Annotated in this window: 214 protein-coding genes, 1 pseudogene and 2 riboswitches (2 of these 217 only partly in view); of the genes and pseudogenes, 126 read left to right on the top strand and 89 right to left on the bottom strand. The window is 69.3% G+C overall.

Going from position 1 to position 219,301, the window contains the following annotated elements; all coding sequences use genetic code 11:
- The 4 genes from GGR16_RS00585 to GGR16_RS00600 all read right to left on the bottom strand — a co-directional run.
- On the bottom strand, nt 1–149 hold the start of the coding sequence (locus GGR16_RS00585) for a hypothetical protein (protein WP_183315399.1). Its footprint begins 394 nt before the window's first position; the window shows 149 of its 543 coding nt (coding positions 1–149); the start codon lies at nt 147–149; its stop codon lies beyond the left edge, outside the window.
- Nucleotides 150–561: 412 nt separating this feature from the next.
- A complete protein-coding gene (locus GGR16_RS00590) occupies nt 562–1,377 on the bottom strand; it encodes a hypothetical protein (protein ID WP_183315400.1) in 816 nt (271 codons plus the stop codon).
- Between the two features lie 266 nt (nt 1,378–1,643).
- Nucleotides 1,644–1,940 (bottom strand): putative quinol monooxygenase, encoded by a 297-nt coding sequence (locus tag GGR16_RS00595; protein ID WP_040403305.1) that lies wholly within the window; start codon nt 1,938–1,940, stop codon nt 1,644–1,646.
- 267 nt (nt 1,941–2,207) lie between these two features.
- Nucleotides 2,208–2,840, bottom strand: coding sequence for a hydrolase (locus GGR16_RS00600; RefSeq protein WP_019400082.1), 633 nt, complete (start codon nt 2,838–2,840; stop codon nt 2,208–2,210).
- 150 nt (nt 2,841–2,990) lie between these two features.
- Here GGR16_RS00600 and GGR16_RS00605 point away from each other — a divergent pair, with 150 nt between their 5' ends.
- Both GGR16_RS00605 and GGR16_RS00610 read left to right on the top strand, forming a co-directional pair.
- Entirely contained in the window at nt 2,991–3,242 is a 252-nt protein-coding gene (locus tag GGR16_RS00605; RefSeq protein ID WP_183315401.1) for a hypothetical protein, read from the top strand.
- A 196-nt stretch (nt 3,243–3,438) separates the two neighbouring features.
- Nucleotides 3,439–3,762: a GNAT family N-acetyltransferase gene (locus GGR16_RS00610; RefSeq protein ID WP_183315402.1), complete on the top strand. Its 324-nt coding sequence runs from the start codon at nt 3,439–3,441 to the stop codon at nt 3,760–3,762.
- Between the two features lie 130 nt (nt 3,763–3,892).
- On the opposite strand, the gene GGR16_RS00615 is transcribed toward GGR16_RS00610, so the two are convergent.
- Both GGR16_RS00615 and GGR16_RS00620 read right to left on the bottom strand, forming a co-directional pair.
- Complete coding sequence (locus tag GGR16_RS00615) at nt 3,893–5,677, bottom strand: monovalent cation:proton antiporter-2 (CPA2) family protein (RefSeq protein ID WP_183315403.1); 1,785 nt, start codon at nt 5,675–5,677, stop codon at nt 3,893–3,895.
- 79 nt (nt 5,678–5,756) lie between these two features.
- Nucleotides 5,757–6,704 (bottom strand): ring-cleaving dioxygenase, encoded by a 948-nt coding sequence (locus GGR16_RS00620; RefSeq protein ID WP_183316286.1) that lies wholly within the window; start codon nt 6,702–6,704, stop codon nt 5,757–5,759.
- A 140-nt stretch (nt 6,705–6,844) separates the two neighbouring features.
- On the opposite strand from GGR16_RS00620, the gene GGR16_RS00625 reads away from it, so the two are divergent.
- The 11 genes from GGR16_RS00625 (at nt 6,845) to GGR16_RS00675 (ending at nt 20,115) form a co-directional block, all read left to right on the top strand.
- Complete coding sequence (locus GGR16_RS00625) at nt 6,845–7,753, top strand: LysR family transcriptional regulator (protein ID WP_183315404.1); 909 nt, start codon at nt 6,845–6,847, stop codon at nt 7,751–7,753.
- Nucleotides 7,754–8,234: 481 nt separating this feature from the next.
- Nucleotides 8,235–9,458, top strand: a complete 1,224-nt coding sequence (locus GGR16_RS00630) for an MFS transporter (RefSeq protein WP_183315405.1) — start codon at nt 8,235–8,237, stop codon at nt 9,456–9,458.
- Nucleotides 9,459–9,531: 73 nt separating this feature from the next.
- Entirely contained in the window at nt 9,532–10,500 is a 969-nt protein-coding gene (locus GGR16_RS00635; protein WP_183315406.1) for a threonine dehydratase, read from the top strand.
- A gap of 508 nt (nt 10,501–11,008) precedes the next feature.
- A complete protein-coding gene (locus tag GGR16_RS00640; RefSeq protein WP_183315407.1) occupies nt 11,009–11,197 on the top strand; it encodes a hypothetical protein in 189 nt (62 codons plus the stop codon).
- A gap of 247 nt (nt 11,198–11,444) precedes the next feature.
- On the top strand, nt 11,445–11,519 hold the full coding sequence (kdpF, locus tag GGR16_RS26565; protein WP_371179617.1) for a K(+)-transporting ATPase subunit F: 75 nt from the start codon (nt 11,445–11,447) through the stop codon (nt 11,517–11,519).
- A 192-nt stretch (nt 11,520–11,711) separates the two neighbouring features.
- Nucleotides 11,712–13,775: a potassium-transporting ATPase subunit KdpB gene (kdpB, locus tag GGR16_RS00650; RefSeq protein ID WP_183315408.1), complete on the top strand. Its 2,064-nt coding sequence runs from the start codon at nt 11,712–11,714 to the stop codon at nt 13,773–13,775.
- Between the two features lie 126 nt (nt 13,776–13,901).
- Complete coding sequence (gene kdpA / locus GGR16_RS00655) at nt 13,902–15,584, top strand: potassium-transporting ATPase subunit KdpA (protein ID WP_183315409.1); 1,683 nt, start codon at nt 13,902–13,904, stop codon at nt 15,582–15,584.
- Between the two features lie 14 nt (nt 15,585–15,598).
- Nucleotides 15,599–16,150 carry a potassium-transporting ATPase subunit C gene (locus GGR16_RS00660; RefSeq protein ID WP_183315410.1) on the top strand — a complete coding sequence of 184 codons (552 nt, stop codon included), beginning with the start codon at nt 15,599–15,601 and terminating at the stop codon, nt 16,148–16,150.
- Nucleotides 16,151–16,205: 55 nt separating this feature from the next.
- On the top strand, nt 16,206–18,908 hold the full coding sequence (locus GGR16_RS00665; RefSeq protein ID WP_183315411.1) for a sensor histidine kinase: 2,703 nt from the start codon (nt 16,206–16,208) through the stop codon (nt 18,906–18,908).
- The gene (locus GGR16_RS00670; RefSeq protein ID WP_183315412.1) at nt 18,908–19,600 is read left to right on the top strand and encodes a response regulator transcription factor; all 693 of its coding nucleotides are present in this window, start codon (nt 18,908–18,910) and stop codon (nt 19,598–19,600) included. Before GGR16_RS00665 ends, GGR16_RS00670 begins: the two co-directional genes overlap by 1 nt.
- Before the next feature lie 80 nt (nt 19,601–19,680).
- On the top strand, nt 19,681–20,115 hold the full coding sequence (locus GGR16_RS00675) for a PTS sugar transporter subunit IIA (RefSeq protein ID WP_183315413.1): 435 nt from the start codon (nt 19,681–19,683) through the stop codon (nt 20,113–20,115).
- A 34-nt stretch (nt 20,116–20,149) separates the two neighbouring features.
- On the opposite strand, the gene GGR16_RS00680 is transcribed toward GGR16_RS00675, so the two are convergent.
- Entirely contained in the window at nt 20,150–20,287 is a 138-nt protein-coding gene (locus GGR16_RS00680; protein ID WP_183315414.1) for a hypothetical protein, read from the bottom strand.
- Nucleotides 20,288–20,298: 11 nt separating this feature from the next.
- Here GGR16_RS00680 and GGR16_RS00685 point away from each other — a divergent pair, with 11 nt between their 5' ends.
- Complete coding sequence (locus GGR16_RS00685) at nt 20,299–21,138, top strand: TIM barrel protein (RefSeq protein ID WP_183315415.1); 840 nt, start codon at nt 20,299–20,301, stop codon at nt 21,136–21,138.
- Here the strand turns inward: GGR16_RS00685 and GGR16_RS00690 are convergent.
- Genes GGR16_RS00690 through GGR16_RS00700 form a run of 3 tightly spaced genes read right to left on the bottom strand, consistent with a single transcriptional unit; the run spans nt 21,135 to nt 24,275 of the window.
- Nucleotides 21,135–22,241: an ABC transporter substrate-binding protein gene (locus GGR16_RS00690; protein WP_183315416.1), complete on the bottom strand. Its 1,107-nt coding sequence runs from the start codon at nt 22,239–22,241 to the stop codon at nt 21,135–21,137. The two genes, GGR16_RS00685 and GGR16_RS00690, sit on opposite strands and share 4 nt — an antisense overlap.
- Nucleotides 22,238–23,611: a sensor histidine kinase gene (locus tag GGR16_RS00695; RefSeq protein ID WP_183315417.1), complete on the bottom strand. Its 1,374-nt coding sequence runs from the start codon at nt 23,609–23,611 to the stop codon at nt 22,238–22,240. Before GGR16_RS00695 ends, GGR16_RS00690 begins: the two co-directional genes overlap by 4 nt.
- Nucleotides 23,598–24,275 carry a response regulator transcription factor gene (locus tag GGR16_RS00700; protein ID WP_019400100.1) on the bottom strand — a complete coding sequence of 226 codons (678 nt, stop codon included), beginning with the start codon at nt 24,273–24,275 and terminating at the stop codon, nt 23,598–23,600. Before GGR16_RS00700 ends, GGR16_RS00695 begins: the two co-directional genes overlap by 14 nt.
- A 107-nt stretch (nt 24,276–24,382) precedes the next feature.
- On the opposite strand from GGR16_RS00700, the gene GGR16_RS00705 reads away from it, so the two are divergent.
- The 3 genes from GGR16_RS00705 (at nt 24,383) to GGR16_RS00715 (ending at nt 27,415) form a co-directional block, all read left to right on the top strand.
- On the top strand, nt 24,383–25,351 hold the full coding sequence (locus GGR16_RS00705) for a Bug family tripartite tricarboxylate transporter substrate binding protein (RefSeq protein WP_183315418.1): 969 nt from the start codon (nt 24,383–24,385) through the stop codon (nt 25,349–25,351).
- Between the two features lie 67 nt (nt 25,352–25,418).
- Nucleotides 25,419–25,886, top strand: a complete 468-nt coding sequence (locus tag GGR16_RS00710) for a tripartite tricarboxylate transporter TctB family protein (RefSeq protein WP_246372746.1) — start codon at nt 25,419–25,421, stop codon at nt 25,884–25,886.
- Between the two features lie 17 nt (nt 25,887–25,903).
- On the top strand, nt 25,904–27,415 hold the full coding sequence (locus tag GGR16_RS00715) for a tripartite tricarboxylate transporter permease (RefSeq protein WP_019400103.1): 1,512 nt from the start codon (nt 25,904–25,906) through the stop codon (nt 27,413–27,415).
- A gap of 102 nt (nt 27,416–27,517) precedes the next feature.
- Here GGR16_RS00715 and GGR16_RS00720 read toward each other — a convergent pair whose 3' ends face one another.
- On the bottom strand, nt 27,518–27,994 hold the full coding sequence (locus GGR16_RS00720) for an SRPBCC family protein (RefSeq protein ID WP_183315420.1): 477 nt from the start codon (nt 27,992–27,994) through the stop codon (nt 27,518–27,520).
- Entirely contained in the window at nt 27,991–28,308 is a 318-nt protein-coding gene (locus GGR16_RS00725) for an ArsR/SmtB family transcription factor (RefSeq protein WP_019400105.1), read from the bottom strand. Before GGR16_RS00725 ends, GGR16_RS00720 begins: the two co-directional genes overlap by 4 nt.
- Nucleotides 28,309–28,595: 287 nt before the next feature.
- On the opposite strand from GGR16_RS00725, the gene GGR16_RS00730 reads away from it, so the two are divergent.
- From GGR16_RS00730 to GGR16_RS00760, 7 genes are all read left to right on the top strand, one after another.
- On the top strand, nt 28,596–29,939 hold the full coding sequence (locus GGR16_RS00730; RefSeq protein ID WP_183315421.1) for an erythromycin esterase family protein: 1,344 nt from the start codon (nt 28,596–28,598) through the stop codon (nt 29,937–29,939).
- A gap of 9 nt (nt 29,940–29,948) precedes the next feature.
- Nucleotides 29,949–30,605, top strand: coding sequence for a dienelactone hydrolase family protein (locus tag GGR16_RS00735; RefSeq protein WP_183315422.1), 657 nt, complete (start codon nt 29,949–29,951; stop codon nt 30,603–30,605).
- Nucleotides 30,605–31,297, top strand: a complete 693-nt coding sequence (locus GGR16_RS00740) for a phosphoribosyltransferase (RefSeq protein WP_019400108.1) — start codon at nt 30,605–30,607, stop codon at nt 31,295–31,297. Before GGR16_RS00735 ends, GGR16_RS00740 begins: the two co-directional genes overlap by 1 nt.
- A 10-nt stretch (nt 31,298–31,307) precedes the next feature.
- On the top strand, nt 31,308–31,772 hold the full coding sequence (locus GGR16_RS00745) for a YbhB/YbcL family Raf kinase inhibitor-like protein (RefSeq protein WP_019400109.1): 465 nt from the start codon (nt 31,308–31,310) through the stop codon (nt 31,770–31,772).
- 354 nt (nt 31,773–32,126) lie between these two features.
- Nucleotides 32,127–32,384, top strand: coding sequence for a hypothetical protein (locus GGR16_RS00750; RefSeq protein WP_183315423.1), 258 nt, complete (start codon nt 32,127–32,129; stop codon nt 32,382–32,384).
- 93 nt (nt 32,385–32,477) lie between these two features.
- A complete protein-coding gene (locus tag GGR16_RS00755) occupies nt 32,478–32,951 on the top strand; it encodes a hypothetical protein (RefSeq protein ID WP_183315424.1) in 474 nt (157 codons plus the stop codon).
- Between the two features lie 521 nt (nt 32,952–33,472).
- Entirely contained in the window at nt 33,473–35,176 is a 1,704-nt protein-coding gene (locus GGR16_RS00760) for an ATP-binding response regulator (protein ID WP_019403971.1), read from the top strand.
- Nucleotides 35,177–35,198: 22 nt separating this feature from the next.
- On the opposite strand, the gene GGR16_RS00765 is transcribed toward GGR16_RS00760, so the two are convergent.
- On the bottom strand, nt 35,199–35,840 hold the full coding sequence (locus GGR16_RS00765) for a response regulator (protein ID WP_183315425.1): 642 nt from the start codon (nt 35,838–35,840) through the stop codon (nt 35,199–35,201).
- A gap of 232 nt (nt 35,841–36,072) precedes the next feature.
- On the opposite strand from GGR16_RS00765, the pseudogene GGR16_RS00770 reads away from it, so the two are divergent.
- Nucleotides 36,073–36,381, top strand: a pseudogene (locus GGR16_RS00770) (hypothetical protein); the annotation flags it as partial.
- Nucleotides 36,382–36,412: 31 nt separating this feature from the next.
- Here GGR16_RS00770 and GGR16_RS00775 read toward each other — a convergent pair.
- The 5 genes from GGR16_RS00775 to GGR16_RS00795 all read right to left on the bottom strand — a co-directional run bounded on the left by GGR16_RS00775 (nt 36,413) and on the right by GGR16_RS00795 (nt 41,286).
- A complete protein-coding gene (locus GGR16_RS00775) occupies nt 36,413–37,201 on the bottom strand; it encodes an ABC transporter permease (protein WP_183315427.1) in 789 nt (262 codons plus the stop codon).
- A 3-nt stretch (nt 37,202–37,204) separates the two neighbouring features.
- Entirely contained in the window at nt 37,205–38,392 is a 1,188-nt protein-coding gene (locus GGR16_RS00780) for an ABC transporter permease (RefSeq protein ID WP_183315428.1), read from the bottom strand.
- Nucleotides 38,389–39,444: an ABC transporter ATP-binding protein gene (locus GGR16_RS00785; protein ID WP_183315429.1), complete on the bottom strand. Its 1,056-nt coding sequence runs from the start codon at nt 39,442–39,444 to the stop codon at nt 38,389–38,391. The genes GGR16_RS00780 and GGR16_RS00785 overlap by 4 nt, the downstream gene beginning before the upstream one ends.
- A 119-nt stretch (nt 39,445–39,563) precedes the next feature.
- Complete coding sequence (locus tag GGR16_RS00790; protein ID WP_183315430.1) at nt 39,564–40,616, bottom strand: ABC transporter substrate-binding protein; 1,053 nt, start codon at nt 40,614–40,616, stop codon at nt 39,564–39,566.
- A 121-nt stretch (nt 40,617–40,737) separates the two neighbouring features.
- Nucleotides 40,738–41,286, bottom strand: coding sequence for a cupin domain-containing protein (locus GGR16_RS00795; protein ID WP_019403978.1), 549 nt, complete (start codon nt 41,284–41,286; stop codon nt 40,738–40,740).
- Between the two features lie 162 nt (nt 41,287–41,448).
- Between GGR16_RS00795 and hisD the strand changes: the two genes are divergently transcribed.
- Nucleotides 41,449–42,714 carry a histidinol dehydrogenase gene (gene hisD / locus GGR16_RS00800; RefSeq protein ID WP_425486567.1) on the top strand — a complete coding sequence of 422 codons (1,266 nt, stop codon included), beginning with the start codon at nt 41,449–41,451 and terminating at the stop codon, nt 42,712–42,714.
- Between the two features lie 15 nt (nt 42,715–42,729).
- Here hisD and GGR16_RS00805 read toward each other — a convergent pair whose 3' ends face one another.
- Nucleotides 42,730–45,255, bottom strand: coding sequence for an OTU domain-containing protein (locus tag GGR16_RS00805; protein WP_183315432.1), 2,526 nt, complete (start codon nt 45,253–45,255; stop codon nt 42,730–42,732).
- A gap of 383 nt (nt 45,256–45,638) precedes the next feature.
- Here GGR16_RS00805 and GGR16_RS00810 point away from each other — a divergent pair, with 383 nt between their 5' ends.
- The 10 genes from GGR16_RS00810 (at nt 45,639) to GGR16_RS00855 (ending at nt 55,616) form a co-directional block, all read left to right on the top strand.
- Nucleotides 45,639–46,301 carry a peroxiredoxin gene (locus tag GGR16_RS00810; RefSeq protein ID WP_183315433.1) on the top strand — a complete coding sequence of 221 codons (663 nt, stop codon included), beginning with the start codon at nt 45,639–45,641 and terminating at the stop codon, nt 46,299–46,301.
- Nucleotides 46,302–46,462: 161 nt separating this feature from the next.
- On the top strand, nt 46,463–47,026 hold the full coding sequence (locus tag GGR16_RS00815) for an isochorismatase family protein (protein ID WP_183315434.1): 564 nt from the start codon (nt 46,463–46,465) through the stop codon (nt 47,024–47,026).
- Complete coding sequence (locus tag GGR16_RS00820; protein WP_019403983.1) at nt 47,023–48,024, top strand: GlxA family transcriptional regulator; 1,002 nt, start codon at nt 47,023–47,025, stop codon at nt 48,022–48,024. Before GGR16_RS00815 ends, GGR16_RS00820 begins: the two co-directional genes overlap by 4 nt.
- A 258-nt stretch (nt 48,025–48,282) precedes the next feature.
- Complete coding sequence (locus GGR16_RS00825; protein ID WP_183315435.1) at nt 48,283–49,116, top strand: ABC transporter ATP-binding protein; 834 nt, start codon at nt 48,283–48,285, stop codon at nt 49,114–49,116.
- On the top strand, nt 49,113–49,994 hold the full coding sequence (locus GGR16_RS00830; protein ID WP_183315436.1) for a branched-chain amino acid ABC transporter permease: 882 nt from the start codon (nt 49,113–49,115) through the stop codon (nt 49,992–49,994). Before GGR16_RS00825 ends, GGR16_RS00830 begins: the two co-directional genes overlap by 4 nt.
- A 2-nt stretch (nt 49,995–49,996) precedes the next feature.
- The gene (locus GGR16_RS00835) at nt 49,997–51,037 is read left to right on the top strand and encodes a branched-chain amino acid ABC transporter permease (RefSeq protein ID WP_183315437.1); all 1,041 of its coding nucleotides are present in this window, start codon (nt 49,997–49,999) and stop codon (nt 51,035–51,037) included.
- Nucleotides 51,038–51,097: 60 nt separating this feature from the next.
- Nucleotides 51,098–52,282: an ABC transporter substrate-binding protein gene (locus GGR16_RS00840; RefSeq protein WP_183315438.1), complete on the top strand. Its 1,185-nt coding sequence runs from the start codon at nt 51,098–51,100 to the stop codon at nt 52,280–52,282.
- 22 nt (nt 52,283–52,304) lie between these two features.
- On the top strand, nt 52,305–53,114 hold the full coding sequence (locus tag GGR16_RS00845) for an ABC transporter ATP-binding protein (RefSeq protein WP_183315439.1): 810 nt from the start codon (nt 52,305–52,307) through the stop codon (nt 53,112–53,114).
- A gap of 14 nt (nt 53,115–53,128) precedes the next feature.
- Nucleotides 53,129–54,955 (top strand): AMP-dependent synthetase/ligase, encoded by a 1,827-nt coding sequence (locus GGR16_RS00850; protein WP_183315440.1) that lies wholly within the window; start codon nt 53,129–53,131, stop codon nt 54,953–54,955.
- Nucleotides 54,956–54,965: 10 nt separating this feature from the next.
- A complete protein-coding gene (locus GGR16_RS00855) occupies nt 54,966–55,616 on the top strand; it encodes a TetR/AcrR family transcriptional regulator (protein WP_183315441.1) in 651 nt (216 codons plus the stop codon).
- 149 nt (nt 55,617–55,765) lie between these two features.
- Here the strand turns inward: GGR16_RS00855 and GGR16_RS00860 are convergent, their stop codons facing one another.
- On the bottom strand, nt 55,766–56,332 hold the full coding sequence (locus tag GGR16_RS00860) for an anthrone oxygenase family protein (RefSeq protein WP_183315442.1): 567 nt from the start codon (nt 56,330–56,332) through the stop codon (nt 55,766–55,768).
- 94 nt (nt 56,333–56,426) lie between these two features.
- Here GGR16_RS00860 and GGR16_RS00865 point away from each other — a divergent pair, with 94 nt between their 5' ends.
- A complete protein-coding gene (locus GGR16_RS00865; protein ID WP_183315443.1) occupies nt 56,427–57,026 on the top strand; it encodes a TetR/AcrR family transcriptional regulator in 600 nt (199 codons plus the stop codon).
- 162 nt (nt 57,027–57,188) lie between these two features.
- Here GGR16_RS00865 and GGR16_RS00870 read toward each other — a convergent pair whose 3' ends face one another.
- Nucleotides 57,189–58,067, bottom strand: coding sequence for an alpha/beta fold hydrolase (locus tag GGR16_RS00870; RefSeq protein WP_183315444.1), 879 nt, complete (start codon nt 58,065–58,067; stop codon nt 57,189–57,191).
- 115 nt (nt 58,068–58,182) lie between these two features.
- Between GGR16_RS00870 and GGR16_RS00875 the strand changes: the two genes are divergently transcribed.
- From GGR16_RS00875 to GGR16_RS00895, 5 genes are all read left to right on the top strand, one after another.
- Nucleotides 58,183–59,106: a LysR family transcriptional regulator gene (locus GGR16_RS00875; RefSeq protein WP_183315445.1), complete on the top strand. Its 924-nt coding sequence runs from the start codon at nt 58,183–58,185 to the stop codon at nt 59,104–59,106.
- Nucleotides 59,107–59,198: 92 nt separating this feature from the next.
- On the top strand, nt 59,199–59,483 hold the full coding sequence (locus tag GGR16_RS00880) for a helix-turn-helix domain-containing protein (RefSeq protein ID WP_055459332.1): 285 nt from the start codon (nt 59,199–59,201) through the stop codon (nt 59,481–59,483).
- Between the two features lie 89 nt (nt 59,484–59,572).
- The gene (locus GGR16_RS00885) at nt 59,573–60,052 is read left to right on the top strand and encodes a hypothetical protein (protein ID WP_183315446.1); all 480 of its coding nucleotides are present in this window, start codon (nt 59,573–59,575) and stop codon (nt 60,050–60,052) included.
- 331 nt (nt 60,053–60,383) lie between these two features.
- The gene (gene copM, locus GGR16_RS00890; protein WP_183316287.1) at nt 60,384–60,746 is read left to right on the top strand and encodes a CopM family metallochaperone; all 363 of its coding nucleotides are present in this window, start codon (nt 60,384–60,386) and stop codon (nt 60,744–60,746) included.
- Nucleotides 60,747–60,805: 59 nt separating this feature from the next.
- On the top strand, nt 60,806–61,294 hold the full coding sequence (locus tag GGR16_RS00895; RefSeq protein WP_040405319.1) for a DUF411 domain-containing protein: 489 nt from the start codon (nt 60,806–60,808) through the stop codon (nt 61,292–61,294).
- Between the two features lie 9 nt (nt 61,295–61,303).
- Here GGR16_RS00895 and GGR16_RS00900 read toward each other — a convergent pair whose 3' ends face one another.
- Together GGR16_RS00900 and GGR16_RS00905 are read right to left on the bottom strand one after the other, a co-directional pair.
- Entirely contained in the window at nt 61,304–62,200 is an 897-nt protein-coding gene (locus GGR16_RS00900; RefSeq protein ID WP_183315447.1) for an omptin family outer membrane protease, read from the bottom strand.
- Nucleotides 62,201–62,396: 196 nt separating this feature from the next.
- On the bottom strand, nt 62,397–62,822 hold the full coding sequence (locus GGR16_RS00905) for an Lrp/AsnC family transcriptional regulator (RefSeq protein ID WP_019404000.1): 426 nt from the start codon (nt 62,820–62,822) through the stop codon (nt 62,397–62,399).
- 134 nt (nt 62,823–62,956) lie between these two features.
- Here GGR16_RS00905 and rocF point away from each other — a divergent pair, with 134 nt between their 5' ends.
- The 4 genes from rocF to sugE all read left to right on the top strand — a co-directional run bounded on the left by rocF (nt 62,957) and on the right by sugE (nt 66,855).
- Nucleotides 62,957–63,955 carry an arginase gene (gene rocF / locus GGR16_RS00910; RefSeq protein WP_245303201.1) on the top strand — a complete coding sequence of 333 codons (999 nt, stop codon included), beginning with the start codon at nt 62,957–62,959 and terminating at the stop codon, nt 63,953–63,955.
- Nucleotides 63,952–65,163 carry an ornithine--oxo-acid transaminase gene (gene rocD, locus GGR16_RS00915; RefSeq protein WP_019401760.1) on the top strand — a complete coding sequence of 404 codons (1,212 nt, stop codon included), beginning with the start codon at nt 63,952–63,954 and terminating at the stop codon, nt 65,161–65,163. Before rocF ends, rocD begins: the two co-directional genes overlap by 4 nt.
- 259 nt (nt 65,164–65,422) lie before the next feature.
- Nucleotides 65,423–66,358: a bifunctional Delta(1)-pyrroline-2-carboxylate/Delta(1)-piperideine-2-carboxylate reductase gene (gene lhpI, locus GGR16_RS00920; RefSeq protein ID WP_183315448.1), complete on the top strand. Its 936-nt coding sequence runs from the start codon at nt 65,423–65,425 to the stop codon at nt 66,356–66,358.
- 173 nt (nt 66,359–66,531) lie between these two features.
- Nucleotides 66,532–66,855: a quaternary ammonium compound efflux SMR transporter SugE gene (gene sugE / locus GGR16_RS00925; protein WP_183315449.1), complete on the top strand. Its 324-nt coding sequence runs from the start codon at nt 66,532–66,534 to the stop codon at nt 66,853–66,855.
- A 167-nt stretch (nt 66,856–67,022) separates the two neighbouring features.
- Here the strand turns inward: sugE and GGR16_RS00930 are convergent, their stop codons facing one another.
- Both GGR16_RS00930 and GGR16_RS00935 read right to left on the bottom strand, forming a co-directional pair.
- A complete protein-coding gene (locus GGR16_RS00930) occupies nt 67,023–67,697 on the bottom strand; it encodes a LutC/YkgG family protein (protein ID WP_019400305.1) in 675 nt (224 codons plus the stop codon).
- Between the two features lie 31 nt (nt 67,698–67,728).
- Nucleotides 67,729–69,165, bottom strand: coding sequence for a LutB/LldF family L-lactate oxidation iron-sulfur protein (locus GGR16_RS00935; protein WP_019400304.1), 1,437 nt, complete (start codon nt 69,163–69,165; stop codon nt 67,729–67,731).
- Between the two features lie 241 nt (nt 69,166–69,406).
- Between GGR16_RS00935 and GGR16_RS00940 the strand changes: the two genes are divergently transcribed.
- Nucleotides 69,407–70,153: a carbonic anhydrase gene (locus GGR16_RS00940; protein ID WP_183315450.1), complete on the top strand. Its 747-nt coding sequence runs from the start codon at nt 69,407–69,409 to the stop codon at nt 70,151–70,153.
- 346 nt (nt 70,154–70,499) lie between these two features.
- Here the strand turns inward: GGR16_RS00940 and GGR16_RS00945 are convergent, their stop codons facing one another.
- Entirely contained in the window at nt 70,500–71,306 is an 807-nt protein-coding gene (locus tag GGR16_RS00945) for a heterodisulfide reductase-related iron-sulfur binding cluster (RefSeq protein WP_183315451.1), read from the bottom strand.
- Nucleotides 71,307–71,505: 199 nt separating this feature from the next.
- On the opposite strand from GGR16_RS00945, the gene GGR16_RS00950 reads away from it, so the two are divergent.
- Complete coding sequence (locus GGR16_RS00950) at nt 71,506–72,774, top strand: DUF3422 family protein (RefSeq protein ID WP_183315452.1); 1,269 nt, start codon at nt 71,506–71,508, stop codon at nt 72,772–72,774.
- Nucleotides 72,775–72,838: 64 nt separating this feature from the next.
- Here the strand turns inward: GGR16_RS00950 and GGR16_RS00955 are convergent, their stop codons facing one another.
- Entirely contained in the window at nt 72,839–73,759 is a 921-nt protein-coding gene (locus GGR16_RS00955; protein ID WP_183315453.1) for a LysR substrate-binding domain-containing protein, read from the bottom strand.
- A gap of 277 nt (nt 73,760–74,036) precedes the next feature.
- Between GGR16_RS00955 and GGR16_RS00960 the strand changes: the two genes are divergently transcribed.
- The 5 genes from GGR16_RS00960 (at nt 74,037) to GGR16_RS00980 (ending at nt 79,803) form a co-directional block, all read left to right on the top strand.
- Nucleotides 74,037–75,506, top strand: coding sequence for an FAD-linked oxidase C-terminal domain-containing protein (locus tag GGR16_RS00960; RefSeq protein ID WP_183315454.1), 1,470 nt, complete (start codon nt 74,037–74,039; stop codon nt 75,504–75,506).
- Nucleotides 75,503–76,723, top strand: coding sequence for a glycolate oxidase subunit GlcE (glcE, locus tag GGR16_RS00965; protein WP_183315455.1), 1,221 nt, complete (start codon nt 75,503–75,505; stop codon nt 76,721–76,723). The genes GGR16_RS00960 and glcE overlap by 4 nt, the downstream gene beginning before the upstream one ends.
- Nucleotides 76,724–78,043: a glycolate oxidase subunit GlcF gene (gene glcF, locus GGR16_RS00970; protein WP_183315456.1), complete on the top strand. Its 1,320-nt coding sequence runs from the start codon at nt 76,724–76,726 to the stop codon at nt 78,041–78,043.
- A gap of 147 nt (nt 78,044–78,190) precedes the next feature.
- Nucleotides 78,191–78,856, top strand: coding sequence for a DUF1326 domain-containing protein (locus GGR16_RS00975; protein WP_183315457.1), 666 nt, complete (start codon nt 78,191–78,193; stop codon nt 78,854–78,856).
- Nucleotides 78,853–79,803 carry a DUF2182 domain-containing protein gene (locus GGR16_RS00980; RefSeq protein WP_183315458.1) on the top strand — a complete coding sequence of 317 codons (951 nt, stop codon included), beginning with the start codon at nt 78,853–78,855 and terminating at the stop codon, nt 79,801–79,803. The genes GGR16_RS00975 and GGR16_RS00980 overlap by 4 nt, the downstream gene beginning before the upstream one ends.
- On the opposite strand, the gene GGR16_RS00985 is transcribed toward GGR16_RS00980, so the two are convergent.
- Nucleotides 79,804–80,259 carry a nucleoside deaminase gene (locus GGR16_RS00985; protein ID WP_210289397.1) on the bottom strand — a complete coding sequence of 152 codons (456 nt, stop codon included), beginning with the start codon at nt 80,257–80,259 and terminating at the stop codon, nt 79,804–79,806. It abuts the gene before it with no gap.
- Between the two features lie 269 nt (nt 80,260–80,528).
- On the opposite strand from GGR16_RS00985, the gene GGR16_RS00990 reads away from it, so the two are divergent.
- From GGR16_RS00990 to GGR16_RS01005, 4 genes are all read left to right on the top strand, one after another.
- Nucleotides 80,529–82,073 carry a pseudouridine synthase gene (locus GGR16_RS00990; RefSeq protein ID WP_183315459.1) on the top strand — a complete coding sequence of 515 codons (1,545 nt, stop codon included), beginning with the start codon at nt 80,529–80,531 and terminating at the stop codon, nt 82,071–82,073.
- 11 nt (nt 82,074–82,084) lie between these two features.
- Entirely contained in the window at nt 82,085–82,675 is a 591-nt protein-coding gene (gene rsmD / locus GGR16_RS00995; protein ID WP_183315460.1) for a 16S rRNA (guanine(966)-N(2))-methyltransferase RsmD, read from the top strand.
- Between the two features lie 197 nt (nt 82,676–82,872).
- A complete protein-coding gene (locus GGR16_RS01000) occupies nt 82,873–83,067 on the top strand; it encodes a hypothetical protein (RefSeq protein WP_053193725.1) in 195 nt (64 codons plus the stop codon).
- A 182-nt stretch (nt 83,068–83,249) separates the two neighbouring features.
- Entirely contained in the window at nt 83,250–83,399 is a 150-nt protein-coding gene (locus GGR16_RS01005; RefSeq protein WP_183315461.1) for a hypothetical protein, read from the top strand.
- Between the two features lie 447 nt (nt 83,400–83,846).
- On the opposite strand, the gene mutL is transcribed toward GGR16_RS01005, so the two are convergent.
- The 8 genes from mutL to GGR16_RS01045 form a co-directional block, all read right to left on the bottom strand.
- On the bottom strand, nt 83,847–85,682 hold the full coding sequence (mutL, locus tag GGR16_RS01010; RefSeq protein ID WP_183315462.1) for a DNA mismatch repair endonuclease MutL: 1,836 nt from the start codon (nt 85,680–85,682) through the stop codon (nt 83,847–83,849).
- A gap of 168 nt (nt 85,683–85,850) precedes the next feature.
- Nucleotides 85,851–87,176, bottom strand: a complete 1,326-nt coding sequence (locus GGR16_RS01015; protein ID WP_183315463.1) for a glucose-6-phosphate isomerase — start codon at nt 87,174–87,176, stop codon at nt 85,851–85,853.
- A gap of 174 nt (nt 87,177–87,350) precedes the next feature.
- Nucleotides 87,351–88,643 (bottom strand): M16 family metallopeptidase, encoded by a 1,293-nt coding sequence (locus tag GGR16_RS01020; protein ID WP_183315464.1) that lies wholly within the window; start codon nt 88,641–88,643, stop codon nt 87,351–87,353.
- 40 nt (nt 88,644–88,683) lie between these two features.
- Nucleotides 88,684–90,012 carry a M16 family metallopeptidase gene (locus GGR16_RS01025; protein WP_019401328.1) on the bottom strand — a complete coding sequence of 443 codons (1,329 nt, stop codon included), beginning with the start codon at nt 90,010–90,012 and terminating at the stop codon, nt 88,684–88,686.
- Nucleotides 90,013–90,174: 162 nt separating this feature from the next.
- Nucleotides 90,175–90,894: a hypothetical protein gene (locus tag GGR16_RS01030; protein WP_019401327.1), complete on the bottom strand. Its 720-nt coding sequence runs from the start codon at nt 90,892–90,894 to the stop codon at nt 90,175–90,177.
- Nucleotides 90,895–90,998: 104 nt separating this feature from the next.
- Nucleotides 90,999–91,493, bottom strand: coding sequence for a signal peptidase II (gene lspA, locus GGR16_RS01035; RefSeq protein ID WP_183315465.1), 495 nt, complete (start codon nt 91,491–91,493; stop codon nt 90,999–91,001).
- A 3-nt stretch (nt 91,494–91,496) separates the two neighbouring features.
- Nucleotides 91,497–94,463: an isoleucine--tRNA ligase gene (gene ileS / locus GGR16_RS01040; RefSeq protein WP_183315466.1), complete on the bottom strand. Its 2,967-nt coding sequence runs from the start codon at nt 94,461–94,463 to the stop codon at nt 91,497–91,499.
- Between the two features lie 275 nt (nt 94,464–94,738).
- On the bottom strand, nt 94,739–95,863 hold the full coding sequence (locus GGR16_RS01045) for a methyl-accepting chemotaxis protein (RefSeq protein WP_246372749.1): 1,125 nt from the start codon (nt 95,861–95,863) through the stop codon (nt 94,739–94,741).
- On the opposite strand from GGR16_RS01045, the gene GGR16_RS26135 reads away from it, so the two are divergent.
- On the top strand, nt 95,846–96,013 hold the full coding sequence (locus GGR16_RS26135; protein ID WP_246372751.1) for a hypothetical protein: 168 nt from the start codon (nt 95,846–95,848) through the stop codon (nt 96,011–96,013). The two genes, GGR16_RS01045 and GGR16_RS26135, sit on opposite strands and share 18 nt — an antisense overlap.
- Before the next feature lie 48 nt (nt 96,014–96,061).
- Here the strand turns inward: GGR16_RS26135 and GGR16_RS01050 are convergent, their stop codons facing one another.
- On the bottom strand, nt 96,062–97,078 hold the full coding sequence (locus GGR16_RS01050; protein WP_183315468.1) for a bifunctional riboflavin kinase/FAD synthetase: 1,017 nt from the start codon (nt 97,076–97,078) through the stop codon (nt 96,062–96,064).
- Nucleotides 97,079–97,162: 84 nt separating this feature from the next.
- On the bottom strand, nt 97,163–97,600 hold the full coding sequence (locus GGR16_RS01055) for a MaoC family dehydratase (protein WP_055459304.1): 438 nt from the start codon (nt 97,598–97,600) through the stop codon (nt 97,163–97,165).
- 293 nt (nt 97,601–97,893) lie between these two features.
- Between GGR16_RS01055 and GGR16_RS01060 the strand changes: the two genes are divergently transcribed.
- Nucleotides 97,894–98,277, top strand: coding sequence for a response regulator (locus GGR16_RS01060; RefSeq protein WP_019401321.1), 384 nt, complete (start codon nt 97,894–97,896; stop codon nt 98,275–98,277).
- 77 nt (nt 98,278–98,354) lie between these two features.
- Here the strand turns inward: GGR16_RS01060 and GGR16_RS01065 are convergent, their stop codons facing one another.
- Nucleotides 98,355–99,236, bottom strand: coding sequence for a TIGR01459 family HAD-type hydrolase (locus GGR16_RS01065; RefSeq protein ID WP_183315469.1), 882 nt, complete (start codon nt 99,234–99,236; stop codon nt 98,355–98,357).
- A gap of 257 nt (nt 99,237–99,493) precedes the next feature.
- Between GGR16_RS01065 and aptA the strand changes: the two genes are divergently transcribed.
- Together aptA and GGR16_RS01075 are read left to right on the top strand one after the other, a co-directional pair.
- A complete protein-coding gene (gene aptA, locus GGR16_RS01070; RefSeq protein WP_183315470.1) occupies nt 99,494–100,837 on the top strand; it encodes an omega-aminotransferase AptA in 1,344 nt (447 codons plus the stop codon).
- 37 nt (nt 100,838–100,874) lie between these two features.
- Nucleotides 100,875–101,720, top strand: a complete 846-nt coding sequence (locus tag GGR16_RS01075; RefSeq protein WP_183315471.1) for a patatin-like phospholipase family protein — start codon at nt 100,875–100,877, stop codon at nt 101,718–101,720.
- 175 nt (nt 101,721–101,895) lie between these two features.
- Here GGR16_RS01075 and GGR16_RS01080 read toward each other — a convergent pair whose 3' ends face one another.
- Entirely contained in the window at nt 101,896–102,786 is an 891-nt protein-coding gene (locus tag GGR16_RS01080) for a L,D-transpeptidase (protein ID WP_019401317.1), read from the bottom strand.
- A 247-nt stretch (nt 102,787–103,033) separates the two neighbouring features.
- Here GGR16_RS01080 and GGR16_RS01085 point away from each other — a divergent pair, with 247 nt between their 5' ends.
- From GGR16_RS01085 to GGR16_RS01125, 9 genes are all read left to right on the top strand, one after another.
- Nucleotides 103,034–103,771 carry a hypothetical protein gene (locus GGR16_RS01085; protein ID WP_019401316.1) on the top strand — a complete coding sequence of 246 codons (738 nt, stop codon included), beginning with the start codon at nt 103,034–103,036 and terminating at the stop codon, nt 103,769–103,771.
- A gap of 31 nt (nt 103,772–103,802) precedes the next feature.
- The gene (locus tag GGR16_RS01090) at nt 103,803–104,642 is read left to right on the top strand and encodes a DMT family transporter (protein ID WP_183315472.1); all 840 of its coding nucleotides are present in this window, start codon (nt 103,803–103,805) and stop codon (nt 104,640–104,642) included.
- 552 nt (nt 104,643–105,194) lie between these two features.
- Nucleotides 105,195–105,626: a hypothetical protein gene (locus GGR16_RS01095; RefSeq protein WP_183315473.1), complete on the top strand. Its 432-nt coding sequence runs from the start codon at nt 105,195–105,197 to the stop codon at nt 105,624–105,626.
- 86 nt (nt 105,627–105,712) lie between these two features.
- Nucleotides 105,713–106,015, top strand: coding sequence for a hypothetical protein (locus GGR16_RS01100; RefSeq protein ID WP_019401312.1), 303 nt, complete (start codon nt 105,713–105,715; stop codon nt 106,013–106,015).
- Nucleotides 106,016–106,331: 316 nt separating this feature from the next.
- Nucleotides 106,332–106,769: a hypothetical protein gene (locus tag GGR16_RS01105; protein WP_183315474.1), complete on the top strand. Its 438-nt coding sequence runs from the start codon at nt 106,332–106,334 to the stop codon at nt 106,767–106,769.
- A gap of 452 nt (nt 106,770–107,221) precedes the next feature.
- A complete protein-coding gene (gene groES, locus GGR16_RS01110) occupies nt 107,222–107,509 on the top strand; it encodes a co-chaperone GroES (RefSeq protein WP_019401310.1) in 288 nt (95 codons plus the stop codon).
- 43 nt (nt 107,510–107,552) lie between these two features.
- On the top strand, nt 107,553–109,190 hold the full coding sequence (groL, locus tag GGR16_RS01115) for a chaperonin GroEL (protein ID WP_019401309.1): 1,638 nt from the start codon (nt 107,553–107,555) through the stop codon (nt 109,188–109,190).
- 297 nt (nt 109,191–109,487) lie between these two features.
- A complete protein-coding gene (locus GGR16_RS01120) occupies nt 109,488–111,590 on the top strand; it encodes an ABC transporter ATP-binding protein/permease (RefSeq protein ID WP_183315475.1) in 2,103 nt (700 codons plus the stop codon).
- Between the two features lie 105 nt (nt 111,591–111,695).
- Nucleotides 111,696–113,018, top strand: a complete 1,323-nt coding sequence (locus GGR16_RS01125) for a chloride channel protein (protein WP_019401307.1) — start codon at nt 111,696–111,698, stop codon at nt 113,016–113,018.
- A 16-nt stretch (nt 113,019–113,034) separates the two neighbouring features.
- On the opposite strand, the gene GGR16_RS01130 is transcribed toward GGR16_RS01125, so the two are convergent.
- From GGR16_RS01130 to GGR16_RS01165, 8 genes are all read right to left on the bottom strand, one after another.
- Entirely contained in the window at nt 113,035–113,472 is a 438-nt protein-coding gene (locus GGR16_RS01130) for an META domain-containing protein (RefSeq protein WP_210289430.1), read from the bottom strand.
- A 222-nt stretch (nt 113,473–113,694) separates the two neighbouring features.
- Nucleotides 113,695–114,672, bottom strand: a complete 978-nt coding sequence (gene hisG, locus GGR16_RS01135) for an ATP phosphoribosyltransferase (protein WP_019401305.1) — start codon at nt 114,670–114,672, stop codon at nt 113,695–113,697.
- Entirely contained in the window at nt 114,669–115,793 is a 1,125-nt protein-coding gene (locus GGR16_RS01140; protein WP_019401304.1) for an ATP phosphoribosyltransferase regulatory subunit, read from the bottom strand. The genes hisG and GGR16_RS01140 overlap by 4 nt, the downstream gene beginning before the upstream one ends.
- A 211-nt stretch (nt 115,794–116,004) precedes the next feature.
- A complete protein-coding gene (hisS, locus tag GGR16_RS01145) occupies nt 116,005–117,507 on the bottom strand; it encodes a histidine--tRNA ligase (protein WP_183315476.1) in 1,503 nt (500 codons plus the stop codon).
- 506 nt (nt 117,508–118,013) lie between these two features.
- Complete coding sequence (locus tag GGR16_RS01150; RefSeq protein WP_183315477.1) at nt 118,014–118,472, bottom strand: GNAT family N-acetyltransferase; 459 nt, start codon at nt 118,470–118,472, stop codon at nt 118,014–118,016.
- Nucleotides 118,469–119,377: an alpha/beta fold hydrolase gene (locus tag GGR16_RS01155; RefSeq protein ID WP_183315478.1), complete on the bottom strand. Its 909-nt coding sequence runs from the start codon at nt 119,375–119,377 to the stop codon at nt 118,469–118,471. Before GGR16_RS01155 ends, GGR16_RS01150 begins: the two co-directional genes overlap by 4 nt.
- Nucleotides 119,378–119,473: 96 nt before the next feature.
- Nucleotides 119,474–120,754: a phosphoribosylamine--glycine ligase gene (gene purD / locus GGR16_RS01160; protein WP_183315479.1), complete on the bottom strand. Its 1,281-nt coding sequence runs from the start codon at nt 120,752–120,754 to the stop codon at nt 119,474–119,476.
- A 284-nt stretch (nt 120,755–121,038) separates the two neighbouring features.
- Entirely contained in the window at nt 121,039–121,335 is a 297-nt protein-coding gene (locus GGR16_RS01165) for an Rdx family protein (RefSeq protein WP_183315480.1), read from the bottom strand.
- A 412-nt stretch (nt 121,336–121,747) separates the two neighbouring features.
- On the opposite strand from GGR16_RS01165, the gene xseA reads away from it, so the two are divergent.
- Nucleotides 121,748–123,343, top strand: a complete 1,596-nt coding sequence (gene xseA, locus GGR16_RS01170; protein WP_246372753.1) for an exodeoxyribonuclease VII large subunit — start codon at nt 121,748–121,750, stop codon at nt 123,341–123,343.
- 90 nt (nt 123,344–123,433) lie between these two features.
- Nucleotides 123,434–123,658 carry a DUF2093 domain-containing protein gene (locus GGR16_RS01175; protein ID WP_019401296.1) on the top strand — a complete coding sequence of 75 codons (225 nt, stop codon included), beginning with the start codon at nt 123,434–123,436 and terminating at the stop codon, nt 123,656–123,658.
- Nucleotides 123,659–123,661: 3 nt separating this feature from the next.
- Here GGR16_RS01175 and lpxK read toward each other — a convergent pair whose 3' ends face one another.
- The 5 genes from lpxK to GGR16_RS01200 form a co-directional block, all read right to left on the bottom strand.
- Complete coding sequence (lpxK, locus tag GGR16_RS01180) at nt 123,662–124,684, bottom strand: tetraacyldisaccharide 4'-kinase (protein WP_183315482.1); 1,023 nt, start codon at nt 124,682–124,684, stop codon at nt 123,662–123,664.
- A gap of 74 nt (nt 124,685–124,758) precedes the next feature.
- Nucleotides 124,759–126,042, bottom strand: a complete 1,284-nt coding sequence (locus GGR16_RS01185) for a 3-deoxy-D-manno-octulosonic acid transferase (protein WP_246372755.1) — start codon at nt 126,040–126,042, stop codon at nt 124,759–124,761.
- Between the two features lie 154 nt (nt 126,043–126,196).
- Nucleotides 126,197–126,922, bottom strand: a complete 726-nt coding sequence (locus GGR16_RS01190; protein ID WP_183315484.1) for a lysophospholipid acyltransferase family protein — start codon at nt 126,920–126,922, stop codon at nt 126,197–126,199.
- 14 nt (nt 126,923–126,936) lie between these two features.
- Complete coding sequence (locus tag GGR16_RS01195; protein WP_019401293.1) at nt 126,937–127,182, bottom strand: DUF4170 domain-containing protein; 246 nt, start codon at nt 127,180–127,182, stop codon at nt 126,937–126,939.
- A gap of 67 nt (nt 127,183–127,249) precedes the next feature.
- Nucleotides 127,250–128,071: a 3'(2'),5'-bisphosphate nucleotidase CysQ gene (locus tag GGR16_RS01200; RefSeq protein ID WP_183315485.1), complete on the bottom strand. Its 822-nt coding sequence runs from the start codon at nt 128,069–128,071 to the stop codon at nt 127,250–127,252.
- 384 nt (nt 128,072–128,455) lie between these two features.
- Here GGR16_RS01200 and GGR16_RS01205 point away from each other — a divergent pair, with 384 nt between their 5' ends.
- Nucleotides 128,456–128,869, top strand: coding sequence for a DUF6101 family protein (locus tag GGR16_RS01205; protein WP_183315486.1), 414 nt, complete (start codon nt 128,456–128,458; stop codon nt 128,867–128,869).
- Between the two features lie 8 nt (nt 128,870–128,877).
- Here the strand turns inward: GGR16_RS01205 and ubiA are convergent, their stop codons facing one another.
- Nucleotides 128,878–129,825, bottom strand: a complete 948-nt coding sequence (gene ubiA, locus GGR16_RS01210; protein ID WP_019401660.1) for a 4-hydroxybenzoate octaprenyltransferase — start codon at nt 129,823–129,825, stop codon at nt 128,878–128,880.
- Nucleotides 129,822–130,292: a hypothetical protein gene (locus GGR16_RS01215; protein WP_019401659.1), complete on the bottom strand. Its 471-nt coding sequence runs from the start codon at nt 130,290–130,292 to the stop codon at nt 129,822–129,824. Before GGR16_RS01215 ends, ubiA begins: the two co-directional genes overlap by 4 nt.
- A 221-nt stretch (nt 130,293–130,513) precedes the next feature.
- Here GGR16_RS01215 and GGR16_RS01220 point away from each other — a divergent pair, with 221 nt between their 5' ends.
- The 4 genes from GGR16_RS01220 to GGR16_RS01235 all read left to right on the top strand — a co-directional run bounded on the left by GGR16_RS01220 (nt 130,514) and on the right by GGR16_RS01235 (nt 135,070).
- Nucleotides 130,514–131,263, top strand: coding sequence for a 16S rRNA (uracil(1498)-N(3))-methyltransferase (locus tag GGR16_RS01220; RefSeq protein ID WP_019401658.1), 750 nt, complete (start codon nt 130,514–130,516; stop codon nt 131,261–131,263).
- Nucleotides 131,264–131,369: 106 nt separating this feature from the next.
- Entirely contained in the window at nt 131,370–132,503 is a 1,134-nt protein-coding gene (locus tag GGR16_RS01225; protein WP_183315487.1) for a carboxylate-amine ligase, read from the top strand.
- Between the two features lie 130 nt (nt 132,504–132,633).
- On the top strand, nt 132,634–134,004 hold the full coding sequence (locus GGR16_RS01230; RefSeq protein WP_183315488.1) for a glutamate--cysteine ligase: 1,371 nt from the start codon (nt 132,634–132,636) through the stop codon (nt 134,002–134,004).
- A gap of 127 nt (nt 134,005–134,131) precedes the next feature.
- Entirely contained in the window at nt 134,132–135,070 is a 939-nt protein-coding gene (locus GGR16_RS01235) for a DMT family transporter (protein ID WP_246372757.1), read from the top strand.
- Between the two features lie 54 nt (nt 135,071–135,124).
- Here the strand turns inward: GGR16_RS01235 and GGR16_RS01240 are convergent, their stop codons facing one another.
- Nucleotides 135,125–135,532: a MerR family DNA-binding protein gene (locus GGR16_RS01240; RefSeq protein ID WP_183316290.1), complete on the bottom strand. Its 408-nt coding sequence runs from the start codon at nt 135,530–135,532 to the stop codon at nt 135,125–135,127.
- A 67-nt stretch (nt 135,533–135,599) separates the two neighbouring features.
- Here GGR16_RS01240 and GGR16_RS01245 point away from each other — a divergent pair, with 67 nt between their 5' ends.
- Both GGR16_RS01245 and GGR16_RS01250 read left to right on the top strand, forming a co-directional pair.
- A complete protein-coding gene (locus GGR16_RS01245) occupies nt 135,600–137,030 on the top strand; it encodes an MFS transporter (protein ID WP_183315489.1) in 1,431 nt (476 codons plus the stop codon).
- 158 nt (nt 137,031–137,188) lie between these two features.
- Nucleotides 137,189–137,347, top strand: a complete 159-nt coding sequence (locus tag GGR16_RS01250) for a Flp family type IVb pilin (protein ID WP_245258872.1) — start codon at nt 137,189–137,191, stop codon at nt 137,345–137,347.
- A gap of 6 nt (nt 137,348–137,353) precedes the next feature.
- On the opposite strand, the gene GGR16_RS01255 is transcribed toward GGR16_RS01250, so the two are convergent.
- Nucleotides 137,354–138,241, bottom strand: a complete 888-nt coding sequence (locus tag GGR16_RS01255) for a LysR substrate-binding domain-containing protein (RefSeq protein ID WP_053193744.1) — start codon at nt 138,239–138,241, stop codon at nt 137,354–137,356.
- A gap of 227 nt (nt 138,242–138,468) precedes the next feature.
- Here GGR16_RS01255 and GGR16_RS01260 point away from each other — a divergent pair, with 227 nt between their 5' ends.
- The gene (locus tag GGR16_RS01260; RefSeq protein ID WP_019401650.1) at nt 138,469–138,963 is read left to right on the top strand and encodes a DUF1127 domain-containing protein; all 495 of its coding nucleotides are present in this window, start codon (nt 138,469–138,471) and stop codon (nt 138,961–138,963) included.
- 54 nt (nt 138,964–139,017) lie between these two features.
- On the opposite strand, the gene GGR16_RS01265 is transcribed toward GGR16_RS01260, so the two are convergent.
- The 5 genes from GGR16_RS01265 to GGR16_RS01285 all read right to left on the bottom strand — a co-directional run bounded on the left by GGR16_RS01265 (nt 139,018) and on the right by GGR16_RS01285 (nt 145,390).
- Nucleotides 139,018–139,875 (bottom strand): DUF937 domain-containing protein, encoded by an 858-nt coding sequence (locus tag GGR16_RS01265; protein ID WP_183315490.1) that lies wholly within the window; start codon nt 139,873–139,875, stop codon nt 139,018–139,020.
- Nucleotides 139,876–139,990: 115 nt separating this feature from the next.
- On the bottom strand, nt 139,991–140,455 hold the full coding sequence (locus GGR16_RS01270) for a GIY-YIG nuclease family protein (RefSeq protein WP_019401648.1): 465 nt from the start codon (nt 140,453–140,455) through the stop codon (nt 139,991–139,993).
- A 352-nt stretch (nt 140,456–140,807) separates the two neighbouring features.
- Nucleotides 140,808–142,211, bottom strand: coding sequence for an MATE family efflux transporter (locus GGR16_RS01275; protein WP_019401647.1), 1,404 nt, complete (start codon nt 142,209–142,211; stop codon nt 140,808–140,810).
- Complete coding sequence (locus tag GGR16_RS01280) at nt 142,208–144,061, bottom strand: monovalent cation:proton antiporter-2 (CPA2) family protein (RefSeq protein WP_183315491.1); 1,854 nt, start codon at nt 144,059–144,061, stop codon at nt 142,208–142,210. Before GGR16_RS01280 ends, GGR16_RS01275 begins: the two co-directional genes overlap by 4 nt.
- A 714-nt stretch (nt 144,062–144,775) precedes the next feature.
- Nucleotides 144,776–145,390: an HAD family hydrolase gene (locus tag GGR16_RS01285; protein WP_019400892.1), complete on the bottom strand. Its 615-nt coding sequence runs from the start codon at nt 145,388–145,390 to the stop codon at nt 144,776–144,778.
- Between the two features lie 120 nt (nt 145,391–145,510).
- On the opposite strand from GGR16_RS01285, the gene ispH reads away from it, so the two are divergent.
- The 6 genes from ispH to GGR16_RS01315 all read left to right on the top strand — a co-directional run bounded on the left by ispH (nt 145,511) and on the right by GGR16_RS01315 (nt 151,619).
- Nucleotides 145,511–146,479 (top strand): 4-hydroxy-3-methylbut-2-enyl diphosphate reductase, encoded by a 969-nt coding sequence (ispH, locus tag GGR16_RS01290; RefSeq protein ID WP_183315492.1) that lies wholly within the window; start codon nt 145,511–145,513, stop codon nt 146,477–146,479.
- 4 nt (nt 146,480–146,483) lie between these two features.
- A complete protein-coding gene (locus GGR16_RS01295) occupies nt 146,484–147,449 on the top strand; it encodes a homoserine kinase (protein WP_183315493.1) in 966 nt (321 codons plus the stop codon).
- Complete coding sequence (gene rnhA / locus GGR16_RS01300) at nt 147,446–147,907, top strand: ribonuclease HI (protein WP_183315494.1); 462 nt, start codon at nt 147,446–147,448, stop codon at nt 147,905–147,907. Before GGR16_RS01295 ends, rnhA begins: the two co-directional genes overlap by 4 nt.
- Before the next feature lie 475 nt (nt 147,908–148,382).
- Nucleotides 148,383–149,561, top strand: coding sequence for a site-specific DNA-methyltransferase (locus GGR16_RS01305; protein ID WP_246372761.1), 1,179 nt, complete (start codon nt 148,383–148,385; stop codon nt 149,559–149,561).
- A 182-nt stretch (nt 149,562–149,743) separates the two neighbouring features.
- On the top strand, nt 149,744–151,138 hold the full coding sequence (locus GGR16_RS01310) for an alanine/glycine:cation symporter family protein (protein ID WP_183315495.1): 1,395 nt from the start codon (nt 149,744–149,746) through the stop codon (nt 151,136–151,138).
- Nucleotides 151,139–151,202: 64 nt separating this feature from the next.
- Nucleotides 151,203–151,619: a VOC family protein gene (locus tag GGR16_RS01315; RefSeq protein WP_183315496.1), complete on the top strand. Its 417-nt coding sequence runs from the start codon at nt 151,203–151,205 to the stop codon at nt 151,617–151,619.
- A 244-nt stretch (nt 151,620–151,863) separates the two neighbouring features.
- On the opposite strand, the gene mutY is transcribed toward GGR16_RS01315, so the two are convergent.
- Complete coding sequence (mutY, locus tag GGR16_RS01320) at nt 151,864–152,943, bottom strand: A/G-specific adenine glycosylase (protein WP_019400899.1); 1,080 nt, start codon at nt 152,941–152,943, stop codon at nt 151,864–151,866.
- Between the two features lie 54 nt (nt 152,944–152,997).
- Between mutY and GGR16_RS01325 the strand changes: the two genes are divergently transcribed.
- The 9 genes from GGR16_RS01325 to GGR16_RS01365 all read left to right on the top strand — a co-directional run bounded on the left by GGR16_RS01325 (nt 152,998) and on the right by GGR16_RS01365 (nt 161,081).
- The gene (locus GGR16_RS01325; RefSeq protein ID WP_053193750.1) at nt 152,998–153,492 is read left to right on the top strand and encodes a DUF721 domain-containing protein; all 495 of its coding nucleotides are present in this window, start codon (nt 152,998–153,000) and stop codon (nt 153,490–153,492) included.
- Nucleotides 153,493–153,599: 107 nt separating this feature from the next.
- Entirely contained in the window at nt 153,600–154,244 is a 645-nt protein-coding gene (locus GGR16_RS01330) for a DsbA family protein (RefSeq protein ID WP_210289399.1), read from the top strand.
- Between the two features lie 63 nt (nt 154,245–154,307).
- Entirely contained in the window at nt 154,308–157,766 is a 3,459-nt protein-coding gene (locus GGR16_RS01335; protein WP_183315497.1) for a chromosome segregation SMC family protein, read from the top strand.
- A 186-nt stretch (nt 157,767–157,952) separates the two neighbouring features.
- On the top strand, nt 157,953–158,327 hold the full coding sequence (locus GGR16_RS01340) for an AtpZ/AtpI family protein (protein ID WP_019403692.1): 375 nt from the start codon (nt 157,953–157,955) through the stop codon (nt 158,325–158,327).
- Between the two features lie 61 nt (nt 158,328–158,388).
- Nucleotides 158,389–159,162, top strand: coding sequence for a F0F1 ATP synthase subunit A (locus GGR16_RS01345; protein ID WP_019403691.1), 774 nt, complete (start codon nt 158,389–158,391; stop codon nt 159,160–159,162).
- A gap of 56 nt (nt 159,163–159,218) precedes the next feature.
- Nucleotides 159,219–159,446, top strand: coding sequence for a F0F1 ATP synthase subunit C (locus GGR16_RS01350; protein ID WP_019403690.1), 228 nt, complete (start codon nt 159,219–159,221; stop codon nt 159,444–159,446).
- 75 nt (nt 159,447–159,521) lie between these two features.
- On the top strand, nt 159,522–160,067 hold the full coding sequence (locus GGR16_RS01355) for a F0F1 ATP synthase subunit B family protein (RefSeq protein ID WP_019403689.1): 546 nt from the start codon (nt 159,522–159,524) through the stop codon (nt 160,065–160,067).
- Nucleotides 160,068–160,077: 10 nt separating this feature from the next.
- Nucleotides 160,078–160,563, top strand: a complete 486-nt coding sequence (locus GGR16_RS01360) for a F0F1 ATP synthase subunit B family protein (protein WP_019403688.1) — start codon at nt 160,078–160,080, stop codon at nt 160,561–160,563.
- A 179-nt stretch (nt 160,564–160,742) separates the two neighbouring features.
- Nucleotides 160,743–161,081 (top strand): porin, encoded by a 339-nt coding sequence (locus GGR16_RS01365; protein ID WP_183315498.1) that lies wholly within the window; start codon nt 160,743–160,745, stop codon nt 161,079–161,081.
- A 167-nt stretch (nt 161,082–161,248) separates the two neighbouring features.
- Here the strand turns inward: GGR16_RS01365 and gcvPB are convergent, their stop codons facing one another.
- From gcvPB to GGR16_RS01400, 7 genes are all read right to left on the bottom strand, one after another.
- Nucleotides 161,249–162,817 carry an aminomethyl-transferring glycine dehydrogenase subunit GcvPB gene (gcvPB, locus tag GGR16_RS01370; RefSeq protein ID WP_183315499.1) on the bottom strand — a complete coding sequence of 523 codons (1,569 nt, stop codon included), beginning with the start codon at nt 162,815–162,817 and terminating at the stop codon, nt 161,249–161,251.
- Nucleotides 162,811–163,323, bottom strand: coding sequence for an endonuclease domain-containing protein (locus GGR16_RS01375; RefSeq protein WP_183315500.1), 513 nt, complete (start codon nt 163,321–163,323; stop codon nt 162,811–162,813). Before GGR16_RS01375 ends, gcvPB begins: the two co-directional genes overlap by 7 nt.
- An 82-nt stretch (nt 163,324–163,405) precedes the next feature.
- The gene (gcvPA, locus tag GGR16_RS01380; RefSeq protein ID WP_183315501.1) at nt 163,406–164,746 is read right to left on the bottom strand and encodes an aminomethyl-transferring glycine dehydrogenase subunit GcvPA; all 1,341 of its coding nucleotides are present in this window, start codon (nt 164,744–164,746) and stop codon (nt 163,406–163,408) included.
- Nucleotides 164,747–164,775: 29 nt separating this feature from the next.
- The gene (gcvH, locus tag GGR16_RS01385; protein WP_183315502.1) at nt 164,776–165,150 is read right to left on the bottom strand and encodes a glycine cleavage system protein GcvH; all 375 of its coding nucleotides are present in this window, start codon (nt 165,148–165,150) and stop codon (nt 164,776–164,778) included.
- A gap of 66 nt (nt 165,151–165,216) precedes the next feature.
- Nucleotides 165,217–166,353 carry a glycine cleavage system aminomethyltransferase GcvT gene (gcvT, locus tag GGR16_RS01390; RefSeq protein ID WP_183315503.1) on the bottom strand — a complete coding sequence of 379 codons (1,137 nt, stop codon included), beginning with the start codon at nt 166,351–166,353 and terminating at the stop codon, nt 165,217–165,219.
- A gap of 148 nt (nt 166,354–166,501) precedes the next feature.
- Nucleotides 166,502–166,601, bottom strand: a riboswitch (glycine riboswitch).
- Between the two features lie 97 nt (nt 166,602–166,698).
- A complete protein-coding gene (locus GGR16_RS01395; protein ID WP_050996498.1) occupies nt 166,699–167,292 on the bottom strand; it encodes a hypothetical protein in 594 nt (197 codons plus the stop codon).
- A 46-nt stretch (nt 167,293–167,338) separates the two neighbouring features.
- Entirely contained in the window at nt 167,339–167,866 is a 528-nt protein-coding gene (locus GGR16_RS01400; protein ID WP_183315504.1) for an invasion associated locus B family protein, read from the bottom strand.
- A gap of 409 nt (nt 167,867–168,275) precedes the next feature.
- On the opposite strand from GGR16_RS01400, the gene coxB reads away from it, so the two are divergent.
- From coxB to GGR16_RS01465, 13 genes are all read left to right on the top strand, one after another.
- Nucleotides 168,276–169,133: a cytochrome c oxidase subunit II gene (gene coxB, locus GGR16_RS01405; RefSeq protein ID WP_246372763.1), complete on the top strand. Its 858-nt coding sequence runs from the start codon at nt 168,276–168,278 to the stop codon at nt 169,131–169,133.
- A 68-nt stretch (nt 169,134–169,201) separates the two neighbouring features.
- Nucleotides 169,202–170,836 carry a cytochrome c oxidase subunit I gene (ctaD, locus tag GGR16_RS01410; RefSeq protein WP_026014950.1) on the top strand — a complete coding sequence of 545 codons (1,635 nt, stop codon included), beginning with the start codon at nt 169,202–169,204 and terminating at the stop codon, nt 170,834–170,836.
- Between the two features lie 147 nt (nt 170,837–170,983).
- Nucleotides 170,984–171,952, top strand: coding sequence for a heme o synthase (locus GGR16_RS01415; RefSeq protein ID WP_425486549.1), 969 nt, complete (start codon nt 170,984–170,986; stop codon nt 171,950–171,952).
- A complete protein-coding gene (locus GGR16_RS01420) occupies nt 171,952–172,146 on the top strand; it encodes a hypothetical protein (protein WP_050996499.1) in 195 nt (64 codons plus the stop codon). Before GGR16_RS01415 ends, GGR16_RS01420 begins: the two co-directional genes overlap by 1 nt.
- A 10-nt stretch (nt 172,147–172,156) precedes the next feature.
- A complete protein-coding gene (locus GGR16_RS01425; RefSeq protein WP_019401109.1) occupies nt 172,157–172,756 on the top strand; it encodes a cytochrome c oxidase assembly protein in 600 nt (199 codons plus the stop codon).
- 52 nt (nt 172,757–172,808) lie between these two features.
- On the top strand, nt 172,809–173,663 hold the full coding sequence (locus GGR16_RS01430; RefSeq protein ID WP_019401110.1) for a cytochrome c oxidase subunit 3: 855 nt from the start codon (nt 172,809–172,811) through the stop codon (nt 173,661–173,663).
- Between the two features lie 114 nt (nt 173,664–173,777).
- A complete protein-coding gene (locus GGR16_RS01435; protein ID WP_019401111.1) occupies nt 173,778–174,152 on the top strand; it encodes a DUF983 domain-containing protein in 375 nt (124 codons plus the stop codon).
- The gene (locus GGR16_RS01440; RefSeq protein ID WP_183315506.1) at nt 174,149–174,895 is read left to right on the top strand and encodes an SURF1 family protein; all 747 of its coding nucleotides are present in this window, start codon (nt 174,149–174,151) and stop codon (nt 174,893–174,895) included. Before GGR16_RS01435 ends, GGR16_RS01440 begins: the two co-directional genes overlap by 4 nt.
- Nucleotides 174,896–175,031: 136 nt before the next feature.
- Nucleotides 175,032–176,447: a threonine synthase gene (gene thrC, locus GGR16_RS01445; protein WP_183315507.1), complete on the top strand. Its 1,416-nt coding sequence runs from the start codon at nt 175,032–175,034 to the stop codon at nt 176,445–176,447.
- A complete protein-coding gene (locus tag GGR16_RS01450) occupies nt 176,444–177,736 on the top strand; it encodes a M16 family metallopeptidase (protein WP_183315508.1) in 1,293 nt (430 codons plus the stop codon). The genes thrC and GGR16_RS01450 overlap by 4 nt, the downstream gene beginning before the upstream one ends.
- A 5-nt stretch (nt 177,737–177,741) precedes the next feature.
- Complete coding sequence (locus tag GGR16_RS01455) at nt 177,742–178,329, top strand: GNAT family N-acetyltransferase (protein ID WP_183315509.1); 588 nt, start codon at nt 177,742–177,744, stop codon at nt 178,327–178,329.
- A 160-nt stretch (nt 178,330–178,489) separates the two neighbouring features.
- Nucleotides 178,490–181,363, top strand: coding sequence for an EAL domain-containing protein (locus GGR16_RS01460; protein WP_183316294.1), 2,874 nt, complete (start codon nt 178,490–178,492; stop codon nt 181,361–181,363).
- Nucleotides 181,364–181,506: 143 nt separating this feature from the next.
- Nucleotides 181,507–181,956, top strand: a complete 450-nt coding sequence (locus GGR16_RS01465; RefSeq protein ID WP_183315510.1) for a hypothetical protein — start codon at nt 181,507–181,509, stop codon at nt 181,954–181,956.
- A gap of 52 nt (nt 181,957–182,008) precedes the next feature.
- On the opposite strand, the gene GGR16_RS01470 is transcribed toward GGR16_RS01465, so the two are convergent.
- Nucleotides 182,009–182,617, bottom strand: coding sequence for a YqgE/AlgH family protein (locus GGR16_RS01470; protein ID WP_019401121.1), 609 nt, complete (start codon nt 182,615–182,617; stop codon nt 182,009–182,011).
- Nucleotides 182,618–182,744: 127 nt separating this feature from the next.
- On the opposite strand from GGR16_RS01470, the gene GGR16_RS01475 reads away from it, so the two are divergent.
- Both GGR16_RS01475 and GGR16_RS01480 read left to right on the top strand, forming a co-directional pair.
- Nucleotides 182,745–183,632 (top strand): protein-disulfide reductase DsbD domain-containing protein, encoded by an 888-nt coding sequence (locus GGR16_RS01475; protein ID WP_246372765.1) that lies wholly within the window; start codon nt 182,745–182,747, stop codon nt 183,630–183,632.
- Nucleotides 183,633–183,679: 47 nt separating this feature from the next.
- On the top strand, nt 183,680–184,165 hold the full coding sequence (locus tag GGR16_RS01480; protein ID WP_026014955.1) for a peroxiredoxin: 486 nt from the start codon (nt 183,680–183,682) through the stop codon (nt 184,163–184,165).
- A gap of 36 nt (nt 184,166–184,201) precedes the next feature.
- Here the strand turns inward: GGR16_RS01480 and GGR16_RS01485 are convergent, their stop codons facing one another.
- The 4 genes from GGR16_RS01485 to GGR16_RS01500 all read right to left on the bottom strand — a co-directional run bounded on the left by GGR16_RS01485 (nt 184,202) and on the right by GGR16_RS01500 (nt 187,376).
- Nucleotides 184,202–184,849, bottom strand: a complete 648-nt coding sequence (locus GGR16_RS01485) for a ribonuclease HII (RefSeq protein WP_183315511.1) — start codon at nt 184,847–184,849, stop codon at nt 184,202–184,204.
- An 80-nt stretch (nt 184,850–184,929) separates the two neighbouring features.
- Nucleotides 184,930–185,370, bottom strand: a complete 441-nt coding sequence (locus GGR16_RS01490) for a VOC family protein (RefSeq protein ID WP_183315512.1) — start codon at nt 185,368–185,370, stop codon at nt 184,930–184,932.
- Nucleotides 185,371–185,382: 12 nt separating this feature from the next.
- Entirely contained in the window at nt 185,383–186,576 is a 1,194-nt protein-coding gene (locus GGR16_RS01495) for a PA0069 family radical SAM protein (protein WP_246372767.1), read from the bottom strand.
- A gap of 200 nt (nt 186,577–186,776) precedes the next feature.
- Entirely contained in the window at nt 186,777–187,376 is a 600-nt protein-coding gene (locus tag GGR16_RS01500; protein ID WP_183315513.1) for a LysE family translocator, read from the bottom strand.
- A 21-nt stretch (nt 187,377–187,397) separates the two neighbouring features.
- Nucleotides 187,398–187,479: riboswitch (ZMP/ZTP riboswitch) on the bottom strand.
- A gap of 171 nt (nt 187,480–187,650) precedes the next feature.
- On the opposite strand from GGR16_RS01500, the gene GGR16_RS01505 reads away from it, so the two are divergent.
- On the top strand, nt 187,651–188,154 hold the full coding sequence (locus GGR16_RS01505) for a glycosyltransferase family protein (protein ID WP_183315514.1): 504 nt from the start codon (nt 187,651–187,653) through the stop codon (nt 188,152–188,154).
- A 24-nt stretch (nt 188,155–188,178) separates the two neighbouring features.
- Here GGR16_RS01505 and moaB read toward each other — a convergent pair whose 3' ends face one another.
- From moaB to GGR16_RS01530, 5 genes are all read right to left on the bottom strand, one after another.
- Nucleotides 188,179–188,730: a molybdenum cofactor biosynthesis protein B gene (gene moaB, locus GGR16_RS01510; protein WP_019401129.1), complete on the bottom strand. Its 552-nt coding sequence runs from the start codon at nt 188,728–188,730 to the stop codon at nt 188,179–188,181.
- Between the two features lie 31 nt (nt 188,731–188,761).
- Nucleotides 188,762–189,649, bottom strand: a complete 888-nt coding sequence (ypfJ, locus tag GGR16_RS01515; protein ID WP_183315515.1) for a KPN_02809 family neutral zinc metallopeptidase — start codon at nt 189,647–189,649, stop codon at nt 188,762–188,764.
- A gap of 118 nt (nt 189,650–189,767) precedes the next feature.
- Complete coding sequence (gene cydB / locus GGR16_RS01520; RefSeq protein WP_019401131.1) at nt 189,768–190,772, bottom strand: cytochrome d ubiquinol oxidase subunit II; 1,005 nt, start codon at nt 190,770–190,772, stop codon at nt 189,768–189,770.
- A gap of 10 nt (nt 190,773–190,782) precedes the next feature.
- Complete coding sequence (locus GGR16_RS01525) at nt 190,783–192,180, bottom strand: cytochrome ubiquinol oxidase subunit I (protein ID WP_019401132.1); 1,398 nt, start codon at nt 192,178–192,180, stop codon at nt 190,783–190,785.
- A gap of 107 nt (nt 192,181–192,287) precedes the next feature.
- Nucleotides 192,288–193,154: a uracil-DNA glycosylase gene (locus GGR16_RS01530; protein WP_183315516.1), complete on the bottom strand. Its 867-nt coding sequence runs from the start codon at nt 193,152–193,154 to the stop codon at nt 192,288–192,290.
- Nucleotides 193,155–193,354: 200 nt separating this feature from the next.
- On the opposite strand from GGR16_RS01530, the gene GGR16_RS01535 reads away from it, so the two are divergent.
- The 3 genes from GGR16_RS01535 (at nt 193,355) to GGR16_RS01545 (ending at nt 198,024) form a co-directional block, all read left to right on the top strand.
- Nucleotides 193,355–195,031: an electron transfer flavoprotein-ubiquinone oxidoreductase gene (locus tag GGR16_RS01535; protein WP_246372769.1), complete on the top strand. Its 1,677-nt coding sequence runs from the start codon at nt 193,355–193,357 to the stop codon at nt 195,029–195,031.
- 172 nt (nt 195,032–195,203) lie between these two features.
- Nucleotides 195,204–196,988 carry a tetratricopeptide repeat protein gene (locus GGR16_RS01540; RefSeq protein WP_019401136.1) on the top strand — a complete coding sequence of 595 codons (1,785 nt, stop codon included), beginning with the start codon at nt 195,204–195,206 and terminating at the stop codon, nt 196,986–196,988.
- Nucleotides 196,989–197,112: 124 nt separating this feature from the next.
- Nucleotides 197,113–198,024: a 4-(cytidine 5'-diphospho)-2-C-methyl-D-erythritol kinase gene (locus GGR16_RS01545; protein WP_019401137.1), complete on the top strand. Its 912-nt coding sequence runs from the start codon at nt 197,113–197,115 to the stop codon at nt 198,022–198,024.
- Nucleotides 198,025–198,078: 54 nt separating this feature from the next.
- Here GGR16_RS01545 and GGR16_RS01550 read toward each other — a convergent pair whose 3' ends face one another.
- The gene (locus tag GGR16_RS01550; RefSeq protein ID WP_026014959.1) at nt 198,079–199,095 is read right to left on the bottom strand and encodes a polyprenyl synthetase family protein; all 1,017 of its coding nucleotides are present in this window, start codon (nt 199,093–199,095) and stop codon (nt 198,079–198,081) included.
- A gap of 144 nt (nt 199,096–199,239) precedes the next feature.
- Here GGR16_RS01550 and GGR16_RS01555 point away from each other — a divergent pair, with 144 nt between their 5' ends.
- On the top strand, nt 199,240–199,464 hold the full coding sequence (locus tag GGR16_RS01555; protein WP_019401139.1) for a putative signal transducing protein: 225 nt from the start codon (nt 199,240–199,242) through the stop codon (nt 199,462–199,464).
- Between the two features lie 40 nt (nt 199,465–199,504).
- Nucleotides 199,505–200,236: a tRNA1(Val) (adenine(37)-N6)-methyltransferase gene (locus tag GGR16_RS01560; protein ID WP_246372771.1), complete on the top strand. Its 732-nt coding sequence runs from the start codon at nt 199,505–199,507 to the stop codon at nt 200,234–200,236.
- Here the strand turns inward: GGR16_RS01560 and GGR16_RS01565 are convergent, their stop codons facing one another.
- Nucleotides 200,237–200,548, bottom strand: a complete 312-nt coding sequence (locus GGR16_RS01565) for a hypothetical protein (RefSeq protein WP_156332753.1) — start codon at nt 200,546–200,548, stop codon at nt 200,237–200,239. It lies immediately after the preceding gene.
- A gap of 181 nt (nt 200,549–200,729) precedes the next feature.
- On the opposite strand from GGR16_RS01565, the gene GGR16_RS01570 reads away from it, so the two are divergent.
- Complete coding sequence (locus GGR16_RS01570) at nt 200,730–201,587, top strand: S49 family peptidase (protein ID WP_019401142.1); 858 nt, start codon at nt 200,730–200,732, stop codon at nt 201,585–201,587.
- Between the two features lie 7 nt (nt 201,588–201,594).
- Here GGR16_RS01570 and GGR16_RS01575 read toward each other — a convergent pair whose 3' ends face one another.
- On the bottom strand, nt 201,595–201,810 hold the full coding sequence (locus tag GGR16_RS01575; protein ID WP_019401143.1) for a hypothetical protein: 216 nt from the start codon (nt 201,808–201,810) through the stop codon (nt 201,595–201,597).
- 25 nt (nt 201,811–201,835) lie between these two features.
- A complete protein-coding gene (locus tag GGR16_RS01580; RefSeq protein ID WP_183315518.1) occupies nt 201,836–202,291 on the bottom strand; it encodes a hypothetical protein in 456 nt (151 codons plus the stop codon).
- Nucleotides 202,292–202,546: 255 nt separating this feature from the next.
- Between GGR16_RS01580 and GGR16_RS01585 the strand changes: the two genes are divergently transcribed.
- The 3 genes from GGR16_RS01585 to GGR16_RS01595 all read left to right on the top strand — a co-directional run bounded on the left by GGR16_RS01585 (nt 202,547) and on the right by GGR16_RS01595 (nt 206,183).
- A complete protein-coding gene (locus GGR16_RS01585) occupies nt 202,547–203,464 on the top strand; it encodes a glycine--tRNA ligase subunit alpha (protein WP_183315519.1) in 918 nt (305 codons plus the stop codon).
- A gap of 122 nt (nt 203,465–203,586) precedes the next feature.
- Entirely contained in the window at nt 203,587–205,719 is a 2,133-nt protein-coding gene (gene glyS / locus GGR16_RS01590; RefSeq protein ID WP_183315520.1) for a glycine--tRNA ligase subunit beta, read from the top strand.
- A gap of 317 nt (nt 205,720–206,036) precedes the next feature.
- Nucleotides 206,037–206,183 (top strand): DUF3096 domain-containing protein, encoded by a 147-nt coding sequence (locus GGR16_RS01595; protein ID WP_019401147.1) that lies wholly within the window; start codon nt 206,037–206,039, stop codon nt 206,181–206,183.
- On the opposite strand, the gene GGR16_RS01600 is transcribed toward GGR16_RS01595, so the two are convergent.
- Nucleotides 206,184–207,062 (bottom strand): DMT family transporter, encoded by an 879-nt coding sequence (locus tag GGR16_RS01600; RefSeq protein ID WP_019401148.1) that lies wholly within the window; start codon nt 207,060–207,062, stop codon nt 206,184–206,186.
- Between the two features lie 117 nt (nt 207,063–207,179).
- Here GGR16_RS01600 and GGR16_RS01605 point away from each other — a divergent pair, with 117 nt between their 5' ends.
- The 5 genes from GGR16_RS01605 (at nt 207,180) to GGR16_RS01625 (ending at nt 213,189) form a co-directional block, all read left to right on the top strand.
- On the top strand, nt 207,180–207,743 hold the full coding sequence (locus GGR16_RS01605) for a MarR family winged helix-turn-helix transcriptional regulator (protein WP_183315521.1): 564 nt from the start codon (nt 207,180–207,182) through the stop codon (nt 207,741–207,743).
- Nucleotides 207,744–207,858: 115 nt separating this feature from the next.
- Nucleotides 207,859–210,537 (top strand): pyruvate, phosphate dikinase, encoded by a 2,679-nt coding sequence (gene ppdK / locus GGR16_RS01610; protein WP_183315522.1) that lies wholly within the window; start codon nt 207,859–207,861, stop codon nt 210,535–210,537.
- A gap of 6 nt (nt 210,538–210,543) precedes the next feature.
- The gene (locus tag GGR16_RS01615; RefSeq protein WP_183315523.1) at nt 210,544–211,404 is read left to right on the top strand and encodes a potassium channel family protein; all 861 of its coding nucleotides are present in this window, start codon (nt 210,544–210,546) and stop codon (nt 211,402–211,404) included.
- Between the two features lie 190 nt (nt 211,405–211,594).
- Nucleotides 211,595–212,806, top strand: coding sequence for a cell wall hydrolase (locus tag GGR16_RS01620; protein ID WP_183315524.1), 1,212 nt, complete (start codon nt 211,595–211,597; stop codon nt 212,804–212,806).
- A 110-nt stretch (nt 212,807–212,916) separates the two neighbouring features.
- On the top strand, nt 212,917–213,189 hold the full coding sequence (locus GGR16_RS01625) for a hypothetical protein (RefSeq protein ID WP_019401153.1): 273 nt from the start codon (nt 212,917–212,919) through the stop codon (nt 213,187–213,189).
- 154 nt (nt 213,190–213,343) lie between these two features.
- Here GGR16_RS01625 and nadC read toward each other — a convergent pair whose 3' ends face one another.
- From nadC to GGR16_RS01645, 4 genes are all read right to left on the bottom strand, one after another.
- A complete protein-coding gene (gene nadC / locus GGR16_RS01630; protein ID WP_019401154.1) occupies nt 213,344–214,201 on the bottom strand; it encodes a carboxylating nicotinate-nucleotide diphosphorylase in 858 nt (285 codons plus the stop codon).
- A gap of 21 nt (nt 214,202–214,222) precedes the next feature.
- Nucleotides 214,223–215,764: an L-aspartate oxidase gene (locus GGR16_RS01635; protein ID WP_053193761.1), complete on the bottom strand. Its 1,542-nt coding sequence runs from the start codon at nt 215,762–215,764 to the stop codon at nt 214,223–214,225.
- Nucleotides 215,761–216,819: a quinolinate synthase NadA gene (gene nadA / locus GGR16_RS01640; protein WP_183315525.1), complete on the bottom strand. Its 1,059-nt coding sequence runs from the start codon at nt 216,817–216,819 to the stop codon at nt 215,761–215,763. The genes GGR16_RS01635 and nadA overlap by 4 nt, the downstream gene beginning before the upstream one ends.
- A gap of 430 nt (nt 216,820–217,249) precedes the next feature.
- Nucleotides 217,250–218,158, bottom strand: a complete 909-nt coding sequence (locus tag GGR16_RS01645; RefSeq protein ID WP_019401157.1) for a LysR family transcriptional regulator — start codon at nt 218,156–218,158, stop codon at nt 217,250–217,252.
- A gap of 112 nt (nt 218,159–218,270) precedes the next feature.
- On the opposite strand from GGR16_RS01645, the gene GGR16_RS01650 reads away from it, so the two are divergent.
- Nucleotides 218,271–219,301, top strand: the 5' portion of a protein-coding gene (locus GGR16_RS01650; RefSeq protein ID WP_019401158.1) for an MFS transporter. It continues 214 nt past the right edge of the window; the window shows 1,031 of its 1,245 coding nt (coding positions 1–1,031); its start codon is at nt 218,271–218,273; the stop codon falls past the right edge of the window.

Consider the following 219,301-nt stretch of genomic DNA (forward strand, 5'->3'; position numbering starts at 1 on the left):
ACGACGAGGAGCGTCAACTCCATGGGCGAAACCGCATGCAGAACACCCAGATCGTCGATCACAATTCGGAATGCCCGCTGGATCGCAGCCAGAAGGGCGAAGGCAGCGGTGGTCTGAAGGGCCAGGCAGATCAGATACGGATAGACCAATTGTCCCGCCTTCGTGGATGAGTTCCAGTTGTCGGAAACAGAATACCACGCCCGCCGGCGAGCCTCTTCGGGGGCAGCCGAAGGCTGTCACGTCAATCACGAACAGGCCCATGCTGTGGTGGCGCCTCGATGCGGTGATGAGACCGCATGATATACTCATACTAGGTGTGAACTGGATCGGAGCGCGTTGATTCCTGCGATTCCGGCGTTGATGCCTTCGTCGTTCGCAGCAATTCCTCTGGCGGAATTTCTCGGGATTCCCGAGTTTGCAGGGGCCAAGCCGGTGAACGGCCCGATCCTAGGCCGTGTGCGCCGGACCGGGGCGTAAGATACGGTAGATTACCCCGTGGCGACCGGCGCCCAGCGCCGCCTCCGGTGCTTCAAACGGTGCCCTCGGTCGTCCGCGCGAGCATCAGAAATGAAAGGCGAGGCTCAGGAACGGCCCGTGCATCGTCGTGTCATAGCGGAAGGTGCCCGTGCGATGGCCGCTGGTGCTGTAGTCGGTGTACAGCGCACGGTAGCCGATCGCGGTCGAGACCGTGTCCGTCCACTTGTAGCCGACGGAAACGAGGCCCTGAGCGGTCAGGTCGGAGCCGACGCCGAAACCGCCGATGTCGGCAAGTGCGTTGACGAACCAGCGGTCGTTGATCCGGTACTGCAGGGCCACGCCCACGATGGGGTCGAGCCAGTCCTCGGTTTCCTCGTTCGTCAGGCTGAGGCCCGGCAGAAGGCCGGGATACAACGTCATCTTGGCGGTGAGCTGCTGGTAGCGCACGCCGGCCGTGAGGCTGACGTCGAGGTTGGGGTCGCCGAGGGGCAGCCGGTAACCCGCGATGGCGGAGGCGATGAACAGGCCCTGCCTGAACTTGACAGTGGGCGCGTTCGCTATCTTCAGCGTCGCACTGTCGGAAAGCCGGGCCCCGACGAAGTCGATCAGGAACATCCAGTCGCCGTTCTTGGCGAGGAAGGAGCCCATCAGGGCGCCGTCGAGGTTCTCGAGCACGTCGGCGAAGGATGCATCGACTTTCGCCGCGGGCAGGTTGCGAACGCCGACGGTGCCCGTGAGCGACGTCGCCCAGCCGTAGATCGTCGCCTGGAACTGCCAGGAGCTCGGCGCCGGCTGCGCCGGCACCGGCGGCTGCGGCTGGAGATCCGCTCCCACGGCGGGGGCGGACAGCAGTGTGCAGCCCATGGCGCCGGCGACGGCGAACCGCTTCAATCTCGACAAGGCGAAATCCCCCCTGCGCAGGTCCGGCCATCCGGCGCTTGCCAGTTCCCATGAGGAAAGATGCCACGTCCTTCGCCGTATGCAAATCTATTCGGCTACACTGGACTGTTCCCGCATAGGAATTCATGCAGCGACATCAGCTGCGATCGCGGCAAATGCTGCCTGAAGCGGTTCAACGCCCAGCAACAACAGGCGACCTTCATGCGCTCGGTGCGCTCAATCCCGGGACGGCCGCTCAGGCCGCCCCTCATCCGAACGTCGGGACGTCAGACGACCTTCTGCAAAAGATATATTGCCTCTCGCCGTTCGACATTGCGGTCGCCGTTATCGTGAAAATGGCGAATGTGATCGGACTGGTTGTGGTGCCGGTCCTGGTCTGTCGCACCCCGCCAATGCTCGATCAGGACGAAGCGCCTGGGATCGTTTCGATCCTCGAACAAGTCATATTCGAGATTTCCCTCCTCCTTGCGTGATTTTTCGGTAATGACCGTCAGATCGTTTCGGAGTTCCTTCTCTTTTCCGGTCTTCGCATAAAGTACTGCAACCATGTGAACTTCGGACATGGCATGACCTCCATGCATTAGGCGACTTTACGAACACCATGTCGCCCACGCGGAAAATTGCGTGACGTCCTCGTATGCTGGTTCAACGCTCCCGCACAGGAATTGATTTCGAAGTGCCAGCCGTTTCAGCGGGTGGGCGCATGAGAAGGAAGCGTTCAGATCGCGTGAGCAATCGCACAGCGGTTCGTTCACTCACGCGATCCCTCTTCTGCGGGCGACCGTCGATCGTTCGATCGCCCGCCACGGTCGTGAGACCTCAACCCGAAACTATTCCTTGAAGTCTTTTTCAGGATTGGACCCATCCCAGTTCTGGAATACGTCCATGAAGCCGGGCACGGTCTTCTCGCGGGCCCAATCACGCTGAAGTTCGCAATACAGCTGGGTCTTGCTGATCAGTTGGGCGCCCGCCTGCTCCATCCGGCGCAGTGCCGCCTCGTGCGCCGCTTCGGAAGTGCCGCCGACCGCGTCGGCGACAACGTAGACTTCGTAGCCTTCCTTCAGGGCGTCGAGTGCAGGGAAGGTCAGGCAGGCCTCCGTCCACAAAGCCGTCATGATCAGCTTTTTGCGGCCGGTCTCGACGACTGCCTTCTTGAACTCGACATCCTCCCAGCTGTTGATCGTCGTCCGATCATAGGTGGGATAAGTGCCCAGTACCTCCATGAGCGGCTGGATCGGCGGCTTGTTCCTGCCGGTCGCTACGTTGACCGTCGAGTGGACGATGGGAAGGTCATAGTTCACGGCGGCTTTCGCCGTCTGAACGATGTTGAAGACCAGTTCCTTCTGGCTCATCGAGCGGATGGAGCTGACCTGTATCGGCTGATAGTCGATGATGATGAATGCCGAGTTCCGAGGCGTCAGCAGGTGGTCTTTCAGTGGATCGCGGATTGGTTCGCTGGTCATCGCGCTTCTCCCTTCAGTTGGGACTCGCCAGTGACTGCCGGAGGTCGAGTACCTCGCAGAAGACGGCGGGGCGAGTTGTCCGCCGCCGAGAGCCGGTGAGGGAAATCGCCTTGGAACAGGCAAGTCACGGTGCCCGGGTCCGATATTCGGATGGACATCCATCTTCCGGCCGCGCCAAAGCTCGGCCGGTCCGGCCTGGTCGAAGAAGACGAGGGGCCGATCCTCTGCCACGTCGGCGCCAGCAGCGCCCGGCACGCCTCGGAACCGCCCGGGCCACGGGGAGCGGCGAATGATGAGCGCTTCAATCGTGTCGATGCCTGTGTCGTCGGGACGACCGAGGGGCAGAGCGGGATTCCAACTCATCTCGTCCTCTACTATTCAGCCGGAACGGGGAAAGAATAGGACGCAGAAAATTATATCAGAACCCGTTCTCCGTTCGCAAAAAGCGAACGCTGGGTTTGGCAGAAGCCAGCTTGGCCATCGCATGCTCTGAAGGAAGGGTCGCAGCCAACTGCCTGTATTGTACAGTTTTGCTTGTGGCGCATGGCCAAGGAGACGACGATCGCACGCGAATGGCTTGAGCAGCGCAGGAGGGAAAATGACTGACTTCGAAACGGGCAAGGAATACCGGGACGACAGGCATGGCCGCTACGTCGCGCGCATTCCAGGCATCGACGGAGACGCCGAGATCACATTCACGGTCCGCGGCCCCGATCTGATCAGCGCCGACCACACCGGCGCCGCGGAAACCTTGCGGGGGACGGGGATTGCGCTGGATCTGGTCCTCCACATGATCGACGACGCCCGTCGGCATGGGTTCAGGATCAGGCCGATTTGCCCCTATGTCAGAGCCCAATACCGCAAGCATCCGGAGTGGGCCGACGTGATGACGACCGATCCCGAGGATACGTCCGGGACCTGACAGAAAATTGCCGGCTTCCCGAGCCCATGAAATTCCCGAAGCCGGTCACCAGCCGCGGCCTGCGGAGAACCTTGGGCCAGGAACCCGCTCGGGGCTGCCGGGCAGTGCGAAGACCGTCATCTTCTTCTCTTTACGTCGGGCTTTCCGCAGATCTGCCACGGGGCCCGATGAGCGGTTCGGGCCTCGGGCCGACGTGGAGCCTGTCCCCGCCGGCAAACAGCCCGCCCTGTGCCTGCGCGTCGAGCCGTTCGCCGTCGCGCCGACGGATGTCGTCGCTCACCTCGCTCACGTCGAGCGCTGTCATACCGAGTGCCTTGAGCCCCGCGCCACCGAATGTGAGCGCAGACTCGAAGGTCTCGCGGATCTCGTAATCGACACCAGCCTTGCGCAGCTTGATCGAATGCCCGCGGTCGTACGAGCGCACGAGCAGCCGGCAGGTCGGGAAATGCTCTCTCACCAGATCGACGATGCGATCGGTGACGGCGGCATCGTCGATGCATACCATCACCATGTCGGTGTTCTCGGCGCCCGACTGACGCAGGATGTCCAGCCGTGCACCGTCTCCGAAGTAGACCTTGAAGCCGAACCGCTCGGCCTCCCGGATGCGGTTGGGGTCGTTGTCGATGAGAGAAATCTCGATACCCTGCGCGAGCAGCATCTGTGACGCAATTTGGCCGAAACGGCCGAAACCGATCATCAGCACCCGGCCCTTGAGGCCCTCCGCTGTCTCGATTCCCTCCATCGAGACCGGCTCGTCCTTCAACCAGCGATCGGCCGCGAGAAGGACCAGGGGCGTAACCGCCATGGAAAGAATGATGACGCTGGAAAAGACCGCATTCTCCGCAGCACTGATCACACCGCCGCCGGCCGCGGCCGAATAGAGGACGAAGGCGAATTCACCCCCTTGCGCGAACAGCGAGACCCTGCGCAGCGCCTGGAGGCTGGTCGCGCCGAAAGCCCTGGCGACGGCATAGATCCCGATCGCCTTCACGACGACATAGGCAGCCAGAAGCGCCACGATCATCCGCCAGTCGGTCACGACGACGGACAAGTCGAGTGACATGCCGACCGCCAGGAAGAACAGGCCCATCAAGAGGCCCTTGAAAGGCTCGACGTCGGTCTCGATCTGGTGCCTGTAGCTCGATCCCGACAGCATGACGCCGGCAAGGAACGCTCCCAGCGCCATCGAGAGGCCGCTCATCTCCATCAGCAGGGCTGAGCCCAGGACCACGAGCAGCGCGCCGGCGGTCAAGACCTCGGTGTTGCGGGCGCGGGCGAGAAGCGCGAAGAACGGATCGAGCAGCCAGCGCCCAATCGCCACCAGCAGGAGGATTGCTCCGAGAGCGACGAGCAGCGCTGTGGGGTCGACACCAGCCCCGCCGCCACCGGCCGCCGAAGCCCCCATGAAGGCGACGGCCGCCAGCAGCGGCACGATCATCAGATCCTCGAGGAGCAGGATCGATACCGACTGCCGGCCCTGATCGCTGGCAAGCTCACCGCGTTCCCGGAGGATCGACATGATCACGGCGGTCGATGACAGGACGAAACCGGAGCCTGCGATGAAGGCCGCGGGACCGGGCAGCCCAAGGAGCATCCCGGCACCGGTGAGAAGCGCGATGCAGACCAGGACCTGGGCAAGGCCGAGCCCGAAGATCTGCGCCCTCAACGCCCAGAGCTTCTGGGGGCGCATCTCGATGCCGATCAGGAACAGGAACATCACGACGCCGAGTTCGGAGACGTGCAGGATGGTCGAGGGGTCGTTGAAGATTCCGAGCACGGACGGTCCGACCAGGAGGCCCCCGGAAAAATAGCCGAGCACGGATCCCAGCCCGATCTTTCGGAAAAGCGGCACCGCCACGACTGCCGAGCCGAGCAGGACAACGGCTGGTCCGAGCGTCTGTGCAATGCCTGCCATGATGTCTCTCCTGGTAGTTCCCGATCGCGCCGAACGTAGCATGGCAAGTCCCCCGGAGTGGCTGCTCCGGGGGACCTTCTCAATCGAGGGGCTGCAACCCCGCCTCGATGGATGCGCGCCGGCTCTCGAGGAAGGGCGGCAGGGCCAAGCGTTCGCCCAGGCTTTGCAGCGGCTCGTCGACGGCGAAGCCCGGACCGTCCGTGGCGATCTCGAACAGATTGCCGTTCGGCTCGCGGAAGTAGAGCGAGCGGAAATAGTATCGCTCGACCTCGCCTGAGCTCGGGATGCGGAATTCCGACAGACGCGCCGCCCAGTCTCGTATTGCCTCGACATTCGGCGTCCGGAAGGCCACGTGATGAACGGCGCCGGCTCCCTGGCGCGCCATGGGCAGGCCGGGCTGGACGGCAACGTGCAGCTCGGCTGCCGGTCCTCCATCGCCCATGCTGTAGACGTGGACCTCACCGTGGCCGTCCGGCGAGACGTATTGGCGGTCCTCCTTCATGTTGAGCACGCGGGTCAGGAGCGCGTCGGTCATCTCCAGCTTCGGCACGGAGATCGTGATCGGACCGAGGCCGCGGAACTGATGCTCTTGCGGCACGGGGCTGCGGTCCCACGGGTGCGAACGGCCTGCGCCGCCGTCATTCACGATCCGGAAGCGCTGGCCTTCCGGATCCTCGAAATCGATCGCCGCGCGGCCGTCGATCATCCTGATCGGTTCGGCGGCGACGCCCAGGTCCTCAAGGCGTGCGATCCAGTAGTTGAGGCTGTCTTCGCCCGAGACCCTGAGACCTGTGCGGCTGATGGACGGTGTGCCGCGCCGTTCGCGTTCCAGCGGCCAGTCGAAGAAGGTCAGATCCGTTCCCGGCGTTGCCGCGCCGTCGGCGTAGAAGAGGTGATAGGCGCTGGTATCGTCCTGGTTGACGGTCTTCTTGACCAGACGCAGGCCCAGCGTCTCGGTATAGAAGCGCTTGTTGGCCGGGGCGTCAGCGGTGATCGCCGTCAGATGATGGATGCCGGTCAATTGCATATCGGCCACTCCTGTTTCGGTTGCGGCCAATATGACGATGCCGATCGCGCAGGGTGAGCCCTGAACGCCCTGACCCTCCGTTCGCAGTTTGCGAACGGTTTCGGTTGTCGCGGCGACGCTGAATACCGTAATCGTCGGGCATGAGATGGACGATCGAGGAAATCAGGACGTTCCTGGACGTGTTGGACGCGGGCAGCGTGTCAGGCGCAGCCGCCCGATCGAATCTGTCCAAGTCCGTCGTCAGCAAGCGCATCGCCGACTTCGAGGCCGCGCTCGGCACGGCGCTCTTTCGGCGGCACGCCGGCCGCATTACGCCAACCGAGAGCGCCGAGGAACTGGCTCTAAGACTGCGGCCGGCGCTCACCGAGATCACCCGGGCGGTCGAAAGTGCGGCATGGGGCATGGCCGGCTTGCGGGGCACGCTTGCGATCTCCGCGCCGATGAGCTTCGGCATACGCCACCTCAGTCCCGTGATCGCCGAATTCGCTCTCCAGCATCCGGATCTCGAGATTCTTCTCGACTACGATGATCAATTCATCGACCTCGTGCGCGGTCGGTTCGATCTTGCGATCCGCATCGGCCAGTTGCCCGATTCCAGACTGATTGCTCGAAAGTTCTGCGAGGATCCGCGGGTCGTCGTCGCAAGTCCGCACTACATCACGCAACGGGGCGAGCCGGAAACGCTGGCCGACCTACAGGCCCATCCCTGCATCGGATATCTCAATCTTCAATCGTCGAGTGTCTGGCAGTTCCTGCGAGAAGACGGAAGTGTGGTCGGCCTTTCCCTGGACAGCCGGATCTCGGCCAATAACGGCGAGGCGATGCGCGACATGGCCATCGCCGGATTGGGCATCGCGCTGTTGCCCATGTTCATCGCCCACGATGCGCTGACATCGGGGCATCTTATGAGAATCGCAAGGGACCTGAAGCCGACATCCTTGCCCATTTCCGCCGTCTGGCGGCCCGTGAAGCCGATGCCGATGAAACTGCGGGCGATTATCGACCACCTGGCAAAGGCGTTCTCCGATGGCGCCCCGTGGGCGCTGTGACCATCAGCTGAAGCTCCCTTGCTGAAGAAGCAGTTCCGCCGGATGCTGCAGCTTTCGCCCCGTTAGCCGTTCCACCTGTGAACGGCATGGGAGCCCCGTAGCGACTGCTTGCCCCCCGTCGGTCCGATCCTTCCAGGACAGGTCGAAACTCTGCTCGGATAAGTGTCAGTGCTCATCTTCGTGTCCGAACAGCCCAGCCATACCACCGCATCCTGTCTGTTCCGGTCGGAGGCTGTGGCCGGCGGCCTGGTCGCAGGTCCGATGTGTCGTCGGGCAAGTCGGTGAGAAGGGCGATCGACGCGGCCGGGCGGGGCCAGGAAATATGCGGGCACCCTGAAGCCTCTCTCTACTGCCTCCACCGTCCGCTTCGTTAGTTTTGGGTGATTGGCGCAGTTAGGGTGTGACGAACTTTCATTCGATCTGTACCTTTTGACAGCAAACCCTCGCCACAGTCCCATCACCCCGCCGCGTCGCTCCTCCGATGCCTTTCCGCTCGCGCACAGTCCGTGCTGTCGCCGCCCTCTCGTTGACCCAGCTCATTGGCTGGGGCGCCACGTTCTGGCTGCCTGCCGTGACCGGACCGGCCATGGCCGATGAACTGGGCATGGCCCTGCCCATGGTCATGGCGGGACCTACGGTCATGCTCATTGTCATGGCCATGGCGTCCTGGCCGCTGAGCGCCGTGTTCGAGCGCCACGGCGCGCGCTCGGTCATGGTCCTGGGATCGCCCCTGGGCGCAGCTGGCCTGCTGGTCATGGGCCTCGCCGATGGGGCGACGGCCTATTTCGCGTCATGGACCATCCTCGGGCTCGCCGGCGCGGGCATGCTGACGACACCGGCGCAGATCGCCGTGGCCGAGATCGCGGGCGAAAAGGCGCGCCAGGCGCTCGGGGCGCTGATATTGGCCGGTGGGCTGACATCGACGATCGTCTGGCCGCTGACGGGACTCTTGCAGGCGCAATGGGGCTGGCGCACGACCACGCTGCTCTATGCCGTCGTCATGCTGCTCGTCTGCACGCCACTGCATTGGACGACGCTTGCCCGGCGGCCGAGGGACAAATCCGCCAGGGAGGCGGCCGCCGAGCCGGCACCCGTCGACCGGCCCCGTTTCGCTCTTCTGGCCATGAGCTTTGCCGCCAATGGCTTCGTCACCTGGGGCTTCGCGCTCACCATCATCATCCTGTTCGAGGCTGCGGGCCTCGATCACGCCAGTGCGCTGGCGGCAGCGGCCTTCATTGGTATCGCCCAATGGATGGGGCGCATGGTCGATGTCCTCGGCGGCCGGCGCTGGTCGGGCTTTGTCATCGCTCTTGCCGCTTCTGCCCTGTTTCCGTTGAGCTTCGTCGTCCTGCTGCTGACGGGCACCTTCGTCGGCGCCATGGCCTTCGCCACGCTCTATGGCGTGGCCAGCGGCATTACCGCCGTTACCCGCGCGACGCTGCCGCTGCAGATTTTTCCCGCCGGCGCCTATGCCCGCGCATCGGCGCAACTGGCGGTGCCGCTCAACCTGTCCTTTGCCGCCGCACCGCCGGTGTTTGCCGCCATCATGACGTCCGCCGGGCCCCATGCCGCCCTGTGGCTGGCCTTCGCGATCTCGATATTCGCCTTCTGCGCCCTTCTCGGGCTCTTGCTGCTGCAGCGCCGGATGATCGGCGCCTCACATCAGCAGGCGCCCTTGGCTGCCGATCGGGCCGAACGCGCCTGAGCATTCGGTTTCTTCAGAAGTGACGCATCGGTGCATAATCCGGCTTCGATTCTGAACCATATGGGGTGGGTAGATGCTCTTCGAGAGAGGACAGCTGGAGGCTGCGGCCGAGCTCGTTTATCGGCATATGCAGGCCACGCCGCAGTATGTCTGGCCCCTGCTGTGCGAGCGTGCCGGCGCGACCGTTTGGGTGAAGCACGAAAATCACACGCCGACCGGCGCGTTCAAGATCCGGGGCGGTATCACCTTCATGCACTGGCTGCGACATTCGCATCCCGAGGTTTCCGGCATCGTGACGGCGACGCGCGGCAATCACGGCCAGTCGCAAGCACGCGCGGCGAAAGCCCTGGGCCTCAAGGCGAAGATCTTCGTGCCGCTCGGGAATTCCAGGGAAAAGAACGCCGCCATGCGCGCCTTTGGCGCCGATCTCGTGGAAACCGGCCGCGACTTTGACGAGGCGAAGATTGCCGCCCAGCGGGCGGCGCAGGAAGAAAACCTGTACTTTGCCCCATCCTTCCATCCCGAACTCGTGCGCGGTGTCGCCACCTACGCGCTCGAGTTGTTCTCCGCCGCGCCCGCCCTCGATACGGTCTACGTGCCGATCGGCCTGGGTTCCGGCATCTGCGGCGTCATCGCGGCGCGTGATGCGTTGGCGCTCAAGACGAAGATCGTCGGGGTGGTCTCCGACAAGGCCGATGGCGCCAAGCTGTCCTTCGAGGCCGGGCGCGTCGTCGAGACCGCGACAGCGGACACCTTTGCCGACGGCATGGCGGTGCGAATTCCCTCGTCCGAGGCATTGGCCATCTACGGCAAGGGCGCGGAACGGATCGTGGCCGTGAGCGACGACGATATCGCCACGGCCATGGGCGCCTATTTCGAGGACACCCACAATCTCGTGGAAGGCGCGGGCGCGGCGGCGCTCGCCGCGCTTCTCAAGGAGCGTGACACCATGCGCGGCAAGGAGGTTGCGGTCATATTGTCCGGCGGCAACATCGACCGCGATCTCTATCTCGCGATGATGGCTCGCCCGTCGAAGCGCTGAACCCGCTCGCGGCTGCTCCGACAGCGACAGTTGCAGGCGGCCGCGTCTTCGTCATCGTGGAAGGCGCCGGCACCGGGCCGGAGCGGCATCTGCACGACGACGTGCTCGGGTGTGAGGGCGGCCTTGCGGTGGGGTAGATAGCCCGCGGGATCGTGGCGTCGCTCCGCACGGGGCTCAACGCGCCGCATAAACACGCGTTTATTTCTTCGGGCGTGTGGCCGTCTCGAATTCCTATGCGCTTCGCGGATAAGCCTGATCCATCCTTGAACGACTGCAGGGATGCTGGAGGGAATGCTCGCGGCGGCCTCGCCGGGCGGCCTGGAAGCTCGGCTTCCGGATCCTGAAGCAGATCAATTCGTGTCCCGGGGGGAGGGCGAGAAGGCAACCCGGCATGCCATGGCCGCTGCCTCGTCGCCAGGGGATTCGTGATCGTTGCGAGCCCCGCCCAGCGGGTGCGGGCGCGAACAGTTCTGTCTTCCAGCAATGCCAATCGAGGACGGAGGGTTCGATGACCTGCGCCGACGATGCCGCTTATAGGAATGCCCCGACCGACGACCCCCACGGCGGATCCGCACGACCGGCGCGGCCGATGTGGAAGCTCGTGGTTCTGGAAGGCTGTGGGCTCGCCGTTCTGTTCGTCCTGGCGGCGGGCATCGCCATTCTGCCGACCCTGGTCCTCCTGTGGCGCCACCACTAGACGCCGCGATGCCCGCTACCCCAGCCCATTTATAAGATTTTTATATCTTCGCCATTGCGCCTCTCTCGAACCTTTATGCGCTTTGGCGCGATAGTCCCGCCACCTCGGCCGTCCGTCGGCCATGAAGAAATGGCGCGGCGAAAGGTCGTGACGCCGCATTCGGAAGACGGCCGCCCGTAGATGCGCAAAAAGGTGCTTCTTCCAGCGCCTTCCGGTGAAGAAGGGGTGTGGGATGATCTTTGATTACATGCTCGGCGGTGCTGTGACGTTGGTTGTCGCGGCTTATCTTGTCTACGCACTGTTGCGGCCAGAGCGGTTCTGAATTGTTGCCGACCCGGAGCGGCGCGGCGGCACCGACAGGTTCTCCACCTCATTCCGCGATTTTCCACGGGCAAGCCCTCGGGCCTCGGGCGTCGTGTCCGGCACGGGCCGGTCATCGCCCGGCATTTCCGGGCGCCGCCCGTCGGGGCCGGCCGTAGCGGCGCGGCCCTCAAGACCTAAGCTGGAGTCACTGATGAGCCAGTCCAAACCGGCGAGCATTTTCGATGCTCGCATACTTGTCCCCGCACTCGGGGGCGCATTTCGAAAGCTCGATCCCCGCACGCTGGCCAGAAACCCGGTGATGTTCGTCGTGGCCGTCGTCTCGGCCCTGACGACGGTGCTGTTCCTCAAGGACGTCGTGACCGGGGCGGGCGACCTCGGCTTCTCGTTCCAGATCATCCTCTGGCTCTGGTTCACGATCCTGTTCGCGAATTTCGCCGAGGCAGTCGCCGAGGGGCGCGGCAAGGCGCAGGCGGATTCGCTCCGCCGCTCGCGCACCGACACCCAGGCGAAGCTGCTGGTGAACGGCAACGTCAAGCAGGTCGCCGGCACGAGCCTGAAGGTCGGCGACGTGGTGCTCGTCGAGGCGGGTGACATCATCCCGTCGGACGGCGAGATCATCGAGGGCATCGCCTCGGTGAACGAAGCGGCCATTACCGGCGAATCCGCCCCCGTCATCCGCGAATCGGGCGGTGACCGCTCGGCGGTGACCGGCGGCACGCAGGTGCTGTCGGACTGGATCAAGGTGAGGATCACGGCCGCGGCAGGATCGACCTTCATCGACCGCATGATCGCGCTCGTCGAAGGGGCGGAGCGCCAGAAGACGCCGAACGAGATCGCCCTCAATGTCCTGCTCGCGGGGCTGACGCTGATCTTCGTGCTGGCGACGGCCACCATTCCCGCCTTCGCCGCCTATGCCGGCGGCTCCATTCCGGTCATCGTGCTCGTGGCGCTGTTCGTGACGCTCATCCCGACCACGATCGGCGCACTGCTCTCCGCCATCGGCATCGCCGGCATGGACCGGCTGGTGCGCTTCAACGTGCTGGCCATGTCGGGCCGTGCCGTGGAGGCGGCGGGCGACGTCGATACGCTGCTGCTCGACAAGACCGGCACGATCACGCTGGGCAATCGCCAGGCGACCGAGTTCCGCCCCGTCAAGGGCGTGAGCGAGCAGGAACTGGCGGATGCGGCCCAGCTCGCCTCGCTGGCCGACGAGACGCCGGAAGGGCGCTCGATCGTCGTGCTCGCCAAGGAGCGATACGGCATCCGCGCGCGCGACATGGGAAGCCTCCACGCCCATTTCGTGCCGTTCACGGCGCAAAGCCGCATGAGCGGGGTGGACTTCGACGGCTCCACCATCCGCAAGGGCGCGGTCGACGCGGTGCTCCGGCACATCGAGCTCGCCTCCGCCGCCGGCGGCACCCCGCGCGCCAGCAACGAGAGCAAGCGCGAGCTGGAGATGATCGCGAGCGACATCGCCAAGATCGGCGGCACGCCTCTCGCCGTGGTCAGGGACGGCCGGCTCCTCGGCGTCATCCACCTCAAGGACATCGTCAAGGGCGGCATCCGCGAACGCTTCGCCGAGCTGCGCCGCATGGGCATCCGCACGGTCATGATCACCGGCGACAACCCCATGACGGCGGCGGCGATCGCGGCGGAGGCGGGCGTCGACGACTTCCTCGCCGAGGCCACGCCCGAGAACAAGCTGAACCTCATCCGCGAGGAACAGGCCAAGGGCAAGCTGGTCGCCATGTGCGGCGACGGCACCAACGACGCGCCGGCGCTTGCCCAGGCGGACGTCGGCGTGGCGATGAACACGGGCACGGTCGCCGCCCGCGAGGCCGGCAACATGGTCGATCTCGATTCCGACCCGACGAAGCTCATCGAGATCGTCGAGATCGGCAAGCAGCTGCTGATGACGCGCGGCGCCCTGACGACCTTCTCGATCGCCAATGACGTCGCGAAATATTTCGCCATCGTGCCGGCCATGTTCATCGCCCTCTATCCGCAGCTGGGCGCGCTCAACGTCATGGGCCTGGCGACGCCGCAGAGCGCCATCCTCTCGGCGATCATCTTCAATGCGCTCATCATCATCGCGCTCATTCCGCTGGCGCTCAAAGGCGTCGCCTACAAGGCGATCGGCGCGAACGGCCTGTTGAAGCGCAACCTTCTCATCTACGGCCTCGGCGGCCTGATCGTGCCCTTCATCGGCATCAAGGCGATCGACCTGATCATCACCGCCATCGGCCTCGCCTGAGCACAAGGAGTTCAGGACATGACCCTGCTTTGTCTGTTTCTCGGCCTCACCGTCTTCGGGCTCCTGTTCGTCATGACCAGCGCCGTGGACCGCGCCTGACCACCCAGCGAGGTCGGAGATCGTTCGATGTTCAATGAAGCCCTTCTCTTCGTCGTCCTCGTCGTTGGAGGCACGGCGCTCATCTCCTGGCCCCTCGGCCGCTACATGAAATGGGCGATGGACCCGGCGGATCCGTCGTCCGGCATCGCCGGCTGGAAGAACCGCGCCTTCCGGGTGATCGGCGGCCCCCTGGCCGCCCGGGACCAGGACTGGAAGCGCTACATGCTCGCCATGCTGGCGTTCAATGTGGTCATGTTCGTCGTGACCTACGGCATCCTGGCGCTGCAGCAATATCTGCCGCTGAACCCGGACGGCAAGGAAGCCCTCGAAGGCAGCCTGATCTTCAACACGGCGGCCTCGTTCACCTCCAACACGAACCTCCAGCACTATTCGGGCGAGGTGTCGCTGAGCTATCTGTCCCAGCTCGCCGGCCTGATGTGGCTGCAGTTCGTCTCGGCCGCCACGGGCATCGCGGCGCTCGCGGCGCTCGCCCGCGGCCTTGCCGGCCGGCCGCTCGGCAACTTCTTCGTCGACGTGCAGCGGGCCTCCTTCCTCGTCCTTCTGCCCGTCGCCTTCGCCGTCGCCATCCTGCTCGTCCTCGGCGGCGTGCCGATGACCTTCGACGGGGCCGCCGTCGCGATCACCCTCGAGGGTGTGCAGCAGACGATCGCGCGTGGACCCGTCGCGGCTTTCGTCACGATCAAGCAGCTCGGCACCAACGGCGGCGGCTTCTTCGGCCCCAACAGCACGCATCCGCTCGAGAACCCGGGCTTCTGGACCAACATCCTCGAGATGTTCGCCATCATCATCATTCCGATGGCCTGCGTGTGGATGTTCGGCCGCATCATCGGGCGCATGCGCCATGCCGGCGTGATCTTCGCGGTGATGCTCGCCTTTCTCGCCGTCAAGATCACCGGCGCCGCCTATTTCGAGGCCGCGCCCACTGAGGCCTTCGCCGGACTGCCCATCGAGCAGACGGTCGGCAACCTCGAAGGCAAGGAGATGCGCTTCGGCCCGACCGGAGGCCCGCTCTGGTCCGTGCTGACGACGTCGACCTCCAACGGCTCGGTCGGCGCGATGCACGACAGCCTCAACCCGATGACCGGGCTCATGCCGATGATCGGCATGTGGCTCAATGCCACCTTCGGCGGTGTCGGCGTGGGCATGATCAACATGTTCCTCTACATCATCGTCGGCGTCTTCCTCGCCGGCATGATGATCGGCCGCACGCCCGAGTACCTCGGCTGGCGCGTCGAATCGCGGGAGGTGAAGTTCGCGCTCTTTGCGCTCCTCGCCCACGGCCTGTTCATCCTGGGCGGCACGGCGATCTTCGCGGCGACGCCCTGGGGCGTCGACACGCTCAACAATGTCGGGCCGCACGGCTTCAGCGAGATCCTGTACGAGTTCACCTCCGCGAGCGCCAACAACGGCTCGGGCTTCGAGGGGCTGGGGGATGACACCGTGCCCTGGAACCTCGCGACGGGCATCGTCATGCTGCTCGCGCGGTTCATCCCGATCATCCTGCCCCTTGCCATCGTCGGCTCCCTGTCGGCCAAGCGCCGCAGCGCCGAATCGAGCGGCACGCTCAGCGTCGAAGGCGGTGTCTTCGCCACCATGCTTGCCGCCACCATCATCGTCATCGGTGCGCTCACCTTCTTCCCGGCGGCGACGCTCGGGCCGATCGCCGAGCACCTGATGTATATGAACTGACGGAGACCGGAATCATGCAGTCCCTTCTCGCAAGCATCCGCATCGCGGTGGCGACCATGCTGATCTGCGTCGCCGGCTACGCCACGGCCGTCTGGGCCGTGGCCCAGGCCATCGCGCCCGACACGGCCAACGGTTCGCTGATCACGCGCGACGACGGCACCGTCATCGGCAGCCGCCAGGTGGCGCAAGCCTTCACGCGGCCGGAGTATTTCTGGCCGCGCCCGTCGGCCGTCGACTATGATGGCGCTGGTGCCGGCGGCAGCAACCTGTCGCCGACGAGCACGGCCGTCGCGGATCGCGGCCGGGAAATGGTCGAACGCTACGGCGCGACAGCGGAGAATCCGCTGCCGGCCGACCTTGCCGCCGCGTCCGGGGCCGGCCTCGACCCTCACATCTCGGAGGCCGGCGCGCTCTACCAGGTTCCCCGGATTGCCGAGGCCCGCGGCCTGGACAGGGCGCGCGTCGAGGCGCTGGTCAGCGATGGCGCCTTCGCGCCGGGCGGCTTCCTGACCGATAGCCGCATCGTCAACGTCCTCGAGCTCAACCTCGCGCTCGACAGGTTGTAAGACCATGGCGGCGGTCTCGCGGCCGCCGCCATGCCCCCGTGACGGGAACCGGACAATGAGCCCACAGGATCTGGCGGACGATACGAAGCGGCCTTCTCCCGAAGCCCTGCTTCAAAAGGCGGCGCAGGAGACGCGCGGCCGTCTGAAGATCTTCCTGGGGGCCGCGCCGGGCGTCGGCAAGACCTACGAGATGCTCATCTCCGGCCACGCCCGCAAGACCGACGGCGAGGACGTGGTCATCGGCATCGTCGAGACGCACGGGCGCAAGGAAACCGAGGCATTGGTCCGCGGTTTCGAGGTCATCCCGCGAGCTCAAGTCGCCTACAAGGGGCAGTCGCTCGAGGAGATGGACCTCGATGCGGTACTGGAGCGCAGGCCCGAGCTCGTCCTGGTCGACGAGCTGGCCCATACGAACGCGCCCGGCAGCCGTCACCCGAAGCGCTACCTCGATGTCCTCGAGCTGCTGGACAGGGGCATCGACGTCTATACGACGATGAACATCCAGCACGTCGAAAGCCTGAACGACGTCGTGGCCCAGATCACGCGCATCCGTGTCCGCGAGACGGTGCCGGATTCCGTGATCGACCGGGCCGACGATGTCGAGATCGTCGACATCACCCCCGATGACCTGATCAAGCGTTTGAACGAGGGCAAGGTCTACCTCCCGAAGACCGCCAAACGCGCCACCGAGAACTACTTTTCTCCGGGCAACCTCACGGCCCTCAGGGAACTCGCCTTGCGCCGGACGGCGCAACGCGTCGACGAGCAGCTCCTGCATCACATGCAGGCCCACGCCATCGAGGGGCCGTGGGCCGCGGGGGATCGCGTGCTCGTCTGCATCGACGACGACCCGCGCGGGCCGTCGCTGGTGCGCTATGCCAAGCGGCAGGCCGACCGCCTGCGCGCGCCCTGGGCGGCGATCTACATCGAGGCGCCGCGATCGACGAACCTGTCGGAGAAGGCCAAGGACACCATCGCCGCGACCCTGCGGCTGGCCGAGCAGCTCGGCGGCGACGCGATAACGCTTCCCGGCCATTACGTGGCCCGGGAGCTGCTGCGCTATGCCGGGGACAACAATTACAGCCACATCGTCGTCGGCCGGTCGCGCAAGTCGCGGTGGCGCGAGTTCATCGAGGGCTCGGTTTCCCATGACCTGATCCGTCACTCCGGCGACATCAGCGTTCATGTGATCTCGGGCAAGGAACGCGCGGCCGTCGCTTCGCGGGGCGTTGCGCAGGCACGGCCCCGCCGCTTCAGCGTCCGGCCCTATCTGTGGAGCGTGGGCTATGTCGGCGTTGCCTTTGCCTTCGGTACGCTGCTCGCCCGCACGCTCGACGTGCGCAACATCGCGCTCGCCTTTCTCATGGCCGTGCTCGCTTCGGCGGCGACCGCCGGGCTCTGGCCGGCGCTGTTCGCTTCGGTCGTCGCGGCCCTTGCCTTCAACTTCTTCTTCCTCGACCCGCTCTACACCTTCACCATCCGTGATCCCGAGAGCGTCGTCGCGTTCTTCTTCTTTCTCGGCGCCGCCATCATCACGAGCGATCTGACGGCGCGTGTCCACAGGCAGGCGGAGGCAGCGCGCCAGCGTGCGCGCACCACCGAGGACCTCTATAAGTTCGCCAAGAAACTGGCCGGCGCGAGCACCCTCGATGATGTCCTGTGGGCTTCGGCGCATCAGATGGCGTCCATGTTGAAGCTGCGCGTCGTGATCCTGCTGCCGGAGGACGGCACCGTCGCCGTTCGTGCCGGCTATCCGCCGGACGATACGCTGGTCGATGCCGACATCGCCGCGGCGCATTGGGCCTGGGAGCACAACCGCCCGGCCGGCCGCGGCGCGGACACGCTCCCCGGCGCGAAGCGCCTTTACCTGCCCATGGTGACGGGAAAGACGCCCGTCGGCGTCATCGGATTGGACAGCGACAAGGACGGCCCGCTGCTCACGCCCGAGCAGCAGAGGCTGCTCGATGCGCTCGCCGACCAGGCGGCCGTCGCCATCGAGCGGATCCGGCTCGTGGCCGACGTGGAGCGGGCGAAGCTCGCCGCCGAGGCGGATCAGCTGCGCTCGGCGCTGCTCGCCTCGATCTCGCACGACCTCAAGACGCCGCTGTCGGCCATCCTCGGCGCGGCCGGCACGCTGCGGGACTATGCGAGCGCGGTGTCGGAGGCGGACCGCGGCGACCTGCTCGCCACCATCGTGGACGAGGCCGAGCGCCTGAACCGCTTCATCGCCAACCTGCTCGACATGTCGCGGATCGAGACGGGCGCCATGGAGCCCAACGCCTCGCTGCAATATCTCGACGACATGGTCGGATCGGCGCTGCGGCGGGCGCAGAAGATCATGTCGCGCCACAGGACGGTCACCGACATCCCCGCCGACCTGCCGATGCTCTCAGTCGACCCCGTCCTCTTCGAGCAGGTATTGTTCAACCTGTTCGACAATGCCGCCAAATACGCGCCCGTCGACACCACGATCCGCATTCGCGCGTGGGAGGACGGCCGATGGGTCTCCATCCAGATCCTCGACGAAGGGCCGGGCATCCCGCCGACGGACCTCGAGCGGGTGTTCGACAGTTTCCACCGCGTGCGCAAGCGCGATCACGTCCTCGCCGGAACGGGCCTCGGGCTGTCGATCTGCAAGGGGTTCATCCAGGCGATGGGCGGAACGATCACCGCCGGCAACAGGACGGACGGTAGCGGCGCCGTCTTCACGATCCGCATGCCGATCCCCGGCGACACGCCAAAGCTGGAAGAGCCGTGATGACGAATGCGTCGATAAAGATCCTCGTGGTGGATGACGAGCCTCCGATCCGGAAGCTGCTGCGGGTCGGGCTCGGCGCCGAGGGCTACGCGATCGCCGAGGCGACGAATGCCATGAACGCCATGGAGAAGGTGAAGGCGGAGCAGCCCGATCTCATTCTCCTCGACCTTGGCCTGCCCGACATGCAGGGGCACGACCTCCTGGCGAAATGGCGCAACGATCTCATCGAACTGCCGATCATCATCCTGTCGAGCCGCACCGACGAGGCGGGCATCGTCAAGGCGCTGGAGCTCGGCGCCGACGACTATGTGACGAAGCCCTTCGGGACCAAGGAACTGGTGGCGCGCATCCGCGTCGCCTTGCGCCACAAGCTGCAGCAGCACGGGGAGCGGCCGATCTTCCAGACCGGCGACCTGTCCGTCGATCTCGTCAAGCGGATCGTCAAGGTCGCGGACAAGGAGGTGAAGCTCTCGCCGAAGGAATACGACATCCTGCGGGTGCTCGTGCAGCATGCCGGCAAGGTCATCACGCATCAGCACCTGCTCAACCAGGTCTGGGGCGGGGCGACGGACGTGCAGTACCTGCGCGTCTATGTCCGGCAGTTGCGCCAGAAGATCGAGCGCAGCCCCGACGAGCCGCAATACATCACCACCGAAACGGGGGTCGGTTACCGGCTGCGCGAAGCCGAATGAGATCGCCGTGGGGAGCGCGGCGCTCGGCGCCGCGCGCAAGGGAATAACCGTGAGTGGAACCAATGAGAATCTCTGAGGCCATGAAGCCGGACGACGTGCTCCTCGGCGTCTCTGCCTCCTCGAAGGACAAGCTTCTGCAACTGCTGTCCGAACATGCGGGCGCGGCGCTGGCTGTGAGCGAAGAGACCATTCTGACCGCGCTCCGGAGCCGGGAGAGCCTCGGGTCGACCGGCATCGGCGCGGGCATCGCGATCCCCCATGCGCCGGTCGACGGTCTCGTTGCCCCGTTCGTGCTGCTTGCCCGCCTCGCCAAGCCGGTCGAATTCGAGGCGATCGACGAGGAGCCGGTGGATGTCGTCTGCCTGATCCTCACTCCGCCCGGCGAGCAGAACCGCTATCTGAAGCTCCTCTCATCGGTCACGCGCCAGCTTCGGTCTGCCGACACCCTCGGGACGATCAGGCAGGCTGCCGATCGCGAGCGCGTCTACCGGACCTTTGCCGAAGTCGAGGGGTGAGCGCAGCGGATGCGCTCGTGCCGACAGGCGTTCGTCACGTCCTCGGCCGGCGTGGCGAGCGCACCGTCCAGGGGGGACCGGCGGCGAGCCACGACTGGTGGCAGCGGGCGCCTTGCGCGAGAATGGCGACGATCGCCCGGCCGTCCTGGCGATGCCTGACGAAGCCCTCCACCGGATGCTCCCATGACGACGCCACGCTTTGCCCTCAACCACATGGCTGCGCCCCGGCGCGACCTCGCCGGCTTCTTCGCGCTGGCGCGCGCACTCGGCATCGACGCGGTCGAGATCCGCAACGATCTCGATGGCACCGCCATTGCCGACGGCACGCCGCCCGAGGCCGTGCGCGCGACGGCGGAGGCGGCCGGCCTGACGATTCTCTCGATCAACGCCCTGCAGCGCTTCAACGACTGGACGCCGGCCCGGGCGGCCGAGGCGACGGCGCTCGCCGACTATGCCGCCGCCTGCGGCGCCCGGGGCCTCGTTCTGGTGCCCGTCTGCGACGGCACGCCGAAGGACCGGGCGAAGCTCGAACAGGCGCTTTCCGCCCTGAAGCCGATCCTGGCGCAGCGCGACCTCACCGGCCTCGTCGAGCCGCTCGGCTTCTCCTTCTCGTCACTGCGGTCGAAGGCCGATGCGGCCGCCGCCATCGCAGCCGTGGGCGGGGAGGGGGTGTTCCGCCTCGTGCACGACACCTTCCACCATCACCTCGCGGGCGAGCCTGATCTCTTCCCGGAGATGACCGGCCTCGTCCACATCTCGGGCGTTGCGGATGACACGGTTTCAGTCGCGGACATGCGCGATCCGCACCGGGGGCTCGTCGCCGCGGACGACCGGCTCGACAACGTCGGGCAGATCGCGGCGCTCGCCGCTGGCGGCTATGCCGGGGCGCTGTCCTTCGAGCCCTTCGCCCCCACCATCCATGACCTTGCCGATCCAGCCGCCGCGCTGCGCGAGAGCATGGCTTTCATCGAGGGCCGGACTCAGGGGATGACGGCGAGCCAGCGGGGGCACGATCGGCCCTAAGGCGTGCTCATCTCGACGAGGGTGCGCCCCCAGTCGCTGATGAAGCGCCGGCGCCGCTCGTGGTCCTGCACGGCGAGCAGCGCCGGACCGATGGCGATGGGGCGGGCGATGCCCGTGCGCACGATGGAGGAGGCACCCTCGACGCCCGGCGGCATCTCGCCGCCGGCGCCGAAGAAGAAGGCCTCGCGCCGCGACACCTCCTGTCCGCGGGCGGAGAGGAGATAGTTGACGAAGCGGGTGCCGGCGTCGGCGCGCGGCGCATGGGCGGGCACCATGGCGCCGCGGCTCAGCACCAGGGTGTAGTCGGCGGGCATGACGATGCCGAGGTCGGCGCCGGCCCTGACGCGCGCATAGGCATAGGAAGCGAGCATGTTGTAGCCGATCGAGAGCCGGCCGGCTTCGAGCTCGTCGAGGATCTGGCTCGTGCAGCAGCGGATCACCGCATGGGCGCGCCCGAGGCTCTCCAGCAGGCGGCCAAAGGTCGTCGTCGTCTCCTGGGCATCGTAGAAGGCGAGCAGGAAGCCGATGCCCGACAGGCGGATGTCGTAGGTGCCGACCTGGCCGGCATAGGTCTCGGGCTTGAGGCGCAGCAGGTCGGCGAGTTCGAGATGCGTCTTCGGCACGTCGCCTGCGGGCACCTTCGCCCGGTTGTAGACGAAGACGACGGGCTCGAAGGTGAAGCCGAAGACATCGCCGCGCCAGTTGGCCCAGCGCGGCGCCGCTGCCGTTTCAGGCGAGGCGATGCCGCGGGCGCAGCCGTCGTTGGCGAGCTTCACCAGATGATCGACGGAGGAGGAGAGCAGCACGTCGCCCAGGGCCTTGCCCTCCCGGCAGGCCGCAGCCGCGGCGGCGTAGAGGTCGTTCGTGACGTATTCGACGAATTCGATGCGGGTGTTGGGAAAGAGGGCCTGGAAGTCGCGGATGAGCGGCTCCATCGCCGACAGGTCGGTCGCGGCGTGGACCGCCAGCACCTCGGCCTCGGGCGCCGTCGCGGGGAAGGTCGTCGCCTCCTGCGCGTGCGCCAATGCCGTCGAGAAAGGCAGCGCCAGAACGGGCAGCCACAGTGCCGCAAGGCGGTGCCGCAGGAGGGGACGTCGCTTCATGGGCCTCTTCCGGCGATGCGCATGACGACCGCGAAGCCGTCCTCGTTGCCCCGGCGGAACCCGATGCTGCCGCCGTGTGCGGCGAGCACGTCGGCGGCGATCGACAGCCCGAGGCCGGATCCGGCGGGGGAGGGGGAGCCGAAGCGCTCGACGACGCGCGGCCACAGCTCCGGCGCGATGCCCGGGCCGTCGTCCTCCACCTCGATCTCCACCATGCCGTTCTCCTCGTGCAGGCGCACGGTCAGGCGCGTCACGGCGCCGTGGCGCACGGCGTTGTCGATCACGTTCTTGACCGCCTCCTTGAGGCTGATGGCGTCGCCGCGGACCTCGATGGGCTTCGGCGGCACTTCCAGCGCGGTGAGGATATCGCGGTCGAGCGTGTCCGGCACCGCCTCGCGGATGGCGCGGCGCACCGTCTCGGTGACATCGACCGGGGTGAAGGGCACCGCAGCGGCGCGGTGGCTGATCATGGCATGGCTGAGCAACTGGCCGACGAGGCGCGACAGCTGGTCGACGCGCTCCTCGACCCGCGCCAGGTGCTGGCGCGCCTGCGGCTCCCCGAGGTGGTGCGAGAGAAGGTCGACCTGGGACTTCAGCGCCGCCAGTGGCGTGCGGATCTGGTGCGCCGTGTCGGCGACGAACTGCTGCATCAGGTCCATGCGGCTCTTCAGCCGGGCGATGAAGGTGTTGATGGCGGACACGAAGGGCCGCAGCTCGCGCGGCGTGGCGACGGTCACGGGCGTGACGTCGTGCGGGTCGCGTTCGCGCAGGGCCGCCCCGACACGCGCCATCGGCTTCAGCGCATGGCGGATGGCGAAGATGGTGCCGCCGAGGGCGAGCGTGCTCATGGCGAGGATGAGCGCGACCGCGCGCAGGGTGAGCTCGCGCGCCAGGGCCGTGCGTGCCTCGATGGTCTGCGCCACCACCACGTCGACGCGGCCTTGCACTGCTGGGTCGGCAAAGGCGCGCGCTGCCCGCACGAGGCGCACCGGCACGCCCATGAAGGTGCCGTTGCTCAGCGCCGGCCGGTCGGGTGCCGGGGCATCGTCACCGGGCAGCGGCAGGTCGCCGTAGCCCGTCAATGTGCGGCCGGAGGTGTCGACGATCCTGTAGAAGATGCGGTCGCGCTCCGACAGGGCGAGCAGCTCGAAGGCCGACATCGGCACTTCGACGGTGAGGGCGCCGTCCTGCACGTGCACGGCCTCGGCCATCTGGTAGGCCGCGCCGACGAGCAGCCGGTCGTAGGCCTCGTTCGCGGCAGCCCGGGCATAGTACCAGGCGGCCGTCGTCAGCGCCGCCGCCCCGGCGGCGAGCACCAAAGCGATGAGGACGATGAGGCGGGCGAACAGCGACGGTTCACGCCGGGCCATCGGCCACCAATTGATATCCGAAGCCGCGCACGGTGACGATCTGGGCCGAGGCGCCGTGCAGCTTCTTGCGCAGGCGTCCGATATAGAGCTCGACGGCATTGGCCGACGGCGCTTCCTCGTCCCAGCCGAAGACCTGGTCGAGCAGGTCGTCCTTGCTGAACACGCGCCCCGGGCGGGTGGCGAGGATCTCGAGCAGCGTCACCTCGCGGCGCGTCAGATGCACCTCGCGCTGGCCGACGCGCACGGAGCGGGCCGAGCGGTCGATGAAGATGTCGCCGCAGGCGAGCAGGTTGGTGGCGTCGCCGTGGCGGCGGCGCATGAGGGCACGTGCCCGCGCCTCGAGCTCGCGGAAGTCGAACGGCTTGACGAGGTAGTCGTCGGCCCCGATGTCGAGGGCACTCACCCGGTCCTCGATCTCGGACCGCGCGGTCAGCATCAGGACGGGCACCGTGCCGCCGGCATTGCGCAGCCGCTGCAGGACGGCGAAGCCGCTGCCGTCGGGCAGCATGACGTCGAGGATGACGAGGTCGTAGAGCGCATCGTCGAGCGCGGCGACGGCGGCATCGACGGTCGTCTCCCAGTCCACGACGTGGCCGATGCGCGCGAAGCGCTCGATGATCGCCTCGGCGACGTCCCGCGTGTCCTCGACCAGAAAGATGCGCATCCCGTCCGCTGCTCGCTGTGACAGGTGGATGACAGGTTTCGATCCTACCGTAACGGCCAAGCTCCACACAAACAGAGCGTTACCTCAATTCCACAGGGAGGGAACTGATGAAGACTATCCTCGTCAACGCGCTTGCCCTTGGCTTCGCCGGCCTCATGGCGGGCGCTGCCGTCGCCGCCCCGGAGAAGACGGAGTGCCTGGCGGGCGCCAAGCCCGGCGGTGGCTTCGACCTGACCTGCCGGCTCGCCGGCAATTCGCTGCTCGCCGCCAGGCTGATCGACAAGCCGATGCCGGTGACCTACATGGAGGGCGGCGTCGGGGCCATCGCCTACAATCATGTCGTCGGCAAGCGGTCGAGCGATCCGACGCTGATCACGGCGGCATCGAGCGGCTCGGCCCTCCTCCTGGCGCAGGGCAAGTTCGGCCAGTACGACGAGAGCGCCGTGCGCTGGGTCGGCGCGCTGGGCGCCGACTACGGCGTCATCGTCGTGGCCGCGGACGCGCCCTACAAGTCCCTCAAGGACCTCGTCGAGGCCTATGGCAAGGCGCCCGGCGACTTTCCCATCGGCGGCGGTGGCGCCGTCGGAAGCCAGGACTGGATGAAGGGCGCGCTCGTCGCCAAGAGCGCCGGCCAGGATCCGAAGAAGATGCGCTACGTCGCCCTCGAGGGTGGCGGCGCGGTGCTGACGGCCCTCGAAGGCGGGCACATCAAGATCGCCGCCGGCGATGCGGCCGAGATGGCCAAGCACCATGCCGCCGGCAAGGTGCGCATCCTCGCCGTGATGTCGCCGGAGCGTCTGCCCGGCGAACTGAAGGACGTGGCAACCGCCCGCGAGCAGGGGCTCGACATCGACTGGGTGGTGTGGCGCGGCTTTTATGTCGGCAAGAACATTACCGACGCGCAGTATCAGGACTGGGTCGACACCTTCCGCAAGCTGTCGGAGACGCCCGAATTCGCGCAGGAGCGCGAGGCGCGCGGCCTCTACCCATACACGGTCCTCGGCGCCGATTTCGAGCGCGACGTCAAGAAGGACGTGGAGCGCTTCAAGGCGCTGGCCGCCGAAGCCGGCCTCTGATCGCCCCTTCGCCACGCGGCGGCCTTCCCGCGAGGAGGGCCGCCCTTTTCACATCGGGATGAAGCCCATGACTGTTTCGACCGGTCCTCGCGGAGCGGGCAGGAGCGATCGCGTCGGCGCCATCGTCCTCCTCGTCTTCGCTCTCCTCTACGGCTTCGAGGCGAGCCGCATCGCCTATTCGTTCTCGTCCGATCCGCTCGGGCCGCGGGTGTTTCCGCTGATGCTGGCGGGGGCGCTGGCGCTGCTGTCGCTGATCTATCTCCTCAGGCCCGGCGGTGCCGAGCCGTGGCCGCAGGGCCGGCTGCTCGCCCATGCGCTCGCCATTCCGGGCCTCGTGCTCGCCGCCGCGCTGCTGCTGGAGCCCTTGGGCTTTGCCGTCTCCGTCACGATCCTGGTGACGGGTGTCGGCCGCCTCTTCGGCGCCTCCTGGCACTATGCCGTCGTCGGCGGCCTCGCGCAGGCGGCGCTGTGGTTCGTCGTCTTCCGCTATCTGCTCGAAGTCTACCTGCCGGGCGGTGCCGTCTTCGGCATCTGAGTTGAAGGAGTGCGAAGATGGACCTCGGCTATCTCTGGGCAGGCTTCTCCGTCGCCCTCAGCCCCCTCAACCTCGCCATCGGCTTCACCGGCTGCTTTCTCGGCACGCTGATCGGCGCCCTGCCGGCGATCGGGCCGATCAACGGCATCGCGCTGCTCCTGCCCATCGCCTACACCATGGGCCTGCCGCCGGAGAGCACGATGATCCTGCTCGCCGGCATCTATATCGGCGCCGAATACGGCGGGCGCATCTCGTCGATCCTGCTCAACGTGCCGGGCGATGCCGGCGCGGTGATGACGGCTCTCGACGGCAATCCGCTCGCCCGCCAGGGCAGGGCGGGCGAGGCGCTGATGATCAGCGGCCTCGCCTCCTTCGTCGGCGGCACGCTCGGCGTCGTGGGCCTCACCTTCTTCGCGCCGCTGCTGAGCACGCTCGCCATCGGCTTCGGCCCGGCCGAATATTTCGTGCTCATGATCTTCGCCTTCGCCACCCTCGGCTCCATGGTCGGCAGCCAGCCGGTCAAGACGCTCATCGGCTGCGTCATCGGCCTGATGCTGGCGACCATCGGGCTCGACGCGACCTCGGGCGCCTACCGCTTCACCTTCAACGAGCCGGAGCTCGGCGACGGCATCGAGTTCGTCGTGCTGGTGATCGGGCTGTTCTCCATCTCGGAGGCGATGTTCATGCTCGAGCACCAGGCGAAGGGCGGCAGCGTCATCAAGGTCGCCGGCCGCACGTTCGCCCGCTGGGCCGACATCGTCCGCTGCATCGGCCCGGCGCTGCGCAGCTCGGTCATCGGCTTCACCGTCGGCGTCCTGCCGGGCACCGGCGCCTCCGTCGCCAGCGCCGTCTCCTACACCACGGAGAAGCGCCTCTCGGACCGGGAGGGCACCTTCGGCAAGGGTGACGTGCGGGGCCTCGCCGCGCCGGAGGCGGCCAACAACGCAACGGCGGCGGGCGCCTTCGTGCCCATGCTGACGCTCGGCGTGCCGGGCAGCGGCACCACGGCGGTGATGCTCGGGGCGCTCATGCTCTACAACATCCAGCCCGGGCCGCAGCTCTTCGCCGAGCGGCCGGAGCTGATCGGCGGCCTCATCGCCTCGCTCTACATCGGCAACATCCTGCTGCTCATCCTCAACCTGCCGCTGGTGCGCGTCTTCTCGCGGGTGCTGCAGCTGCCGAACTGGGTCCTGGTGCCGGGCATCCTCGTCCTGTCCATCGTCGGCGTCTATTCGACCCACGCCAGTGTGCTGGCCGTCGTGATGATGCTCGGCATCGGGGTCGTCGGCTGGCTGCTGCGCAAGCTCGGCTTCGACATGGCGCCCATCATCCTCGGCTTCGTCCTCGGCCGCGTGATGGAGGTGAACCTGCGCAACGCCCTCGCCATCAGCGGCGGCGACCTGTCGATCCTGTTCCAGAGCACCATTTCCATCGTGCTGTGGATCATGGCCGCGGCCATGGCCCTGCTGCCCTTCGTCCTCGGCCGCCTCGCCCGGCGCGCGGCCGCACCGTCGCCGCAGGTCTCCTAGACGGCGGCGGACGTTTCTGAAACGCCCCTGCCCGGCGAAGGAGCAGCCTTCGCCGGGCAGGGGCACTTGTCGTTGCAAAGACGCCGCGGAGCCGGCGGGCGCTCAAGCTGTCCCGGCGCTGGCCCGATAGGCCGCGAGCAGGCCGCCCCATCCGCCCTCGGAATCGAATATCTCGCGTGCCTTCGCGGCGGCCTCGCCCATGTTCTCGAGCAGCCGGTGTTCGAGCTCGACCCGGGTCTCGCCGTCGCCGATCGCCGTGAAGCGGACATCGACCTCGGTCAGGAGCTTCGGATCGAATTGCCAGTCGACGCCGATCCGCCAGGCCAGGAGGACGCGCGTCGGCGGATCCCACGCCAGCACCTCTCCCCAGTCGCACTCGCTCCCGTCCTCGCCGACCTCGTACCACCGTCCGCCAGTCCGCGGCTCGATGACGGCACTTGCGATCGGTGACTTGCCGATGGAATGGCTTCTCGGCCACCAGCGCCCGAGGCTCGCGGTGAAGACGTCGAAGGCGCGCGCAATCGGCGCATCGACCGTCACGGATTTCCTGACCGGTGCTGGCTTGATCATGGCAGTCATCGCGCTTGCTCCTTCGCTGAACCGATGTCCTGTTTGAAGGCGTCAAGGGCATCGCCCCACATGCGGTCGAGCCAGGCCCGCATCAAGGCCAGGCCCTGCGGGTCGATGTGATAGATGTTGCTGGCGCCGCGAGCCTCGGCCCGCACGAGGCGCGCCTCCCTGAGCACCCTGAGATGCTGCGAGACCGCCGGCTGGGACACCGGCAGCGCCCGCGTCAGCTCGGCGACCGAACGGGGACGGTCCGCGACGAGCTCGAAGACCTTGCGCCTCGTCGGGTCGGCCAGCGCCACCATCGCTGCATAGTCATAAGACATGACTTATATAAGCACATACTTATTTTCCCTGCAAGAGGTGCGATTGGGAACCTCCTGGCCTCGCAGGGGTTTCGCAGCCAATGGCCGTGCCCTCTGCCTTACGAGCAGCGCGGAAGCTGTGTCTGCTGCCGGCAGGCGCAGAAGGGCTGATTGATGACCGCCCTGGGCCATGACGGCTGCGAAAGGACGATCACCATCATCTGGTTCCGGCTGGTCGGCGGGGAACGCGGGAGCGCGGCCGCAGGGCCTGCCGATCCTGCGGCCCTGGAACGGACGGAGAATGAAGCATGGCCGATGCCTCCATCATGGAACGTTCGCGGGCGCGCCTGGCCGATGACGCGGCACGGCTGGTGCGCGAGCGCTGCGAGCAGCTGCCGCCGCTGGACGAGACGGAGCGCTTCGGCGCGATGTTCGACCGCTTCGCGGATGCGCGCGTGGTGCTTCTGGGCGAGGCCACCCACGGGACGAGCGAGTTCTACCGCGCCCGCGCGGCGATCACGCGCCGGCTCGTCGAGCGCCACGGCTTCACTATCGTCGCGGTCGAGGCGGACTGGCCGGATGCGGCGCGGGTCGATCGTTATGTCCGCCACAGGGAGGCGGGGCATTATGATGAGGAGACCTTCGCCCGGTTCCCGACGTGGATGTGGCGCAATATGGAATTCGCGCAGCTCGTCGACTGGCTGCGCAGCCACAACGAAGGCCGGCCGACCGGCGAGAGGGTCGCCTTCCACGGCCTCGACGTCTATTCCCTGACAGCCTCCATGGCGGCCGTCATCGCCTATCTCGACAGGGTGGATCCGGCGGCCGCAGAGACCGCGCGCCGCCGCTACGGCTGCCTCACGCCATGGCAGATCGAGCCGGCCCATTACGGCCGTGCCGTGCTGCGGGCGGGGCACGACACCTGCGAGGACGAGGTCGTCGCCCAACTGGCGGAGCTTCTGGGCAAGCGCCTCGAATATGTCGCCGCCGATGGGGAGGATTATTTCGACGCGGCCCAGAACGCCCGGGTCGTGCGCGCGGCCGAGCACTACTACCGCATCATGTACCATGGCTCGACCGAGTCCTGGAATCTGCGCGACCGGCACATGTTCGACACGCTGCAGCATCTTCTCGCCGCGCGCGGCGAAAGGGCGAAGGCGGTGGTCTGGGCGCACAACTCCCACATCGGCAACGCGGCCGCCACCGCCATGGGATGGCAGGGCGAGTTCAACATCGGCGACCTGTGCCGCACGGCCCATGGCGACAGTGCCGTCCTGATCGGCTTAGGGACCGACCGCGGCACGGTGGCGGCCGCCGATGACTGGGGCGGACCGATGCGCGTCAAGACCGTCAACCCGTCGCGCGCCGATTCCTACGAGCGCGTTTTCCACCAGTCCGGGACTGCCTGCTCGCTGACCGATCTCAGGGCATCCGCCGATCGGGAGCTGCGCGAGGCATTGGGTGCCCCGCGGCTGGAGCGGGCCATCGGTGTCATCTATCGCCCGCAGACGGAGCTCACCAGCCACTATTTCGAGGCGGTCCTGCCGGAGCAGTTCGACGCCTATGTCTGGTTCGACGAGACGCGCGCGGTCACCCCGCTGCCCACGGCGCGGCCGCACGGGGTGCCGGAAACCTATCCCTTCGGCGTGTAGGAGGCGGCGATGCAAGGCGCGGCTGTGCGCGAGGTGCATATCGAACCGGAAGGGCTCACCGGTCTTCTCGGCGTGCCGGCGGATGCGGCCGGCGTCGTCATCTTCGCCCACGGCAGCGGCAGCGGCCGCCTGAGCCCCCGGAACAACCATGTGGCCGCCGCGCTGCAGGAGGCGGGGCTGGCGACCTTCCTGCTCGACCTCCTGACGCCGGAAGAGGCGGCTGACAGGCGCAACGTCTTCGACATCCCGCTGATCGCCGCGCGCCTGGAGCGCGCCACGGCCTGGATCGCCGGCTTTCCCGACACGGCATCGCTCCGTCCCGGCTATTTCGGCGCGAGCACCGGGGCCGGGGCGGCGCTCGTGGCAGCCGCGCAGCCGCACTCGTCCGTCGCCGCCGTCGTGTTGCGCGGCGGGCGGCCCGACCTCGCCCTGCCGGTTCTGCACCGGGTGAAGGCCCCGACGCTGCTCCTCGTCGGCAGCCTCGACGGTCCGGTCATCGGCATGAACCGCGAGGCCTACGAGGCGCTCGCCTGCGAGAAGCAGCTCATCATCGTCGAGGGCGCGGGCCACCTGTTCGAGGAGCCGGGCAAGCTCGACGAGGTCGTGCACCACGCGAGGGACTGGTTCCTGGCGCACCTGCCGGGATCCCGGACAGACAGCGGATGATGGCCATGTTCGACACCCATGAGACATTCAAGGACCGCCGCGATGCGGGCCGGCGCCTGGCCGAGACGCTTACGCATCTCAAGGGTGAGCGGCCGGTCGTCCTCGCCCTGCCGCGCGGCGGCGTGCCGGTCGCCTTCGAGGTGGCGAAGGCCCTGTCCGCCCCGCTCGATCTGCTGATGGTGCGCAAGCTGGGCGCGCCCGGCTATCCCGAATACGGCGTCGGTGCGGTGGTCGACGGAGCGGACCCGCAGGTCGTGCTCAACGAGGAGGCCATGCAGGTGGTCGATCCGCCGCGCGGCTACGTGGAGGCGGAGATGGAGCGCCAGCTGGCGGAGATCGAGAGGCGCCGACGGACCTATCTCGCCGGGCGCCAGCCTGTGCCGCTCGCCGGCCGGACGGCGATCGTCGTCGACGACGGCATCGCCACCGGCGGCACGGTGCGCGTCGCCTTGAAGGCGTTGCGGCGGTCGGCAGCGGCCCGGCTCGTGCTCGCCGTCCCCGTGGCACCACGCGACAGCCTCGCCCTGCTGCAGGCGGATGCGGACGAGGTCGTCTGCCTCGACGCTCCGTCGAACTTCCGGGCCGTGGGTTTCCATTACGAGAACTTCGACCAGACGAGCGATGCGGAGGTGGTGCAGCTCCTGGACGCCGCACGCGCGTGGCCCATCCGCAGTGAATCATCAGGCCAATAGGAGACGAGCGATGCCGCTGACCCTCATCAGCCCTGCCTTCGCCGACGGCGAGCGAATCCCCGAGAAATACACGCGCGATGGCCGGAACCTCTCGCCGCCGCTGAAATGGAGCGGCGTGCCCGATGGCACCAGGAGCTTCGTGCTCATTGTCGAGGACCCGGATGCGCCGAGCGGAACCTTCCGTCACTGGGGCCTGTACAACATCCCCGCCGATGCCGAACGGCTGCCCGAGAGCGTGGAGACGGGGCCGGACGAAGCGCGCATGCGCATCTGCAGCAACGACTTCGGCAACCCCTATTACGACGGGCCGGAGCCGCCGAAGGGGCACGGGCCGCATCATTATCACTTCCGGCTTGCCGCCCTCGACGTGCCCAGCATCGACCTGCCGCGACAGGTCGGCGTCGCCGACCTGTGGACCGAGGCGAAGAAGCACAAGCTGGCGGAAGCCGAGCTTGTCGGCATCTACGAACGCTAGCCGGCGAGGGGCGAGAAGTGCCTGCCGAGCAGCACGCCACGGTTTCGGGCCCGCGCGGAAACGGCGGGCCCGCGGTGGGATCGTCTGCAAGATAGCCAGCTGCCGAACGCAGGCAGCGGCGAGCCGCCGACATACCGCAGCAGGAGAAGTCAAACTTTAGATTAATTTTATCGCGACGCTCCATCGGACCGGTCGCGCGCCCGGAGTTACCTTCACGCTCCTGTCGTATCGCCTGCTCCGGGGGCGCACGGCTGCCATATGTACATATGGACACTTGAATAAGCCGCCGGCGGCCGCCTAAGTGGCGCCGCTCGGCTGTGTGGCCGGGCGCCCTTTTCCTTTTCGAGGATTATCATGCGCAAGATTGCCTTGGCTCTTCCCATGCTCTTCATCGCCGCTCCCGCGCTCGCCTGCTCGCAGCAGGACGTGCAGGCGAAGGCGATGGAGCTTTCCACCGGCCTGCAGCAGCTCGCCGCGTCCAACCCGCAGGCCGCTGTCGACTGGAGCAAGAAGGCCACCGACGCCCAGGCCAAGGCGCAGCAGGCGAGCGACATGGGGCAGGTCTGCGCCCTCTACGACGAACTCATCGCCGAGATGAAGGCCGGTCAGTAATCGTTGCCTGTGGCGTCGCGCCGTTGCAGCGCGACGCTGCTGGCGGCGGTTTCGCGAGCAACGGATCAGCGTCGCGGCAACCACACACGGTGCATGATGGCATCCTTCTGGAGCAGGTGGGTCGTCAGTCTGGCGTTCGGGCTCCTGGTCGCTCGGACCGGATATGGCGTCGTCGCGCTTCCCCTGACGTCTGCCCATGACATCGATGATTCGGCCGCCGGCGGCATCAGGGTCGAGATAGTGTCGGTGCTCACCCTGCTTCTGCTGGCGGCCGCCGTGACCGTCGTGCTGGCGAGGCTCGGCAATACGATGCGCAGGTTCGGGTGGGGCTGCCTTCTCCTCGGTGCCGCCGTGCTCGCCAATACGGCGTTCGCCCTCCTCGGTTCCGAGGTCAGCCTGCTGCAGATTCTTGATCCGGCGACACGTGCCGAGAACGATCCGGTGGCGGCCTTCTGGTTCTGGATCATGATCATGGGCGTGCCCTCGACCATGGTCGGCCTCTTGCTGCTGATCGGGGGCCTCGTTCTGCTTCGCAAGGCGCCACGTCCGGTTCGGACCGGCGGCTGAACAAGCGGATGCGGGCGCTCTCCACCCTCCTTTTCGATATATTGCGAAAGATGAGGCGGCGGCGCCCGGGCCTATTCGCTGCGGAAGATGAGGACCAGCTCGCGCCAGCTTTCGTAGCTGTCACCGTGCGCGACGAGAAAGGCAAAAGCTGCGCAGCGCGCGACGGCCCGCAAGGCGCTTGCGGCATGGAGACGAAAGCGGGGATCGCCCGATGAATTGAGCCGGCCTCCCGATCAGGGCGCCGCTGCGGTCGAGCGTGATCCGGATCCGCCCCGGCAGCGATGACAAAGAGCGCCTAGGCGGCAATTCTCATCCGCATCATCATTCCTGCGTCCCCGGAGGCGAGCTTCTCGCGGTGAGCGGACATGAAATCTCCTGTACATGACCGCGATGTGAACAGGTGCATGGGGCTGTTGCTCGATGCGCAACGTCGCACCTGACGATTGCCGTTCGATGTCATCAAGCGGTACAGGCGGATTATGATCAGCCGCGGTGGGGCCTGGGAGCGGATACGGGGGCGCATGATCGCATTGCAGAAGATGTTCGGGCCGGCAACGGAAGGTCCCCATCGTGACAGCGAGGCCGAAACCGAACGCGCTCAGGCGCTCGTCCGGGTGGTCCTTGCCAGCGTGGCGACCCTGTACATCCTCATCGGCGCGGTCATCGGCTTTCTTCCGGACGGCAGCATCCTGCCGCTCATGGCCTATCCGGCGGTCTTCATCGTCGTGTCCATCGCGCTTCTCCTGGTGATCACCCGGCGCCCGGGCACGTTTCCCGCGCGGCGGCTCCTGGCGATGGTCCACGATTATGCCGCCATCACCTTCACCCTGATCATCGGCGGGGAATATGTCTCGCCGGTCTATGCCATCCTGCTCTGGGTCACCGTCGGCAACGGCATGCGCTACGGGTCCGGCTATCTTGCCATCGCGACGGGATTTGCGCTCGCGAGCCTCGCCATCGTGGCCTATTCCGGTGCCTATTGGAGCGAGCATCCCTATTTCGTCGCCACGCTCGTGCTGACCACGATCATCGTGCCCGCCTATGCCCATCTGCTGTTGAGGAACACCCGCCGGGCGCATGACACCGCCATCGCTGCCAATCTCACCAAGTCGCGCTTCTTCGCCCAGGCGAGCCACGACCTGCGCCAGCCGGTGCACGCCATCAGCCTCTTCACCGCCTGCCTGCGCGACAGCGGCCTGACGCCCGACCAGGGCCGCATGGTCGACAACATCGACAGGGCGCTGCAGAGCGTGTCGCGCCTGTTCAGGTCGCTGCTCGACATCTCCACGCTCGACAGTGGCAAGGTCAGGCCGCGCGCCGAGGCTGTCCCGCTCGGCGAGCTTCTGCGGGACGTGGCGGAGCGGAACCGCGAGGCGGCGCGGCAGGCGGGCGTCACGCTGCGCATCGTGCCCACGCGGCTCCATGTGCGGATCGACCCGGACCTCCTCGCCACCATGGTGCAGAACATCGTCTCGAACGCCGTGAAATACGCCCCGGGAGCGCCGGTCCTGATCGGCTGCAGGCGCCGCGGGGGCAGCTTGACCCTCGAAGTCCACGATCGGGGCAGGGGCATCCCGGCCGATCACCTGCCCAGGGTCTTCGACGAGTTCTACCGCGTGCCGGAACCGGGCAGGGACGTCGAAGGCGTCGGCCTCGGCCTGTCGATCGTCAGGCGGATCGGCGGCATCATGGGGCTCGACGCCTCCATCGTCTCACGCTCCGGACGCGGGACGGTTGTCCGGATCGCCGGCCTGCGCATCGTGCCGGCAGAGGAGCGAACGGTCGTGCAGCATCCCGCCGGCCCGGTCACCCCGCTCAGCGGCATGCGGATCCTGTTGATCGAGGATGACAGGGACGTGCTGCTCGCGACGACGGCGCTGCTCGAGCGCTGGGGATGCAGCGTGCAGGCTGAAACCGCCATGCCCGAGGGCGTCGGGGCCTGCGACCTCGTCATCACGGATTTCGACCTCAACGGACCGCTGACCGGCGCCGCCTGCATCGCGCGTGTCGCGGCGATGCTCGGCCGTCCGGTCCCGGCGGTCATCATGACGGGTCACGACGAGGGCAGGGTCCGCCAAGAGCTCGGCGACGATGCCATCACCGTCGTCGCGAAGCCTGTCCATCCATCGACGCTGCGGGCCGTGCTGGTGGCGCAGAAGCTCAGGATGGAGGCTCGGGAAGAGGAGAGGGACCCGGCGCTGTTCTTGCAAGGCGAGGGCGTCTGAAGCGGGACGGACGGCTATCCCTTCAGAGCCCGTTGACCGCCGCCTTCGCGGCGGCTGCGGCGCGGGAGGAAACGCCGAGGCTGCGCAGGAGCGCCGAGACGTGGAGGCGCACGGTGAAGGGGGAAATGTTGAGCTCCTTGCCGATCTCCTTGTTGGTCTTCCCTTCCCTCAGCAGGCTGAGCACCTCGCGCTGACGCAGGGTGAGCGACGACAGCGCGGCATGCTCCTCCAGGTGCAGGCCAGTCTCCTCCGCTGCGCGCTTCACCACGAAGTCGCCCGCGCGGATGGCCTCGATGGCGGCGGCGACTTCGTCCGGCGGCACGGACTTGCCGATGAAGCCGTCGGCGCCGGCCGCCATGACAGCATCGATCGTCTTGCGGTCGTTCACCATCGAGACGACGATGATGGTCGCGCGCTCGAATTCCTGGCGCAGCGCGCGCAGGGAATGCATGGGGTCGAGGCCCGGAAACACGAGGTCGAGGAGCAGGAGGTCAGGAGCCTCCCCCTTGCGCGCCAGGTTGAGCACCCGATCGAAGCTGCCCGCTTCCTCGAGCGCGGCGGAAGGGTAGAGCCGCCGCACGACGCGGCACAGCCCGTCCCGGAAGACGGGGTGGTCGTCGGCGATGATGACCCGTTCTCTTGCTGTCTGAATGGTCGTGGCCACGGTGTCGAAACCTGTGATTCCCTGTCCTTTTCAGCCAGCCCCCGTTCTTCTCTTGCCCACCGGCCCCTGCCCGTCAAGCACGGCGGCGGGGGATCGTTCATGATCGTCCGGCCGCTGCCGCGGTGTTTTTCGGTCGTCTTCGTCGCGATGGCCGCAGGGCCGAATGGTCCGCGTCTCGAGGCGCAAGGCCGGGCGGGCGCTGCCGTCCGGCCCTCTTGCTTGCCTCAGGACACAGGCCTCCGGCAATCAGGCCGCGCTCGTCGGCGCGCTCGACGTCATGCATCCCGGTGGCATCGTCGTGCAGGTCGGCATCGGCGGCGAGATGACCCTGCCGATGAGCTTGATCGTGGCCCGCGAGCTCGAATTGCGCGGCACCTTCCGCTTCGACCATGAGTTCGGGCTCGCCGTCGAGATGATGGCGCGCGGCCACGTCGACGTGAAGCCGCTCGTCAGCGCGACGCTGCCTTTCGACAGTGCGGTGGCTGCCTTCACCCTCGCCGGCGACCGCTCCCGCGCCATGAAGGTGCAGCTCGCGTTCTGAACCCGCATCCGGCAGGCGGGTTCGGCGCCCGTCACGGCACGGCCACCGCACGTTTCTCGCGGCGGCGCAGTAGGGCGGCGAGGGCGGCGAGGCACAGCGTGCCGACGATGAGGAGGAGCGCCGCCGCCGCCACCGTCGGGCTGATGTTCTCGCGGATGCTGGAGAACATCTGCCGGGCCAGGGTGCGCTGGTTGGGGCCGGCCACGAAGAGCGTGATCACCACCTCGTCGAGGGAGGTCGCGAAAGCGAAGACCGCGCCGGACACGACCCCCGGCACGGCGAGCGGCAGGGTGACGCGGCGGAAGACCGTGACGGGCGGCGCGCCGAGGCTCATGGCCGCCTTCTCGACCGCCGGATCGATGCCCTGCAGCGCGGCCGAGACGCTCACCACGACGAAGGGCACGCAGAGCACCGCATGGGCGATGATGACCCCCGGATAGGTGCTGGCGAGGCCGAGGCGCACGAGGAAGATCTGCATGCCGACGCCGAGGACGACGGCGGGAACGACCATGGGCAGCAGGAAGAGCGTCCTCAGGAGGCCGGCAAAGGGCAGGGAGCTGGCGCGCAGGCCGAGCGCCGCGAGCGTGCCGAGCACGGTCGAGAGGACGGTCGCGCCGCCGCCGATGATCAGGCTGTTGACGATGGACAGGCGCCACACGTCGGCGCTCACCAGTTCCTCGAACCAGCGCAGCGAATAGGCCGGGATGGGATAGGTGAGGAACACGCTCGAGGTGAAGGCGAGCGGCAGGATGGCGATGATCGGCAGAATCAGGAAGGCGACGACGAGAATGCCGAAGACGATCTGGAGCGCGCGCAGCATGGCTCAGGCCCCCGGCAATTGCGGCGAGCGCGAGAGCCGCCCGTAGACGAGGTAGAGCAGCAGCGTGACCGCGAGCAGGATGAGGCCGAGCGCCCCCGCCATGCCCCAGTTGGCGGTGCCGAGGGCGTAGAAGGCGATGACCGAGGAGATCATCTGGTCGTTGGCGCCGCCGACGAGCGCGGGCGTGATGTAGTAGCCGATGGCCACCATGAAGACGAGCAGGCAGCCCGACATGAGGCCCGGCATGGCGAGCGGCAGCAGCACGCGCCAGAACGCGCGGATCGGCCCGGCCCCGAGCGAGGCGGCCGCCGGCATCAGGTTGCGCGGCACGGCGATGAGCACGCTGTAGATGGGCAGCACCATGAACGGCAATAGCACGTGCGTCATGGCGATGATGACGCCGAGCCGGTTGAAGATGAGCGGCAGCGGCGCGTCGATGATGCCGAGCGAGCCGAGCGTGCGGTTGATGAGGCCCTCCTGCTGCAGGAGGATGAACCAGGCCGCGGTGCGCACGAGGAGCGATGTCCACAGCGGTACCAGCACGGCGAGCAGCAGGAGCGCGCGCATGACGCCGCCCGCGGCGGCGGCGAGCATGGCATAGGGCAGGCCGATGGCCGCGCAGGCGAGCGTCACCGAGCCGGCGATCACGAAGGTGCGCAGCATGATGATGCGGTTCGCCGCCGCGCCCGGCTCCTCCGCGACGATGCTGCCGCCGGCATCGCGCCTGAGGTCGAGCGCGGCGAGCAGGTTGCGGTCGGTATAGGGCGGCACCGCCTCCTTGATGGCGCGCCAGAAGCGGGGTTCGTTCCAGCGCGGGTCGACGGCGGCAAAATCGAGCGCGGCCGGGTCCGGCGCCTCGCGTGCTGCCGTCACGGTGCGGGTGAGAAGGGTACGAAAGCCGGAGACGGCGCTGTTCAGCCGGCGCACGGCCTCGCCGAGGGCCTGCTGGTCCTGTGCCGTACGCAGGTCTTCCGCGAGCGCGCCGTGCACGGCCGGCGGCGGCAGGTCGCTTCCGTCCCAGTCGGCCATGGCGACGGCGGTGCGCGGCAGCACCTTCGTCACCGCGTCGTCGACCACGGACGCGGTCACCATGGTCCACAGCGGCCAGACGAAGAAGAGGGCGAGGAAGAGGACGAGCGGCGCGACGAGCGCGAAGGCCCGCGACCTGTCCCGGACCGAGGCGCGGCTCATGAAGCGAGCACCGTGCAGTCCTGCGGGTCGAAGGAGGCGACGGCCTCGGTGCCCACCGCCCAGTCGCCAGCCAGGCGCTCGGCCCGCGCCACGAGCTCGATCGTGCCGCTCTTCAGCACGAGGCGCATGTGATCGCCGTGGTAGATGCAGTCCGCGACGGTGACGTTGAGGGCGTTGGCCGCGGCCGGCTCCTTGCCGAGCCGGATGCGCTCCGGGCGCAGCGACAGCGACACGTCCCGGCCGGGGGAGACCTCTCCCGAAACGTTGAGCGCAGTCTCGCCCACGCGCACCACGGCCTGCTGCGCCCCGGCCTCCACGACCTTGCCCTCGACGAGATTGGTCTCGCCGATGAACTCGGCCACGAAGCGGGTGCGCGGGCGGTCGTAGACCGCCTGCGGCGTGTCGATCTGCTCGACCTTGCCGGCGTTGAAGACGGCGATGCGGTCCGACATCGTCAGCGCCTCCGACTGGTCGTGGGTGACGAAGACGATGGTGAGCCCGAGGCGCCGGTGCAGGTCGCGGATCTCGAGCTGCATGTGCTCGCGCAATTGCTTGTCGAGGGCGCCGAGCGGCTCGTCCATGAGGATGACGTCCGGCTCGAAGACGAGGGCGCGGGTCAGCGCCACCCGCTGCTGCTGCCCGCCGGACAGCTGCGACGGCTTGCGGTCTTTGAGGGGGCTGAGCCGCACCATGTCAAGCGCCCGCTCGACGCGCCGGGTGATCTCGGCGCGCGGCACGCGCTGCATCTCGAGCGGGAAGGCGACGTTCTCCGCCACGGTCATGTGCGGGAAGAGGGCGTAGTTCTGGAACACCACGCCCATCTGCCGGCGATGGGGCGGCAGGTGGGTGATGGGCTTGTCGGCGAGGAGGATCGCTCCGCTCGTGGGACGCTCGAAGCCCGCGAGCATCATCAGGATGGTGGTCTTGCCGGAGCCGGAGGGGCCGAGGAGGCTGAGGAACTCGCCCTTGGCGATCTGGAGGTCGAGCCGGTCGACGACCGTGACGGCTCCGAAATTCTTGGTGACGTCTTGAAACGCGATGAAGGCGCCCATTGCTCCGCCCGATGCCGAGGGCCCGGCGACGCACGAGGCATGCGTGCCGGGCGGGCCAAACGAAAAGGAAATCCGGGCCGGGCGGCGGCGCCCGCCCCGGATCGGTCAGCCGGCTGCCGTCACTGGGCGAGCCAGGCGTTGAAGCGCTTGTTGAGCTCCTCGATATTGTCCACCCAGAAGTCGGCATCGAGCGGGACCGCCTCGGCAAGGTTGTCCGGCGCGGTCGGCAGGTCCGCCTGGAGATTGGCCGGGACGGCGCCGGCCGCTTCCTTGTTGGGAAGGCCGTAGGCGATGTACTCGGGCAGCTTCACCTGGTTCTCGGGCGCGCTCGCGAAGGCGATGAAGTCCATCGCGGCGTCCTTGTTGGGGCTGTCCTTCAGGATCACCCAGCTGTCGATGGCGTAGATGCTGCCCGGCCAGACGACCTTGAAGTTCTTGCCCTCGGCCTTGTTGATGCCGGAGATGCGGCCGTTGTAGGCGCTCGTCATCACCACCTCGCCGGAGGCGAGGAGCTGCAGCGGCTGGGCGCCCGATTCCCACCACACGATATGGGGCTTCAACGCGTCGAGCTTCTTGAAGGCGCGGTCCACCCCGGTGGGCGTCGCCAACTCCTTGTAGACATCGGCCGGGGCGACGCCGTCCGCCATGAGCGCGAATTCGAGCGCGTATTTCGGCCCGCGCCTGAGGCCGCGCTTGCCGGGGAACTTCTGCACGTCCCAGAAGTCGGCCCAGGAGGCCGGCGCCTCCTTCAGCTTGTCCGCGTCATAGCTGAGCGCCGTGCTCCACACGATGGCGCCGACGCCGCAGTCGCTCACGGCGGCCGGCAGGAACTTGTCCTTGCCGCCGAGCTTGTCCCAGTCGAGCTGTTCGTAGAAGCCGTCCGCGCAGCCGAGGGCGAGCTCCTCGGATTCCACCTGCACCACGTCCCAGTTCGGCACCCCGGCCTTGACCTTGGCGGCGATGACGCCGATGCCGCCGTCCCAGCTCTCGTCGAGCAGCGGCTTTCCACTCTGCTTCGCGAAGGGCTCGAAATAGATCTTGCGCTGGGCGTCCTGGTAGTTGCCGCCCCAGGACACGACCGTGAGGTCGCGCGCCTCGGCCCCGATGATCCCCCATGCGCCGACGACGGCCGACAGGCAGCCGACGAGCGCGAATGTCCTCACCGATCGCATGACTTTCCCCTCTGTTGTTATCCCCGAAGGCAAGCATATTTCGGGGGACTTGAAAGCTCTCGACCGTCCGGTGGTGACGATAATCACCACGTTGGTGCAGCCGGTCAACAGCAAGGCAATTCTAGTAGGTTGGCGGCGTGACGGCGCTCACGATCTCGCTCTCGCCGTCCGTGACGTTGCGGAAGCGATGCGGCAGGCGGCTGTCGAAATAATAGCCGTCGCCCTGGTGCAGCACGCGGCTCTCGCCGCCCACCGTCAGTTCCACGGCGCCGCGCGTCACCATGCCGGCCTCCTGGGCGGAGTGGGCGAAGGCTTCCCCCGAGTCCGCGCCGCGGGCATAGGTCTCGTGCAGCATCAGGATCTGCCGGTTGGGATGGTTGATGCCCACCATGCGATAGGAAATGGTCGCGGCCTTGCCGATCTCCACCCATTCGTGGGCGGCGTAGAAGGGCGAGTGCGGAACGCTGGAGTAAAGGTCCGCGAAGAACCCCGGCAGCGTCGTGCCGAGGGCGTCGAGGATGGCGCTCAGCGTATCGACCGACGGGCTCATGCGGTCGCGCTCGATGAGCGAGATGGCCGAATGGGAGATGCCCGAGCGCAGCGCGAGCTCGCGCACGCTCAGGTCGCGCCGGCGGCGCAGCTCCTTCAGGTGCGATCCGATCTGCGGCATGGCGGCTCCGGCTGCAACGGGCCCGGCGAGCCTAGGGATGTTCAGAATCCTGAACAAGGCCCCTCGGGGCCGTTGAGTAAGGGTCAGCCTTCCCGGATGGTCGCGCGAGCCAGTTGCAAGAGGTGAGCGATGCCCGACCTGCCGTCAGAACTCCGTGCGAGCTTGGTTCACGTGAAGGCGCCGAAGCAGGCCGAGGGGCCGGACGGACGCGCCGTCGAGGCGACCGTCCGGCAGGTGCTTGACGCCGTCCGTGCCGATGGCGACGCGGCGCTGCGCACCTATTCCGCGACCTTCGACGGCATGGTGCCCGAGCGCTTCGAGGTGAGCGAGGCCGAGCGCGCCGAGGCGCTCGCCGGCCTCGACCGTGAGACCCGCAGCGACACGGAATTCGCCATCGAGCGCGTGCGCGCTTTCGCCGAGGCCCAGCTCGCCACGCTGCTGCCGCTCGAGGTGGAGGCGCTGCCGGGCCTTCACCTCGGCCATCGCATCATCCCCATCCGGCGGATCGGGGCCTATGTGCCGGGCGGGCGCTATCCTCTCCTGTCGGCGCCTATCATGACGATCGTGCCGGCCAAGGTCGCGGGTTGCGCGGAGGTCATCGCCTGCCTGCCGCCGACGGCCCATCCGGCCATGATCGCCGGCTGCCATCTCTCCGGGGCGGATCGCATCTTCCGCGTCGGCGGCGCCCAGGCGATCGCCGCCATGGCCTTCGGCACCGAGACGATCCCGGCGGTCGACAAGATCGTCGGCCCCGGCAACGCTTATGTGAACGAGGCCAAGCGCCAGGTCTTCGGCCCCGTCGGCATCGACCAGCTCGCCGGCCCGAGCGAGATTTACGTGCTCGCCGACGAGACGGGCGATCCCGCCATGATCGCCACCGACCTCCTCGCCCAGGCCGAGCACGACGTGCGCACGCGCGTCGGCCTCGTCACGACCTCGCGCGAGCTCGCCGAAGCCGTGCTCGCCGAGGTCGGGCGCCAGCTCGCCGACCTGCCGACGGCCGCCGTCGCCGGCCCCGCCTGGCGCGACAACGGCGAGATCGCCGTCGCCGCCAGCGAAGAGGCGATGATCGCCTATTCCGACATCGTCGCCGCCGAGCACCTTCAGGTGCACACGGCCGATCCGCACGCCACCGCGAAGAAGCTCTCCAATTATGGGTCGCTCTTCATCGGGCCGCTTGCGAGCGTCGTCTATTCGGACAAGTGCTGCGGCACCAACCACACCCTGCCGACGATGGGCGCCGGGCGCTACACGGGCGGGCTCTGGGTCGGCTCCTATGTCAAGGTCGCCACCCATCAATGGCTGGACGAGCGTGGCGTCATGGCCGTCGCGCCGCCCGCCTGCCGCCAGAGCCGCAGCGAGGGCCTCGAGGGCCACCGCCGGGCGGCGGCCCTGCGCCTCGACATGATCGAGGGGACGGCGGGCTGAGCACGGCTTCGCCCGCTACGCGCGCCCGATGAAGGGCGCGTAGTGGCCGGGATTGTTGCGGATTTCCTGCGCGGCGAGCCGGCGCAGCCCGGCCACCGCCTCGTTCGTGACGGCCCTGTTCTGGTTCATGCTCGCGAGCACGGCGCGGAAGAGGCAGTCGCCATCCCCGCGGATCCGGTGCAGGTTGCCCGCGATATAGGCGTCGTAGTGGCCGGGCGAATAGGCGAGCTCGACGGCGGGGCCCGAGACGGGGCCGTTCGGTATCACCGACAGGCTCTTTCCGCTCGCGGGATAGCCGCGCAGCACCACCTCCCGGCGCAGCGCATTGGCGATCGCCGTCGGCGCATAGTCGCCGGCTGCCGCGTTCCAGTTGCCCGGCACCTCGAGAAAGTCGGCGATCTTCCTCACCGCCGGAAGATTCTGAGCGCTCCCGTCCACCGCGCGGGCGCCGGCCCCGGGCGCCGGCCTGGCGCCGCGCTGCCGGGCGTCCGCCAGGGGGCGAGGCAACGGCTTCGGGCCCCGCAGCTGCGCCCAGTCGGCCGGAATGCTGCCACGCACGAAGAAGACTTCGTCTTCCCATTGGTTGGTGACGGTCAGCCCCACTGCCTTCGCCAGGACCTGCTTGGAAATTTTGCCGTCCCGGACCAGCCTGGGGCCATCGTTCTTCAGGATGTCCTCGATCGTCCGGAAATCCCGCGGGCTGTGCCTGGTGTCGATGACCCACACCTTCGCGTCAGGCCTGCCATGCGCAAAATACTCGGCGGTCGACTCGGTCATCGTGAGGGAGGGCACCTTGCCTTGCTGGGCGCCGCTGTAGCTCCCGGCATGCTCGATGATGGCGGCAAGGTACCGGTCCTGCGCATCCGGTCCGCTCCAGTCGAACGTGCTCGTGATGCCCGATCCGGCCTGGCCCCTGTAGAGCCTGTCGGGAATGGGCCGGTCGGCTCGCCGGTCGATGATGCGGGCGATCTCGTCTGCGCTCAGCACGCGGCCGCTGCCCCGGCGCATCTTCCCCGCTTCCTCGTAGGTCTCCCGCAGGATGCGGCCGGGATCCGCGTTGCGCGCCCCCGGTGCTCCCGCGGCGCCGGGCGCCGCAGCGCCCTTGTCGTTGCGCAACTTGACGAAATACCTGCGCCCGCGCTTCGTGACCTCGGTTCGGAGCTGCAGGTGCTGCTCCATGGCGAGGGCGGGTGATGCCATCGTCTTCACCTTCGCCAGGGGCCCCCCCTTGTCCGCGAGCTGCCCCGCCTTGGCGGCATCCATGACCTGGTCCGCGCCCCCCATCCTGTTCGCCGCTGTCTTCAGGCCTTTGGCGCCTTTCCGGATCTGGGGCAGGGCATCCGCCTGGTTGCCGATCGTCTTGGCGGCAGCAGCGGGCAGGCGCAGCTTTCCGATCACGTCGAGGACGGGAGGGCCCGCGTCGAGAACCCCGAGGGCGACGGCGGTCTTGTGGTTCCCCTGCTGCCATTCGCGCGCCGGATCATAGCCGGGAACGGTACCGCCGCGCGCGGCGTGGACGAACTGCTCGTAACCCGTTTCCGCGAAAGCCTCGTTCTTCAGCGGGAGCAGCAGGTCCTCGAAGATGCGCAGGCTGCTGTCCGCGACGGCCTCGCGCAGGCTGATGTCGCCGTCGACCTCCTTCAGGAGATATTCGGTCAGCGAATTCCCGCGATCGACAGGCGTCTCGAAGAACTGGCATAGATGGCTCGCGAGCCATCTCGTCTGGCCTGCGCTGTCCGCGGGCATGCGCAGGATCAGATCGGGATCGCCCGGCACCACGGCGAAGAACAGCGGCTCGGCGCCGCCCTCCACCTTCAGGACGTACCCGCGCGAGGCGTGCTCGACGGAGACCCCGGGCCTCAGCCCGCCGTGCTCCCAACCCATCCGTTTCACGTCAAAGGACAGGACGGACGCTTTCGTCTTGTCGATATCCAGTCCCGCCGCCGACAGCGTATCCATGATCCTGGCGGTCGCGTTGGCGGCTTGCTCGACGATATGCTCCGAAAATTCTTCCTCGAAGCGGCTGTCGAGGTCGGGGAGATTCTTCAACTCCTGCGGGAAGTCGCGGCTGAAGAAGGGCAGGGCCTGGATCTGCGCCTGCATGTAAAGGTCGACGAGGCGCTGCTTGCCTCTGATGGTGGCCCCGCCGATTCCGACGATGACGGGATCGGAAAAGGCATATTCCCTTTCCGGGTCGAAGCCGGCCCGCTGCAGGATCGCGAGCGCGACCCCCAGCCGCGTCGGCATGTTCTGCCGTGCGTCCGCGAGCAGGTTCGCGCCACGGCAGCGCGCCGCGTTGGAGCCATACTGTCCGCTGCGGCGCGATCGCGCGGAAGGCGTTGCGGTGGCCGGTTGCTCCGATGGTAGCTCGTCCCCGCTGGACGGCATGCGCCGCAGATCGGGGAACGTCTCCTCCATCTGCTGCTGCGCTTCCGCGATCAGCCTCTCCGTCATGGCCACCGTTCTCGTATCGGGCGGATGGAAAGCCGGCGACCGCCAGTTCGGGCGTCCGAAACCGGAGGAATCGTCGGGCCGAAACATCGGTGCGTCCGCTGCGGGGGCGGAGCTGTTGTATGCCGCAAGATCGTGCGGCGTATATCTGCCGATGGGCATCAATATATGTCCTTCACGCAAGTATTGTTTGTATAATGGATTGCAAGTCGGCTGTTTTGTTATTGATGTGCGTCGGCGTCCCGGCGTGCAAGGGCGCCAGCAAGGCAATCCAAGGCTCTTCCGTAAATTCGGTCTTCTTGCCTGGCGCGGGTCGAACGAAAGGCGGACAGCCGCGGCAACCGAAAGGTCTTCACCGGCGCGCCGAGGCGGCGGCCCGGGCGCTGCTCCAACGCCTCGGCTTCATGGTGGGGGTGGCGGGGTGTATATTGCCTCGCGTGGCAGGGGGGCTTGTTGATGGGGAGGGATGCTCCATGACACGCATGATCGGTGACGTCGCGCCGGATTTCGAGGCCGAGACCACTGAAGGCCGTATCCGCTTTCACGACTGGATCGGCGATTCCTGGTGCGTGCTGTTTTCCCATCCGAAGGACTTCACGCCCGTCTGCACGACCGAGCTCGGCTACATGGCGCGGGTCAAGCCCGAGTTCGACCGGCGCAACGTCAAGATCATCGGGTTGAGCGTCGATCCGGTCGACAGCCACGCCCGCTGGGCGAACGACATTCGTGACACGCAAGGGCATGCCCCGAACTTCCCGATGATCGGCGATCCGGATCTGTCGATCTCCAAGCTCTATGGCATGTTGCCGGCGAGCGCCGGGAGCACCTCCGAGGACCGCACGCCCGCGGACAACCAGACGGTGCGCAACGTCTTCGTCATCGGGCCGGACAAGAAGATCAAGCTCATCCTCGTCTATCCGATGACCACCGGCCGCAACTTCGACGAGGTGCTGCGCGTCATCGACTCGCTCCAGCTCACCGCCAAGCACCGGGTGGCCACGCCGGTGAACTGGAAGGCGGGCGACGACGTCATCATCGCCGGCTCGGTGCCCGACGAGGAGGCGAGGACGATCTATCCCGACGGCTGGACCGCCCCGCGGCCCTACATCCGCATCGTGCCCCAGCCCCGCATGTGACGGGCCCGTCGCGACGCCCGGCATCGCCGTCCGGGCGCCGGCCTCCCGCCGCGGGCCACGAAGTCCATGGCGCGAATTGTCCCTCTTTCGTCCGGGCCGACCATTTCGCTTCGCCGGATGGGCGCTATTGTCGCGTCGTGGTCAGCTCAGGAGACAGCGAAATGGCTCGCGATACGGCACTTCTCGTCGTGGACGCCCAGGAATCCTTTCGGCACCGGTCCTATTTCCGCGAGGAGGGCCTGCCGGCCTACATCGCGCGCCAGCAGGCGCTGATCGATGGCGCGAAAGCGGCTGGCATGTCCATCGTCCAGATCTTCCACGTGGACGGGACGGGGGCCTTCTCGGAAGACTCGGGCTTCATCAGGGCCCTCGCGCCGCTCCAGGTCGCGCCGGATATCGTCTTCCGCAAGCGCCGCCACAGCGCGCTCGTCGGCACCGGCCTCGACGTATGGCTGACCGAGAACGGCATCCGCCGGGTGATCGTCTCCGGCATCCGTACCGAGCAGTGCTGCGAGACGACGGCGCGCCATGCCTCCGACCTCGGCTATGCGGTCGATTATGTCGGCGAGGCCACGCTGACCTTCCCGATGACCGATGCGGCGGGCCGTGAGTGGAGCGCGGCGGAGATCCGCGCCCGCACGGAGCTGGTGCTGGCGGGGCGTTTCGCCCGCATCGCCACCGTCGAGGAGGCGCTCGCCGGCCGGACGGACAAGGCGGCGGCATGAGCCTCACCGGGCAGCCGCGCATCGTCCCCGTCATCGTGGTGGTGCCGCCACGGACGCTGCTGCTCGACATCGCCGGGCCGATGGAGGTGCTGCGGCGGGCGAATATCGATCAGGCCGCCGTGCGCTTCGTGGTCAGCTATGTCGGCCCGGCGCCGTGCGTCACGAGTTCGGTGGGGCTCGATGTGGCGAATGTCGCGCCGCTGCCCGACGGCCTTCCCGACGATGCCCTCGTCGTCATCTCCGGATCGGCCGACGAGCCCCTTGGCGCCCCGGCCGGTTCGCGTGCCGATGACGCTCCGCTCGAGGCCGAGATCGTCTCCTGGCTGCAGCGCGTGATCCGCCCGGGCATCCGCCTCGTCTCGATCTGCTCCGGCGCGCTGCTCGCCGCCCGCGCGGGGCTGCTCGACGGCCATGAGTGCACCACGCACCATGCGACACTCGGCGAGCTGATGCGCCTTGCCCCAAGGGCGCGGGTCAGGGAGAACCGGCTCTATGTCGAGGATGGCGAGCGGCTGACCAGCGCCGGCGTCACGGCCGGCATCGACCTCATGCTGGCGCTGGTCGCCCGCGAGGCCGGCCATGCGGCGGCGCTCGCCGTGGCGCGCGATCTCGTCGTCTACCTGCGCCGTGCCGGCGGCGATCCGCAGCTGTCGCCCTGGCTGGAGGGGCGCAACCATCTCCATCCGGCGATCCACCGCGCGCAGGATGCGGTGGGCGCCGATCCCGCCCGGGACTGGTCGGTCGAGGCGCTGGCGGAGGTCGCCGCCACCAGTCCGCGCAACCTGTCGCGGCTGTTCAACGACCACGCCGGCATGAGCGTGACCGACTATGTGAACCGGATGCGCATCGCCCTCGCGCGAGAACTGGTGATCGGCTCGCGGCTCGACATGGAGAGCGTTGCCGAGCGCTCAGGATTCTCCTCGACGCGCCAGTTCCGCAGGGTCTGGAACCGGCTGCACGAAACCTCACCGGCCCGCCTGCGCGCTTCATTCCGCTAGCTGCATCGGCGCAGCGATGGCAATCCTCGGCTGGGCATCCGCGCACGCGGCGGGGCCGTTGACGCTACTCGTGAGTAGCCTCATGATCCTTCGGTAACGTAGCTACCGGCGGCGCATAACGATCGCGGGAGCCACGGCGGGAGGAGATCCGATGGAGCAGGCCGAGAGGCCGGTCCTGCGGGCGACGGCGTGCACCGCCGCTGTCGTCGCGCCAAGCCGGCCGTGCTTCCCCGACGCGATCGGCGGACGGACGCCGCGATGCGAGGGCTGCCCGTGACGCTGGCGGCGCGCGACGTGATCCTCGGTGTCGAGGGCGTGTCGCTCGCCTTCGGTGGCGTGCGGGCACTGACCGACGTTTCCTTTTCGGTGCGGCGCGGGTCGATCACCGCGGTCATCGGGCCGAACGGCGCCGGCAAGACCTCGCTCTTCAACACCATCTCGGGCTTCTACCGCCCCCGCTCCGGCAACGTCGTCTTCGACGGCAGGAGCCTCGCCGGCACGGCGCCGCCGGAGCGCGCGCGCCTCGGCCTCGCGCGCACCTTCCAGAACATCGCGCTCTTCCGCGGCATGACGGTGCTCGACAACATCAAGCTCGGCCGCCACGCCCACATGCGCACCGGCCTTCTCGACGCGCTCGTCTACCGTGGCCGTGCGCGGCGCGAGGAGCTGGAACTGCGGGCGGAGATCGAGGAGCGCATCATCGATTTCCTCGAGATCCAGCACATCCGCAACGCGCCGGTGGCGACGCTGCCCTACGGCCTGCGCAAGCGGGTGGAGCTTGCCCGTGCCCTCGCCATGCGCCCGCGCCTGCTCATGCTCGACGAGCCCGTCGCCGGCATGAACCGCGAGGAGACGGAGGACATGGCCCGCTTCATCCTCGACGTGAAGGAGGAATGGGACGTCACCATCCTCATGGTCGAGCACGACATGGGCATGGTCATGGACATCTCCGACCACGTCGTCGTGCTCAATTTCGGCCAGGTGATCGCCGAGGGCAGCCCGGCCGCGGTCCAGGTGGATCCGGCGGTCGTCGCGGCCTATCTCGGCGCCGGCGACCTCGGCCGCCGCCTCAGCGGACCGGAGGCGGCATGACGGACTGGCTCTTCCTCACCGAGGTGTTCCTGGCCGGGCTCGGCTCCGGCGCGCTCTACGCCGTGACCGGCGTCGCCTTCGTGCTGATCTACAAGGCGACGCGCGTGGTCAATCTCGCCATCGGCGAGATCCTGATGCTCGGCGGCTACGCCTTCTTCGGCGCCGCCGCCGGCTGGCACCTGCCCGCCTGGGTCGCGCTGCCGGTCGCCATCCTCGCCGGGGCGCTGGTCGGCGCCGTCGTCGAGCGCGGGCTGATCCGGCCGATGCTGGGCGAAAGCCCCATCTCCGTCTTCATGGTGACGATCGGCCTCGGCTCCATCCTCGCCGGCTTCGTGCAGATCGTCTGGGGCGCCGATCCCTTGCGCCTGCCGGAATTCCTGCCGAGCGCGCCGATCTTCATCGGCGAGGCCTATGTCGCGCCCAAGGTCGCCTACGGCTTCCTCGCCGCGATGGTCGTCGTCACGGCTTTCGTGCTGGGGCTGCGCTTCTCGCGCGGCGGCGTGGCGCTCAAGGCGACGGCGGCGGACCAGGCGGCGGCCTATTCCGTCGGCATCGACGTGCCGCGGGTCTTCTCGCTGAGCTGGATCGTCGCCTGCGGCGTCGCCGCCGGCGCGGGCGTCCTCGTCGGGGCCATCGGCGGCATCTCGCCGACCATGGGTGTCTTCGGCCTCTCGGTGCTCGTCGTCGTCATCGTCGGCGGGCTCGATTCCATGGCGGGCGCGCTCGTCGGCGGGCTCTTCATCGGCGTGGTGGAGGCCTTCGCCGGCACCTTCCTCGGGGGCGAGTACCGGTTCCTCGTCACCTTCAGCATCCTGATCCTCATCCTGATGGTCCGGCCCTACGGCCTCTTCGGCACGCACGAGATCGAGAGGCTCTGACGATGCGCATCGGCACGCTGAAGACGGATTATGCGGCGGACGAGGCGCTGTTCGACACGCGCCTGCAGAAGCTCCTCATCCTCCTCGCCTGCGCCGCCGCCGTCCTCTTCCCCTTCGTCGCCAGCCCCTACTGGCTGTTCCTCGCCTGCCTCTGCGCCATCAATGTCGCGAGCGCGACGGGGCTCAACATCCTCACGGGCTATACGGGCCTCGTCAGCCTCGGCCAGGCGGCCTTCATGAGCGTCGGCGCCTATACGGTCGCCGTGCTCGAGATCCATGCCGGCACGCCCTTCCTCCTCAATCTGCTCGTCGGCGGGCTCCTGACGGCGCTCGTCGGCATCGGCGTCGGCATCCCGAGCCTCAGGGTGAAGGGCCTCTATCTCGCCATCGCCACCATCGCCGCCTCGGTCGTCCTCCACTTCGTCTTCGCGCATTGGCCGCTTACGGGCGGCATGCAGGGGCTGTCGATGCCGCCGGCCCGCCTCTTCGGCCTGGCGCTCGACCAGCCGTTCCAGCTCTACTGGCTGATCCTGCCGGTGACGGCGCTCATGGTGCTCGGCGCCGCCAATCTCTTCCGCACGCGCGTCGGCCGGGCCTTCATCGCCATCCGCGACCGTGACATCTCGGCCGAGGTGCTCGGCATCCCGCTGCTGCGCTACAAGCTGATGAGCTTCGCCGTCTCGTCCTTCTACGCCGGGCTCGCGGGCGGGCTGTGGGCCTATTTCTTCCGAGTCGTGACGCCGGAGAGCTTCCCGCTCGTCAATTCGATCTTCTACCTCGCCGCCATCATCGTCGGCGGCATGGGCACCATCCTCGGCGGCATCCTCGGCGCCGTCTTCATGACCATGGTGCCGGAGCTGCTGAAGTTCGTCGCCGGCCTGGTCACGCCCTTCTATCCGGATGCGCTCGCGCTGCTCGCGCCGGTGCGCACCATCGTCTTCGGCGCGCTCATCGTCGGCTTCCTGATCTTCGAGCCGCACGGGCTTGCGGAAATCTGGCGCCGCATCCGCCGCTTTTTCCACCTCTGGCCCTTCAGAACCTGAGGAGCCGGCAATCTCGCGTGGAGCCGCCGGCAAGAGCGGCCAAGGATAGGGAGGCAGAAGATGAGGGATTGGACGAGAAGACATGTGCTTTCGGCGGGCGCCGCGATGGGAGCAGGGCTCGCTCTCGGCATCCGGCCGCTCGCCGCGCAGGGCGCGGACGAGATCGTGCTCGGCGGCTCGATCCCGCTGACCGGCGTCTTCGCCTTCGCGGGCATCGGCATCCATGCCGGCATCCAGGACTACCTGAAGATCGTCAACGACGCCGGCGGCGTCGAGGGCCGCAAGGTGAAGTACGTCGCCGAGGACACGGGCTACAAGGTCGATGCCTCGGTCGCGGCCTTCAACAAGATCACGAGCCAGGAGAAGGTGTCGCTCTATTACGGCGACTCGACCGGTTTCTCGAAGACGATCAACCCGGAGCTGGAGCGCCGCGGCTCCATCCTCATGGCCGGCGCCTCCTTCGCGAGCGAGCTCAACGACCCCAAGAAATATCCGCTGCAGTTCATGGCGGGGCCCGACTATTCGGAGATGTTCGGCATCCTCCTGCGCTACATCGCCAACGAGAAGGCCGGCGCCAAGCTCGCCTTCGTCTATTCCGACACGGAGTTCGGCCGCGATCCGATCGGGCCGAGCGAGGCGCTCGCCAAGACGCTCGGCCTCGAGGTGGTGGAGAAGATCGTGACGCCGCCGGGCAGCGTCGACGTCTCGACCGAGGTGCTGAAGCTGCGCCGTGCGCGGCCGGATTTCACCATCTTCCACGGCTACGTGCTGGCGCCCATCCCGGAGTTCATCACCCAGGCCAAGCAGATGGGCCTCGCCAGCCGGTTCATGGGCACCTTCTGGAGCATGGACAATTCCACCGTCGAGCGCATGGGCGAGGCGGCCGACGGCTTCATGGGCGTCATGCCCTATCGCTACTACTACGATACCGAGGGTGAGAGCCCGATGCTGGAAAAGATCCGGCAGATGCGGCCCGAATACCAGTCGACGGCCTATCTGCAGGGCTTCGTCACCGCGCTCCTGATGTGCGAGGCGGCGAAGCGCACGCTCGCCGCCGGCAAGGAGCTGACCGGCGCCAATCTCAAGGCCGGGCTCAACAGCATCAAGGATTTCGACACCGGCGGCCTCTTCGGCGTGCCGATCTCGATCCCCGGCAATTCCGTGCCGGTCGGGCGCATCTATGCCTTCGACGGCAAGGCGAAGCAGATGAAGCCGGCATCCGACTGGATCCGCCTCGAGGCGTGACGGCAGCACGGAGACGGGACCCATGGCCGCGCCGCACCTGCTCGAGGTCGACAACATCGAGGTCGTCTACAACCGCACGATCCAGGTGCTGCGCGGCCTGTCTCTCGTCGTGCCGAAGGGGCGCATCGTCGCCCTGCTCGGCTCGAACGGGGCGGGCAAGTCGACGCTCTTGAAGGCCGTCTCCAACCTGCTCGCCATCGAGGACGGGGCGGTGACGAGCGGCGCCATCCGCTTTGCCGGGGAGGACATCGCCGCGCTCGCGCCGCACAGGCTGGTGCGGCGCGGGCTCTTCCACGTCATGGAGGGGCGCCGCATCTTCGAGGACCTCACCGTCGAGGAGAACCTGACCGCCGCGACCTTCGCCCTCACCGGGCGCGGGGCATCGACGCCGTCCTTCGAGCGCGTCTACAGCTATTTCCCGCGCCTCCACGAGCGGCGGAAGGGGCTCGCCGGCTACCTGTCCGGCGGCGAGCAGCAGATGCTCGCCATCGGCCGGGCCCTCGTCGCCGAGCCGTCGCTGATCCTGCTCGACGAGCCCTCGCTCGGCCTCGCGCCCAAGATGGTGGAGGAGATCTTCACGATCATCGCGCGTATCAATGCGGAGGAGGGGGTCTCCATGCTGCTCGTCGAGCAGAACGCCACGGTTGCGCTCGCCGTGGCGCACCAGGGCTACATCATGGAGACGGGCAAGCTCGTGATCGAGGGATCGGTCGACAAGCTCATCCACGACCAGGATGTGCGCGAGTTCTATCTCGGCCTCGGCGGCGGAGGCGACGCCCGGAGCTACCGCGACGTCAAGCATTACAAGCGCCGCAAGCGCTGGCTGTCCTGAGAAAGGTTGCCGAGATGCAGGCCGCTTCCGAACTGCCGCCGCTGACCTTGCCGCAGATGCTGCGCGAGAACGCGCGGGTGATGCCGGACCGCCTGGCCCTCAGGCAGAAGGACTTCGGCATCTGGCAGCCCATCACCTGGGCCGGCTACTACAGCCGCGCCGCCCATGTCGGGCTCGGCCTCAGGGCGCTCGGCCTCGATGCGGGCGGCCATGTCGGCATCCTGTCCGAGAACCGCGCCGAATGGGTGCTGGCGCAGCTCGGGGCCGGGCTCGTCGGCGCGGTCACCATCGGCGTCTATCCGACGAGCCCGGCGAACGAGGTCGCCTATGTCCTCGGCCATGCCGGCGTCGAGATCGTCGTCTGCGAGGACCAGGAGCAGACCGACAAGGTGCTGGAGTGCCTGGACGAACTGCCCCAACTGCGGCGCATCGTCGTCATCGAGCCCAAGGGCCTGCGCCACTATCCGCAGGACCGCGTCACCACCTTCGCCGAGCTCGAGCGGCTGGGCGCAGAACGCGAGCGCACGGAGCCGGGCGCGATCGACGCCTGCCTCGCCCGCCAGCAGCTCGGCGACACCGCCCTCATCGTCTACACCTCGGGCTCCACCGGCAAGCCCAAGGGGGCGATGCTCAGCTACCGCAACATGCACGCCGAGGCGGCCGGCACCATCGAGCGCCTCGGCTTCGACGCGGCGACGACCAACCTGTCCTACCTGCCGCTGTGCCATGTCGCCGAGCAGATGCTGAGCACCATGGCGCCGATCTATGCCGGCTCCTGCGTCTCTTTCGGCGAGTCGATCAGGACGGTGCAGGAGGATTTGCGCGAGGTGGCGCCGAGCCTCTTCCTCGGCGTCCCGCGCATCTGGGAGAAGCTGCACTCCGCCATCCACATCAAGCTGGCCGAGGCCGGCGGCTGGCGCAAGCGCCTGTTCGAGGCCGGCATGCGCGCCTGCGAGCCCTTCGCCGAGAAGCCGAAGGAAAAAAGGAGCTGGCGCGAGCGGGCCGTCTTCGCGCTCTATTACGCGCTCATCTTCCGGGCGCTGCAGAACTTCATCGGCCTGCGCGAGGTGAAGGTGGCGCTGACCGGCGCCGCGCCCATCCCGCAGCGCATCGTCCGCTTCTTCCGCACGCTGGGCGTGCCGCTCGTCGAGGTCTACGGCCTCACCGAGACCTCCGGCATGGTCACCGGGCAGCGGCTCGGCCATCTCGTGCCGGGCGCCGTCGGCGAGCCCGTCGCCGGTGCCGAGGTCCGGCTCGGCGAGGCAGGGGAGCTGCTGGTCCGGGGCGACCTCGTCTTCGAGGGCTATTACCGCAACGAGGAGGCGACGCGCGCCGTGCTGCGCGACGGCTGGCTGCATACGGGGGACGTGGCCGCCTTCGTCGACGGGCAGGTGCGCATCGTCGACCGCCTCAAGGACATCATGATCACGGCGGGCGGCAAGAACCTGAGCCCGTCGGAGATCGAGAACACGGTCAAGACGAGCGCCTATATCAAGGAATGCATCGTGGTCGCCGACGGGCGCCGCTACGTCACCGCGCTCATCCAGATCGACGGCGAGACGGTGGCGCAATGGGCCGAGAGCCAGCGCATCGGCTTCAGCAATTTCCGCAGCCTCGCCGAGCACCCGCGCGTGCGCGAACTCGTCACCCTGGAGGTCGAGCGCGCCAATGCCGAGCTCGCCCCGGTGGCGCAGATCAAGCGCTTCCACCTCCTCACCAAGGAGCTCGACCACGACGACGACGAGGTGACGGCGACGATGAAGGTCCGCCGCGCCAATATCGCGAGGAAATACGCCGCCGAGATCGAGGCGCTCTATGCGCCCGCGGCGCGCGTAGCATGAGAGGGCGGCCATGACGAGCACAGGGCTGTCCCCCTGGAAGACGCGGAAGGAGCGTGAGCGCGACCGCGAGATGAAGCGCGAGGCGGTGCTGCGCGCGGCCGCGCGCGCCTTCAACGAGCAGGGCTTCCACAAGACCTCGCTCGACGATGTCGCCGAGCGGCTGAACGTCTCGAAGCCGACGATCTATTATTACGTCAGGAGCAAGGACGAGATCCTCTTCGAATGTGTGCGCATCGGCCTCGAGCGACTCGACGCGGCGTCCCGCACAGTGCTGCCGGGCGGTACCGGCCTCGCGCGGCTGATCGCGCTGTGGACCGAATATGCGCGCATCGTCACGGAGGATTTCGGGCGCTGCCTGATCCTCGTCGGCGAGGACCCGCTGCCGGTCGAGACGCGGCGGCAGCTGCGCGCCCTCAAGAGCAAGATCGACCATCGCTTCCGCAGCGTCGTCGAGGATGGCATCGCGGATGGCTCCATCCGCGCCTGCGATCCCAAGCTCATCGCCTTCGCCGGCGCCGGCGCGCTCAGCTGGATCGCCCGCTGGTACAACCCCGCCGGCCCCCTCGACGTCGATACGGTCGCCCGGCAGCTCATCGACGTCCTCGTCCACGGCATCGTGGGCCCGTCGGCGGAGACCGAAGCGCCGCTTGCCGTGCCGTGAGGCCAGACGCCGGGGCGGCCTCGCACCATCTCCGGAGCGGATCCTGATTCATGACGGAAACGGTGCGCCGTACTCACGAGATCCGGGAAACCCTCGGATGCGGAGTGGCTTCCGCCTGCTCTGCCTGTTGCCTCATTTGCCCACCTGGCTCACAGGCCCGGCGGGACATTTCGTCTCTGCCGCTTGCCGTTGCCGCCGGCCGGAAGGGCCGATGTCGGCCGAGGGAGCCGCAAACGGGTCGCGCCGATCCCGGCGAGGGCAAGGGCAATGCCGGCTGCGACCGTTCGCAGCTGGTTCCAGAACTGCCAGCGTTCCGAGTAGCTGATCCAGACAACCTGCGCGCTCTCCCGGCTGGCCGGTACAGGCGTCCCCGCGAGCGCCTCGTTCATGGGCACGTTGACGACCATTGTCGGGGCAAGGCCGAAAACCAGGTAGATGCCGGCTGCGGCAAGGAACCAGAAGGCGGCGGCGCCTTCGCCGCCAAGGCGCGCTGCGGCCGCCGCGGCCAGCAGGACGACCGGCGTCAGGAAGAAGGCCGGAAAGAAGACAGCATTGCGCAGGGAGGCGTTCATCGCCTGCATCGCCTCGATCGCGATGCGGGGATCCGCCCGGTCGAGCCCCCACATGGTGGAGCAGACCCATGCGTAGAAGAAGCCGAAGATCGCGCCGCAGAAGACGATGGACGCAACCGACAGTGCCCGAACCAGTCGGTGCATTGCAGCCTCCGTCAAATCCGTATTGACATGTACGCCTTCCCGTTTTCCGTACAGATGTGTACGCTCTGCGTCAAGGCAATGTTGGAAGGGTTCGATGCGCGAGGAGATGAGGTCCGGACGGCGCCGGCAGATTGAGGAGGCCGCGTACAGGCTCCTCGAGGACCGGGGCTATGGCGGCACCTCGATGCTCGCCGTCGCGAAGGAGGCAAGGGCTTCGAACGAGACGCTCTACCGCTGGTACGGCGACAAGCGCGGCCTCTTCAAGACGATGGTGGCGAGCAACGCCGCAGCGACGACTGCCGCCCTCAAGGCGGCGATCGGTTGCGGCGCAGATCCGCTGGCGACACTTGACGAGGTTGCCCCGCTCCTCCTGTCGATGCTGCTGGGCGAGCGAGCCATCTCGCTCAATCGGGCTGCGGCCTCCGACCCGAGCGGCGAGCTGGGCGCGACCATCGCCGCCGCTGGTCGGGACAGTGTGCTGCCGTTGGTCGAGGCGCTGATCCGGCAAGGCCTGGAGACTGGCGTTCTGGCTGCACCCTCCGCCCGTGTCGCAGCCGAATGGTTTCTGAGCCTGCTGGTGGGGGATCAGCAGATCCGGCGGGTCATCCGCGCGATGGCTGCCCTGCCGGAAGCCGAGATCCGCGCCAGGGCAGCTGCTGCAATGACAGCATTCAGGAAGCTCTGCGCAGGCTGAGAGGGCGCAACCAGGTGACGCCGGCCGACCGTCTCCTGGCCGGGACGATTTTCGTTATTACGATCGAAAATCGTCCTGGAGCGTTCCGATGACCCCAGTCCAGTGCCGGGCGGCGCATTCGCATGGCCGCCCGCCGGCTTCGGCGCTGGCTGTCGAGACTGTTCAGTCCCGCGGCACGCTGCGCTCCAGGAACCGCCGGATGAAGGTGGCGATCTCCTCGGCGTGGGTTTCGAGCGCGAAATGCCCGGTGTCGAGCAGATGCACCTCGGCATTCGGATTGTCGCGCTTGTAGGCCTCGGCCCCCGGCGGCAGGAAGAAGGGATCCCAGCGTCCCCACACCGCCAGGAACGGCGGCTTGCGCGCGGCGAAATAGGCCTGAAACTGGGGGTACATGGCGACATTGTTGGCGTAGTCGCCGAACAGGTCGAGCTGGATCTCGTCGTTCCCCGGGCGGCTGATCTGTGCGTAATCGAGCCAGTAGGCCTCCGGCGCGACCTGGCTGGCATCGGGCACCCCGTGCACATACTGCCACTTGACGCCGTCGAGCGTCAGCATGGGGCGGAGCGCATCCCGGTTGTCCTGGCTCGGGTCCTGCCAGTAGCGGCGCACCGGCGCCCAGTCCTCGCCGAGGCCCTCCTCATAGGCGTTGCCATTCTGCGAGATGATGGCGGTGATGCGCTCGGGGCGGGCGAGCGCCAGGCGAAACCCCACCGGAGCACCGTAGTCGAAGACGTAGATCGCATAGCGGGTGAGGCCGATGGCATCGGTGAAGCGCTCGACGACCTGCGCCAGGTTGTCGAAGGTATAGGCGAACTCGCCGCGCGGCGGCGCCGACGTGTAGCCGAAGCCGGGCAGGTCCGGCGCGACGATGTGATAGCGGTCGGCGAGCAGCGGGATCAGCTGGCGGAACATGTGCGACGAGGTCGGGAAGCCGTGCAGCAGCAGGAGCGTCGGGTTCCGCCGGTCGCCCGCCTCTCGGTAGAAGACCGTCACCGGCCCCACATGGGCCGTGCGCAGGGCGATGGGAGGGGCGCTGGTCATCGTTTTTCTCCGGTATCTGCCGGGCCAAATGCCCGTTGCCGCCACCTTCCATCATTGCGGCTTTCGTCGGAATGCACGACAATAGGCGGTCACTCTTCCGCGCCTCGGAATGGCCATGGATCGCATCGACGCGATGAGGGTGTTCGTCGCCGCCCTCGACGAAGGCAGCCTTGCCGGCGCCGGGCGGCGGCTCGGCCGTTCACCGGCCGCCGTGAGCCGTGCGATCAGCTTTCTCGAAGGCCATGTCGGCGTTCCTCTCCTCCACCGCACCACCCGCTCCATCCGGCTCAGCGAGGCGGGCGAGCGCTATGCCGCCGCCTGCCGGCGCGTGCTCACGGACCTCGAGGAGGCCGACATGCTGGCCGCGGGCGAGCGCTCGGCGCCGCGCGGCACCCTGGCCGTCACGGCGCCCGTGATGAGCGGGGAGGAGGTGCTGCGCCCCGTCCTCGACGGCTTTCTCGACGCCTTCCCGGAGGTCTCGGCGCGACTCGATCTGCTCGACCGTCCGGTCAACCTCATCGACGAGGGGATCGACGTCGCGCTGCGCATCGCGCACCTGCCCGATTCCTCCATGGTGGCCGTGCACATTGGCGAAGTGCGCCGCGTGGTCGCCGCCGCCCCGCGCTATCTTGCGGCCCACCCGCCGATCAGGACCCCGGCCGATCTCACCGGGCATCGGATCGTGACGGTGCCGCTCGGCGGGATCGACTCCTGGAGCTTTCCGCCGGCCGGCCGGTCCGGCCTTCCCCGTGCCGTTTCCTTCGCGCCGCGCCTGGTGGTGAACAGTGTCCGCGCCGCGGTCGCCTCGGCCGCCGAGGGGCGGGGCATCGTGCGGCTCTTCTCCTATCATGTGGCCGAGCAGGTGCGGGCCGGGGAGCTCGCGATCATTCTCGAGGCCGACGAGCCGCCACCGCTTCCCGTCCACCTCATCACCCCCGAGCGCCGCCTTTCGGTGCCGAAGGTGCGCGCCTTCGTCGATTTCGCGATCCCGCGCCTGCGGGCCGCCTTCGCGCGCTTGAAGGCGGACGTCGCGTCCTGAGAGGGCCTTCGACAATCGGGCGCGGGGCGGAACCGATGGCCCAAGACGACGGTTTTCGTTATCATGATCGGAAATCGTCACGGAGGGCTCCGATGACCCCAGCCCAGTGCCGCGCGGCACGTGCCATGGTGGATCTGTCCCAGGAGGATCTGGCGAAGGCCGCTGCCGTCGGCCTGTCCACGGTGCGCAACTTCGAGACCGGCCGCACCCTGCCCATCGTCAACAATCTCGCCGCCATCCGGCGGGTGCTGGAGGAGGCGGGCATCGTCTTCCTCGACGACGGCGCGGCAACCGTCGGCGGGCCCGGCGTTCGCCTCAGGGCGCGCCGCAACGAGTTCATTCCGCCGGACGAACTGACCTCGGAGACGGACAGCTGAGCGCCGGCGTCGAGAGGTGCGAGCGGCGCATCGCTCCCTGCGGCGCGGAAGCGCGATGACCGGGCGAGGCGCTGTGCTAAGATGATCCCATGTTGAAGCTGCTGCGCGGCGCCCGCTCCCTTGCGCTCCTCGCCTCCATGGCCGTCCTTCTCGGCGGCCTCGCGGGGGGAGGTCGCATGGCCGAGGCGAGGGCCGGTGACGCAAGGCCCGAGCAAGTCACGCCCAAGGCGACGATATCAGCGCATGCGGGTCACCGGGCGCATGCCGGCCATTCCGTCGGCGCCGTCCGGCCGGCTGAGCACGACGTCGGGCGCGAGCACGCGATGGCGATCGAGGCAGCGGCGAACGAGGCTTCGGTGGACGAGGGCTGCTGCCCCGGCCATCCGCCGGCCGCGGCCGGGCGCGACTGCCTCGCCGTCTGCCTCATGTCGGCTTGTTCGGCCTCCGTGCTGCCGTCGGTCGGCACGCCCGCGTTCTCATCCCGCCCCGGCGGCCTGTGGCCCTGGATGGCTGCGGCCCTCCCGGAGGGCATATCGCCGGAGACGGCAACGCCTCCTCCTCGCGCCTGAAGGCGGCCGCGGGCGATGCCCTGCGGCACCAGGCATATCGATCCGATCGAGGAGAAGAATGATGAAGATTTCCATGATTGCGCTCGCGCTCGCCGTGGGCATGGCCGCACCTGCCTTTGCCCAGCAGCCCCCGGATGCCGGGCACGGCGCCCACCACGGCGCACCTGCCGAGAGCGGACAGGCCACGGCGCCCCAAGTCCAGATGCCCCAAGCCCAGGCGCCCCAAGCCCAGGCGCCCCAAGCCCAGGCGCCCCAGGCCCAGGCGCCCGCGGCGATGCCGGGCATGGGCATGATGGGCGCCGGCCAGGGCGGCTGCCCCATGATGCAAGGCATGATGCAGGCCATGATGGGCCGCGGCGGCATGGGCCACGGCATGGGTTCTGGCATGGGCCAGGGCATGGGCTCCGGCATGGCGGGAACGCCCAGGGGCGACCAGAGCGTCGCCTCCCTCGCGTTCAATGCCGTCAACGAGCGGATGCACCGCGACATGGCCGTGACCTTCACCGGCGATGCGGATGCCGATTTCGTGCGCGCCATGATCCCGCACCACCAGGGTGCCGTGGACATGGCCAAGGTGGTCCTCGCCTTCGGCAAGGACCCCAAGATCCGCGAGCTGGCCGAGAGCGTCGTCCAGGCGCAGGAGAGCGAGATCGCCATGATGAGGGCTTGGCTCGAGGCCAACGAGAAGAAGTGACGGCAAGGGCGGGGCGGCCGTGCCGCCGCCCCGCTCTCCCGTCGGAAGGGATATCCGACATGACATCGAGAACGATTGACAGGCGCGGCCTTCTTGCGGGCCTCGCAGCTCTTGCTGTCGTCGCCCGTCTCCCGGCCGCCGCGGCGGAGGCGTTGCCGCCCGTCACGGTCAGCCGCGATCCGGCATGCGGCTGCTGCGAGGCCTGGGTGGAGCACATGCGCGCAGCCGGCTTTCGTGTGACGGTCGTCGAGACGACCGCGATCAACCGCGTCAAGGCGCGCCTCGGCGTGCCCCAGGACCTCGCCTCCTGCCATACGGCGGAGGTTGCCGGCTATGTGCTCGAAGGCCATGTGCCGGCGGATGCCGTCGTCCGCCTCCTTGCCGAGCGGCCGGTCGGCACCGGCCTTGCGGTGCCGGGCATGCCGGTCGGCTCGCCGGGCATGGAGGTGGAGGGCGTCGCGCCCGATACCTACGAGGTCCTGCTGTTCGGCCCGGCCGGCCAGCGCGCCTTCGCCCGCTACGAGGGTGGCCGCCTGCTCAAGGGCTGAGGCGCGGCGTCAGAACGAGGCCTTGAGGCCCACCGTCAGGGTGAGGGCGGAGAGATCCCCGCTCTGCGAGGCTGCGACCGTGCCGCAGCAGGCCCCCTTGATGGTCGCCTTGTCCTTCTTGGCCTCGTAGTACTGGTACTGGGCCTTGCCGGTCAGGGCCAAGGCATCGGTGAGGCGGACTTCGCCGCCGATGGTCGCGCCGACCATCCAGGTCTGATAGTCCGCCTCCGAGATATAGTTGCTGTAGTAGATGAAGTTCTGGTCGGCTGCGATGCTGTTCATCCTGGCCCTGTCGCTGGCGAAGACGATCGGACTGCCGATGACCTCCGCCATGACGCGGTAGCTGCCGCCGTCGTAGCTGGCGCCGATGCCGATGTACGGCGTATGCCACCACTGGTCGTAGGACGACGACAGCGGCAGGTCGGACAGGTCGCCGAGCACCTCGTTGGACAGGGCATGGCTGCCGCGGTCCTTCAGTCCGACCCGCAGGTAGCGGTAGCCGGCAAGCCCCGAGAGGGTGAAGCTCGTGTCCTGATAGATGTTGACGCCGATGGACGCATCGATCTGATACATCGTCGGCAGCTTGGCCTTGTCGTTGCGCCAGTTCACCCGCGTCCGGCAGCCGAGGTCGCAGATGATGGCATCCGTGAAGGAATCGGAGGAATTGCCGGACCACGCCACGGTCCAGCCGGAGAGGCGCAGGTCGAGCCAGTCCCAACGGTAGGTCAGGGTCGCGCCGACGATGCCGGCATCGTCGATCTTCCACCTGGTATGGGCGAATTGCTCCCCGCAGCAGTTGTAGGCGGCCTGCTCGATGGTGCCCGTCAGGTAACCAGTGAATACCTCAAGGGAAAAATTCGAGCTGAGCGGCGCCTGTGGGCGTGGCTTTTCCGTAATCCACGGCAAATCGGCTGCGAGTGCGGCGCCTGGAAGAAGTATTGCTGCCGCGACACTTGAGAGAAATAGTTTTCTTGAACGTGATGTCAGCACTGAAGCCTCCCGCTGCGCCAAGTCTTGTGCAGGCTAGGAGGATTGGCTGAGTCGGTACAATCAGAAGTTGTCTGTTGATATGTTGTGCATATTTAAGGCTGCGGATGGGCAGCTAAAGCTCCGTCAGCAGGATATTCGTTTCCGTATGGGTGACGCCCCGGATGGAGCGGATCTCCGTCAGCACGCGGTCGAGTGTGGCGAGGTCGCCGGCGTTGATCTCCACCACCACGTCCCAGCGTCCGTTGGTGGAATAGATGCGCGCCACCTCCGGGATGCGGCGGATGGCGGCGATGACCGGCCGGTTGTCGGTGGCGCGCGCCTCCAGCATCGTCAGGGCCCGGACGGGCACCGTCTCGACGTCGCTGCGCAGCCGCGCGGTGAAGCCGACGAGCACCCCCCGGCTCATCAGGCGGTCGATCCGGTTCTGCACCGTCGCGCGCGAGACGCCGAGGATGCGCGCCAGGGTCGCCGCCGGCATGCGCCCGTCCTTGCGCAGGAGGTCGATCAGGCGGCGGTCGGTGTCGTCGAGGTCGGCCATCTGGCGAAATGCTCTCTTGTCCTGGCGATATGCTTGCTTGGTGGCATATCGTAACACATTGCTGCCTTTTCGTTAGAGGTCGTGGTCCCCATTCTCTCGCGACGCATCAGCTTCTGGCGAAGGGGACGAGACGGGTGAAGGACATTGCAGGGCCGCGTGACATCGGCCTTCTCGGTATTCCGCTCGAGGCCGGCGGTGCCGTCGCCGGCACGCTGATGGGGCCGGCCGCCCTGCGCACGGCCGGGCTCGCGGCGCGGCTGACGGGGCTCGGCCATCGCGTGCACGACCACGGCGATGTGACGCCGGCCGCGGTCGCCGACCGTGACCTGCCGGCGGAACTCGCCGCGCGCTGCCGCAGCGCCGGCACCGTCGCGGGCTTCGTCCGCGCCGCCCACGAGCGGGCGCTCTCGATCCTCGAGGCGGGGCGGATGCCGGTCTTCATGGGCGGCGACCACAGCATCTCCATGGGCACGGTGAGCGCCGTCGCGCGCCACTGCGCCGCGACGGGGCGTGACCTCGTGCTGCTCTGGCTCGATGCGCATGCCGATTTCAACACGCCGGCGACCAGCCCGTCCGGCAACATCCACGGCATGCCGGTGGCCATGCTGTGCGGCGACGAGAGCCTGCGGCCGCTCCTCGGCGAGCATCGCTTCCCGCCGCTCGCGCCGGAGAACGTGCATCTCTTCGGCCTGCGCTCGATCGACCAGGAGGAGCGGCGGGCGATCGCGCTCAACGGCCTCGACGGCATCGACATGCGCCTCGTCGACGAGTTCGGCGTCTCGGTGCTGCTGCGCCGCATCCTCGCCGATCTCGATCCGGCGCGGACGCACCTGCACGTCAGCCTCGACGTCGACTTCCTCGATCCCGAGGTGGCGCCGGGGGCCGGCACCCCCGTGCCCGGCGGCGCGACCTATCGCGAGGCCCATCTCGTCATGGAGATGCTGCACGACAGCGGCCTCGTCGGCTCGCTCGACATCGTCGAGCTCAACCCCTTCCTCGACGAGCGCGGCCGCAGCGCCGTGGTGCTCGCCGAGCTGACGGCGAGCCTCTTCGGCCGCTCGGTGCTCGATCGTCCCGCCGGCCAGCGCGGCATCGCCCGCGCCGCCGCGACCTTTGCGGAGACCACCTCATGACCATGCTCTCGGCCGATTTCATCGCCCTCGAACAGGCACTCGGCGCCCACAATTACAAGCCGCTCGACGTGGTGCTCGCGCGCGGCGAGGGCGTCTGGGTGTGGGACGTGGAGGGGCGGCGCTATCTCGACTGCCTGTCGGCCTATTCCGCCGTCAACCAGGGGCATTGCCACCCCAGGATCCTCGCCGCCATGGTCGAGCAGGCGAAGAAGCTGACGCTCACCTCCCGCGCCTTCCGCAACGAGCAGCTGGCGCTGTTCTACGAGGAGGTCGCGACGCTCACCGGCTCGCACAAGGTGCTGCCCATGAACAGCGGCGCCGAGGCGGTGGAGAGCGCCATCAAGGCCGTGCGCAAGTGGGGCTACGAGGTCAAGGGCGTGCCGGAGGGCCAGGCCGAGATCATCGTCTGCGCCAACAACTTCCACGGCCGCACCATCACCATCGTCGGCTTCTCGACGGACCCCGACGCGCGCGGCGGCTTCGGCCCCTTCGCGCCGGGCTTCCGCGTCGTGCCCTTCGGCGATGCGGCCGCCTTCGAGGCGGCGATCACGCCCAACACCGTCGGCTTCCTCGTCGAGCCCATCCAGGGCGAGGCCGGCGTCGTCATCCCGCCGGCCGGCTATTTCAAGCGCGTGCGCGAGCTGTGCACCGCGCACAACGTCACCCTCATCCTCGACGAGATCCAGACCGGCCTCGGCCGCACGGGCAAGCTGCTGGCCGAGGAGCATGAGGGCATCGAGGCGGACGTCACCCTCATCGGCAAGGCCCTGTCGGGCGGCTTCTATCCGGTCTCGGCCGTGCTCTCCAATTCCGAGGTGCTCGGGGTGCTGAAGCCCGGTCAGCACGGCTCGACCTTCGGCGGCAATCCGCTCGCCTGCGCCGTCGCGCGCGCTGCGCTCAAGGTGCTGACGGAAGAGGGCATGATCGAGAACTCGGCTGTGCAGGGCGCCTATTTCCAGCAGGCGCTCGCCGGCCTGCGCAGCAACATCGTGCGCGAAGTGCGCGGGCGCGGCCTCATGATCGCCGTCGAGCTCCATCCGGAAGCCGGCGGCGCCCGCCGCTACTGCGAGGCCCTGCAGGCACGCGGCGTCCTCGCCAAGGACACGCACGGCGACACCATCCGCCTCGCCCCGCCGCTCGTCATCGGTCGCGAGGAGATCGACTGGGCGATGGAGCAGATAGAGCCGGTGCTCACCGGCGCGGTGTGAGGGGAGGGCGCGTCGCGGCGCCCTCGTGCCCCGGATGCGCTGCAGCATGAAATGCTGCGGTGCTGATCCGGGGCCCATTCGCCGCGGGATATACGGCGCCTTCGGCGAGTCCTCACGCCGGTTCCCGGGTCGCATTCCGCTCGCGCTGCATGCGCCCGGGAAGCGAGGTCGTGTGTAAAGGCAGGGGCCGACGGTGGTTGCCGCCCGCCGCCGTTTCCGCAAAAGATCGCGTGAGCGTCAACCGGGATTCGATCTGACCATGCAGATGTTCGATGCCGCCGCGGTCCGTGCCGCCCTGCCGTGGCCGGGCCTCATCGCCGCCCTCGAGGAGATGTTCGCCAGAGGCGCCGACGTGCCCCAGCGCCAGAGCCTCACCATCGCGAACCCGAAGGGTGACGACGGTACGCTGCTCCTGATGCCGGCCTGGATCGGCGGCGACAGCATCGGCGTCAAGGCCGTCACCTTCTTCCCGGGCAATACGGCCCTCGGCCTCGCCACCATCAACGCCGCCTACCTCCTCTTCGACGGCGCCGACGGGCGCCTCAAGGGCGTCTACGAGGGCGATGAACTCACTGTCCGCCGCACCGCCGCCGCCTCGGCGGTCGCGGCCAAGCGCCTTGCGCGCGCCGATGCGCAGCACCTCCTCGTCGTCGGCACCGGGCAGCTCTCGGCCAACATGGCGGCGGCCCATGCGAGCGTGCGCGCCTTCACCCGCATCGAGATCTATGGCCGTAGCCCCGACAAGGCGGCTCAGGTCGTCGCGGCCCTCGCGGAGGAGGGGCTGACGGCGCAGGTCTGCGAGGAACTCGCTGCAAGCGCCGCGGCGGCGGACGTCATCTCCTGCTGCACGAGCGCGACCGAGCCGGTCGTCGGGGGCGCATGGCTCAAGCCCGGCGCCCATCTCGACCTCGTCGGCGCCTTCAAGGGCGACATGCGCGAGGCTGACGACGAGGCGGTGCGGCGGGCGAGCCTGTTCGTCGACCTGCGCCCCGGCGCCATCCTCGCCGGCGATCTCGCCCAGCCGCTGGCGGCCGGCATCATCGCCGAGAGCGACATCCGCGCCGACCTGAAGGAACTCGTCACCGGCGCCCATCCGGGCCGCACCGGCGAGGACGAGATCACCCTCTTCAAGTCTGTCGGCTATGCGCTGGAGGATCTCGCGGCCGCCCGCCTCATCGCGGGGCAGGCCGGCTGATCACCACGTCCGCCGGCCCTTGACGACCGGCGACCCATGTCCCACCTCTTGCGCCGTGGGGACGACCCCATCCCGGCCGCAGGCCGGGCCTTGTCCTGGCCGGGACGACCCTGCCGCAGCACCGCCCCGATTGCGTTCAGCGCCGGGCGGGCACAACGACAGGATCATGCGTCATGGCTTGGGCGTATCTCTTTCTCGCGGGGCTGTTCGAAGTCGGCTGGGCCGTCGGCCTCAAGTTCACCGAGGGCTTCAGCCGGCCGTTGCCGACGGCGCTCACCGTCGCCTCGATGATCGTGAGCCTCGGCCTCCTCGGCCTTGCCCTCAAGAACCTGCCCCTCGGCACGGCCTATGCGATCTGGACCGGCGTCGGCACGGTCGGCACGGTGATGCTGGGCATCATGCTGTTCGGCGAGGCCGCCGACGCGCTCAGGCTCGCCTGCATCGGCCTCATCGTCGCCGGCATCGTCGGGCTGAAGCTCGTCACGCCGGCGGCCTGACCTGGGTTAGGGGCGGGGAAGTGCAACCGCTCTCGTCATGGCCGGGCTCGTCCCGGCCAGCCACGCCGTCGACGTCGCGCAGCCTTTAAGGGCGTGGATGCCGCGACGAGCGCGGGCATGACGTGTGACAAAAGAGCCGCCGGTATCGCGTCCGAGCACCTCCTCCTTCATCCCTCCACGACCACGATATGCACGCGTCGCGGGCCGTGGGCGCCGAGCAGCAGCGTCTGCTCGATGTCGCCTGAGCGGGACGGGCCCGTCACGAAGTTCACCGTGCGCGGCATCTGCCCCTTGCCGTAGGTGAAGCGGATGCGGCCCCACATCTCCTCGTAGTCGCCGGCGAGGTCCTTCGCATTGACGACGACGATGTGGTTGTCGGGCAGGAAGTTGATGGTCGTCGGGTTGTCCTCGCCCGAGACGAGGGCGAGCGTCCCCGATTCGGCGATGCCGGCGAAGGCATGGCTGACGCCGTTGAGGTCGCGCCCGTCGCTCACGCCCCTGGCGATCTCGAGCGCCGTCTCGCCCCACGGCATGCCGGCGAGGCGCGCGTCCGCGCCCATGCGCACGGTGGCCGGCAGGTTGTGGCGGCGCAGGTAGTCGGCGACCGCCGCCGGCACTTCGTCCGCCGAAGCGACCGTGGCGACGCTCGCCTGCGCCCGCTCGGCCTCAGTCTTGAAGAGGGCGACGCGCTCGGCGCCGGTCACCTGGCCACGGCCGGGGATGAGCCCCTTGGGCGCGCGCTCGATGCGGTCGTCCACCGCGTCGCGGCGCGGCGCCTCAGTGCCGGTGACGCCGAGCGAGCGGCGGATATTGGCGAAGATCTCGGCGCGGGCGTTGCTCATGGGGGGAACGTTCTTGGGATTGTCGCTCATCTCAGGCCGCCTTCCGGTTGGCGCGCTCCTTGCGCCAGCGCTCCTGGAAGGAGGCGCCCTGCGGGGCGGGGAAATCGCGATAGCGCGTCCAGCCGCCGGCGCCCGGCAGCCAGCGCAGGCGTCCCTTGCCGCCACCGGCCAAGGCGAGCGCGCGCATGGCAAGGCCGGTCGCGAGCCGGTAGAGCGTCGGCCGGCGGGCGAAGAAGCCCCATACCGACAGGCCCGAGCGGACCGTGGCCGGCGTCAGGTGCCGCTCGAACTCGCGCTCGCGCCAGTGGCGCATCATCTTCGGCAGCGGGATGCGCACGGGGCACACGCTCTCGCAGCGGCCGCAGAAGGTGGAGGCATTGGGCAGGTGCCCGGCCTTGTCGACGCCGATGAGGCTCGGCGTCAGCACGGCGCCCATCGGGCCGGGATAGACCCAGCCGTAGGCGTGCCCGCCGACGGCGTGATAGACCGGGCAATGGTTCATGCAGGCGCCGCAGCGGATGCAGCGCAGCATGTCCTGGAAATCCGTGCCCAGCATTGCCGAGCGCCCGTTGTCGAGGATGACGACGTGGTATTCGCCCGGCCCGTCCGGGTCGCCCGGCCGCCGCGGCCCGGTGGAGAAGGTGGTGTAGACCGACATGTCCTGCCCGGTCGCCGAACGGGCGAGCACGCGCAGGATCTGCGAGACGTCCTCCAGCGTCGGCACCAGCTTCTCGAGCGAGGCGAGCACGATATGCGCCTTGGGCAGGGTCTGCGTCAGGTCGCCGTTGCCCTCGTTGGTGACGATGATCGAGGTACCGGTCTCCGCGACGAGGAAGTTCGCGCCCGTGATGCCGACGTCGGCGGCGAGGAAGCGCTCGCGCAGCACCTGGCGCGCCTCGCCGAGGAGCGTCACCGGCTCGGTGAGGTCGCGGTCCTTGTCGAGCCCCTTGTGCACGCGGCGGAAGTCCGACGCCACCTGCTCCTTGGTGAGGTGCACGGCGGGGGCGATGATGTGCGAGGGCGGCTCGTTCCTGAGCTGGATGATGTATTCGCCGAGGTCGGTCTCCACCGGCTCCATGCCGAGGCCCTCGAGATGGGCGTTGAGCCCGATCTCCTCGGCGATCATCGACTTGCCCTTGGTGACGGTCTTCGCCTCGAGGCGCCGGCAGATCGCGCCGACGATGTCGCAGGCCTCCTTCGCCGTGCGGGCGAAATGGACATGCCCGCCGGCCGCGGTCACCGCCTGCTCGTAGCGCTCCAGGTAGAGGTCGAGATGGGCGAGGGTGTGGTTCTTGATGTCCCGCGCCGAATCCCGCAACGCCTCGAACTCGGGCAGCCGCTCGGCCGCATGCACGCGCTTGTCGATGAAGCCCTGCCGCACATTGCCCAGGGCCTTCTGCAGCTGCGTGTCGCCGAGCGCCTGATGGGCGTTTTCCTTGAACTTCGGAGAGGTGGGATGAAGCGTCATGTCTTTGTCGTCCCTCGGGCGGTCAGCATATCAGGAGGACGGGTCCCGCGCGTCAAGTGCGACAGGCGAGGCCAATTGCGGTGGGGCAGCGTTTCGCGGGCGCACGCTGCTGTCCTTCCGTGCCCGCCGTGCAAGCAATGGCGGAGCTTCCTGAAGTAGAGTCCGGCAATATCGATCCGGCTATCGCAGAGAAAGCCGCCCTATCCGAATACGATGCTCGTTGATTATTTGGAGATGTTGCATGGACCGCCGTTCTTTCATCAAGGGTTTTGCCGGCCTGGCGCTTTGCCCGGTCTGCGCTGGTGCCGCCGCGGCGGGCGAGCCGCATTGGGGGTATGAGGGCGGCGAAGGGCCGGAATACTGGGGCAAGCTGTCGGAGGAGTTCAGGGCCTGCGCCATCGGCCGCGGCCAATCGCCCATCGATCTCGAGCATCCCCGGCGCGCCGACCTGCCGAAGCTCGATCCGCGCTATGCTGCCGGCTTCCCGCGCATCGCCAACAACGGCCATACGGTCCAGATCGATGCGGCACCGGGCAACAGGCTGGTCGTCGGCGAGGATGTCTACGACCTCGTCCAGTTCCACTTCCACCACCCGAGCGAGCACCGCCTGCGCGGCAGGCGCTTTCCGCTGGAATGCCACTTCGTGCATCGCGGTACGGACGGCGGCCTCGCCGTGCTCGGTGTTCTCCTGGCGCGCGGGCGAGCCAACGGGGCCTTCGAGACGATCCTGGCGCATGCGCCGCAGCAGGCTGGCGCTTCCTCCGCCCTGACGGGCCTCGATGTCTCGGGCCTTCTGCCGGATGCCGGGCGCTATGTGCGTTATAGCGGCTCGCTCACGACGCCCCCGTGCAGCGAGGGTGTGGACTGGATCGTGCTTACCACGCCCGTGGAGGTGGCCGAGACGCAGGTCGCCCGCTTCGCGGCGCTCTATCCGAACAACGCCCGGCCCGTTCAGCCGCGCCATCGCAGGATCCTGCGCGAGACCTGACGCGCGAGAGAGGCCGAGCGTCTTCCTCGGAACCTTCCGGAAGAGGGACGGGCAAGGCGTGGGAGCAAAGGTGAAGCGCAGCTTCCGGCGGCAATGGGCAGGTGGGAGGCCGCGCGCGGTCTCCCACCTGCCCGGTGGCGGTTTGCCGCTCCCCTCTTGGAGCTTGTGGCCGACAGCCGGCCGGTCGCTGTCTTTGTCGTTATCGCCCGACCGGTGCGAGATGCGCTCACGCATCACGCCCATCGACCCACAGGAATCGAGGGCGGCAGCACGGGACGATGAGGCACCACGGGACGGCATCAGGGGCAATTCGCCTTTAGTCTAATGTGCCGTGGTGTGCCCGGGCTCACGCGCTCCCGCTCCGCCGCGCCGCTGCGGCCGCGATGGGGGCCTCGTCCGTCATGCCCGCGAGCACCTCGGCCACGTGCCGCACCTTCGTCGCCTTGCCCTCGCGGGCGAGCTTGCCCGCCATGTTCATCAGGCAGCCGAGGTCGCCCGCAAGCAGGGTGTCGGCCTCGGAGGCCGTGATGTTCTCCGCCTTCTTCGTCACGATGGCGTCGGAGATTTCCCCGTATTTCACGGCGAAGGTGCCGCCGAAACCGCAGCAGACGTCGCTCTCCTGCATCTCGACCAGCTCGAGGCCCGCGACCGTCTTCAGGAGCTGGCGCGGCTGGCGGGCGACGCCGAGCTCGCGCAGGCCCGAGCAGGAATCGTGATAGGTCACGTGCCCCTCGTAGCGCGCCTCGACGTGCCGGACCTTGAGCACGTCGACGAGAAAGCTCGTCAGCTCATGGGTGCGGGCGGCGAGATCGCTGGCCCGCGGAAGCCAGTTGGGGTCGTCGTGGAAGAGCTCGGGATAGTGCTTCCTGATCATGCCGGCGCACGAGCCCGAGGGCGCCACCACATAGTCGAAGCCGCGGAAGTTCTCGATGACCTGCTCGGCCAGGGCGCGGGTCGTGCCGCGGTCGCCGGAATTGTAGGCGGGCTGGCCGCAGCAGGTCTGCACCGGCACCTCGACCATGCAGCCGGCATCCTCCAGCAGCTTCACCGCGGCAAAGCCGACCGAAGGCCGCATGAGATCGACGAGGCAGGTGACGAAGAGGCCGACGCGCGGCCCGGGGCGGGCGACTTCGGGGGCGGCTTCGGCAGTCACGGGCGGATGTCCCTCACGTGCGGTCTCCCGGCGGTTCAGCTTCGAGGCTTTCTAAACGGTTCGAGAACATGACGAACCGTTGCGCCGGTTGCAAGCGGCCTCGACGCGCGGCACGGCAGCCATCCGGCGGTTGCAGGGCTGCGCGGCGCCGCGCATGCTGGGGCACGGGGCGAGCCGGGATATCTTGGCCGGAGGGGCGATGCAGGAGCATCCGTTACGGGCGGCGGTTCTGGGCGAGATGCATGCGCGGCCTTTCGTGCCGCTCGCGACGCCGGCGCGGCTCATGCATTTCGCCTTCATGGCCGATGCGGCGGCATGTCGCGAGGACCGGGAGCGCCTCGGCGCCTTCTGCCTCGCCCGCGGCGTGCCGGGACCGCAGCCGGACACGCGCTTCCATCACGTGCCCCTGTCCGGCGGCGACCTGCGCTGGGAGCAGCACAGCGAGTTCATCACCTACACGTGGCGCATCGCCTGCGACCACAGGACGCCCTTTGCCGCCGTCGAGCGGCCGCATGCCCCGATGAGCGGGCTGCCGGCTCCGGGCCCGCTGCTCGTCGCGCTCGACCTGCATCTCCTGCCCGAGGCGGCGGCCCTGTCGCTGGAGGACATCTTCGACCAGGCCTCGCTCGCCGCCTCCATCATGGACGGCGGGGCGGCGCTGGCGGCGACGGATTTCCGCCCCGACGAGCGCGGCGCCGTGCGCATCCTCGTGCTCGACCTCGACCTGACCCCCGCCCGCGCCGGCGCGCTGACCCAGCGGCTCATCGAGATCGAGACCTACCGCACGCTCGCCCTCCTCGGCCTGCCCGAGGCCCAGCGCCTCGCCCCCGGCCTCAGGCAGATGGAGGAGGAGCTTGCCCGCATCACCCGCGCCATGCGCGAGACGGTGGGGGCGACAGCGAATTCCGCCCTGCTCGACGAGTTGACGGCGCTCGCCGCCGCCTCGGAGGCCGAGGCGGCCTCGTCGAGCTACCGCTTCGGCGCGAGCCGCGCCTATGACCGCATCGTGCAGCAGCGGCTCGACGTCATCGGGGAAGAGCCCTACGAGGGCCTGCCGACCTGGGCCGCCTTCCTCGCCCGGCGCCTCGCGCCGGCCATGCGCACGGCGAACACGCTCGAGGAGCGCCAGGCCAATCTCTCGCGCAAGCTCGCCCGCGCGGCGACGCTGCTGCGCACCCGCGTCGACGTCGAGATCGAGCAGCAGAACCGCGACCTCCTCGTCGCCATGAACAACCGCACGCGCCTGCAGCTGCGCCTGCAGCAGACGGTGGAAGGGCTCTCGGTCGCGGCTATCAGCTATTACGTCGTCGGCCTTCTCGGCTATCTCGCCAAGGGCGCCAAGGACGCCGGCTTGCCGGTGCCGGACCCCGGCATCGCCACCGCGGCGGCCGTGCCGCTCGCCGTCCTCGCCGTCTGGCTCGTCGTGCGCCGCATCCGCCGCCGCCATGCGGGGGAGGATCATCCTTGATCGATTGCGTTTGGAAGGCCGCGGCTCATTCCCCTCCCCGCAAGGGGGAGGGGAGAAATGTCGCTCATGCCGCTTCGTCGGGCAGGCCGAGGCCGGCGTCCCAGTAGGGCCGTGGCCCGTAGAGCGCGGCGAGGAAGTCGATGAAGGCGCGCACCTTCGGCTGCAGGTGGCGGCGGCTCGGATAGACGGCGTAGATGCCGACGCGGCTCACCCCGCGCCAGCCGGGCAGCACGGCCTCGAGCCGCCCGTCCTCGAGTTCCGGACCGATGTCCCAGGTCGAGCGCAGGGCGATGCCGATGCCGGCCAGCACCGCCTCGCGCACCACCTCGCTCGAATTGGTCCTGAGCGGGCCGGTGACCTTGATCGAGACGAGGCCCTGCGGCCCTTCGAGCCGCCAATGGTCGGTGTTGTGGGCGAGAAGCGTATGGCGGGCGAGGTCCTCCACGCCCTGCGGCCGCCCGTGCGCGGCAAGATAGCCGGGCGTGGCGCAGAGCAGGCGGTGGTTCGGCGCGAGCCGGCGGGCGACGAGGCTGGAATCGGCGAGATCAGCGATGCGCACTGCAACGTCGAACCCTTCCGCCACTACGTCCACGAAGGCATCCGACAGCTCGAGGTCGACGGTCACGCCCGGATGCTCGTCGAGGAAGCGCTTGACATGCGGGGCGATGTGCATGCGCCCGAAGGAGGTCGGCGCCGAGACGCGCAGCACGCCGCGCGCCGTCTCCGCGCCGCTCGTCGCCCAGCCCTCCGCCTCCTCCACCGCGGCGAGGATGGCGACGACCCGCTCGTAGAAGCCCTGGCCGATGTCCGTCAGCGCGATCTGGCGCGTCGTACGCTGCAGGAGACGCACGCCGAGCCGCTCCTCCAGCCGCCGGATGCGTTTGGAGATGACGGCCGGCGACAGGCCGAGCTCTCGGCCGGCCGCCGACATGCCCTTGGCCGCGACGACGCGGGCAAAGACGTCGAGATCGCCGAGATGGTCCACCGCATGCCCCCAACTTTTTCCGAAAGCGAAACAATCTTGCTGCTTTCAGTCGCGCTGGCAAAGGATTGTCAATCGATTAAAGTGATTCTCGATAAGGTTTGCTGTGCAGGTTGTACGGAGCAGGTGGGCTTGATCCCTCCCCTTGAGGGGAGGGTGGATCGGTCCGAAGGACCGAGACGGGTGGGTTCCCGCCGGGAACAACGCTCACCGTCTCGGGCGCCAGGCCCCTCCGTCGCTGCTGCGCAGCGCCACCTCCCCCCGTGCGGGGGAGGATCACATGGTGCTCTCTCGGGCACGCAGGGAGGATGCCGTGACGACCATCGCTTTTCCCGCGCCGGATGCGGCGGTTCTGGGGCGGCGCGAGGCCATCATCGCCGGCCTTGCGCGCCTGCTGCCGGCCGAGGCGGTCATCACCTCCGAGGATGAGCGCCGCGCCTTCGAGACCGATGCCCTCACCGCCTACCGTCAGATGCCGCTCGCGGTTGTCCTGCCCTCGACGACGGAGGAGGTCGCGGCCGTGCTGCGCTTCTGCCATGCCGAGGGCGTCAAGGTGGTGCCGCGCGGGGCCGGCACCTCGCTCGCCGGCGGTGCGATCCCCCAGGAGGATGCGGTCGTCCTCGGCATCGCCAAGATGAACCGCGTGATCGACATCGATTTCGTCAACCGCACGGCGCGCGTCCAGGCCGGCATCACCAATCTCGCCATCAGCCAGGCGGTGGCGCACGAGGGCTTCTTCTATGCGCCGGATCCCTCGTCCCAGCTCGCCTGCACGATCGCCGGCAACATCGCCATGAATTCGGGCGGCGCCCACTGCCTCAAGTACGGTGTCACCACCAACAACCTGCTCGGCGTCACCATGGTGCTGCTCGACGGCACGGTTATCGAGATCGGCGGCGCCCATCTCGACGCGCCGGGCTATGACATGCTCGGCCTCGTCTGCGGTTCGGAAGGCCAGCTCGGCGTGATCACGGAGGCGACCGTGCGCATCCTGCGCCAGGCGGAGGGCGCGCGCCCGGCGCTGATGGGCTTCGATTCGGTGGAGACGGCGGGCGCCTGCGTCGCGGCCATCATCGGGGCCGGCATCATCCCCGTGGCGCTCGAATTCATGGACCGGCCGGCCATCAAGGTGTGCGAGGCCTTCGCCCATGCGGGTTATCCGCTCGACGTCGAGGCGCTGCTCATCATCGAGGTGGAGGGCTCGGAGGCCGAGATCGAGGACGCGCTGAAGCGCATCGTCGCCATCGCCGAACGCTTCTCGCCCAAGGCGCTGCGCGTCTCGCGCTCGGAAGCCGAGAGCGCCGCCATCTGGAAGGGCCGCAAGTCCGCCTTCGGCGCCATGGGCCGCATCGCCGATTATCTGTGCATGGACGGCACCATCCCGACCGGCCAGTTGCCCCATGTGCTGAAGCGCATCAGCGAGATCTGCACCGGCTACGGCCTCGGCGTCGCCAACATCTTCCATGCCGGGGACGGCAACCTGCACCCGCTCGTGCTCTACGACATCAACAAGCCGGGCGAGCTCGAGAAGGCGGAGGCGGCCGGTGCCGACATCCTCAAGCTCTGCGTCGAGGTGGGCGGCTGCCTCACCGGCGAGCACGGCGTCGGCATCGAGAAGCGCGATCTCATGCGGCACCAGTATTCCGAGGTCGATCTCGTGCAGCAGATGCGCATCCGCGGCGTCTTCGATCCGGCGTGGCTGCTCAATCCGGCCAAGGTCTTCCCGCTCGACGGTCGGGTGGTGCAATGACGCTGCCAAGGTCCGCCACCATCTCCGAGACGGTGCTGACGCCCGAGAACGAACAGGAGGCGGCCGCGCTCGTCGCGGCCTGCGCGGCGGCCGCTCGCCCGCTCGTCATCCGCGGCGGCGGCACGAAGGCGGCCGTCGGCCGGCCGGTGAATGCCGAGGCGACGCTGTCGACCAAGGCGCTCACCGGCATCACGCTCTACGAGCCGGCCGAGCTCGTCATCGCCGCCCGCGCCGGGACGCCGCTCGCGGAGATCGAGCGCACGCTGGCGGAGCGCGGCCAGATGCTGCCCTTCGAGCCGGCGGATGCACGCGTGCTGCTCGGCAGCGAGGGCGAGGCGACGGTCGGCGGGCTCGCCGCAACCAATCTCTCCGGTCCACGCCGCATCATGGCCGGGGCCTGCCGCGATGCCATGATCGGCGTGCGCTTCGTCAACGGGCGCGGCGAGGTGGTGAAGTCGGGCGGGCGGGTGATGAAGAACGTCACCGGCCTCGATCTCGTCAAGCTCGCCGCCGGCGCGTGGGGCACGCTCGGGCTCCTGACGGAGGTCACCTTCAAGGTGCAGCCCAAGGCCGAGCGCTCGGCGACCCTCGCCATCGACGGCCTCGACGATGCGCGCGGCGTCGATGCGCTCAATGCGGCGCTCGGCTCGCCCTTCGAGATCACCGGCGCGGCGCACCTGCCGGCCGGCCTTGCCGGCGAGCGGGCGCGCACCGTCCTGCGCATCGAGGGCTTCTCGCCGTCGGTGGACTATCGCGTCGGCGAATTGCGCCATCTCCTTGCCGCCTACGGCCCCGCCGAGCGCATCGTCGACGCAGCCGAGGCGCGGCGCCTGTGGCAGGATGTGCGCGACGTCCGCTTCCTCGCCGAGCCGCGCGAGCATGCCGTCTGGCGGCTGTCCACGGTGCCGACGGCCGGCCCGCGCGTCGTCGCGGCCGTTGCCGGCCTGGGCGATGCCCGCTTCTTCTTCGACTGGGGCGGCGGCCTCGTCTGGCTGTCGGTGCCGGCGGCGGGGGACTGTGGCGCCGCGATGATCCGCGAAGCGCTTGCCCCGCACGGCGGCCACGCCACCTTGTGGCGCGCGCCGGCCGATATCCGGGCGGCGCTCCAGCCCTTCCAGCCGCTCGCCGCGCCGCTGATGCGCGTGAGCGAGGGCGTGAAGCGCGCCGTCGACCCTGCCGGGATTTTCGAGCCCGGCCGCATGTATGCCGGGATCTAGATGCAGACCAACTTTCGCCCCGAGCAGCTGACGACCCCTGAGATGCAGGAATCTGAAAAGATCCTGCGCACCTGCGTGCACTGCGGCTTCTGCACGGCGACCTGCCCCACCTATCTCCTGCTCGGCGACGAGCTCGATTCCCCGCGCGGGCGCATCTACCTCATCAAGGAGATGCTGGAGAGCGGCAAGCCGGCGACGCAGGAGGTGACGAAGCACGTCGACCGCTGCCTGTCGTGCCTGTCGTGCATGACGACCTGCCCCTCGGGCGTCCATTACATGCACCTCGTCGACCACGCCCGCGCCCATATCGAGGAGACCTACCGGCGCCCGTGGCACGACAGGCTGGTGCGCACGCTGCTCGCCGCCGTGCTGCCCTATCCCGCCCGTTTCCGCGCCGCCCTGATCGCCGCGCGCCTCGCAAAGCCCTTGCGTGGCACCGTCGCGCGCCTGCCGGGCGTCGGCGCGAGGCTTTCGGCGATGCTGGAGCTCGCGCCCGCCGCCTTGCCTGCCGGGGAGAGCGAATACCGCACCGTCCATCCGGCCGAGGGGCCACGGCGCGGACGGGTCGCCCTGCTGTCCGGCTGCGCCCAGCCGGTGCTCGACCCCGGCATCAACGCCGCCACCATCCGCCTGCTCAACCGCCACGGGGTCGAGGTGGTGCTGGCGGAAGGGGAGGGCTGCTGCGGCGCGCTCGTCCATCACATGGGGCGCGAGGCGGCGGGCCATGCCTTCGCACGGCGCAACATCGACGCCTGGACGCGCGAGATCGAGGGGGGCGGGCTCGACGCCATCATCATCACGGCCTCGGGCTGCGGCACCACGATCAAGGACTACGGCTTCATGTTCCGCGACGATCCGGCCTATGCCGACAAGGCCCGCCGGGTGTCGGAGCTCGCGAAGGACATCACCGAATATCTCGCCACGCTGCCGCTCGCGCCGCAGACCGACGTAGGTAATCTCACCGTCGCCTATCACTCCGCCTGCTCCATGCAGCACGGCCAGCAGATCCGCGAGGAGCCGAAGAAATTGCTGCGCAAGGCGGGCTTTGCCGTGAAGGACGTGCCGGAAGGCCACATCTGCTGCGGCTCGGCCGGTACCTACAACATCCTGCAGCCCGAGATCGCCGGGCAGCTGAGAGAACGCAAGGTCGACAACATCGAGAGGACCGGCGCGACCATCGTCGCGACCGGCAACATCGGCTGCATGACGCAGATCGGCAAGGGCTTCGCCGACCGCGGCCGGCCGGTTCCCGTCGTGCATACGGTGGAGCTCATCGACTGGGCGACCGGCGGCCCGCGCCCGCGCGCGCTGGCGGGATGAAGCCGGTCGGGCGCTCAAAACCCGACCTCTCGTTTTCGTTACCGGGTGCCCGTGTTTCGGGCATCGTCTTGCCGGCTGTCTTCTGTCGCCACGCGTAATTTATGTTAAAATAAATAAAAACTAGAGGGCTGCGACCGGGAGGGTGCGATGGCTGACGCCGTCGAGTGGTCGATCAGGGCTCGTTTCTTCGTCAACTTCAACTGCGCCCACGACTGCCCCTACCAGTTCGATATGCTGCCTTCTCACGGCCCGTGCCGTGGCGTGGCTGCCTTCGAGATCGACGAGGGCCGGTACGGTTCCGTTGCGCTCGACCGCCTCAAGGCCGTCGTCGCCTTCTCCTGGCCGGGCGCCATCAGCGAGGGCGGCGGCCAGGTGCTCACCGTCATCGATGAACGGGCCGCCCCCGACCAGCGGGCCGCCCTCATGCGCATCATGGGCGGCGAGGATGCCAGCCCCGGCGCTGATTTCTTCCGCATCTTCGCGGCCACCGTCGAGACGCGGCACGGGCCGCTGTTTTCGGCCATCGAGTTCGAGATCGATATCGATCAGCGCCGCGCCGCCGTCGTCGTTCCGGGCGTCATCGACAGCCGGGGCGAGCCGCTCCACGACGGGTCGGGCCGTGTCCGCCGCGTGCGCGTCGACATGCCGGAGGGTTTCGAGCACCGGCAGGCCGAGGTCGGGCGCGGCTGGACGCGCATGTCCGGTCCCATGCCCATGCGCCTCACGGATGCCCACGGCCTTTTCGCCCGCCTCGACCTGTCCGCCGACCCTGCCCCTCGCCCCGTCCCGACAGTGGCCGAGAGCACGCCATGAGCAACGGACGGATTGTCTCCCTCGAGAGCGTGCTGAAGCGCGACAGGGCGGTCGTCATCGCCACCCTCACGGTCGTCGTCCTCCTCGCCTGGGCCTATCTGGCGTGGCTGGCAGCGGCCATGGACCACGGCGGCATGGATCACGCCGGCATGGATCATGGCAACATGGGCCACACCATGCCCGCCGCGCCGGGCACGGAGGCGCCGACGGGTAGCCACGCCGGCATGGACATGAGCGGCACCATGGACAAGACCATGGATAAAACCATGGACATGGGCGGCATGGACATGGGGACGCCGAAGGCGCCGCTCGCACCCGCCCTCGCGCCGTGGCGGCCGGGCGAGGCGGCGCTGATGGCCACGATGTGGTTCGTGATGATGGTGGGCATGATGCTGCCGTCGGCCGCTCCCATGCTGCTGCTCTATGCGCGCGTCGGCCGGCAGGCCGAGGCCTCGGGCAAGCCTTTCGCCGCCACCGGCTGGTTCGCGGGCGGCTATCTCGCCGCCTGGGCGCTGTTCTCGCTTCTCGCCACGACCGCGCAATGGACGCTGCAGAGCCTGGCGCTGCTCACGCCGATGGCGGCGCTCGCGAGTCGCGGCATGGGCGGGCTCGTGCTGATCGCGGCCGGGCTCTACCAGTTCACGCCGCTGAAGGGCGCCTGCCTCAGCAAATGCCGCTCTCCTCTCGTGTTCATCCAGTCGCGCGGCGGCTTCCGGCGTGATCCCGGCGGGGCCTTCGCGCTCGGGCTGCGGCACGGCCTCTACTGCATCGGCTGCTGCGTGGCGCTGATGGTTCTCCTGTTCGTCGGCGGCGTGATGAACCTGCTGTGGGTGGCGGGGCTCGCCATCCTGGTGCTCGGCGAGAAGGTGCTGCCGTTCGGCGCGCTGCTGGCGCGCGTGGCCGGTGCGGCCCTTATCGCGGCGGGCGCGTGGCTGCTCGCGACCTGATCAGCGCCGTTCGCGGAAGAAGTCCTTGAGCAGGCGCGCGGCCTCGCTCTCGCGGATGCCGCCGTAGACCTCCGGCGCGTGGTGGCAGGTGGGGGAGGCATAGAGCCTGACGCCGTTCTCGACGGCGCCGCCCTTCGGATCGCCGGCGCCGAAATAGAGCCGGCGGATGCGGGCGAAGGAAATGGCGGCCGCGCACATGGGGCACGGCTCCAGCGTCACGTAGAGGTCGCAGCCGGTGAGCCGCTCGTCGGCCAGCACGCCGCAGGCCGCGCGGATGGCGAGCATCTCGGCATGGGCGGACGGGTCGTTGAGCTCGCGCGTACGGTTGCCGGCGCGGGCGAGCACGAGGCCGTCGCGGACGACGACCGCGCCGACCGGCACCTCGCCGCGCGCCGCCGCCGCCTCGGCCTCGGCGAGGGCGATGGCCATCGCATCCGTGCGCGCGCTGTTATTCATGTCGAAGCCCGATGCTCCTCCTCGCTTCGCTGCCTGCACTCTGCTATCACCGCGCCATGAACGACAAGTCTGATGATCATCGCGGCCCGCGCCGCACCGGCGGCAAGGGTCCGGCCGGGAGAGGCCCGGCGGGCAAGCGCCCGGCTGGCAAGGGTTATGCCGGCAAGGGGCCTGCCGGTAAAGGTCCCGCCGGCAAGAGTTTCGCTGACCGGGGAGCCGGCGACAGGGCGCCTCGCCGCCCCGCCGGTGAGGAGGGCGACCGCCCCCTGATGCGCAAGGCGCGCCCCGGACGCGAGGAAATGCGCGATGCCGCGCCGCGCCGGCCGGCGCGAGCCGCGGCCCAGCGCGAGGTCCTGCCCGATCGCGACGGGCGCCAGCGCATCGCCAAGATCATGGCGCGCGCCGGCGTCGCCTCGCGCCGGGATGCGGAGGAGATCATCCGCGCCGGGCGCGTCGCCGTGAACGGCAAGGCCATCGACACGCCGGCGACGCTGATCGGCCCCGAGGACCGGGTGACGATCGACGGAACGCCGATGCCGACGCGCGAGCGCACGCGCCTGTGGCTCTACCACAAGACGCGCGGCCTCGTGACGACGGCGCGTGACCCGGAAGGACGGCCGACGGTCTTCGACGCCCTGCCGCAGGATCTGCCGCGCGTCGTCGCCATCGGCCGGCTCGACATCAATACCGAGGGGCTGCTGCTCATCACCAACGACGGCGGCCTCGCGCGCGTCCTCGCCCATCCCGACACCGGCTGGCTGCGGCGCTATCGCGTGCGCGCCTATGGTGAGACGGACCAGGCGGCGCTCGATCGCCTCGCCGACGGCGTCACCATCGAGGGCATGCACTACGGCCCCGTCGAGGCGCGGCTCGAGCGCCAGCAGGGCGACAACGTCTGGCTGACGCTCGGCCTGCGCGAGGGCAAGAACCGCGAGGTCAAGCGCATCCTCGAGCACCTCGGGCTCCGCGTGAACCGGCTCATCCGCGTCTCCTTCGGCCCCTTCCAACTCGGCGACCTCGGCGAGGGGGCCGTCGAGGAGGTGCGCACGCGCGTGCTGAAGGACCAGCTCGGCGACAAGCTGGCGGCGGAAGCGGGAACGGACTTCGAGGCGCCGGTCTTCGCGCCGGACACCGACATCGTCGAGCGGCCGGGACGAACCCGCAGGCCGGCGGACGCCCGCCGCGCCCCCGCGGCGGAGCCGAAGGAGGCTGCACGGCGGGAGGAGACGAAGGGCCGCAGCGTGTGGCGTGCCGACGAGGGCACGGGCGGCCGTGCGCGTCCGCCGCGCCGCGGGGCCGACCCCAGGGCCGAGCGCCAGGCGAGCGCGGAGAAGGAACATGCCCGTGCCGGCCGCATCGCCGACGCCCGCGGCCGCAAGGTGCTGGTCGAGCGCATCGTGAGCCACGCCGAGGAGCCGGCGCGCGAGGCACCCCTGCCGCGCCGCCGCGGGCCGGCGGAGGGCGGACGCGCAGGTCGCGGTGGTGCCGACCGGGCATGGACCGACGACAGGCCGCCGCGTCGTCCGACCGGTGACCGTCCCGCGCCGCGCGGCCGCGCCGGCGCGGCCGCGCGGTTCGACAGGAGCGGCGACGAGCGGTCCGACAGGCCGGCTGGCGGAAAGCGGCCGGGCAAGTCCTTCGGAACCAAGTCCTTCGGCGCCAAGCCCTTCGGCGGCAAGCCTTCGGGTGCCAGGCCCTTCGGCGGCAAACCCACTGGCGGCAAGCCGGCCGGTGAAAGGCCCGGCGGCAAGCCCGGCGGGCGTCCGCCGCGTCCCGGCGGCCCGCGCAAGCCGTCCGGCCCGCGCAGGGGCTGAGGGGCGGCGCCATGCGCATCGTCGCCGGGCGGTTCAAGGGCCGCGCGCTCGCCGGACCGAGGAGCGAGGCCATCCGGCCGACCTCCGACCGGCTGCGCGAAGCCCTCTTCAACGTGCTGACCCACGCCTATGACGACCCCGTCGCGGGGGCGCGGGTGCTCGATCTCTTCGCCGGCACCGGCGCCATGGGGCTGGAGGCCGTGTCGCGCGGCGCGGCCTTTGCGCTTCTCGTCGACAACGGCGCCGAGGCGCGGGGCGTGATCCGCGCCAATGTCGATGCGCTCGGCGCTGCCGGACTGACGCGCATCTTCCGGCGCGACGCGACGAAGCTCGGTCCCGCAAAGCCCCTCGAGCCCTTTTCGCTCGTCTTCTGCGACCCACCCTACGGCAAGGGCCTCGCGGAGCGTGCGCTCACGAGCGCCCGCGAAGGTGGCTGGCTGGCGCCGGACGCGCTGGTGGTCGTGGAGGAGGCGGCATCGGCGCCCTTCGTTCCGCCAGAGGGCTTCGAACTGCTCGAGGAGCGGCAGTACGGCGACACCAAAGCGCTCGTCATGCGCTTAGCCGGCGGCGTCGAGGAACCAGGCAACATCGCCCGCGCGTGAAGCAGCGGCCTCGCGCTCCGAAGGGCTTCCAACGACCGCACCGGCGCGTCGCCTCAGGACGAACAGCAAGAAACGACGCACCGGCCGTCGCTGTCCTGCGACGGCCGGTGCGTCGTGATCGGCGCGATCACCGAGGCGGAGCTCGGGTCGGCGACCGGAAATAGTCCGGAGCGGGATCTGTCCCGCTCCGGAGGACAATGTCCTTACGCCGAAAGCTTCAGGCCGATGAGGAGCCTCGCGAGGAGGTTGCCGATGTCGTTCTTGTTATGGTGATCGCACTTGTTGTGGCACTTGCGACGATTGCCCTTGCCGAACAGCTCGGCGAGCTTCTCGGAAAAGTCGCTGATCTCCTTTCTGAAGTTCTCGAGCGTATTCTTGATATCGTTTTGTAACTTCTTGAGGCCCTTGTCGTCACAGCCGCAGTTCTTCGGCGGGCACGGCTTGGGCGGCGCCGGCGGGCACTCCGGCTTCGGCGGGCATGGGCCCGGCTTGGGCGGCGTCGGCGGGCACTGCGGCTTGGGCGGGCACGGACCCGGCTTGGGCGGCGGCGGTGGGCACTGCGGCTTCGGCGGGCATGGGCACGGCTTGGGCGGCGGAGGCGGCGGCGGAGGAGGAGGCGGCGGCGGCGGAGGAGGAGGTGGCGGCGGAGGAGGAGGCGGCGGCGGAGGCGGAGGAGGAGGCGGAGGCGGTGGGCACTTGGGCAGGCACACCGGCGGGCACATGACAGGCGCAGGACGGCAAACTCTGATGCAGCAACCCATGGTAATTTCCTTTCGATTATATGTGTTGGTGATATCTAAATAGATGAAGAAATTAAGTATTCGAATATTATCTACGAATCGGAGCGTTGTATTGCGTTCTGGCGTTCTCATATAAGCAGTATATCGCGCGTCGACGGGGCGGAAACTAGCAGAGATCTGTGGTTTGTCCAGACGTTGCTCATGCTCGATTGGGAAATGTATTATTTCCCCATCGGGAAGCTGGCGTGCGAGATGTCGGAGGATCGGCGAACGATCGTCCCTGCGCCAGGGACCGGTGAATGCGGATGGGGCTGGATAAGGCCGCAGGCCGTCGATCGATGTTGCGGCGTCGCCCCCGCCGCCGAGGCGGGGACCGACGGCAGGCCCCGGCATGGGGCCGGCGCCATCACTGCGATCGAAGTCGATTGAGTTCAGCGGCGGCCGAAGAGGCGCTCGATATCGGCCAGCTTGAGCTCGACATAGGTCGGCCGGCCGTGGTTGCACTGGCCGGAATGCGGGGTCGCCTCCATCTCGCGCAGGAGGGCGTTCATCTCCTCCGCGCGCAGCCTGCGGCCCGAGCGCACCGAGCCGTGGCAGGCCATGGTGGCGAGCACATGGTCGAGGCGCTCTTCGAGCGCGCGCGCATCGCCCCATTCCGTCAGGGCGTCGGCGACATCGCGGACGAGTGGCTTGATCGCCCCGCCTGCGAGCGCCGCCGGCACCTCGCGCACGGCAACGGCGCCGTGCCCGAAGCCCTCGACGACGAGGCCGAGCGCCTCCAGCGTCTCGGCATGGGCGAGCAGCCTGTCGGCCTCGACGGGGTCGAGCTCGACGATCTCCGGGATGAGGAGCAGTTGCCGCGTGATGCCCGTGGCGGCGCGCTCGCGCTTCAGCCGTTCGTAGACGAGCCGCTCGTGCGCCGCGTGCTGGTCGACGATGACGACGCCGTCTTGGGTCTGCGCGATGATGTAGTTCTCGTGCAGTTGCGCGCGGGCGGCGCCGAGCGGCTGCGCCAGCGCTTCCGCCTCCGGCGCCATGGCATCCGCCCGCGCATCGGCGGACGGCCCGGCGAGGTCGCCCAGCGTCGGCTGTCCCGGTTCGTCGAGCCCGGCGAGCGGGGCCTGCCAGCCGCGCCAGGCGGCGGGGGGCGGCTCGCGCTGCTGCAGCATGGGCGAGGGGACAGCGCGCGGCATTACGGCCGCAGGCGATGGGCCGAGGGCGGGCCGCACCGCTTCCAGCGTCCGCAGGCCCCCCGTGGTCGTCGCCCGGTGGCCGGCCCGCGTCAGTGCCTCCTTGAGGGCGCCGACGACGAGTCCGCGCACGAGGCCGCCGTCGCGGAAGCGCACCTCCGTCTTGGCGGGATGCACATTGACGTCGACGACGCGCGGATCGCAGGTGATGGCGAGCGCCAGCGCCGGGTGCCGGTCGCGCGGCAGGAAATCCATATAGGCCCCGCGGATGGCGCCGAGGATGAGCTTGTCGCGCACCGGCCGGCCGTTGACCGTGGTGTGGACATGCGCCGCCGTGCCGCGGTGGTAGGTCGGCAGGCTGACGAAGCCCTCGAGGTCGATGCCCTCGCGGCTCGCCGAGACGGGCAGGGCGTTGGGCGCGAAATCGGGGCCGATGAGGCGCGTGATGCGCCTGAGGCGTGCCTCCTCGTCATCCCCCTCCGCCGGCAGGTCGAGCGGCGAGAGATTGTCGCCGGCGAGCACGAAGCGCACGTTGGGGTGCGCCATGGCGAGGCGCTTCACCGTCTCGGCGACGGCCTGGGCCTCCGCCCTGTCGGTCTTGAGGAACTTGAGGCGGGCCGGCGTGGCGGCGAAGAGGTCGGTGACCTCGATGCGCGTGCCGCGCACGGCGGCGGCGGGCCGCGGCTCGTGCTTGACGCCGGCATCGACCACGATCTCCCAGCCGTGCGGCTCGTCCCGGTGGCGCGTCGTGATCGACAGGCGGGCGACGGCGCCGATGGACGGCAGCGCCTCGCCCCGGAAGCCGAGGGTCGCGATGGCGAAGAGGTCGCCGGTCGGCAGCTTGGAGGTGGCGTGGCGCTCGACGGCGAGGACGAGGTCCTCGCGCGTCATGCCCGCGCCGTCGTCGCTGACGCGGATGAGGCGCCGCCCGCCGGCCTCGATCACCACCTCGACCGTCGCGGCCCCGGCATCGAGCGCGTTCTCGACGAGCTCCTTCACGGCCGCAGCCGGCCGCTCGATCACCTCGCCGGCGGCGATGCGGTCGATCAGGATGGGGTCGAGACGGCGCACCGCCATGGGGGATCTTTCGTTGCGCTCCTGGTCCATCGACGAGGCACGGTTCTCCCCTCCCCCTTGCGGGGAGGGGTTGGGGGTGGGGGCCGTGACGAAGGAGGGCGGTGGCAGGTCCGGGCGGCGCCACCCCCACCCCTGTCCCTCCCCGCAAGGGGGAGGGGGTTCCGGTGCTCAGCCGCGCCCTTCGGCGAGATAGCGCTTGGCGAGGAGCTTCGCCTCCTCCACCGCCGGCTGGTCGAAGGGGTCGATGCCGAGCGCGAAGCCGGTCAGGATCGTCTCCAGCATGAAGTGCATGAGCAGCGCGCCCATGGTGCGCTCGTCGATGCGGTCGACATGGATGTGGCGGACGGGGCAGCCGTTGCGCACGAAGGTGTCGATCATGGCGATGCCCTGCGCCGCCACGAGGTCGCCGATGGTTTTGCCGGCGAAATCCGCCTGGCCGGCGCGTTCGGCGAGCCCGGCGTCGATGGCCGGTCCCCGGCCGCGCGCGGCCGTGGTGACGACGGTGAAGAGCTTGTCCTTGGGGCCGGCGAGATAGAGCTGCTGCTGGCTGTGCTGGTCGACGGGCCCGAGCGCGGCGACGGGCTGCGTGCCCTTGCCGTCCTTGCCGAGGCTCTCGGCCCACAGCTGCACCCACCAGCGGGCGAAGCGCTCGAGCCGGTCCGCATAGCCCATGAAGACAGAGATGGCCTTGCCCTCGAGCGTCGCGGCCACGTTGAGCGCCGCGCCGATGGCGCTCGGCGCCTCGCGCACGTCCCCGCCCGAGATGAAGGGCGCCACCACCTCGGCCGCGCCCGCGCGGATCGCGGCGATGTCGAGGCCGAGGGCGGCCGCCGGCAGGAGGCCGACATTGGTCAGCACCGAATAGCGCCCGCCGACGCCGGTGTGATGGTCGAGGAAGGGCGCGCCCTCCGGCTCCAGCAGGGCGCGCAGGGCATTGCGCTTGCCGCCGTCCACCTGCGGCTCCGACAGGCCGACGAAGAGCGATCCGGCCCGCGAGCGCAGCCCCGCGCGGTCGAGCGCCGAGAGCACGGCCATGGTCTGCAGCAGCGTCTCGCCCGTGCCGCCGGACTTGGAGACGGCGGCAAAGCGCGTCGTCGCGAGCGGCAGGCGCTCGACAAGGCTGCCGAAGGTGAGCGGATCGAGATTGTCGAGGAAGTGGATGCGCGGCTTGTCGGCGAAGCGGCCGAGGCCCGGCACGGCATAGTCGGCGAGCTGGGCGAGCGTCTGCCCGCCGAGGCTCGAGCCGCCGGTGCCCAGGATGACGACGTCGCTCGCCCCGTCCGCAAGCCGGGCGCCGGCCGCGCGGATGGCCGCGATGTCGCCGGTCTCGCCCGGCACGGAAAGGAGCGGCAGCGTGCCCGCCCGGTGCTCGCTGGCGAGCCGGCCGGCGGCGGTCTCGACAGCGGCGAGCGCCGCATCGATGGCGGTATCCGGCAGGCCGTTGCCGCCGACGGTGGCGGCGCGGGCAAGATCGATCGACTGCGTGAAGGTCATCGGAGGCCTCTCATGACACGGCTCTCGGGACGGGTCGTCCGGACGCTCGGCGCCCGGCGAGACTCATCAAGCATGAAGGCGACGATAATGTGCCAGGCGGCGCGGGGCTACCGGTGCATGGCACCTTCGGCGGCAGAACCGCGCAGGGCCGTCCCGCGCAAGGCGCGCGACCGCTCACAGCCCCTCGGGCCGGCCCACCGCGACGACCAGCATCTCGCCGCCCGCGAACAACCGCTCCGCCGCCCGGCGCACGTCGGCCATCGTGACGGCGGCGACGAGGTCGTTGCGCCGGTCGATATAGTCGATGCCGAGCCCGTCGATGGCGATCTGCAGCAACTGCCGCGCGATCTTCGTCGAGGTGTCGAAATGCAGCGCATAGGAGCCGATGAGGAACTGCCTGGCCTTCTCCAGTTCGTCTTCGCCCGGCCCCTTGGCGAGCAGATCCGCGATCTCGGCGCGGATCACCGAGAGCGATTCGGCGGCGCGCTCGTTCTTGGTCGCCGTCGAGCCGGTGAAGAGGGTGCTGTTGCGCAGCGGCAGCAAGGCCGTGTGGACGCCATAGGCGAGGCCGCGCTTCTCGCGCACCTCCTGAAAGAGACGCGAGGTGAAGGCGCCGCCGCCGAGGATGTGGTTGAGGACATAGGCGGGCAGATAATCCGCATCGCGGCGGGCGACGCCCGGGCCGCCGAAGCGGATCACCGACTGGGGCACGTCGATGTCGACGACCACGGGCGCCGTCGCGGTCGCAGGCACGATGTCGGCCGGCGGCGCGACCTCGGCGGTCGCGGGCAATGCGCCGAAAATCTCGTCGAGCCGCGCAGCGAGCGTCTCCGCGTCGATGGCGCCGACGGCCGTGACGAAGAGGTTGGACCGCGCCACGGTCGCGCTGCGCATGCCGGCAATATCCTCGCGCGTGATCGCCGGCACCTCGGCGAGCGTGCCCTGCGGCGGGCGCCCGTAGGGATGGCCCGGGAAGGCATGGCGGAAGAACTGCTCCTGCGAGACGGCGTCCGGATCCTTCAGGACGTGGCGCAGGCCGGCCTCGACCTGGGCCCTGACGCGGGCGATGGCGTCGGCGTCGAAGCGCGGCTCGCAGACGGCGAGCCTGAGCAGGTCGAAGGCCTCGTCCGCATTGCGGCGCAGGGACTTGAGCGAGCCGCGCAGGGTGTCGCGGTCGGCATAGAAGCGCAGCTCGATGGCCCGGTCCGCGAGCATCTGCTGGAAGGCGGCGGAATCGTACGGGCCGGCGCCCTCGTCGAGCAGGCCGGCGAGCATCGTCGCCGTGCCGCCCTTGCCGGCGCCGTCCTGCGCCGTGCCGCCGAGGAAGGCGAATTCCAGCGCCACCAGCGGCACGGCATGCTCCTCGACCAGCCAGGCCTCGATCCCGCCCGGCGATACCACGCGCTGCACGCGATGCGTCGCCCGGGAGGGCTGTTCGGCGGTCTTTGTGACGGCACTCGTTGTCATGGCGGATCCAGTCGAAAAACAGGGAGCGGGATACGATGAATCAATCGGCGTGGGCGAGGTGGCCGATGACGGCGCGGCGCGCGACGAGGAAGCGGCGGGCCGCTTCCACCACCTCCTCGGCCGTCACCGCCTCGATGCGGGCCGGCCAGGCGTCGACCTCCTCCACCGTCTCGCCGACGGCGAGGGCCGCTCCGTAGATGCGGGCGAGATGGGCCTGGTTGTCGGCCGCATAGACCATCTCGGCGATGAGACGCGTCTTGGCGCTCGCGAGCTCCGCCGGCTCGACGCCGCGGGCGACGAAATCGGCGATGACGCCGTCGAGCGCCTCGTCGAGGGCATCGAGGGAGATATCGGGCTTGGGCACCGCATAGACGAGAAAGCGGCTGTCATCCAGCATTCCGGACAGGTAGTAGGCCCCGGCCGACACTGCGATGTCCCGCTTCATCACGAGCTCGCGGTAGAGCACCGAGGTCGCACCGCCGCCGAGGATCTCGGCGAGTACGTCGAGCGCATAGGCCTCGCTGCCCGTCTGCGTGCGGGCTGAGGGCACGAGATAGGCGCGCTGCACGTAGGGCTGCTCGACCTTGGGATCGGCCACCGTCACCTTGCGCAGGGCGCGCGGCTCCGGCTCGCGCGTGCGCTGCCGCTCGGGCCGGGCGCCGCGCGGCTTGACCTTGCCGTAGGTCTTGTCGGCGAGCGCGCGCACCTCCTCCGCCTCGACATCGCCGGCGACGACGAGGATGGCGTTCTCGGGCGTGTAGAAGCGCTCGTAATAGGCGAGCGCATCGGCGCGGTTCAGGCCCTCGATCTCGTGCATCCAGCCGATGATGGGCGTGCCGTAGGGGTGGTGCACGTAGAGCGCCGCCTCCATCGCCTCGCCGAGCTGGGCGGAAGGGTCGGTCTCGACGCGCATCCGCCGCTCCTCCAGCACCACGTCGCGCTCGGGGTTGACGACGTCGTCGCTGAGCACGAGCCCGGTCATGCGATCGGCCTCGAATTCCATCATCGTGCCGAGGTGCTCCTTGGCGACGCGCTGGAAATAAGCCGTGTAGTCGTAGGAGGTGAAGGCGTTCTCCTGGCCGCCGAGGGCGGAGACGACCTTGGAGAATTCCCCGGCCGGATGTTTCGCCGTGCCCTTGAACATCAGGTGCTCGAGGAAATGGGCGATGCCGGACTTGCCGGCCGGGTCGTCCGCCGAGCCGTTGCGATACCAGACCATGTGGGTGACGACGGGCACCCGCCGGTCGGGGATGACGACGACGTCGAGGCCGTTGTCGAGCCGGAACGTGTGGGTCTGAGCCGCCGCGCCCTCCGGCGCCTGGTGCCGGGTTGCGGTGGGCGTGAGATCGGCGGGAGCGGTGTCTGTCATGGTGCTTTCCGGTCGAAAAACGGCTGGAACGGACGGGACGCGGGAAACGAAACGCGCCGGCTGCATGCGACAGCCGGCGCGGCAAGACCGGGTATCCGGACGATCCGGGCGCCGGCCGCGCGCGGCCTTCGCCCTAGGAGATAGGTTGCAGGGTCGCGCTTGTCACCGGTTGCGGCGCGCTTCCTGATTGATGAAGCCGCGCGGGTCCCCGTCCTCGGGCGCGGAGGTCGCGGGAGCGCGCTGGCCCTTGCCGATGGGGGCGTCGGCCGAGGGCAGGCGGTAGCCGGCCGGCGGCTCCGTCAGCGCCTGGCGCTGCGGCTCCTGGCCGTAGGCGATCGGCGGCGCGTCGGGGTTGCTGCCGTTGGAGTGGCGCAGCTGGTTCGGATTGACCCAGTGGGTCTCGCGGCAGTTGTCGCCGTAGCAGGGGTTGGCGATCGGCTGGGGTGCGCTGTTCGGTCCCGTGCCGCGCACGGAGAGCAGCTCCTGCCCCGAAAGGCGTGCGCCCTGCGACACCATCTGCTCGTTGCGCACGGGCACCGGCCGGCGCGCGGCGGCGGCCGCCTCGCGCGCCTTCGAGACGTCGGGATCCTTCGGCCAGGCGGGATTGGCGGTCAGCCGCTCGCCATCGCGCGGCGGGGGCAGGGCGTTCGTCGACGGGGGCACGACGAGGGGCGCGCGCTCGCGATAGATGATGGCGTCTTTTTCGCCTTCGATGATGCCGAGCGAGCCGAGCAGGTTCTTCATGAACACGCCGCTTTCATCCTGCGCCTGCGCCGGCCCGGGGTGGGCAAGGGCAAACGCGAATGCGGCGATGGCGGCCAGAAGCCCCGCCTTCATGAGGCCGGGCTTTACGAGGCCGGACGTCACGTCGTTTCGCGTCATGATCCTATCCCATCAACTACAACCGGCTTCCTCATGCCGGCACGCCACGTTTCGACGATCGGTGCGGCGAGAGTGAGGCGCCGCGGCCGACGCGAGGCAGGCCCTCAGCCGCGCGGCGCGGCCGAGCGCCTGCGCTCGAGGAAGAAGGAGTCATACAGAAGGAGGATCACGCCCGCAACGATGGCCGCGTCGGCGACATTGAACACGTACCAGCTGAAGGAGCCGGCGTGCAGATGCACGAAATCGAGCACCGCGCCGTAGATCAGCCGGTCGATGGCATTGCCGACCGCCCCGCCGATGAGGAGGCCGAGCCCGATGGCCACCGCCCGGTGCACGCCGCGCGTGAGCCAGACCGACAGGCCGATCGCCGCCACGAAGGACACGACGATCAGCGCCCAGCGGCCGGCCTCGCTCGACTGCTGCAAGAGGCCGTAGGAGATGCCTCGGTTCCAGACGAGCGTCAGCGACACGAAGGGGGCGAGCACGACCGGCTCGGTCCACGTCGTGATCTCGGCGACGAAATAGAGCCAGAGCTTCGTCGCCTGATCGAGCGCGAGCGTGATGAGCGCGATGAGGAAGCCGAGCCGGGCGGGCGTCATGCGTCAGGCGGCCTTGTGGCGGGCGTCCCACTCGCGCAGGGCCGCGGCATCGCGCGGCGTCACGTCCGGATAGTCGGCATCCTTGCCGATGTCGGGCGAGATCTTCCACGAGCGGGCGCACTTGCGCCCTTCGGCCTTCGCCGGCACCACGGCGACGCCGGGCACGTCGTCGAGCCGGAAGGCCTCCGCCGGGCCCTCGCCGTCGGTGACGGTGATGGCGGAGGTGATGCAGATCTCGGCGAAGTCGACATCAGCCAGCAGCCGGCGCAGCTCGGGATCCGCCACGTGCACGACGGGCGCCGCCTCGAGGCTCGAGCCGATGCGCTTCTGCGCCCGCTCGATCTCGAGCGCGCCGGTGACGACGCGGCGCACGCGCCGGATCCTCGCCCAGCGGGCGGCGAGCTCGTCGTTGCGCCACTCGGGCGGGATGATCGGGAACTGCTCCAGGTGCACCGAGCCCGCGTCGCTGCCGAAACGGGCGAGCCAGGCCTCCTCGGCGGTGAAGACGAGGACCGGCGCGAGCCAGGTCACGACGCAGCGGAAGAGCTGGTCGATGACCGTCAGCGCGCTGCGGCGCGTCAGGCTCGACGCCGGGTCGCAATAGAGCGCGTCCTTGCGCACGTCGAAGTAGAAGGCCGAGAGGTCCGACGTCATGAAGGCCGCGAGCAGGGCGACGACGCGCTTGTAGTCGTAGGCGGCATAGGCCTTGCGCACCTCGCCGTCGAGCTCGCAGAGCCGGTGCAGCATCAGCCGCTCCAGCTCCGGCATGCGGTTCGTCGTCACGAGCTCGCGCGCGTCGAAATGGTGCAGCGTGCCGAGCATCCAGCGGATGGTGTTGCGCAGCTTGCGGTACTGGTCGACGACGCTCTTCAGGATCTCCGGCCCGATGCGCTGGTCGTCCCAATAATCGACCGAAGCGGTCCACAAGCGCAGGATGTCGGCGCCGAACTGCTTGATGACGTCCTGCGGGGCGACCGTGTTGCCGAGCGACTTCGACATCTTGCGGCCCTGCTCGTCGAGCGTGAAGCCGTGCGTGACGACGACGTCGTAGGGCGCACGCCCGCGCGTGCCGCAGCTCTCGAGCAGCGAGGAGTGGAACCAGCCGCGATGCTGGTCCGAGCCTTCGAGATACATCACCCGGTCGTGCCCGCCGTCGACGCGGCGCCTGGTCTTGAGGTCCGGCCGCACCTCGAGCGTGAAGGCGTGGGTGGAGCCGGAATCGAACCACACGTCGAGGATGTCCATCACCGGCGTCCAGGCGGACGGATCGTCGACGAGGCCGTCGAGGAAGCGGCGCGGGTCGGCGCTGAACCAGGCGTCCGCCCCCTCCGCCTCGAAGGCGGCGGCGATGCGGGAAGACAGTTCCTCGCTCGCGGCGAAATCGGGACCGGGGGCGAGCTCGACGACGCTGCCACTCTCGTCCTCGCGCACGAAGACGGTGATCGGCACGCCCCAGGCGCGCTGGCGCGAGATAACCCAGTCGGGCCGGTTCTCGATCATGCCGTTGATGCGGTTCTCGCCCGCCTGCGGCACCCACTGCGTCGCGGCGATGGCCTTCAGCGCCCGCGCGCGCAGCGTGTCGCCCGCCCCGCCGAGCGGCTTGTCCATGGCGATAAACCACTGCGGCGTGTTGCGGAAGATGAGCGGGGCCTTGGAGCGCCAGGAATGCGGATACTGGTGCTTCATCCGGCCGCGCGCGGCGAGCCTGCCGGCCTCGATCAGGGCCTTGATGACGCGCTCGTTGGCGTCGCCCTCGCGACCCTTGTCGTCGAGCACGCGCGCGCCGGCGAAGAGCGGCACGTGCGGATAATAGGCGCCGTCGGGCCCGACCGTATGCGGCACGTCCGGCGTGCCGGCGGCGGCGAAGGCGGCCTTGTGCGTCGCCCAGAGGTTGTAGTCGTCGGCGCCGTGCCCGGGGGCAGTGTGGACGAAGCCCGTGCCCGCGTCGTCGGTGACGAAGTCGCCGGCAAGGAGCGGCACGCCGAAGTCGTAGCCCTGGCCCGCGAGCGGATGGGCGCACAGGAGGCCGGCAAGGTCCTTCGGCGCGACGGCGGCGATGCGATGCCAGCGCTCCACGCGGGCGGCCTTCATCACCTCGTCGGCGAGCTTGTCGGCGAGCACGTAGCGCTCGCCCTTCACCGCCCAGTTGCCGGCCGGCGCGTCGCTGACCTCGTAGAGGCCGTAGGCGATGTCGTCGGCATAGGCGATGGCGCGGTTGCCCGGGATGGTCCAGGGCGTCGTCGTCCAGATGATGACGGCGGCCCCGTCGAGCGGCGTGCCCGAGCGGGCCCTGACCGGGAACTTCACGTAGATCGTCGGCGAGGTGTGCTCCTGGTACTCCACCTCCGCCTCGGCGAGCGCCGTACGCTCGACGATCGACCACATGACGGGCTTGGAGCCGCGATAGAGCTGGCCGCTCGCCGCGAACTTCATCAGCTCGCGGGCGATCTGCGCCTCGGCCGGATAGGCCATGGTGAGATAGGGATGGGCCCAGTCGCCCTCGATGCCGAGGCGCTTGAACTCCTCTCGCTGCACGTCGATCCACTTCTGCGCGAAGGCGCGGCACTCGCGGCGGAACTCGACGACCGGCACCTCGTCCTTGTTGCGGCCCTTGGCGCGGTATTCCTCCTCGATCTTCCACTCGATCGGCAGGCCGTGGCAGTCCCAGCCGGGGACGTAGTTGGCGTCGTGGCCGAGCATGGTCTGCGAGCGCACGACGAGGTCCTTCAGCACCTTGTTGAGCGCATGGCCGATGTGGATGTGGCCGTTGGCGTAGGGCGGGCCGTCGTGCAGCACGAAGCGCGGGCGGCCCTTGCCGGCCTCGCGCAGGCCCTCGTAGAGGCCGACGCGCTGCCAGTGGGCGAGGATGTCGGGCTCGCGCTCGGGCAGGCCGGCGCGCATCGGGAACGATGTCTGCGGCAGGAACAGCGTTTCGGAATAGTCGCGAGCGGTGGGGGAGGGAGCGTTCATGGATCGGCCGATTCGGGTAGGCGCAGCGCCCGTGCGGCGCCCGGGATGTTGCAGCAAGCGTTTGAGGGGCCCGCATGGGCCCGCGTGACCCCGGACCTCCGCGGGTACCCGCTCTCGGGTGCCTCAGGCGAAGGCCGGGCCGTTAATTCGCAGCTTGAATCGAGGCTCGGTCATGGCCGTCTTCTACGCATCTTTCCACAAAGAGGCCACCGGTTTTCGAACAAAACCGCCGCCGGCACAAGCCGGCCCGTCGCCCGCCGCCCCCGGGGCCGGCGTCAGGCGACGCGCAGGGGCCTTTCGCCGGCCTCGGGCTCGCCCGCGAGCGCCTGCGCCTGGGCGCCCAGGTCGCGGATGAGGTCGTCGAGCCGCTCGATGCAGCCGAGAAGGTCGCGTTCGGCCGCGCCCGCCGGCGCATCCTGAGGCTCTCCCCGCCGGCCGGCCGCGGCCACCGCCTCGATCGAGCGGGCGATCTCCTGGGTGGCGCTGCTCTGCTGGTTGACCGCCTCGGCGATGGTCATCGTCATGGAATCGATCGAGGTGATGGTGCCCGAGATCGTGTCGATGGCCTCGACCGCCTGGGCCGTCGCCGTCTGCATGGCGGCGATCTGGCCGCGGATCTCGTCGGTGGCACGGGCGGTCTGGTTGGCGAGCGCCTTGACCTCCTGGGCGACGACGGCGAAGCCCCGGCCGGCCTCGCCCGCACGGGCCGCCTCGATGGTGGCGTTGAGCGCGAGGAGGTTCGTCTGCTCGGCGATCGCGGTGATGAGGGTGATGACCTCGCCGATCTTGGCGCTCGACTTGTCGAGCGCCTTGACGAGATCGCTCGTCGCGCGCACCTCGCGCACGGCCCGCGCCGCGATGCCGGAGCCCTGCTGCAGCTGGCGGCCGATCTCCGAGATCGAGCTCGTCAGCTCGACGGCGGCGGCCGCGGCCGTCTGGACGCCGCCGTTCAGCGGCCGGCGCGGCGGGCGGCGCGTCTCTTCGAACGAGATCGTGAACTGGTGCCGCAGCGTCTCGAGCTCGGTGGCGAGCTGGCCCGCCCGGCCGTTGATGAGGCCGAGCGCCTCGGCCAGATGCGCGCGGTCCATGTCGCGGGCCCGGTCCCGGGCGTCGCGCAGCGTGAGGAGCTCGCGCCGCAGGGCCGCGAGCTCGCCCTCCTGTTCGCGGGCGATGATGAGCCGCCGGCGCAGCTCCTCGACCGCGCGCGCGAGCCGGCCCGTGGGGCCGTCGTCGCCGGTGTGGGGCACGAGGATGTCGAGCCGTCCCTCGGCAAGCCGGGCGAGGCTGTCGTCGAGGGCCGTGCGGGAACGCGGCGGGCGCGGCGCGAAACCGATCGCGACGAGCGTGATGAGAACGGCAGCTGCGAGAAGAAAAAGCAGGAAATGCTCGTCGCTTTCCATGGCCACGGCCTGCTGGACCGCGAGAATGGCGACGGTGCCGAGGAAAAAGCCCCCGGCGCGCAAGAACAGGGAGGAATGTTTTTCTACGGCAATGTGAGAAAACGGCATTTTGGGCATCGTCTTGGCAATGAGCGGATCGGAATGCGGTGATCCTTGCCGAGACGGGTTAAGGATTGGTGGAACAAAGTCCTTTTCGGATCAGGATTGCTGGGGAGAAAGCAGCGACGGCACGCCGGCGGCGGGATCGTTCAGCAGGCGGCGGGCCTCGGCGCTGTCGCTGTCCATCTGCGCGATGAGAGCCTCGACCGTGGCGAAACGCTCCTCCGGGCGCAGGAACGCCACGAATTCCACATCCATCGTGCGCCCGTAGAGATCGCCGCGGAAATCGAACAGGTGCACCTCGAGCAGCGGCGCGCCGTTGTCGAAGGTCGGCCGCCGGCCGAAGCTCGCGACCCCCGCGTGGATGGTGCCGTCCACGGCGGCCCGCACCGCATAGATGCCGTGGCGCAGCCCGCAATCGGGGGCGAGCGCCAGATTGGCGGTCGGGTAGCCGAGATCGCGGCCGCGCTTGTCGCCGTGGCGCACGGTGGCCCGCACCAGCCAGCGATAGCCGAGGAGATGGTTTGCCCGGGCGATGTCACCCGCCGCGAGGCTCGTCCGGATGGCGCTCGACGACACGGCCTCGCCGGCCTCCGTGACCGGGGGCAGGATGCGCACGGCAAGGCCGAGCGCGGCGCCGTGCTCGCTGAGGAAGGCGGGCGTGCCCTGCCGGCCCTTGCCGAAGTGGAAGTCGTGCCCGACGACCACGCCCCGGGCGCCGAGCCGCTCGACGAGCAGCTTCTCGATGAAGTCGTGCGCGCTCGTCGCCGCGAGCGCGGCATCGAAGTGAAGCTCGATCATGCCCGCAAGGCCGAGCCGGGCCGCCACCATCGCCTTCACGTCCGGCGGCGTGATGCGGAAGAGCGGCTTGTCGGGCGCGAAGAAGCGTTTCGGATGGGGCTCGAAGGTCAGGAGCGCCGCCGGCGCGGCGCGCTCGCCCGCCAGGGCCACGGTCGCCGCGACGATGGAGCGGTGCCCGCGGTGCAGCCCGTCGAAATTGCCGATGGCGACCACCGCGCCCCGCAGCGCCGCGGGCACGTCACCCTCGCCGCGCCAGTGCACGAAGGTCTCGTTGCGGGCGGAAAACGGCGAATCGGGCGGGATGGTCGAGGGCATCGGCTCTCGCGGGTCGGGGCACATGCGCCCGGTTGCGGGCGCGGCGGACCCTGCCAAGAACACGGGCGGCTGGTCAAGCGCCGATCAGAGGCCGGCGCGCGAGGGCACGGCGACCCAGGCTTCGCCCTCGAGCACGGCCTTGCCGTCGCAGACGCAGTCGCAGAACAGGCGCACGCGCCGCCGCTCCGGCACGAGCTCGGCCACCTCGACCGTCGCGGTGACGACGTCGCCGATGCGCACGGGCGCCAGGAACTGCAGCGTCTGCGAGAGATAGACGGCGCCCGGGCCGGGAAGGCGCGTGCCGAGAACGGCCGAGATGAGGCTCGCCGTGAACATGCCGTGGGCGATGCGCTGGCCGAAGCGGGTCTGCGCCGCATAGGCCTCGTCGATGTGGATGGGGTTGCGGTCCCCCGTCACGCTGGCGAAGCCCGTGACGTCGTCTTCCATGACCGTGCGCATCAGCCGCTCGCGCATGCCGATGCTGAGGTCCTCGAAATAGAAGCTGCGCATGACCTCCAACATGATGCCTTCCCGCTGTTGCGGCCGATGCGGCAAATCCGTGCGGCGGTGCAGGGTGGTCGCCTCTCCATGCGGCACTGCATCATACTACTTATTGCGCCGCACCATGCCATGCGACTTTCGGCCACCTGCATGCGCAAAGGTTGATGCCAAATTTCACCGGATCTGATGTAATTAACCTGATCGCAACAGGGGCATTCTAAGGTAGGGGCATGACGACAACCGTTTCTTCTCAGCCAGCCGGGTCGGGACGCCGTGGCGGGCATACGTGCCGTTGCCGTTGACCGGAGCAGACCATGGCCCTTGATCTCTCGATGCCGATCCTGATCGTCGATGACTATCAGGCGATGGTCCGCATCATCCGCAATCTGCTGCACCAACTCGGCTTCGAGGATGTCGACGAGGCGCCGGACGGTCCGAGCGCGCTCGCCAAGATGCGCGAGAAGACCTATGCGCTCGTCATCTCCGACTGGAACATGGAGCCCATGTCGGGCTACGACCTCCTGCGCGAGGTGCGCGCCGAGGAGGCCTGGCGCTCCATCCCCTTCATCATGGTGACGGCCGAATCGAAGACGGAGAACGTCATCGCGGCGAAGAAGGCCGGCGTGAACAACTACATCGTCAAGCCGTTCAACGCCCAGACGCTGAAAGCCAAGATCGAATCGGTCTGCGGCGTCTGACGGACGCCGCTACCGGACCAGCGTGTCGGCGATCGCCTGAAGGCGGTGCGACGCGTTCTCGAGCGATAGCGACACCGTTACCAGACGAGGCTCTCGATGATCGCCTGCGGGCGATGCGTCGCGTCTTCGAGCCACGCCGCAAGGGCGATCTCGTCGAGGCTGCCGCCGAGCGGGCTGATCTCGGCCGCATGGATGCCGCGCGTCACGAGCAGCGCGTCGGCCCCGATGCTGTGGGCGCCGGCGACATCGGTGCGGATCGCGTCGCCGATGGCGAGCACGCGCGACACCGGTACGTGCGCGCCGCGGATGCGCTCCGCCTCGCCGAGGGCGCGCTCGTAGATCGGCTTGTGCGGCTTGCCCGCGTAGGTCACCGTCCCGCCGATCTCCTCATAGGCCGCGGCGAGGGCGCCGGCGCAATAGATCAGCGCCGTGCCGCGCTCCACGACGAGATCGGGATTGGCGCAGATCATCGGCACGCCGCCGGCATGCATCTCGGCGAGGAGGCCGGCGTAGTCGTCCGGCGTCTCGCGCTCGTCGTCGACGAGGCCGGTGCAGACCGCATAACGGGCCTCGGCCGCCGCCGTCAGGGGCGCGTCGAGGCCGTCGAACAGCGGCAGGTCGCGGTCCGGCCCGATGTGGAGGAGGGGCTCGCCCGGCCGGGCCGCAATCTGGCTGCGCGTGACGTCGCCGGAGGTGACGGCCGCGTCATAGGCCGCGCGCTTCACGCCGAAACCGTCGAGCAGCGTCAGGACGTCCCCGTTCGGGCGGGGGGCGTTGGAGACGAGCACGACCTGGCCGCCGCGCTGGCGGAACTGCTGAAGGGCTTCGCCCGCCGGGGCGAAGGCCTCGAGCCCGTTGTGCAGCACGCCCCAGATGTCGCACAGGATGACGTCGTAGCGATCGGCGATCGTCCGAAGTCCCTGGATGATCGGAGGCGGGGAGGCGGGCCGGTCGGTCATGTTCGAGAGAGCTTCATGTTCGAGAGGGCTCCCGGGGCGGTTCCGTCGAGGGGGCCATCCGTGGGGAGCGAGGCGGAGGCTCCGGCGCTAATGCCGTGAGGCGGCCGTGTCAAGCGCGGCCGGGGCGTCCGGCGCAGCATATGTCGCATGGCGGGCAATCGGTTCGATTGTTCCTCTTCGGCGCGGCTCTTGATAGCTTGGCGCGATACTGGCCCGGGATCCCTGTCTCCCGCGGCCCAAACCGAACGGGAGCCACGATGTCCGCCTCTGCCGCCCACGACCACGCGCTCGCGCCGAACGACCTCGAAGCGTTCTGGATGCCCTTCACGGCCAACCGCGCCTTCAAGAAGAAGCCGCGCATGGTGACCGGCGCCAAGGACATGCACTACCTGACGGCCGAGGGCCGCAAGGTGGTCGACGGCGCGGCGGGGCTGTGGTGCTGCAACGCCGGCCACAACCGCGACCCGATCGTCTCGGCCATCCAGGCCCAGGCCGGCGAGCTCGACTATGCGCCGGCCTTCCAGTTCGGCCAGCCCAAGGCCTTCGCGCTCGCAGCCCGCATCGCCGCGTTGGCGCCGGGTGACCTCGACCACGTCTTCTTCGCCAATTCCGGCTCGGAGGCGGTGGACAGCGCTCTCAAGATCGCGCTCGCCTACTGGAACATCACCGGCAAGGGCTCCAAGACGCGCCTCATCGGCCGCGAGCGCGGCTATCACGGCGTCGGCTTCGGCGGCATCTCGGTCGGCGGCATCGTGCCGAACCGCAAGTTCTTCGGCTCGCTGCTGACGGGCGTCGACCACCTGCCGCACACCTACAACCGCGAGAAGCAGGCCTTCTCGCGCGGCGAGCCGGAGTGGGGCGCGCATCTCGCCGACGAGTTGGAGCGCATCGTCGCCCTGCACGACGCCTCGACCATCGCGGCCGTCATCGTCGAGCCCATGGCCGGCTCCACCGGCGTGCTGCCGCCGCCCAAGGGCTATCTGAAGCGCCTGCGCGAGATCTGCGACAAGCACAACATCCTGCTCGTCTTCGACGAGGTCATCACCGGCTTCGGTCGTCTCGGCTTCGCCTTCGCCGCCGAACGCTACGGCGTCGTGCCGGACATGATCACCTTCGCCAAGGGCGTCACCTCCGGCACCGTGCCCATGGGCGGCGTGCTCGTGCGCAAGGGCATCTACGAAGCCTTCATGCAGGGGCCGGAGCACGTCATCGAGCTCTTCCACGGCTATACCTATTCGGCCCATCCGCTCGCCTGCGCCGCCGGCCTTGCGGCGCTCGACGTCTATCGCGACGAGGGGCTGTTCGAGCGCGCCCGCGCGCTCGAGGGCACCTGGGCGGACGCGATGCACGGGCTCAAGGGCCTGCCGGGCGTGCTCGACATCCGCTCGGTCGGCATCGTCGGGGCCGTCGACCTCGCGCCCCTCAAGGATGCGCCGGGCCGGCGCGCCTTCGAGGCCATGGACCGCGCCTTCCACGAGTTCGACCTCATGGTGCGCATCACCGGCGACACCATCGCGGTTTCGCCGCCCCTCATCCTGACCGAGAGCGACATCGGCGACATCGCCGACAAGCTCGCCAAGGTCATCCGGGCGGTCGCCTGATGCCTGCGCGCCGCCGTCGGCCAGCCGGGCAGCGGCGATGACGGCGGCGTCCGGCACCTCGATCGGCCTTGCGCTCGGCGGGGGCGGGGCGCGCGGCCTCGCCCACATCGCGGTCATCGAGGTGCTCGACGAACTCGGCCTCAGGCCGGCCGCCATCGCCGGCACGTCGATGGGGGCGATCGTCGGCGCCGCCTATGCCGCCGGCATCGGCGGGCGCGACCTGCGCCGGCACGTGCAGGACACGCTGCGCGACCGCACGGCGGTGCTCACCCGCCTGCTGCATGCCCGCGTCGGCCGCCTGTCGCAGATCTTCGCGCGCGGCCACGCCAACCCGGTGCTGATCGACGGCGAGAAGTTCCTCGACCTGTTCTGGCCGCAGAGCGTGCCGGAGCGTTTCGAGGATCTCGCCGTGCCGCTCCTCGTCGTGGCGACGGACTATTATGCGCGCTCGGAGGTCGTCATCGGCGCGGGCGCGCTCGTCTCGGCCGTTGCCGGCTCCATGGCCATTCCCGGCCTCGTGCGGCCCGTCGTCGCCGGCGGGCGGGTGCTCATCGACGGCGGCGCCACCAATCCGCTGCCCTTCGACCACCTCCTGCCGCGGGCCGACGTCGTCATCGCCGTCGATGTCGTCGGCGGCGCGGCGCGCGAGACGGACGGCGTGCCCGATCCGGTCGAGACGATGTTCGGCGCCTCGCACATCATGCAGGCGGCCATCGTCGCCGGCAAACTCGCCGCCGGCCCGCCGCACATCATGGTGCGGCCCCCGGTCGGCGCCTTCCGCGGGCTCGATTTCTTCAAGGCGAAGGCGATCTTCGCTGCGGCCGATCTCGTCAAGGACGGGCTCAAGCGCGACATCGAAGCGGCGCTCGAAGCGCTCGGCTGAGAGGCTGAGGCGATGCCCTTCGGGCATCAATCGTGCGCTGGTTCCCGGCTCTCGCCTCACGCATGTGGGCCGGGAAACGAGGGCGGGTTCCAGGAGGAACCTCGTTCCCCGGACGCATGCAGCGAAGCGGAATGCGATCCGGGGTCCGGCTCATCAAGCCAGCCGAAGGCTCCGCTCAGCTGACGACGACGCGGGTGCCGATGCGCACGCGGTTGTAGAGGTCGATGACGTCCTTGTTGAGCATGCGGATGCACCCGGAGGACACGGCGCGCCCGATCGTGTGCGGCTCGTTGGTGCCGTGGATGCGGTAGAGCGTCTTGCCGAGATAGAGGGCGCGCGCGCCGAGCGGATTGTCGGGCCCGCCGGCCATGTGGCGCGGCAGGTCGGGCCGGCGCTTCAGCATCTGCGCCGGCGGGCGCCAGTCGGGCCACTCGCGCTTCATGCTGATGCTCTCGCTGCCGCGCCAGGAGAAGCCCTGGCGGCCGACGCCGATGCCATAGCGGATGGCGCGCCCGCCCGGCTCGACGAGGTAGAGGAAGCGGCCTGCCGTATCGATGACGATGGTGCCCGGCTTGTGCGGGCCCGCGTAATCCACGACCTGCCGCGCATAGCGCGGCTCGGGCGCGCGCATCGGCTGCAGCTCGGCCGCATCGGGCAGGGCGGCGTGTCGCACGTTCCCCGACGACGGGCGGCGTTCCCATGTCCGCTCACTGCCGAGCGCCGCATCGAGCGGATCGATCGGGGGCACCCTGTGGACCCGCGCGATGCCGCCGGAGGAGGGGGTGACGATGCGCACCGGCTGCCCGGCTCGCGGGCCGGCCGTGGGGGTGCGGCCGGTCACCAGCATTTCGATGAAGCCGCCGCCGAGGTCGGCGCGGCGCACCGGCTGCCGCTCGGCCGCGGCTGCCATCTCGCGCGCCCCGGGCGCCTGGATGACCCTGGCCGATGGCAGGGGCGCACGCGTGCCGGTGCCGTAGATGACGGTCTGCGCCCCCGCGGGGCCTGCGGGCAGGGCCAGGCCGCAGGCGAGCGCGGCGGCCAGAGACAAGCGGTGGATGGGCAACATGGCGGGACCTGCAATCGATGACGGCATATGATGCCAATGCAGCCGAAGACTTTGCGAAACGGGCTCGCCAAATGGTGAACGCCGCGGGCTTTCCGCTCCATGAGCCGGCCGGAGGCGGTGTTTTCCGTCGCGATGGTTAGCGGCTGGTGCCGAGGCGTCCTTAACGTTGAATTTAACTCGGTCGGCTACCAATCAGTGTCTTTCCATCGCGGCGGCGCCTTTTCGCCGCATCCCGGATGAGCAGGCCATGTCGACGCTTCCCGCGCGTGCGCGCTATCGCAATGTGACCTCCCTCGACGTCATGCGCATCGACCGACGCGAGCGCATGCTGGCGGACCGCCGCATGCCGCGTGTCGACACGAGCCGCGCCGAGATCATGGCCGCGCTCGACGATATCCGGGAGATGTTGGAGATCTTCCGCCCCATGCAGCGCCAGGCGCTGGGCCTCATGGACGACTACCGGCGGGAGGCGGCGGAGGTGGCGCGCCTCAGCCAGGAGGTCGCCGGCCTGCAGGGGACGCTCGCCGCGGTGCGGCAGGAGCTCGCCGCCATCCGTCACGGAGAGGGCGATAGTTGCGTCGCCCGCTTGGCCCTCAAGGAGCTGAGCGCGATGGGTGACGAGACCGCCCACGCCGCCGGTGACATCCTCGGTGCCGCCGAGGTCATTGCCGCGGAGGCGCGCAGGCTGAAGCAGAGCGGCGAGCCGGAGAACGTCGGTTCGGCCGAGAGCATCATGGGTCAGCTCATCAAGCTGTACGAGGCCTGCAACTACCAGGACCTGACGCAGCAGCGCGTCGCCAAGATCCGCCGCCACCTGGAAGGGCTGGCGGCGCATGTGGACGAACTGGCGGCGATCGTGGAGGTGGCGCCGCACCAGATGACCGCGCGCAGGGCGGCGAACGACGCGCAGCTGATCAACGGTCCAGCCGTCGCCGGCACACCCGGGCACCTGCAGCAGAACGAGATCGACGGCTATTTCAAATAGCCCCCCGGGACGGGCAGGGACGGAGACGGTCATGACGGGCGCCTTCGGCCGCGCGGTTCTGGGCATTGCGCTCCTGTCGGCCATGGATGCGCTCATCAAGGCCATGGCCGCGCGCTATCCCACGTTCGAGATCACCTTCCTGCGCTTCGCCTTCGGCACGCTCGTCGCCGGGGCGGTGCTCGCCGTGCGCAGGCCCGGCTGGCCGACGCGCGAGACCGTCGTCGCCAACAGCTGGCGCGCCCTGCTCGTCGTCATCACCGCGACCTCCTTCTTCTACGCGCTCGGCCGCCTGCCGCTGGCGGAGGCGCAGGCGCTCGCCTTCCTCGCTCCGGTCTTCATCGCCTTCTTCGGCGTCGTGCTGCTGCGCGAGCGCGTCGACGGGCGTATCGTCGGCGCGCTGCTGGTGGGCTTCGCCGGCATGGCGGTCATCGTCCACGGCTCCGGCACCTCGGGCGGCGAACGGTCGTGGGACGGCATCGCGGCGGCGCTTGCCGCCGCGGTGACCTACGCCTTGTCGATGGTGATGCTGCGGGCGCGGGCGACGCGCGACCGTGTCGAGACCATCGTCTTCTTCCAGAACGTGGGGCCGGCGCTCGTGCTCGCCGCGCCCGCCGCCGCCGTCTGGACGCCGCCCCTCGTGTCCGACCTGTGGCTTTTCCTCGCCATCGGCTGCCTCGGCACCATCGGGCATCTCATCCTCGCCACGGCCTTCGCCCGGGTCGAGGCCGCGCGCCTCGCGCCGCTCGAATACACCGCTCTCATCTGGGCGGTGGCGCTTGGCTATCTCTTCTTCGGCGAGGTGCCCTCGCTGCAGACGCTCGCCGGCGGCGCCCTGATCGTCCTCGGCGCTCTGGCGACCGCCCGCCGCTGACGGCGGGTGAGGACTGGTCAGGATCCGCATCTCCCGGTGTCGGCCCGGAGGCCTGCCCCACGCCGGGCCTCGCCATCGCGTGCCGGGGCGGGTCGGGAAATTATGAGTTTAGCAATAGCAACTTCATAGCAGTTGCGCTGTTCATTTTGTCTTTGCATCATATCTTGCGAGCGATGACGACTGTATATGGCTGTCATATTGGAGCTGTCGCTCGTTTTTCAGGGTCATTATCGGCCTGTATATTGATATTTGAGAGGTATATCATGGCTTGCTCGTGCTGTCAGAAGAATGGGGCTTCGAATGCTGGTGCGGCCGGCGCCGCTGGTGCGCAGGACGCCCAGAGGCAGAAGCGCTCCGCGGATGATTTCCAGGAGATGCTGGCGCAGGTGGCAATGCAGGCGCAGCAGTCCCAGAACATCCAGAAGTAACATCGTGCGGATGATGGCGAAAATGTCCGGAGCCTGACCTGACGGTCTTGGCCGGGCCGGCTGCATCATTTCGCCATGACTCACCCGGGGCCGCCGGCTGCCGCTGGCTCCGGGTGAGGAGCATTTGAAGATCGGCGGTGCCATCGAAGCCCCTGCTGCCGACGGCGAATGGCTGCGTGTTGCAGCAGCCTTCGCCTCGGGCGATCGCGCGCGGCTCGACGAGCAGCTTTCACGATCGGCCGGGCGCGGCCGTGCCGGGCGGCAGATGGAACCGATATATTGGAGGTTCAATATGTCTTACAGAATCAATTCCTGCAGTCAGTGTAACGGCGCCGGGAATATCGGCCAGACAGGCTTGAAGCAGCTGCAGCAGATGATGCAGCTGGTGAAGTTGCTGCAACAGCTGCAGCAGTTCCTGGGGCAGGGCCAGGGCCAGTGCTGTGGAAATGGCCAGGGACAGTCGCAGCGCTGCGGCAATGACCAGGGCTACGGCGATCTCAGGCTGACCGGTCTGACGGCCAATTTCAGGCTGACCGGGGCATCCGGAGCGTTCTGAGCGTTCGGGCCGGCCGCGTCAGCCCTGGCGCACTGTGTCCGGGCTGATGTGGCCGCTCGCCGTCGATCATATTCGGGAAATGAGTCATGGTGGACATGGGTCTTGGATTTGGCGGCCAATCGATGGGCCAATGGGATGAGCTCGAGGGAGGGGATCTTCCGGCCATCATCCAGCTGGCGAGGCAGCAGGTCGCGCAGCTGACGAAGGCGCTTGAAGGCCGGCAGGGGCCACAGGAGCTCGGGATCGCGCGGCAGGTGAGGGAACTGGCGTGGCTGCTGGGCGACATGGACGGGCGACACGAGCTGCAGGGGCAGCAGATGGCGCGGCTGGATCTGTTGATGGGCGAGCTGGCACGACGGCTGGACGAGTTGCCGCGAGGCCGGGGCTAGTGCGCGCGGCCTTCGGCACATCGCTCTCCTGTCGATTGCGTGCCGCAACGCGGGTATTCGGACGCTGATGGACAGCTTCGGTCCTGCCCGACGCAGCAGTCCATCGCCGAGCCTCGACCGGCTCGATACGGATGCGCAGGCAGGGGTCCGGAAATTATGATTTTTGCGATTTACGGCAGCTGATGGTTGCGTTGCCGGACGTATATCCGCATGGTCTCCGCGAGTGCGAGTGGTATATGACAGTGATGCCAATGCGCTCCTCTGATTTACTTCGGAAAGTAAAGCAATTTCATTACGAACATTGTGGAGATCGATTATGGATATCAGCGGCATCCAGTCTGCCGGTCGTCTTAGTGGAACCGTCGGCGCGGCCGGCGTGCAGAAGTTCCAGGAGGTCTTTCAGCAGGCAAGGCAGCAGACGGCGGAGCAGCAGTTCGGCCAGTTGATCGAGCAGTTGCTGAAGGAGATACAGAAGCTCCAGCAGGCCGGCCAGGCGGGAAGCGAAGGCGCGCAGGACGCGCAGGGGGCGGAGACCGAGCAGCTGCTGCAGATGCTGGCGGATCTGTTGCAGCAGACGCAGGCCGATGCGGCGCCGCAGGGCTCCGAGGGGCAGGAGGGCGAGCAGCTGATGAAGATGCTCGCGGACCTGCTCCAGCAGATTGACGGAGATGGCGCGCAGCGCACGCAGGCGTTCGACAACGGTCTGGGCGGCGCGAATTCCGTGCGAGGGGCAGGGAGCGGGCTCGAGGCCTGAGGACTTCCCGCCGCTCCGCCGGCTCGCCATGACGTGCGCGGCGCGCCCGAGTGACGCGGCCGCCCACGGACACTTCTCCCATTCGCCGGTCCCGAGCGCATGCGATGCGTTCTCGGGCGTGACAGAAAGGGCAGGACCTCCGCAATGAGGTCCTGCCCTTTGCGCGTCGGCTCGCTGCCGACGTGCGCGGGCATGCGCCATCGAGGCGGGCGCTGCCGCGGACGCTCGGCACGGCGGCACGATCGGTGCCTGTCCATTAACCTTCACGGGAAAGAACTCGGGCACGCAAAGGCCGCTCGCGCGGCGAGGCGGCGAATTTGCCGCGGCCGCGCCTTGACTCTCCAGCGCAGCCTGCCTATTTCCGCCCGAGCCTTGGCACTCGCTTTTGTCGAGTGCTAACAGGCCCCGCATGATCAGCGCGTTCCGCTGCTTTCTTTGAGAGGATACGTCTCATGAAGTTCCGTCCGCTGCACGACCGCGTGGTCGTCCGCCGTCTCGACAGCGAAGAGAAGACCAAGGGCGGCATCATCATTCCCGACACGGCGAAGGAAAAGCCGCAGGAGGGCGAAATCGTCGCCGTCGGCTCCGGCGCCCGTGACGAAAACGGCAAGCTCGTTGCCCTCGATGTCAAGAAGGGCGATCGCGTGCTCTTCGGCAAGTGGTCGGGCACCGAGGTGAAGATCGACGGTCAGGACCTCCTCATCATGAAGGAGTCCGACATCATGGGCGTGATCGGCTGAGCCGCCCCTCCCTCATCCAGAGTTTCAGGCAGGAGTTGAGCACATGGCTGCCAAGGACGTTAAATTTGCGGCGGACGCCCGCGAGAAGATGCTGCGCGGCGTGGACATTCTCGCCAATGCGGTGAAGGTGACGCTCGGCCCGAAGGGCCGCAACGTGGTCATCGAGAAGTCGTTCGGCGCGCCGCGCATCACCAAGGACGGCGTGACGGTCGCCAAGGAAATCGAGCTCGAGGACAAGTTCGAGAACATGGGCGCGCAGATGGTGCGCGAGGTCGCCTCGAAGACGAACGACCTGGCCGGTGACGGCACCACGACGGCCACCGTCCTCGCCCAGGCGATCGTGAAGGAAGGCGCCAAGTCGGTCGCCGCCGGCATGAACCCGATGGACCTGAAGCGCGGCGTCGACATCGCCGTCGCCGAGGTCATCAAGGACATCGAGAAGCGCGCCAAGAAGGTGAAGTCCTCCGATGAGGTCGCCCAGGTCGGCACCATCTCGGCGAACGGCGACCGCTCCATCGGCGAGATGATCGCCGAGGCGATGCAGAAGGTCGGCAACGAGGGCGTCATCACGGTCGAGGAGGCCAAGAGCCTCGAGACCGAGCTCGACGTCGTCGAGGGCATGCAGTTCGACCGCGGCTACCTCTCCCCGTACTTCATCACGAATGCGGAGAAGATGGTCGCCGAGCTCGACGACCCCTACATCCTCATCCACGAGAAGAAGCTCTCCTCGCTGCAGGCCATGCTGCCGGTGCTCGAGGCGGTCGTGCAGACCGGCAAGCCGCTGCTGATCGTCGCCGAGGACGTCGAGGGCGAGGCGCTCGCCACGCTCGTCGTCAACAAGCTGCGCGGCGGCCTCAAGGTCGCGGCCGTCAAGGCGCCGGGCTTCGGTGACCGCCGCAAGGCCATGCTCGAGGACATCGCCGTCCTCACCGCCGGCCAGACGATCTCGGAAGACCTCGGCATCAAGCTCGAGAACGTGACGCTCGACATGCTCGGTCGCGCCAAGAAGGTGCGCATCGACAAGGAGAACACCACGATCGTCGACGGCGCCGGCAAGAAGAAGGACATCGAGGCCCGCGTCCAGCAGATCAAGGCGCAGATCGAGGAGACCACCTCGGACTACGACCGTGAGAAGCTGCAGGAGCGTCTCGCCAAGCTCGCGGGCGGCGTGGCCGTCATCCGCGTCGGCGGCGCCACCGAGGTCGAGGTGAAGGAGAAGAAGGACCGCGTCGACGACGCCCTCAACGCCACCCGCGCGGCCGTCGAGGAAGGCATCGTCCCGGGCGGCGGCACGGCTCTCCTGCGCGCCAAGGCGGCTGTCGGCAAGATCAAGAGCGACAACGCCGACGTGCAGGCTGGCATCAACATCGTGCTGCGCGCGCTTGAGGCGCCGATCCGCCAGATCGCCGAGAACTCCGGCGTCGAGGGCTCGATCGTCGTCGGCAAGATCAGCGAGAACAAGTCGCAGACCTTCGGCTTCAACGCCCAGACCGAAGAGTTCGTGGACATGCTCGAGGCCGGCATCGTCGATCCGGCCAAGGTCGTGCGCACGGCCCTGCAGGACGCGGCCTCGGTCGCCTCGCTCCTCATCACCACGGAAGCGATGGTCGCCGACAAGCCCAAGAAGGACGCGCCCGCTCCGGCCATGCCGGGCGGCGGCATGGGCGGCATGGACTTCTGAGGAAGTCCATTCGCCCGTCCCGGGAAAGGGCTCGGGCCGGGATCGGCCCGAGTGGCGGCATGGACTTCTGAGGAAGTCCGTCCGGCCAGAGATGGAAGGGCCCGGCATCGCCGGGCCCTTTTTCTTTGGCGGACTGCGCGGAGCAATTCGGCCAGGATTACCTCCGTGCCTAATTTCGCCGATATTTCCGGCACTTTACAAAAGCGTTAGATGCAGCGCCTCTCGAATTCCTGTAGGAGACGAGGCGGATTTCGAGTGCCGGCAGGGCCGGCTCTTCTGGCGGGACAAGCGGATTTCATGAAGCTCATAGCCATCGTCGTTGGGGCAATGTCCGCAGCCTTCCTGGCGCTGTCGCAGGGGCAGGCGAACGGCCTGCCGCTCTTCGTGCCGGTCAGCGGCTTCGTGCTCGCCGCCATCCTCTGGCTGGCGCGCGACATCTCGATCTTCCTGCGCATCTTCATGGGCATGTATGCGCTGGGCTACCTGCTGATCGCGGGGGCCAACACGCTTGCCAGCTACGGCCTCGTGCCGCAGACGCTGGGTGCGCTCGTTCCGCCGGCCTTCATGGCCACCGCCTCCGTCTCCTTCGCGGGGCTCGTCTTCGGCGTCTCGTTCATCCCGGTCGTGCGCACGATCACGGACCTCGCCGACCCCTACTTCTATTCCGTGCGCAGCGGCGGGGAGAACTTCAGCTGGTTCGGCCGGCTCTTCCGCTCCGAAGGGCGGGCGGCGGTGGCGATGGTCGCCGCCATCATCGCCACGAACTTCGTGCAGGTCGGCCTCAACATCAAGTTCAACCTCTGGTACCGCGACCTGTTCGACGCGCTCCAGAACAAGAATGCCGACGCCTTCTGGTATCAGATCTGGTGGGTGTTCATCCCGCTCCTGGTGTTCTGGATCATCTTCCAGCTGCTCGACTTCACGATCGACACGATCTTCCGCATCCGCTGGCGGCAATGGCTGACGGAGAGCTATTTCTCGCGCTGGCTCGACCGCTCGACGCATTACAAGATGGGGGTCGCCGGGCAGAATGCGGACAACCCCGACCAGCGCATCTCGGTCGACGTCGCGTCCTTCATCTCCAGCACCATGACCCTGTCGACGCAGATGATGGCGCAGCTCGCCACGCTGGTCTCGTTCACGGTGCTGCTCTGGGGCCTGTCCGAGGGCTTCACCTTCCCGGGCACCGCCGTCGTCATTCCCGGCCTGCTCGTCTGGATCGCCGTCGCCTATTCGCTCGTCGGCACCATCCTGACGCATCTCATCGGCCGGCCGCTCATCCGGCTCGACTTCCTGCAGGAGAAGTTCGAGGCGAATTTCCGCTTCTCGCTGGCGCGCCTGCGTGAGTACGGCGAGCAGGTCGCGCTGCTGCGCGGCGCCGATGCCGAGAAGGCGAACCTGCGCGGCGGCTTCGCGCAGGTCATCACCAACGTCATCGACATCCTCAAGCGCCGCCTCAAGATCGAGGGCTTCCGCTTCTCGTGGCAGCAGATGAGCGTCGCCTTCCCCTATCTCTTCATGGGGCCGTATTTCTTCCTGGAGCGCATCACGCTCGGGCAGCTGCAGCAGGGCGCCCAGGCGTTCGGCCAGGTCAATGCCTCGCTCTCCTTCTTCATCTCGGCCTATACGACCCTCGCCGCCTACAAGGCGACGATCGACCGCCTCGTGACCTTCGAGGACGCCATGGGCCGCGCGGAAGTGATCGGCACCGTGCCGCCTCACATCGAGCGCAAGACGGCGCCGGAGAATGCGCTGGCCATCCGCGACCTCAGGATCGACCTGCCGCACGGCGCCAGGATCGTGGAGATCGACCGCCTCGACCTCAGGGCCGGCGAGCCGGTGCTGGTCAACGGGCCGTCGGGTTCCGGCAAGTCGACGCTGTTCCGTGCGCTCGCCGGCATCTGGCCCTACGGCTCGGGCGAGGTCGACGTGCCGGAGGGGAGGAGCGTCATGCTGCTGCCGCAGCGGCCCTACATCCCGCAGGGCAACCTGCGCGACGCCATCTCCTATCCAGCCGTCGCCGGGGCCTATGACGATGCGGCCATCAAGGCGGCCCTGATCGCCGTCGGCCTGCCGGCGCTGGTGAACCGCCTGGACGACGACGACAGCTGGGGGCAGCGCCTCTCGGGCGGTGAGCAGCAGCGTCTCGCCATCGCGCGGGCGCTGCTCGCAAAGCCCGACTGGCTGCTCCTCGACGAGGCCTCCTCGGCGCTCGACGAGAAGAGCGAGCGGGTCATCTACGAGGCGATCGCGGCGGCGCTGCCGGGCACCACCATCGTCTCCATCGGCCATCGCTCGACCCTTGCCGCCTTCCACGACCGGCGCGTCGACCTGCAGCCGATGGACGATGGCGTGTCGCGGCCGGTCGACCTGGCGCGGGAGCCGGTGCCCGCCGGCTGATCTGCCGGAGAGGGTTGCCCCGGCACGGGCCGGTCGCGGACAGTTGCAAACGGTGCCGCCGCGATTCGGCGCGTCCTCCTGTCCTCACCCGTGCCGGGAGCCTCCATGCCTCACGCCCGCTTCCGCCGCCAGCGCGTCGCCCTCCTGTCGGTCACGCTGTGGAAGCGGCGGCTGGTCTTTCTCTTCGGCGCCATCGTCGTCTCGCTGGCATCCGTCGCTTTCGCCAGGGCGGCGGACGGGGCGGGCGCCTTCTTCCAGTTCTGGAGCGGCGAGCTGCCCTACCTGCCGCTCGTCGTCACGCCGCTCGGCTATGCCTTCTGCGCCTGGTGCGTGGCGAAGTACTTCCCCGGCGCGCAGGGCAGCGGCATCCCGCAGGCGATCGCCGCGCGCGCGACGCGCGACCTCGACCATCGCCAGCGGCTGCTCGGCCTCCGGGTGGCCGTGGGCAAGGTGCTGCTGACGACGGTGGCGCTCGCGGTCGGCGCCTCGGTCGGCCGCGAGGGACCGACGGTGCAGATCGGCGCCAGCGTCATGCTGATCGCGGCGAGCTTCGCCGGCATCGCCCATCAGCGCGGCTTCGTGCTGGCGGGGGCGGCGGCCGGCATCGCGGCGGCCTTCAACACGCCGCTCGCCGGCGTCGTCTTCGCCATCGAGGAGATGGCGCGCGCCTTCGAGCGGCGCATCACCGGGCTCGTCATCACCGCCGTGCTCGTCGCCGGCGTCACGAGCCTCGCGCTCCTCGGCAGCTATCAGTATTTCGGCGGCGTGGCCAGCCATCTCGGCGAGCCGCGGCAGTGGCTGGCCGTGCCCGTCTGCGGTCTCGTCGGCGGCGTGCTCGGCGGGCTTTTCAGCCGCGGCGTCATCGGCCTCACCTTCGCGCGGGAGGGCGTCTTCGGCCGGCTGAAGGCGCGCCCCTTCCTCTTCGCCGCGGGCTGCGGCCTTCTGGTCGCCGCGCTCGGCCTCGTGACCGCGGGCTTCGCCACGGGCAGCGGCTATGACCAGACGCGAGAGGTGCTCGAAGGGGAGGGGCTGCTGCCCTGGTACTACGGCCTCGCCAAGCTCCTGACGACGCTCGTCTCATCCGCCTGCGGCATCGCCGGCGGGCTCTTCTCACCCTCGCTCGCCGTCGGCGCCTCGCTTGCGGCGCTCGTCGAGCCCATCCTGCCCGCCATGCCGCTCGGCGCCCTCGGCATCCTCGCCATGGTGGCCTATTTCGCCGGCGTGGTGCAGGCGCCGCTGACGGCCTTCGTCATCGTCTACGAGATGACCAGCGACACGCGCATGGTGGTGCCGCTGATGGCGACGTCCCTCATCGCGGCCGGGGTGTCGCGCCTCGTCAGCGCCGAGCCGCTCTACCACACCCTGGCGCGCGGCTTCACGCCGAGGGCCGTGGCCGAGGAGCGGCAGCGCGAGAAGACGGAGGCCTGAATAGGGTCGGCTTGGCTCAGAGCACGCGCTCGAAACGCAGGGTGCCGCTCTCGCCGGTCAGCACCAGCTGGCCGTTGACGAGGTCCCACTTGCGCGCCGTGCGCAGGGCGACGAGGAAGGCGCGCTCGGCGGCCATCACCTGCTTGCCGCAATCCTTCTTCGTCATGGCCAGCGGGCCGACGGCGAAGCCCTGGTCGCGCAGCGGATAGGCCGTGGCCGAGTAGGTGTTGCACATGCCGAAGCCGCGGGCGCGATACTGGGAATCGAGCGCGAAGCCGGGCCGGTCGCCGGAATAGGGCTTGTCGTTGAGGCTGATGGCCACCCAGCTCGTGCCGACCGGGAACTGCTTCTCGGCCTGCTGCGGCACGTTGGTCTGCCGCTCCTTCTCGCGCGCCGACTGGGCCGCATTGTTCGGCTGGCCGGACCGCGTCTGCGCGAGCGCGGGAGCGGCCATGGCAAGCGCGATTGCGCCGAGCACGCAGAAACGAACGGACGAACGAGACAACACTTGCTCTCCCCCTCACCGGTATGACGCGGCGCCCTTCGCGGGCAACCGTCATCGAGCCGACGATCCATGGATCGGCGCGACCATAAACGCCGCACAAGGCGCCTGCAATGGCCGGCTTGATCGAACCAATCTATGCGCGTTGATGGCAAAGGCGTGGCGGCCGGGCCACTAGCCGAGGCGCGTGAACAGCCGCTCGCTCAGCGCGTTGCTGGCGCGGAAGACATAGTCGAGCGCGCGCACCGTGACCGGCTCGGCGCCGTTGTCCGTCAGCAGGGCGGCGAGCGCGAAGACCCGGTCGGCCGGGCAGTGCACGGTGAGGAGCCCGCGCTCGTCCGGCCCCCCGAAGGGCAGGCGGCCGCCGTGGCCGTCGATGATCTCGCGCTCCAGCGCCGCATCGAGCGCCCCCACCCGCGCCGTCAGCTCCCGCATCGTGCGCGCCTCCTCCTCCGCCGCGATGCGGGTGAGGATGGTGCGCGCGGCGGCGCGGGCCGTCTCGCTCCACGGTGCGCGCAGCGAGGCGACGAGATTCGCCTCCGAGCGCAGGATGATGCCGTCGTCGAGGACCTTGAGCGCGTTGGCGGCGAGCGTCGCGCCCGTCGTCGTGATGTCGACGATGATCTCGGCCGCGCCAGTCGCGGGCGCCCCCTCCGTCGCGCCGAGGCTCTCGACGATGCGGTAGTCGGCGATGCCGTGGCCGGCGAAGAACTGGCGCGTCAGGTTGATGTATTTGGTGGCGACGCGCATCTTGCGGCCGTGGCGCACGCGCATGTCGGCGGCGACATCGTCGAGATCGGCCATCGTGCGCACGTCGATCCAGGCCTGTGGCGCGGCGACGACCACATTGGCATGGCCGAAGCCGAGCGGCGTCAGGAGCTCGACCGCCTCTTCCGCGTCGTGGATCTCCTCGCGCACCAGGTCCTCGCCCGTGACGCCGAGATGGGCGCCGCCCGAGGCGAGCTGCGCGACGATGTCGGAGGCGGAGAGAAAGGCGACCTCGACGCCCGGCACGCCGGCGAGGCGCCCGCGATAGTCGCGCGCGCCGCGCGACTGCACCACCTCGAGCCCGGCGCGGGAAAAGAAGCGGGCGGCGTTCTCCTGCAGCCGGCCCTTCGACGGCACGGCGAGGACGAGCGGGGTGTCGCTCATGATGCGGCTCCGTTGATGCGCTCGATCCAGATGGAGCAGCCGACGGCCGGGATCACTTCGGCGGCGCCGAGCTGCGACAGGAGCTTGTCGTAGCGGCCGCCGCCGACGATCGGCTTTTCCTCCGGCCGCGCCGGGTCGTGCAGCTCGAAGATGAAGCCGGTGTAGTAGTCGAGGTTGCGCGCGAAATTCGCCGCGAAGGCGAGGCGCGCGACGTCGATGCCGCGCGCGGCCATGAAGCCGGTGCGCGCCTCGAAGGTGTCGATGGCAGCGTCGATGGCGAGGCCCGCGTCGCGCGCCAGGGCGCGCAGCGCCGCGGCCGCGCTGTCGGGGTCGCCCTCGACGGCGAGGAAGCGTTCGAGCGTCGCATGCGCCTCGGCCGAGAGCTCACCTGCGCGCGCCTGGGCGCGGGCGAGGAAGCGCTCGGCGATCTCGCCGGCCGTGCGCCCGCCGACCTTGCTGATGCCGGCGATCGCCAGCACGTCCTCGACGAAGGCCCGCGCCGCCTTGGCGTCCTGCCCGGCGATGGCCGCGAGGAGGCCGGCATGGTCGTCGTTGCCGTTGCCGTTCGCCGCGGCTTTCGGTGCATCGACCGGCTGGCCCTGGGTGATGGCGCGCAGCACCCGGCGCCGCGTCGCGGGCGCGAGCTTCAGCGCATCGAGCACGGCTGCGAGCAGGCCCATGTCGCCGAGGCGCACGACCGGCGCCGCAAGGCCGAAGAGCCCGGCCGCCTCCATGGCGAGCGCCAGCACCTCGGCATCGGCCGCCTCGCGGTCGGTGCGTCCGAAGTTCTCGATGCCGGCCTGTGCAATCTCGCCGATCTCGCCGGCCCGCTGGCGGAAGACGGGGCCGTGATAGCTAAGGCTCGCCGCGCTGCCGGCGGCGGGGGAGGCGAGATAGGCCCGGCTGACGGGAATGGTGTAGTCGGGCCTGAGGCACAATTCGCTGCCGGCCGCATCCTGCGTCAGGAACAGGCGGCGGCGCAGATCCTCGCCCGAGAGTTCGAGGAACACGTCGACGGGCTGCAGCACGGGCGGCTCGAGGCGCTGATAGCCCTCGCGCGCGAAAAGCCCCATCAGTTCGTCGGTGCGCGCCATCGCGCGCGAATGCGTCGTCGTCACCATGGCCTTCCTGCCTGTCAGGCAGGGTCTTTAGCAAGCGCGCCCGCCGGATGCGACCGCTTTCGCGCTGAAGGGTGAACGGAAAGGATAGGAAGGGGCAGTCGGCAATCGCCGGTGGGCAATCGATGCACCGCGGTCAATCGCTCCCCTCCCCCTTGCGGGGAGGGGAGGAGGTTCCGCCGGCGCCGAGCGCTCCCCCGTCAGCCCGAGCGCCTCATGCCGTCCGCCGCGCCAGCACGCGCTTGACGGCATCGACCAGTTCCGCCTCCTTGACGGAGAACTGGGCCTCGGCCTGTTTCTGCAGGTAGTCGTCGCGGTCCTTGCCGAGGCCGGCGAGCTCGGCGCCGAGGGCGAGATCCTTGATGGTGACCTCGCCGGCCGCGCGCTCGTTGGAGCCCTGGATGACGACGCAGGGGCTGGCGCGCCGGTCGGCATATTTCATCTGCGCCTTCATGCCCGAGGTGCCGAGGTAGATCTCGGCCCGGATGCCGGCCTGGCGCAGCGCCGCCACCATGCGCTGGTAGTGGCCGATCTCGTCGCGGTCCATGACGAGCACGACGACCGGGCCGGCGCCCGCCGCATCGGTGACGAGCGGGCTCTTGATCGCCTTGAGCGCCGCGAACAGGCGCGAGACGCCGATGGAGAAGCCGGTCGCCGGCACCGGCTCGCCGCGGAAGCGCGAGACGAGCCCGTCATAGCGCCCACCGCCGCCGACGGAGCCGAAGCGAACGACCTCGCCCTTCTCGTTGGGCACGTCGAAGGTGAGCTCCGCCTCGAAGACCGGACCGGTGTAATACTCGAGCCCGCGCACGACGGCGGGGTCGATGACGACGCGCCCGTCGTCATAGCCCGCGGCAGCGACGAGCGCGCCGATCTGCTCGAGTTCGGCGACGCCCTCGTTGCCCTGCGCGGTATCGCCGACGACGGCAGCGAGATTGGCGATGGTCGCCGCCGTATCGGCGCCCTTGGCGGCCGTGAAGGCGATGACGCGCTCGATGGCCGCGGCTTCGAGGCCGGCGCCCTTGGTGAAGTCGCCGCTCTCGTCGCGACGTCCCTCGCCCAGCAGCAGGCGCACGCCCTCCGGCCCGAACTTGTCGAGCTTGTCGATGGCGCGCAGCACGCCGAGGCGCTTGCCGGCATTCTCCTCGCCGGCAAGGCCGATGGCCGTCAGCACCCCGTCGAGCACCTTGCGGTTGTTGATCTTGACGACATAGTCGCCGCGCCCGATGCCGACCTTCTCCAGCGTATCGGCCATCATCATGGCGATCTCGGCATCCGCCGCGACGCTCGCCGTGCCGACGGTGTCGGCGTCGAACTGCATGAACTGGCGGAAGCGGCCGGGGCCGGGCTTCTCGTTGCGGAACACCCAGCCGCAGCGATAGCTGCGATAGGGCTTGGCGAGCGTATCGAAGTTCTCGGCGACATAGCGGGCGAGCGGCGCCGTCAGGTCGTAGCGCAGGCTGAGCCACTGCTCGTCGTCGTCGAGGAAGGAGAAGACGCCTTCGTTGGGCCGGTCCTGGTCGGGCAGAAACTTGCCGAGCGCGTCGGTATATTCGATCAGCGGCGTCTCCACCGCCTCGAAGCCGTAGAGCTCGTAGGTCTCGCGGATGGCGGCGAGCATCCGGTCGGTCGCGGCGATGTCGCCCGGGGCGCGGTCGACGAGGCCGCGCGGCAGGCGCGCGAGGAGCTTGTTGCTGGTCTTCGGCTTGTCGGACATGGCGGAAAAGCGAACCTTCTGACGTTGCCCCGCGTCCTAGCGCAGGCAACGGGGGATGTCATCCCCGCCGCGCAGCTGTCTCGCCATCGGCATCGCGAGCACGGTGCGAAAGCACGCCGGCTTCCGCACTCCCGCCGTCATGCCCGCGCTTGTCGCGGGCATCCATGCCGGGCCGCCTGGGCCGGGCCGAAGGGCGTGAATGGCCGGGACAAGCCCGGCCATGACGAGCGGAGGCGACGGGGGATGTCATCCCCGCCGCGCAGCTGTCTCGCCATCGGCATCGCGAGCACGATGGGAAAGCGCGCCGGCTTCCACATTCCCGCCGTCATGCCCGCGCTCGTCGCGGGCATCCACGCCGGGCCGCCTGCGCCGGGCCAAAGGGCGTGGATGGCCGGGACAAGCCCGGCCATGACCAGCGGAGGCGTTGTGCTCCATGCCTGGCCGGGGCTAGTGGCAGCGCGACGATAAAGGAGCAGGGCCGGAAGGACCCCGCGTCGCCACCCTGCTCAGGCGGTCTTGAGGTCGAGCTTCATGCCCTCGTGGCTGGCGATGAAGCCGAGGCTCTCGTAGAAGCGCAGGGCGTCCGGCCGCGCCTTGTTGGTGGTGAGCTGCACGAGCCGGCAGCCGCGGGCGCGCGCCTCCTCGATCGCCCAGTCGAACATCGCTCGCCCGAGGCCCTGGCCGCGTTGGCTCTGGGCGATGCGCACGCCCTCGATCTGCGCCCGCCAGCCGCCGGTATAGGTGAGGCCCGGGATGAAGGTGAGCTGCAGGCAGCCGACCACCGCCCCCTCGTCGTCCGCCACGATCAGGCGGTTGTTGGCGTCGGCGGCGATGGCCGCGAAGGCCTCGGCATAGGCGGGAGAGAGCTCCGCGGCCGGTGCCTCGCGCGCGGCGCCGAGCGGATCGTCGGCGAGCAGGGCGACGATCGCCGCAAGGTCCGCCTCGGTCCCGTCGCGGAACCTCATGCCTTGCCCTCGAGGAAGGGGATCATGGCGGCGAGCACCTCGTCCGGCGCCTCCTCGGCGACGAAATGGGCGGCGTTGACCTTGGTGCCGACGGCCTTGGGCGCGAAGGTCTCGCGCCAGACGTCGAGCGGGCTCTTGTCCGTGGTGACGAGATAGAACTCGCCCCAGATGAGCTGGGTGGGCACGGTGATGGTCCGGCCCGCCGCAAGGTCGGCCTCGTCCTGCGCGACGTCCGTCGTCCGGCCGGCACGATAGTCCTCGCAGAAGGCGTGGATGCGCGTCGGCTCGTTCCAGTTGGCGCGGTAGTGGGCGAGCGCCCTAGGATCGAAGCCCTTGAGGTCCTTGGTCTTCGACCAGCGGACCAGCAGGTCCTCGAAATAGGGCAGGGGATCCTTGCCGATGATGGTCTCCGGCTCCGGCGCCGGGCGGGCGAGGAACTCCCAGTGTGCCGCCGGGCTCTTGCCGGCCTCGATCAGCTTCCAGACGTGGAAGGTGGGCAGGATGTCGAGCAGCACCAGCTTGTCGAGCCGGCCCGGCTCGTCGAGCGCCAGCCGGTAGCCGACGCGGGCGCCGCGGTCATGCCCGGCGAAGGAGAAGCGCACGTGGCCGAGCGCCTCCATGACGGCGACGACGTCGCGGCCCATGGCCCGCTTGGTATAGGCCTCGCGTCCGCCGTCGCCTTTGGGTGCCGAGGACCAGCCGTAGCCGCGCAGGTCCATCAGCACGACGGAGAAGTGCTCGGCGAGCTTCGGCGCGATGCGGTGATAGGCGACGTGCGTCTCCGGAAAGCCGTGCACCAGCACGAGCGGCGGCCCCGAGCCACCGGAGCGCGCGAAGATGCGCCCCGCCTCGGTGTCGATCCAGTGCGATTGGAAGCCGGGAAAGAGGTCGGCGAGATCGGGCATCACGATTCTCCTTTCGCACGGTCGGTTATAGGCCGAGCCGCGTGGGGAGAGAAACGGCATTCCGACAATGCCGCTCTGCACCGATCGGACGCGCCCTCAAGCCTCCTCTTCGCGCGCCACGGCCTGCCAGCCGATGTCCGAGCGGCAGAAGCCTTCCGGCCAGTCGATGCGCGAAACCGCCTCGTAGGCGCGGGCCTTGGCGTCCTTCACCGTCCGGCCCGTCGCCGTGACGTTGAGCACGCGCCCGCCATTGGCGACGATGCGGCCGCCGTCGTCCTTCGTGCCGGCGTGGAAGACGAGGACGTCCTCGAGCGCCTCGGCCTCGGCAAGGCCGCGGATGACGGAACCCTTCTCGGGGGTGCCGGGATAGCCCTTCGCCGCCATGACGACGGTAAGCGCCACCTCGTCCCACCAGCGCACGTCGACGTCGGCGAGCACGCCGTCGCAGGCGGCGAGGAGCACGGGCACGAGGTCGCTCTTCATGCGCGGCATCAGCACCTGGCATTCGGGATCGCCGAAGCGGGCGTTGTATTCGATGAGCTTCGGCCCCTCGGCGGTGATCATCAGCCCGGCATAGAGCACGCCGACATAAGGCGTGCCGCGCGCGGCAAGTCCGGCGACGGTCGGCAGGACGATGCGCTCCATCACCTCCTGCTCGAGGGCCGGCGTCATCACCGGTGCGGGCGAATAGGCGCCCATGCCGCCGGTGTTCGGGCCGCGGTCGCCGTCGAAGACGCGCTTGTGGTCCTGGGCGGAGGCGAGCGGAATGGCGGTCCTGCCGTCGGCGATGGCGAAGAAGCTCGCCTCCTCGCCGACCATGCATTCCTCGATGACGACCTCCGTGCCGGCCGCGCCGAGCCCGCCGGCGAACATCATGGCAACGGCCTCCTCGGCCTCCTCTATCGTCTCGGCGACGACGACGCCCTTGCCGGCCGCGAGCCCGTCCGCCTTCACGACGATCGGCGCCCCCGTCTCGCGCACATGGGCGCGGGCGGAAACCTCGTCCGTGAAGCGGGCGAAGGCCGCGGTCGGGATGCCGAATTCGCGGCACAGCTCCTTGGTGAAGGCCTTCGAGCCTTCGAGCTGCGCAGCCGCCTTGCGCGGGCCGAAGGCCTTGATGCCGGCGGCCGCGAGATCGTCGACGAGACCGGCGACGAGCGGCGCTTCCGGGCCGACGACGACGAGGTCGATCGCCTTGTCGCGGCAGAAGGCGACGACGGCGGCATGGTCGGTCACGTCGAGGGCGACATTGTCGCCGCACTGGGCCGTGCCGGGATTGCCGGGGGCGATGAAGAGCCGGTCGCAGAGCGGGCTCGCCGAGAGCTTCCACGCGAGCGCGTGCTCACGTCCGCCCGAGCCGATGAGGAGGAGGTTCATGGGATCGCCCCTGCTTGGCGCCGATTGATCTTGCCGCGTCGTACCGGCTGCAGCCGGCGGCGGCAAGGGGCGGATGGGACGAGGGTCATGGCTGGGACGCACGCTTGTATCCCCGACGCGCCGCAGCATGAAGTGATGCGGTGCAGATCCGGAGCCGGCCATACGGCGCCTTCGGCAGATTCTTGCGCTGGGTCCCGGATCGCATTCCGCTCGCTGCATGCGCCCGGGAAACGAGGTTGCTTCCGGCCGAGCGGGTGTGCGTCGGGGCCGACTGCCGACTGCCGCTATCGATCGATGTGACCGAGGTCGCGCTCCGGGTCGAGCCGGTCGCGCACGCGCTGCTTGAGGGTCTTCACATCCGGGAAGCCGCCGTCGCGCTTGCGTTCCCAGATGAGGTCGCCATCGACGGTGATGTGGAAGATGCCGCCCGTGCCGGGCGCCAGCGCCACCTCGCCGAGGCTGCCGCCGAAGGTCGACAACAGCTCCTGCGCCATCCAGCCGGCGCGCAGCAACCAGTTGCACTGGGTGCAATAGGTGATGACGATGCGGGGCTTCGTCGGCGCGGTGGTGTCGTCACTCATGTCGTCCTCCGGCGCCCAGCAGATCGACGGCGCGGGCCCCGTGTCAACCGGGTGGCGGTCGCCAAACCTTGGAAAATGGGCTTTCAGGAACTATCATACCGGAGTGGGAAGCGGGCTTTCGCCTGCTCCCCTTTCCTTAGACGATGAGCTGGACCCGGAGTTCCAGTAGCCAGCTGTTCCGGGTCCTTCTCATTCTAAGGGTGATCGTCAGTGGCAAGAACCACATGGCGGTCACCTCCGGTGCAGGGGCGAGGCCGTCGCCGCGCCGTCTGCTTCCGCCCTGCAGCAGCATTGATAACCGATCGCGCAGCCCCGCGCCCGCGGCATCGCCGCTTCATCGCACGCCGGGATGTCGGGGATGGGCGCCCGCGCGGCGTTTCACTTTGCGGTCCGAACGCCTATCCTGCCGCCCATGAATCAGCCGGATCCGAATCCCCCCTCCAACGTGCAGGAATGGACGGTCTCCACCCTGTCCGGCGCGCTGAAGCGTACCCTTGAGGACGCTTTCGGCTTCGTGCGCCTGCGCGCCGAGGTGTCGGGCTACCGCGGCCCGCATTCCTCCGGCCATTGCTATTTCTCGCTGAAGGACGAGGGCGCGCGCATCGACGCGGTGATCTGGAAAGGCGTGTTCAGCCGCCTCAAGGTCAAGCCCCAGGAGGGACTCGAGGTGGTGGTGACGGGGCGCATCACCACCTTCCCCGGCTCGTCGAAATACCAGATCGTCGTCGAGACCATCGAGCCGGCCGGCGTCGGCGCGCTCATGGCCATCCTCGAGGAGCGGCGCCGCAAGCTCGCGGCCGAGGGGCTGTTCGACGAGCGGCGCAAGCAGGTGCTGCCCTATCTGCCGGAGGTCGTCGGCGTCGTCACCTCGCCGACCGGCGCCGTGATCCGCGACATCCTGCACCGCCTCGCCGACCGCTTTCCCCGCCACGTGCTCGTCTGGCCCGTGCGCGTGCAGGGCGAGACGAGCGCGGCCGAGGTCGCGGCCGCGATTCGCGGCTTCAACGCCATCGGCCCGGATGATGCGATACCGCGGCCGGACGTCATCATCGTCGCGCGCGGTGGCGGCTCGCTGGAGGACCTCTGGAGCTTCAACGAGGAAGTCGTCGTGCGCGCGGCGGCGGAAAGCGACATTCCGCTCGTCTCGGCCGTCGGCCACGAGACGGACTGGACGCTGATCGACCTTGCCGCCGACCTGCGCGCGCCGACCCCGACCGGCGCGGCCGAGAAGGTCGTGCCGGTGCGCTCCGAGCTCATCGCGCAGGTCGACACGCTGGCGCGCCGCCACCTCGGCGCCATGCACCGGCTCCTGGAGCGGCGCCGGGCCGACGTGCGCGCCCTAGCGCGGGCCCTGCCGCGGGCCGAGGACCTGACGGCGAGCGCTCGTCAGCGGCTCGATCTCGCCGCCGGCCGCCTGCGCCATGGCCTCAACGCCAATGCGCGCCGGCACGAGGTGGAGCTCAACCGCCTCGCCCAGCGCCTCGCCCGCCTGTCGCCGCAGGCGCGCCTCGCGGAGCGCGCCGCGGTGCTGCAAGGCCTCGAGCGGCGGCTGGTCGCGGGGCTCGCCGCCAATACCCTGCGGCGGCGCGGTGCCTTCGAGCGGTCCGCCTCGCGGCTCGCCTTCCGTCCGGTGAAGGAGCGCTGGGACAATGCCGGCGAGCGCCTCGCCCTTGCCGGCCTCAGGGCGCGGCGATGCTACGAGGCGTCGCTGGTGCAGCGGCGCGAGCGCCTGCAGTCCTGCTGGAAGCTCCTGGAGAGCCTCAGCCACAAGGGCGTGCTCGCCCGCGGCTATGCGGTGGTGCTGGACGAGGCGCGCCGGCCCGTGCGCTCCGTCGCCGACCTGTCGGAGGGGATGGCCGTCAGCCTGCAGCTCGCCGATGGCGAACGGCGCGCCACCATCGCGGACGAAGAGGGCGCCGCTCCGGCGCGCACGGCATCCCGCCCCCGCGGCAAGGCGCGCGAAGGCGCCGTCCCGGCGGCACGCCAGGCCTCGCTGTTCGATCCGTGAGATGCCGCCCTGGCCGCTTCGCCTTGAACCCGGCCCGTTCTGTCCTTAATGACGGAAAGAGGGGCGGAGCCCCGCAACAAGGTGAGTGCCATGAACCGCCACGATCCGCGCCTGCCCATGGGCGGTGAAGCCGTCGTGCAATATCTCGATGCCGACTTCCGCGTGCTCCGGCCCGGCGCCTTCGTGCGCTGCGCCGTGACGGGCAAGCCCATACCGCTCGACGAGCTGCGCTACTGGAGCGTCGACCTGCAGGAGGCCTATGCCTCGCCTGAGGCGGTGCTGCAGCGCATCCAGAAAGGTCCGGAGCGGGGTTGAGCGTCAGGTACCGTCCTGCTGCGCGCGCCAGTGGCTGATCGCCGCCTGCAGCAGCTGCGCCACCTCGTCCGGCGCCTCGAATTGCAATGTCACGGGCAGGGTGCCGATCCGTGACAGGACCTCGGTCCGGCCGGCGAGCCCCATGAGCCGGACGGCATCCTTCTCCGTGGTGATGGGCATCAGCCCCTCGGCCTCCGCTTCCCCGACGAGAGCCTCGACAGTCGCGACATCGAAGGGCTGATGGTCCGCGAAGGCGCGTTCCACGGCGACATCGGCGCCGAGGCCGCGCAGGGTGGCGAAGAATTTTTCCGGCATGCCGATGCCGGCGAAAGCGAGGACGCGCCGGCCGGCGAGGCTCGCCGCGACCGCCGGATCCGGCACCATGTGGGCGTGCAGGACCGGCCGCCCGCGCGCGGCCGCAGCCCGCGCGATCCTGACGCCCCGCTCCCCCGCGCCGATCAGGATGACGGCGTGGGCATGGGCGAGCTGGCGGTCGAGCGGCGCCCGCATCGGCCCGGCCGGCACGCACAGCCCGTTGCCGAGACCGAAGGCGGCATCGACCACCGCGAAGGTCAGGTCCTTGGCGAGGGAGGGGTTCTGCAGTCCGTCGTCCATGACGACCACTGTCGCGCCGCGCCTGTCCGCCTCCTGCGCGCCGGCCGGCCTGTCGGAGGCGACGATGGTGACGAAATGGCGCGCCAGCAGCAGCGGCTCGTCGCCGACCTCGGCGGCCGTGTGCGTGGGAGTGACGGCGACCGGTCCCGTCAGGCTGCCGCCATAGCCGCGCGTGAGGAAGGCCGGGTGCTCGCCGAGCCCGGCGAGGATCTGGGCGATGGCGAGGGCGCTCGGCGTCTTCCCGGCGCCGCCCGCCGTGAAATTGCCGATGCAGATGACGGGCAGCGGCGCCGGCTCGCCCTCCTGCGCCATGCGGCGCACCGTGACCGCCCCGTAGAGCGTGCCGACCGGGCTCAGCACCCATGCCGCGAACGACGGGCGCGCCTGCCACCAGAATGCCGGTGCCTTCATTGCCTTCCCCGCGATTCCGCTCGGTGCAGGATTGCCCTTCGATCGCGGCGGCGCAAGGGAGGAGCGGGCGCGGGTCAGCCGTTGTGGCGCAGGTCCATGTGCAGGATATAGGGCTCGATGGCCCGCATCGTGCGCTCCAGGGCGCCGCCGAGGCTCTCGACGGTCTGCGCCGCGGCGCGCGCCATGGCCCGGGTGCGCGCCGTGTCCTTCAGCAGCATGGCGAGCGCCTGGGCGAGGCTCTCGGCGTCGGCCACGGGCAGGGCGCCGTGCGCACGGTCGATCGCCGCATAGATGTCGGCGAAATTGTAGACGTGCGGCCCGTGCAGGATCGCCGCACCGAGCTTTGCCGGCTCGATCGGGTTCTGCCCCCCGAGCGGCACCAGCGAGCGGCCGATGAAGGCGATGGGCGCGAGGCGGTAGAAGAGCCCGAGCTCGCCGATGGTGTCGGCGACATAGACGTCGACGTCCCGCTCCGGCAGGGCGCCCTGCGAGCGCAGGGCAACGTTGAGCCCCGCGCGGTGGGCGATATCGGCGACGGCCTCGCCGCGCTCGGGATGACGCGGCGCGATGATGGTGAGGAGGCCGGGCCGCCGCTCCATGAGCGCGCGGTGGACGAGCGAGATGATCTCCTCCTCGCCCCCGTGCGTGCTCGCCGCGACCCAGACCGGCCGCCCGGCGATGATGCCGGAGAGGCTCGCGACGGTGCGCGCGTCGGCGGGCGGCGCGGGCACGTCGAACTTGAGGTTGCCGGCGATGCCGACGCGCGGCGCGCCGAGCCGTGCCAGCCGCTCGCCGTCCGCCTGCGACTGGGCGAGGCACAGGTCGAACTGCTCGAGCAGCGTCCGCGCGCTCTTCGGCGCCTGCCGCCAGCGGCGGAAGGAGCGCTCCGACATCCGCGCGTTGACGAGGAGGAGCGGAATGCCGCGCTCGCGCACCGCGAACACCGCATTCGGCCAGATCTCGGATTCGGCGAAGAGCACGAGGTCCGGCTGCCAATGGTCGAGGAAGCGGCGCAGGTAGCGCGGCACGTCGAGTGGCATGAACTGGTGCGCCGCTCCCGGCGGCAGGCGCTGGGCGAGCACGGCCGCCGAGGTGAGCGTGCCGGAGGTGACGAGCACACGGAAGCCGCGCCGCGTCAACCGCTCCACGATCGGCATCAGCGAGACGACCTCGCCGACGCTCGCCCCGTGCACCCAGGCGAGGCGCCCGGCCGGCCGGGCGCGCCCGGCGAGGCCCCGGCGCTCGCCCATGCGCTCAGGGTCCTCCTTGCCCTTCTTGCGGCGCGAGACGAGCAGGCTGGCGGCCGCGGGCTCCAGCAGCGTCATGCCGAGACGGTAGAGTGTCAGAGGCAGCGTCATGCGGCCGCCCATCCTTGTGGCTCCTGCGGCGACCAGCCGTCGCCGACGCCATTGGCAGCGCCGGAAGATGGCATTTCGACGCTCGCCGGCGGCAGTATCCCCGGCCGTGCGCAGATCGCGCGTCGGCGGAAGGTCGGTGCTGTGGACAACGCCTTCATCGGGCGGTCTCCACCGGCTTCATGCCGGGATCGCGGTCGCCGACGAGGGCATAGGCCCGGGCATGGACGGCATCGAGGCTGCGCTCGACGGCGAGGCGCGCATCCTCCATGGCGCCCGGATCGGCTTCGGCCGCGATGTGGATCGGCTCGCCGATGACGATGGCGCCGCGCCCGAAGGGCAGGCCGATGGAGGCGTGGTCCCAGCTGTTGAAGTCGATGCGCCGGCTGGTGACGACGGCGACCGGCACCACCGGCCGGCCGGACAGCTTGGCGAGCAGGATGATGCCTTCGCCGCAGATGCGCGACACCTTCGGCACATCCGCGGTCATCACCACCATCTCGCCGTCCTTGAGGGCGCGCAGGAGGTGGCGCACCGCGGCGGCGCCACCCTTCTCGCGCACCTTGCCGCCGCGCGCGCCGGAGCCGCGGATGGCGCGGATGCCGAGGTGGTTGAGGGCGATGGCGTTGAACTCGCCGTCGCCGTGGCGCGAGACCAGCGCGGCCGCGCGGTCCTGCGGCCGGCGGGCGAAGGACACCATGAAGTGCTGCCCATGCCACATGGCGACGATGACGGGCATCTGCGGCCCGACGCGGTCATAGATGTCCGCCGGCTCCATGACGAAGCGGTTCGTGCGCTCGACGAGGCGCAGGTAGCCGGCGAGCAGGCGCCCGAGGGTGGCCTGCACCGGGCGTGACCGGCTGATCCGCTTGAGAAGCGCCATGGAGCCCGGCCGCCTCAGGCCGGCTGGCCGGTTTCGGGGTCGAGCAGGCGATGCAGGTGGACGATGAAATAGCGCATGTGGGCGTTGTCCACCGTGGCCTGGGCCTTCGCCTTCCAGGCCGCGTGGGCGCTCGCGTAGTTCGGGTAGATCCCGACGATGTCGAGGTTGGCGAGATCGCGGAACGTGATGCCCTCGAGGCTTTCCAGCTCGCCGCCGAAGACGAGGTGCAGAAGCTGCTTGTTCGGTGCCGTCTCGCTCATGGTCTCGCAAGTCCCGTGATGGTCGAGGTTGATCGAAGGGTCGTGCCGTAGGGGCGGTCTTGCGCGCTCACGCCGTCGTCCCCTCGGCGAGCGCGTCGAGCACGCGCGGATGGAGCGCCCCGGGCGAGGCGACGAGCGGGCTGTGCACCGGGCTCGGCAGGTTGAAGCCCGGCCGCTCGCCCGTGAGTCCGGTCAGCGCCGCGCCGCTCTCCGACAGGATGAGATCGCTCGCCGCGATGTCCCAGTCGTGGGCGTTGGCGGAGGCGAGGCCGACGTCGAGGGCGCCGTCCGCGACCCGCGCGAGGCGAAGCGCCAGCGAGGGGATCTTGGGCACCACGTCGATGGCGCCGAAGGAGGGCAGCAGGCGCTTGGTGAGCATGGCCGGGCCGGCGACGCGCATGGGCGCATGGGCTGATGCGGCCGCTGCCCTCAGGGGCAGCGGCTCCCCGTTGCGCAGCGCCCCCTGGCCGCGGTGGGCCTCGTAGGTCACGCCGAGCGCCGGGGCGTGCAGGATGGCGGCGAGCGGCATCCCGTCGAGGAGGAGCGCGATGGAGATCGCCCAGTCGGAGCCGCCCTGCATGAAGGCGCGCGTGCCGTCGATGGGGTCGACGACGAAGACGAGGGATTTCGACAGCCGGGCCGGATCGTCCGCGGTCTCCTCCGACAGCCAGCCGGCCTCCGGCATGGCGCCGCGCAGCCGCTCGGCGATGAGCCGGTCGAGCGCGATGTCGGCCTCCGTCACCGGCGAGCCGCCGGCCTTCGACCACACGTCGGCCCGCGTCGCCTGGCCGGCGCGGAAATAGGCGAGCGCCGCAAGGCCGGCCTCCCGCGCCGTCTCGCGAAGGAGGACGCGCAGCTTGGCAGCCATGTCCGGATGGGAGGCGAGCATCGTCCCCGCAGGCTCTCTTGAAGTTCCTGGATGGCCGGTCTTGTAAAGGCCGCTCGCGACCGCTGCAATAGCCGGGCGGCGTGCTGTCGCACGCGCACCCGTGCCGGATCCGTCCGGCCCCTCCGTTTGCGGAAAGGTTTCGTTGAGCATCCGCGCCGAAACGGGGCCGGCAAGAAGGCCTTAACCCAACCCGTTAAGGCCTTTTGGGCCGGTGCCGCGCAATATTGGCGACCTAAGGCGCGAGTGCTCCGGACAAAGAGAGTGCCGCGCGGGAGCGTCAGAACAAGAGGCGTCGACATGGCGGCAGGCGAGAACTCGGCCGCCGGGGCGGGTTGCCATGTGCAACCCGCCGCCGGCGAAGCCATTTCCTTCAACGATATCGTGATGAGGCTTCCGGGTGCCCGGGTGATCCTCCCCGGTACCGCAGGCATCTTCGCGGGCGTGGCGGTGCGTTTCGTGCCGGAGGAGGGCGATGCCGAGATGTTCGAGCTCGTGCTCGTCGGCCACGACCGCCGGCGCGATCTCGTCATCGGCCGCTGGGACGACGGCGACATCGCCGCCGTGTGGCGCAGCGTCGCCGCAACCTCCGGCCTGCCTCTCCTGCTGGAGCGCGAGGATGGGGTCATCGTCTGCCCGCGGCCGCAGATCGGGCGGCTGCAGCTCGGCGAAATCCGCATCCGCCGCCGTCACGGCCTGTTGAACGGCCGCCGGCCGCGCTTCCTCGTCCGGCGCAAGACCGGCAAGCCGCTGATGCGCCCGGTGCGGGTGCACGGCCGGGACATGATGGCGCGGGACTGAGGGAGCGCTCAGAGAACGGCGCGCAGCAGGGCGTCGGCGGCGAGGCCGACGGCGAGGATCAGCCCGGCGTCGCGGTTCGACTTGAAGAGGCTGAGAGCCTTTTGCGGATTGTCGAGCTCGATCGACCGCACCTGCCAGGCCAGATGCAGCGCAAAGGCGCCGACCGCGGCGAAGGCGACGAGCCCGCCGCCGGCAAGATGCGCCGCTAGCCCCACCAGCACCACCGCCGCCGCATAGCACACGGCGACGCCTGTCGCCGCCTCGCTGCCGAAGAGCCGCGCGGAGGACTTGATGCCGGCGATCGGATCGTCCTCGATATCCTGCAGGGCGTAGATCGTGTCGTAGCCCACGGTCCAGGCGATGGCCGCCGCATAGGCGAGATAGGCGGGTGCCGCGAGCGTGCCCGTCACCACCGCCCAGCCGATCAGGCCGCCCCAAGCGAAGGCGAGGCCGAGCACCAGCTGCGGCATCGACATGAAGCGCTTCATGAAGGGATAGACGGCGACAGGGACGAGCGACAGGAAGCCGACGAGGATGGCGAAGCCGTTGAACTGCAGCAGCACGGCGAGCCCCACGAGCGCCTGTAGTGCAAGGAAGGCCGCCGCCGCCGCGGCCTTGACCTGGCCGGAGGGCAGGGGGCGCATCCGCGTGCGCGCCACCTTGGCGTCGAGGTCCCGGTCGACGATGTCGTTGTAGGTCGAGCCGGCGCCGCGCATCGCCACCGCCCCGATGAGGAAGAGGACGGCGTACCAGAGGTTGGGGATGGTGCCCGTGGCGATGGCCGCCAGCATGAGCGACCACCAGCAGGGCAGCAGCAGAAGCCACCAGCCGATCGGTCGGTCGATGCGCGCGAGGCGCAGATAGGGTCGCGATGCTGCCGGTGCGTAGCGGTCCACCCAATTGCCGGCCGCAGCATCGGCGACCGGCTGGTCGAGCGGCTGCGGCGCAGCGGTCATAGGGCGCCTTGGGGAATGCGCATCGGCCCGGTGAGGATGTCGCCACCGCCGCCGCCGAGCAGCCCCTGCTCGCGCGCCTGCTTCTCCATCTGGGCCTGCTTGGCCGCGACGCTGCAGGCCTGGCCGCGCACCTTGGTCACGTTGCCGTGGTCGTTCTTCAGCCCGTCGATGAAGTTCTGCGGGATCTGGCACCAGTCCTTGTTGGCCTCGATCCACTTCATCGTCTCGTTGCCGTTGTTGGCGAGGCGGCCGAGCAGGGCGCAGGCATCCGCGGCCTTGGGCTGCTTGCCGAGCTTGTTGACGCGCTCGACGATCGACTTGCGTTCGTTGAGGAAGCTCGTGATCTGCTCGCAGCCCGAGGCCTGGGCGGCCGCCGGAGAGGCGCCGAGGCCGAGCATGAGCGGGGCACCGACCACTGCGGCGGCCATCATGCCCATCGTGAGACGCGCCCGAAAGCTGCGTGCCATGACTGTCTTCCTTCCCACTGACGGCGGGCCGATCGGATGGGCGCCCCGCCGCGAAAATCCAGCCGTCACCCGGTGGGACGAGCGGACATTGCTGCCGCGTCTCTGGTCCGCCCGCCGGCAGCTTGCCCATAACAGGCAATTGTGGCGGCTTTGCTCACGGGTGGCGTTCAAGCCGACTTATCACGTATTGCTGGGGCTTATCCAGCCGGTGGAGAGCAAAATTGCCTGACATTCCCGTGCGCGCGCCGCGCCTGTTTGTCGATTGTCCGCTCGCCGAGGGGGCCATGGTGCCGCTCGACAAGGCCCAGGCCAACTACATCGGCAACGTGCTCAGGCTCGGCGCCGACGCGGACGTCCTCGTCTTCAACGGGCGCGAGGGGGAATGGCACGCGAAGGTTCTTGCCGGCCGGCGCCGGCCGGAGGCGCTCGCGATCGTCGCCCGCCTGCGGCCCCAGCCGGCGCCGGGCGACCTCCACTATCTCTTCGCGCCCCTGAAGCACGCCCGGCTCGACTACATGGTCCAGAAGGCGGTGGAGATGGGCGCCTCCGCCATCCGCCCGGTGATCACGCGCCACACCCAGGTGAGCCGCGTCAACATCGATCGCATGCGCGCCAACGCCATCGAGGCCGCGGAGCAATGCGGCATCCTCACCCTGCCAGAGATCGCCGAGGAGCAGCCCCTCGCCGCGGCCGTCGCGGCGCTCGCGCCGGAACGGCTCCTCGTCTTCTGCGACGAGGCCGCGCCCCTTGCCGATCCGCTCGCCGCCCTCGCCGGTGCCTCGCGCGGGCCGCTCGCCGTCGTCATCGGCCCGGAGGGCGGCTTTACCGAGGAGGAGCGCGCGCTGATGGCGCGGCGCGAGAACGTGCTAATCCTGTCACTTGGTCCGCGCATCCTCAGGGCAGATACGGCCGCGGTCGCGGCGCTCGCGCTCGTGCAGGCCAGCATCGGCGACTGGACGCCGCGCGCCTGAGGCCGGTTCGCTGGGGATAGGTTCCGGGGGCAGCAGCTCACTCCCGAGAGTTTCCCCATTCCGGATCGACGATGGTGCGATTCGGTTGTCTCGGAAGGACGGGTGGATGGATTGCGGCTACGGCTTCGGCATCGAGGAGGAATATTTCCTGTGCGACGCGCTGTCGCGTGGTCCCCGGCGCAAGTCGACGCGCGCCTTCCTCGACGAATGCAAGGCCAGGATCGGCGAAGCGGTGCACACGGAGATGCTGCAGAGCCAGATCGAGGTCGCGACGCCGCCCTGCACGACGATGGGCGAGGCCCGGGCCGCGCTCGCCGGGCTCCGGCAGGAGCTCGGCGCCCTTGCCCGCAACTACGGCCTCGTTATCGTCGCCTCCGGCACCCATCCCACCGCCGTCTGGGCCCACCAGCGCCATACGGATGCCGAGCGCTACGACCGGCTGATGCGTGACCTGCAGATGCTCGGCACGCGCAACATGCTGTGCGGCCTGCATGTCCACGTGGCGGTCTCGTGCCCGGAGCGGCGCGTGAACCTGATGGGCCGGCTGCTGCCCTTCATGCCGCTGCTGCTCGGCCTCTCGACCTCGTCCCCGTTCTGGCAGGGGCGGCGCACCGGGCTGCTCGGCTATCGGCTCGCCGCCTATCGCGAATTGCCGCGCACCTGGCTGCCGGACCTGTTCGCCGACGCCGCGGACTATCGCCGCTATATCGATGCGCTCGTCGCCGCCGGCGCCATCGCCAACGAGAGCTTCGTCTGGTGGGTGGTGCGCCCGGCGGCCCGGCTCGGCACCCTGGAGCTGCGCGTCAGCGACTGCTGCACCAGCCTCGACGATGCCATCGCCATCGCCGCGCTCTATCGCGCCCTCGTGCGCCATCTCGACCGCAACGAGAGCGTCATGGCAGGCCTGTCCGGAGCCGACCGCGCCATCGCCGCGGAGAACTGCTGGCGCGCGCAGCGCTACGGCGTGCACGGCTCGCTCGTCGACGAGGCCGGCGGCGGCGCCCGCAGCTTCGGCGAGGTGCTGGAGGATGTCATCGCCCGTGTGGCGGAGGATGCCGCGGCCCTCGGCTGCGAGGCCGAGATCGCCCATGCGCGCACCATCGTCAGCCGCGGCACGAGCGCCGACCGGCAGCTCGCGCTCTACCTCGACGGCGTCGGCCGCGGGCTCGACAAGCACGCCGCGCTCGTCGGCGTGGTCGACTGGCTGGCGAGCGAAACGGTGAACGTCGCGCCGGCCTGAGACGGCCCTGCCCAGATCTCGCCACGATTGTTGTGCGGGAGCATTGTCGGGGCCGGACAAGGCGCCTATCTAGAGCCGACCTCGAACCCCAGAGCCGCGTCACCGCGGCGTCTCTTGAGAAAGACAGCGCATGGCTCGCGACGTGTCCGACACCACTCCCATCGGCTCGCGCGACGATCTCGTCGCCTACCTGGAAGCCGGCTGCAAACCGAAGGACGCGTGGCGGATCGGCACGGAACACGAGAAGATTCCCTTCTACACCGCCGACCTGGCGCCGGTGCCCTACGAGGGCGAGCGCGGCGTGCGGCGGCTCCTGGAAGGCATGCAGGGCCTGCTCGGCTGGGAGCCGATCATGGAGGACGACCACCCCATCGGCCTCTACGACGTGACCGGCGGCGGCGCCATCTCGCTCGAGCCCGGCGGGCAGTTCGAGCTCTCCGGCGCGCCGCTCGAGACCGTGCACCAGACCTGCTGCGAGCTGCACGCCCACCTTGCCCAGGTCAAGGAGATCGCGCGCCCGCTCGGCATCGGCTTCCTTGCCCTCGGCATGAGCCCGAAGTGGACGCGGGAGGAGACGCCCGTGATGCCGAAGAGCCGCTACGGCATCATGCGCCGCTACATGCCCGAGGTCGGCAGCCTCGGGCTCGACATGATGTTCCGCACCGCCACCGTGCAGGTGAATCTCGATTTCGGGAGTGAGGCGGACATGGTGAAGAAGCTGCGCGTCGCGCTGGCGCTGCAGCCGCTCGCCACCGCGCTCTTCGCCAATTCACCGTTCACCGAGGGCCGGCCCAACGGCTTCCTCTCCATGCGCTCGCATATCTGGCTCGATACCGACCGCGACCGCACGGGCATGCTGCCCTTCGCCTTCGAGGACGGCATGGGCTTCGAGCGCTATGTCGACTGGGCGCTCGACGTCCCCATGTATTTCGTCAAGCGGGACGACACCTATCACGACGTCGCCGGCGCCTCCTTCCGCGACCTTCTCGCCGGCCGGCTGCCGCAGCTGCCCGGCGAGCGGGCGACGATGTCGGACTGGGCGAACCACCTCTCGACGCTCTTTCCCGAGGTGCGCCTCAAGCGCTTCCTCGAGATGCGCGGCTCCGACGGCGGGCCGACCGGCATGCTCTGCGCCGAGCCGGCCTTCTGGGTCGGCCTGCTCTATGACGAGGACTGCCTGACGGCCGCGTGGGACGTCGTGAAGGGCTGGAGCGCGGCGGACCGGCAGGCGCTGCGCGAGGCAGCCCCGCGCCTCGGCCTTGCCGCGACGATCGCCGGGCGCAGCCTCGCTGAAATTGGCCGCGAGGTGCTGGCCATCGCCCGCACCGGCCTCGCCCGCCGCGGGCGGCTCAATGCGGACGGCCGCGACGAGACGCATTTCCTCGCCCCGCTCGACCGGATCGCCGGGGAAGGGCGTACCCTCGCCGAGGACCTCCTGGCCCGCTACGAGGGCCCCTGGCAGGGCTCGGTCGATCCCGCCTTCTCCGAATACGCCTACTGATCGGGCAGGGGGCCGCGGTCTCTCCCGCGGACCGACCATCAGCGCCGTGCATGGCTTGCATCAGCCCTCCGCATTGGTCGGGCCGTGCGGAGGCCGCTAGCATGGGCGGCGCATGCGGAGCCAGGCCTTGTCTTCCAACGAAACGACCGTTTCCGGCGTGCCGGCGGGCCGCCAGGGGCTCGCGGGCGGCACGCTCGCGCTCTATGCCCTGCTCGTCTTCTGCTGGGGCACGAGCTGGTATGCCATGAAGCTGCAGGTCGGCGTCGTCGCGCCGGAAGTGTCGATCGTCTGGCGCTTCCTCATCGCGGCGCCGGTGATGCTGGCCTGGGCCGCCGCGCGCGGCATGCGCCTTCGCTATCCGCTCGCCGACCACGCCCGCTTCGCGCTGATGGGCGTGCTGATGTTCTCCACGAATTTCATCCTCGCCTATTACGGCGCGGGCCTGCTGACGTCCGGCCTCGTGTCGGTGGTGTTCTCGCTCACCTCCATCATCAATCTCATCCTGGGCGCGCTCCTCCTCGGCCAGCCCATCGAGGGGCGGGTGGCGCTCGCGGCGCTGATGGGGGCGGGCGGCGTCGGCCTGATGTTCCTGCCCGACCTTGCCGCCGCGCAGGGCGCGTCCGGCGTGCTCGCCGGCCTCGGCTTCAGCGCCGCGGCGACCTTGTGCTTCTGCCTCGGCAACATGGTCTCGGCCCGTTTGCAGAAGCGGCGCATCGCCGTCCTGCCCGCCTCGGCCTGGGGCATGTTCTACGGCACCGCCTGGGCGGCCGTCGTCGCCTGGCTGACCGGGGCGACCTTCACGGTGGAATGGACGACGCGCTACCTCGGCTCGCTCGTCTTCCTCAGCCTCTCGGCCACGGTGCTCGCCTTCTTCGCCTATCTCACGCTGCTCGGCCGCATCGGCGCGGCGCGCGCGGGCTACGCGACGGTGATGTTTCCCGTCGTCGCGCTCGGCGTCTCCACCCTGCTCGAGGACTATGTCTGGTCGCTCGCGGCGCTCGCCGGCCTCGTGCTCGTGCTCGCGGGCAATCTCGTCGTGCTGACGCGCCCTGCGCCGCGTTCTTAGGCCATTCTCCGGGGCATTTTCCGCCGAAGCGGATGCCGGTTCGGCGAACCGATATCAGCCATGACCCTTCTGGTGTCGGCCGGCGATCCGCAGCAGCTTGCGGAAACGCGGACACGCGAGATGGGTGGGCGCTGAACATTCCGCGACATGCCTGAGCATGTCGCGGAGGACGGTCAGCTCATGGATCTGCCGGTCGATCTCGCCGGCGCGCGCATGGAGGGCCGCGCGCGGCAGGCTGCTCGCCCCGTTGGCGGCGAACATCGTTGCGATCTCCGCAAGGGAAAAGCCGGCCTTCTTGCCCAGAGCGATCAGCCCCAGCTGCCAGAAGGCCTCGGGCCCGAACTGGCGGCGCAGGCCGCGCCGGCCGATCGAGGTGATCAGGCCTATCTCATCGTAGTAGCGCAAGGTCGAGGCGGGCAGGCCCGAGCGCGCGGCGAGCTCTCCGATGTCCAGAATATCCACACTTGACCTCAAGTGAACTTGAAGTGGCAAGGTGCCATTCGGATGAACGATTGGCAAGGACCGAACCATGGAGAACAACTGCACGCCCGCCATTGCCCCGGCGCATGGACGCGGCCTTGCCGCTCTGGCGCTGGCGATGCTGCTCGCCTCGCTGGGGGTGAGTGTTGCCACGGTCGCGCTGCCGACACTGGCGCGCGACTTCTCGGCGCCGGTGGCGCATGTGCAATGGGTCATTCTGGCCTATCTGCTCGCCGTCACCGTCGCCATCGTCTCGGGAGGCCGATTGGGAGACCTGATCGGCCATCGGCCGGTGCTTCTGGCCGGGCTCGGCGTTTTCGCCGCGGCCTCGGCGGCTTGTGCAGCCGCGCCGACACTCGGTGCGCTGATCGTGGCACGGGCGGCCCAGGGCTTCGGCGGAGCGATCCTGATGGCGCTGCCGATCTCGATCATCCGCGACATGGTGCCGAAGGAGCGGACCGGCGCTGCCATGGGCCTCATGATGACGATGTCGGCGGTCGGCACCGCCCTTGGGCCGTCGCTCGGAGGGCTGATGATCGCCTGGTCGGGATGGCGAGTGGTGTTTCTGGTTCTCGCAATCGTGGGGGCTGCGGTCCTTGTCTTTGCCGTGCGCGGGATTCCGGCGCCTCAATGCGCGGGGCCCAGGGCGCGCGGAAGCCTCGATCTGCCCGGCGCGTTTATTCTGGCGCTCACGCTGACGGCCTATTCGCTGGCCGTCACCGGCGGATCCGACGGGTTTGATGCAAAAAGCGGCGTGCTGCTCCTCGGCGCGGCCGTGGGGGGCGTTGTCTTCGTCGTCATCGAAAGGCGGCGGGACATGCCACTTGTACAGCTCGCCGCACTGCGCAATCGCACGACCTCAGCCGCGCTGCTCATGAACCTCCTCGTGTCGGCCGTGATGATGTCGACGCTCGTCGTCGGGCCGTTCTACCTGACCTTTGCCCTCGGGTTGAACGAGGCCCTCGCCGGCCTGGTGATGGCGGTTGGACCGGTGACGGCCGCGCTGGCCGGTGTTCCGGCCGGGCGCATAACGGACAGGTTCGGGGCGCCGCGGGTGCTGTTGCTCGGGCTGGTGCAGACAACGGCTGGCCTCTTGTGCCTTGCCGTGCTGCCGGCGCTGGTCGGCATCGCGGGATATGTCCTGTCGCTGATGCTGCTGACGCCGGGTTTCCAGCTCTTTCTGGCGGCCAACAATACGTCCGTCATGACGGCGGCTCCCGATAGTGAGCGCGGCATGATCTCCGGCCTGCTGGGGCTGTCGCGCAATCTCGGCTTGATGACCGGGGCGTCGGTCATGGGAGCGGTCTTTGCCCTGGCGGTTGGCCGGCGAGATATTGCCCAGGCTGCGCCCGACGCGATCGGCACCGCATTCTCGGTGGCTTTTCTGGTGGCGGCCGGTCTGACGGTGGTCGCGGCACTCACGGCCCTGCTCGGCCGCCCGTCTTTGGAGCTGCGCGAAACGCAAGCCGAACTGCGCTGATCGCCCCATCCCGGGCTTGTCGCATGATCCCGAACCTTCGGCCGGGATCATGCTTTAACTCCCGGTTCACCCTGGCCGCACATGCGGGGGCGCGCGGCGTCCCCGTTAACCTCCCGGTGAGGCCGCCCCGCCAAGCTGCAGGGCAAATGGAGGCGGTCATGCTGAAGGCGTTTCTGAAGGACGAGAGCGGTTCGACGGCGGTCGAATACGGCCTCATCGCGCTCTTCGTGATGCTGGGCATCGTCGTCAACGCCTCGCTGATCAGCGACAGCCTGTCGCGGATCTTCGCCGAGACCCATTCCGGCCTGATGCAGTAGCGCTCTCTATTCCGCCGCCTGCAGGCGGTTGACGTTGAGGTTGTCGAGGCTCTGGACGATGTGCTCGGCGAGCGCATTGGCGAGCGCCGTCGGGTCGTGATGGTTGCGCACGAGGCCGATCTTGCACGCCGGCAGCGCCGGCATCCCGTCCGAGGGGCCGAGCACCCGCATGCCGGGCCTGACCGCGCTCTCCGGCAGCACGGAGACGGCGAGCCCGGCAAGCACCGCAGCGCCCACGGCCGTCGAGTTCCAGCTTGAATAGAGCACGCGGAAGGGTCGCCCGGCATTTTCGAGCGCCTCGGTCGCGCTCTGCCGCCAGTTGCAGTTCGGCCGCCCGAGGGCGAGCGGGACGGGCGTCTCGTCATGCACGCAGTGGCGCGTCGACGTCACCCAGAGCAACTGCTCGACGCGGATGATCTCGGCCGAATAGTTCTTGCCGTCGACATGGGTGATGATGGCGAGGTCGATGTCGCCGGAATTGACCCGTTCGACCAGCATCGGCGTCGGCTCGCAGACGACCGTCACCTCCACCTTCGGGTTGGAGCGCGAGAACCGCGCCAGGATCTCCGGCAGGTAGCGGTCGGCGTAATCGTCCGGCACGCCGAGCCGCACGCGGCCCGCAAGGTCGACGTCGCCGAAGCTCGCGAGGCACTCCATGTTCAGCCGCACGATGCGGCGGGCATAGTCGAGCAGCCGGTCGCCGTCCTCCGTCAGGCGCGAATAGCGCCCGTCGCGCTCGAAGATGGCCCGCCCGAGCCGCTCCTCCAGGCGCTTCATCTGCATCGACACCGCCGACTGCGTCTTGTGCACCAGATCGGCCGCCTTGGTGAAGGAGCCGGTGTCGGCAATGGCGACGAAGGTGCGCAACTGATCGATGTCGAGCATATGGGCCATGGCGTCGCTCCTCCGTCCGGTTGGTCGATATTCAATCACACCCTGTGATGTTTGCAATCATAAACATTCGTTTCAATGATTGGATGGATTGCGTCATAGTCTCCTCGGGTTCACGCATTCACCGACTGTTCCGCGACGGCGGCCGCCCTTGGAGGGGCGGATCCGCGACGGGCTCCTTTTGCGGGCGGCGGAGCGGCAGCGTGAGCATTCACTGCTGGAGGACGACGATGAGCGAACTGATGACGCCGAAGGGGACTTTCGCCCCGACGAGTGCCCCGACCCTCGGGATCGCCGGCGCGCGTCGCGCCGATCGGAGCCTCTGGGACAGGGTGAAGGCCGCCGCGCGGGCGCTTCTCCATCGCCGGTCGGTCTACCGCCTCGCCGAGCTCGATGACCGCACGCTGAAGGACATCGGCCTCTTGCGGACGGATATCGACAGCGCCCTGGCGGAACCCTTCTACCGGGATCCGACAACCCTTCTCGCCGAGAGGGCCTATCATCGACGTGCGCGTGCACGGACCACGGCTCTGGTGAAGCTCGTGCGCGAGCGGGCGGAGCGAAGCGCCGAAGACGGCAATGCCATGACGGGCGATGCCCCCGATGGCCCCCGTGTAACGGCGCAGATCCACCGCATCACCTGGTCGCGCCTGCAGGGCCGTACCCGCCGGGGCGCCGTCAAGCCCGCCGCCATCCTGCCGCCGGCGGCCGGCGCCTGCTGCTGACGGGCTCTGCCGCGGGCGCTCCGGTCCTCTCCGGGGCGCCCGCCGGCGCGGGGATCACCCGCGGTTCCTGGAGAAGCTGTCGAGAATGGCGCGCATGGTGGCGATCTGCTGCTCCTGGATGTCGCGCCCGGCCTCGAACATCCGGCCGATCGTCTCGCGATCGAACGGCGCTGTGGGCTGCTCCGGTTCGGATGCGGCCCGCTCGGCGCGCGTATCGGCGGCGCCCGCGGGCTTGCCGGCAAGGCCGCCGAGAAAGGCCTGGAACAGCTCTTCGAAGGGGTTGCGTGCCTGGGGCGGGGCGCTCGGCTCCTCGCGCTGCTGAGGCTGCGCCGCAGGCGGGAAGCCGGGCATGCCCGGAAACGCGCCGCGCTGGATCATCTCGCTCAACTGCCCGAAGAGATCGGGGCTGCCGGAGGGCGGGCGTCTCTCGGCCGAGGGCGCCGGCGCGCCGAACATCTTGCCGAACTGCTCCAGGATGCCGCCGAACCCCTGGTTGCTGGCGCCCTTCGCCAGTCCGCCCATCAGCATGGCGGCGAGAATGGGCAGCATCTTCTTGATGATCTCCTGGCTCACGCCGCTGACGGCAGCCGCCTGCGCGGCGACCTGGCGGCTGACGTCCGGCGAGCCGAAGATCTGTGCGAGCACATCGTTGCCCTCGCTGCGGCCTGTGGCAGAGAAGGCCTGCGCCGCATCCTCGAAGGGCGCGCGATAGCGTCCGCCGCCCATGAGGCCGAACATGCCCATGAGGCCGGACGGGTCCTGGCTCGTGCGCTGCAGGCCGACCGTGAAGGCGGGGAGGAGCGCCTCGACGGCCCGCTCGACCTCCTTGTTGGACAGGCCGAACTGCCGGGCGATGTTGTCGAAGGCCGTGCCGCCCTGGGCCGACTGGATGATCTCGAACAGGTTGAACATCGCGCGCTCCTCCCGGTCGCCTCTCGTGGGCGTGGCTGCAGGCTCCGACTCTAGAGGCTATCGCCGGCATCCGATAGACCGGCGTCTGGGCAGGCGGCGGCGTGTCAGATCGCGCTCATTCGAGGAGGGCCATGCGTGCCTCGCGCTCGCGCGGGGGGCTCTCGGCGGGGGCCGCGTCCGGTTCGTACTGGTCGACGATGACGGCATCGGGCAGGTCGCCCCTGCGCGCATTGAAGCGCGGCGTGAACCCCTCGATCAGGATGGCTTCGAAGGAAGCAAGCAGCGTGTTGAGCGTCGCGTCGGGCGCGGAAGGCAGGCCCGTCGGCATGGTCCACACCGGCTTCTGGCGCTGCTCGTCAGACATGCAGGTGAGAGGCAGGCGCTCCGTCTCGAGGAAGCCGAACCACGAGAACAATGACCAGCCATTGCGATAGACGCCGCGGCTGTGCGCGTAGAGCCGGTCGCCGATGGACTGGCCGCCGGTCGAGTTCTTCCGCGTGAGCCCGGCTTGCCCCGCATAGACCGGCTGCAGGGCATCGCTGTAAAGGATGTAGACACCTTTCTGGCGGTAGAAATTCATTTGTATGCGTTCAAGGTCGATGTTGCTTCTCTTGTTCCCCTTGCCGAGCCATCCCTGCGGCTGTCCGAGAAGCTGTCGCCTGTCCCAGTCGACCGCGTCCTTGCGCCAGAAAAGACCATAGAACTTGATGAAAACGTTTAACTTCGTGGCCTCTGTCCGACCATCCGCGCAACTGTGCATCATCTGAAACGACCCACCTCATGCAATCGTGAGGCGTCGAATTTGCCGGCGCGAAGTTAATATCGGGCTCTTGCGTCGCACACCGTGCCCGCTGACGGTTTTTTGGGCACGATTATTGAAATGAGCCTCGCGGCAGGCAGTCGAATCCGCCATCGACAATCCTCGTCGCGCGTTATCGACGGGCAAGAAGCCTGATCGTCCAGAAGGCGGTGAGGATGCCCGCGAGGCCGAAGAAGATCGCGCCGACGGTGACGCCGACGAGGATGCCTTCCGGGCCGCCGAAATGGGCGCCGGCGAGGGCGAAGGGCACCGTGCCGGCGGTCGCCTTGGCCCAGTTGAAGCCGGTCGACATCAGCGGAAAGCCGAGATTGTTGAACGAGGCGTTGGCCACGAACAACAGGCCGTTGAACAGCCACAGGAAGCCGCTGATGACGCAGAAGAAGGCGACGAGCCGCCCCGTCTCCGTGCCGGCGACGTTGAAGAGCACGGGCACGGCATCGCCGATGAGGGCGAGCGTCAGCCCCATGGCGCCGACATAGACGACGACGAGGGACAGGGCGTCGCGCAGGATGCGGCGCATGCGGTCGAAGCGCCGCGCGCCCCAGTTCTGCCCGAGGATGGGCCCGACGGCGCCGGACAGGGCGAAGACGACGCCGAAGCACAGCGGCACCAGGCGGTCGACGATGGCCACCGCCGCCATGGCCTCGTCGCCGAAGCGCGCCATGACGCTCGCGACGAAGGCGTTCGACACCGGCGTCGCCACATTGGCGAGGATGGCCGGCAGCGCGATGGCAAGCATCGGCCTGATGTCGGCGACGACATGGGCGAGCCGCGGCCGCGCGAGGAGGCCGTGGACGTGGCCCGCCCCGTGGAGCCCCACCGCCAGGAAGACGAGGCGCGACAGCGCCGTGGCGGTCGCCGCGCCCTCGACGCCCCAGCCGAGGCCGAGGATGAGGACGGGGTCGGCCACCGCCGTCACGAGCCCGCCCGACAGCGTCACATACATCGAGCGGCGCGCGTCGCCGACGGCGCGCAGCACGCCCGAGAGTGCCATGCCGAGGCCCATGAAGACATTGGCGGGCAGCGCGATCATGAGGAAGCGGATGGCCGCGTCCTGCGCCTCGCCATCGGCGCCGAGCAGGGTGAGCAGGGGTCCGAGGAAGGGCAGGGCGCCGAGGCCGACAAGACCTGCGACGAAGCCCGTCTGCACCATGGCGGAGGCCGCGAGGCGTCGCGCCCGCTCCCGGTCGCGCGCGCCGAGGGCGCGCGACACGAGGGCGCCGACCGCGATCATGAGACCGATGTTGATGGAGGTGGCGAAGAAGAGGACGATGGTGGCGAAGCCGACGCCGGCGGTGAGGGCGGGCTCGCCGAGCCAGGAGATGTAGAGGAGCGACAGGAAGTCGACGACGAAGACCGCGACGAGCCCGACCGCCCCGGCGGCCGTCATCACGAGGACGTGGCGCAGCGTCGAGCCTTGCGTGAACTTTCCGGCTTCGCTGCCCGCGGGTGCCGGACCGGGACCAGCGCCCCCGCGCTGTGCGGCGTCGTCCGTCTTCGGATCGTCGATTCTCACGGACGCGCCTCGGCATCGGCGACGAGGTCGCGCGTCTCGGCGCTGAGGCCGGCCGCCTTGCGCTTCGGCGGCGTCAGCGGCTCGGGCTTCACCTTCGCGCCGTGCAGCAGGTCCTGCCCGCCGAGGAGGCCGTCGCTCCGCTGCAGCACGAGCCGGGCGATGTCGCGCCGGCGCACGTCCTCCGTGACGAGCCGGGCCGCCTCCGCGTCGACCCCGAGTTCCTCGAGCGTGGCGCGGCCGAACTGCAGCGCCGATTCGAAGGTCTCGCGGAGCTGGAAGTCGACCTCCCGGTTCATGAGCGCGATGGCATGCGGCCGGTCGATGGCGCGCACGAAGGTGCGGGCGCGCGGGAATTCTGCATGGACGATCTCGGCGATCTTCAAGGCGGCGGCCGCGTCGTCGACGCAGACGCAGACGAGGTTCGCCGAGCCTGCGCCCGCCGCGCGCAGCACGTCGAGGCGCGTGCCGTCGCCGTAATAGACCTTGAAGCCGAAGCGGGCGGCGCTGCGGATGCTGTCGATGTTGCGGTCGATCACCGTCACGTCGGCCCCGTTGGCGAGCAGCACCTGGTTGACCACCTGGCCGAAGCGGCCGAAGCCGATGACGATGACGCTGCCTCCGGCCTCGCCGGCGGGCAGGTCGTCCGGCGCCGGCTCCTCGCCCGTCGGCCTCTGGGCGAGCCGGCTCTCGATGAACTTGGCGAGCAACGGCCCGAGCAGCATGGTGAGGGCCGCGAGCGCCGTGATGACCTGCACGCGCTCGCCCGTCAGCAGTCCCACCTCGCCGCCCAGCGGCACGAGGACGAAGGAGAACTCGCCCGCCGGGGCGAGCAGGGCGCCGATGCGCAGCGCATCCGGCCAGGAGGAGCCGAAGCCGCGGGCGAGGGCGGCGGCGATGAGGCTCTTGCCGATGACGAGCGCCGGGGCGAGGACGAGGAGCAGCAGCGCGTTCTGCCGCACGTAGTTGGCGTCGAGCGACATGCCGACGCTCATGAAGAAGAGGCCGAGCAGCAGGCCGCGGAAAGGCTCGATGTCGGCCTCGAGCTGGTGGCGGAAGTTCGATTCGGCGAGCAGCACCCCGGCGAGGAACGCGCCCATGGCCATGGACAGGCCGACCTGTTCCATCAGCATGGCGGCGCCGAGCACGACGAGGAGCGCCGCGGCGGTCATGACCTCGCGGCCGCCGCTCGCGGCGAGCAGCCGGAACAGCGGGTTGAGCAGGTAGCGGCCGACGATCACGACGAGCGCGACGGCGGCAAAGGCCCGCGCCGAGGCGCCGGCGGCTCCCGCCAGCGCCTGCCCGCTGCCGAGCGCCTCGGTGTTGGCGAGCAGCGGCACGAGCGCGAGGATCGGGACGATGGACAGGTCCTGGAACAGCAGGATGGAGAAGGTGCGCTGGCCGTAGCGGGTGGCGAGGTCGTGCCGCTCCTCGAGCACCTGCAGCGCGATGGCCGTCGCCGACAGGGACAGCGCGAGCCCGGTGACGATCATGCCCCGCGCGCTGTGGCCGAGCAGGGCGGCAACCGTCGCGACCAATGCGCAGGTGATGACGATCTGCGCCAGCCCCAGGCCGAAGATGTCGCGCCGCATGGCGAAGAGGTTCGATATCTTCAGTTCGAGGCCGATGATGAACAGCAGCAGCACGACGCCGAGCTCGGCGACGCCGCGCACGTTCTCCGCCTCGCCGACGAGGCCCATCACCGACGGGCCGATGACGATGCCGGCGATGAGATAGCCGAGCACGGCGCCGAGCCCGAGCTTGCGGAAGAGCGGCACGGCGATCACCGCCGCCGCGCAGAAGGTCAGGATCGGCGGCAGGAAACTCGCATGTTCGGCGGCGCTGGCGGCCATGGGAAACTCTTGGCTGGCCCGCGGCCGTGGTGATCCGGCCCGATGCGAGCAGAGGCAACTGTCGACCGGCGTCTGGCCAGGCATCCGCAAGGGACCATCGCCGGAGCGGAACTCATGAACAACTAGAGCGCGCCGAGCGCAAGGGGAATGTCGGCGCGGCACGCGTGCCGAGCGAGGCGAACGGACCCGGTCGAGCGCCGGCCGACGCAGCCGAGCGCTCTTCTCCCTCCCCCCACGAAGCGGCGGGGAGGGCAGGGGTGGGGGGCGGTTCCGCCGTCAGGCGGTCATTCGTTTCAGGGCGCCGTTGCCGCCGCGGTCGAAAGGACGGTGCCCGGTCGCACGGCCCCCCACCCCTGGCCCCTCCCCGCCGCAAGCGGGGGGAGGGGAAGCGCCCGGCGGGCTGTGTCCGTCTCGCGGCGGAGGTGTATCCGATGGACGCCCCCCGCTGCCTCGCACTGGCCGACGCAGCCGAGCGCTCTTCTCCCTCCCCCCACGAAGTGGCGGGGAGGGCAGGGGTGGGGGGCGGTTCCGCCGTCAGGCGGTCATTCGTTTCAGGGCGCCGTCGCCGCCGCGGTCGAAAGGATGGCGCCCGGTCGCACGGCCCCCCCACCCCTGGCCCCTCCCCGCCGCAAGCGGGGGGAGGGGAACAGCCCGGCGGGGGCACGTTCGTCTCGTTACAGGCGCATCCGGCCACAAGGCCCCGGTGGCGTTACCTCACACCAGCGCGAGGCGGGAGAGCGCGCGCCGCAGGCCCTCGGCGCCGTCGAAGACGTGGCCTTCGAGGCCGGCCTTCACCGCGCCTGCGACATTCCACGGCTTGTCGTCGGTGAAGAAGGCCTCCTCGGGGGCGACGCCGAATTCGGCGCACAGGCGCCGGTAGATCTCGGGATCGGGCTTCTTCGTGCCGAAGCGGGCCGACACGAACACCCGGTCGTCGACGAGGCGGCGCAGCCCCGGGAAGAGCCGGTCGATCTCCTCGCCGGTGAGGAAGCCGTTGTTGGTGAGCACGGCGACGGTCGCCTTCTCCTTCACGCGGGCGAGCAGCGCCAGGCTGTCGGGGAAGGGCACCATACCGAGGCGGCGCGCCTCCACCCATTCGTCGCGCGTGATGGCATAGCCGAGACGCTCGCCGAAACCGGAAAGATAGGTCTCGGCATCCATCGCCCCGGCATCGGCCCGGTCCTCGAAGCCGCTCGCCCAGATATCCGTCAGGATCTCGTTGATGCTTCGGCCCGACAGGCGCGACAGCTCGGCGAGGCGCCGGTCGCGGTCGTAGTGGCACAGCACGTCGTCCATGTCGAAGATGGCGAGGCGGATGGGGGACGGCATGGCTCGGTCGGATCGTCAGGGGCTGCAGCTTCCGCGCGCGTCGTCGCAGCGGCGATGCCGTTCTTGACATGAGTACCCGCCTGCCGCCACATCCCCCGCACGATCGTGACCGGTGTTTCGATGAGCGTTGCCGAAAAGCCACCCCTGAGCGTGCTGATCTGTGCCCCGCGCGGCTTCTGCGCGGGCGTCGTGCGCGCCATCGATGCCGTCGAGAAGGCGCTCGCCCTCTACGGGCCGCCGGTCTACGTGCGCCACGAGATCGTCCACAACAAATATGTGGTGGAGAGCCTGCGTCGGAAGGGGGCCGTCTTCGTCGACGAGCTCGACGAGATCCCGCCGACGAGCGCGCCCGTCATCTTCTCGGCCCACGGCGTGCCCAAGGCGGTGCCCGAGGATGCCGGGCGGCGCAATTTCTTCGCCATCGATGCCACCTGCCCGCTCGTCACCAAGGTGCACCGCGAGGCGGAGGTGCACTTTCGCCGCGGCCGCCACGTGGTGCTCGTCGGCCATGCCGGCCACCCGGAGGTCGTCGGCACCATGGGCCAGTTGCCCGAAGGCGCGATCTCCCTCGTCGAGACGGTGGCGGATGTCGCGGCCTTCGCGGCCCCCGATGACGGCGCACTCGCCTATGTGACGCAGACGACGCTGTCGGTCGACGACACGCGCGAGATCGTCGAGGCGCTGAAGGCGCGCTTTCCCGCCATCGTCGGCCCGCACAAGGAGGACATCTGCTATGCGACGACCAACCGCCAGGAGGCGGTCAAGCGCGTCGCCCCGCAGGTGGACGCGATGATCGTGGTGGGCTCGCCCAACTCGTCCAACTCGCAGCGCCTGCGCGAGGTGGCCGAGCGCGCCGGCTGCCCGGCCGCGCGCCTCGTGCTGCGCGCCGAGGACATCGACTGGTCGATCTTCGGCAACATCCGCCGCCTCGGCCTCACCGCGGGCGCCTCCGCGCCGGAGGTGCTGGTGGAGGAGATCATCGACGCCTTCGCCGAGCGCTATGCGGTCAGCGTCGAGACCGTCTCGACGGCGGACGAGAGCGTCTTCTTCCCCCTGCCGCGCGAATTGCGCGGGGAAGCGGCGGAGTAGGCGCGTGGCAGTCTATACCGAGGTTGCCGACGAGGAGCTCGCCGCCTTCGTCGCCCGCTACGACATCGGCGCGGTGCTCGCCGTCAAGGGCATCGCCGAGGGGGTCGAGAACTCCAACTTCCTGCTGCACACCGAGCGGGGCTTCTACATCCTCACCCTCTACGAGAAGCGGGTGAGGGAGGAGGACCTGCCCTTCTTCATCGGCCTCATGCGCCACCTCGCCCAGCGCGGCATCACCTGCCCGCAGCCGGTGCTGAACCGGGAGGGGGAGGCGCTCGGCCGCCTCGCCGGGCGGCCCGCGGCCATCGTCACCTTCCTCGACGGCATGTGGGTGAAGCGCCCCACGGCCGGCCATTGCGCGGGTGTCGGCGAGGCGCTGGCGCGCCTGCATCTGGCCGGTGCCGATTTCGCGATGCGGCGCGAGAACGCGCTGTCGCTGCCCGCGTGGCGGCCGCTGTTCATGCAGGCGGACGGGCGGGCCGACACGGTCTCGCCCGGCCTCGCCGCGCGCACGCTTTCGGCCCTCGACGATCTGGAACGCGCCTGGCCGGCGGGCCTGCCGGGCGGCGTCATCCATGCCGATCTCTTCCCGGACAACGTCTTCTTCATCTCCGGCCGGCTGTCCGGCCTCATCGACTTCTACTTCGCCTGCACGGATGCCTTCGCCTACGACCTCGCCATCTGCCTCAACGCCTGGTGCTTCGAGGCGGACGGCTCGTTCAACCTGACGAAGGGTCAGGCGATGCTCACGGCCTATGAGCGCGTGCGTCGGCTCGATGACGCCGAGGTCGCGGCGCTTCCCATCCTGTGCCGGGGCGCCGCCCTGCGCTTCATGCTGACGCGGCTCGTCGACTGGCTCAACGTGCCCCCCGGCGCGCTGGTGAAGCCGAAGGACCCGCTCGAATACGACCGCAAGCTCTCGTTCCACCGCCGCGTCGCGAGCGCGGCCGAATACGGCCTCGCCCGATGACCAGGGAACGCGTGACGATCTATACGGACGGCGCCTGCTCGGGCAATCCGGGCCCCGGCGGCTGGGGCGCGCTCCTCGTCTACCAGGGCAAGGAGAAGGAGCTGTCCGGCGGCGAGCCCGGGACGACCAACAACCGCATGGAGCTGACGGCGGCCATCATGGCGCTCGAAGCCCTGAAGCGCCCCTGCGCGGTCGACCTCTTCACTGATTCGCAATACGTGCGCCACGGCATCACCCAGTGGATGCACGGCTGGAAGGCCCGCGGCTGGAAGACGGCCGACAAGAAGCCGGTGAAGAACGAGGACCTCTGGCGCCGCCTCGACACGGCCCGCCAGCGCCACGACGTCACCTGGCACTGGGTGCGCGGCCACGCCGGCCACCCGGAGAACGAGCGCGTCGACGCCCTCGCGCGCGCCGGCATGGCGCCGTTCAAGGGGCTGGAGCCGGTCCGGCAGTAGTCGGCAGTAGGCAGAGGTTTATCGGTTGGGTGCCTAGGCCCGCGCTGGCGCGCCGCCATTCCCCTCCCCCCGCTTGCGGCGGGGAGGGGCTTGGGGGTGGGGGGCGATCCAGCAGGCAGCCGGCAACCGAATCAGAGAACGAAAGCTGCCAGCTGCTTTCGAGAAGGCTTTTCCGGTCAGACCGATCGATTGCGGTCGGAGCAGCTTCATCGTCCGCTTGCAGACGAAAACCGCCTGCCTGCGCAATCACCCTCCACCCCAACCCTCCCCCACCGCGAGCGGGGGGAGGGAGGCGCGGTGCGCCGGTGGATCGCGCGTCCGCCCCACTGCCCACCATCGACTGCCGACTGTCTTTCCGGTTAGGCAAAAATTGCAGCCCCAAAACGACACATTGCGTCATTAACCACGTTCAACCTCGCCTTTACCGATCATCTGCATGATCCGGTTCGTCAGTAGCGTAACCGGTAAAGACGACATGGGTATTTCGCGTACCGGTGCCGTCGGCGCCGCGCCCCGGATCAAGGTCTCGCGTACCGGGGCGCCCGCGCCGTCGGGTCGGTTGAACAGGGCCACCGTGCCCCTCGATCGGATCATCCTCGACGATTGTCTCGCCGGGCTGCGCAGCCTGCCGGACGAGAGCGTCGACCTCGTCTTCGCCGATCCGCCCTACAACCTCCAGCTCGAGGGGGCGCTGACGCGTCCCGACAACAGCCTCGTCGACGCCGTCGACGACGACTGGGACAAGTTCGCGAGCTTCGCCGAATACGACGCCTTCACGCGCGCCTGGCTCGCCGAGTGCCGGCGCGTGATGAAGCGGAACGCGACGCTCTTCGTCATCGGCTCCTACCACAACATCTTCCGCGTCGGCACGGCGCTGCAGGACATCGGCTACTGGATCCTCAACGACATCGTGTGGCGCAAGGCCAACCCGATGCCGAACTTCCGCGGCCGGCGCTTCACCAATGCGCACGAGACGCTGATCTGGGCGGCGCGCGGGCCCGAAGCGAAGAACTACACCTTCCACTACGAGGCGCTGAAGGCGGGCAACGAAGACACGCAGATGCGCTCGGACTGGTTCATCCCGCTGTGCACCGGCGAGGAGCGCCTGAAGGACGCCGACGGCCGCAAGCTGCACCCGACGCAGAAGCCCGAGGCGCTGCTCGCCCGCGTGCTGCTCGCCGCCACTAATCCCGGCGACGTGGTGCTCGACCCCTTCTTCGGCTCCGGCACGACCGGGGCCGTGGCGAAGAAGCTCGGCCGCCACTTCATCGGCATCGAGCGTGAGCCGGCCTATGCCGCCGCCGCCGAAGCGCGGATCGCCGCGGCGCAGCCCGTCGATGCGGCGGCTTTTGCCGCCGCCCCGGCCAAGCGCACCGAGCCGCGCGTGCCCTTCCTCGCCGCCGTCGAGGCCGGCCTCGTCGCGCCCGGCACCGTGCTGACGGATGTCCGCCGCCGCTGGCGGGCGACGGTGCGCGCCGACGGCACGCTGAGCGTCCCGCCGGCCGTCGGCTCCATCCACAAGATCGGCGCCCTCGTGCAGGGGCTGCCGTCCTGCAACGGCTGGACCTTCTGGCATGCCGAGCAGAACGGCGAACTCGTTGTCATCGATACGTTCCGCAGCGCGCTCAGGGCGGCCATGGCGGAGGCTGCCTGAGGCACCCGGTGCCGGGGCGGCGAGACGCCCGGCACGTCCTGCCCGTTGACATTCCTCCGCCCGCCGCGCACTCCCCGGCCTCATCGTTCGGCTGCCGCCAAGAAGAGGCCCAACAACAGGGTGCCCGGACGCCTGGCAGTGGGGCGGCAGCTGCGGCCGCCATCACAGGGAGGAGAATGGGAATGCTCGCATTTCTCGACGACCTTCTGTGGGGGAAGGTCCTCGTCGTCGGCCTGATTGCCCTCGGCCTCGTCTTCACCGTCGGCTCGCGCTTCGTGCAGTTCCGTTATTTCGGGCGCATGTTCGGCGTGCTCGGCGAGGCGGTGCGCCGGCAGCCCGGGCATCTCAGCTCCTTCCAGGCCCTGATGCTGAGCGTCGCCGGACGCGTCGGCGCCGGCAATATCGCGGGCGTGGCGGTGGCCATCACGCTCGGCGGGCCCGGCGCCATCTTCTGGATGTGGATGGTCGCGCTGATCGGCATGGCGACGAGCTATTTCGAGTGCACGCTCGCCCAGCTCTACAAGCAGCCCGAGCCGGATGGCAGCTATCGCGGCGGGCCGGCCTTCTACATCGCCCGCGGCCTCCGGCAGCGCTGGCTCGCCATGGTCTTCTCGGTGCTGCTGCTCGTCACCTTCGGCTTCGGCTTCAACGCGGTGCAGTCCTACACGGTCGCCACGTCCCTGGCCGATTCGTTCGGCATCGCCCCGCACTGGACCGGGGCGGTGCTGACCGTGGTGCTCGGCACCATCATCTTCGGCGGCGTCAAGCGCATCGCCCAGGTGGCCGACGTGCTGGTGCCGGTGATGGCCGGCGGCTACATCCTGCTCGCGCTCTTCGTGGTCGCGACCCATCTCGGCGACGTGCCCGCCGTCTTCGCGCTCATCGTCAAGAGCGCCTTCGGTCTCGAACCGGCCATCGGCGGAGGCATGGGGGCGGCCATCCTCCTCGGCGTCAAGCGCGGCCTCTTCTCGAACGAGGCGGGGCTCGGCAGCGCGCCGAACGTGGCCGCCGTCGCCCATGTGCCGCACCCGGCCTCGCAGGGCATCGTGCAGGCGTTCAGCGTCTTCATCGACACCGTCGTCATCTGCAGCTGCACCGCCTTCATCATCCTCCTGTCCCCGGCCTTTACTCCGGGCGGGGGGGCGGCGGGCGTCGCGCTCACCCAGCAGGCGGTCGCGGGTTTCGTCGGCGAATGGGGGCGGATCTACGTCAGCATCGCCCTGATGCTCTTCGTCTTCACCTCGATCATCTACAACTACTATCTCGGCGAGACGAGCATCGACTTCTTCTCCGGCAACGACATCGCCGTCTTCACCGTCTTCCGCGTCATGGTGATGGCGCTCGTCTTCTGGGGCTCGGTGCAGGATCTCAGCACCGTCTTCGCCTTCGCCGACATCACCATGGGCCTGCTCGCCGTCGTCAATCTCGTCGCCGTCGCGCTCCTGTTCCGCACCGGCCTGCGCGTCATGCGCGACTACGACCGGCAGATCGCCGAGGGCATCGACAGCCCCGTCTTCGATTCGAGCCGCTTCCCGGATCTCGACATCGACCGCGGGGTCTGGCCGGCGCGCCGCTGATGAGCCACGCCTTTGCCATCGTGGCGCGCGACGATGGCGTTTCAGCAGACTTCCGGAGGCGACGATGACGGCGGAACGGCAGGGCAAGGCACGCATCATCCCCTTCCTGCGCTATCGGGATGCGCAGAAGGCCATCGGCTGGCTGTGCGAGGCCTTCGGCTTTGCCCGCCACGCGGTCTATGAGGATGAGGTCGGCAAGGTCGCCCATGCCGAGCTGTCCTACGACGGCGGCTTCATCATGCTCGGCGAGATGAAGGACGACGCCCTCGGCATGCGCACGCCGGCCGAGCTGGGCGCCGTCAACCAGGGCATCTATGTCGTCGTCGACGATGCCGACGCCCATTATGCCCGCGCGAAGGCGGCGGGCGCGGAGATCGTCCTCGACATCAAGGACCAGCCCTACGGCTCGCGCGAATACACGGCGCGCGACCTCGAAGGGAATCTCTGGAGCTTCGGCACCTACGCGCCGCAGGCGGGGTGACGGAAGACGCGGCGATGCCCTCACGGGCATCGACTTCTTGCGCTGGTTCCCGGCTCTCGCCCGCGCTTCGCGCATGCGGGCCGGGAAACGAAGGCGTGCTTTGAGAGGAACCTCGTTCCCTAGAGGAGCCTCGTTCCCCGGACGCATGGAGCGAAGCGGAATGCGAGCCGGGGTCCAGCGCGCGAAGCCGAGCCGAAGGCTCGCCTTATGTCTATCGCCACGTACTCCGCGCCGATGACGGCGCTCAGCCCCCCAGCGCCTTCTCCAGCACCTTGCGCATGACATTGGGCAGCGCCTCGCCGGCAAGATCGTGCCGGGGCACCCAGCGTCCGCCGGCGGGCGGCGCGGTATCGATGCCGAACGTTGCCGTGAACACGGCGAGCTCCAGCGGGAAATGCGTGAAGACGTGCCGCACGGTGCCCGGCGCGCGGCGCCAGGAGCCCGTCAGCGGCGCATCCTGCAGCGCCTCGCCGATGTCGTAATCGTGCCGCCAGTCGCTCACCGGCACCTCGGCCATGCCGCCGAGCAGGCCCTTCGGCGGCCGCGTGCGCAGGAGGACGTGGCCGTCCGTGCGCAGCGCGACGAAGGCCGCACCACGGCGCAGCCGCCCGGTCGTCTTCGCCTCCTTGCGCGGGAAGGTCTCGGCCGTCCCCTCGGCGCGGGCGCGGCAGGGTAAGGCGAGGGGGCAGAGGACGCAGGCCGGCTTCTTCGGCGTGCAGATGGTGGCGCCGAGGTCCATCAGCGCCTGGGCGAAGTCGCCCGGCCGGCGCTGCGGCACCATCGCGAGCGTCAGTTCCCGGATGAGCGGCTTGGCGCCGGGCAGGGGCTCCGTGACGGCATGGAGGCGGCTCATCACGCGCTCGACATTGCCGTCGACCGCGACCGCGACCTTGTCGAAGGCGATCGCGGCGATCGCCCCGGCCGTATAGGCGCCGATACCCGGCAGGGCGAGCAGCGCCTTCTCCTCTGCGGGAAAGCGTCCGCCGTGCACGGCGACGACCATCTTGGCGCAGGCGTGCAGGTTGCGGGCGCGCGAGTAATAGCCGAGGCCCGCCCAGGCCTGCATCACCGCGTCCTGCGGCGCCTGCGCCAGCGCCTCGACGGTCGGGAAGCGGGCGAGGAAGCGCTCGTAATAGGGCTTCACGGCCGTGACCGTCGTCTGCTGCAGCATGATCTCCGACAGCCAGACGCGGTAAGGATCCGGCGCCTCGCCGGGCAGGGCCCGCCAGGGCAGGGCGCGCCGGTGGCGATCGTACCACGCCAGCAGCCCGGCGGCGCTTTCGGTGCTGTCGGTCTTGGAGGGTGCGTCGAGGACGGATACCATGGCCCCTCTCATAACCGGCCGCCCGCGCGGCGCAAGTATCGGCATCAGATCCCCATGGCGGCTCCCAAGCACCTGTCCGACCTCGTCGAGCGCTGCATCGCGCCTGCGCTCGCCGCGCAGGGCTTCGCCTCCTCGGACATCGTCCTCGCCTGGCCGGAGATCGTCGGCGAGCGCCTTGCCCGCTTTACGGAGCCGATGCGCCTCGAGTGGCCGCGTCGCCACCGCCACATGGCGCCGGACGAGCGCTCCGAGCCGGCGACGCTCGTGGTGCGCGTCGCCTCGAGCTTCGCGCTCGACCTGCAGCACATGGCCCCCGTCGTCGTCGAGCGCGTCAACGCCCATTTCGGCTGGCGCTGCGTCGGCCGCCTCGCCCTCCGCCAGGGACCGATCGCGCGCCCGGCGCCGCGCCGGCCCGCGCCGGCCGTCGACGAGGCGACGCGGGCGAGCGTCGCCCGCGACATCGGCGACGTCGCGGACGAGAAGCTGCGCGAGGCGCTGGAGCGGCTCGGCTGCGCCGTCCTGTCGCAGGGGCGGGACACAAAGGCGTGAAAGCCGGGCGGCCACGTATCTCTTGCCACATTCGCCGCCGTCCTTATGGTGTCGCGACCTTTCGGCCGGGCACCTTCGCCGGCGCGTTCATTCGGGAGACTGACGAGATGACGACCAGGCGTCGTGTGATCGTGAACCTGGCGGCTGGCGCCGTCGTCACCGCCCTCGGCGGGCTCGTCGCGCTGCCGGCGCTCGCCCAGTCCTTCAGCCTGAGCGACCTCGACGTCGCGGGCCCGCTCGGCGATGTCACGCTCGGCAAGGCGGACGCGCCGGTCACCATCATCGAATACGCCTCGGTGACCTGCTCGCACTGCGCCACCTTCCATGCCAACACCTTCCCGGCGCTGAAGGAAAAGTACATCGACACGGGCAAGGTGCGCTTCATCCTGCGCGAGTTCCCGCTCGATCCGCTGGCCACCGCCGGCTTCATGCTGGCCCGCTGTGCCGGCAACGACAAATACTACCCCGTCACCGACATGCTGTTCGACAAGCAGCAGGTGTGGGCCTTCTCCGACAAGCCGCTCGACGCGCTGCTGCAGCTCATGAAGCAGGCGGGTTTCACACAGGAAAGTTTCGAGGCCTGCTTGAAGGACCAGAAGGTCTATGATGCCGTGAACGCGGTGAAGAACCGCGGGGTCGAGACCTTTGGCGTCAACGCCACGCCGACCTTCTTCATCAATGGCCAGAAGCAGTCGGGGGCGCTGACTGTTGAGGAACTCGACAAGATCCTCACGCCTCTCGTTGGCGGCTGATCGGGCCGCGCCGGTTGAAGGCCGGCGCGCTGCCGGCGTACACGCTTCCGCAGGATCTCCCGCATGAAGCTCACGCGTCTCAAGATCGTGGGCTTCAAGTCCTTCGTCGAGCCGGCCGATTTCCATATCGAGCCGGGGCTGACGGGCGTCGTCGGGCCGAACGGCTGCGGCAAGTCGAACCTCGTCGAGGCCCTGCGCTGGGTGATGGGCGAGAGCTCGCACAAGTCCATGCGCGCCTCGGGCATGGACGACGTCATCTTCGCCGGCTCCGGCAACCGCCCGGCGCGCAACAGCGCCGAGGTCATGCTCACCATCGACAACGGCGAGCGCATCGCGCCGGCCGCCTTCAACGACGCGGACACGCTCGAGGTGTCGCGCAAGATCGTGCGCGAGTCGGGCTCGACCTATCGCATCAACGGCCGCGAGGTGCGCGCCCGCGACGTGCAGCTGCTCTTTGCGGATGCGGCGACCGGCGCGCGCTCGCCGGCCATGGTGCGCCAGGGCCAGATCGGCGAGCTGATCGCGGCCAAGCCCCAGGCGCGCCGGCGCATCCTGGAGGATGCGGCCGGCATCGCCGGCCTGCACACCCGCCGCCACGAGGCCGAGCTGCGCCTGCGCGCCGCGGAAGACAACCTGCAGCGGCTCGAGGACGTGCTCGGCGAGATCGGCGGGCAGATCGACGGGCTGCGCCGCCAGGGCCGGCAGGCGCAGCGTTATCGCGCACTCTCGGCCGACATTCGCAAGCTCGAGGCGATGCTGGCGCTGATCGCCTATCGCGAGGCGCGCGACCAGACCGCCGCCGCCGAGCGGGAGCTGGAGGCCCAGGTGCGCGACGTCGCCGAGGCGACCCGCGTGCAGGCCGAGACGGCGCGGCTACAGGCCATCGCCGCGCACGAGATGCCGAAGCTGCGCGAGGCCGCCGCCGCGGCGGGCGCCGCGCTGCAGCGCCTCGTCAATGCCCGCACCGAGCTCGACAACGAGGAGCGCCGGGCGAGGGACCGCGCCGCCGAGCTGGTGCGCCGCAAGGCCGAGCTCGACCGTGACCTTGCGCGCGAGACGGCGCTCGCCGCCGATGCCGCCGCCTCCGCCGAGCGCCTCGGCGAGGAGGATACGGCCCTCGCCGCGGAGGGCGAGGACGGTGCCGTCCTCGTCGAGGAGGCGCAGGCCGCGCTCGTCGATCTCGACAGCGACCTCGTCGAGGCCGAGGCGGCGCTCGCTGCCCTGCAGCAGCAGGTGTCGGACCTCAACGCCCATCGTGCCGGCCTCGAACGGGCCGAGCGCGAGGAAGCCGCCCGGGCCGAGCGCCTGGCCGGCGAGCGCCGGCGCATCGAGGCCGAGCGCGCCGCGCTCGACGCCGAGGGCACCGAGCCGGAGGCGATCGCCCGTCTCGCCGAGGAGCTCGCGATCGCCGAGGAGCGGCTGGAGGAGACGGAAATCGCCGCCGCCGAGGCGCGCGAGACCCTGGCCGCCGCGCGCGAGGCCGAGGCCCGCCTGCGCGGTCCCGCGAGCGAGGCAGGCCGCCAGGCCGACCGGCTGGAGGCGGAGGCGGCGACGCTCGCCAAGCTCTTCGCCGCGCCCGCCGAAGGCACCTTTGCCCCGGTCGTCGACGCGCTTGCCGTCGACAAGGGCTTCGAGGCGGCCCTCGGCGCTGCGCTCGGCGACGATCTCGACCTGTCGACGGATCCGGCCGCGCCGGCCCGCTGGACGAACCCCGCCGCGGCCCCGGACGATCCGGTCCTGCCGGCGGAGGCGCGGCCTCTTGCCGCGCATGTGCGTGGCGTGCCCGAGCTTGCGCGCCGCCTGTCACAGGTCGGCCTCGTCGCGGAAGCGGACGGCGAGCGCCTCAGCCGGGAGCTGAAGCCGGGCCAGACGCTGGTCTCGTCCGATGGCGCCGTATGGCGCTGGGACGGCCTCGTCGCCGAGGCCGGCGCGCCGACGGCGGCGACGCGTCGCCTCGCCGAGCGCAACCGGCTCAACGATCTTGTCGCCGCCGCCGCTGCGGCGCGCGAGGAGGCTGAAGCGCACCGCGCCGGGCTCGACCGCGCTCAGGCGGCGATTCGCGAGGCGGCCCAGCGCGAGGGCGATGCGCTCGAAGCGGCGCGCGCCGCGCGGCGCGCCCTCGACGGCGCGCGCGAGCAGCTCGCCGCCGCCGAGCGCCGGGCGGCACAGGTCGCGACCCGCCGCTCCGCCCTCGACGAGGCGCTGAGCCGCATCGTCACCGACGAGGAGGAGGCGCGCCGCCGGATCGCGGAGGCGCGGGAGGCCTTGGCGCGCAGCGGCGATGTCGCTGCGGTCGAGAAGGACGTGCTGGAGGCGCGCACCCGGGTCGCCGAGCGGCGCAGCGCCGCCGCCGAGGCCCGCGCCGCCGCCCAGACCCTGCAGCGCGAGGCCGAGCTGCGTGCCCGCCGGCGCGAGGCTATCGCCGCCGAGGTCCGGGCCTGGAAGGAGCGGCGCACGCGCGCGCTGTCCGCCATCGGCGAGATCGAGCACCGGATCGAGGAGACGGTGATCGAGCAGGTGACGCTGGAGGAGGCGCCGGAGGATTTCGAGCAGCGCCGCCGCGCGCTCGTCGCCGAGATCGAGGCGGCGGAGGAGCGCCGGCGCGAGGCGGGCGATCAGCTGGCCGAGGGCGAGACCAAGCTCGCCGAGGCCGACAAGGCGGCCCGGGCGGCGCTGGAACAGCTGTCGGCGGTGCGTGAGGCGCGGGCCGGCACGGAAGCGCGGCTCGAGGCGGCGCGGGCGCGCCTTGCCGATGTCGTGCGTCATATCGGCGACACCCTCGATTCGAGCCCCGCCGCGCTGCACGAGCTTGCCGGCGTCGTCGCCGATGCCGCCTTGCCGCCGGCCGGCGATGTCGAGGGGCGCGTCGCCCAGCTCAAGGCCGATCGCGAGCGGCTCGGCGCCGTCAACCTGCGGGCCGACATCGAGCTCGAGGAGGCGGAGGGCAAGCGCGAGGCGCTGGTCAAGGAGCGCGACGACCTGACGGAGGCGATCCGCCGCCTGCGCCAGGCCATCGCCAGCCTCAACAAGGAGGGGCGGGAGCGCCTGCTCGCCGCCTTCGACGTGGTCAACGGCCATTTCCAGCGCCTGTTCACCACGCTCTTCGGCGGCGGCTCGGCCGAATTGTCGCTGGTCGATTCCGACGACCCGCTGGAGGCGGGGCTCGAGATCTTCGCTCGTCCCCCGGGCAAGAAGCCGCAGGTGATGACGCTGCTCTCGGGCGGCGAGCAGGCCCTCACCGCGACCGCGCTCATCTTTGCCGTCTTCCTCACCAATCCCTCGCCCATCTGCGTGCTCGACGAGGTCGACGCCCCGCTCGACGACGCCAATGTCGAGCGCTACTGCGATCTCCTGCAGGACATGGTGCGCCAGACGCAGACGCGCTTCCTCGTCATCACCCACAATCCCATCACCATGGCGCGCATGAACCGGCTCTTCGGCGTGACCATGGCCGAGCGCGGCGTCTCGCAGCTCGTGTCGGTCGATCTTGCGGCCGCCGAGCAAATTCTGGAGGCGGTTTGACCCGGCAATTGGCGAGCCAATTGTTCATGAGTGGCGTCACATTGCCGTCGGAATCGGAATTCTCCTTAAATATCAACTAATTGATTGTTTCTGCCGCATTCTTGACAGGGGTGGGGCACGACAATATGGTGCGCCCGGCTTCAAGGCCGGATTTTCGGTGCACTTTCAACCGCACGGGAGGATCGCATGGCGAAACCCGACGAGCGGAAGGACGGTGCCGGAAAGCCGGCCGACGGTGGACCGGCCGATCTTTCGGCAAGGCTCAGGCATCTCGACGAAGGGCTCCGGCGGGTCTCCGCCAATCAGCCGAAGGATGCGGAGCCCGCGTCGGGGTCGATGTCGAACCAGAGCGCGCTCGGGCAGGCCTTCCGGCTGTCCGCGGAGTTCGTGTCGGGCGTCTTGGCCGGCGGACTGCTCGGTTGGATCATCGATCGGCTGGCCGGTACGGCACCGTGGGGCCTCGTTGTCTGCCTCCTGCTCGGCTTCTGCGCCGGCATGCTCAATCTGGCGCGCGCCTCCGGCGCGTTCCCCGGATGGGGCGGGAAGAGCGGACAGAAGTGACGTTTCCAAGGCCCGTCGGCGTCCGCCGCCGGGCGATCCGCGCAGGGACAGAAGGTCGGCGATGGCTGCGAACCCGATCGAGCAGTTCGAGATCAAGAATCTCATCCCCCTCGGCAATATCGGCGGGCAGGAGATCGCTTTCACGAACTCGGCGCTCTTCATGGTCGGCGCGGTGGCGCTGATCACGCTCGGCTTCACGGCCGCGACGGCGGGCCGTTCGCTGGTGCCGGGCCGCGCCCAGGCGGCGGCCGAGGTGCTCTACGAGTTCGTCGCCGGCACGCTGCGGCAATCGGCGGGCGAGAAGGGGATGAAGTTCTTCCCCTTCGTGTTCTCGCTCTTCATGTTCGTGCTGACCTGCAACCTGCTCGGCATGATCCCGGGCTTCTTCACGGTCACCAGCCACGTCATCGTCACCTTCTCCCTGGCGATCCTCGTCATCGGCACGGTGATCGTCTACGGCTTCGTCAAGCACGGCGCCCACTTCCTCAGGCTCTTCGTGCCCTCCGGCGTTCCCGGCTGGCTGCTGCCGTTCATGGTGGTGATCGAGCTCATCTCCTTCCTGTCGCGCCCGATCTCGCTGTCGCTGCGTCTGTTCGCGAACATGCTGGCCGGCCACGTGGCGCTCAAGGTCTTCGCCGGTTTCATCGTCGGCCTCGGCGGTCTGGCCGCCAGCGGCGGCATGACGGGTGTCTTCGGTGTTGCGGGGGCGGCGCTGCCGCTCGCGATGGCGGTGGCGCTCACGGCTTTCGAGTTCCTCGTCGCTTTCCTGCAGGCCTACGTCTTCACGATCCTGACCTGCATCTACCTTCACGACGCGTTGCACCCGGGGCACTAACAGGGCGCGTCGGTAGTCTTGAAACCAGCCTCATACGAACCTCAGGAGACCTTGTGATGGATCCCGTTGCTGCGAAGTACATCGGCGCCGGCCTCGCCTGCCTTGGCATGGGTCTTGCCGCCATGGGCGTGGGTAACATTTTCGGCAACTACCTGTCGGGCGCCCTGCGCAACCCGTCGGCCGCCGATTCGCAGTTCGGCCGCACCTTCATCGGTGCCGCTCTCGCGGAAGGTCTCGGCATCTTCGCGCTCGTCGTCGCGCTGGTCCTGCTCTTCGTCGCGTAACGCGGCGCAGCCGACCTGCCGATCAACGGGTTGGAAGGGCGCCCCGCGCGCCCTTCGCTGAGAGACTGAACTGCCATGGCTCAACCGATCACCGCGCATGCCGAAGTGCCAGGCATCGAGGGCGAGGGTGCAAACTTCCCGCCTTTCGACGTCAACACCTTCGGCTCACAGCTCCTCTGGCTGGCGATCACCTTCGCTGTCCTCTACCTGCTGATGTCGCGGGTGATCGTGCCGCGGCTCTCCGGCATCCTGGAGGACCGTCGCAGCCGGATCGCCGGCGACCTCAGGATCGCCGCCGAATCGAAGGCCCGGGCCGAGGAGGCCGGTGAGGCCTACGAGAAGGCGCTGGCCGAGGCGCGCGGCCGGGCCCAGGCCCTGGCGCAGGAGACGCGTGACAAGCTCGCGGCCGAGACGGCGGAAAAGCGCGCCGCGCTCGAGGCCGAGCTGGCGCGCAACCTCGCCGACGCCGAGGCCCGCATCACCGCGGGCAAGGACAAGGCCATGGGCAATGTCGAAGCCATCGCCAGCGATGCCGCGACGGCCATCGTCGAGCGCCTGACGGGTCAGGCGCCGGCGGGGGACGCGGTGTCGACGGCGGTCGGCAAGGCAATGGCGCAGTGAGGGCGGTCTGATGCTCGAGAACACCACCTTCTGGGTCGCCGTCGCCTTCGTCATCTTCTTCGCCATCGTGCTGCGGGCCGGCGCCCACAGGTTCGCCGGCAAGGCGCTCGACGAGCGCGGCCAGCGCATCAAGGCCGAGCTCGAGGAAGCGGCCCGCCTGCGCGGCGAGGCCGAGGCGCTCCTCAAGGAATACGAGGCCAAGCGCCAGGCGGCCGAGGCCGAGGCTGCGGCCATCGTGACGAGCGCCCGCGAGGAAGCCGAGCGCGTCGCCAAGGAGGCGCACGAGCGCGTCGCCGAATTCGTCGCCCGCCGCACGGCCGCCGCCGAGGCCAAGATCGCCCAGGCCGAGACCCAGGCTGCCGCCGAAGTCCGCGCCGCCGCGGCTGATGCTGCTGTCAAGGCCGCCGAGCAGATCCTGCGCGACACGGTCAAGGGCAAGCTCGCCGAGGACATCTTCGCCAAGGGGCTCGGCGAGGTGAAGGGCAAGCTCAACTGAGCCTTCCACGGACCGATCAGCTATCGAGCGGCCGCCTTCGGGCGGCCGTTTTCTTTTGGGGCCGTACTTCCGCCGGTGCAGGTCAGGGAGAAGGACGTCACGAGGGCTTGAGGAGGGCATGCCTTGATCGCGCCGCCGCCCTGTGGATTGATGGCGCCTCCATCGCTCGGGAGACGGACATGGCACGCACGGCTCGCCGCATCGCGGCACTGCTCGTCACGGGCGTCGCTTTCGCCGCAGGGCTCTCGACCTCCGCCGGTGCCGACGAGCGCATGCGGCTGCCGCCGCCGTCACGTGGCGATTCGGTCGGCCATTGCGCCATCCATGGTCCGGGCTTCGTGCAGATCGCCGGATCGGACACCTGCGTGCGCCTCGGCGGGCGGGTGCGGGCCGAGGGGATGACCCGCAAAGGGGCGAGCGGCACCATGGCCGGCGGGCGCGCCACGCTCGACGTGCGCGTGCCGACCGGCATCGGCCCCATGCGCGGCTATGTCAGCGGCACGGTGAACGGGAACTGAGCCCGCCATTTCCCCTCCCCCCTTGCGGGGAGGGGTAGGGGTGGGGGTGGCGCAGCATGCAGGAGGCCGTGTTCTTGCGTCACGGCCCCCACCCCCGGCCCCTCCCCGCAAGGGGGAGGGGAGAAGGGGCGCCCGGCTCGGGGGCGAGGTGACAGGCCGCCGACGGCCTACTCCGCCGCTTCGGCGACCGGCTCGGGAGCCGTCCAGCGCAGCACCGGCTGGCGCGCCGCGCGCGTCTCGTCGAGGCGCCGGCGCGGGGCGTGATAGGGGGCCCCGGTGAAGCGTGCCGTGTCCCCGTCGCGCACGGCGAAGGCGAGGTCGCGCAGCGTGGCGATGAAGAGGTCGAGGGAGGCCTTCGATTCGCTCTCCGTCGGCTCGATCAGCATGGCCCCGTGCACGACGAGCGGGAAATAGACCGTCATCGGGTGGTAGCCCTCGTCGATCATCGCCTTGGCGAAATCGAGCGTCGTCACCCCCGTGCCCTTGAGCCAGCTGTCGTCGAACAGCACCTCATGCATGCAGGCCCGGTTGCCGAAGGGCAGCGACATCAGGTCCGCGAGGCATGCGCGCACATAGTTGGCGTTGAGCACCGCATCTTCCGAGGCCTGCTTCAGCCCGTCCGCCCCGTGCGAGAGCATGAAGGCGAGCGCGCGCACGAACATGCCCATCTGGCCGTGGAAGGCCGTGAGCCGCCCGAGCGGTGACTGGTCCGACGCTGCCGCGTGCTCGACGAGCGAGAAGCGCCCGTCGTCGAGCCTCACATAGGGCAGGGGGGCGAAGGCCGCGAGCCTGTCCGACAGCACCACCGGCCCCGCGCCCGGCCCGCCGCCGCCGTGCGGCGTCGAGAAGGTCTTGTGCAGGTTGATGTGCATGGCGTCGACGCCGAGGTCGCCGGGCCGCGCCTTGCCGACGATGGCATTGAAGTTCGCCCCGTCGCAGTAGAAATAGCCGCCCGCCTCGTGGATGACGCGGGCGATCTCGACGACGTCGCGCTCGAAGAGCCCGCAGGTGTTCGGGTTCGTCAGCATGATGGCGGCGGTGTCGGGCCCCGCGAGCTTTGCCACCTCGGCCGGATCGACCGTGCCGTCCTCTCGCGCCGGCACCGCCTTCACCGTGAAGCCGATGAGCGCGGCGGTGGCGGGATTGGTGCCGTGGGCCGAATCGGGCACCAGCACGACGTTGCGCGTGGCCGTCTCGCCCCGGGCCGCGATGGCCGCCTTGATCGCCGCCATGCCGGCGAGTTCGCCGTGCGCACCGGCCTTGGGCGAGAGCGTCACGGCCGGCATGCCGGTCAGTTCCTTCAGCCAGTGGGCGAGCTCGTCCATGAGCGCCAGCGCCCCCTGCACGGTCGAGGCCGGCTGCAGCGGATGGACGTCGGCGAAGCCCGGCAGCCGCGCCATCCGCTCGTTGAGGCGCGGGTTGTGCTTCATGGTGCACGAGCCGAGCGGGAAGAGGCCGGTGTCGATGCCGTAGTTCTTCTGCGACAGGCGCACGTAGTGGCGCATCGCCTCCGGCTCGGAGAGGCCCGGCAGGCCGATGGCCCCCTTGCGCACGAGGCCGCCGAGGCGGTCGGCTACGGGCGCCGGCTCGTCGAGATCGACCCCGGTCACATCCGTGCGGCCGAACTCGAAGATCAACGGCTCCTCCTGCTGGAGGGCGCGGTTGCCGGTGAAGGTCGGGTGGTCGTTTTCAGCCCCCGCGCCCGGCGTGGTGGGACGTCCCTGGCGATTCAGCATGAATGGGCTCCATCGATATCGTCGCGGCGCAGGTGCGGCACTTCCCCTCCCCCCGCTTCGCAAGTCGGGTGTTCCCGACTTGCGACGGTCACACCATCTCGGGCAGGCCCGAGATGGGCGGGGGAGGGGCTAGGGGTGGGGGGCTCGGCTGCCGCATGGAGGATCGTTTCCATGACGCCGTCGAGGTTGTCGCGGATGTCGGTGTTCCAGAAGCGCAGCACGCGATAGCCGTTCAGCTTCAGATAGGCGGTGCGGGCGCTGTCGCGGCTGAGGCCTGCCTCATAGCCATGCTGCTCGCCATCGATCTCGATGACGAGCCGCAGGCCGTGATGGGCGAAGTCGGCAAAGTAGGGGCCGATCGGCGCCTGCCGCCGAAAATGTCCCTGGGGCAGATCGAGCAATTTCAGACGCGACCACAGCCTGCGCTCGAACGGCGTGGCCTCGCGGCGCAGGCGACGGGAAATCTTTGTCCGCCGATCCGATCTGTCACGCTCGGTTCGTGTCATCGGCGCCCCCCACCCTAACCCTCCCCACCGCAAGCGGGGGGAGGGGATTGCCGCCATCGGAGCCTCACCGTTCAACTGCACGTCACAGCACCTCCGTAAGGGCGGCGACGAAGGCGGCCCGGTCGGCGTCGGTGTTCACTTCGGTGGAGGCGACGAGGAGGAGGTCGTCGAGGCCGGCACCGGGCAGGAGGCGCGACACCGGCACGCCGGCGAGCACGTGGTGGTCGGCCATCGCCTCGACCACGGCGGCGGCTGGCTTGGGCAGCCGCAGCGTGAACTCGTTGAAGAAGGTCTCGTTGAGCACCTTCACGCCCGGCACGGCGGCGAGCGCCTCGGCGAGCTTCACCGCATTGGCGTGGTTGACGCGGGCCAGGCGCGTCAGCCCGGCTTCGCCGAGCAGCGACATGTGGATGGTGAAGGCGAGGCAGCACAGGCCCGAGTTGGTGCAGATGTTCGACGTCGCCTTGTCGCGGCGGATGTGCTGCTCGCGCGTCGAGAGCGTCAGCACGAAGCCGCGCCGCCCGTCCGCGTCCACCGTCTCGCCGGCGAGGCGGCCCGGCATCTGGCGCACGAACTTCTGCCGCGTGGCGAAGAGGCCGACGTAGGGCCCGCCGAAGGACAGGGCGTTGCCGATCGACTGGCCCTCGCCGACGACGATGTCGGCGCCCATGGCGCCGGGCGCCTCGACGAGCCCGAGCGACACGGCCTCGGTGAAGACGGCGACGAGGAGCGCGCCGTGGGCATGCGCCTTGTCGGCGACGGCCCTGAGGTCGCGCAGGTTGCCGAAGACGTCCGGCGTCTGCACGACGATGCAGGAGACGCTGTCGTCGATGGCGGCGAGAAGGTCCTCGGTGGCGGTGACGTCCGGCGACAGGCGCACCACCTCGTCACCCGCGAGGTCGGACAGCGTCTTCACCACCTCGGCGTAATGCGGGTTGAGGCCGCCGGAGAGCACGGCCTTGCGCCGCCGCGTCACGCGGTGGGCCATCAGCACGGCTTCCGCCGCGGCAGTCGAGCCGTCGTACATGGAGGCATTGGCCACCTCCATGCCGGTCAGCATGGCGACCTGCGTCTGGAACTCGAAGAGGTACTGCAGCGTGCCCTGCGCGATCTCGGGCTGGTAGGGCGTGTAGCTCGTCAGGAATTCCGAGCGCTGGATGAGATGGTCCACCGTCGCCGGCACATGGTGCTTGTAGGCGCCGGCCCCCACGAAGAAGGGCACGGACGAGGCCGGCACGTTGCGTGCCGCCATGGCGCCGAGGTGGCGCTCCACCTCCATCTCGCCCTTGGCGCGCGGCAGGTCGGCGAGGGCCGCCATGCGCATCCGCTCGGGGATGTCGGTGAAGAGCTCGTCGACGGTGGCGACGCCGATGCGCGCCAGCATCTCGCTGCGGTCGGCGTCGGTTAACGGCAGATAGCGCATGCGGCTTCGTCCCAATCGCCCGTTTCGGGTCAGGAAATCGACTTCAGATAGTCTTCGTACTGCTCTTCGGTCATCAGCTCGTCGAGCTCGCCGGCATCGCTCAGCTTGATCTGGACGAACCAGCCGTTGCCGAGCGGATCCTCGTTGACCGTGCCGGGCGTTTCCTCGATGGCGCCGTTGACGGCGACGACCTCGCCGGAGACCGGGGCATAGACCTCGCTCGCCGCCTTGACGCTCTCGACGACGGCCGCTTCGGCACCTTTCGTCAGCGCCTTGCCGACGCTGGGCAGCTCGACGAAGACCACGTCGCCCAGCTGGCTCTGGGCATAGTCGGAAATGCCCACCGTGCCGGTGTCGCCCTCGACGCGGATATATTCGTGGTCCTTGGTGTAATAGGTGGTCATCTCTCGTTCCCCTGAAAGCCGGTGCGGCCCTTGCGGGCCATGTCTCAACTCAGCAAATGTCTCAAGTCAGCGCTTGTAGCGGTGCGCCACGAAGGGCATCGGCACGACCCGTGCCGGGATCTCCTTGCCGCGCACGACGAGGGTGAGTGCCGTGCCCTCGCGCGCGAAGTCGCTCGCCACATAGCCCATGGCGACGGGGGCGCCGAGCGTCGGGCCGAAGCCGCCGGACGTCACCTCGCCGACGAGTTCTCCCGCCGCGTCCTTGATCTCGGTGCCCTCGCGGGCCGGCATGCGGCCCTCGGGCAGGAGGCCGACGCGCTTGCGCAGCGGCCCGTCCGCGAGCTCCTCCATGATGCGGTGCGAACCGGGGAAGCCGCCCTCCTGCCGCCGGCGCCGCTGGATCGACCAGGCGAGCGCCGCTTCGACCGGCGAGGTCTCCTCGTTGATGTCGTGGCCGTAGAGGCACAGGCCCGCCTCGAGGCGCAGCGAATCGCGCGCGCCGAGCCCGATCGGCTCGACCTCGGGCTCGGCCATGAGGAGGTCCCACAGGGCGCCGGCCCTGTCGCCTGGCACCGAGATCTCGTAGCCGTCCTCGCCCGTGTAGCCGGAGCGCGAGACGTGGCAGGGGATGCCGGCCACCGTCATCGCGGCGGCGCTCATGAAGGCGAGGCTCTTCGCCGCCGGCGCATGGCGGGCAAGCACCGCCTCCGCCTCCGGGCCCTGCAGGGCAAGGAGCGCGCGACCGTCGAAGACCTCGAGCCGTACCTCGTCGGGCAGGTGGTGCCGGATGTGGCGGATGTCGGCGTCCTTGCAGGCGGCGTTGACGACGAGGAGCAGGCGGCCGTCGCCGTCCGCCGGCCGCGTCACCATCAGGTCGTCGATGATGCCGCCCTGGTCGTTGAGAAGCTGGCTGTAGCGCTGCTGGCCGGGAACCAGGCCGAGGATGTCGGCCGGGACGAGCGTCTCGAGCGCGCGCGCGACGGTCGCATGGTCCGGGCCGGCGAGGGCGGCCTGGCCCATGTGCGACACGTCGAACAGCCCGGCGGCTTTGCGCGTGTGCTGGTGCTCGGCGATGATGCCCTTGGCATATTGCACCGGCATGTCGTAGCCGGCGAAGGGCACCATGCGGGCGCCGAGCGCCACGTGCCGGCTGTGCAGCGGCGTATGCCGGAGCGGGGCTGAGCCCGGGGGTGAAGACGCCATCGACGGTTCCTCGCGCGACAGGGTTCGCGATCGGGCAAATGCCCGCTCGCGCCCCCTCTGTCCGGGAACCTGAGAGATTTCCCCGGCAGGGCCGGGTTACCCCCTTCGGTGGGGCCTGCCGCTGGGCAGGCCCGCTCTCCAGAGTGTCAGCTCCCGCGCGGTCCTTGGGCCTGAGCGTGTCCGGGGCGGTTGCGCCTTCGGCGTCGCGCGCGTGCCAGGCACACGGCGAACTCTCCCGCGGGGATCATCGACGTTGACCAGCCAGTCATGAAGCGCGGCGCCCGTCCTGTCAACGGGCGCCGTGTGGCGATCGACAGGGAGCGTCGCGCCCGCCGCTTCGGGCGGTCAGCGCCGGCGCGCGCCGCGCGTCGGGGCCGCCTGGGCCTGGCCGCGGCCGAAGCCGACCTCGATGATGACGTTGTCGCCCGTCGCCTCGGGCGGAAGGGTGAAGCCTTCCTCCACGAACAGGAACTCGCCCTGGGTCTCGCCGCGCGCCACGGTGGCGGAGACGGTGCGCGTCCGCGAGGCATAGACGCGGTTGCCCTCGCGAATCGTCACGTGGAAGGGCGAGGAGAAGGTGCCCGGCCCGCCGGCCGGGCCGAGCAGCGCGAGGCCCTGCACGCCGACCTTGACCGTCATGCCGCCGCCGGGCAGGGGGGCGCATTCGCGCGCCGTCTCGGAGATGGTGAGCTGGTAGCGCAGGCCGGCATTGCTCTCGCCGCCCGCGCGCACGGCCGAGCCGCCGTCCGAGACGAAGACATAGGGGCAGATGACCTCGTCCGGCGGGGCCTCGCGCTGCTCCGGCAGGGTGGTGCTGCCGTAGCGCAGCAGATTGCCGAGCGAGGAGCCGCCGCCCTGGGCGGAGCCGCCGTCCCCGGAGGTTGAACTGCACGCTGCAAGCAGACCCGCGAGGGAGACCAGCAAAACCGAAGACCGCATCGCTTCCACCCGTCCTTGATTCATCTGTCCGTGCTGCCGCTCCCGTTCAGGGCAGCTTGTCGAAGCCGGGGCCGAAGCCGTCGAGCGACACCGGGATGCCGATGCCTTCCTCCGGCGTCTGGAAGACGACGAAGGTCGCCGTCTTGCCGCCGCGCAACTGGCCGAGCAGGTTGTCGTCCATTACCACCTCGGCGACGCAGCCCGTGTTGAGGCAGCGCACGAATCCGGCCCGGCCGATGTCCGTGTCGTCGATCTTGAGGCCGAGGCCCGCCGGCAGCAGCACGCCGAGCGGCGCGACGACCCGCAGCAGCCGGCTCTGGCCGTCGGCCGTCTTCAGGACGATGACGACCAGCGTCACGTTGGGCCGGTCCTCGGCCGCGACGCTCTGCACGATGGCACATTGTTCCTTCTGTGCCCCGGGCGGCGTCTCGCAGCGCGTCTGCCAATGGCCGGTCGTCTCCTTGACGGCGCCCTGCGCGAGGGCGGTCCCGCTGCCGCAGAGGGCGCCCGCGAATGCGAGGGCCAGGGCTGCGGCGCGGGGCAGGAGACGCGGAGCGGGTGAACGGCGCAACATTCGCGTGGCTTTCTCTCGAAACGGTTCGGGCCGGACATCGCGGCCGCATGCGAACGATTCGCGCAGCCGGAGGCCGCGCCTGCGATAATCGCTGGGGGATGTTCCGAACACGCCTTGCCCGCAGCTGTCAAGAACGGCGGGCATTCGGGTGTGACGCGAGGGGCCACTTTGGCGAAAGCGGCGCGAAAATGCGGGGAGAACATGGCTCGCGCGTTTATGCCGCATGGAATGATTTTAACGACACCGTTGCGCCGCACGCCGGGTTGTGGTCTTTGCTCTGGATCAAAGACAGGGGGCGCCGCCATGCGCCGCCTGTCGTTTTGCGTACTTACGGAACGATGGCGGACGGTTCGTCGAGGCGAGAGACCGGGAACCGCGCCCCGCCGATCACGGGAGCTCCGGACGACCGATGCGGATCGATTTTCTTCGTTTTCGGCCCTTGTTTGCGCTGACGCTCGCCTTCGCTGCGCTGGCGCAGCCGGCGCTTGCGGGCACGGGCCAGCCCTCGCCCTGGCAGATGACCTTCCAGACGCCGGTGACCGAGGTCGCCCGCTACATCGACTGGTTCCACAACGGTCTCCTGTGGCTGATCGGCGCGGTCGTGCTCTTCGTCCTGGCGCTGCTCATCTATGTGATGGTGCGCTTCAACGAGAAGGCGAACCCGACCCCCTCGAAGACGACGCACAACACGCTGATCGAGGTGGCCTGGACCGTGGTGCCGGTCCTCATCCTCATCGTCATCGCGGTGCCGTCCTTCCGCCTGCTCAAGCTGCAGCTCGTGCCGCCGCAGGCCGACGTCGTCATCAAGGCGACCGGCCACGCCTGGTACTGGTCCTACGAATATCCCGGCAACGAGGGCGAGGCCTTCTCCTTCGACGCCAACATGGTGCCGGACGACCAGCTGCAGCCCGGCCAGCCGCGGCTGCTCGCCACCGACAACGAGGTGGTCGTGCCGGTGAACAAGGTCGTCCTGGTGCAGGTCACCGCGGCGGACGTCATCCACGCCTTCGCCATGCCGTCCTTCGGCATCAAGGTCGACGCCGTGCCGGGCCGCCTCAACGAGACCTGGTTCCGCGCCGAGCGGGAGGGCATGTACTACGGCCAGTGCTCCGAGCTGTGCGGGCAGAACCACGCCTTCATGCCCATCGCCATCCGCGTGGTGAGCGAGGAGCAGTACGCCGCCTGGCTCACCGAGGCCAGGCAGAGGTTTGCCGCGACCGAGGTGCGCCCCGTGAAGGTGGCGAGCCGCGCAACTGCGGCCGAGTGATCCGTCGAACCGTTCCGGCCCATTCCGGCCGACAACAAGAAGCAATGGCCTGACGAGGAGCTGAGCAAATGGCTTCGCCGGCAACATCCCATCAAGCGCACGACCACGCCCAAGATCATGCACACGACCTGCCGCGGGGCTGGCAGCGCTGGATGAATTCAACGAACCACAAGGACATCGGCACGCTCTACCTGATCTTCGCGCTCTTCGCGGGTCTCGTCGGCGGTGCCCTGTCCATCGGCATGCGGCTCGAGCTCCAGGAGCCGGGCATGCAGTTCTTCTCCAACCCGCAGACGTTCAACGTCTTCGTCACCGGCCACGGCCTCATCATGGTGTTCTTCATGGTGATGCCGGCGCTCATCGGCGGGTTCGGCAACTGGTTCGTCCCGCTCATGATCGGCGCGCCGGACATGGCCTTCCCGCGCATGAACAACATCTCCTTCTGGCTCACGGCGGCGGCCTTCTGCCTGCTGATCCTGTCGCTGTTCATGGAAGGAGCGCCCGGCTCGACCGGCTTCGGCGGCGGCTGGACGGTCTATCCCCCGCTCGCCGTGCAGGGGCATCCGGGCCCGGCCCTCGACTTCGGCATCCTGTCGCTGCACCTCGCCGGCGCGGCCTCGATCCTCGGCGCCATCAACTTCATCACGACGATCCTCAACATGCGCGCGCCGGGCATGACGCTGCACAAGATGCCGCTCTTCGCCTGGGGCGTGCTGGTGACGGCTTTCCTGCTGCTCCTGGCCCTGCCGGTGCTGGCGGGCGCCATCACCATGCTGCTGACGGACCGCAACTTCGGCACGACCTTCTTCGATCCGGCCGGCGGCGGTGACCCGATCCTCTACCAGCACCTGTTCTGGTTCTTCGGCCACCCCGAAGTGTACATCATGATCCTGCCGGCCTTCGGCATCATCAGCCACATCGTCTCGACCTTCGCCAAGAAGCCGATCTTCGGCTACCTCGGCATGGCCTACGCGATGGTGGCGATCGGCGTCGTCGGCTTCATCGTGTGGGCGCACCACATGTACACGGCCGGCCTGTCGCTCGACACGCAGCGCTACTTCGTCTTCGCGACGATGGTCATCGCCGTGCCGACGGGCGTGAAGATCTTCTCCTGGATCGCGACGATGTGGGGCGGCTCCATCCGCTTCACCTCGCCGATGATCTGGGCGATCGGCTTCATCTTCCTGTTCACGGTCGGCGGCGTGACGGGCGTCGTGCTCGCCAACGCCGGCGTCGACCGCGCGCTGCACGACACCTATTACGTGGTGGCGCACTTCCACTACGTGCTGTCGCTCGGCGCGGTCTTCGCCCTCTTCGCGGGCTGGTACTACTGGTTCCCGAAGATGTCGGGCTACGTGATCCCGGACTGGATCGGCAAGCTGCACTTCTGGATCTCGTTCATCGGTGCGAACCTCCTGTTCTTCCCGATGCACTTCTCGGGCCTCGCCGGCATGCCGCGCCGCTATGCGGACTATCCGGACGCCTATGCCCACTGGAACCTGATCTCCTCGATCGGCTCCTACATCTTCGCCGTCGGCCTCCTGATCTTCTTCTACGGCGTGGCGCTCGCCTTCGTCCGCAAGCAGCAGGCCGGCGACAACCCGTGGGGCGCGGGCGCGACGACGCTGGAATGGACGCTGTCCTCGCCGCCTCCGTTCCACCAGTACGAGACGCTGCCGAAGATCACGAGCTCCGGCCACTGATCGTCCGGCAATGAAACAGGCGTGCGGTCGGGCAGGTCCCGGCCGCCGCTTCTCCGCCGGAGGCCGTAAAAGGCGGCCCCTCGCCGAGAAGCGAAGGCACCGACAGTGCCATTGAGTGACGAACCGAACGGGTAGGGCGTTATGGCGATGATCAGCGACCGACTGGCCGAGACGGGCCGCCGCGAGGCGGCCGGCGCGGCGCAGGCGTCGGTCTCCGGAGGCAGCGTCGGCGACTACATCGCGCTCCTGAAGCCGCGGGTGATGTCGCTCGTCGTCTTCACCGCGCTCGTCGGCATGGTGATCGCGCCCGGCCACGTCAACCCGGTGCTCGGCTTCGCCTCGCTGCTCGCCATCGCCATCGGCGCCGGAGCGTCCGGCTGCCTCAACATGTGGTGGGACGCCGACATCGATGCGGTGATGACGCGCACCGCCAAGCGGCCGATCCCGGCGGGCCGCATCGCGCCGGGCGAGGCGCTCGCCTTCGGCATCACTCTGTCGGTCGGCTCGGTGCTGGTGCTCGGCCTCGCCTCAAACTGGTTCGCGGCGGCCTTCCTCGCCTTCACCATCTTCTTCTATGCCGTCGTCTACACGATGTGGCTGAAGCGGGCGACGCCGCAGAACATCGTCATCGGCGGCGCGGCCGGGGCCTTCCCGCCCATGATCGGCGAGGCGGCCGTGACCGGCCACGTCAGCCTCGACGGGCTCGTGCTGTTCGCCATCATCTTCCTGTGGACGCCGCCGCACTTCTGGGCGCTCGCCCTCGTCAAGGCGGGCGACTATGCCCGCGCCGGCGTGCCCATGATGCCGAATGTCGCCGGTCCCGACGCGACGCGCCGGCAGATCATGCTCTACACGCTGCTGCTCGCCCCGGCGGGCCTTGCGCCGGTGGCGCTCGGCTTCGGCGGCGCGGTCTATGCGACGGTCGCCGGCGTCACCGGGCTCGGCATGGTGGCGCTCGCCTGGCGCGTGCTGCGCCGGCGCGAGGGGGAGGCGGCCGTCAAGGCGGCGCAGCAGCTCTTCGCCTTCTCCATCCTCTACCTCTTCCTTCTCTTCGCGACACTGCTCGCCGAGCAGTCGCTCGGCTTCGGCAGCCTTTTCGCCGGGTGGGGGCGCTGATGAGCGACAAGGACCGCACCGACGACAAGGAGCGCGCCGTGGAAGGGGGCCCGCCCAAGATGTCTCCCGACGAGGCGAAGCGCCGCCGCGGGCGCAACATCGCGATCGCCGTCGTTCTCGGGCTGCTCGTCATCCTGTTCTATGCGATGACGATCGCGCGGCTCGGCGAGAACGTCATGAACAGGCCGATGTGAGGGCTGGGGCATGAGCACCAACGGACAGGACCCGAAGGTGAAGGCGGCCGTGCGCCGCACGGCCGTCATCTGCGCGGGCGTCGTCTTCGGCATGGTCGGCCTCGCCTACGCGTCCGTGCCGCTCTACGACCTCTTCTGCCGCGTCACCGGCTACGGCGGTACGCCCCAGGTCAGCGACGGGCCGTCGGCGCGCCGCTCGGAGCGCGAGGTCACGGTGCGCTTCGATTCGAATGTCGCGCCGGGCATCTCCTGGCGCTTCACGCCCGAGGCACGCGAGGTCACCGTCAAGCTCGGCGAGACGAAGACGGTGATGTACAAGTTCACCAACACGAGCGACCGTCCGACCACCGGTATCGCCACCTTCAACGTCCAGCCGGAACTGGCCGGGGCCTATTTCAACAAGATCCAGTGCTTCTGCTTCACCGAGCAGACGCTCCAGCCGGGTGAGACGGTGGAGGCGCCCGTCGTCTTCTATGTCGATCCCGACATCGTCAACGAGCGTGACATCGCGGACATCCGCACGCTCACGCTCTCCTACACCGTCTTTCCCGCCAAGGGTGGCGCGCCGGTGACGGCGGCCAGCCAGGCGGCGGACAAGCCAAGCCTCTGAACGCTTAACCTGCCCACGCGAGCAAGGACCGAGGGACCCGGAGACAACACAAATGGCCGAAGCTCACGCCAAGAATCACGACTACCATCTCGTCGATCCGAGTCCCTGGCCGCTCCTCGGTTCGGTCAGCGCCTTCGTCATGGCCTGCGGCGCCATCATGCTGATGAAGGACCTGTCGATGGCAGGCCTCAAGGCGGGGCCCTACGTCTTCGGCGCCGGCCTCATCGGCGTGCTCTACACCATGCTCAGTTGGTGGACCGACGTGGTGCGCGAGGCCCAGAGGGGCGACCACACCCGCGTCGTGCAGCTGCACCACCGCTACGGCATGCTGCTGTTCATCGCCTCGGAGGTGATGTTCTTCTACGCCTGGTTCTGGGCCTATTTCGACGTCAGCCTGTTCCCGGGCGAGGCCATCCAGTTCCAGCGCGCGGAGTTCACCGGCGGGCACTGGCCGCCGCAGGGCATCGAGACCTTCGACCCCTGGCACCTGCCGCTGCTCAACACGCTGATCCTGCTCACCTCGGGCACGACGGTGACCTGGGCGCACCATGCGCTGCTGCACAACGACCGCGCCGGCGTGAAGCAGGCGCTGTGGCTGACGGTGGCCCTCGGCGTGCTCTTCTCGATCGTGCAGGCCTACGAATATTCGCACGCCACGTTCGATTTCTCGGGCAACATCTACGGCGCCACCTTCTTCATGGCGACGGGCTTCCACGGCTTCCACGTCATCGTCGGCACCATCTTCCTCGGCGTCTGCCTGCTGCGCGTCTACCTCGGCCATTTCACGCCGAAGCAGCATCTCGGCTTCGAGTTCGCCGCCTGGTACTGGCACTTCGTCGACGTGGTGTGGCTCTTCCTCTTCGCCGCCATCTACGTCTGGGGTGCGGGCACGCCTGCGGCTCACTGACCTGCCGTCGGCGCACGCAGCCGATGATGCGACACAAAGGGGCGGCCGCAGCCGCCCCTTTTGCGTTAGAAGGGCGTCTGCGCGCCGAAAGGCGCGGATCATGGAGGATGAGACATGGCCCACGAAGACCACGCGCCCCAGTCGCCCGTCTCGACGGGCCTTGCCGGTCGTTGCCCCCGGTGCGGGCAGGGGCGCATGTTCGACGGCTTCCTCACCGTGGCGCCGAAGTGCAACGCCTGCGGGCTCGACTTCTCCTTCGCCGACGCGGCCGACGGGCCGGCCGTCTTCGTGATGCTCGTCGGCGGCTTCATCGTCTGCGGCTTCGCGCTGTGGCTGGAACTCACCTACGAGCCGCCGTTCTGGGTCCATCTCGTCGTGTCGCTGCCGCTGGCGCTCGTCGTTTGCCTCGGCATGCTGCGCCCGCTCAAGGGCGTGCTCATCGCCCTGCAATATCATCACAAGGCCGAGGAGGGCCGGCTGGAGAAATGACCGTGGCGGCACGCTGGCGTGGCCTCATCCTTCCCGGTGTCCTGACGCTCCTGGTGCTCGCGGTGCTCCTGTCGCTGAGCGCGTGGCAGTTCTCGCGCATGGGCTGGAAGGAGGCGCTGCTCGCCCGCATCGAGGCCCGCATCGATGCGGCGCCGGTCCCTGTCCCGCCGGAGGCGGACTGGCCGGCCTGGCGGGCGGACGAGGACGAATACCGCCGCGTCATGGTGGAGGGCCGCTTCCTGCACGACAGGGAGGTGCTCGTCCACGGCAACACCCCGCGCGACGAGCGCGGCCGCGTCTTCGCCGGCTACTACGTGCTCACCCCGCTCGCCCGCCCGGACGGCTCGATCGTCGTGGTGAACCGCGGCTTCGTGCCCCTCGAGAACCGCGATCCGGCGACCCGCGCCCCCGGCCAGGTCGAGGGCGAGGTGGTGGTGAGCGGCGTCATGCGCGCGCCCCAGGAGCGGGGCTGGTTCCTGCCTGCCGACGACCCCGCCAAGGGCGAGTGGTTCACGCGCGATCCGGCCGCGATCGCCGCCGCCTTCGGCCTCGCGCGCGTCGCCCCCTTCATCGTCGAGGCGGACGGGGCATCCAACCCGGGCGGCCTGCCGCGCGGCGGGCTGACGCGCGTCAGCTTTCCCAACAACCACCTCGAATATGCGCTGACGTGGCTCGGCCTCGCCATCGGGCTTCTCGGCGTCTTCGCGGCCTTCGCCACAAGGCGGCTGAAGGGGGCGGCGTAGATTGGGGAGCGCGGAATATCCCCTCCCCACAAGGGGGAGGGGAGACGAAACGCGCAGCCCCGGCCCCGCGAGCGTCGTCCTTGTCTCGCCATCCTTCGGGGCTTACTGTCCGCCGTCCCATGAGGAGATAGGTTCGGTGCTGCACGTCTCGACCCGCGGGGAGGCGCCCGCGATTGCCTTCAACGAAGCGCTTCTGGCGGGCCTTGCCCGGGATGGCGGGCTCTATGTGCCCGAGACCTGGCCGCAGCTGACGCGCGAGGCGATCGCCGCCTTGGCCGGCAAGTCCTATGCCGCCGCGGCGAACGAGATCGTCGGCGCCCTCGTCGACGGCGACGTGCCGGCCGATGCCCTTTCGGCGATGGTCGCCGAGGCCTATGCCACCTTCCGCCATCCGGCGGTGTGCCCGCTGAACCAGGTGGGCGACAATCTCTTCGTGCTCGAGCTGTTCCACGGGCCGACGCTCGCCTTCAAGGACGTCGCCATGCAGCTGCTCGCGCGGCTCATGGACCACGTGCTGAAGCAGCGTGGCGCCCGGGCGACCATCGTCGGGGCGACCTCCGGCGACACCGGCTCGGCGGCCATCGAGGCCTTCGCCGGGCTCGACCAGGTCGACGTCTTCATCCTCTATCCGCACGGGCGGGTGTCGGAGGTGCAGCGCCGCCAGATGACCACCGTCGCCTCGCCCAATGTGCACGCCATCGCGCTCGAGGGCACGTTCGACGACTGCCAGGGCATCCTCAAGGGCCTGTTCAACAACCACCGCTTCCGCGACGAGCTGGCGCTGTCCGGCGTCAATTCCATCAACTGGGCGCGCATCGCGGCGCAGGTGGTCTATTATTTCACCGCCGCCGTCTCGCTCGGCGCGCCGCATCGTCCCGTCTCCTTCACCGTGCCGACGGGCAATTTCGGCGATATCCTTGCCGGCTATGTGGCGAAGCGCATGGGCCTGCCGGTCGGCCGGCTCGGCATCGCCACGAACGTCAACGACATCCTCGTGCGCACCCTCGCCACGGGTCGCTACGAGACGGCCGGGGTCGCGGCCACCACCTCGCCGTCCATGGACATCCAGGTGTCGTCGAATTTCGAGCGCCTGCTGTTCGAGGCCGGCGGGCGCGACGCTGCCGTTGTCCGGCGCATGATGACGGCGCTCGCCCAGTCTGGCGCCTTCACCGTGGAAGAGCCGCTGCTCGCCGCCATCCGCCGCGATTTCTTCGCCGGGCGGGCGGACGAGGCCGAGGTCGCGGCCGAGATCGGCACGACGTGGCGCGAGGCCGGCTATCTCCTCGATCCGCATACCGCCGTCGGCATGGTGGCGGCCCGGCGGGCACTGAAGGAGGATGCTGCGACGCCGATGGTGGTGCTGTCGACGGCGCATCCGGCCAAGTTCCCCGATGCGGTCGAGGCTGCGAGCGGCGTGCGCCCGCCGCTGCCGCCCCATCTCGCCGATCTCTATGACCGGCCGGAGCGGTTCGACGTGGTCGCCAACGACATCGCCGCCGTCGAGACGTTCGTGCGTGCGCGGGCCCGTGCCGCGCGGGGAGCCGCCGCATGAAGGCAGCCGCCGAAGCGGCCGGGGAGAACGGACTGGAGGTTTCGACGCTCGCCAACGGCCTTACCGTGGTGAGCGAGCGCATGCCGCAGGTCGCCACCGTGGCGGTGGGCGTATGGGTGGGCGCAGGCGTGCGCAACGAGCGGCCGCAGGAGCACGGCCTCTCACATTTCATCGAGCACATGGCCTTCAAGGGCACCGAGCGCCGCTCGGCCCGCGCCATCGCCGAGGCCGTCGAGGCGGTGGGCGGCGACTTCAATGCCGAGACGGGCATCGAGCACACCTCTTATACCGTCCGCCTCTTGCCGGAGGACCTCGACCTTGCGCTCGACATCCTCGCCGACATCCTGACCCGCTCGCGCTTCGCGCCGGATGAGATCGCCCGCGAGAAGTCGGTGATCCTGCAGGAGATCAGCGCCGTCGAGGACACGCCCGAGGACCTCGTCAACGACCTGTTCATGAGCTGCGCCTTCGCCGGCCAGCCGCTCGGCCGTCCCATCCTCGGGACCGCGACGAGCGTGCGCGGCCTCACCCGCGAGCGCCTCGTCGGCTTCCTCGCGCGGGAATATCTCGCCTCCCGCATCGTCGTCGCCGCGGCGGGGGCCGTCGACCATGGCCGGCTCGTCGCGGGCGTCGAGCGGCATTTTGCCGGCATCGGCGCCGGCGCGGGCTCCACGGCCGAGCCGGCGCGCTTCACGCCGGGCGAGTTGCGGGTCGAGCGCGACATCGAGCAGGTGCAGCTCATGCTCGGCTGGCCGGGCAGGGCGCTCGGAGACGACGGGCATTATGCCCTGCAGGTCTTCGCCAACCTGCTCGGCGGGGGCATGTCCTCGCGCCTCTTCCAGGAGGTGCGCGAGGAGCGCGGCCTCGCCTATGCGGTCGATGCCTTCCACTGGCCCTTCCTGGACACGGGTGTCTTCGGCCTCGCTGCCGGTACGGCGCCGGAGGATGTCGCCGAGCTCGTGCCGGTGGCGCTCGCCTGCCTGCGTGATGCGGCACTCGCCGCAACGCCCGAGGAACTCGGCCGCGCGCGGGCGCAGATGAAGGTGGCGCTGCTCACGACGAGCGAATCGGCCATGGGGCGGGCCGACCAGCTGGCGCGGCAGATGCTCGCCTTTGGGCGCATCGTCCCGCGCGCGGAAATCGTCGCCCGGCTCGACGCCCTCACGGTCGAGGATATACGTGCAGCGGGCCGCACCCTGCTAGAATGCCCTCCCGTCGTCGTGGGGCTCGGGCCGGTCGCGCATCTGCCGGCGCCCGCCGCTGTCCAGACGATGCTCGCTGGAAAGTGAACGCCATGGTGCTGTTCCGCTTCACGCCCCACAACGAGGCCCTGCCGGCCGTGCGTGGCGAGGGGCTGTACCTCAGGGCACCGCAGATGGCCGATTTTTCCCAGTGGGCCGCCCTGAGGGCGGAAAGCCGGCGCTTCCTCGAGCCGTGGGAGCCGCTCTGGCCGGCCGACGACCTGACGCGCAGCTCCTTCCGCCGCCGCGTGCGCCGCTATGCCCAGGAGATCGCCAGCGACACGGCTTATCCCTTCCTCATCTTCCGGCAGGACGACGACGTTCTGCTGGGGGGGCTGACGCTCGGCTTCGTGCGGCGCGGCGTCGCCCAGACCTGCACGCTCGGCTACTGGATCGGCGAGCGCTATGCCTGCCAGGGGCACATGACGCGGGCCGTGCGGGCCGCCGTCGGCTTCGCCTTCCGCAACCTCGCCCTGCGCCGGGTGGAGGCAGCCTGCCTGCCGTCCAACGCGGCCTCCATCCGTCTCCTCGAAAAGGTCGGATTCAGCCGCGAAGGCTACGCCCGCCGCTACCTGTGCATTGCGGGCACGTGGCAGGACCATCTCCTCTATGCCCTGTTGAGTGATGACATCGTCTCGTGAGTGCGACAGAGCCCGGCCGGGGAGCGGGCGGCGTCGGGGCGCGGCCCCGCTGTGGGCGGCCCTGCGGGCTTTGCCCCGCCTCTTGCCCTCGCCCGGCCGGCCCGATACGACTGGGCAGCCTTCCGATGCGCCCACCCGCGAGATCCCCGCGTTGCATCTCCTGCGTAGACTGACGCTTCTCCTGTCGGCCCTCGTCGCCCTTGCCGCCCTGGCGGTACCGGCGGGGGCGGTGGAGTCGGTGCGCGTGACGCTCGATGCCCAGGCCATCGACCTCATGCCGGCCGTCGAGTTCTACAAGTCGGAAGGCGACCTCATCCAGATTCCCATCGCGCCGGGGCCGGACGGCATCGTCCGCCGCATCGCGGTGAAGGCGCGCGACGGCGGCACGCGGCCGGACTGGATGGTCTTCGCGCTCACCAACGATACGGACGCGCAGATCGACCGGCTGCTCGTCGCGCCGCACTACCGCCTCGTCGGCTCCGGTGTCATCTGGCCCGACCTCGGCGCCTCGCGCATCACCGCCATCACGGCGAGCCAGGGCATCCGCCCGGAGCGCGAGGAGAGCCCCGATGCCGACATCTTCACGCTGACGCTCGACCCCGGCACGACCGTCACCTTCGTCGCCGAGCTGCGCACGCCGAACCTGCCGCAGCTCTATCTGTGGGAGCCGGAGGCCTACAAGAAGAAGATCAACGGCCTCACCCTCTACAAGGGCATCATCATCGGCATCGCCGGGCTGCTCGCCCTGTTCCTCACCATCGTCTTCGTGGTGAAGGGGGCGGTGATCTTCCCCGCGGCGGCGGCGCTCGCCTGGGCGGTGCTCGCCTATGCCTGCATCGATTTCGGCTTCCTGCAGCAGATCTTCCCGGCGACCTCCTCGGCGGACCGGATCTATCGCGCGGCGGCGGAGGCCGTGCTCGCCGCGACGCTACTCGTCTTCCTCTTTGCCTATCTGAACCTCAACCGCTGGCACGTGCGCTACAGCCACGTGACGGCCGGCTGGCTCGTCTTCCTCGCCGCGCTCGTGGGGCTCGCCGTCTTCGATGCGCCGGTCGCGGCAGGCGTTGCGCGCATCTCTATCGCGGCGGTGGCGGCCATCGGTTTCGCGCTCGTCATCCATCTCGCCAGCCACCGCTACGACCGGGCGGTGATGCTCATCCCCACCTGGCTGCTGCTGCTGGTCTGGGTGACGGCGGCGGCCTTCACCGTGCTCGGCCAGATCTCGCGCGACCTCGTGCCGCCGGCACTGATCGGCGGGCTGGTGCTCATCGTCATGCTCATCGGCTTCACGGTGATGCAGCACGCCTTCTCGGGTGGCGCGATCGCGCATGGCCTCGTCAGCGACACCGAGCGCAAAGCGCTGGCGCTCGCCGGGGCCGGCGATGTCGTCTTCGACTGGGACGTGATGGGCGACAAGATCTACGTCAGCCCCGAGGTCGAACTGCAGCTGGGGCTGAAGCGCGGCTCCCTCGAGGGGCCGGCCTCGGCCTGGCTCGACGTGATGCACGCCTTCGACCGCGACCGCTATCGCGCCACACTCGATGCCGTGCTGGAGCAGCGGCGCGGCCGCGTCGTGCAGGACTTCCGCCTGCGTTCGGCGAGCGGCCAGTACCACTGGTTCAACCTCAAGGCGCGGCCTGTCGTCGGTTCCGACGGCGAGGTCATCCGCGTCGTGGGCACCCTGGCGGACGTAACGGATGCGCGCACGGCCGAGGAGCGGCTGCTGCACGATGCGGTGCACGACAACCTCACCGGCCTGCCCAACCGCGAATTGTTCTACGACCGGCTCGAGGCGGCGCTCGTCTACGCCCAAGGCGACGACGGCATCCGTCCGACGGTGATCGTCGTCGATCTCGACCGCTTCAAGCAGGTCAACGAATCGGTCGGCCTGTCGGCCGGCGATTCCATCCTGCTCACCATCTCGCGGCGGCTCGGCCGCCTTCTGCGCCCGCAGGACACGCTCGCCCGCATCTCCGGCGACGAGCTCGCCATCATCCTCGTCTCGGAGCGCGAGCCCGATCGCATCATCTCGTTTGCCGGCATGATCCGCCGGGCGGTCACGACGCCCGTGACCTTCGCCGAGCGCGAGATCTTCCTCACCGCCTCCATCGGCATCGCCCTGCACGATCCGCAGGCCGAGGCGCGCGGCGAGGAGATGCTGAAGAATGCCGAGATCGCCATGATCCACGCCAAGAAGCAGGGCGGGGATCGCATCGAGGTGTTCCGCCCGACGATGCGCGCCGAGCGCTCCGACAAGCTCACCATCGAAAGCGACCTGCGCCGGGCGCTCGACCGCGGCGAGATGAAGGTCTTCTTCCAGCCCATCGTGCGCCTCGACGACCGCACGGTCGCCGGCTTCGAGGCGCTGCTGCGCTGGGACCATCCGCGTCACGGCCGCCTCGGCCCGCACGACTTCATCCCCATCGCCGAGGAGACGGGGCTCATCGTCGACCTCGGCCTCTTCGCGCTGGAGCGTACGGCGCGCGAGCTCGCCGCCTGGCAGCGGGCGCTCGACGTCGAGCCGCCGATCTTCGCCAGCGTCAACATCTCGAGCCGCCAGCTCCTGCGGCACGACCTGCTGCACGACGTGAAGACCGTCCTCGCCCGTTTCGCCGTCCATCCGGGCTCGCTCAAGCTGGAGCTGACGGAGAGCCTCGTGATGGAGAACCCGGAATATGCGGCGCAGATGCTGGCGCGTATCCGCGATCTCGGGGCGGGCCTGTCGCTCGACGATTTCGGCACCGGCTATTCGGCGCTGTCCTACCTGCAGCGCTTCCCCTTCGACACCATCAAGGTCGACCAGTCCTTCGTGCGGCAGATGGCGAACGGCGGCCGCCCGGTCATCCTGCGCTCCATCGTCACCCTGGCGCACGACCTCGGTATGGACGTCGTCGCCGAGGGGGTGGAGGACGAATCGGATGCCGTGGCGCTGCTGCAGCTCGGCTGCGAATACGCCCAGGGCTATGCCTTCGGCGAGCCGATGAGCGCGCTCGAAGCGCGTAAGCTCGTCGGCGCGGCGCACGAGGCGGCGTAAGCGGCTATTCCCGATCTCAGGCCTTGATGCGGGGGAGGAGGGGCCTCTGCAACGTCAGAGGAAAAGGACGGACGTTTGGTCCACGATGTGAGCTCCCACCTTGGGATGATTTGCGGACTTCTCAGCTTCGGGTTTGATCAACCATGGAAGACTGGATCGAGCATTTCCGCGCCGCCACCTGCGGTATGTCAGTTTCCCATGTCTGGCGGGGCTACGGTTCGGCCCTGTTCGTCGAATTTGGGTCATTAACGGTTAAGACGCGACGGGACGGCAGCCCCGGTGAACCGCAAGGCGACATCGGCCTGATGATCGAATGGAGTTGGCGCATTGAAGACGAGAACTCCATCGTATGTGGCAGTGAAAGCGATGACGACCTTTGGCCAGCAATCTTTGCTCGCTTGGTCGGCCAACGGGTCATTGATTTGAGGACGTTCGGACGTTTGCCCGAGATACTGCTCTCACTCTCCGGTGGCCTTCACGTTGCTTCATTCATGACGGCGGGAGGCGACCCGGCGTGGGCTTTGTTCGACCGACGTGACCAGTTACCCGTCGCCATATGCTGCCGCTCCGGGGTAGTCGTTGAAGACGGCTGAAGGGCCGAGACGATTAAAAAGCGGCTTTGAACCCGGTGTGCCAAGTTCCGCCTCAGGCGTGCCCGGCCTCGCCGGAGAGCATCCCCGGATCGATGCCGAGCATGCGCAGGGCGCGGTCGTATTTGGCTTCCAGCGGCACGTTGAAGATCAGTTCCGGATCGGCCGGGCAGTTCAGCCAGCCGTTCGCCTGGATCTCGCTTTCGAGCTGCCCTGCCCCCCAGCCGGCATAGCCGAGCGCCAAAAGGGCGCTGTGCGGGCCCTGGCCGCGGGCGATGGCGCGCAGGATGTCGATCGTCGCCGTCAGGCAGATCTCGTCGTCGATCGGCAGGGTCGAATTGTCGATGAAGAAGTCGGGCGAGTGCAGCACGAAGCCACGTCCCGTCTCGACAGGTCCGCCACGCAGCACCAGCACCCGGTCGCGCTGCGGCAGGCGGATCGCTTCCTCGGCATTGATGATGTCGAGCTGGACGAGGAGATCGGGGAAATTGAGCTCCGTCGCGCGCTTGTTGACGACGATGCCCATCGCGCCCTCTTCCGAATGGGCGCAGACATAGATCACCGAACGCGCAAACCGCTCGTCCTGCATGCCCGGCATGGCGAGCAGCAACTGGCCGTCCAGATAGTCCTTGTCGGCTTCGGCCGACTTTCGCACGAGCGACATCAGCTCTCCTTCTCTCGAGAATATGCTACGGCGCGCCCATAGCTTTTCAATGCTTTTTGATGCCTCCTTGTTGCGCTTCACGGCTTCGTGGCTCGCCATGACAGCGGCAGGAGGGTATTCCGGCGCCATGTCGATCGGATGTTTCAGGGACGGGACGGCCGGGCGGGCCGCAGCCATCTGCGGCGTGCTGGCACTGGCCACCCTATGGCTCGGCACCGCGGTCCCGACGGCGCCTGCCGTCGCCGAACCCGCGCCTTCGGCGAAAGCACAGGGCGAGCGGTCCTCCATTGCGCTCCTCTCCGCCGGGCGCATGCCGGACGGGGCCTGGCGGGCCGGCCTCAGCATCGCCCTCGAGCCGGGCTTCAAGACCTACTGGCGCGATCCGGGCGATTCGGGCGTGCCGCCGGTCTTCGACTGGTCGGGCTCGCGCAATGTCGCCCGGGTCGAGGTGGAATGGCCGGCGCCCCGCCGCTTCTTCGACGGCGTCGGCTGGTCGATCGGCTACAAGGAGGATGTCGTGCTGCCGCTGCGCGTCGTCGCGCAGGATGCCGGCGCGCCCGTCGTGCTCGATCTCAAGCTCGACTATGCGATCTGCGAGAAGCTCTGCATCCCGACGGGCGGGCATGTGGCGCGGGAACTCACCGAATCGGCTGAGGACGCGGCGGCGCTCGCTCCCTTCGTCGCCCGCGTCCCGCGGGAGGTCGCGCTGGGCGAGGAGGCCGCCGGCCTTGCGGTCGAGACCGCGGCCATCGAGCGGAAGGGGGACGACATCGCCGTCGTCGCCCGCATCGCGGGCGGGGGGCTGGAGGACGTCTTCGTCGAGGGCGAGAGCGGCTGGTACTTCGACAAGGCCGAGCTGACGCGCCAGGACGACGGCCGCACTCTTGCCCGCGTCCCGGTCGCCGACCGGCCGAAGGCGGCCGCGGGCCCCACGGCCGCGAAGCTCACGGTCGTCGGCAAGGCCGGCGCGATATCCGTCTCGGCGAGGCTCGACGCGGTGGCCAAGGCACGCTAACTCAGGAGGGAGCCTCTCGGCTGACTTTCCCTGGAAGGAGCGTTGTCATGGCCATTGCAGTTGGTGATCGCCTGCCGTCCGTAACCTTTCGCGTCATGACGCCCGACGGGCCGGCCGCGCGCACCACGGACGACATCTTCAAGGGCCGCAAGGTCGTGCTCTTCGCCGTGCCCGGCGCCTTCACGCCCACCTGCCACAAGAACCACCTGCCGGGCTTCCTCGCCAAGGCCGACGAGATCAAGGCCCGCGGCATCGACGCCATCGCGGTGACGGCGGCCAACGATGTCTTCGTCATGGATGCCTGGGGCAAGGCCTCGGGCGCCGAAGGCGTCATCGAGTTCCTGGCGGACGGCAACGGCGATTTCGCCAAGGCGGTCGGGCTCGCCTTCGACGGCTCGGGCTTCGGCCTCGGCACGCGCTCGCAGCGCTACTCGATGGTCGTCGAGGACGGCGTCGTCACGCAGCTCAACGTCGAGGACGCGCCGGGCAAGGCGGACGTCTCCGGCGCGGCGCATCTCCTCGCGCAGCTCTGAAATCGTAGCCGGGCGGCTTCCTGTAAGGCGCCCGGCTCACTCTAGCCGCATCGGCGAGAAGCTCATGCGGTGGAAGGGCGAGGGCCCGTGCGCGGCGATGGCCTCGAGATGCGCCGGCGTGGCGTAGCCGACGTGGGACGAGAAGCCGTAGGCCGGGAACTGCCGGCACAGCCGCGCCATCAGCCGATCACGCGTGACCTTGGCGACGATCGAGGCCGCGGCGATCGAGGCGACGGTGAGATCGCCCTTGATGACCGCTTCCGTCGCGCAGGGCGCATCGGGCGGACAGTCGTTGCCGTCGATGAAGGCGTGCAGCGGCCGCACAGGCAGACCACGCAGGGCCCGCGTCATGGCGGCGAGCGTCGCCTGGCGGATGTTGACGCTGTCGATGATGCGGGCCGGCACGCTCGCCACCGACACGGCCGCGCTGTCGAGGATGAAGGCATAGAGCACCTCGCGCCGGGTGGGCGTGAGCCTCTTCGAATCCGTCAGCCCCTCGGGAATGCGTTCCGGATCGAGCACGACGGCCGCCGCAACGACCGGGCCGGCGAGGGGACCGCGGCCCACCTCGTCCACGCCGGCGACCGGCCAGATGCTGCGCCGGCGGCAGTCCTCCTCGCGCGTGAAGGATGCCGACGCGAGATCGGGGCCTGCCGGCGAATCAGTGTCGTCGATGCGCTTCATGCGGCCATCATGGCGCGCATGCGCGCAGGCTCAAGGCCCGATTCGAGAACGCTCGCCCGCGGGGGCTGCGAAAGCCGCCGTCAGTCCGGCAGGACCATCAGCCCGCGCGCGTCGAGCGGCATGAAGGGGTTGAAGGCCACCTCCCACGGATGGCCGTCGGGATCGGCGAAATAGCCCGAATAGCCGCCCCAGTCGGCTCTGGTGCCCGGCTTCAGCAGGCGCCCGCCGGCGGCGACCGCGGCATCGAGCGCAGCGTCCACCGCCTTCTCGTCCGGCAGGTTGATGGCGAGGGTGAAGCCGCCGAAGCCCGGCGGCGTCAGCGGGAGCTTCGCGTCCTCGGCGAGCTTGTCCCGGTCCCATAGGGCGAGCGCGACATTGTCGAGGGCGAGAAAGGTGATCGATGCCTCGTGGGCCCGCGCCTTCGGCTGCCAGCCGAGCTTCTCGTAGAAGCGCTGGCTCGCGGCGCGGTCGGTGACGCCGAGGGTGATGAGGTTGACGCGGGCAGGAACCATCGCGGTCATCGGTCTTTCCTTTCAGAAGAGGCTGAGCTGCTCGGCGCCGCGGCGGGGCGGGGAGAAGAGGTCCGTCCTGAGCCGCGTGCGGCGCTTGTTGAAGCCGAGGCGCTCGGCCGCCATCTCGAAGCGCCGGCCGATCATCCAGGCATAGGGACCGGAGCCCACCATGCGTTGCCCCCAGCTCGAATCATAGTCCTTGCCGCCGCGCGTCGAGCGGATGAGCGACAGCACGTGCCGGGCCTTGTCGGGATAGTTGCTCATCAGCCAGTCGCGCACGATGTCGCGCACCTCGAGCGGCAGGCGCAGCATGACATAGCCCGCCTCGCGCGCGCCTGCGGCATGCGTCGCGGCGAGGATGTCCTCGATCTCCGCATCGTTGATGGCCGGCACGATGGGGGCGACGAGCACGCTGACGGGGATGCCGGCCTCGCTGAGCCGGCGGATGGTGTCGAGCCGGCGCTGCGGCGTCGCCGCCCGCGGCTCCATCGTGCGGGCGAGCTTGGCGTCGAGCGTGGTGACGGAGATCGCCACCTTGGCGAGGCCCCGCGCCGCCATAGGCGCGAGGAGGTCGATGTCGCGCGTCACCAGGGCCGATTTGGTCACGATGCCGACCGGATGGCCGGCCCTGTCCAGCACCTCCAGGATGCCGCGCATGAGGCGGAACTTGCGCTCGATGGGCTGGTAGGGATCGGTGTTGGTGCCGATGGCGAGCGTGCGCGGCACGTAGCCGGAGGCCGACAGCTCCTTCTCGAGCAGCGCCGGCGCGTCCGGCTTGGCGAAGAGCTTCGATTCGAAGTCGAGCCCCGGCGACAGGCCCATATAGGCGTGGGTCGGCCGGGCGAAGCAGTAGACGCAGCCGTGCTCGCAGCCGCGATAGGGGTTCACCGAGCGGTCGAAGGAGATGTCGGGCGAATCGTTGCGCGTGATGATGGTGCGCGCCTTCTCCGTCTGCACTTCCGTCTTGAACGGCGGCAGCTCGGCAAGGCCCTCCCAGCCGTCGTCGACATCCTCCCGGTGGGTCGGCTCGTAGCGCGCCACGGGGTTGCTGACGGCCCCGCGTCCGCGCCGCCGCTCCGGGTCGATGCGGTGGCCGACAAGGGCGAGCGGATCCGCGGGGCCGACCTGCGGCACCTCCTTCAGCGGATCGCGCCCCCGGCCGGGGCGCGGCGGGGTGGCAGGGGCAGGTGAATGAGAGACGGCTCGGGCCCGCATGGGCGCCTCCGATTTCCAGCAGCGATCGTTGAACGAGAACATATAGAGAACAAAATTGTTCCCCTGTCCAGTGGTCGCCGCGGCGGAGGCGTGGAGAAGGGGGCAGCCGGCGTCGCATCCGGCGGCCCGAAACGGGGCTGGAACGAAGGCCTTTGCGGGGGCGGTGCCGCTACGTTTTCCGACGCAGCTTGCCGGGATGGCTACAGAAACGATGCCACGGCGACGGAAAGAACGAGCAGGCCCGCGAAGGACATGTTCACGGCGCGCCCCACTTTGGGGTTCACCACGCTGCGCGCAAGCAGCGCGCCGGCGGCGAGCCAAAGCAAGTTCACGAGAACGATGGTGGCGAGCAGCAACGCTCCTTTCGCAAACTGATCGGCGACGGCGCTGTTCGGCCATAGGGAATAGCGTGAGAACACCGCCGCCACGGCGACATAGGCCTTGGGGTTGGCCAGCGAGAGGGTCACGCCCGCATACCAGCGCGGGGCGCGGCCGGGCGCTTCCGCGGCGGCCGTCCCCAGCGGCGGCGCCGTGGCGATCCTGTATGCCAGGAAGATGAGATAGGCGCTCGCCGCAAAGGTCACGACCGGCGCCATCCGGGGATAGGAAAGCACCGCCGCCCAGAGGCCCGAGCCGACGAGGGCCACGACGGCGACCATTCCGAGGTTGAGCCCGGCCATGTAGGCCAGCCCCCGCCGCACGCCGAAGGCAGCTCCGAGCGCCGCCAGGCTGAGCGTGTTGGGGCCGGGGCTCCCGACGAGGGCAAGCGATGTCAGAATAAACAGGGGTACGGCGTCCATAGGGCCTCCACTCGCGATCTTGGAGTTGGCCCAGGCGGACGGCGGAAGAGTGCTGCGCTCCCCGATGGTTCCCCATCTCATCCCGCCAGTCACGCAGCACGATGCGAGCGTATCGGCCGCTCGCCCGGCGGGCAAGCCGCATGCATCGGGATGTTGGGCGCGGCTGGCGCCGGCGGGCTCGCACCTGCCACCGAGGATTCAGGCCGTCCGTGGTCCTGCCGCTAAGACAGCGTGCCGCAGCGTCATGGCGAGGTGCCTGCGCTAGGCTTCCGGCATGATTTCCGTCCTGATCATGGCCAATGGCGATACGGAAGGGCTCGGCGCGACGCTGGCGGCTCTCGTGCCCGGCGTCGCGGCGGCGGTCGTGCGCGAGGCCATCATCATCGATTGCGGCGAGGACAGGGATGCCGCGCGCGTCGCCGAGGCCGTGGGCGCTTCGCTCGTGCGGGCCGGAGATGACGAAGACGGCTGGCGCGAGGGGGTGCGCGAGGCGCGGGGCCCCTGGCTCATGCTGCTCAAGGCCGGCGACGTGCCGACGGCGAACTGGATCGCCGTGATGGAGCGCTTCCTGCGCCGCGAGGCCGGCCGGACGACGGGATTGTGGCTCGGCGGCTCGTGCATCGTGCCGCTCGGCCGCTTGAGGCACGTGGCCCAGGGGCTCTTCGGCCGCGCGCCGCTCGGCCCGCGCATGCTGCTGTCGAAGGCCCACGTGGTCGCCGGCCATCGCCGGCCGATGATGCTGCCGGCGCTGCCGGTCGCCTTCGAGGCGGCCGGTTGAGACCGGGGCGTGATCCCCGTCCGTTCAGTTGCCGGTTCCACGCCTCAGGTGCTCGTCGAGCCGCGGCATGATCTCGACGAAATTGCACGGCCGTTGGCGATAATCGAGCTGCGCGGCGAGGATGCCGTCCCAGGCGTCCTTGCAGGCGCCGGGGGAGCCCGGCAGCACGAAGATGTAGGTTGCGCCCGCGACGCCCGCGGTCGCCCGTGACTGCAGGGTCGAGGTGCCGATCTTGTCGTAGGAGATGCGGTGGAAGACGGCGGAAAAGCCGTCCATGCGCTTCTCGAACAGGGGCTCGATGGCCTCGGGCGTCACGTCCCGGCCGGTGAATCCCGTGCCGCCCGTGGTGATGACGGCATCGATGCCGGGATCGGCGATCCAGCCCTTGACGGTGGCGCGGATCTCGTCGACCTCGTCCGGCACGATGGCGCGGGCGGCGAGGCGATGGCCGGCCGCCTCGAGGCGCTGAACCAGCGTGTCGCCGGACCTGTCGTCGGCGAGGCTGCGCGTGTCCGACACGGTCAGCACGGCGATGGAGAGCGGGATGAAGGGGCGCGTTTCGTCGATACGGGACATGGGGTCTGCCTGATGAGGTGGTGCCGGACCGTCAGGGCCTGCTTGCGCCGAAAGTATCGCACGCCTGCACGCGGCCTTCCTTGAGCCCCGTCATGAACCAGCGCACGCGCTGCTCGGACGAGCCGTGGGTGAAGGTCTCGGGCACGGCATAGCCCTGGCCGGCCTTCTGCAGGCGGTCGTCGCCGATGGCCTCGGCCGCGTTCATCGCCTCCTCGACGTCGCCGGGCTCCAGCGCCTTCCACCGCTGCTCGCTGTGGTTGGCCCACACGCCGGCGAGGCAGTCGGCCATCAATTCGACGCGCACGGACAATTCGTTCGCCTGCCGCTGCGAGGCCTGGCGCTGCGCCTGCTGCACCTTGGGCAGGATGCCGAGCAGGTTCTCCACATGGTGCCCGACCTCGTGGGCGATGACATAGGCATAGGCGAAGTCGCCGCCCGCGCGGAAGCGCCGGCGCATGTCGTCGAAGAAGCTGAGGTCGATGTAGACCGTCTGGTCGATGGGACAATAGAACGGCCCCATGGCCGCCTGCGCGAAGCCGCAGTTCGACCGGGTGGCGCCGGAGAAGAGCACCATGCGCGGGTTCTTGTAGGCGACGTTCACCTGCTGCGGCAGGACGGTCGTCCAGACGTCCTCCGTGTTGCCGAGGATGGCGGCAGCGAACTGGCCGGCCTCGTCCTGCGGCGCGCCGCGCGTGCCCGGCTGCGACTGCTCGTAGGAGGAGCCGCCGCCCGACAGCATCTCGGCCCCGCCGATGAGGATGCGCGGATCGATGCCGAGCGCCCAGCCGATGAGGCCGAGCACGAGGATGGTGCCGATGCCGATGCCGCCGCCGCGTCCCCCGCCGGGGATGTGGAAGCCTCCACCGCCGCCGCGCCGGTCCTCGACATTCTCGGACCGGCGGAAATCACCCCAGCGCATGTCTTGCCTTCCGTCGACGCCTTCACCTGCCTGCAGCGGCAGGCCGACCAGCATAGCCCGCCGCGCCGCGCCGGCCAACGACCGGCCGCGGCATGCCGTGGCAGCAGTACACGCCGGGCTAGTGGTAGCCCTCGCCCTCCTTCAGCTTGCCGCGGAAGGTCCAGTATACGAAGACCGTGTAGCCGAGGATCATGGGCAGGAGCGGCAGGGTCCCGATGAGGAGGAAGATCTGCGCCGCCGGCACCGCCGCCGTGTCCCACACCGTCAGCGTCGGCGGCACGAGATAGGGGAAGTTGGAGATCGCGAGCCCGGCGTAGCACAGGAGGAAGATGCCGATCGTGCTGAAGAACGGCAGCGCCGTGCGCCCCTGGCGCATGCCGCGCCAGGCGAGCAAGCCGAGGACGACCGTCCCCGCCGGCAGGAGCCAGAGGAAGTAGATGTTCGGCGCCGCGAACCAGCGGTCGGCGATGCGCTCGAAGGAGGCCGGCGTCCAGATGCTGACGAGCGCCGCGCAGATGCCGACGGCGATGAGGAAGACGGGCGCCAGCCGGCGGGCATGGTCGGCGGTCGGTCCCTCCGTCTTCATCATCAGCCAGCAGCAGCCGATGAGGCCGTAGCCGGCGACGACGCCGACGCCGCACAGCAGCGGGAAGGGCGCCAGCCAGTCGAAGGAGCCGCCGGCGAATTCCCCGTTCTCCACCCTGATGCCCTGCAGGAGGCCGCCGAGGATGACGCCCTGGGCGAAGGCCGCGACGATGGAGCCGCCGGAGAAGGCGAGATCCCACATGCGGTGCCGGGGCTTCGACACCCAGCGGAACTCGAACGACACCCCGCGGAAGATGAGGGCGAGCAGCATCACGATGACCGGCAGGTAGAGCGCCGGCATGATGACGGCATAGGCCTGCGGGAAGGCGACCCACAGGCCGCCGCCGCCCAGGACGAGCCACGTCTCGTTGCCGTCCCAGAAGGGGGCGACGGAGTTCATCATCTCGTCGCGGCGCGCCTCCTCCTGCGTCGTGGGAAAGAGGATGCCCATGCCGAGGTCGAAGCCGTCGAGGATGACGTAGAGCGCGACGGCCGTGGCGATCAGCCCGGCCCAGATGATCGGCAGATACCACTCCATGGCGCGCTCCTCATTGTCCGGGTTGCATGGCGGCGCGGGCCGCTTCCTCGGCCGCCGACAGCGGCCGGTTGGGCAGGCCCTTCGGCTCGGCGGCGACGTCCGGTGCCGGCCCCTTCACGATGAGCCGGTTGATGTAGCGGATGCCCATGGTGAAGACGATGCCGTAGACGACCACGAAGAGCGCCAGCGTGAAGGCCACGGTCTCCATGGCGACCGGCGAGCGCGCGTCGGCCGTGCGCAGGATGCCCGTCGCGACCCACGGCTGGCGGCCGATCTCGGCCACGAACCAGCCCGAGACGATGGCGATGAAGCCCATCGGCCAGGCCCACGAGGCGGCCCATAGGAAGGCCCGCGAGGTGAACAGCCGGCCGCGCAGCCAGAGATAGCCGCCCCAGAAGGCGAGCCCGATCATGAGGAAGCCGATGCCGACCATGACGCGGAAGGAGAAGAACACCGGCACCACCGGCGGTCGGTCCTCCGGCGGGAAGGCCTTCAGGCCGGGGTAGATGCCGTTCCAGTCGTGCGTGATGATGAGGCTGCCGAGGTGGGGAATGGCGATCTCGAAGTCGTTCGATTCGGTCCGTTCGTTCGGCCAGGCGAAGAGGACGAGCGGGGCCACCTCGTTCTCCGGCCAGTGGCCCTCCATGGCGGCGAGCTTCACCGGCTGGTATTCGGCCGTCTTGAGGCCGTGCGCATCGCCGATGAAGGCCTGCAGCGGCGCGAGGATCAGGGCCATGCCGAGGCCCATGCCGATCATGGTGCGGCCGTGACGCTCGTGCACCCCGGCGAGCAGGTAGCGCGCGCCGACGGCGAGGACGACGATGGCCGTCGTGAGATAGGCCGCGGCCACCATGTGCGCGAGGCGCAGCGGGAAGGTGGGGCTGAAGACGATGGCGAGCCAGTCGACCGGATAGGCGATGCCGTCGCGTACCTCGTGCCCCGTCGGGTACTGCATCCAGCTGTTGGCCGAGATGATCCAGAAGGCCGACATGCAGGTGCCGACCGCCACCATGAGCGCGGCGAAGAAGTGCAGCGCCGGTGGCACGCGGTTCCAGCCGAAGAGCATGATGCCGAGGAAGGTCGCCTCGAGGAAGAAGGCCGTCAGCACCTCGTAGCCGATGAGCGGGCCGATGGTGTTGCCGACCACCACCGAGAAGCGGCTCCAGTTGGTGCCGAACTGGTAGGACAGCACGATGCCGGACACGACGCCCATGGCGAAGGACACGGCGAAGATCTTCGTCCAGAAGCGGGCGAGGGTGCGGTAATGCTCGTCGCCCGTATAGAGCCAGCGGCCGAGCAAAGTGGTGATGAAGGCGGAAAGGCCGATGGTGAAGGCGGGGAAAATGATGTGGAAGGTGACCGTAAAAGCGAACTGGATGCGCGCCAGCATCGTCGCGTCGAGATCCATATCGTCACCTCCGGGGATCGTGCCTCGATTCGGAACGACGCCGGATACTACATCACAAGTGTGGAGGTTTCGCCACGCAACGCCGCCGGCCGCCGCGGCAGGCGGTTTCAGCCCTGCGGGGCGCCGGCCGTTTCGTCGAGCACCTTCCTCAGCGCGCGCAGGTCGCGCCACGCGAGCCTCTTCTGCGCCGGCTGGCGCAGCAGATAGGCGGGATGGAGCGTCGCGAGCGCACGGATGGCGCGCCGGCCCGTCTCGTAGTCGAACCACTTGCCGCGCGTGCGCAGGATGCCTTCGCGCACCCCGAGCAGCGCCTGGGCCGACGGGCCGCCGAGGCACACGAGCACGTCCGGGTCGCAGAGCTCGATCTGGCGCTCGATGAAGGGGCGGCATATCGCCGCCTCCTGCGGCGTCGGCGTGCGGTTGCCGGGCGGGCGCCACGGCACGATGTTGGCGATGTAGACGCTGCCGCGGTCGAGGCCGATCGCCGAAAGCATCCTGTCGAGCAACTGTCCCGAGCGGCCGACGAAGGGCTTGCCCTGGATATCCTCCTCGCGCCCCGGCGCCTCGCCGACCAGCATGACGCGGGCGCCCGGCGTGCCGTCGGCGAAGACGAGGTTCTTCGCCGTCGCCTTCAGGGCGCAGCCGTCGAAGGCCGCGAGCGCCTCGCGCAGTTCTTCGAGGCTCGTCGCCCCGCGTGCCGTGGCGCGGGCGGCAAGCGCCGTCTCGTCCGCCGAGGCCGCAGCGGCAAAGGCTGGAGCGGCAGGCGAGGCTGCGGCCGGGGCCGGCTGCCGCGGGTCCGACGGCGCGGGGGCCGGGCGCGCCTGTTCCCCGCGCGGCTGCGGCCGGTCCGGCTCGGCGAAGCGGTCGTGCGGTGCCTCGTCGAGCGCCAGGTCGACGCCGGCATCGACATAGAAGGCAAGGAGCGCTTCGAGCGCTGCCTCGCGGGCTCCGAACTCGGCGGGGGGATGCGACATGCCGGCATTCTAGAGGCGCTACCGGCACCTTGCCAGTACCGGATCGCCGCCGTCCTCCGCTTCGAGAGGTCGCGCCCGCAGTGCAACATGCAGTCTGGAACGGGTCGAAGACTTCGCGTATCGATGATTGCAGCGGATATGGAATTGTTTGTATACAAATAAAAATCTGCCGGGGTGCTGATAAGCCGAGGAGGGGCCTGATGGATCTGCCCGAACGGGAGCGAATGGACTACGACGTCGTGATCGTCGGCGCGGGCCCGGCCGGCCTCGCCGCCGCGATTCGCCTCAAGCAGCTCGCTGCCGAGACGGGCCGGGACGTATCGGTCGTCGTCGTGGAGAAAGGCTCCGAGGTCGGCGCCCACATCCTCTCGGGCGCGGTGATCGACCCCGTCGGCCTCGACCGGCTGCTGCCCGACTGGCGCGAGGATCCCGAGCGGCCGCTGAAGACGCAGGTTACAGCCGACCGCTTCCTCTATCTCGGCCCCGCCGGCGGCGTCAGGCTGCCCAATGCCCTGATGCCGCGGCTCATGAACAACCACGGCAACTTCGTCGGCTCGCTCGGCAATGTGGCGCGCTATCTCGCGGCGCGCGCCGAGGCGCTCGGCGTCGAGATCTATCCGGGCTTCGCCGCGGCCGAGGTGCTCTACGGCGACAAGGGCGAGGTCGTGGGCATCGCCACCGGCGACATGGGTGTCGGCCGCGACGGCGAGCCCAAGGCCGAGTTCACCCGCGGCATGGAGCTGCGCGGCAAGTATACCCTCCTCGGCGAGGGCGCGCGCGGCTCGCTGTCGAAGGAGATCATCAGGCGCTTCTCGCTCGCCGAGGGCCGCGAGCCGCAGAAATTCGGCATCGGGCTCAAGGAATTGTGGCAGATCCCGCCTGAGAAGTTCGAGCCCGGTCTCGTCCAGCACTCCTTCGGCTGGCCGCTCGACAACGGCACCGGCGGCGGCTCCTTCCTCTATCACTTCGACGACAACCTGGTCTCGATCGGTTTCGTCGTGCACCTCAACTATTCGAACCCGACCCTGTCGCCGTTCGACGAGTTCCAGCGCTTCAAGACCCACCCGATGATCCGCGGCATGCTGGAGGGCGGCAAGCGCATCTCCTACGGGGCGCGCGCGATTACGGAAGGGGGCTTCCAGTCGGTGCCGAAGCTCGTCTTCCCCGGTGGGGCGCTGATCGGCTGTGCCGCCGGCTTCGTCAACGTGCCGCGCATCAAGGGCTCGCACAACGCCATCCTGTCCGGCATGCTCTCAGCCGAGAACGTCTTCGCGGCCCTCGGTGAGGGGCGCGAGCATGACGAGCTGGCCGGCTACGAGGCCGGCTGGCGCGGCTCCGACATCGGCCGCGACCTGCACAAGGTGCGCAACGTCAAGCCGCTGTGGTCGCGCTTCGGAACCATGGCGGGCGTCGCCATCGGCGGCCTCGACATGTGGACGAACGAGCTCCTCGGCTTCTCGCTCTTCGGCACGCTCGGCCACGGCAAGCCCGATCACGCCACCTTGAAGCGAATCGACGAGGTCAAGCCGATCGCCTATCCGAAGCCCGACGGCATCGTGTCCTTCGACAAGCTCTCGTCCGTCTTCCTGTCCAACACCAATCACGAGGAGGACCAGCCGGTCCACCTCAAGCTCGCCGATCCCTCGATCCCGGTGGAGCGGAACCTGCCGCTCTACGGCGAGCCGGCGCGCCTCTACTGCCCGGCGGCGGTCTACGAGGTGGTGTATGACGACGCGGCGGCGCGGACCAATCCCCGCTTCGTGATCAACGCCCAGAACTGCGTGCACTGCAAGACGTGCGACATCAAGGATCCGGCCCAGAACATCAACTGGGTGACGCCGGAAGGCGGCGGCGGGCCGAACTATCCGAACATGTGAGCCATCCGGCGGTCAGGCGGGGCCATCGCGGCCGGCCTGACCGCCGGCGGCTGTTCCTTCCCCCGCCGCTATTGCCGATGCACCGCAAAAAGGTCATGTTGCGCGGTAATAGAAGAGGGCGCCGCGCCCATCGGCGAAGCGGCGCAAGAGCGGCAAGAGACACGTGATCCACATGACCTTCAGGCGCTTCTCGCGCATCGCCATTTCGGCTTGCTGCATCTTTTCCGTCATGGCCTTCGGGCAGCCGGGCACGCTCTCGGCCAAGGCGCAGGACGTGGACCTCGCCATCGACAGCCTGCCCGGGCCGGCCGAGAGCGTCGAGGGCAACTATCTCGCCGCCGTGGTCGCCGGATCGGCGCGCGACACGCGGGCGGCCGCGCTCTACTTCCGCGAGGCGCTGCGGGACGATCCCCGCAATCCGGAGCTCCTGGAGCGCGCCTTCGTCGCGCTGCTCGCCAACGGCGACATGGAGGAGGCCTTCTCGGCCGCGCGCCAGCTGCTGCAGCGTGACGCCAACAACGGCCTTGCCCGCCTCGCTCTCGGCGTCGAGGCGATGAAGGCGCGGCGCTATGTCACGGCACGCAAATATCTCGGCAGCGGCGGCCGCGGCCGCGCGGCGGACCTGACGGCGACCCTGCTGTCGGCCTGGTCCTGGGTCGGCTCGGGCAACCTGCGCCGCGCGCTCGACACGGTCGAGCGGCTCAAGGGCGAGAATTCCTACAACGTCTTCCGCGACTATCACGCGGGTCTCATCGCCGCCGTCGGCGGCAATCGCCGCGAGGCGGAGAACCGGCTGAAGGCGGCCTACGACGTCGAGCGCACGACGCTGCGCGTCGTCGACGCCTACGGGCGGCTCCTGTCCGTGCGCGGCGAGGCGGAGGAGGCCCGGCGCGTCTATGCGGCCTTCGACCGGCTGCTGCCGCGCAACCCCATCGTGCAGGATGCCCTGACGCGCCTCGACGCCGGGGAGCGCCTGTCGTCGCTCATCGCCAATACCCAGGAGGGAGCGGCCGAGGTGCTCTACGGCCTCGGCGCGGCGGGCAACAGCCAGGGCGACGAGATCGCGGCGCTCATCTATCTGCGCCTCGCGACGTTCCTGGCGCCGAAGCACGAGCTCGCCATCGTCACCCTCGGCGACATGCTGGAGCGGCTCAAGCAATATGCCTCGGCCATCGAGGTCTTCGAGGCGATGCCGGCGAACTCGCCGCTCAGGTCGAGCATCGACATCCAGATCGCCGTCTCGCTGGAGCTGATGGGCGAGAAGGACAGGGCCCAGAAGCACCTCGAGGAGCTGATCGCCGCCAACCCGGACGATGTCGAGGGCCTGATCGCGCTCGGCAACCTCCTGCGCTCGCGCAAGGACTTCGCCGAGGCGGCCGAGATCTACACCCGGGCGGTCGAGGCGATCGGCACGCCCGACCAGTCGCGCTGGACGTTGTTCTACTTCCGCGGCATCGCCTACGAGCGCTCGAAGGAATGGCCGAAGGCCGAGGCCGACTTCAAGAAGGCGCTCGAACTCGCCCCCGAGAGCGTTGGCAGCGACCGGGCGCTCGTGCTCAACTATCTCGGCTATTCGTGGGTCGACCGGCACATGAATGTCGACGAGGCCTTCGAGATGCTGAAGCGGGCCGTCGAGCTGAGGCCGCGGGACGGCTACATCGTCGACAGCCTCGGCTGGGCCTACTACCGCCTCGGCCGCTATGACGATGCGGTGCGCGAGCTGGAACGCGCCATCGAGCTGCGCCCGTCCGATCCCACGATCAACGACCACCTTGGCGACGCCTACTGGCGCACGGGCCGCAAGCTCGAGGCGAAGTTCCAGTGGAACCACGCGCGCGACCTCGATCCCGAGCCCGAGGACCTCGTCAAGATCCTCGAGAAGATCGAGAAAGGCTTGCCGGACGAGGACAAGCCGGCGGCGGCCGAGGCCGTCGAGAAGCCGAAGAACGGCGGGTGAGGGGACGCGCTTCCGGATGACGGCGCCCTGATGCCTTTCCGTCTCCTTCGAGGCGGAGAGAGTGGGAGGTCACCGTCCGCACCTCCCCGGGAAACGAGAACCGGCTGCAGCCAGATAGCCGCCCATGACCGTGCAGCCCAATCTGCCCTCCGCCACCGCCGGCCGTCTCCTCGTCGAGCGTGCGCCGGCCAAGGTGAACCTCTTTCTGCACATCACCGGCCGGCGGGCGGATGGCTACCACCTGCTCGAAAGCCTCGTCGCCTTCGCCGGCTGCGGCGACCGCCTGTCGCTCGATCCGGCCCGGCCGCTCGGCCTCACCGTCTCCGGGCCGGGCGCGGAGGCCGCGGGTGGAGGGCAGGACAACCTCGTGCTGCGGGCCGTGCACCATCTCATGGCCCGGCGGCCGGGCCTCGTGGCCGGCCACTTCCACCTCGACAAGCGCCTGCCGGTTGCGGCCGGCCTCGGCGGCGGCTCGTCCGACGCGGCGGCGGCGCTGCGCCTCATGGCGCGACTCAACGGCCTCGGCCTCGACGACCCGGCCATCCGCGCCGCCGCCGTTGCGACGGGCGCGGACGTGCCCGTCTGCCTCGACGGCCGGGCGCGGGTCATGGCCGGCATCGGCGATGTCCTGGCGCCGCCGCTCGGCCTGCCGCCGCTCTTCGCCGTTCTCGTCAATCCGCGCGTGCCGCTGGCGACCGCCGATGTCTTCCGCGGCCTCGGGCTCGCGCCCGGCGCGATGGCCGATGATTCGCCATTGCCCGCCGCGCCCCCGGTCGTGAACGGCCGTGCCGCCTTCCTCGCCGCACTGTCCGGCGTCCGCAACGATCTTGAGGCGCCGGCAAGAGCGCTGTCCCCGGCGGTCGCGGAAGCGCTCGCCCTGCTGCGCAGCCTGCCGGCGTGCCGGCTCGCCCGCATGTCCGGCTCGGGCGCGACTGTCTTTGCCTTGTTCGACGACTGCCGTGCCGCGGCGCGCGGGCGCCGGGCGGTGGCCGCCGCGCGCCCGGCGTGGTGGGCGCGCGCGACCGTTCTGCGCTAGAGCCGGATCCGATCAGGTTGAATCAACCTGATCGGCAAAACGGACTCTGGCCGGTCAGTAGGCGCGTGCGATGCAGAAGGCGACGGCGTCGAGGAGCGCCGTCTTCATGGGGCTGTCGGGGAACGCGGACAGCGCCTCGCAGGCGGCATCGCCATAGGTGCGGGCCCGCGCGATGGTGTCCTCGATGGCGCCGTGGCGGCGCATGATGCGCTGCGCCTCGGCGAGGTCCTCGTCGCGCACCTCGCCCTTCTCCAGCGTGCGGTGCCAGAAGGCGCGCTCCGCCTCGTCCCCCCGCGCGAGCGAGAGCACGACGGGCAGGGTGATCTTGCCCTCGCGGAAGTCGTCGCCGACGTTCTTGCCGAGGCTGGCGCTGGAGCCGCCGTAGTCGAGCGCGTCGTCGATGAGCTGGAAGGCGATGCCGAGGCTGGTGCCGTAGCTGCGGCAGGCGGCCCGCTCATGGGCGGGGCGGGCGGCGAGAATGGGCCCGACCTCGCAGGCCGCGGCGAAGAGCGCAGCGGTCTTCGCCTCCACCACGGCGAGATAGCCCTGCTCGGTGGTGGCGAGGTTCTTGGCCGCCGACAACTGCCACACCTCGCCCTCGGCGATGACGGCCGCCGCATCGGCGAGCACGGCGAGGGCGTCGAGCGAGCCGACCTCGACCATCATCTTGAAGGCCTGGCCGAGCAGGAAATCGCCGACGAGCACGCTCGCCTCGTTGCCCCACAGCATGCGGGCGGCGAGCTTGCCGCGGCGCATGTCGCTCTCGTCCACCACGTCGTCGTGCAGCAGGGTCGCGGTATGCATGAACTCGACGCTCGCGGCGAGCTTGACGTCGCCGTCGCCCTCGTAGCCGCAGAGCTGGGCGGTGGCGAGCGTCAGCATGGGCCGCAGGCGCTTGCCGCCGGAGGAGATGAGATGGTTGGCGACCTCGGGAATCATCGCCACGTCCGAGCCTGTCCGCGACAGGATCATCTGGTTGACGCGGGCCATGCCGGGGGAGACCAGCGCCACGAGCCTGTCTATACCGGTCTGCTCCCGCGCGCGCTCCTCCATGGGGACGACGACACCCACGCTCTCTTCCTCCAACTTGACGCCACCAGCAGCCGCGACAAATAGCGATATTTGCTGCACCTTGCACGCACCAATGACGGGCCGCAACGGGCCCCATTGCCGCAAGGCGGGGGCGGCCATGCCCTCGGGCGCAGGAAGGCGGGAATGAAGGAACTCATGCGCACCAACGACATCGTGCTTCTGGGGGCCGCCGAGGCGCTCCTCAAGGCGGCGGACATCCCCTGTTTCGTCGCCGATGCGCATATGAGCATCCTCGAGGGATCGATCGGCGCCTTCCAGCGGCGGCTGCTCGTCGCGGACGACGAGGAGGCCCGGGCGCGCCGCCTTCTCGGCGATGCGGGGTTTGCGGCAGAGCTGCGCGATGCGTGACGGAGAGCCGGCCGCTCACGGTGAAGTGACCGAGGACGCCATGCTGGACGGCCGTCTGCGGCTCGTGCAGCCCCGCAAGGGCCACCGGGCGGGGTCGGACGCCGTGCTGCTGGCGGCGGCTTGCGGTGAGGTCGCCGCTGAGACGGTGGCCGATTTCGGTGCCGGCGTCGGCGCCGTCGGGCTGATGGTCGCTGCGCGGCATCCCGCCTGCCGGGTCGTGCTCGTCGAGAACGATCCCGGCCTCGCGGCGCTGGCCCGCCGCAATGTCGCGCTCAACGGGTTCGAAGACCGCATGGAGGTGTGCGAGGCCAACATTCTCGCGCCGGCCACCGTGCGCCGGAAGGCCGGGCTCGCTGCGGGCTCGGCCGGCCTCGTCGTGACCAATCCGCCCTTCTGGCCGGCGGGCAGGGTGCGCACCTCTCCCGATGCCGGGCGCCGGGCGGCGCACGTCATGGCCGACGAGGCGCTGGAGGGGTGGTTGCGGGCCGCTGCCGACATGCTCGCGCCGGACGGACGCCTCGTCCTCATCCATCGGGTGGATGGGCTGGCCTGGCTTCTTGCCGCGCTTGCCGGGCGGTTCGGCGACATCGCGGTGCGTCCGGTCTATTCAGCTCCCGACAGGCCGGCGGTACGGCTGCTCGTCGCCGCCCGCAGGGGCAGCCGGGCCCCCATGCGGCTTCTGCCCGGCCTCGTGCTCAGCGGCGCGGACGGACGCTTCACGCCGGAAGCGGACGCCGTGCACCGTGGCACGGCGTCCGTCGCGATGGGCTGATTACCAGCGCGGGCGACAAACGCGGCGCGGTCCCCAATCCGTGTAGACGGTGCGGCAGACCACGCGCGACCGCGGCGGCGGTCCCCAGTAGCGGCCACGCCGGTCGCGGCCCCATCCGCGGCCGTAGCCGCGCGGCGGCGGACCCCAATGGCGGCGCGGCGGGCCGTAGTACTGCGCCCTCTCGATGTCGGTCGGCGTGCTGGCCAGCCGGACGGCGTCCTGCGAGGCGGCGAAGGGGCTTGCCGCTGCCGGCTGGGCGATCGCGAGGCCGAAGAGGCCGGCGAACAGTGCCGCTGCACAGATCCTGCTCATGCGGAACATCACTTCCTCCTTTCTCGCCGGCTCCAGGCGGAGCCTTCTGGCGAAATCCGGGACATCATCCGGCATGGCAGATGAACCGGCGATGTATGGAAACGCGCGGCGTCCCTGCCTTGTTTCCCCCTTGGGGCCGGCTATGCTGGCGGGCCCTGCATCGCCTATCCCGCAAGGTGCCATGTTTTCAGCGCCCCTGTTCCTGAGACGCTTCCTTCCCGCGCGCTTCCGCGCCCGCCAGCCGCTGGTGCCGGTGGTGCGCCTGCAGGGCACCATCGGCATGCCCATGCCGCTGCGCTCCAACATCACCCTCGAATCCGTGGCGCGATCGCTGGAGACGGCGTTCGGCTTCGGCGATGTCGCGGCGGTGGCCGTCATCGTCAATTCGCCCGGCGGTTCGCCGGTGCAGTCACATCTCATCATGCAGCGCGTGCGCGCCTTGGCCGACGAGAAGGAGGTGCCGGTCTTCGCCTTCGCCGAGGATATCGCCGCCTCGGGGGGCTACATGCTGCTGCTCGCGGCCGACGAGATCTTCGCCGATTCCTTCTCGCTCGTCGGCTCCATCGGCGTCGTCTCGGCCGGCTTCGGCTTCGACAAGCTCATCGAGCGCTTCGGCATCGAGCGGCGCGTCTACACGGCGGGCGACCGCAAGATGATCCTCGACCCCTTCCGCCCGGAGCGGCCCGAGGACGTGGCGCGCCTCAAGGACATCCAGGCCGAGATCCACCGCAAGTTCATCGCCATCGTGCGCGAGCGGCGCGGCGCCCGCCTCCATGGCGGCGACGACGAGCTCTTTTCGGGGGCCTTCTGGTCGGCGCAGGAAGCCCTCGACCTCGGCATCATCGACGGCATCGGCGACCTGCGCTCGGTGATGCGCCAGCGCTTCGGCGACAACGTGCGCCTGCCGCTGGTGGCCGAGCGGCGCTCGCTCTTCTCGCGCGGGCTCCTGGGCAAGGCCGAGGCCTCCGCCCTCGTCGATCCCGCCGAAGTCGTCGCCGCGCTCGAGGAGCGGGCGCGATGGGGGCGCTTCGGCCTCTAGAGGCCCCTCAGCGGTCCCGGCAGACCACCGGCTCGCCGTAGCCGGCATAGACCACCCGGATCGGCTTGAGGCACGGCGCGGCCTGCGGCCGGCCCGCCCGGGAGACAGCCGGCGGGCCGGCTGCCTCCGTCACGATCGGGCCTCTGCCCATGGCGCTGACGGCGAGGGGCGTCAGGGCCGCCGAGAGCGCGGCAAGGGCGGTGATGGCGAGCAAGGTGCGCATGGCGGGAGCCCCGATTTCACATCGTTCAGCGCTGCGGGAGAGGTTGGCAGGCGTACCAGAGGGCATGGCCGTTGCGGTCGTAGACGACGCGCAGCGGCATGCCGCAGGTTTCGTCGACGCTTGCAGGCTGCAGCTGCGGCTGCGGCGGTCGACGCGGCGGCACGCGCTTGTTGCAGGCCGCGCCCGGCTGGCAGTTGGAGCTGCTGGCGTGGGTGATGCGATCCCGCTCCAGGATGCGGCGGTAGACCCCGTGGTCGTCGCCGCCCTCGCCGGAGTTGCCCGGGCCACCGGCACCGCCACCGCCACCGATGCCGCCACCCCCGCCACCACCGCTGCTACCGCCGCCACCGCCGCCTTGTCCGCCGCCGGCGGACTGGGCGAGGGCGGGGGAAGCAGCGGTGAGGGCGAGCGCTCCGGCGGCGCCGGTGGCGAGGGCGAGGGCGAGCATGGTGGCCCGCGTGGTCTTCGTCATGGTCATCATGGCCGTTCTCCTGTTCCGTGGGCGGTTCGTTCCGCCGACGACAGGAGCATGCCCCGCGCCTCTTCCTGGCGATGTGCGCCGCTGCACCTGGCCTGCAACCACCGGGCGAGCCGGGGATGGTGCCTTCATGCGCAGAGGAAGCCGTTGACTTGAAAGGCCCGGCGGCTAGGTTGCCGCGATCCCGCCTGCGGGCGGACGGATGTTCTCGATGAAGGGGCGGCGATGAGCGCGGCCGAACGGATGACTGATAGCCATATGAGCCCCGCGCGGTCCTTCCAGGGGCTGATCCTCACTCTGCAGCGCTTCTGGGCGGAGCGCGGCTGTGTCATCCTGCAGCCCTACGACATGGAGGTCGGGGCCGGCACCTTCCATCCTGCGACGACGCTGAGGGCGCTCGGCCCCAAGCCCTGGCGGGCGGCCTATGTGCAGCCCTCGCGCCGGCCGAAGGACGGGCGCTATGGCGAGAACCCCAACCGCCTGCAGCACTACTACCAGTTCCAGGTGATCCTGAAGCCGAGCCCGAAGGACCTGCAGGACCTCTACCTGCAGTCGCTCTATGCCATCGGCATCGATCCGGCCCTGCACGACATCCGCTTCGTCGAGGACGACTGGGAAAGCCCGACGCTCGGCGCCTGGGGCCTCGGCTGGGAGTGCTGGTGCGACGGCATGGAGGTGAGCCAGTTCACTTATTTTCAGCAGGTGGCGGGCTTCGAATGCGCGCCGGTGGCGGGTGAATTGACCTACGGGCTCGAGCGCCTCGCCATGTATGTCCAGGGCGTGGAGAACGTCTACGACCTCAACTTCAACGGTGGCGAGGGGGCGGACAAGGTCACCTACGGCGAGGTCTTCCTGCAGGCCGAGCAGGAATATTCGCGCCATAACTTCGAGCACGCCGACACCGAGATGCTCTTCCGCCACTTCAAGGACGCGGAGGAGGAGTGCCGTCGCCTGATCGCGGCCGGCGCGGCGGGAGACGGCGACAACGACCGGCGCCACAAGCTCGCCCTGCCGGCCTACGACCAGTGCATCAAGGCGAGCCACGTCTTCAACCTGCTCGACGCCCGCGGCGTCATCTCGGTCACCGAGCGCCAGAGCTACATCCTGCGCGTGCGCGAGCTCGCCAAGGCCTGCGGCGCGGCATGGCTGGCGACGGAAGGCGGCGGGGCCGCCTGAAGGGTTCGCGTCGTGACATCTTTCGCCGTGATGCTGGACACCATCCTTCACGCCCAGCATACCAAGCACTGAAACCCCGGCCCCTCCCCGCAAGGGGAAGGGGAGTGACAGGCGCTCGTTCTATGCCCGATCTTCTCCTCGAACTCTTCTGCGAAGAAATCCCTGCCCGCATGCAGCGCAAGGCGGCGGAGGACCTGAAGAAGCTCGTCACCGACGCGCTCGTCGAGCGTGGCCTCGTCTATGAGGGCGCCAGGGCCTATGTGACGCCGCGCCGGCTCGCCCTGCAGGTCGTCGGCCTGCCGGCCCGCCAGCCGGACGTGCGCGAGGAGAAGAAGGGCCCGCGCGTCGGCGCGCCCGAGGGCGCCGTGCAGGGCTTTCTGAAGAGCGCCGGCCTTGCCTCGCTCGACGAGGCGAAGGTCGTCGCCGACCCGAAGAAGGGCGAGTTCTACGTCGCCGTCATCGAGCGTCCGGGCCGCGACACGCCCGAGGTCGTCGCCGAGATCGTACCCGACGTCATCCGCAGCTTCCCCTGGCCGAAGTCGATGCGCTGGGGCAAGGCCTCCGCGGAGCCGGGTGCGCTGCGCTGGGTGCGGCCGCTGCACTCCATCCTGTGCACCTTCGGTCCCGAGACCGAGATGCCGGACGTGGTGCGCTTCGAGGTGGGCGGCATCGCCTCCTCGGACGTGACCTTCGGCCACCGCTTCATGGCGCCGGGCCTCATCCTCGTGCGCCGCTACGACGACTACGTCACATCGCTGGAACAGGCCAAGGTCGTGCTCGACCTCGACCGGCGCAAGGACATCATCCTCAACGAGGCGAGAAACCTCGCCTTCGCGCAGGGGCTCGAGCTCGTCGAGGACGAGGCGCTGCTGGAAGAGGTGGCCGGGCTCGTCGAGTGGCCGGTGGTGCTGATGGGCTCCTTCGAGGAAGCCTTCCTCGCCGTGCCGCCGGAGGTGATCCGCGCCACCATCCGCGCCAACCAGAAGTGCTTCGTGCTGCGCGACGGCCAGACGGGCAAGCTCGCCAACCGCTTCATCCTCGTCTCCAACATCGAGGCCAAGGACGGCGGCGCGGCCATCGTCGCCGGCAACGGCCGCGTGGTGCGCGCCCGCCTGTCGGACGCCAAGTTCTTCTGGGAGACGGACAAGCGCACGAAGCTGGAAGACCGGCTGCCGAAGCTCGATTCGATCGTCTTCCACGAGAAGCTCGGCACCCAGGGCGAGCGCGTCGCGCGCCTCGCCGCGCTGGCGCGCGAGCTTGCCCCGATCGTCGGCGCCGATGCGGACAAGGCCGAGCGGGCCGCACGCCTCGCCAAGGCCGACCTCGTCAGCGAGATGGTCGGCGAATTCCCCGAGCTGCAGGGCCTCATGGGCCGCTACTACGCTGCCGAGCAGGGCGAGGACGCGGCCGTAGCCGCGGCGGTCGAGGACCACTATAAGCCGCAGGGCCCGTCCGACCGGGTGCCGGATGCGCCGGTCAGCATCGCGGTGGCCCTCGCCGACAAGCTCGACACCCTCGTCGGCTTCTGGTCCATCGACGAGAAGCCGACCGGCTCGAAGGACCCCTATGCGCTGAGGCGTGCGGCGCTCGGCGTCATCCGGCTGGTGCTGGAGAATGGCGTCCGGCTGAAGCTCGTGCAGTTCCTCGATGATCTCGTCGTCGTCGGCCGGCTGACGTCGAGCTACGAATTGCCGGCCGGCACGCCGAAGGTCTCGACGCTCGAGGACCTCCTCGCCTTCTTCGCCGACCGCCTCAAGGTCTACCTGCGCGACAAGGGCGCGCGGCACGACCTCATCGATGCCGTCTTCGCGCTCGAGGGCCAGGACGACCTCGTGCTCATCGTCCGGCGCGTGGAGGCGCTCGGCCGCTTCCTCGACACCGAGGACGGCAGGAACCTGCTCGCCGGCTACAAGCGCGCCGCCAACATCCTGCGCATCGAGGAGAAGAAGGACGGGCGCAGCTATGACGGGACGCCCGACCTCGCGCTCATCGCCCAGGGCGGGCAGATCGAGGAGAAGGGCCTTGCGGTCGCGCTCGATGCGGCGCGGCGCGACGCCTCGGCGGCCGTCGCGCGCGAGGATTTCGAGGGCGCCATGCGGGCGCTCGCGGCGCTGCGCCCCGCGGTCGATGCCTTCTTCGACAAGGTGACGGTCAATGCCGAGGATCCCGCCCAGCGCGAGAACCGGCTGAAGCTGCTCAACGCCATCCGCGAGGCGACCCGCGAGGTGGCGGATTTCTCCAGGATCGAGGGTTGACGGCGAAAGGGGCCTTGGTTGCCCGTCATGGCCGGGCGTGAGCGCCATGCCCCAATTGGCTGGCCGAGCGTGCAGAACGACGTTCCACCGCCGTCATGGCCGGGCTTGTCCGACTTGCGTCCCTTCCAAGAGACGCAACGCGCATGCGCGTTGCTGTTGCCATCCACGCCTTATGCCTGGTGCTGGATGCCCGCGACGAGCGCGGGCATGACGTGGGAGAGTGGTTCGGCGGACTGGACGAAGCCCCCCCCGGAACAACCGGCGATTGTGCGGCGTTGCCTGTCGGGACGTGACATCACGCCCGACAGGAGAGCGCCATGACCGCCAACCTCATCGTCATCCAGCCGCTGGTCGCCCTCATCGCCGGCGTGCTGATCCTCATCGTGCCGCGCCTGCTCAACTATATCGTCGCGCTCTACCTCATCCTCGTCGGCATCCTCGGGCTCTTCGGCGGCCGGCTCTGATCAGGCCGGGCTGCGCCGGGGCGTGACGAGGAAGACCCCGCCGGCGATGAGGGCGAGGCCGGCGAGCATCGCGAGCGTCACCGTCTCGGCGAAGACCGCGACCGCGATGGCGACGCCGAAACCGGCCGCGACATAGCCGATCTGGCTGAGATAGACGGGCCCCGCGACGCGCTGCAGCTGGAAATAGAGCACGTACATCAGCGCCGAGACGCCGACCTGCGCCGCGATGATGGCGCCGGCGCCGCTCGCCGGCCCAAGGTCAAGGAGCTGCGTGCCGTTGACGGCCATGAAGGGCGAGAGCCACAGCGCGCCGGCGAGCAGCATGGCGGCGGCGAGCGCCAGCGGCGCGGAGCCCTTCGGCCAGTAGAGCGTGCGGTGCACGTTGCCGAAGGCGACGGAGAGCGGCACGAGCAGGGCGGCGAGCAGCCAGGCCGGCGAGGTGCCGTCGGCCCGCGCGATCATGTTGGCGACGACGAGCGCCGTGCCGACGCAGCCGAGCACCAGCCCCGCGATGCGCCTGCCCGAGGGCGCGTCGATCCTGACCGACACGGCGAGGGCGTAGGTGATCAGCGGCGACAGGGCATAGGGCACCGAGGCATAGGCGGCGCCGGCCCGGGCCGCCACCTCGAAGCCGATGTAGTTGGGTGCCGCGACGGCGAGGAGGCCGGCGAGCGCGTAATAGACGAGATGTTCGCGCGTCAGGGCCGGCCGTTCGCCACGGCCCGCGGCGAGCGCGAGCAGCACGACGCCCGCGCCGAGCGCCATCCAGAAGGCGAATTCCGGCCCGGCGATGCCGATGGCCGCGGCGCCCTTGGCGAGGTTGACCGTCAGGGCGATGAGAAAGCCGACGCTGACGAGCAGCGCGAGTGCGGTGGACATGCGGGTTCCTCGTCGGATGCGTCGTCGGGCGCCCTTGCGCAGGGCGGCCACGAACGGCAGAATATCTTTGAGCCAATAATCTTGAATTCAAGATAACTGTCAAGCGGGTGAATCGGGATGGACGAGGCGATCGGGCCGGAGCGTGCGGAGCGCATCGCGGAGCAGTGGCGGCGGGAGCGGCCGGATATCGACCCTTCGCCGATGGTGCCGCTCGGCCGGCTGTCGCAGGCGGCGCAACTGCTCTCCGAGCGGCTGGCGGCGGTGTTCCGCGATCACGGCCTCGGCCGAGGCGATTTCGACGTGCTCGCCTCGCTGCGCCGCTCCGGGGCGCCCTATGCGCTGACGCCGACGGCGTTGTGGTCGCAGCTCATGCTCACCTCCGGCACCATGACGAGCCGCCTCGACCGGCTGGAGAAGAACGGCTTCATCACGCGCGAGCCGTCGCCGGAGGACCGGCGTGCCGTGATCGTCCGCCTGACGGACAAAGGGCTCGCCACGGTCAACGCGGCCGTGGTCGACCATGTCGCCAACGAGCGGCGCATCCTTTCCACCTTCTCGCCCGGCGAGGTCGAGCAACTGTCCGAGCTTCTCGCCCGCCTCATCGCCGCGCTGGGCCAGGCGGAGGAGGGCGCGCCTGCGGCGAAAGCGCGCAATGCGGAGCCGCCGTCAAAATCGATTTGAGCGGCAGCGGCAGGAACTCACCCGTCCTTCGGCGCATTGCCTTTTGCGCCCGGATGGGCCAAGCCTTCAGCGCCTGTGCTGCAGGCGCGAAGAGTGACCACGAACGGGGTCGGTGATGACGAAATGGGTCTACACCTTCGGCGATGGCACGGCCGAAGGCGAGGCGGGGATGCGCAACCTCCTCGGCGGCAAGGGCGCCAACCTTGCGGAAATGTCGAACCTCGGGCTGCCGGTGCCGCCCGGCTTCACCATCACCACCGAAGTCTGCACCTATTACTACGATCACGAGCGCAGCTATCCCGGCGACCTCGCCGCCCAGGTCGAGGAGGCGCTCGCCCATGTCGGCCGCCTGACCGGCAAGACCTTCGGCGATGCGCGCAACCCGCTGCTCGTCTCGGTCCGCTCCGGCGCCCGCGCCTCGATGCCGGGCATGATGGACACCGTGCTCAACCTCGGCCTCAACGACGTCACGGTCGCTGCCGTCGCCGCTGCGGCCGGCGATGCGCGCTTCGCCTGGGACAGCTACAGGCGCTTCATCACCATGTATTCGGACGTCGTCCTCGGCGTGGAGCACCACCATTTCGAGGAGGCGCTGGAGGACTACAAGGCCCGCAAGGGCTATGACCTCGACACGGATCTCCTCGCCGAGGACTGGCAGGTGCTCGTCGCCCGCTACAAGGAGATCGTAGCGAAGGAACTCGGCAAGCCCTTCCCGCAGGACCCGAAGGAGCAGCTGTGGGGCGCCATCGGCGCCGTCTTCGGCTCCTGGATGAATAACCGCGCCATCAAGTACCGCGAGCTGCACGCCATCCCCGCCTCCTGGGGCACGGCCGTCAACGTGCAGGCGATGGTCTTCGGCAACCGCGGCGAGACCTCGGCGACCGGCGTCGCCTTCACCCGCAACCCCTCGACGGGCGAGAAGGAGCTCTACGGCGAGTTCCTCATCAACGCCCAGGGCGAGGACGTGGTGGCGGGCATCCGCACGCCGCAGGACATCACCGAGAAGGCGCGCCTCGCCTCCGGCTCCGACAAGCCGTCGATGGAACAGGCGATGCCGACCGCCTATGCGGAGCTCGTGCGCATCTACGAACTGCTCGAGCGCCACTACCGCGACATGCAGGACCTCGAATTCACCGTCGAGGAAGGCAAGCTGTGGATGCTGCAGACGCGCTCGGGCAAGCGCACGGCGAAAGCCGCGCTCAAGATCGCGGTCGATCTCGCCAGCGAGGGCCTCGTCTCGCGCGAGGAGGCGATCACGCGCATCGACCCGCTCGCGCTCGACCAGTTGCTGCACCCGACCATCGACCCCAAGGCTGACCGGCGCGTCATCGCGAGCGGCCTGCCGGCCTCGCCCGGCGCGGCCTGCGGCGAGATCGTCTTCTCGTCGGAAGATGCGGAGGAGGCGAAGAAGGCCGGTCGCAAGGTCATCCTCGTGCGCGTCGAGACGAGCCCGGAGGACATCCACGGCATGCATGCGGCCGAGGGCATTCTCACGACCCGCGGCGGCATGACCTCGCACGCCGCCGTCGTCGCCCGCGGCATGGGCAAGCCCTGCGTCTCGGGCGCCGGCTCCGTCCGCGTCGACTACCGCAAGGGCGTGATGCTCGCCGCCGGCCAGACCTTCGGCAAGGGCGACGTCGTCACCATCGACGGCTCCACCGGCCAGGTGCTCGCCGGCGAGGTGAAGATGCTCGAGCCCGAGCTCTCCGGCGAGTTCGCCACCCTCATGGGCTGGGCGGACGGCGTGCGCCGCATGAAGGTGCGGGCGAATGCCGAGACGCCGCTCGATGCGAAGACGGCGCGCAACTTCGGCGCCGAGGGCATCGGCCTCTGCCGCACCGAGCACATGTTCTTCGACGGCGACCGCATCGTCGCCGTGCGCGAGATGATCCTCGCGGATGACGAGGCCGGCCGCCGCGCCGCCCTCGCGAAGCTCCTGCCCATGCAGCGGGCCGATTTCGTCGAGCTCTTCACCATCATGCAGGGCCTGCCGGTGACGATCCGGCTGCTCGACCCGCCGCTGCACGAGTTCCTGCCGCACACCGACGCGGAAATCGCCGAGGTGGCCGCGAGCCTCGAGGTGGACGAGGACAAGCTGCGCCGCCGCGCCGGCGAGCTCTCCGAGTTCAACCCGATGCTCGGCTTCCGCGGCTGCCGGCTTGCCGTGCGCTATCCCGAGATCGCCGAGATGCAGGCGCGGGCCATCTTCGAGGCGGCGGTGGAAGCCGGCAAGCGCACGGGCGAGCCCGTCGCCGTCGAGGTTATGGTGCCGCTCGTCATGACGCGGGCCGAGCTCGACCTCGTCAAGGGCCGCATCGACGCCATGGCCGAGGCGGTGAAGGCCGAGACCGGCGTTGCCGTGCCCTATCAGGTCGGCACCATGATCGAGCTGCCGCGGGCCGCGCTGCGCGCCGGCGAGATCGCCGAAGCGGCGGCCTTCTTCTCCTTCGGCACCAACGACCTCACCCAGACGACGCTCGGCATCAGCCGCGACGACGCCGCCTCCTTCCTCGGCACCTACACGGCCGGCGGCATCCTGCCCGCCGATCCCTTCGTGACGCTGGACCAGGAGGGTGTCGGCGAGCTCGTGAAGCTCGCCGCCGAGCGCGGCCGGGCGACGCGCTCCGACCTCAAGCTCGGCATCTGCGGCGAGCATGGCGGCGATCCCGATTCGATCCGCTTCTGCGAGGGCGCCGGGCTCGACTACGTCTCCTGCTCGCCCTACCGCGTGCCGATCGCCCGCCTCGCGGCGGCGCAGGCGGCGCTCGGCAAGAGGGCGGCGAGCCAGGCCTGAGGTGCCATGCAAGGCGCGGCGGGCAGGAAGGGCGCAGGCGGGACGCATGGAGCGGCCCGGCGGCGCCCCCTGGCCGAGACCGTCTCGCCCGCGCGGGCGAGATGGCGCCGTCGCCTCGCCATCCTCTATTTCGGCGACAGCCGGCCGAGCTTCTGGTTTCGGCTCGTCCTCATCGGCTTCGATGCCGTCACCATCCTCTATTTCCTGATCTCCACGGTCATCTATCCGGAGGGGGACCGCCACTGGATCGATTATCTCGTGGCGGCGGTGCTGACCGTCGACTATGCGGCGCGCATGGCGATCGCGCCGACGCCCTGGCGCTTTCCGCTGCGCGGGGCCTCGCTCGTCGATGCGCTCGTCATCTTCTCGCTCGTGGTGCCGGTGCTCGCCAACAACTTCGCCTTCCTGCGCCTCCTGCGCATCTCGCGCTTCCTGCAGTCACCCTACATGTCGCGCGAGATCACCGAGATCTTCCCCGCCTACCGCGAGAACGAGGAGGCGGTGAGGGCCGGCGTCAACCTCGCCGTCTTCATCCTGATGATCACCTCGGTCGTCTTCGTGTGGGAATACGGCCGCAATCCGGGCATCAACAATTATCTAGATGCCCTTTATTTCACCGTCACCACGCTGACGACGACCGGCTTCGGCGACATCATCATGACCGATACGGTCGGGCGGATGCTGACCGTGATCACGATGGTCGTCGGCGTCGCCATGTTCGTGAACCTCGCGCGGGCGCTCTTCCGGCCGACGAAGGTCTATCATGCCTGTCCCTCCTGCGGGCTCGAGCGGCACGATGCCGACGCGGTGCATTGCAAACACTGCGGGCGTGTCCTGAACATCGCCTCGGAGGGCTTTTCCGACTGACCGTCCGCTTTGGCACAGGCCGCCCCGGCGCCGCTTAACCGTCTCTCAACGTTACGACGCGATAACTTTGCGGGAGAGGGGCGGGCATTTGCCTGTGGCGGAGCCGCAACGCTTGTCCGTCCCCGCCTGGTGGTCATGAGCGGCGTTGGGTGATATGCGTTTGCGTCGTGTGCGTTGGCGGCGGTCGAGAATGGCGTGGATCTGCGGCACGGTGGCGCCGTGGGCGCTGGCCGGCGGCATGCTCGTCTCCTTCACCGCGAGCGCCGGGCAGGATCTGTCGAGCGGCATCAGCGCCGCTCCGCTCGCGCCCATCCTCGCCCCCAGGCTCGCCAACCTCGTGCCGTCCTCCGCCTCGCTCGGCGAGGCGCTGATGCGCGGCCCGGCCGTCGGCGCCGGCAATCTTTTCGACATCGCCGCCCTCGATCTTTCGGATCCGCAGCCGGATGACGCCCCGCTCGAGGCGCCGCCGCGCGACGAGATGAAGGCCGCACCTCCCGGTTTCCCGGAGGTCGACCGCAACCTCAAGGGCGATCCGCCGGTTGCCCTGCGGCCCAGCCTCAGCCGCCTCGGCCGCAGCGAGCGGGAGGGGCGCGCCGCCATGCTGTCGCGCATGCTGCTGTCGCGCGACGAGCGTCTGCTGCCCGCCACCATCCTCATGCCGGGCGCGCTCGACATCCCCTCGCCGGACGAGATGGCGGCCTTCGAGCCGTGGTCGAGCGAGAGCGATACGATGACCGAGCGCTCCTTCGCGCCCCGCTCGCCAGCGGTCGCGGCGAGCGCCGGCACGGGCATCACCGTCGTCGACGGCGCGACGCCCGCCGTCGCGCGCGCCGAGAGCCTCGCCTCCGCGACGCCGGCGCCGGCTGACGCGACGCCCATGCAGATCGCCGGGGCGCCGGTGTCCTACGCCGCCGTGCGTGTCGGCGACGGCCTGTCGGTCATCGAGAAGAACGACGAGCGCCCGCAATATGCGGACCTGATCGATCCCGAGCGGATGTCGGGTGAGCAGCGCTGCCTCGCCGAAGCCATCTATTTCGAGGCGCGGAGCGAGAGCGAGGCGGGGCAGGCGGCCGTGGCCCAGGTGGTGCTCAACCGCGTGCGCTCTGGCCTCTACCCGTCCACCGTCTGCGGCGTCGTCTACCAGAACCGCCACCGCTACAAGGCCTGCCAGTTCTCCTTCGCCTGCGAGGGCCGCTCCCTGCGCATCACCGAGGCGGCCCCGTGGCGGCGGGCGGTGCGTGTCGCCCGCGAGGTCACGGAAGGCACGACCTATCTGGCCGACGTCGGCGGCGCGACGCACTACCACGCCGACTACGTGCGCCCCTACTGGGCCAAGCGCCTGAAGAAGAAGGACGTCATCGGCCGTCACGTCTTCTACCAGCTCCGGCCCGGCCAGCGCTGAGCCGCCGGCTTTACCTTAACGACGCGTTATCGTTGCACCGGCGCGGCTTTCGGCCTTTCGTTGCGGGAACAGGAACGCGCAACGGGCGCCAGGCCCGGCCGGAGGCGCCGATGATCGTGCATTTGAGAATTGCGGCACTCGCCGCCTGCCTTGCCGCGCCCGGTGCGGCCCTCGCCGGCGGCTTCTATGAGGACGGCTGCCGCCACTGCGGGGTGATCGACGAGGAATGGCCCATCGCCGCCTGGCGCGGCGGTGGCGCCAATGTCCATTATTCGGGCGGGGTGGTCTATGCTCAGGACTATTGGCCGGCGCGCCGCGCGCATCACCGGCACCGCATCGTCTCCAAATCGGCACCGCCGCGGGTCATCTACGGCCCGCGATAGCTTTTTGCCTTCGCTGCCCGGTGCGTGCGCCGCGGCGGCATTCCCTCCCCCCTTGTGGGGGAGGGTAGGGAGGGGGGCGCAAAAACCCCGAGGCTGTGCTCTTGCGTCACCGCCCCGCACCCCTGGCCCCTCCCCGCAAGGGGGAGGGGAAACCTCAACCCGCAGCGTCCACGGCGATATCGAGCCCGATATCCAGCACCGGCGCCGAATGGGTGAGGGCGCCGACGGAGATGGCGTCGACGCCGGTCTCGGCGATGGCGCGGACGGTCGTGAGGTCGACGCCGCCCGAGGCTTCGGTGCGCATGCGCCCGCCGACCATGGCGACCGCCTCGGCCAGCATGCCGGGCGCCATGTTGTCGAGCATGACGACATCCGCGCCCTCCGCGATCACCTCGGCGAGCTGGTCGAGCGTGTCGACCTCGATCTCGATCTTGACGAGATGGCCGGCGGCGGCCTTTGCCGCCCGGAGCGCCGGCCGCACGCCGCCGGCAACGGCGATATGGTTGTCCTTGATGAGGATGGCGTCGTCGAGGCCGAAGCGGTGGTTGAGCCCGCCGCCGCAGGCGACGGCATGTTTTTCCAGCGCCCTCAGCCCCGGCGTCGTCTTGCGCGTATCGCAGATGCGGGTACGCGTGTGCGCCACCTCGGCCGCATAGGCCGCCGTCAGCGTGGCGATCCCCGAGAGGCGGCCGAGAAAGTTGAGCGCCACCCGCTCGGCCGCGAGTACGGCGCGGGCGGGCCCGGCGACGGTGGCGATCGCCTCGCCGGCGGCGAGGTCGTCTCCGTCATGGCGATGCGCCGTGAAGCGGATGCGCTCGTCCGTCAGCCGGAAGGCGGCCTCGGCTGCCGCGAGCCCGGCGAGGCGGCCGGCCTTGCGCGCCATGAGCCGCGCCGTGGCGGCGCGCTGCGCGGGAATGCAGGCGGCGCTGGTGATATCGCCGGCCCGGCCGAGATCCTCGACGAGCGCGGCGCGCACGATGTCGGCGAGAAGGAGAGGATTGCCGAATTGCATGGAGGTGTCCTCGTTGGCGTGTCAGCCGGCCCGCCGCTGCCGGGGCAGCAGGGCGTCTTCGAGCGCGGTCATCGTCGTCAGGGTGCGCCGGGCAGGACCGGCCAGCGGCCGGTCGGCGCGGTAGTGGCCGCCCCGGCTTTCCTCGCGCAGCAGCGCCGCAGCGGCGATCAGGAAGGCGCAATCGGCCATGGCCGCAAGGACGGGGTCCGCTCCGGTGCGCATGGGGCCGATCTCGGCGAGGGCCGCCGCAAGGCCTTCGCCGTCGCGCACGACGCCGACACGCTCCTGCATCGTCCGGCGCAAGGCGGCGATGGCGACTGGATCGGACGCTGCCGGCGGGCCTGGCGGCAATGTGGTGATAGCGCCATCGGCCGGCCCTGTGTCGTGCAGCGCGTGACCGATGGCCTCCGCCGCGCGGGCGCCGAAGACGACGGCTTCGAGCAGGGAGTTGGAGGCGAGGCGGTTGGCGCCGTGCACGCCCGTCGCCGCCACCTCGCCGACGGCCCACAGGCCGGGCAGGCTGGTGCGGCCCGAAAGGTCGGTGGCGATGCCGCCCATGTGGAAATGGGCGGCTGGCGCGACCGGCAGGAGGTCGCGCGCGGGGTCGAGCCCGGCGGCGGCAGCGGCGGCATGGACGGTGGGGAAATGCGTTGCAAAGCCCGGGCCGGGCGCCGCGCGGCCGTCGAGGAAGGCGCCCTCGCCGGCGAGGATGGCGGCCTGGACGGCGCGCGCCACGACGTCGCGCGGCGCCAGGTCGAGGGCCGGGTGCACGCCCTGCATCAGCCGGCGCCCGTCCCGGGTGACGAGCACGGCACCCTCGCCGCGCAGCGCTTCGGTCGCGAGCGGCGCGGGATCGCGGCCGATGGCGAGGGCGGTGGGATGGAACTGCACGAACTCCGGATCCGCGATCACCGCCCCGTGCCGCGCTGCGATGGCAAGACCGGCGCCGATGGCGCCGGGCGGATTGGTGGTGACCGCAAAGAGGCCGCCGATGCCGCCGGTGGCGAGCACGGTCGCCGGTGCGGTGATGGCAAGGCCGGGCCCGCCGTCGCAGGCGCGAACGATCGCCCCGCGCACGCGCCCGCCCGTGATGATCAGGTCATCGAGCAGCTGCCCCTCGATGATCGTGACTGACGGCGTGCGGCGGATGGCGGCGGCGAGCGCCTGCATGACGGCGAAGCCGCTGCGGTCGCCATCGACGGCGAGCACGCGCGCGCGGCTGTGCGCGGCCTCGCGCGAGGGCTTCAGCCGGCCGTCGCCGGAACGGGTGAAGGGCACCCCGAGCGCGACGAGGTCGGCGATGCGCGCCGGGGCCTCCGCGCAGAGGAGGCGGGCCGCCTCGTCGACGACGAGCCCGGCCCCGGCGGCGATGGTGTCCTCGGCGTGCAGATCCGGCCTGTCGTCCGCACCGACGGCCGCGGCGATGCCGCCTTGCGCCCAGGCCGAGGCCGCGCCTTCCCCGAGCGGGCCGGGCGAGACGAGGATGACCGGCCGCGGCGCCAGCCTGAGCGCGGTGAAGAGCCCGGCAAGGCCTGCGCCGACGATGAGAACGGGCGCGCTCACTGCGCCACCGCCGCGGGCCTTGCGCCCAGTGCCACCATGCGCTCCACGGCGCGACGCGCGCGCAGGGCGATGTCGGGATCGACCGTGACCTCGCCCGTCAGGTCGCGCAGGCAGGCGTGGATCTTCGGCAGGGTGATGCGCTGCATGTGCGGGCAGAAGTGGCAGGGCCGCACGAATTCGACATCCGGCACCTCGGCCTCGACATTGCCGGCCATCGAGCATTCGGTGACGAGCACGACGCGGCGCGGGCGCTCGCGCTTGACCCAGTCGATCATGTGCGCCGTCGATCCGGCGAAGTCCGAGGCCGCGACCACGTCCGGCGGGCATTCGGGATGGGCGATGATGCGCACGCCCTCGTGGATCTCGCGCAGGGCGCCGATGTCCTCGGCGGTGAAGCGCTCGTGCACCTCGCAGGCCCCGTGCCAGGCGATGATCTCGACCTTCGTCTGCGCCGCCACGTTGGCGGCGAGGTAGCGGTCGGGCAGGAAAATGACGCGCGGCGCGCCGAGGCTCTCGACCACCTGAACGGCGTTGGACGAGGTGCAGCAGATGTCGACCTCCGCCTTCACCTCGGCCGAGGTGTTGACATAGGCGACCACCGGCACGCCGGGATAGCGCTGGCGCAGCAGGCGGATGTCGGCGGCCGTGATCGATTCCGCCAGCGAGCAGCCCGCCTCCCGGTCGGGGATCAGCACCGTCTTGTCCGGGTTCAGCAGCTTCGCGGTCTCGGCCATGAAATGCACGCCGCACTGCACGATCACGCGGGCCTCGACGCGGGCTGCCTCGCGCGCGAGCTGCAGGGAATCGCCCACGATGTCGGCGACGCAGTTGTAGATCTCGGTCGACTGGTAGTTGTGGGCGAGGATAACGGCGCCGCGCTCCCGCTTCAGGTCGTTGATCGCCTTGACGTAGGGTGCATGCAGCGGCCACTCGGCCGGCGTGACGATGTGGCGCACGCGCTCGTAGAGATGGGCCGTGGCGCGCTCGACCTCGGGCGTGAAGGCAAGCGGCGCGCCGTGGCGGATGGTCTCCCGGATCGCGACTTCCGCGTGCATGGCAGGCCTCCTTATATGCTCAAGTTGAGCATATTGATGGTACACAAATGACCGCCGAAGCGGTTCCTTATTTGCTCATCATGAGCATAACTATCTTAGCAGAACTGGTTTGGACTGGCTAGGGAGGGCTTCTCGTGGAAGGTCGCTCGAAGCGCGGGATCAGGTCTTTCCTGCGTTCGGAAACGTCCTTGGCCGGTCAAAGGCATGTCGCCCGCTTCAGTCCCTGCGCAGCCTCGTGCCCCGGACGCACCGCAGCATGCAATGATGCGGTGCCGAGCCGGGGCCCAGCCATAGAGTGCCTGCGGCAAGCTGTTGTGCTGGACCCCGGATCGCATTCCGCTTCGCTGCATGCGTCCGGGGAAAGAGGTTCCGTTTGAATGCGAGGGTGCGCGATCGGCCCGACCGCCGCCCCCGATCACCTCCCGCCGCTCTACTCAGCCGCCGCGACCACCGGGCCGAGGTCGCCGACGATGGCTTCTTCCAGGCGGGCGAGGACATGGGCCGTGCAGGGGGCGATGTTGCGCCGGGCGATCAGCCAGACGGCGAGGCGGGCGTTGAAGTCGCAGACGTCGAGCACCTTGAGCTGGTCGCGCCAGGGGCTCGCGGTGACGAGCCGGGCCGGGACGAGGCCGAGGCCGATGCCGCGGGCGACGAGCGACAGCTGCACCTCGACGCCCCACAGCTCGACGGCGACATCGAGCGTGTGGCCGGTCGCGCCGAGCGCCCGGTCGAGCAGATGGCGGAAGCCGCAGCCGTCCGGATTGATGACCCAGGGATCCCCGGCGAGGGCGGCGATGGGAATGCGCCCGCTGGCCGGATGGTCGGCCCGCGCCACGACAACCACTTCCTCGGATGCGATGTGCCGCAGCGACAATTCCGGCAGGTCGCCAGCGCTGCCGCGCCGCATGCCGATGACGGCGTCGAGCTCCTGGGCGGCGAGCTTGCCGATGAGCCGCTCCGTCCAGTCGACCACGACGACCAGCTTCGCCTGCGGCACCGTCCGCCGCACGGCATCGATGCCGAGGGACAGCACCGAATCGGCGATGCCGCTGCTGATGCCGATGCGCAGGGGCGGCTTGATGCGGCTCGAGCGCAGCTCGCTGGCGAACTGGTCGGCCGCGCTCAGCACCTTGACGCCCTCGCGGTACGCGTGCTCGCCTGCAGCCGTCAGCCGGGCCGGCTTCTGCTCCCGGTCGAGCAGCACGGCGTCGAGCTCCGCCTCCAGCCGCTGCAGGCGCCGCGTCACGGCCGGCTGGGTGATGTTGAGGCGGCCCGCCGCGCGGGCGAGGGAACCCGTTTCAGCGACAGCGATGAGGGCGCGCAGGTCCTCGAGATTCATGTCTTTTCGTCATGTCTATGATGATAAACATTCAATATCATTATCATCCTTGAAAGGCTAGGCTGCCGCGCAAATCGCGGCGCATCGCGCCGTCCGCCTCCCGGAGCTCTCCATGACGCAAACGGTTGCCGAGTCGCGCGAAGCGCAGCGTGCCATTCCGCCGGAAATCATCGTTGTCGCCGGCTGTCTCATCGCCCTCATCACCTTCGGGCCGCGCGCGGCGGCGGGCCTGTTCCAGATCCCGATGACGGAGACCTTCGGCTGGGGCCGCGACGTCTTCAGCCTGGCGATCGCCGTGCAGAACCTGCTCTGGGGCCTCGGCCAGCCGTTCGCCGGCGCCATCGCCGACAAGTTCGGCGCCGTGCGCGTCATCTGCATCGGCGCGCTGCTCTATGCCGCCGGCCTCGTGGTGATGGCCTATGCGACCTCGGCGGGCCTTCTCAACCTCGGCGCCGGCATCATGATCGGCTTCGGCCTGTCGGGCTGCTCGTTCAACCTCGTCCTCGGCGCCTTCGGCAAGCTCCTGCCGGAGCGCTGGCGCCCGCTCGCCTTCGGTGCGGGCACGGCCGCCGGCTCCTTCGGTCAGTTCCTCTTCCCGCCCATCGGCAATGCGCTCATCCAGTCCTTCGGCTTCGAGATGGCGCTCCTTGTCTTCGCGGCGAGCGTGCTGCTCGTGCTGCCCCTGTCGCTGGCGCTGGCGACCCGGGGCGCGGCGGCGACGACGGCGGTCAACGCCGGTCCTTCCCAGTCCATCGCCCAGGCGCTGGCTGAGGCCTTCCGTCACCCGAGCTATGTCTTCCTGGTGCTCGGCTTCTTCACCTGCGGCTTCCAGCTCGCCTTCGTCACGGCGCATATGCCGGCCTATCTGAAGGATACGGGGCTCCCGGTGTGGGTCGGCGGCTGGACGCTCGCCGTGATCGGCCTCGCCAATGCGGTGGGCTCGCTCTATTCGGGCTTCCTGTCCTCGCGCATGTCGAAGCGCTGGCTCCTCTCCTTCATCTATCTCGGCCGCTCGGTCGCCATCGCCGCCTTCATCCTCCTGCCGGCGACGCCGGTGACGGCGATCGCCTTCGGCATCACCATCGGCCTCCTGTGGCTGTCGACGGTGCCGCCCACCTCGGCCCTCGTGATGCTGATGTTCGG

It is taken from the genome of Chelatococcus caeni (assembly GCF_014196925.1).
In the GTDB taxonomy this organism is placed as follows: Bacteria; Pseudomonadota; Alphaproteobacteria; order Rhizobiales; family Beijerinckiaceae; genus Chelatococcus_A; species Chelatococcus_A caeni.

What these genes read in the sequence shown, in the direction of transcription:
- GGR16_RS00595 (WP_040403305.1), bottom strand. Translation starts at nt 1,940, where the DNA reads ATGTCCGAAGTTCACATGGTTGCAGTACTTTATGCGAAGACCGGAAAA.
- GGR16_RS00600 (WP_019400082.1), bottom strand. Translation starts at nt 2,840, where the DNA reads ATGACCAGCGAACCAATCCGCGATCCACTGAAAGACCACCTGCTGACG.
- GGR16_RS00605 (WP_183315401.1), top strand. Translation starts at nt 2,991, where the DNA reads ATGGACATCCATCTTCCGGCCGCGCCAAAGCTCGGCCGGTCCGGCCTG.
- GGR16_RS00610 (WP_183315402.1), top strand. Translation starts at nt 3,439, where the DNA reads ATGACTGACTTCGAAACGGGCAAGGAATACCGGGACGACAGGCATGGC.
- GGR16_RS00615 (WP_183315403.1), bottom strand. Translation starts at nt 5,677, where the DNA reads ATGGCAGGCATTGCACAGACGCTCGGACCAGCCGTTGTCCTGCTCGGC.
- GGR16_RS00620 (WP_183316286.1), bottom strand. Translation starts at nt 6,704, where the DNA reads ATGCAATTGACCGGCATCCATCATCTGACGGCGATCACCGCTGACGCC.
- GGR16_RS00625 (WP_183315404.1), top strand. Translation starts at nt 6,845, where the DNA reads ATGAGATGGACGATCGAGGAAATCAGGACGTTCCTGGACGTGTTGGAC.
- GGR16_RS00630 (WP_183315405.1), top strand. Translation starts at nt 8,235, where the DNA reads ATGCCTTTCCGCTCGCGCACAGTCCGTGCTGTCGCCGCCCTCTCGTTG.
- GGR16_RS00635 (WP_183315406.1), top strand. Translation starts at nt 9,532, where the DNA reads ATGCTCTTCGAGAGAGGACAGCTGGAGGCTGCGGCCGAGCTCGTTTAT.
- GGR16_RS00640 (WP_183315407.1), top strand. Translation starts at nt 11,009, where the DNA reads ATGACCTGCGCCGACGATGCCGCTTATAGGAATGCCCCGACCGACGAC.
- kdpB (WP_183315408.1), top strand. Translation starts at nt 11,712, where the DNA reads ATGAGCCAGTCCAAACCGGCGAGCATTTTCGATGCTCGCATACTTGTC.
- kdpA (WP_183315409.1), top strand. Translation starts at nt 13,902, where the DNA reads ATGTTCAATGAAGCCCTTCTCTTCGTCGTCCTCGTCGTTGGAGGCACG.
- GGR16_RS00660 (WP_183315410.1), top strand. Translation starts at nt 15,599, where the DNA reads ATGCAGTCCCTTCTCGCAAGCATCCGCATCGCGGTGGCGACCATGCTG.
- GGR16_RS00665 (WP_183315411.1), top strand. Translation starts at nt 16,206, where the DNA reads ATGAGCCCACAGGATCTGGCGGACGATACGAAGCGGCCTTCTCCCGAA.
- GGR16_RS00670 (WP_183315412.1), top strand. Translation starts at nt 18,908, where the DNA reads ATGACGAATGCGTCGATAAAGATCCTCGTGGTGGATGACGAGCCTCCG.
- GGR16_RS00675 (WP_183315413.1), top strand. Translation starts at nt 19,681, where the DNA reads ATGAAGCCGGACGACGTGCTCCTCGGCGTCTCTGCCTCCTCGAAGGAC.
- GGR16_RS00685 (WP_183315415.1), top strand. Translation starts at nt 20,299, where the DNA reads ATGACGACGCCACGCTTTGCCCTCAACCACATGGCTGCGCCCCGGCGC.
- GGR16_RS00690 (WP_183315416.1), bottom strand. Translation starts at nt 22,241, where the DNA reads ATGAAGCGACGTCCCCTCCTGCGGCACCGCCTTGCGGCACTGTGGCTG.
- GGR16_RS00695 (WP_183315417.1), bottom strand. Translation starts at nt 23,611, where the DNA reads ATGGCCCGGCGTGAACCGTCGCTGTTCGCCCGCCTCATCGTCCTCATC.
- GGR16_RS00700 (WP_019400100.1), bottom strand. Translation starts at nt 24,275, where the DNA reads ATGCGCATCTTTCTGGTCGAGGACACGCGGGACGTCGCCGAGGCGATC.
- GGR16_RS00705 (WP_183315418.1), top strand. Translation starts at nt 24,383, where the DNA reads ATGAAGACTATCCTCGTCAACGCGCTTGCCCTTGGCTTCGCCGGCCTC.
- GGR16_RS00710 (WP_246372746.1), top strand. Translation starts at nt 25,419, where the DNA reads ATGACTGTTTCGACCGGTCCTCGCGGAGCGGGCAGGAGCGATCGCGTC.
- GGR16_RS00715 (WP_019400103.1), top strand. Translation starts at nt 25,904, where the DNA reads ATGGACCTCGGCTATCTCTGGGCAGGCTTCTCCGTCGCCCTCAGCCCC.
- GGR16_RS00720 (WP_183315420.1), bottom strand. Translation starts at nt 27,994, where the DNA reads ATGACTGCCATGATCAAGCCAGCACCGGTCAGGAAATCCGTGACGGTC.
- GGR16_RS00725 (WP_019400105.1), bottom strand. Translation starts at nt 28,308, where the DNA reads ATGTCTTATGACTATGCAGCGATGGTGGCGCTGGCCGACCCGACGAGG.
- GGR16_RS00730 (WP_183315421.1), top strand. Translation starts at nt 28,596, where the DNA reads ATGGCCGATGCCTCCATCATGGAACGTTCGCGGGCGCGCCTGGCCGAT.
- GGR16_RS00735 (WP_183315422.1), top strand. Translation starts at nt 29,949, where the DNA reads ATGCAAGGCGCGGCTGTGCGCGAGGTGCATATCGAACCGGAAGGGCTC.
- GGR16_RS00740 (WP_019400108.1), top strand. Translation starts at nt 30,605, where the DNA reads ATGGCCATGTTCGACACCCATGAGACATTCAAGGACCGCCGCGATGCG.
- GGR16_RS00745 (WP_019400109.1), top strand. Translation starts at nt 31,308, where the DNA reads ATGCCGCTGACCCTCATCAGCCCTGCCTTCGCCGACGGCGAGCGAATC.
- GGR16_RS00750 (WP_183315423.1), top strand. Translation starts at nt 32,127, where the DNA reads ATGCGCAAGATTGCCTTGGCTCTTCCCATGCTCTTCATCGCCGCTCCC.
- GGR16_RS00755 (WP_183315424.1), top strand. Translation starts at nt 32,478, where the DNA reads ATGATGGCATCCTTCTGGAGCAGGTGGGTCGTCAGTCTGGCGTTCGGG.
- GGR16_RS00760 (WP_019403971.1), top strand. Translation starts at nt 33,473, where the DNA reads ATGATCGCATTGCAGAAGATGTTCGGGCCGGCAACGGAAGGTCCCCAT.
- GGR16_RS00775 (WP_183315427.1), bottom strand. Translation starts at nt 37,201, where the DNA reads ATGCTGCGCGCGCTCCAGATCGTCTTCGGCATTCTCGTCGTCGCCTTC.
- GGR16_RS00780 (WP_183315428.1), bottom strand. Translation starts at nt 38,392, where the DNA reads ATGAGCCGCGCCTCGGTCCGGGACAGGTCGCGGGCCTTCGCGCTCGTC.
- GGR16_RS00785 (WP_183315429.1), bottom strand. Translation starts at nt 39,444, where the DNA reads ATGGGCGCCTTCATCGCGTTTCAAGACGTCACCAAGAATTTCGGAGCC.
- GGR16_RS00790 (WP_183315430.1), bottom strand. Translation starts at nt 40,616, where the DNA reads ATGCGATCGGTGAGGACATTCGCGCTCGTCGGCTGCCTGTCGGCCGTC.
- GGR16_RS00795 (WP_019403978.1), bottom strand. Translation starts at nt 41,286, where the DNA reads ATGCCGCAGATCGGATCGCACCTGAAGGAGCTGCGCCGCCGGCGCGAC.
- GGR16_RS00805 (WP_183315432.1), bottom strand. Translation starts at nt 45,255, where the DNA reads ATGTTTCGGCCCGACGATTCCTCCGGTTTCGGACGCCCGAACTGGCGG.
- GGR16_RS00810 (WP_183315433.1), top strand. Translation starts at nt 45,639, where the DNA reads ATGACACGCATGATCGGTGACGTCGCGCCGGATTTCGAGGCCGAGACC.
- GGR16_RS00815 (WP_183315434.1), top strand. Translation starts at nt 46,463, where the DNA reads ATGGCTCGCGATACGGCACTTCTCGTCGTGGACGCCCAGGAATCCTTT.
- GGR16_RS00820 (WP_019403983.1), top strand. Translation starts at nt 47,023, where the DNA reads ATGAGCCTCACCGGGCAGCCGCGCATCGTCCCCGTCATCGTGGTGGTG.
- GGR16_RS00825 (WP_183315435.1), top strand. Translation starts at nt 48,283, where the DNA reads ATGCGAGGGCTGCCCGTGACGCTGGCGGCGCGCGACGTGATCCTCGGT.
- GGR16_RS00830 (WP_183315436.1), top strand. Translation starts at nt 49,113, where the DNA reads ATGACGGACTGGCTCTTCCTCACCGAGGTGTTCCTGGCCGGGCTCGGC.
- GGR16_RS00835 (WP_183315437.1), top strand. Translation starts at nt 49,997, where the DNA reads ATGCGCATCGGCACGCTGAAGACGGATTATGCGGCGGACGAGGCGCTG.
- GGR16_RS00840 (WP_183315438.1), top strand. Translation starts at nt 51,098, where the DNA reads ATGAGGGATTGGACGAGAAGACATGTGCTTTCGGCGGGCGCCGCGATG.
- GGR16_RS00845 (WP_183315439.1), top strand. Translation starts at nt 52,305, where the DNA reads ATGGCCGCGCCGCACCTGCTCGAGGTCGACAACATCGAGGTCGTCTAC.
- GGR16_RS00850 (WP_183315440.1), top strand. Translation starts at nt 53,129, where the DNA reads ATGCAGGCCGCTTCCGAACTGCCGCCGCTGACCTTGCCGCAGATGCTG.
- GGR16_RS00855 (WP_183315441.1), top strand. Translation starts at nt 54,966, where the DNA reads ATGACGAGCACAGGGCTGTCCCCCTGGAAGACGCGGAAGGAGCGTGAG.
- GGR16_RS00860 (WP_183315442.1), bottom strand. Translation starts at nt 56,332, where the DNA reads ATGCACCGACTGGTTCGGGCACTGTCGGTTGCGTCCATCGTCTTCTGC.
- GGR16_RS00865 (WP_183315443.1), top strand. Translation starts at nt 56,427, where the DNA reads ATGCGCGAGGAGATGAGGTCCGGACGGCGCCGGCAGATTGAGGAGGCC.
- GGR16_RS00870 (WP_183315444.1), bottom strand. Translation starts at nt 58,067, where the DNA reads ATGACCAGCGCCCCTCCCATCGCCCTGCGCACGGCCCATGTGGGGCCG.
- GGR16_RS00875 (WP_183315445.1), top strand. Translation starts at nt 58,183, where the DNA reads ATGGATCGCATCGACGCGATGAGGGTGTTCGTCGCCGCCCTCGACGAA.
- GGR16_RS00880 (WP_055459332.1), top strand. Translation starts at nt 59,199, where the DNA reads ATGACCCCAGCCCAGTGCCGCGCGGCACGTGCCATGGTGGATCTGTCC.
- GGR16_RS00885 (WP_183315446.1), top strand. Translation starts at nt 59,573, where the DNA reads ATGTTGAAGCTGCTGCGCGGCGCCCGCTCCCTTGCGCTCCTCGCCTCC.
- copM (WP_183316287.1), top strand. Translation starts at nt 60,384, where the DNA reads ATGATGCAGGCCATGATGGGCCGCGGCGGCATGGGCCACGGCATGGGT.
- GGR16_RS00895 (WP_040405319.1), top strand. Translation starts at nt 60,806, where the DNA reads ATGACATCGAGAACGATTGACAGGCGCGGCCTTCTTGCGGGCCTCGCA.
- GGR16_RS00905 (WP_019404000.1), bottom strand. Translation starts at nt 62,822, where the DNA reads ATGGCCGACCTCGACGACACCGACCGCCGCCTGATCGACCTCCTGCGC.
- rocD (WP_019401760.1), top strand. Translation starts at nt 63,952, where the DNA reads ATGACCATGCTCTCGGCCGATTTCATCGCCCTCGAACAGGCACTCGGC.
- lhpI (WP_183315448.1), top strand. Translation starts at nt 65,423, where the DNA reads ATGCAGATGTTCGATGCCGCCGCGGTCCGTGCCGCCCTGCCGTGGCCG.
- sugE (WP_183315449.1), top strand. Translation starts at nt 66,532, where the DNA reads ATGGCTTGGGCGTATCTCTTTCTCGCGGGGCTGTTCGAAGTCGGCTGG.
- GGR16_RS00930 (WP_019400305.1), bottom strand. Translation starts at nt 67,697, where the DNA reads ATGAGCAACGCCCGCGCCGAGATCTTCGCCAATATCCGCCGCTCGCTC.
- GGR16_RS00935 (WP_019400304.1), bottom strand. Translation starts at nt 69,165, where the DNA reads ATGACGCTTCATCCCACCTCTCCGAAGTTCAAGGAAAACGCCCATCAG.
- GGR16_RS00940 (WP_183315450.1), top strand. Translation starts at nt 69,407, where the DNA reads ATGGACCGCCGTTCTTTCATCAAGGGTTTTGCCGGCCTGGCGCTTTGC.
- GGR16_RS00950 (WP_183315452.1), top strand. Translation starts at nt 71,506, where the DNA reads ATGCAGGAGCATCCGTTACGGGCGGCGGTTCTGGGCGAGATGCATGCG.
- GGR16_RS00960 (WP_183315454.1), top strand. Translation starts at nt 74,037, where the DNA reads ATGGTGCTCTCTCGGGCACGCAGGGAGGATGCCGTGACGACCATCGCT.
- glcE (WP_183315455.1), top strand. Translation starts at nt 75,503, where the DNA reads ATGACGCTGCCAAGGTCCGCCACCATCTCCGAGACGGTGCTGACGCCC.
- glcF (WP_183315456.1), top strand. Translation starts at nt 76,724, where the DNA reads ATGCAGACCAACTTTCGCCCCGAGCAGCTGACGACCCCTGAGATGCAG.
- GGR16_RS00975 (WP_183315457.1), top strand. Translation starts at nt 78,191, where the DNA reads ATGGCTGACGCCGTCGAGTGGTCGATCAGGGCTCGTTTCTTCGTCAAC.
- GGR16_RS00980 (WP_183315458.1), top strand. Translation starts at nt 78,853, where the DNA reads ATGAGCAACGGACGGATTGTCTCCCTCGAGAGCGTGCTGAAGCGCGAC.
- GGR16_RS00985 (WP_210289397.1), bottom strand. Translation starts at nt 80,259, where the DNA reads ATGAATAACAGCGCGCGCACGGATGCGATGGCCATCGCCCTCGCCGAG.
- GGR16_RS00990 (WP_183315459.1), top strand. Translation starts at nt 80,529, where the DNA reads ATGCGCAAGGCGCGCCCCGGACGCGAGGAAATGCGCGATGCCGCGCCG.
- rsmD (WP_183315460.1), top strand. Translation starts at nt 82,085, where the DNA reads ATGCGCATCGTCGCCGGGCGGTTCAAGGGCCGCGCGCTCGCCGGACCG.
- GGR16_RS01000 (WP_053193725.1), top strand. Translation starts at nt 82,873, where the DNA reads ATGTCCTTACGCCGAAAGCTTCAGGCCGATGAGGAGCCTCGCGAGGAG.
- GGR16_RS01005 (WP_183315461.1), top strand. Translation starts at nt 83,250, where the DNA reads ATGGGCACGGCTTGGGCGGCGGAGGCGGCGGCGGAGGAGGAGGCGGCG.
- mutL (WP_183315462.1), bottom strand. Translation starts at nt 85,682, where the DNA reads ATGGCGGTGCGCCGTCTCGACCCCATCCTGATCGACCGCATCGCCGCC.
- GGR16_RS01015 (WP_183315463.1), bottom strand. Translation starts at nt 87,176, where the DNA reads ATGACCTTCACGCAGTCGATCGATCTTGCCCGCGCCGCCACCGTCGGC.
- GGR16_RS01020 (WP_183315464.1), bottom strand. Translation starts at nt 88,643, where the DNA reads ATGACAACGAGTGCCGTCACAAAGACCGCCGAACAGCCCTCCCGGGCG.
- GGR16_RS01025 (WP_019401328.1), bottom strand. Translation starts at nt 90,012, where the DNA reads ATGACAGACACCGCTCCCGCCGATCTCACGCCCACCGCAACCCGGCAC.
- GGR16_RS01030 (WP_019401327.1), bottom strand. Translation starts at nt 90,894, where the DNA reads ATGACGCGAAACGACGTGACGTCCGGCCTCGTAAAGCCCGGCCTCATG.
- lspA (WP_183315465.1), bottom strand. Translation starts at nt 91,493, where the DNA reads ATGACGCCCGCCCGGCTCGGCTTCCTCATCGCGCTCATCACGCTCGCG.
- ileS (WP_183315466.1), bottom strand. Translation starts at nt 94,463, where the DNA reads ATGAACGCTCCCTCCCCCACCGCTCGCGACTATTCCGAAACGCTGTTC.
- GGR16_RS26135 (WP_246372751.1), top strand. Translation starts at nt 95,846, where the DNA reads ATGCTCGTCGCTTTCCATGGCCACGGCCTGCTGGACCGCGAGAATGGC.
- GGR16_RS01045 (WP_246372749.1), bottom strand. Translation starts at nt 95,863, where the DNA reads ATGGAAAGCGACGAGCATTTCCTGCTTTTTCTTCTCGCAGCTGCCGTT.
- GGR16_RS01050 (WP_183315468.1), bottom strand. Translation starts at nt 97,078, where the DNA reads ATGCCCTCGACCATCCCGCCCGATTCGCCGTTTTCCGCCCGCAACGAG.
- GGR16_RS01055 (WP_055459304.1), bottom strand. Translation starts at nt 97,600, where the DNA reads ATGTTGGAGGTCATGCGCAGCTTCTATTTCGAGGACCTCAGCATCGGC.
- GGR16_RS01060 (WP_019401321.1), top strand. Translation starts at nt 97,894, where the DNA reads ATGGCCCTTGATCTCTCGATGCCGATCCTGATCGTCGATGACTATCAG.
- GGR16_RS01065 (WP_183315469.1), bottom strand. Translation starts at nt 99,236, where the DNA reads ATGACCGACCGGCCCGCCTCCCCGCCTCCGATCATCCAGGGACTTCGG.
- aptA (WP_183315470.1), top strand. Translation starts at nt 99,494, where the DNA reads ATGTCCGCCTCTGCCGCCCACGACCACGCGCTCGCGCCGAACGACCTC.
- GGR16_RS01075 (WP_183315471.1), top strand. Translation starts at nt 100,875, where the DNA reads ATGACGGCGGCGTCCGGCACCTCGATCGGCCTTGCGCTCGGCGGGGGC.
- GGR16_RS01080 (WP_019401317.1), bottom strand. Translation starts at nt 102,786, where the DNA reads ATGTTGCCCATCCACCGCTTGTCTCTGGCCGCCGCGCTCGCCTGCGGC.
- GGR16_RS01085 (WP_019401316.1), top strand. Translation starts at nt 103,034, where the DNA reads ATGTCGACGCTTCCCGCGCGTGCGCGCTATCGCAATGTGACCTCCCTC.
- GGR16_RS01090 (WP_183315472.1), top strand. Translation starts at nt 103,803, where the DNA reads ATGACGGGCGCCTTCGGCCGCGCGGTTCTGGGCATTGCGCTCCTGTCG.
- GGR16_RS01100 (WP_019401312.1), top strand. Translation starts at nt 105,713, where the DNA reads ATGGTGGACATGGGTCTTGGATTTGGCGGCCAATCGATGGGCCAATGG.
- GGR16_RS01105 (WP_183315474.1), top strand. Translation starts at nt 106,332, where the DNA reads ATGGATATCAGCGGCATCCAGTCTGCCGGTCGTCTTAGTGGAACCGTC.
- groES (WP_019401310.1), top strand. Translation starts at nt 107,222, where the DNA reads ATGAAGTTCCGTCCGCTGCACGACCGCGTGGTCGTCCGCCGTCTCGAC.
- groL (WP_019401309.1), top strand. Translation starts at nt 107,553, where the DNA reads ATGGCTGCCAAGGACGTTAAATTTGCGGCGGACGCCCGCGAGAAGATG.
- GGR16_RS01120 (WP_183315475.1), top strand. Translation starts at nt 109,488, where the DNA reads ATGAAGCTCATAGCCATCGTCGTTGGGGCAATGTCCGCAGCCTTCCTG.
- GGR16_RS01125 (WP_019401307.1), top strand. Translation starts at nt 111,696, where the DNA reads ATGCCTCACGCCCGCTTCCGCCGCCAGCGCGTCGCCCTCCTGTCGGTC.
- GGR16_RS01130 (WP_210289430.1), bottom strand. Translation starts at nt 113,472, where the DNA reads ATGGCCGCTCCCGCGCTCGCGCAGACGCGGTCCGGCCAGCCGAACAAT.
- hisG (WP_019401305.1), bottom strand. Translation starts at nt 114,672, where the DNA reads ATGAGCGACACCCCGCTCGTCCTCGCCGTGCCGTCGAAGGGCCGGCTG.
- GGR16_RS01140 (WP_019401304.1), bottom strand. Translation starts at nt 115,793, where the DNA reads ATGGTGACGACGACGCATTCGCGCGCGATGGCGCGCACCGACGAACTG.
- hisS (WP_183315476.1), bottom strand. Translation starts at nt 117,507, where the DNA reads ATGTCCGACAAGCCGAAGACCAGCAACAAGCTCCTCGCGCGCCTGCCG.
- GGR16_RS01150 (WP_183315477.1), bottom strand. Translation starts at nt 118,472, where the DNA reads ATGAGGTTCCGCGACGGGACCGAGGCGGACCTTGCGGCGATCGTCGCC.
- GGR16_RS01155 (WP_183315478.1), bottom strand. Translation starts at nt 119,377, where the DNA reads ATGCCCGATCTCGCCGACCTCTTTCCCGGCTTCCAATCGCACTGGATC.
- purD (WP_183315479.1), bottom strand. Translation starts at nt 120,754, where the DNA reads ATGAACCTCCTCCTCATCGGCTCGGGCGGACGTGAGCACGCGCTCGCG.
- GGR16_RS01165 (WP_183315480.1), bottom strand. Translation starts at nt 121,335, where the DNA reads ATGAGTGACGACACCACCGCGCCGACGAAGCCCCGCATCGTCATCACC.
- xseA (WP_246372753.1), top strand. Translation starts at nt 121,748, where the DNA reads ATGAATCAGCCGGATCCGAATCCCCCCTCCAACGTGCAGGAATGGACG.
- GGR16_RS01175 (WP_019401296.1), top strand. Translation starts at nt 123,434, where the DNA reads ATGAACCGCCACGATCCGCGCCTGCCCATGGGCGGTGAAGCCGTCGTG.
- lpxK (WP_183315482.1), bottom strand. Translation starts at nt 124,684, where the DNA reads ATGAAGGCACCGGCATTCTGGTGGCAGGCGCGCCCGTCGTTCGCGGCA.
- GGR16_RS01185 (WP_246372755.1), bottom strand. Translation starts at nt 126,042, where the DNA reads ATGACGCTGCCTCTGACACTCTACCGTCTCGGCATGACGCTGCTGGAG.
- GGR16_RS01190 (WP_183315484.1), bottom strand. Translation starts at nt 126,922, where the DNA reads ATGGCGCTTCTCAAGCGGATCAGCCGGTCACGCCCGGTGCAGGCCACC.
- GGR16_RS01195 (WP_019401293.1), bottom strand. Translation starts at nt 127,182, where the DNA reads ATGAGCGAGACGGCACCGAACAAGCAGCTTCTGCACCTCGTCTTCGGC.
- GGR16_RS01200 (WP_183315485.1), bottom strand. Translation starts at nt 128,071, where the DNA reads ATGCTCGCCTCCCATCCGGACATGGCTGCCAAGCTGCGCGTCCTCCTT.
- GGR16_RS01205 (WP_183315486.1), top strand. Translation starts at nt 128,456, where the DNA reads ATGAGGCTTCCGGGTGCCCGGGTGATCCTCCCCGGTACCGCAGGCATC.
- ubiA (WP_019401660.1), bottom strand. Translation starts at nt 129,825, where the DNA reads ATGACCGCTGCGCCGCAGCCGCTCGACCAGCCGGTCGCCGATGCTGCG.
- GGR16_RS01215 (WP_019401659.1), bottom strand. Translation starts at nt 130,292, where the DNA reads ATGGCACGCAGCTTTCGGGCGCGTCTCACGATGGGCATGATGGCCGCC.
- GGR16_RS01225 (WP_183315487.1), top strand. Translation starts at nt 131,370, where the DNA reads ATGGATTGCGGCTACGGCTTCGGCATCGAGGAGGAATATTTCCTGTGC.
- GGR16_RS01230 (WP_183315488.1), top strand. Translation starts at nt 132,634, where the DNA reads ATGGCTCGCGACGTGTCCGACACCACTCCCATCGGCTCGCGCGACGAT.
- GGR16_RS01245 (WP_183315489.1), top strand. Translation starts at nt 135,600, where the DNA reads ATGGAGAACAACTGCACGCCCGCCATTGCCCCGGCGCATGGACGCGGC.
- GGR16_RS01250 (WP_245258872.1), top strand. Translation starts at nt 137,189, where the DNA reads ATGCTGAAGGCGTTTCTGAAGGACGAGAGCGGTTCGACGGCGGTCGAA.
- GGR16_RS01255 (WP_053193744.1), bottom strand. Translation starts at nt 138,241, where the DNA reads ATGGCCCATATGCTCGACATCGATCAGTTGCGCACCTTCGTCGCCATT.
- GGR16_RS01260 (WP_019401650.1), top strand. Translation starts at nt 138,469, where the DNA reads ATGAGCGAACTGATGACGCCGAAGGGGACTTTCGCCCCGACGAGTGCC.
- GGR16_RS01265 (WP_183315490.1), bottom strand. Translation starts at nt 139,875, where the DNA reads ATGTTCAACCTGTTCGAGATCATCCAGTCGGCCCAGGGCGGCACGGCC.
- GGR16_RS01270 (WP_019401648.1), bottom strand. Translation starts at nt 140,455, where the DNA reads ATGAATTTCTACCGCCAGAAAGGTGTCTACATCCTTTACAGCGATGCC.
- GGR16_RS01280 (WP_183315491.1), bottom strand. Translation starts at nt 144,061, where the DNA reads ATGGCCGCCAGCGCCGCCGAACATGCGAGTTTCCTGCCGCCGATCCTG.
- GGR16_RS01285 (WP_019400892.1), bottom strand. Translation starts at nt 145,390, where the DNA reads ATGCCGTCCCCCATCCGCCTCGCCATCTTCGACATGGACGACGTGCTG.
- ispH (WP_183315492.1), top strand. Translation starts at nt 145,511, where the DNA reads ATGAGCGTTGCCGAAAAGCCACCCCTGAGCGTGCTGATCTGTGCCCCG.
- rnhA (WP_183315494.1), top strand. Translation starts at nt 147,446, where the DNA reads ATGACCAGGGAACGCGTGACGATCTATACGGACGGCGCCTGCTCGGGC.
- GGR16_RS01305 (WP_246372761.1), top strand. Translation starts at nt 148,383, where the DNA reads ATGGGTATTTCGCGTACCGGTGCCGTCGGCGCCGCGCCCCGGATCAAG.
- GGR16_RS01310 (WP_183315495.1), top strand. Translation starts at nt 149,744, where the DNA reads ATGCTCGCATTTCTCGACGACCTTCTGTGGGGGAAGGTCCTCGTCGTC.
- GGR16_RS01315 (WP_183315496.1), top strand. Translation starts at nt 151,203, where the DNA reads ATGACGGCGGAACGGCAGGGCAAGGCACGCATCATCCCCTTCCTGCGC.
- mutY (WP_019400899.1), bottom strand. Translation starts at nt 152,943, where the DNA reads ATGGTATCCGTCCTCGACGCACCCTCCAAGACCGACAGCACCGAAAGC.
- GGR16_RS01325 (WP_053193750.1), top strand. Translation starts at nt 152,998, where the DNA reads ATGGCGGCTCCCAAGCACCTGTCCGACCTCGTCGAGCGCTGCATCGCG.
- GGR16_RS01330 (WP_210289399.1), top strand. Translation starts at nt 153,600, where the DNA reads ATGACGACCAGGCGTCGTGTGATCGTGAACCTGGCGGCTGGCGCCGTC.
- GGR16_RS01335 (WP_183315497.1), top strand. Translation starts at nt 154,308, where the DNA reads ATGAAGCTCACGCGTCTCAAGATCGTGGGCTTCAAGTCCTTCGTCGAG.
- GGR16_RS01340 (WP_019403692.1), top strand. Translation starts at nt 157,953, where the DNA reads ATGGCGAAACCCGACGAGCGGAAGGACGGTGCCGGAAAGCCGGCCGAC.
- GGR16_RS01345 (WP_019403691.1), top strand. Translation starts at nt 158,389, where the DNA reads ATGGCTGCGAACCCGATCGAGCAGTTCGAGATCAAGAATCTCATCCCC.
- GGR16_RS01350 (WP_019403690.1), top strand. Translation starts at nt 159,219, where the DNA reads ATGGATCCCGTTGCTGCGAAGTACATCGGCGCCGGCCTCGCCTGCCTT.
- GGR16_RS01355 (WP_019403689.1), top strand. Translation starts at nt 159,522, where the DNA reads ATGGCTCAACCGATCACCGCGCATGCCGAAGTGCCAGGCATCGAGGGC.
- GGR16_RS01360 (WP_019403688.1), top strand. Translation starts at nt 160,078, where the DNA reads ATGCTCGAGAACACCACCTTCTGGGTCGCCGTCGCCTTCGTCATCTTC.
- GGR16_RS01365 (WP_183315498.1), top strand. Translation starts at nt 160,743, where the DNA reads ATGGCACGCACGGCTCGCCGCATCGCGGCACTGCTCGTCACGGGCGTC.
- gcvPB (WP_183315499.1), bottom strand. Translation starts at nt 162,817, where the DNA reads ATGCTGAATCGCCAGGGACGTCCCACCACGCCGGGCGCGGGGGCTGAA.
- GGR16_RS01375 (WP_183315500.1), bottom strand. Translation starts at nt 163,323, where the DNA reads ATGACACGAACCGAGCGTGACAGATCGGATCGGCGGACAAAGATTTCC.
- gcvPA (WP_183315501.1), bottom strand. Translation starts at nt 164,746, where the DNA reads ATGCGCTATCTGCCGTTAACCGACGCCGACCGCAGCGAGATGCTGGCG.
- gcvH (WP_183315502.1), bottom strand. Translation starts at nt 165,150, where the DNA reads ATGACCACCTATTACACCAAGGACCACGAATATATCCGCGTCGAGGGC.
- gcvT (WP_183315503.1), bottom strand. Translation starts at nt 166,353, where the DNA reads ATGGCGTCTTCACCCCCGGGCTCAGCCCCGCTCCGGCATACGCCGCTG.
- GGR16_RS01395 (WP_050996498.1), bottom strand. Translation starts at nt 167,292, where the DNA reads ATGCGGTCTTCGGTTTTGCTGGTCTCCCTCGCGGGTCTGCTTGCAGCG.
- GGR16_RS01400 (WP_183315504.1), bottom strand. Translation starts at nt 167,866, where the DNA reads ATGTTGCGCCGTTCACCCGCTCCGCGTCTCCTGCCCCGCGCCGCAGCC.
- coxB (WP_246372763.1), top strand. Translation starts at nt 168,276, where the DNA reads ATGCGGATCGATTTTCTTCGTTTTCGGCCCTTGTTTGCGCTGACGCTC.
- ctaD (WP_026014950.1), top strand. Translation starts at nt 169,202, where the DNA reads ATGGCTTCGCCGGCAACATCCCATCAAGCGCACGACCACGCCCAAGAT.
- GGR16_RS01415 (WP_425486549.1), top strand. Translation starts at nt 170,984, where the DNA reads ATGATCAGCGACCGACTGGCCGAGACGGGCCGCCGCGAGGCGGCCGGC.
- GGR16_RS01420 (WP_050996499.1), top strand. Translation starts at nt 171,952, where the DNA reads ATGAGCGACAAGGACCGCACCGACGACAAGGAGCGCGCCGTGGAAGGG.
- GGR16_RS01425 (WP_019401109.1), top strand. Translation starts at nt 172,157, where the DNA reads ATGAGCACCAACGGACAGGACCCGAAGGTGAAGGCGGCCGTGCGCCGC.
- GGR16_RS01430 (WP_019401110.1), top strand. Translation starts at nt 172,809, where the DNA reads ATGGCCGAAGCTCACGCCAAGAATCACGACTACCATCTCGTCGATCCG.
- GGR16_RS01435 (WP_019401111.1), top strand. Translation starts at nt 173,778, where the DNA reads ATGGCCCACGAAGACCACGCGCCCCAGTCGCCCGTCTCGACGGGCCTT.
- GGR16_RS01440 (WP_183315506.1), top strand. Translation starts at nt 174,149, where the DNA reads ATGACCGTGGCGGCACGCTGGCGTGGCCTCATCCTTCCCGGTGTCCTG.
- GGR16_RS01450 (WP_183315508.1), top strand. Translation starts at nt 176,444, where the DNA reads ATGAAGGCAGCCGCCGAAGCGGCCGGGGAGAACGGACTGGAGGTTTCG.
- GGR16_RS01455 (WP_183315509.1), top strand. Translation starts at nt 177,742, where the DNA reads ATGGTGCTGTTCCGCTTCACGCCCCACAACGAGGCCCTGCCGGCCGTG.
- GGR16_RS01465 (WP_183315510.1), top strand. Translation starts at nt 181,507, where the DNA reads ATGGAAGACTGGATCGAGCATTTCCGCGCCGCCACCTGCGGTATGTCA.
- GGR16_RS01470 (WP_019401121.1), bottom strand. Translation starts at nt 182,617, where the DNA reads ATGTCGCTCGTGCGAAAGTCGGCCGAAGCCGACAAGGACTATCTGGAC.
- GGR16_RS01475 (WP_246372765.1), top strand. Translation starts at nt 182,745, where the DNA reads ATGTCGATCGGATGTTTCAGGGACGGGACGGCCGGGCGGGCCGCAGCC.
- GGR16_RS01480 (WP_026014955.1), top strand. Translation starts at nt 183,680, where the DNA reads ATGGCCATTGCAGTTGGTGATCGCCTGCCGTCCGTAACCTTTCGCGTC.
- GGR16_RS01485 (WP_183315511.1), bottom strand. Translation starts at nt 184,849, where the DNA reads ATGAAGCGCATCGACGACACTGATTCGCCGGCAGGCCCCGATCTCGCG.
- GGR16_RS01490 (WP_183315512.1), bottom strand. Translation starts at nt 185,370, where the DNA reads ATGACCGCGATGGTTCCTGCCCGCGTCAACCTCATCACCCTCGGCGTC.
- GGR16_RS01495 (WP_246372767.1), bottom strand. Translation starts at nt 186,576, where the DNA reads ATGCGGGCCCGAGCCGTCTCTCATTCACCTGCCCCTGCCACCCCGCCG.
- GGR16_RS01500 (WP_183315513.1), bottom strand. Translation starts at nt 187,376, where the DNA reads ATGGACGCCGTACCCCTGTTTATTCTGACATCGCTTGCCCTCGTCGGG.
- GGR16_RS01505 (WP_183315514.1), top strand. Translation starts at nt 187,651, where the DNA reads ATGATTTCCGTCCTGATCATGGCCAATGGCGATACGGAAGGGCTCGGC.
- moaB (WP_019401129.1), bottom strand. Translation starts at nt 188,730, where the DNA reads ATGTCCCGTATCGACGAAACGCGCCCCTTCATCCCGCTCTCCATCGCC.
- ypfJ (WP_183315515.1), bottom strand. Translation starts at nt 189,649, where the DNA reads ATGCGCTGGGGTGATTTCCGCCGGTCCGAGAATGTCGAGGACCGGCGC.
- cydB (WP_019401131.1), bottom strand. Translation starts at nt 190,772, where the DNA reads ATGGAGTGGTATCTGCCGATCATCTGGGCCGGGCTGATCGCCACGGCC.
- GGR16_RS01525 (WP_019401132.1), bottom strand. Translation starts at nt 192,180, where the DNA reads ATGGATCTCGACGCGACGATGCTGGCGCGCATCCAGTTCGCTTTTACG.
- GGR16_RS01530 (WP_183315516.1), bottom strand. Translation starts at nt 193,154, where the DNA reads ATGTCGCATCCCCCCGCCGAGTTCGGAGCCCGCGAGGCAGCGCTCGAA.
- GGR16_RS01535 (WP_246372769.1), top strand. Translation starts at nt 193,355, where the DNA reads ATGGATCTGCCCGAACGGGAGCGAATGGACTACGACGTCGTGATCGTC.
- GGR16_RS01540 (WP_019401136.1), top strand. Translation starts at nt 195,204, where the DNA reads ATGACCTTCAGGCGCTTCTCGCGCATCGCCATTTCGGCTTGCTGCATC.
- GGR16_RS01545 (WP_019401137.1), top strand. Translation starts at nt 197,113, where the DNA reads ATGACCGTGCAGCCCAATCTGCCCTCCGCCACCGCCGGCCGTCTCCTC.
- GGR16_RS01555 (WP_019401139.1), top strand. Translation starts at nt 199,240, where the DNA reads ATGAAGGAACTCATGCGCACCAACGACATCGTGCTTCTGGGGGCCGCC.
- GGR16_RS01560 (WP_246372771.1), top strand. Translation starts at nt 199,505, where the DNA reads ATGCTGGACGGCCGTCTGCGGCTCGTGCAGCCCCGCAAGGGCCACCGG.
- GGR16_RS01565 (WP_156332753.1), bottom strand. Translation starts at nt 200,548, where the DNA reads ATGAGCAGGATCTGTGCAGCGGCACTGTTCGCCGGCCTCTTCGGCCTC.
- GGR16_RS01570 (WP_019401142.1), top strand. Translation starts at nt 200,730, where the DNA reads ATGTTTTCAGCGCCCCTGTTCCTGAGACGCTTCCTTCCCGCGCGCTTC.
- GGR16_RS01575 (WP_019401143.1), bottom strand. Translation starts at nt 201,810, where the DNA reads ATGCGCACCTTGCTCGCCATCACCGCCCTTGCCGCGCTCTCGGCGGCC.
- GGR16_RS01580 (WP_183315518.1), bottom strand. Translation starts at nt 202,291, where the DNA reads ATGATGACCATGACGAAGACCACGCGGGCCACCATGCTCGCCCTCGCC.
- GGR16_RS01585 (WP_183315519.1), top strand. Translation starts at nt 202,547, where the DNA reads ATGAGCCCCGCGCGGTCCTTCCAGGGGCTGATCCTCACTCTGCAGCGC.
- glyS (WP_183315520.1), top strand. Translation starts at nt 203,587, where the DNA reads ATGCCCGATCTTCTCCTCGAACTCTTCTGCGAAGAAATCCCTGCCCGC.
- GGR16_RS01595 (WP_019401147.1), top strand. Translation starts at nt 206,037, where the DNA reads ATGACCGCCAACCTCATCGTCATCCAGCCGCTGGTCGCCCTCATCGCC.
- GGR16_RS01600 (WP_019401148.1), bottom strand. Translation starts at nt 207,062, where the DNA reads ATGTCCACCGCACTCGCGCTGCTCGTCAGCGTCGGCTTTCTCATCGCC.
- GGR16_RS01605 (WP_183315521.1), top strand. Translation starts at nt 207,180, where the DNA reads ATGGACGAGGCGATCGGGCCGGAGCGTGCGGAGCGCATCGCGGAGCAG.
- ppdK (WP_183315522.1), top strand. Translation starts at nt 207,859, where the DNA reads ATGACGAAATGGGTCTACACCTTCGGCGATGGCACGGCCGAAGGCGAG.
- GGR16_RS01615 (WP_183315523.1), top strand. Translation starts at nt 210,544, where the DNA reads ATGCAAGGCGCGGCGGGCAGGAAGGGCGCAGGCGGGACGCATGGAGCG.
- GGR16_RS01620 (WP_183315524.1), top strand. Translation starts at nt 211,595, where the DNA reads ATGGCGTGGATCTGCGGCACGGTGGCGCCGTGGGCGCTGGCCGGCGGC.
- GGR16_RS01625 (WP_019401153.1), top strand. Translation starts at nt 212,917, where the DNA reads ATGATCGTGCATTTGAGAATTGCGGCACTCGCCGCCTGCCTTGCCGCG.
- nadC (WP_019401154.1), bottom strand. Translation starts at nt 214,201, where the DNA reads ATGCAATTCGGCAATCCTCTCCTTCTCGCCGACATCGTGCGCGCCGCG.
- nadA (WP_183315525.1), bottom strand. Translation starts at nt 216,819, where the DNA reads ATGCACGCGGAAGTCGCGATCCGGGAGACCATCCGCCACGGCGCGCCG.
- GGR16_RS01645 (WP_019401157.1), bottom strand. Translation starts at nt 218,158, where the DNA reads ATGAATCTCGAGGACCTGCGCGCCCTCATCGCTGTCGCTGAAACGGGT.